This is a genomic window from Nocardia sp. NPDC051981 (genome assembly GCF_040680715.1).
In the GTDB taxonomy this organism is placed as follows: Bacteria; Actinomycetota; Actinomycetes; order Mycobacteriales; family Mycobacteriaceae; genus Nocardia.
In genome coordinates, this window is record NZ_JBFAXK010000013.1 from 1 (window position 1) to 221,805 (window position 221,805).

Annotated in this window: 207 protein-coding genes and 3 tRNA genes; 131 read left to right on the plus strand and 79 right to left on the minus strand. The window is 68.7% G+C overall.

The features are described from left to right. Positions 1–92 precede the first annotated feature (92 nt). The 3 genes from AB0L60_RS22420 to AB0L60_RS22430 form a co-directional block, all read right to left on the minus strand. On the minus strand, positions 93–290 hold the full coding sequence (locus tag AB0L60_RS22420; protein ID WP_364617045.1) for a hypothetical protein: 198 nt from the start codon (positions 288–290) through the stop codon (positions 93–95). 647 nt (positions 291–937) lie between these two features. Beyond that, on the minus strand, positions 938–1,876 hold the full coding sequence (locus tag AB0L60_RS22425) for a tyrosine-type recombinase/integrase (protein WP_364617047.1): 939 nt from the start codon (positions 1,874–1,876) through the stop codon (positions 938–940). A 98-nt stretch (positions 1,877–1,974) separates the two neighbouring features. Then, positions 1,975–2,048 (minus strand) — tRNA-Arg (locus tag AB0L60_RS22430). 203 nt (positions 2,049–2,251) lie between these two features. Between AB0L60_RS22430 and AB0L60_RS22435 the strand changes: the two genes are divergently transcribed. The 8 genes from AB0L60_RS22435 (at position 2,252) to AB0L60_RS22470 (ending at position 15,127) form a co-directional block, all read left to right on the plus strand. After that, complete coding sequence (locus AB0L60_RS22435) at positions 2,252–4,291, plus strand: cytochrome c oxidase assembly protein (RefSeq protein WP_364617049.1); 2,040 nt, start codon at positions 2,252–2,254, stop codon at positions 4,289–4,291. Between the two features lie 11 nt (positions 4,292–4,302). Further along, positions 4,303–5,247 carry a threonine/serine dehydratase gene (locus AB0L60_RS22440; protein ID WP_364617406.1) on the plus strand — a complete coding sequence of 315 codons (945 nt, stop codon included), beginning with the start codon at positions 4,303–4,305 and terminating at the stop codon, positions 5,245–5,247. Positions 5,248–5,377: 130 nt separating this feature from the next. Next, positions 5,378–5,827, plus strand: coding sequence for a single-stranded DNA-binding protein (locus tag AB0L60_RS22445; protein ID WP_364617051.1), 450 nt, complete (start codon positions 5,378–5,380; stop codon positions 5,825–5,827). A gap of 10 nt (positions 5,828–5,837) precedes the next feature. Continuing rightward, positions 5,838–7,514, plus strand: coding sequence for an energy-dependent translational throttle protein EttA (gene ettA / locus AB0L60_RS22450; protein WP_364617053.1), 1,677 nt, complete (start codon positions 5,838–5,840; stop codon positions 7,512–7,514). A gap of 454 nt (positions 7,515–7,968) precedes the next feature. Further along, complete coding sequence (locus AB0L60_RS22455; RefSeq protein WP_364617055.1) at positions 7,969–12,873, plus strand: NAD-glutamate dehydrogenase; 4,905 nt, start codon at positions 7,969–7,971, stop codon at positions 12,871–12,873. A 95-nt stretch (positions 12,874–12,968) separates the two neighbouring features. Next, a complete protein-coding gene (locus AB0L60_RS22460; protein ID WP_364617408.1) occupies positions 12,969–13,364 on the plus strand; it encodes a thioesterase family protein in 396 nt (131 codons plus the stop codon). A 13-nt stretch (positions 13,365–13,377) separates the two neighbouring features. Next, positions 13,378–14,052 (plus strand): hypothetical protein, encoded by a 675-nt coding sequence (locus AB0L60_RS22465; RefSeq protein ID WP_364617057.1) that lies wholly within the window; start codon positions 13,378–13,380, stop codon positions 14,050–14,052. A gap of 346 nt (positions 14,053–14,398) precedes the next feature. Then, positions 14,399–15,127 (plus strand): dienelactone hydrolase family protein, encoded by a 729-nt coding sequence (locus AB0L60_RS22470; protein ID WP_364617059.1) that lies wholly within the window; start codon positions 14,399–14,401, stop codon positions 15,125–15,127. Between the two features lie 53 nt (positions 15,128–15,180). Here the strand turns inward: AB0L60_RS22470 and AB0L60_RS22475 are convergent, their stop codons facing one another. Together AB0L60_RS22475 and AB0L60_RS22480 are read right to left on the minus strand one after the other, a co-directional pair. Then, entirely contained in the window at positions 15,181–15,498 is a 318-nt protein-coding gene (locus tag AB0L60_RS22475) for an AzlD domain-containing protein (protein ID WP_364617061.1), read from the minus strand. 43 nt (positions 15,499–15,541) lie between these two features. Then, positions 15,542–16,288 (minus strand): AzlC family ABC transporter permease, encoded by a 747-nt coding sequence (locus AB0L60_RS22480; protein ID WP_364617063.1) that lies wholly within the window; start codon positions 16,286–16,288, stop codon positions 15,542–15,544. 62 nt (positions 16,289–16,350) lie between these two features. Here AB0L60_RS22480 and AB0L60_RS22485 point away from each other — a divergent pair, with 62 nt between their 5' ends. Then, positions 16,351–17,001: an XRE family transcriptional regulator gene (locus tag AB0L60_RS22485; protein ID WP_364617065.1), complete on the plus strand. Its 651-nt coding sequence runs from the start codon at positions 16,351–16,353 to the stop codon at positions 16,999–17,001. Positions 17,002–17,031: 30 nt separating this feature from the next. Here the strand turns inward: AB0L60_RS22485 and AB0L60_RS22490 are convergent, their stop codons facing one another. Continuing rightward, complete coding sequence (locus AB0L60_RS22490; protein WP_364617067.1) at positions 17,032–17,394, minus strand: hypothetical protein; 363 nt, start codon at positions 17,392–17,394, stop codon at positions 17,032–17,034. A 60-nt stretch (positions 17,395–17,454) separates the two neighbouring features. On the opposite strand from AB0L60_RS22490, the gene AB0L60_RS22495 reads away from it, so the two are divergent. After that, positions 17,455–17,910, plus strand: a complete 456-nt coding sequence (locus AB0L60_RS22495; RefSeq protein WP_364617069.1) for a MarR family winged helix-turn-helix transcriptional regulator — start codon at positions 17,455–17,457, stop codon at positions 17,908–17,910. A 4-nt stretch (positions 17,911–17,914) separates the two neighbouring features. On the opposite strand, the gene AB0L60_RS22500 is transcribed toward AB0L60_RS22495, so the two are convergent. Then, the gene (locus AB0L60_RS22500; RefSeq protein ID WP_354834668.1) at positions 17,915–18,646 is read right to left on the minus strand and encodes an HNH endonuclease; all 732 of its coding nucleotides are present in this window, start codon (positions 18,644–18,646) and stop codon (positions 17,915–17,917) included. Positions 18,647–18,913: 267 nt separating this feature from the next. Here AB0L60_RS22500 and AB0L60_RS22505 point away from each other — a divergent pair, with 267 nt between their 5' ends. From AB0L60_RS22505 to AB0L60_RS22525, 5 genes are all read left to right on the plus strand, one after another. Beyond that, the gene (locus AB0L60_RS22505; RefSeq protein ID WP_354834671.1) at positions 18,914–19,318 is read left to right on the plus strand and encodes a globin; all 405 of its coding nucleotides are present in this window, start codon (positions 18,914–18,916) and stop codon (positions 19,316–19,318) included. Positions 19,319–19,452: 134 nt separating this feature from the next. Next, positions 19,453–21,054: a glycoside hydrolase family 13 protein gene (locus tag AB0L60_RS22510; protein WP_364617072.1), complete on the plus strand. Its 1,602-nt coding sequence runs from the start codon at positions 19,453–19,455 to the stop codon at positions 21,052–21,054. Between the two features lie 77 nt (positions 21,055–21,131). Beyond that, complete coding sequence (locus tag AB0L60_RS22515) at positions 21,132–21,410, plus strand: hypothetical protein (protein WP_328289985.1); 279 nt, start codon at positions 21,132–21,134, stop codon at positions 21,408–21,410. After that, positions 21,397–21,864 carry a DUF5130 domain-containing protein gene (locus AB0L60_RS22520; RefSeq protein WP_364617075.1) on the plus strand — a complete coding sequence of 156 codons (468 nt, stop codon included), beginning with the start codon at positions 21,397–21,399 and terminating at the stop codon, positions 21,862–21,864. Before AB0L60_RS22515 ends, AB0L60_RS22520 begins: the two co-directional genes overlap by 14 nt. A gap of 177 nt (positions 21,865–22,041) precedes the next feature. Then, positions 22,042–22,431, plus strand: coding sequence for a helix-turn-helix transcriptional regulator (locus tag AB0L60_RS22525; RefSeq protein ID WP_364617077.1), 390 nt, complete (start codon positions 22,042–22,044; stop codon positions 22,429–22,431). A gap of 69 nt (positions 22,432–22,500) precedes the next feature. Here AB0L60_RS22525 and AB0L60_RS22530 read toward each other — a convergent pair whose 3' ends face one another. Beyond that, entirely contained in the window at positions 22,501–23,091 is a 591-nt protein-coding gene (locus AB0L60_RS22530; RefSeq protein ID WP_354834683.1) for an ATP-dependent Clp protease proteolytic subunit, read from the minus strand. Next, the gene (locus AB0L60_RS22535; RefSeq protein WP_354834686.1) at positions 23,088–23,690 is read right to left on the minus strand and encodes an ATP-dependent Clp protease proteolytic subunit; all 603 of its coding nucleotides are present in this window, start codon (positions 23,688–23,690) and stop codon (positions 23,088–23,090) included. Before AB0L60_RS22535 ends, AB0L60_RS22530 begins: the two co-directional genes overlap by 4 nt. 97 nt (positions 23,691–23,787) lie before the next feature. Between AB0L60_RS22535 and AB0L60_RS22540 the strand changes: the two genes are divergently transcribed. Together AB0L60_RS22540 and AB0L60_RS22545 are read left to right on the plus strand one after the other, a co-directional pair. Next, on the plus strand, positions 23,788–24,000 hold the full coding sequence (locus AB0L60_RS22540; RefSeq protein ID WP_364617080.1) for a toxin-antitoxin system HicB family antitoxin: 213 nt from the start codon (positions 23,788–23,790) through the stop codon (positions 23,998–24,000). Positions 24,001–24,005: 5 nt separating this feature from the next. Continuing rightward, complete coding sequence (locus AB0L60_RS22545) at positions 24,006–24,374, plus strand: Fic family protein (RefSeq protein WP_364617082.1); 369 nt, start codon at positions 24,006–24,008, stop codon at positions 24,372–24,374. A gap of 89 nt (positions 24,375–24,463) precedes the next feature. Here AB0L60_RS22545 and pepN read toward each other — a convergent pair whose 3' ends face one another. Continuing rightward, the gene (pepN, locus tag AB0L60_RS22550) at positions 24,464–27,055 is read right to left on the minus strand and encodes an aminopeptidase N (RefSeq protein WP_364617084.1); all 2,592 of its coding nucleotides are present in this window, start codon (positions 27,053–27,055) and stop codon (positions 24,464–24,466) included. Positions 27,056–27,391: 336 nt separating this feature from the next. On the opposite strand from pepN, the gene AB0L60_RS22555 reads away from it, so the two are divergent. Further along, a complete protein-coding gene (locus tag AB0L60_RS22555) occupies positions 27,392–28,228 on the plus strand; it encodes a phosphoribosylaminoimidazolesuccinocarboxamide synthase (protein ID WP_364617086.1) in 837 nt (278 codons plus the stop codon). On the opposite strand, the gene AB0L60_RS22560 is transcribed toward AB0L60_RS22555, so the two are convergent. Further along, the gene (locus AB0L60_RS22560; protein WP_364617088.1) at positions 28,225–28,905 is read right to left on the minus strand and encodes an NAD(P)H oxidoreductase; all 681 of its coding nucleotides are present in this window, start codon (positions 28,903–28,905) and stop codon (positions 28,225–28,227) included. The two genes, AB0L60_RS22555 and AB0L60_RS22560, sit on opposite strands and share 4 nt — an antisense overlap. Positions 28,906–29,036: 131 nt before the next feature. On the opposite strand from AB0L60_RS22560, the gene AB0L60_RS22565 reads away from it, so the two are divergent. Continuing rightward, positions 29,037–29,996 (plus strand): AraC family transcriptional regulator, encoded by a 960-nt coding sequence (locus AB0L60_RS22565; protein ID WP_364617090.1) that lies wholly within the window; start codon positions 29,037–29,039, stop codon positions 29,994–29,996. A gap of 15 nt (positions 29,997–30,011) precedes the next feature. Here AB0L60_RS22565 and AB0L60_RS22570 read toward each other — a convergent pair whose 3' ends face one another. The 3 genes from AB0L60_RS22570 to AB0L60_RS22580 form a co-directional block, all read right to left on the minus strand. Beyond that, complete coding sequence (locus tag AB0L60_RS22570; RefSeq protein ID WP_364617092.1) at positions 30,012–31,268, minus strand: sigma-70 family RNA polymerase sigma factor; 1,257 nt, start codon at positions 31,266–31,268, stop codon at positions 30,012–30,014. Beyond that, entirely contained in the window at positions 31,268–31,669 is a 402-nt protein-coding gene (locus AB0L60_RS22575; RefSeq protein ID WP_354834706.1) for a YciI family protein, read from the minus strand. The genes AB0L60_RS22570 and AB0L60_RS22575 overlap by 1 nt, the downstream gene beginning before the upstream one ends. Before the next feature lie 105 nt (positions 31,670–31,774). Next, positions 31,775–32,971: an FAD/NAD(P)-binding oxidoreductase gene (locus tag AB0L60_RS22580; protein WP_364617095.1), complete on the minus strand. Its 1,197-nt coding sequence runs from the start codon at positions 32,969–32,971 to the stop codon at positions 31,775–31,777. Positions 32,972–33,140: 169 nt separating this feature from the next. Between AB0L60_RS22580 and AB0L60_RS22585 the strand changes: the two genes are divergently transcribed. Beyond that, positions 33,141–33,788: a DsbA family protein gene (locus AB0L60_RS22585; protein WP_364617097.1), complete on the plus strand. Its 648-nt coding sequence runs from the start codon at positions 33,141–33,143 to the stop codon at positions 33,786–33,788. 177 nt (positions 33,789–33,965) lie between these two features. Here AB0L60_RS22585 and AB0L60_RS22590 read toward each other — a convergent pair whose 3' ends face one another. Next, positions 33,966–34,868 (minus strand): M48 family metallopeptidase, encoded by a 903-nt coding sequence (locus tag AB0L60_RS22590; protein WP_364617410.1) that lies wholly within the window; start codon positions 34,866–34,868, stop codon positions 33,966–33,968. 340 nt (positions 34,869–35,208) lie between these two features. Here AB0L60_RS22590 and AB0L60_RS22595 point away from each other — a divergent pair, with 340 nt between their 5' ends. Both AB0L60_RS22595 and AB0L60_RS22600 read left to right on the plus strand, forming a co-directional pair. Further along, entirely contained in the window at positions 35,209–35,679 is a 471-nt protein-coding gene (locus tag AB0L60_RS22595) for a ribose-5-phosphate isomerase (RefSeq protein ID WP_040860227.1), read from the plus strand. Positions 35,680–35,682: 3 nt separating this feature from the next. Continuing rightward, a complete protein-coding gene (locus AB0L60_RS22600) occupies positions 35,683–36,495 on the plus strand; it encodes a DNA-formamidopyrimidine glycosylase family protein (protein ID WP_364617100.1) in 813 nt (270 codons plus the stop codon). Between the two features lie 99 nt (positions 36,496–36,594). Here the strand turns inward: AB0L60_RS22600 and AB0L60_RS22605 are convergent, their stop codons facing one another. Then, complete coding sequence (locus AB0L60_RS22605; RefSeq protein WP_364617102.1) at positions 36,595–37,488, minus strand: NAD(P)H-binding protein; 894 nt, start codon at positions 37,486–37,488, stop codon at positions 36,595–36,597. 67 nt (positions 37,489–37,555) lie between these two features. Here AB0L60_RS22605 and AB0L60_RS22610 point away from each other — a divergent pair, with 67 nt between their 5' ends. Then, on the plus strand, positions 37,556–38,362 hold the full coding sequence (locus tag AB0L60_RS22610) for a LysR substrate-binding domain-containing protein (protein WP_364617104.1): 807 nt from the start codon (positions 37,556–37,558) through the stop codon (positions 38,360–38,362). 86 nt (positions 38,363–38,448) lie between these two features. Here AB0L60_RS22610 and AB0L60_RS22615 read toward each other — a convergent pair whose 3' ends face one another. The 4 genes from AB0L60_RS22615 to AB0L60_RS22630 form a co-directional block, all read right to left on the minus strand. Next, positions 38,449–39,735, minus strand: a complete 1,287-nt coding sequence (locus tag AB0L60_RS22615; protein ID WP_364617106.1) for a glycosyltransferase family 87 protein — start codon at positions 39,733–39,735, stop codon at positions 38,449–38,451. A 61-nt stretch (positions 39,736–39,796) separates the two neighbouring features. Then, entirely contained in the window at positions 39,797–41,119 is a 1,323-nt protein-coding gene (locus AB0L60_RS22620) for a phosphatase PAP2 family protein (protein WP_364617412.1), read from the minus strand. A 325-nt stretch (positions 41,120–41,444) separates the two neighbouring features. Beyond that, a tRNA-Pro gene (locus AB0L60_RS22625) sits at positions 41,445–41,521 on the minus strand. A 38-nt stretch (positions 41,522–41,559) separates the two neighbouring features. Next, a tRNA-Gly gene (locus tag AB0L60_RS22630) sits at positions 41,560–41,630 on the minus strand. Positions 41,631–42,024: 394 nt separating this feature from the next. Between AB0L60_RS22630 and AB0L60_RS22635 the strand changes: the two genes are divergently transcribed. Continuing rightward, on the plus strand, positions 42,025–43,038 hold the full coding sequence (locus AB0L60_RS22635) for a GGDEF domain-containing protein (protein WP_364617108.1): 1,014 nt from the start codon (positions 42,025–42,027) through the stop codon (positions 43,036–43,038). A 68-nt stretch (positions 43,039–43,106) separates the two neighbouring features. Then, positions 43,107–43,976 (plus strand): DUF1542 domain-containing protein, encoded by an 870-nt coding sequence (locus AB0L60_RS22640; protein ID WP_364617110.1) that lies wholly within the window; start codon positions 43,107–43,109, stop codon positions 43,974–43,976. A gap of 16 nt (positions 43,977–43,992) precedes the next feature. Here the strand turns inward: AB0L60_RS22640 and AB0L60_RS22645 are convergent, their stop codons facing one another. Next, entirely contained in the window at positions 43,993–44,895 is a 903-nt protein-coding gene (locus tag AB0L60_RS22645) for an alpha/beta hydrolase (RefSeq protein ID WP_364617112.1), read from the minus strand. Positions 44,896–45,009: 114 nt separating this feature from the next. On the opposite strand from AB0L60_RS22645, the gene AB0L60_RS22650 reads away from it, so the two are divergent. From AB0L60_RS22650 to AB0L60_RS22660, 3 genes are all read left to right on the plus strand, one after another. After that, a complete protein-coding gene (locus AB0L60_RS22650) occupies positions 45,010–45,603 on the plus strand; it encodes a TetR/AcrR family transcriptional regulator (RefSeq protein ID WP_364617114.1) in 594 nt (197 codons plus the stop codon). 57 nt (positions 45,604–45,660) lie between these two features. Then, positions 45,661–45,969, plus strand: coding sequence for a hypothetical protein (locus tag AB0L60_RS22655; protein WP_364617116.1), 309 nt, complete (start codon positions 45,661–45,663; stop codon positions 45,967–45,969). Positions 45,970–46,185: 216 nt separating this feature from the next. Further along, positions 46,186–47,205, plus strand: coding sequence for a zinc-dependent alcohol dehydrogenase family protein (locus AB0L60_RS22660; protein WP_364617118.1), 1,020 nt, complete (start codon positions 46,186–46,188; stop codon positions 47,203–47,205). A gap of 1 nt (position 47,206) precedes the next feature. Here AB0L60_RS22660 and AB0L60_RS22665 read toward each other — a convergent pair whose 3' ends face one another. Continuing rightward, positions 47,207–47,686, minus strand: a complete 480-nt coding sequence (locus AB0L60_RS22665) for a hypothetical protein (RefSeq protein ID WP_364617120.1) — start codon at positions 47,684–47,686, stop codon at positions 47,207–47,209. 332 nt (positions 47,687–48,018) lie between these two features. Here AB0L60_RS22665 and AB0L60_RS22670 point away from each other — a divergent pair, with 332 nt between their 5' ends. The 7 genes from AB0L60_RS22670 (at position 48,019) to AB0L60_RS22700 (ending at position 54,427) form a co-directional block, all read left to right on the plus strand. Further along, a complete protein-coding gene (locus tag AB0L60_RS22670; RefSeq protein ID WP_364617122.1) occupies positions 48,019–49,230 on the plus strand; it encodes a GAF domain-containing sensor histidine kinase in 1,212 nt (403 codons plus the stop codon). A gap of 134 nt (positions 49,231–49,364) precedes the next feature. Further along, the gene (locus tag AB0L60_RS22675; protein ID WP_364617124.1) at positions 49,365–49,844 is read left to right on the plus strand and encodes an NUDIX domain-containing protein; all 480 of its coding nucleotides are present in this window, start codon (positions 49,365–49,367) and stop codon (positions 49,842–49,844) included. Between the two features lie 123 nt (positions 49,845–49,967). Next, positions 49,968–51,158, plus strand: a complete 1,191-nt coding sequence (locus AB0L60_RS22680) for a cytochrome P450 (RefSeq protein ID WP_364617126.1) — start codon at positions 49,968–49,970, stop codon at positions 51,156–51,158. A 15-nt stretch (positions 51,159–51,173) separates the two neighbouring features. Beyond that, on the plus strand, positions 51,174–51,368 hold the full coding sequence (locus tag AB0L60_RS22685) for a ferredoxin (RefSeq protein ID WP_364617128.1): 195 nt from the start codon (positions 51,174–51,176) through the stop codon (positions 51,366–51,368). Then, complete coding sequence (locus tag AB0L60_RS22690; protein WP_364617131.1) at positions 51,368–52,564, plus strand: FAD-dependent oxidoreductase; 1,197 nt, start codon at positions 51,368–51,370, stop codon at positions 52,562–52,564. Before AB0L60_RS22685 ends, AB0L60_RS22690 begins: the two co-directional genes overlap by 1 nt. 19 nt (positions 52,565–52,583) lie before the next feature. After that, positions 52,584–53,756 carry a sensor histidine kinase gene (locus tag AB0L60_RS22695; protein ID WP_364617414.1) on the plus strand — a complete coding sequence of 391 codons (1,173 nt, stop codon included), beginning with the start codon at positions 52,584–52,586 and terminating at the stop codon, positions 53,754–53,756. Continuing rightward, positions 53,753–54,427 (plus strand): response regulator transcription factor, encoded by a 675-nt coding sequence (locus AB0L60_RS22700; RefSeq protein WP_364617133.1) that lies wholly within the window; start codon positions 53,753–53,755, stop codon positions 54,425–54,427. The genes AB0L60_RS22695 and AB0L60_RS22700 overlap by 4 nt, the downstream gene beginning before the upstream one ends. A gap of 21 nt (positions 54,428–54,448) precedes the next feature. On the opposite strand, the gene AB0L60_RS22705 is transcribed toward AB0L60_RS22700, so the two are convergent. Further along, positions 54,449–57,028 (minus strand): polynucleotide kinase-phosphatase, encoded by a 2,580-nt coding sequence (locus tag AB0L60_RS22705; protein ID WP_364617135.1) that lies wholly within the window; start codon positions 57,026–57,028, stop codon positions 54,449–54,451. Beyond that, a complete protein-coding gene (locus AB0L60_RS22710) occupies positions 57,028–58,737 on the minus strand; it encodes a 3' terminal RNA ribose 2'-O-methyltransferase Hen1 (protein WP_364617137.1) in 1,710 nt (569 codons plus the stop codon). Before AB0L60_RS22710 ends, AB0L60_RS22705 begins: the two co-directional genes overlap by 1 nt. Positions 58,738–58,991: 254 nt before the next feature. On the opposite strand from AB0L60_RS22710, the gene AB0L60_RS22715 reads away from it, so the two are divergent. The 6 genes from AB0L60_RS22715 (at position 58,992) to clpX (ending at position 65,632) form a co-directional block, all read left to right on the plus strand. After that, on the plus strand, positions 58,992–60,230 hold the full coding sequence (locus tag AB0L60_RS22715) for a hypothetical protein (RefSeq protein ID WP_364617139.1): 1,239 nt from the start codon (positions 58,992–58,994) through the stop codon (positions 60,228–60,230). 126 nt (positions 60,231–60,356) lie between these two features. Further along, the gene (locus AB0L60_RS22720) at positions 60,357–60,926 is read left to right on the plus strand and encodes an FKBP-type peptidyl-prolyl cis-trans isomerase (protein WP_364617141.1); all 570 of its coding nucleotides are present in this window, start codon (positions 60,357–60,359) and stop codon (positions 60,924–60,926) included. Between the two features lie 162 nt (positions 60,927–61,088). Next, a complete protein-coding gene (gene tig / locus AB0L60_RS22725) occupies positions 61,089–62,492 on the plus strand; it encodes a trigger factor (RefSeq protein WP_364617143.1) in 1,404 nt (467 codons plus the stop codon). Positions 62,493–62,724: 232 nt separating this feature from the next. Then, a complete protein-coding gene (locus AB0L60_RS22730) occupies positions 62,725–63,315 on the plus strand; it encodes an ATP-dependent Clp protease proteolytic subunit (RefSeq protein WP_154787680.1) in 591 nt (196 codons plus the stop codon). Positions 63,316–63,352: 37 nt separating this feature from the next. Further along, complete coding sequence (locus AB0L60_RS22735; RefSeq protein WP_354834779.1) at positions 63,353–64,027, plus strand: ATP-dependent Clp protease proteolytic subunit; 675 nt, start codon at positions 63,353–63,355, stop codon at positions 64,025–64,027. A gap of 324 nt (positions 64,028–64,351) precedes the next feature. Then, positions 64,352–65,632: an ATP-dependent Clp protease ATP-binding subunit ClpX gene (gene clpX, locus AB0L60_RS22740; RefSeq protein WP_033086574.1), complete on the plus strand. Its 1,281-nt coding sequence runs from the start codon at positions 64,352–64,354 to the stop codon at positions 65,630–65,632. 409 nt (positions 65,633–66,041) lie between these two features. Here the strand turns inward: clpX and AB0L60_RS22745 are convergent, their stop codons facing one another. The 4 genes from AB0L60_RS22745 to AB0L60_RS22760 form a co-directional block, all read right to left on the minus strand. Further along, positions 66,042–66,566: a hypothetical protein gene (locus tag AB0L60_RS22745; protein WP_364617145.1), complete on the minus strand. Its 525-nt coding sequence runs from the start codon at positions 66,564–66,566 to the stop codon at positions 66,042–66,044. A gap of 73 nt (positions 66,567–66,639) precedes the next feature. Continuing rightward, positions 66,640–67,011 (minus strand): nuclear transport factor 2 family protein, encoded by a 372-nt coding sequence (locus AB0L60_RS22750; RefSeq protein ID WP_364617147.1) that lies wholly within the window; start codon positions 67,009–67,011, stop codon positions 66,640–66,642. A gap of 101 nt (positions 67,012–67,112) precedes the next feature. After that, positions 67,113–67,925: a formate dehydrogenase accessory sulfurtransferase FdhD gene (fdhD, locus tag AB0L60_RS22755; protein WP_364617149.1), complete on the minus strand. Its 813-nt coding sequence runs from the start codon at positions 67,923–67,925 to the stop codon at positions 67,113–67,115. Further along, complete coding sequence (locus AB0L60_RS22760; RefSeq protein ID WP_364617151.1) at positions 67,922–70,225, minus strand: FdhF/YdeP family oxidoreductase; 2,304 nt, start codon at positions 70,223–70,225, stop codon at positions 67,922–67,924. Before AB0L60_RS22760 ends, fdhD begins: the two co-directional genes overlap by 4 nt. Before the next feature lie 107 nt (positions 70,226–70,332). Here AB0L60_RS22760 and AB0L60_RS22765 point away from each other — a divergent pair, with 107 nt between their 5' ends. Beyond that, complete coding sequence (locus AB0L60_RS22765; RefSeq protein ID WP_364617153.1) at positions 70,333–70,656, plus strand: hypothetical protein; 324 nt, start codon at positions 70,333–70,335, stop codon at positions 70,654–70,656. Positions 70,657–70,751: 95 nt separating this feature from the next. Next, positions 70,752–73,844: an FAD-dependent oxidoreductase gene (locus AB0L60_RS22770; protein WP_364617155.1), complete on the plus strand. Its 3,093-nt coding sequence runs from the start codon at positions 70,752–70,754 to the stop codon at positions 73,842–73,844. Positions 73,845–73,889: 45 nt separating this feature from the next. Here the strand turns inward: AB0L60_RS22770 and AB0L60_RS22775 are convergent, their stop codons facing one another. Beyond that, the gene (locus AB0L60_RS22775) at positions 73,890–75,185 is read right to left on the minus strand and encodes an FHA domain-containing protein (RefSeq protein WP_364617157.1); all 1,296 of its coding nucleotides are present in this window, start codon (positions 75,183–75,185) and stop codon (positions 73,890–73,892) included. Positions 75,186–75,392: 207 nt separating this feature from the next. Between AB0L60_RS22775 and AB0L60_RS22780 the strand changes: the two genes are divergently transcribed. Beyond that, the gene (locus AB0L60_RS22780) at positions 75,393–75,803 is read left to right on the plus strand and encodes a hypothetical protein (protein ID WP_364617160.1); all 411 of its coding nucleotides are present in this window, start codon (positions 75,393–75,395) and stop codon (positions 75,801–75,803) included. A 122-nt stretch (positions 75,804–75,925) separates the two neighbouring features. Here the strand turns inward: AB0L60_RS22780 and AB0L60_RS22785 are convergent, their stop codons facing one another. Together AB0L60_RS22785 and AB0L60_RS22790 are read right to left on the minus strand one after the other, a co-directional pair. Further along, the gene (locus AB0L60_RS22785; RefSeq protein WP_364617162.1) at positions 75,926–77,464 is read right to left on the minus strand and encodes a glycerol-3-phosphate dehydrogenase/oxidase; all 1,539 of its coding nucleotides are present in this window, start codon (positions 77,462–77,464) and stop codon (positions 75,926–75,928) included. Positions 77,465–77,527: 63 nt separating this feature from the next. Further along, positions 77,528–78,115, minus strand: a complete 588-nt coding sequence (locus AB0L60_RS22790; protein ID WP_364617164.1) for a TetR/AcrR family transcriptional regulator — start codon at positions 78,113–78,115, stop codon at positions 77,528–77,530. A gap of 131 nt (positions 78,116–78,246) precedes the next feature. On the opposite strand from AB0L60_RS22790, the gene AB0L60_RS22795 reads away from it, so the two are divergent. Next, positions 78,247–79,824: an FAD-binding oxidoreductase gene (locus AB0L60_RS22795; protein ID WP_364617416.1), complete on the plus strand. Its 1,578-nt coding sequence runs from the start codon at positions 78,247–78,249 to the stop codon at positions 79,822–79,824. Next, a complete protein-coding gene (locus AB0L60_RS22800; protein ID WP_364617166.1) occupies positions 79,821–80,747 on the plus strand; it encodes a YegS/Rv2252/BmrU family lipid kinase in 927 nt (308 codons plus the stop codon). Before AB0L60_RS22795 ends, AB0L60_RS22800 begins: the two co-directional genes overlap by 4 nt. Positions 80,748–80,861: 114 nt before the next feature. On the opposite strand, the gene AB0L60_RS22805 is transcribed toward AB0L60_RS22800, so the two are convergent. Both AB0L60_RS22805 and AB0L60_RS22810 read right to left on the minus strand, forming a co-directional pair. Continuing rightward, a complete protein-coding gene (locus tag AB0L60_RS22805) occupies positions 80,862–81,230 on the minus strand; it encodes a hypothetical protein (RefSeq protein ID WP_364617168.1) in 369 nt (122 codons plus the stop codon). 216 nt (positions 81,231–81,446) lie between these two features. After that, positions 81,447–82,082 (minus strand): class I SAM-dependent methyltransferase, encoded by a 636-nt coding sequence (locus AB0L60_RS22810; RefSeq protein WP_364617170.1) that lies wholly within the window; start codon positions 82,080–82,082, stop codon positions 81,447–81,449. Positions 82,083–82,406: 324 nt separating this feature from the next. Here AB0L60_RS22810 and AB0L60_RS22815 point away from each other — a divergent pair, with 324 nt between their 5' ends. The 10 genes from AB0L60_RS22815 to AB0L60_RS22860 all read left to right on the plus strand — a co-directional run bounded on the left by AB0L60_RS22815 (position 82,407) and on the right by AB0L60_RS22860 (position 96,089). After that, entirely contained in the window at positions 82,407–85,106 is a 2,700-nt protein-coding gene (locus AB0L60_RS22815) for a valine--tRNA ligase (protein WP_364617172.1), read from the plus strand. Positions 85,107–85,180: 74 nt separating this feature from the next. After that, positions 85,181–86,551: a folylpolyglutamate synthase/dihydrofolate synthase family protein gene (locus tag AB0L60_RS22820; RefSeq protein WP_364617418.1), complete on the plus strand. Its 1,371-nt coding sequence runs from the start codon at positions 85,181–85,183 to the stop codon at positions 86,549–86,551. Then, a complete protein-coding gene (locus tag AB0L60_RS22825) occupies positions 86,548–86,955 on the plus strand; it encodes a DUF4233 domain-containing protein (protein ID WP_364617174.1) in 408 nt (135 codons plus the stop codon). Before AB0L60_RS22820 ends, AB0L60_RS22825 begins: the two co-directional genes overlap by 4 nt. Positions 86,956–87,114: 159 nt before the next feature. Then, positions 87,115–87,531: a nucleoside-diphosphate kinase gene (gene ndk / locus AB0L60_RS22830; RefSeq protein ID WP_364617176.1), complete on the plus strand. Its 417-nt coding sequence runs from the start codon at positions 87,115–87,117 to the stop codon at positions 87,529–87,531. Between the two features lie 632 nt (positions 87,532–88,163). Continuing rightward, positions 88,164–91,286: a translation initiation factor IF-2 N-terminal domain-containing protein gene (locus tag AB0L60_RS22835; protein ID WP_364617420.1), complete on the plus strand. Its 3,123-nt coding sequence runs from the start codon at positions 88,164–88,166 to the stop codon at positions 91,284–91,286. A 334-nt stretch (positions 91,287–91,620) separates the two neighbouring features. Next, a complete protein-coding gene (gene rplU / locus AB0L60_RS22840; protein ID WP_030512746.1) occupies positions 91,621–91,932 on the plus strand; it encodes a 50S ribosomal protein L21 in 312 nt (103 codons plus the stop codon). A gap of 40 nt (positions 91,933–91,972) precedes the next feature. Beyond that, positions 91,973–92,239, plus strand: a complete 267-nt coding sequence (gene rpmA, locus AB0L60_RS22845; protein WP_364617179.1) for a 50S ribosomal protein L27 — start codon at positions 91,973–91,975, stop codon at positions 92,237–92,239. Positions 92,240–92,505: 266 nt separating this feature from the next. After that, positions 92,506–93,960 (plus strand): GTPase ObgE, encoded by a 1,455-nt coding sequence (gene obgE, locus AB0L60_RS22850; protein WP_364617181.1) that lies wholly within the window; start codon positions 92,506–92,508, stop codon positions 93,958–93,960. Between the two features lie 223 nt (positions 93,961–94,183). Further along, complete coding sequence (gene proB, locus AB0L60_RS22855) at positions 94,184–95,263, plus strand: glutamate 5-kinase (protein WP_364617422.1); 1,080 nt, start codon at positions 94,184–94,186, stop codon at positions 95,261–95,263. 322 nt (positions 95,264–95,585) lie between these two features. After that, positions 95,586–96,089, plus strand: a complete 504-nt coding sequence (locus AB0L60_RS22860; RefSeq protein WP_364617183.1) for a DUF4254 domain-containing protein — start codon at positions 95,586–95,588, stop codon at positions 96,087–96,089. Positions 96,090–96,198: 109 nt separating this feature from the next. On the opposite strand, the gene AB0L60_RS22865 is transcribed toward AB0L60_RS22860, so the two are convergent. Then, positions 96,199–97,299 (minus strand): methyltransferase, encoded by a 1,101-nt coding sequence (locus tag AB0L60_RS22865; protein ID WP_364617185.1) that lies wholly within the window; start codon positions 97,297–97,299, stop codon positions 96,199–96,201. Between the two features lie 115 nt (positions 97,300–97,414). Further along, on the minus strand, positions 97,415–98,257 hold the full coding sequence (locus AB0L60_RS22870) for an NAD(P)H-binding protein (protein ID WP_364617187.1): 843 nt from the start codon (positions 98,255–98,257) through the stop codon (positions 97,415–97,417). A 111-nt stretch (positions 98,258–98,368) separates the two neighbouring features. Between AB0L60_RS22870 and AB0L60_RS22875 the strand changes: the two genes are divergently transcribed. Then, positions 98,369–98,875, plus strand: coding sequence for a MarR family winged helix-turn-helix transcriptional regulator (locus AB0L60_RS22875; protein ID WP_364617189.1), 507 nt, complete (start codon positions 98,369–98,371; stop codon positions 98,873–98,875). Positions 98,876–98,887: 12 nt separating this feature from the next. Here the strand turns inward: AB0L60_RS22875 and AB0L60_RS22880 are convergent, their stop codons facing one another. Continuing rightward, entirely contained in the window at positions 98,888–101,110 is a 2,223-nt protein-coding gene (locus tag AB0L60_RS22880) for a RecQ family ATP-dependent DNA helicase (protein ID WP_364617191.1), read from the minus strand. A 465-nt stretch (positions 101,111–101,575) separates the two neighbouring features. On the opposite strand from AB0L60_RS22880, the gene AB0L60_RS22885 reads away from it, so the two are divergent. After that, complete coding sequence (locus AB0L60_RS22885; protein WP_364617193.1) at positions 101,576–101,974, plus strand: hypothetical protein; 399 nt, start codon at positions 101,576–101,578, stop codon at positions 101,972–101,974. A gap of 6 nt (positions 101,975–101,980) precedes the next feature. Here the strand turns inward: AB0L60_RS22885 and AB0L60_RS22890 are convergent, their stop codons facing one another. From AB0L60_RS22890 to AB0L60_RS22900, 3 genes are all read right to left on the minus strand, one after another. After that, positions 101,981–103,204 (minus strand): RtcB family protein, encoded by a 1,224-nt coding sequence (locus AB0L60_RS22890; RefSeq protein WP_364617195.1) that lies wholly within the window; start codon positions 103,202–103,204, stop codon positions 101,981–101,983. 75 nt (positions 103,205–103,279) lie between these two features. Continuing rightward, positions 103,280–104,503, minus strand: a complete 1,224-nt coding sequence (locus AB0L60_RS22895; RefSeq protein ID WP_364617197.1) for a glutamate ABC transporter substrate-binding protein — start codon at positions 104,501–104,503, stop codon at positions 103,280–103,282. A gap of 241 nt (positions 104,504–104,744) precedes the next feature. Beyond that, on the minus strand, positions 104,745–105,302 hold the full coding sequence (locus tag AB0L60_RS22900) for a TetR/AcrR family transcriptional regulator (protein WP_364617199.1): 558 nt from the start codon (positions 105,300–105,302) through the stop codon (positions 104,745–104,747). 84 nt (positions 105,303–105,386) lie between these two features. On the opposite strand from AB0L60_RS22900, the gene AB0L60_RS22905 reads away from it, so the two are divergent. The 3 genes from AB0L60_RS22905 (at position 105,387) to AB0L60_RS22915 (ending at position 106,762) form a co-directional block, all read left to right on the plus strand. Next, positions 105,387–105,812: a nuclear transport factor 2 family protein gene (locus tag AB0L60_RS22905; protein ID WP_364617201.1), complete on the plus strand. Its 426-nt coding sequence runs from the start codon at positions 105,387–105,389 to the stop codon at positions 105,810–105,812. 99 nt (positions 105,813–105,911) lie between these two features. Continuing rightward, on the plus strand, positions 105,912–106,397 hold the full coding sequence (locus tag AB0L60_RS22910) for a MarR family transcriptional regulator (protein WP_364617424.1): 486 nt from the start codon (positions 105,912–105,914) through the stop codon (positions 106,395–106,397). Then, positions 106,394–106,762 (plus strand): DUF5313 family protein, encoded by a 369-nt coding sequence (locus AB0L60_RS22915; protein WP_354834872.1) that lies wholly within the window; start codon positions 106,394–106,396, stop codon positions 106,760–106,762. Before AB0L60_RS22910 ends, AB0L60_RS22915 begins: the two co-directional genes overlap by 4 nt. A gap of 16 nt (positions 106,763–106,778) precedes the next feature. Here the strand turns inward: AB0L60_RS22915 and AB0L60_RS22920 are convergent, their stop codons facing one another. The 4 genes from AB0L60_RS22920 to AB0L60_RS22935 form a co-directional block, all read right to left on the minus strand. Continuing rightward, positions 106,779–107,231, minus strand: a complete 453-nt coding sequence (locus AB0L60_RS22920) for a DUF4189 domain-containing protein (protein WP_364617203.1) — start codon at positions 107,229–107,231, stop codon at positions 106,779–106,781. 73 nt (positions 107,232–107,304) lie between these two features. Continuing rightward, complete coding sequence (locus AB0L60_RS22925) at positions 107,305–108,258, minus strand: alpha/beta hydrolase (RefSeq protein ID WP_364617205.1); 954 nt, start codon at positions 108,256–108,258, stop codon at positions 107,305–107,307. Between the two features lie 26 nt (positions 108,259–108,284). Continuing rightward, positions 108,285–109,040 carry a glucose 1-dehydrogenase gene (locus tag AB0L60_RS22930; protein WP_354834881.1) on the minus strand — a complete coding sequence of 252 codons (756 nt, stop codon included), beginning with the start codon at positions 109,038–109,040 and terminating at the stop codon, positions 108,285–108,287. A 36-nt stretch (positions 109,041–109,076) separates the two neighbouring features. Then, complete coding sequence (locus AB0L60_RS22935; protein ID WP_364617208.1) at positions 109,077–110,204, minus strand: LLM class flavin-dependent oxidoreductase; 1,128 nt, start codon at positions 110,202–110,204, stop codon at positions 109,077–109,079. A gap of 167 nt (positions 110,205–110,371) precedes the next feature. Here AB0L60_RS22935 and AB0L60_RS22940 point away from each other — a divergent pair, with 167 nt between their 5' ends. From AB0L60_RS22940 to AB0L60_RS22970, 7 genes are all read left to right on the plus strand, one after another. Further along, a complete protein-coding gene (locus AB0L60_RS22940; RefSeq protein WP_364617210.1) occupies positions 110,372–111,136 on the plus strand; it encodes a glucose 1-dehydrogenase in 765 nt (254 codons plus the stop codon). A 12-nt stretch (positions 111,137–111,148) separates the two neighbouring features. Beyond that, positions 111,149–112,828: a 3-oxosteroid 1-dehydrogenase gene (gene kstD / locus AB0L60_RS22945; RefSeq protein WP_364617212.1), complete on the plus strand. Its 1,680-nt coding sequence runs from the start codon at positions 111,149–111,151 to the stop codon at positions 112,826–112,828. Between the two features lies 1 nt (position 112,829). Next, positions 112,830–113,561 carry a glucose 1-dehydrogenase gene (locus tag AB0L60_RS22950; protein ID WP_364617214.1) on the plus strand — a complete coding sequence of 244 codons (732 nt, stop codon included), beginning with the start codon at positions 112,830–112,832 and terminating at the stop codon, positions 113,559–113,561. Positions 113,562–113,590: 29 nt separating this feature from the next. Beyond that, complete coding sequence (locus tag AB0L60_RS22955) at positions 113,591–114,406, plus strand: SDR family NAD(P)-dependent oxidoreductase (RefSeq protein ID WP_364617216.1); 816 nt, start codon at positions 113,591–113,593, stop codon at positions 114,404–114,406. Positions 114,407–114,787: 381 nt separating this feature from the next. Further along, complete coding sequence (locus tag AB0L60_RS22960; protein WP_364617218.1) at positions 114,788–115,690, plus strand: LLM class F420-dependent oxidoreductase; 903 nt, start codon at positions 114,788–114,790, stop codon at positions 115,688–115,690. Further along, entirely contained in the window at positions 115,687–116,013 is a 327-nt protein-coding gene (locus AB0L60_RS22965) for a hypothetical protein (RefSeq protein ID WP_364617220.1), read from the plus strand. Before AB0L60_RS22960 ends, AB0L60_RS22965 begins: the two co-directional genes overlap by 4 nt. Next, positions 116,010–116,612: a Dabb family protein gene (locus tag AB0L60_RS22970; RefSeq protein ID WP_364617222.1), complete on the plus strand. Its 603-nt coding sequence runs from the start codon at positions 116,010–116,012 to the stop codon at positions 116,610–116,612. The genes AB0L60_RS22965 and AB0L60_RS22970 overlap by 4 nt, the downstream gene beginning before the upstream one ends. Before the next feature lie 22 nt (positions 116,613–116,634). Here the strand turns inward: AB0L60_RS22970 and AB0L60_RS22975 are convergent, their stop codons facing one another. Further along, positions 116,635–118,245 carry a FadD3 family acyl-CoA ligase gene (locus AB0L60_RS22975; RefSeq protein WP_364617224.1) on the minus strand — a complete coding sequence of 537 codons (1,611 nt, stop codon included), beginning with the start codon at positions 118,243–118,245 and terminating at the stop codon, positions 116,635–116,637. A gap of 404 nt (positions 118,246–118,649) precedes the next feature. On the opposite strand from AB0L60_RS22975, the gene AB0L60_RS22980 reads away from it, so the two are divergent. Both AB0L60_RS22980 and AB0L60_RS22985 read left to right on the plus strand, forming a co-directional pair. Further along, positions 118,650–120,830: a pyruvate, phosphate dikinase gene (locus AB0L60_RS22980; RefSeq protein WP_364617226.1), complete on the plus strand. Its 2,181-nt coding sequence runs from the start codon at positions 118,650–118,652 to the stop codon at positions 120,828–120,830. Between the two features lie 25 nt (positions 120,831–120,855). Continuing rightward, on the plus strand, positions 120,856–121,620 hold the full coding sequence (locus AB0L60_RS22985) for a tyrosine-protein phosphatase (protein ID WP_364617228.1): 765 nt from the start codon (positions 120,856–120,858) through the stop codon (positions 121,618–121,620). Here AB0L60_RS22985 and AB0L60_RS22990 read toward each other — a convergent pair. Further along, on the minus strand, positions 121,555–122,613 hold the full coding sequence (locus AB0L60_RS22990; RefSeq protein ID WP_364617230.1) for a LysR substrate-binding domain-containing protein: 1,059 nt from the start codon (positions 122,611–122,613) through the stop codon (positions 121,555–121,557). The genes AB0L60_RS22985 and AB0L60_RS22990 overlap by 66 nt on opposite strands. Before the next feature lie 245 nt (positions 122,614–122,858). Between AB0L60_RS22990 and AB0L60_RS22995 the strand changes: the two genes are divergently transcribed. From AB0L60_RS22995 to AB0L60_RS23020, 6 genes are all read left to right on the plus strand, one after another. Continuing rightward, positions 122,859–123,254, plus strand: a complete 396-nt coding sequence (locus AB0L60_RS22995) for a phage tail protein (RefSeq protein ID WP_364617232.1) — start codon at positions 122,859–122,861, stop codon at positions 123,252–123,254. Positions 123,255–123,503: 249 nt separating this feature from the next. Next, entirely contained in the window at positions 123,504–124,535 is a 1,032-nt protein-coding gene (locus tag AB0L60_RS23000) for a MauE/DoxX family redox-associated membrane protein (RefSeq protein WP_364617234.1), read from the plus strand. A 162-nt stretch (positions 124,536–124,697) separates the two neighbouring features. Continuing rightward, positions 124,698–125,033: a calmodulin gene (locus AB0L60_RS23005; protein ID WP_364617236.1), complete on the plus strand. Its 336-nt coding sequence runs from the start codon at positions 124,698–124,700 to the stop codon at positions 125,031–125,033. Between the two features lie 203 nt (positions 125,034–125,236). Next, positions 125,237–125,917, plus strand: a complete 681-nt coding sequence (locus AB0L60_RS23010) for a succinate dehydrogenase cytochrome b subunit (protein WP_364617238.1) — start codon at positions 125,237–125,239, stop codon at positions 125,915–125,917. A gap of 2 nt (positions 125,918–125,919) precedes the next feature. Next, positions 125,920–127,854, plus strand: coding sequence for a fumarate reductase/succinate dehydrogenase flavoprotein subunit (locus AB0L60_RS23015; protein ID WP_364617240.1), 1,935 nt, complete (start codon positions 125,920–125,922; stop codon positions 127,852–127,854). Between the two features lie 14 nt (positions 127,855–127,868). Beyond that, a complete protein-coding gene (locus AB0L60_RS23020; protein ID WP_364617242.1) occupies positions 127,869–128,612 on the plus strand; it encodes a succinate dehydrogenase/fumarate reductase iron-sulfur subunit in 744 nt (247 codons plus the stop codon). Positions 128,613–128,646: 34 nt separating this feature from the next. On the opposite strand, the gene AB0L60_RS23025 is transcribed toward AB0L60_RS23020, so the two are convergent. Further along, on the minus strand, positions 128,647–129,738 hold the full coding sequence (locus AB0L60_RS23025; protein ID WP_364617244.1) for a winged helix DNA-binding domain-containing protein: 1,092 nt from the start codon (positions 129,736–129,738) through the stop codon (positions 128,647–128,649). A gap of 54 nt (positions 129,739–129,792) precedes the next feature. Between AB0L60_RS23025 and AB0L60_RS23030 the strand changes: the two genes are divergently transcribed. The 4 genes from AB0L60_RS23030 (at position 129,793) to AB0L60_RS23045 (ending at position 134,333) form a co-directional block, all read left to right on the plus strand. Beyond that, positions 129,793–130,632, plus strand: coding sequence for a glycosyl hydrolase family 32 (locus AB0L60_RS23030; RefSeq protein WP_364617246.1), 840 nt, complete (start codon positions 129,793–129,795; stop codon positions 130,630–130,632). Positions 130,633–130,743: 111 nt separating this feature from the next. Beyond that, the gene (locus AB0L60_RS23035) at positions 130,744–132,162 is read left to right on the plus strand and encodes an L-fucose/L-arabinose isomerase family protein (RefSeq protein ID WP_364617248.1); all 1,419 of its coding nucleotides are present in this window, start codon (positions 130,744–130,746) and stop codon (positions 132,160–132,162) included. Position 132,163: 1 nt separating this feature from the next. Then, positions 132,164–133,639, plus strand: a complete 1,476-nt coding sequence (locus AB0L60_RS23040) for an FGGY-family carbohydrate kinase (RefSeq protein ID WP_364617250.1) — start codon at positions 132,164–132,166, stop codon at positions 133,637–133,639. A 34-nt stretch (positions 133,640–133,673) separates the two neighbouring features. Beyond that, positions 133,674–134,333 (plus strand): TMEM175 family protein, encoded by a 660-nt coding sequence (locus tag AB0L60_RS23045; protein ID WP_364617252.1) that lies wholly within the window; start codon positions 133,674–133,676, stop codon positions 134,331–134,333. Between the two features lie 3 nt (positions 134,334–134,336). On the opposite strand, the gene AB0L60_RS23050 is transcribed toward AB0L60_RS23045, so the two are convergent. Both AB0L60_RS23050 and AB0L60_RS23055 read right to left on the minus strand, forming a co-directional pair. Further along, positions 134,337–135,644, minus strand: a complete 1,308-nt coding sequence (locus tag AB0L60_RS23050; RefSeq protein ID WP_364617254.1) for a bifunctional o-acetylhomoserine/o-acetylserine sulfhydrylase — start codon at positions 135,642–135,644, stop codon at positions 134,337–134,339. A gap of 30 nt (positions 135,645–135,674) precedes the next feature. Further along, entirely contained in the window at positions 135,675–136,190 is a 516-nt protein-coding gene (locus tag AB0L60_RS23055; RefSeq protein WP_364617256.1) for an OsmC family protein, read from the minus strand. A 168-nt stretch (positions 136,191–136,358) separates the two neighbouring features. Here AB0L60_RS23055 and AB0L60_RS23060 point away from each other — a divergent pair, with 168 nt between their 5' ends. Then, positions 136,359–136,529: a ribbon-helix-helix domain-containing protein gene (locus tag AB0L60_RS23060; RefSeq protein ID WP_364617258.1), complete on the plus strand. Its 171-nt coding sequence runs from the start codon at positions 136,359–136,361 to the stop codon at positions 136,527–136,529. Here AB0L60_RS23060 and xylB read toward each other — a convergent pair. The 5 genes from xylB to AB0L60_RS23085 form a co-directional block, all read right to left on the minus strand. Further along, positions 136,520–137,908: a xylulokinase gene (xylB, locus tag AB0L60_RS23065; RefSeq protein ID WP_364617260.1), complete on the minus strand. Its 1,389-nt coding sequence runs from the start codon at positions 137,906–137,908 to the stop codon at positions 136,520–136,522. The two genes, AB0L60_RS23060 and xylB, sit on opposite strands and share 10 nt — an antisense overlap. A 17-nt stretch (positions 137,909–137,925) precedes the next feature. Beyond that, a complete protein-coding gene (locus tag AB0L60_RS23070) occupies positions 137,926–138,936 on the minus strand; it encodes a zinc-dependent alcohol dehydrogenase family protein (protein WP_364617262.1) in 1,011 nt (336 codons plus the stop codon). 103 nt (positions 138,937–139,039) lie between these two features. Then, entirely contained in the window at positions 139,040–140,044 is a 1,005-nt protein-coding gene (locus tag AB0L60_RS23075; RefSeq protein WP_364617264.1) for a glycoside hydrolase family 172 protein, read from the minus strand. A gap of 122 nt (positions 140,045–140,166) precedes the next feature. After that, entirely contained in the window at positions 140,167–141,081 is a 915-nt protein-coding gene (locus AB0L60_RS23080) for a tyrosine-protein phosphatase (RefSeq protein WP_364617266.1), read from the minus strand. A gap of 173 nt (positions 141,082–141,254) precedes the next feature. After that, positions 141,255–143,642 (minus strand): PEP-utilizing enzyme, encoded by a 2,388-nt coding sequence (locus AB0L60_RS23085; RefSeq protein ID WP_364617268.1) that lies wholly within the window; start codon positions 143,640–143,642, stop codon positions 141,255–141,257. 166 nt (positions 143,643–143,808) lie between these two features. Between AB0L60_RS23085 and AB0L60_RS23090 the strand changes: the two genes are divergently transcribed. The 6 genes from AB0L60_RS23090 to AB0L60_RS23115 all read left to right on the plus strand — a co-directional run bounded on the left by AB0L60_RS23090 (position 143,809) and on the right by AB0L60_RS23115 (position 151,462). Continuing rightward, entirely contained in the window at positions 143,809–145,317 is a 1,509-nt protein-coding gene (locus tag AB0L60_RS23090) for an FAD-dependent oxidoreductase (protein ID WP_364617270.1), read from the plus strand. 133 nt (positions 145,318–145,450) lie between these two features. Further along, entirely contained in the window at positions 145,451–146,401 is a 951-nt protein-coding gene (locus AB0L60_RS23095) for a LysR substrate-binding domain-containing protein (RefSeq protein WP_364617272.1), read from the plus strand. A gap of 274 nt (positions 146,402–146,675) precedes the next feature. After that, on the plus strand, positions 146,676–148,709 hold the full coding sequence (locus tag AB0L60_RS23100) for an alpha/beta-hydrolase family protein (protein ID WP_364617274.1): 2,034 nt from the start codon (positions 146,676–146,678) through the stop codon (positions 148,707–148,709). 129 nt (positions 148,710–148,838) lie between these two features. Next, complete coding sequence (hsaA, locus tag AB0L60_RS23105) at positions 148,839–149,999, plus strand: 3-hydroxy-9,10-secoandrosta-1,3,5(10)-triene-9,17-dione monooxygenase oxygenase subunit (protein WP_364617276.1); 1,161 nt, start codon at positions 148,839–148,841, stop codon at positions 149,997–149,999. Beyond that, the gene (locus tag AB0L60_RS23110; RefSeq protein ID WP_364617278.1) at positions 149,999–150,853 is read left to right on the plus strand and encodes an alpha/beta fold hydrolase; all 855 of its coding nucleotides are present in this window, start codon (positions 149,999–150,001) and stop codon (positions 150,851–150,853) included. The genes hsaA and AB0L60_RS23110 overlap by 1 nt, the downstream gene beginning before the upstream one ends. 84 nt (positions 150,854–150,937) lie before the next feature. Beyond that, the gene (locus tag AB0L60_RS23115; protein WP_364617280.1) at positions 150,938–151,462 is read left to right on the plus strand and encodes a DinB family protein; all 525 of its coding nucleotides are present in this window, start codon (positions 150,938–150,940) and stop codon (positions 151,460–151,462) included. Positions 151,463–151,539: 77 nt separating this feature from the next. Here the strand turns inward: AB0L60_RS23115 and AB0L60_RS23120 are convergent, their stop codons facing one another. After that, complete coding sequence (locus AB0L60_RS23120; RefSeq protein WP_364617282.1) at positions 151,540–153,843, minus strand: LuxR C-terminal-related transcriptional regulator; 2,304 nt, start codon at positions 153,841–153,843, stop codon at positions 151,540–151,542. Positions 153,844–153,942: 99 nt separating this feature from the next. Between AB0L60_RS23120 and AB0L60_RS23125 the strand changes: the two genes are divergently transcribed. Continuing rightward, positions 153,943–154,380 carry a hypothetical protein gene (locus tag AB0L60_RS23125; RefSeq protein WP_364617284.1) on the plus strand — a complete coding sequence of 146 codons (438 nt, stop codon included), beginning with the start codon at positions 153,943–153,945 and terminating at the stop codon, positions 154,378–154,380. Positions 154,381–154,383: 3 nt separating this feature from the next. Here AB0L60_RS23125 and AB0L60_RS23130 read toward each other — a convergent pair whose 3' ends face one another. Then, the gene (locus AB0L60_RS23130; RefSeq protein ID WP_364617286.1) at positions 154,384–155,301 is read right to left on the minus strand and encodes an alpha/beta hydrolase; all 918 of its coding nucleotides are present in this window, start codon (positions 155,299–155,301) and stop codon (positions 154,384–154,386) included. A gap of 60 nt (positions 155,302–155,361) precedes the next feature. Then, positions 155,362–156,210 carry an alpha/beta hydrolase gene (locus tag AB0L60_RS23135; RefSeq protein ID WP_364617288.1) on the minus strand — a complete coding sequence of 283 codons (849 nt, stop codon included), beginning with the start codon at positions 156,208–156,210 and terminating at the stop codon, positions 155,362–155,364. Between the two features lie 53 nt (positions 156,211–156,263). On the opposite strand from AB0L60_RS23135, the gene AB0L60_RS23140 reads away from it, so the two are divergent. Further along, positions 156,264–156,878 (plus strand): TetR/AcrR family transcriptional regulator, encoded by a 615-nt coding sequence (locus AB0L60_RS23140; RefSeq protein WP_364617290.1) that lies wholly within the window; start codon positions 156,264–156,266, stop codon positions 156,876–156,878. Between the two features lie 118 nt (positions 156,879–156,996). Here the strand turns inward: AB0L60_RS23140 and AB0L60_RS23145 are convergent, their stop codons facing one another. Together AB0L60_RS23145 and AB0L60_RS23150 are read right to left on the minus strand one after the other, a co-directional pair. Then, complete coding sequence (locus AB0L60_RS23145; RefSeq protein WP_364617292.1) at positions 156,997–157,797, minus strand: hypothetical protein; 801 nt, start codon at positions 157,795–157,797, stop codon at positions 156,997–156,999. Positions 157,798–157,912: 115 nt separating this feature from the next. After that, positions 157,913–158,395 (minus strand): macro domain-containing protein, encoded by a 483-nt coding sequence (locus tag AB0L60_RS23150; protein ID WP_364617294.1) that lies wholly within the window; start codon positions 158,393–158,395, stop codon positions 157,913–157,915. A 279-nt stretch (positions 158,396–158,674) separates the two neighbouring features. On the opposite strand from AB0L60_RS23150, the gene AB0L60_RS23155 reads away from it, so the two are divergent. Continuing rightward, entirely contained in the window at positions 158,675–159,490 is an 816-nt protein-coding gene (locus AB0L60_RS23155; protein ID WP_364617296.1) for an acyl-CoA thioesterase domain-containing protein, read from the plus strand. Between the two features lie 133 nt (positions 159,491–159,623). Beyond that, positions 159,624–160,223, plus strand: a complete 600-nt coding sequence (locus tag AB0L60_RS23160) for a PaaI family thioesterase (protein ID WP_364617298.1) — start codon at positions 159,624–159,626, stop codon at positions 160,221–160,223. A gap of 356 nt (positions 160,224–160,579) precedes the next feature. Here the strand turns inward: AB0L60_RS23160 and AB0L60_RS23165 are convergent, their stop codons facing one another. After that, positions 160,580–161,221, minus strand: coding sequence for a hypothetical protein (locus AB0L60_RS23165; RefSeq protein ID WP_364617300.1), 642 nt, complete (start codon positions 161,219–161,221; stop codon positions 160,580–160,582). 385 nt (positions 161,222–161,606) lie between these two features. On the opposite strand from AB0L60_RS23165, the gene AB0L60_RS23170 reads away from it, so the two are divergent. Next, the gene (locus tag AB0L60_RS23170) at positions 161,607–161,810 is read left to right on the plus strand and encodes a hypothetical protein (protein WP_364617302.1); all 204 of its coding nucleotides are present in this window, start codon (positions 161,607–161,609) and stop codon (positions 161,808–161,810) included. A 3-nt stretch (positions 161,811–161,813) separates the two neighbouring features. Here the strand turns inward: AB0L60_RS23170 and AB0L60_RS23175 are convergent, their stop codons facing one another. After that, the gene (locus AB0L60_RS23175) at positions 161,814–162,227 is read right to left on the minus strand and encodes a hypothetical protein (RefSeq protein ID WP_364617304.1); all 414 of its coding nucleotides are present in this window, start codon (positions 162,225–162,227) and stop codon (positions 161,814–161,816) included. Between the two features lie 135 nt (positions 162,228–162,362). Between AB0L60_RS23175 and AB0L60_RS23180 the strand changes: the two genes are divergently transcribed. Beyond that, positions 162,363–162,800: a hypothetical protein gene (locus AB0L60_RS23180; RefSeq protein ID WP_364617426.1), complete on the plus strand. Its 438-nt coding sequence runs from the start codon at positions 162,363–162,365 to the stop codon at positions 162,798–162,800. Positions 162,801–163,080: 280 nt separating this feature from the next. On the opposite strand, the gene AB0L60_RS23185 is transcribed toward AB0L60_RS23180, so the two are convergent. Next, positions 163,081–163,875 (minus strand): DUF6585 family protein, encoded by a 795-nt coding sequence (locus tag AB0L60_RS23185; protein ID WP_364617306.1) that lies wholly within the window; start codon positions 163,873–163,875, stop codon positions 163,081–163,083. Between the two features lie 286 nt (positions 163,876–164,161). Between AB0L60_RS23185 and AB0L60_RS23190 the strand changes: the two genes are divergently transcribed. Continuing rightward, entirely contained in the window at positions 164,162–164,635 is a 474-nt protein-coding gene (locus AB0L60_RS23190; protein WP_364617308.1) for a hypothetical protein, read from the plus strand. A gap of 374 nt (positions 164,636–165,009) precedes the next feature. Here AB0L60_RS23190 and AB0L60_RS23195 read toward each other — a convergent pair whose 3' ends face one another. Beyond that, positions 165,010–165,573, minus strand: a complete 564-nt coding sequence (locus AB0L60_RS23195) for a flavoprotein (RefSeq protein ID WP_364617310.1) — start codon at positions 165,571–165,573, stop codon at positions 165,010–165,012. Between the two features lie 13 nt (positions 165,574–165,586). After that, positions 165,587–166,786: a helix-turn-helix domain-containing protein gene (locus AB0L60_RS23200; protein ID WP_364617312.1), complete on the minus strand. Its 1,200-nt coding sequence runs from the start codon at positions 166,784–166,786 to the stop codon at positions 165,587–165,589. Positions 166,787–167,312: 526 nt separating this feature from the next. Between AB0L60_RS23200 and AB0L60_RS23205 the strand changes: the two genes are divergently transcribed. The 5 genes from AB0L60_RS23205 (at position 167,313) to AB0L60_RS23225 (ending at position 170,858) form a co-directional block, all read left to right on the plus strand. Then, complete coding sequence (locus tag AB0L60_RS23205) at positions 167,313–167,513, plus strand: hypothetical protein (protein ID WP_364617314.1); 201 nt, start codon at positions 167,313–167,315, stop codon at positions 167,511–167,513. Between the two features lie 166 nt (positions 167,514–167,679). Beyond that, entirely contained in the window at positions 167,680–167,958 is a 279-nt protein-coding gene (locus tag AB0L60_RS23210; protein ID WP_364617316.1) for a hypothetical protein, read from the plus strand. Positions 167,959–167,968: 10 nt separating this feature from the next. After that, a complete protein-coding gene (locus AB0L60_RS23215) occupies positions 167,969–168,334 on the plus strand; it encodes a hypothetical protein (protein ID WP_364617318.1) in 366 nt (121 codons plus the stop codon). A 452-nt stretch (positions 168,335–168,786) separates the two neighbouring features. Next, positions 168,787–169,767, plus strand: a complete 981-nt coding sequence (locus AB0L60_RS23220; protein WP_364617320.1) for an erythromycin esterase family protein — start codon at positions 168,787–168,789, stop codon at positions 169,765–169,767. Positions 169,768–169,811: 44 nt separating this feature from the next. Next, positions 169,812–170,858 (plus strand): hypothetical protein, encoded by a 1,047-nt coding sequence (locus AB0L60_RS23225; RefSeq protein ID WP_364617322.1) that lies wholly within the window; start codon positions 169,812–169,814, stop codon positions 170,856–170,858. 24 nt (positions 170,859–170,882) lie between these two features. On the opposite strand, the gene AB0L60_RS23230 is transcribed toward AB0L60_RS23225, so the two are convergent. The 4 genes from AB0L60_RS23230 to AB0L60_RS23245 form a co-directional block, all read right to left on the minus strand. Beyond that, positions 170,883–172,103: a bifunctional 3,4-dihydroxy-2-butanone-4-phosphate synthase/GTP cyclohydrolase II gene (locus AB0L60_RS23230; protein ID WP_364617324.1), complete on the minus strand. Its 1,221-nt coding sequence runs from the start codon at positions 172,101–172,103 to the stop codon at positions 170,883–170,885. Between the two features lie 222 nt (positions 172,104–172,325). Then, positions 172,326–174,134, minus strand: coding sequence for an MFS transporter (locus AB0L60_RS23235; RefSeq protein ID WP_364617326.1), 1,809 nt, complete (start codon positions 174,132–174,134; stop codon positions 172,326–172,328). An 82-nt stretch (positions 174,135–174,216) separates the two neighbouring features. Continuing rightward, entirely contained in the window at positions 174,217–174,855 is a 639-nt protein-coding gene (locus AB0L60_RS23240; RefSeq protein WP_354834980.1) for a PadR family transcriptional regulator, read from the minus strand. Positions 174,856–174,892: 37 nt separating this feature from the next. Continuing rightward, entirely contained in the window at positions 174,893–175,726 is an 834-nt protein-coding gene (locus AB0L60_RS23245) for an IclR family transcriptional regulator (RefSeq protein ID WP_354834982.1), read from the minus strand. Positions 175,727–175,960: 234 nt separating this feature from the next. Between AB0L60_RS23245 and AB0L60_RS23250 the strand changes: the two genes are divergently transcribed. The 6 genes from AB0L60_RS23250 (at position 175,961) to AB0L60_RS23275 (ending at position 181,284) form a co-directional block, all read left to right on the plus strand. Continuing rightward, positions 175,961–176,476: a flavin reductase family protein gene (locus AB0L60_RS23250; RefSeq protein WP_364617329.1), complete on the plus strand. Its 516-nt coding sequence runs from the start codon at positions 175,961–175,963 to the stop codon at positions 176,474–176,476. A 159-nt stretch (positions 176,477–176,635) separates the two neighbouring features. After that, a complete protein-coding gene (locus AB0L60_RS23255; RefSeq protein ID WP_364617331.1) occupies positions 176,636–177,832 on the plus strand; it encodes a Rieske 2Fe-2S domain-containing protein in 1,197 nt (398 codons plus the stop codon). A gap of 11 nt (positions 177,833–177,843) precedes the next feature. Beyond that, on the plus strand, positions 177,844–178,089 hold the full coding sequence (locus AB0L60_RS23260) for a hypothetical protein (protein ID WP_354834988.1): 246 nt from the start codon (positions 177,844–177,846) through the stop codon (positions 178,087–178,089). 132 nt (positions 178,090–178,221) lie between these two features. Continuing rightward, the gene (locus AB0L60_RS23265; protein ID WP_364617334.1) at positions 178,222–179,304 is read left to right on the plus strand and encodes a ferredoxin--NADP reductase; all 1,083 of its coding nucleotides are present in this window, start codon (positions 178,222–178,224) and stop codon (positions 179,302–179,304) included. 28 nt (positions 179,305–179,332) lie between these two features. Continuing rightward, positions 179,333–180,211 carry a VOC family protein gene (locus tag AB0L60_RS23270; RefSeq protein WP_364617336.1) on the plus strand — a complete coding sequence of 293 codons (879 nt, stop codon included), beginning with the start codon at positions 179,333–179,335 and terminating at the stop codon, positions 180,209–180,211. Positions 180,212–180,252: 41 nt separating this feature from the next. Further along, complete coding sequence (locus tag AB0L60_RS23275; RefSeq protein WP_364617338.1) at positions 180,253–181,284, plus strand: zinc-binding dehydrogenase; 1,032 nt, start codon at positions 180,253–180,255, stop codon at positions 181,282–181,284. Here the strand turns inward: AB0L60_RS23275 and AB0L60_RS23280 are convergent. Further along, positions 181,257–182,129 carry a class I SAM-dependent methyltransferase gene (locus AB0L60_RS23280; protein WP_364617340.1) on the minus strand — a complete coding sequence of 291 codons (873 nt, stop codon included), beginning with the start codon at positions 182,127–182,129 and terminating at the stop codon, positions 181,257–181,259. The genes AB0L60_RS23275 and AB0L60_RS23280 overlap by 28 nt on opposite strands. Before the next feature lie 145 nt (positions 182,130–182,274). Continuing rightward, positions 182,275–184,014, minus strand: coding sequence for a nitroreductase family deazaflavin-dependent oxidoreductase (locus AB0L60_RS23285; RefSeq protein ID WP_364617342.1), 1,740 nt, complete (start codon positions 184,012–184,014; stop codon positions 182,275–182,277). A 115-nt stretch (positions 184,015–184,129) separates the two neighbouring features. Between AB0L60_RS23285 and AB0L60_RS23290 the strand changes: the two genes are divergently transcribed. Then, positions 184,130–184,708, plus strand: coding sequence for a TetR/AcrR family transcriptional regulator (locus tag AB0L60_RS23290; protein WP_364617344.1), 579 nt, complete (start codon positions 184,130–184,132; stop codon positions 184,706–184,708). Positions 184,709–184,711: 3 nt separating this feature from the next. Here the strand turns inward: AB0L60_RS23290 and AB0L60_RS23295 are convergent, their stop codons facing one another. The 4 genes from AB0L60_RS23295 to AB0L60_RS23310 form a co-directional block, all read right to left on the minus strand. Then, on the minus strand, positions 184,712–185,458 hold the full coding sequence (locus AB0L60_RS23295) for a short-chain dehydrogenase/reductase (RefSeq protein WP_364617346.1): 747 nt from the start codon (positions 185,456–185,458) through the stop codon (positions 184,712–184,714). 477 nt (positions 185,459–185,935) lie between these two features. After that, positions 185,936–186,799 (minus strand): ribokinase, encoded by an 864-nt coding sequence (locus AB0L60_RS23300; RefSeq protein ID WP_364617349.1) that lies wholly within the window; start codon positions 186,797–186,799, stop codon positions 185,936–185,938. 23 nt (positions 186,800–186,822) lie between these two features. Then, the gene (locus tag AB0L60_RS23305; RefSeq protein ID WP_364617351.1) at positions 186,823–187,161 is read right to left on the minus strand and encodes a GNAT family N-acetyltransferase; all 339 of its coding nucleotides are present in this window, start codon (positions 187,159–187,161) and stop codon (positions 186,823–186,825) included. Then, positions 187,158–188,678, minus strand: a complete 1,521-nt coding sequence (locus tag AB0L60_RS23310; RefSeq protein ID WP_364617353.1) for an MFS transporter — start codon at positions 188,676–188,678, stop codon at positions 187,158–187,160. Before AB0L60_RS23310 ends, AB0L60_RS23305 begins: the two co-directional genes overlap by 4 nt. 60 nt (positions 188,679–188,738) lie before the next feature. Between AB0L60_RS23310 and AB0L60_RS23315 the strand changes: the two genes are divergently transcribed. From AB0L60_RS23315 to AB0L60_RS23360, 10 genes are all read left to right on the plus strand, one after another. Next, complete coding sequence (locus AB0L60_RS23315; RefSeq protein WP_364617355.1) at positions 188,739–190,007, plus strand: glutamate-5-semialdehyde dehydrogenase; 1,269 nt, start codon at positions 188,739–188,741, stop codon at positions 190,005–190,007. A 26-nt stretch (positions 190,008–190,033) separates the two neighbouring features. Next, the gene (locus AB0L60_RS23320; RefSeq protein ID WP_364617358.1) at positions 190,034–190,918 is read left to right on the plus strand and encodes a MoxR family ATPase; all 885 of its coding nucleotides are present in this window, start codon (positions 190,034–190,036) and stop codon (positions 190,916–190,918) included. A gap of 68 nt (positions 190,919–190,986) precedes the next feature. Continuing rightward, positions 190,987–192,435: a VWA domain-containing protein gene (locus tag AB0L60_RS23325; protein ID WP_364617428.1), complete on the plus strand. Its 1,449-nt coding sequence runs from the start codon at positions 190,987–190,989 to the stop codon at positions 192,433–192,435. 72 nt (positions 192,436–192,507) lie between these two features. Next, positions 192,508–193,140: a nicotinate-nucleotide adenylyltransferase gene (gene nadD, locus AB0L60_RS23330; RefSeq protein WP_364617360.1), complete on the plus strand. Its 633-nt coding sequence runs from the start codon at positions 192,508–192,510 to the stop codon at positions 193,138–193,140. A 25-nt stretch (positions 193,141–193,165) separates the two neighbouring features. Continuing rightward, a complete protein-coding gene (gene rsfS, locus AB0L60_RS23335) occupies positions 193,166–193,576 on the plus strand; it encodes a ribosome silencing factor (protein WP_364617362.1) in 411 nt (136 codons plus the stop codon). A 5-nt stretch (positions 193,577–193,581) separates the two neighbouring features. Beyond that, on the plus strand, positions 193,582–194,232 hold the full coding sequence (locus AB0L60_RS23340) for a histidine phosphatase family protein (protein WP_364617430.1): 651 nt from the start codon (positions 193,582–193,584) through the stop codon (positions 194,230–194,232). Then, positions 194,222–194,995 (plus strand): diglucosylglycerate octanoyltransferase, encoded by a 774-nt coding sequence (gene octT, locus AB0L60_RS23345; protein WP_364617364.1) that lies wholly within the window; start codon positions 194,222–194,224, stop codon positions 194,993–194,995. Before AB0L60_RS23340 ends, octT begins: the two co-directional genes overlap by 11 nt. Beyond that, positions 194,992–195,834 carry a DegV family protein gene (locus tag AB0L60_RS23350; RefSeq protein ID WP_354835024.1) on the plus strand — a complete coding sequence of 281 codons (843 nt, stop codon included), beginning with the start codon at positions 194,992–194,994 and terminating at the stop codon, positions 195,832–195,834. Before octT ends, AB0L60_RS23350 begins: the two co-directional genes overlap by 4 nt. Positions 195,835–195,936: 102 nt before the next feature. Beyond that, positions 195,937–197,016: a ComEA family DNA-binding protein gene (locus AB0L60_RS23355; RefSeq protein WP_364617367.1), complete on the plus strand. Its 1,080-nt coding sequence runs from the start codon at positions 195,937–195,939 to the stop codon at positions 197,014–197,016. Continuing rightward, a complete protein-coding gene (locus AB0L60_RS23360; RefSeq protein ID WP_364617369.1) occupies positions 197,013–198,614 on the plus strand; it encodes a ComEC/Rec2 family competence protein in 1,602 nt (533 codons plus the stop codon). The genes AB0L60_RS23355 and AB0L60_RS23360 overlap by 4 nt, the downstream gene beginning before the upstream one ends. On the opposite strand, the gene AB0L60_RS23365 is transcribed toward AB0L60_RS23360, so the two are convergent. Further along, the gene (locus tag AB0L60_RS23365) at positions 198,611–199,399 is read right to left on the minus strand and encodes an alpha/beta hydrolase (RefSeq protein ID WP_364617371.1); all 789 of its coding nucleotides are present in this window, start codon (positions 199,397–199,399) and stop codon (positions 198,611–198,613) included. The two genes, AB0L60_RS23360 and AB0L60_RS23365, sit on opposite strands and share 4 nt — an antisense overlap. Positions 199,400–199,562: 163 nt before the next feature. On the opposite strand from AB0L60_RS23365, the gene holA reads away from it, so the two are divergent. After that, complete coding sequence (gene holA / locus AB0L60_RS23370) at positions 199,563–200,537, plus strand: DNA polymerase III subunit delta (RefSeq protein WP_364617373.1); 975 nt, start codon at positions 199,563–199,565, stop codon at positions 200,535–200,537. A 15-nt stretch (positions 200,538–200,552) separates the two neighbouring features. On the opposite strand, the gene AB0L60_RS23375 is transcribed toward holA, so the two are convergent. Then, positions 200,553–201,302 carry a hypothetical protein gene (locus AB0L60_RS23375; RefSeq protein WP_364617375.1) on the minus strand — a complete coding sequence of 250 codons (750 nt, stop codon included), beginning with the start codon at positions 201,300–201,302 and terminating at the stop codon, positions 200,553–200,555. A 171-nt stretch (positions 201,303–201,473) separates the two neighbouring features. Then, positions 201,474–201,737 carry a 30S ribosomal protein S20 gene (gene rpsT, locus AB0L60_RS23380; protein ID WP_033086444.1) on the minus strand — a complete coding sequence of 88 codons (264 nt, stop codon included), beginning with the start codon at positions 201,735–201,737 and terminating at the stop codon, positions 201,474–201,476. 373 nt (positions 201,738–202,110) lie between these two features. Here rpsT and AB0L60_RS23385 point away from each other — a divergent pair, with 373 nt between their 5' ends. The 4 genes from AB0L60_RS23385 to AB0L60_RS23400 all read left to right on the plus strand — a co-directional run bounded on the left by AB0L60_RS23385 (position 202,111) and on the right by AB0L60_RS23400 (position 206,531). Then, positions 202,111–203,613: a circularly permuted type 2 ATP-grasp protein gene (locus AB0L60_RS23385; protein WP_364617377.1), complete on the plus strand. Its 1,503-nt coding sequence runs from the start codon at positions 202,111–202,113 to the stop codon at positions 203,611–203,613. 186 nt (positions 203,614–203,799) lie between these two features. Then, positions 203,800–204,771, plus strand: a complete 972-nt coding sequence (locus tag AB0L60_RS23390) for an alpha-E domain-containing protein (RefSeq protein WP_364617379.1) — start codon at positions 203,800–203,802, stop codon at positions 204,769–204,771. 70 nt (positions 204,772–204,841) lie between these two features. Next, entirely contained in the window at positions 204,842–205,687 is an 846-nt protein-coding gene (locus AB0L60_RS23395; RefSeq protein ID WP_364617381.1) for a transglutaminase family protein, read from the plus strand. A gap of 64 nt (positions 205,688–205,751) precedes the next feature. Beyond that, the gene (locus AB0L60_RS23400; protein ID WP_364617384.1) at positions 205,752–206,531 is read left to right on the plus strand and encodes an aquaporin; all 780 of its coding nucleotides are present in this window, start codon (positions 205,752–205,754) and stop codon (positions 206,529–206,531) included. A 60-nt stretch (positions 206,532–206,591) separates the two neighbouring features. Here the strand turns inward: AB0L60_RS23400 and AB0L60_RS23405 are convergent, their stop codons facing one another. Continuing rightward, positions 206,592–207,173, minus strand: a complete 582-nt coding sequence (locus AB0L60_RS23405; RefSeq protein ID WP_364617386.1) for a type II toxin-antitoxin system PemK/MazF family toxin — start codon at positions 207,171–207,173, stop codon at positions 206,592–206,594. A 249-nt stretch (positions 207,174–207,422) separates the two neighbouring features. Between AB0L60_RS23405 and lepA the strand changes: the two genes are divergently transcribed. The 3 genes from lepA to AB0L60_RS23420 all read left to right on the plus strand — a co-directional run bounded on the left by lepA (position 207,423) and on the right by AB0L60_RS23420 (position 213,544). Next, positions 207,423–209,270, plus strand: coding sequence for a translation elongation factor 4 (gene lepA, locus AB0L60_RS23410; protein WP_364617388.1), 1,848 nt, complete (start codon positions 207,423–207,425; stop codon positions 209,268–209,270). A 213-nt stretch (positions 209,271–209,483) separates the two neighbouring features. Further along, positions 209,484–211,733, plus strand: coding sequence for a hypothetical protein (locus tag AB0L60_RS23415; RefSeq protein ID WP_364617390.1), 2,250 nt, complete (start codon positions 209,484–209,486; stop codon positions 211,731–211,733). After that, the gene (locus tag AB0L60_RS23420) at positions 211,730–213,544 is read left to right on the plus strand and encodes a hypothetical protein (RefSeq protein WP_364617392.1); all 1,815 of its coding nucleotides are present in this window, start codon (positions 211,730–211,732) and stop codon (positions 213,542–213,544) included. Before AB0L60_RS23415 ends, AB0L60_RS23420 begins: the two co-directional genes overlap by 4 nt. 89 nt (positions 213,545–213,633) lie before the next feature. Here the strand turns inward: AB0L60_RS23420 and AB0L60_RS23425 are convergent, their stop codons facing one another. Then, positions 213,634–215,532 (minus strand): glycoside hydrolase family 15 protein, encoded by a 1,899-nt coding sequence (locus AB0L60_RS23425; RefSeq protein WP_364617432.1) that lies wholly within the window; start codon positions 215,530–215,532, stop codon positions 213,634–213,636. 236 nt (positions 215,533–215,768) lie between these two features. Between AB0L60_RS23425 and AB0L60_RS23430 the strand changes: the two genes are divergently transcribed. Both AB0L60_RS23430 and AB0L60_RS23435 read left to right on the plus strand, forming a co-directional pair. Then, positions 215,769–216,005 (plus strand): hypothetical protein, encoded by a 237-nt coding sequence (locus AB0L60_RS23430; protein WP_364617394.1) that lies wholly within the window; start codon positions 215,769–215,771, stop codon positions 216,003–216,005. Positions 216,006–216,133: 128 nt separating this feature from the next. Further along, a complete protein-coding gene (locus tag AB0L60_RS23435; RefSeq protein ID WP_354835054.1) occupies positions 216,134–216,382 on the plus strand; it encodes a hypothetical protein in 249 nt (82 codons plus the stop codon). 69 nt (positions 216,383–216,451) lie between these two features. Here AB0L60_RS23435 and AB0L60_RS23440 read toward each other — a convergent pair whose 3' ends face one another. Then, the gene (locus tag AB0L60_RS23440; RefSeq protein ID WP_364617396.1) at positions 216,452–217,507 is read right to left on the minus strand and encodes a M48 family metallopeptidase; all 1,056 of its coding nucleotides are present in this window, start codon (positions 217,505–217,507) and stop codon (positions 216,452–216,454) included. A gap of 133 nt (positions 217,508–217,640) precedes the next feature. Between AB0L60_RS23440 and AB0L60_RS23445 the strand changes: the two genes are divergently transcribed. From AB0L60_RS23445 to AB0L60_RS23465, 5 genes are all read left to right on the plus strand, one after another. Further along, complete coding sequence (locus AB0L60_RS23445) at positions 217,641–217,730, plus strand: Ms4533A family Cys-rich leader peptide (protein ID WP_364617398.1); 90 nt, start codon at positions 217,641–217,643, stop codon at positions 217,728–217,730. A gap of 190 nt (positions 217,731–217,920) precedes the next feature. Beyond that, positions 217,921–218,958, plus strand: a complete 1,038-nt coding sequence (locus AB0L60_RS23450) for a sulfate ABC transporter substrate-binding protein (protein ID WP_364617400.1) — start codon at positions 217,921–217,923, stop codon at positions 218,956–218,958. A gap of 125 nt (positions 218,959–219,083) precedes the next feature. Next, complete coding sequence (gene cysT / locus AB0L60_RS23455; RefSeq protein ID WP_364617434.1) at positions 219,084–219,893, plus strand: sulfate ABC transporter permease subunit CysT; 810 nt, start codon at positions 219,084–219,086, stop codon at positions 219,891–219,893. Beyond that, positions 219,894–220,703 (plus strand): sulfate ABC transporter permease subunit CysW, encoded by an 810-nt coding sequence (gene cysW, locus AB0L60_RS23460; RefSeq protein WP_364617402.1) that lies wholly within the window; start codon positions 219,894–219,896, stop codon positions 220,701–220,703. It abuts the gene before it with no gap. Next, positions 220,700–221,695, plus strand: coding sequence for a sulfate ABC transporter ATP-binding protein (locus AB0L60_RS23465; RefSeq protein WP_364617404.1), 996 nt, complete (start codon positions 220,700–220,702; stop codon positions 221,693–221,695). Before cysW ends, AB0L60_RS23465 begins: the two co-directional genes overlap by 4 nt. The last annotated feature ends 110 nt before the right edge of the window (positions 221,696–221,805 follow it).

Here is a 221,805-nt window from a genome sequence, read left to right on the forward strand (position 1 = left end):
TCGGTGGAATCAGCCCGATCTGCTACGAGCGGTCACTCATGACAGCCGCAGCGAACGCTGCGTAACTAACTGTCCACCGTTCGGGGGGAACCTCACAGGGCGTAGATGCCACCTAACCGAACATCGATCTTGTCGGAGCCGATCTGCTCGATCGATTTGCCGAATCGGTCAGTGATCTGCCCTTCCTCGGACAGGGCATACTGATTCTTGGTTTGGTTCAAGGATTGGCCGCTAAACCACAGCGCTGCCACAGCTACCGCAGCGGTGGCCAGCGGGGCGATCTTGGACAAGCCGTCCCAGAGAGCCGCTCGGCGTCGCTTCAGCCGCCTCCACAATCGCCGGGGTGCTGGTGTCGCACGAAGTCCAGGCAATGGTCGCCCCGCCAAGCTACGGCGAATACCGAGGGCCTGAGCGGTCCGGGGGCGGCGCGGTTCCGGGGAGCCGGGGGCGGGACTCATAAAGTCATCATGCCGGTGCCAGCCGAGGTCTCCTGGGACCTTTGCGCTGGTCGCGTTGCGTTTCCTCCGACGCGGGCGCGGCGCCTTGGCCGGTTCGGTCAGCGCGGTCAGCAGCATTTGAGGATGGTCGAATAGGTGGGTACCGCGCTTGCGTCAGCACGGGATACCTGTGTGGCTACTACACGATCAAGCGCATTCATCGTCGCCAGTTGCCATTGGGCGCGAATACGTTCATCGCTGGCGACATGGATGCGATGCACGGAGCTATGCGTCAGCTCCACATCACGGTGCCCGAACCCGATGACTATCCCACCAGTCTCCGAGCGTTCCTTCGGCGCAGGTTGAACTCGCACCAAAACTGAAACCTAAACTTGCACCGAAACTGAAACCCAAACTTGCACCCGGCCGTGCGCCTCGCGGGAGCTGCGATCCTCACCTCGTGAGGCAAGGCAACTAGTCCGTATACCGCGCGGTCTCGGTTAGAGCTGGTCGCCGAGTCTCGCCTTCCGGTGTGCATCCTGTGCGCGAGTTTCAGCTGTCGCGCGGGCGTATCGTGCGAGCATCTGCCGGGATCGCCAGCCTGCCAGCATCATGAGGTCTTGCTCCTGGCCGCCGTTTGCGAGCCAGTTGTGTGCGAAGAAATGCCGCAGCTGGTGGGGGTGGATGTGGCCGATCCCGGCTTGTTCGGCGCGCCGGTCGAGCATCTGCTGTATGCCAGAGCCGGTCATTCTGCCGCGCTTGCCCAGCCAGAGGGCTGGGTTGTCGTTTGCCGCCTGCGGATGTTGAGCCCGCGCGCGGAGGTACCGGCGCAAGGCGATGCGGGTCTTGTCGCCGAACGGGAGGTTTCGCGGGCGTCGGCCCTTCCCTATGACCAGAGCGGTGTTCTCGTGGAAGTCGAGGGCGTCGAGGTCAAGCGGGGCGATCTCGTTGATCCGAGGTCCGATGTCGGCCATCAGTCGGATGATGGCGGTGTCGCGGCGGGACTCGAAATCGGTGCCCTCGCATACGGATAGCAGCTTCCGCAGGGACTCGATCGGCGGGACCGGGATCGGCTTCTCTGGCACGGTCGGCGGGTTCATCTTGTCGAAGGGGTTGACGCCGATGATCGCCTTGTACTCGAGGTATCGACAGAACTGCTGGAGGCTGCGGTACTGGCGGTGGGCGTACTCGGGGGTGACCGGCTTACCCGTCCGCTTGTTCGTGCGGTTGAGCGTGTCTTCGATGTAGGTGCCTATGTTGTCGCGGGTCAGCGCTGCGGCCGTCGGCGCGATCGGCGGCTCCTGGGACGCGAGGAAGGCAACGAAGTAGCCGACATCGCGGCTGTAGGTGTCTATCGTGCCCTTGGACTTGTTGGTCCGGCGCAGCTCGGTCTTGAAGTCCTCTAGGAGTTCGGCGATGTCGTCCAGATCCGGCCCCATGTCCGGATTCAACTCGGAAGAGTTCCTAGGTGTTTGAGCCTTGTACGGGCTGGGTACTGGTGAACCTGACAGCGTTTACGCTGGTCAGGCACCCGATGCGCCCCCGGCAGGAATCGAACCTGCGACCTAGGGATTAGAAGGCCCTTGCTCTATCCAACTGAGCTACGGAGGCAGTGCGGGCATCGGCGGTGATGCGGGCTCCAAACACCTTGACCGAAATCGATCTCGGTGTCCAGCGCGTTAAGTATAGCGAGCGTCCAGATCAGCAAAGCTGGGTCGCGTAGCAACTGTTCGGCGCGTCGGGGCGGTTGTGCAGACCGGAGGACCGGAAACCCCAGGGAAGTCTGGACGGGCGCTCCGAACTACGCTGGGCCCATGTCGTCAGTGCAGGACCCGCCCGCAGGATCGGATGTTTCGCCGAATCGGTCGGGTTCGGGGGTGACGTTCGCGGCGATCACGGCACTGGGTGGCGCGGCGACCGCGCTGGTGGCGGCGCTGGTCGTGGCGTTGTCCGCGGCGCAGGCGCTGACCCTGCTGGGTATTCCGGATCCGGGACCGCTGACCACCTACGGGCTGCCGGCGGTGCGGGCGGTCGCGGATTTCTCGGCCGCGCTGACCGTCGGGTCGCTGCTGTTCGCCGCGTTCTTCGTGCCGCCACAGAGCAGCGGGCTGCTCGATGTGGGCGGGTATCGGGCGCTGCGGCGTGCCGGGAACGCGGCGCTGGCATGGGCGGTCGCGGCGGCGTTGCTGGTGCCGTTGACCCTGTCGGACACTACCGGGCAACCGCTGCAGAATTCGCTGCGCCCGGAGGAGGTGTGGCGCGCCGCGGACAAGGTCGATGTGGCCGGGTCGTGGCGATTCACCGTGTTCATGGTGGTGGTGCTGGCCATCGGCTGCCGGGTGGCGCTGCGCTGGGGCTGGACGCCGGTGCTGCTGTGGCTGTCGGTGCTGTCGCTGCTGCCGGTCGCCCTGACCGGGCACTCCTCGTCGGGCGGCGCGCACGATCTGGCCACCAACAGCCTGATCCTGCACCTGGTCTCGGCCTGCTTCTGGGTGGGCGGCCTGTTCGCGGTGCTGGCCTACGCATTGCGGGACGGCAAATACACCGCGCTCGCCGTGCGCCGGTTCTCGAAAGTGGCGACCGTCTCATTCGTGGTCATCGCGATCAGTGGTGTGATCAACGCCTATGTCCGGGTGCCGCTGTCGGAGCTGTTCAGCACCACCTACGGCAAGCTCGTGCTCGCCAAGGCCGCCGCGCTGATCCTGCTCGGCATTGTGGGGTTCCTGCAGCGGCAGCGCGCCATCCCGGATCTGGAGCAGGATCCGCAGGATCGCGGCGCGCTCATTCGCTTCGCGGGCGTCGAGGCGCTGATCTTCGCGGGCACCGTCGGCCTGGCCGTGGGCCTGGGCCGCACCCCGCCGCCGGACCTGCGCACGGTGCCCACACCGACCGAGGTGGAGATCGGCTACAACCTGGCCGGCCCGCCGAATATCGAGCGGCTGCTGTTCGACTGGCGTTTCGATCTCGTCTTCGGGACCCTCGCGCTCGTGCTGGCCGTGGTCTACGTGCTGGGCGTGCTGCGGCTGCGCAAGCGCGGCGACTCCTGGCCGGTCGGCCGGACCATTGCCTGGCTCGCGGGTTGCGCCACCCTGCTGATCGCCACCAGTTCCGGTGTCGGCCGCTACGCCCCGGCCATGTTCAGCGTGCACATGGCCCAGCACATGATGCTGTCCATGCTGGCCCCGATCCTGTTCGCGCTGGGCGGCCCGGTGCTGCTGGCGCTGCGGGCGATTCAACCGGCCGGTCGCGACGCGCCGCCCGGGCCGCGCGAGTGGATCCTGGCGGCCGTGCACAATCCGGTGTCGCGCTTCATGACGCAGCCCGTGGTGGCCTCAGTGTTCTTCGTGGCCGGTTTCTATGCGCTGTACCTGGGCGGCATCTTCGACAAGTTCGTCGGCACGCACGGCGCGCACCTGGTGATGAACCTGCACTTCCTGCTCAGCGGATACCTCTTCTACTGGGTGGTGATCGGCATCGATCCGAAGCCGCGCCCGGTGGAGCCGCTCACCAAGCTGGGCATGGTGTTCGGTTCGCTGCCGTTCCACGCCTTCTTCGGCATCGCGCTGATGAGCATGGATACCGTGATGGGCGGCTGGTTCTATCGTGGTCTGGGCCTGTCCTGGAACCATGATCTGCTCGCCGATCAGCACACCGGCGGTAGCCTCGCCTGGGCCAGCGGCGAAATACCGCTGGTAGTGGTGATGCTGGCGCTGCTCATCCAGTGGTCACGCAGCGACAAACGCCTGGCGAACCGACTCGATCGCAAGGCCGAGCGTGACGACGACGCGGACCTGACGGCGTACAACGCCATGTTCGCCGAGCTCGCCAGGCGTGACGGAGAGGTGCGCAAGTGAACGACGTCGCCATGGCGACCCGGAAAGTCAAGCGGCTCTACCGATCCGATGTGCGGCAGGCCCGCCGCCTGCTGCGCGGTCACACCCGCAAGACCCCCGTCTTCCACACCGACATCCTGGGCCCGCGCGGCCCGGTCCCGGTGACCCTCAAGCTGGAACACCTCCAGCACGGCGGCACCTTCAAGGTGCGCGGCTGTCTCAACGCGCTGCTGCAGGCGCGCGGTGACCAGACCCAGGTGGTGCTGGCCTCGGCGGGCAATGCCGGGATCGCGGCGGCGCTGGCCAGCGCGTTGCGCGGAATGTCGTGCACCGTGGTGGTTCCCGAGTCGGCCTCGCACACCAAGGTGGCGGCCATGTGGTCGCACGGCGCCGAAGTGCTGTGGCACGGAACGACTTACGCCGAGGCGCACCGGTACGCCCGCCAGCTCGCCGCCGAGCGCGGCGCCATGCAGCTGCACGCCTACGATCTGCCCGAGATCGTGGCGGGCGCGGGTGTGGTCGGGCTCGAGATCGAGGAACAGGTGCGGGGCAGGCCGCCCGTGCTGGTCGCGGTGGGTGGCGGCGGTCTGGTCGCCGGGGTCGCGGCGGCGCTGGGGCTGCGTGGCCGGGTGATCGGGGTCGAGCCGCAGGGCGCGCCGACCCTGCACTCGGCGCTGGCGGCCGGGCACCCGGTGGATGTCGATGTCTCCAGCGTGGCCTCGGATTCCCTGGGCGCGAACCGGATCGGCGATATCGCCATGGAGGTGGCGCAGCGCTACGCGGTGCGTTCCATCCTGGTCAGCGATGACGCCATCGTGATGGCGCGCGAGTATCTGTGGCGCGAGTTCCGCATCGTGGTGGAGCCGGCCGGCGCCACGGCGGTGGCAGCGATCCAGAGCGGCGCGTACGTGCCGGCGCCGGGGGAGCGGCCGGTAATCGTGTTGTGCGGGGCCAATACCGATCTGGCGACGCTGTAGCGCGCCGCGGACCTATCCACACCCCGCGAGTTGTCCACACTCGCCGATTCGGTCCTGTCGCCGACCGCGCCCGCGCGGGAACCTTGAGGTCGACGGCAGGCACAGGCTCGAATCGACAAGGGGGAGCGCAATGTACGAGGCGAACACCGCGGTGATCGGCCGGATCGTCACCCATCCGGTGCGGCGCGCGCTGCAGAACGGTGAACAGCTGTTGAGCTTCCGACTGGCCAGTACTGCCCGCCGCTACGATCAGGGCGCGGGGGACTGGGTGGACGGTGGCACCCTGTACCTCACCGTAAACTGTTGGCGACGGGGGATCATCGAAGGAGTCGAGGCGTCACTGCAGCGAGGTGATCCGATCATCGCGTACGGGCAGCTGCGCTCGAACGAGTACACCACCCGAGATGGCGCGGAGCGCACCGACCTCGAGATGCGGGCCCTGGCGTTGGGCCCCGACCTGGGCCGTTGCACCGCCCCGGTGGTGCGCAAAACCTTCGGTCGAACCGGCCGGACCGAACCCGTGGAACGGCTGTCCGTGGATGCGGACACTGCCGGAGAACCCGCTACTACACACAGTTAGGCTTGCCGATATGGCTGAGTTCATTTACCAGATGGTGAAGGTGCGAAAGGCGCATGGCGACAAGGTCGTGCTCGACAATGTGACCTTGAACTTCCTTCCCGGCGCCAAGATCGGTGTCGTCGGCCCGAACGGCGCGGGTAAGTCCAGTGTGCTGAAGATCATGGCGGGACTGGACCAGCCGAACAACGGTGATGCCTGGCTCGCGCCGGGCGCGACGGTCGGCATCCTGCAGCAGGAGCCGCCGCTGAACGAAGAGAAGACCGTGCGCGGCAACGTCGAGGAGGGTCTCGGCGAGATCAAGGTGAAGCTGGACCGCTTCAACGAGATCGCCGAGCTCATGGCGACCGACTACTCCGATGAGCTGATGGAGGAGATGGGCAAGCTCCAGGAGGAGCTCGACCACGCCGACGCGTGGGATGTCGACTCCCAGCTCGAGCAGGCCATGGACGCTCTGCGCTGCCCGCCGCCGGACGAGGCGGTCACCAACCTCTCCGGTGGTGAGCGCCGTCGCGTCGCGCTGTGCAAGCTGCTGCTGAGCAAGCCCGACCTGCTGCTGCTCGACGAGCCCACCAACCACCTCGACGCCGAGTCGGTGCTGTGGCTGGAGCAGTTCCTCGCCACCTACCCGGGCGCGGTGCTGGCCGTCACCCACGACCGGTACTTCCTCGACAATGTGGCGCAGTGGATCCTCGAGCTGGACCGCGGCCGCACCTTCCCGTACGAGGGCAACTACTCCACTTACCTGGAGAAGAAGGCCGAGCGCCTCGAGGTGCAGGGCAAGAAGGACCAGAAGCTGCAGAAGCGCCTGAAGGAGGAGCTGGCCTGGGTCCGCTCCGGCGCCAAGGCGCGGCAGGCCAAGAACAAGGCGCGTCTGGGTCGCTACGAGGAAATGGCCGCCGAGGCCGAGAAGATGCGCAAGTTGGACTTCGAGGAGATCCAGATCCCGGCCGGTCCGCGCCTGGGCAATGTGGTCGTCGAGGTCGAGCACCTGGACAAGGGTTTCGGCGACCGGCAGCTGATCAAGGATCTGTCGTTCACCTTGCCGCGCAACGGCATTGTCGGCGTCATCGGCCCGAACGGTGTCGGTAAGTCGACGCTGTTCAAGACCATTGTCGGTCTGGAGCAGCCGGACAGCGGTGCGGTGCGGGTCGGCGAGACGGTCAAGCTGAGCTACGTCGACCAGGGCCGCTCCGGCATCGACCCGAACAAGACTGTGTGGCAGGTGGTTTCCGATGGGCTGGACTTCATCCAGGTCGGCAATCAGGAAATGCCTTCCCGCGCTTACGTTTCGGCGTTCGGCTTCAAGGGTCCGGATCAGCAGAAGCCGGCCGGTGTGCTCTCCGGTGGTGAGCGCAACCGTCTGAACCTGGCGCTGACCCTCAAGCAGGGCGGCAACCTGATCCTGCTCGACGAGCCCACCAACGACCTCGATGTCGAGACCCTGAGCTCGCTCGAGAACGCGCTGGAGAATTTCGCCGGCTGCTCGGTGGTCATCTCCCACGACCGCTGGTTCCTCGACCGCACCTGTACCCACATCCTGGCGTGGGAGGGCACCGAGGACAACCCGGCCTCCTGGTTCTGGTTCGAGGGCAACTTCGAGGCATACGAGGCCAACAAGATCGAGCGCCTGGGTCCGGAAGCGGCGCGCCCGCACCGCGTCACCCACCGCAAGCTGACCCGCGGATAACGGGTCACCCCAACCGAATTCACCGCCGCCCTCACCCGCCGACGCGGGTGAGGTAGGTGGATTGCGTCCATCAAGGTCCGCTACCGAGCGCTGGATTCCGTACGGTCCATCGAAGAATGGTCGATTGATCACCGTTTCGTCGGGACGAGGACGTTAGCCGGACGGTTCGCGGCCCGCTGGATGGCGGGCCGTGACCGGCCGGATGAACGGTTATCGAATAGCGAACTCAGCGGTTTCGCATTTGCGGTTGTGCGTGAAAACTGTTTTGGTGCAAGGTATGTCGTATGCGACCTGGCGATATCGGACGCAGTCGGCGACGGCCGAACCATCCGGTTCGTCCGTATGATTAGACGCGGCGCGGCATTGAGAGGAATACAGCCCGGCAGTTCTTGCGCCCAGCTACTCTCGCATCGGCGTCACTTTGTTACGGAACCGAATCCGAGGAGTTGGCGAAATGACGGTCTCGTCCGAATTGTCCAGCGCGGCCTGGGCTGCGAGTTTGCCCGCGTCTCTGCGGGGCAATCTCGTATCCCTCGAGGAGGCGTATTTCCGCCACATCGACGCCGGCGATGCTGACTGCGCGATCCCCACGACATCCACCCACATCTTCCGCTGCCATCTGGATCTCGGTATCCAGCGCACCCCCGGCACCGCGAATGTCCGTGTGTACCATGCGGATGACGAGGCCGGGCTCGGCGTCGCCATCCAGCTCGTGACCGATGACATGCCGCTGCTGGTCGAATCCGTGACCTCCTCGTTGAGCCGGATCGGCGTCAGCGTCAGTGAGGTCGTGCACCCCATCTTCGAGGTGACCCGAGACGCCGCGGGCCGCCTGGAGAAGGCGGTGCCGCACGAGGTCGACGCCAATGGCACGACGGGCCTGCCCGAGTCCTGGATGCACGTGCAGCTGCACCCCGCCACCAGCCGCGCCCAGCTCGAGCAGATCGAGACCGCGCTGCCCGACGTGCTCACCGACGTGCGCCGGGTCATCGAGGACACCGAGGCCATGCGCGAGGCGCAGGAGCGGGTCGCCGCCGAGCTCGACACCGCGGCTACCGCGGGCAGATCCGCCTTTCCCGCAACGGATCTCACCGACTGCGCCAACCTGTTGCGCTGGCTGGCCGACGGTCACTTCACCGTGCTCGGCTACGCCCGCTATGAGCGCAGCACCGTGGACGGTCAGGCCAAGTCCATCATCGTGCCGGAGACCAGCCTCGGCGTGCTGCGCCCCAATGTCGGCACCGACTTCCGAGTCCCCGACAACAGCGGCGACCAGCCGCTGCTCATGCTGACCCAGGGCCTCGTCCCGGCCACCGTGCATCGCGCGGTCTACCCGTACTTCGTTGGCGTGGCCGAGATCGACGACTCCGGTGCCGTCACGGGCGAGCACCTGTTCATCGGCGTCTTCACCGTCACCGCCCTGCACGCGAACGTGCTCGACATCCCTGTCATCGACCGCCGGGTGCGCTCCATCATCGAGTCCAGCGGCTTCGACCTGGACTCCTTCTCCGGCCAGGAGATGCTGGAGGTCATCCAGGCCTTCCCGCGCACCGAGCTGTTCTCCTCCGAAGGCGAGGCACTGCGCCGCACCGCCAGCGCGGTGCTGAATGTCGGTATGCGCCGCCAGGTTCGGCTGTTCATGCGCATGGACGGCTACGGCCGCTTCGTGGCCTGCATGGTGTATCTGCCGCGTGACCGCTACACCACCCGCGTGCGCCTGGAGATGCAGGACATCCTGATGCGCGAGCTGGGCGGCGCATCCATCGACTATTCGGCCCGCGTGTCCGAAAGTGACCTCGCCAGTGTGTATTTCACGGTCCGGCTGCCCGATCAGGGCGTCGTGCCCGACACGGGCGAGCCCAACCGGCTGCGCATCCAGCACCTGCTCGCCGAGGCCAGCCGCACCTGGGACGACCACCTGCGCGACGAGGTGGCCAACTCCACCGTGCTCGACCCGGCGGTGGCGCAGCGCTACGCCGAGTCGCTGCCGGAGAGCTACAAGGAGGACTTCGAGCCCACCCGTGCCGTGGCCGACATCCTGCGGCTGCAGCGGCTGCCCGACGGGGGCATCGACCAGCACCTGTACCGCTGGTCCGACTCGGCCCCGGGCTCTTGGCGTTTCACGCTCTACATCGGTGGTGGCGGCGGCATCTCGCTGAGCCAGGTGCTCCCGCTGCTGCAGAGCCTCGGCGTGGAGGTGATCGACGAACGTCCGCACCACGTCGAGCGCGATCAGGGTCCGGAGCAGTGGATCTACGACTTCGGCCTGCTGGCCCGTCCCGAGCTGCTGCGCAGCGCCCTGGACCGGAACATGGACGCCGAACTGGTGGAGTCCGCGAGCCGGCTCGACGTGCTCGACGCCCAGGTGCGCGGGTTACGCGAACGCTTCACCGAGGCGTTCGCAGCGCTCTGGTACGGCCGCGCCGAGGCCGACGGCCTCAATGAGCTGGTGCTGCGCGCCGGCCTGCACTGGCGCGGCGTCGCCATCCTGCGCGCCTACTCGAAGTACCTGCAGCAGGCCGGATTCCAGTACAGCCAGGCCGCCATCACCCGCGTGCTGCTGGCCTATCCGGAGGCGGCGAGCATGTTCGTCGAGCTGTTCACCGCGCTCTTCGATCCGGACTCGGCCAACCCCGATCATGCCACCGAGCTGGAGGCCGCGGTCCGCTACCGCATCGACGAGGTGGTGAGCATGGACGCAGACCGCATCCTGCGCGCCATCCTGGGCCTGATCAAGGCCACCCTCCGCACCAACTACTACGTCACCGACGCCGAGGGCACTGTGCGGGACTACCTGTCGTTCAAGGTGGAACCGCGGGAGATCGCCGAATTGCCCAAGCCCAGGCCGCAATTCGAGATCTTCGTCTACTCCCCGCGGGTGGAGGGCGTGCACCTGCGCTTCGGTCCGGTGGCGCGCGGCGGCCTGCGCTGGTCGGACCGCCTGGAGGACTTCCGCACCGAGGTCCTGGGCCTGGTCAAGGCGCAGGCGGTGAAGAACGCGGTGATCGTCCCGGTCGGTGCCAAGGGCGGTTTCGTGGTCAAGCAGCCGCCGGCCGCGACCGCCGATCCGGTCGCCGATCGGCAGGCGCTGCAGGCCGAGGGCATCGCCTGCTACCGCACCTTCATCTCCGGCCTGCTCGACGTCACCGACAATGTCGATCGCGCCACCGGCGCGGTGCTGCCGCCCGAGCGGGTGCTGCGCCGCGACGGCGACGACACCTACCTGGTGGTCGCCGCCGACAAGGGCACCGCGTCCTTCTCCGATATCGCCAATGATGTTGCCCTGCAGTACGGTTTCTGGCTCGGCGACGCCTTCGCCTCCGGCGGTTCGGTGGGCTACGACCACAAGGCCATGGGCATCACCGCCAAGGGCGCGTGGGAGAGCGTGAAGCGGCACTTCGCCGAGATGGATATCGACACCCAGTCGCAGGACTTCACGGTGGTCGGCATCGGTGACATGTCCGGCGATGTGTTCGGCAACGGCATGCTGCTCTCGCGTCACATCCGGCTGGTCGCGGCGTTCGACCACCGCCACATCTTCCTGGACCCGAACCCTGATGCCGCAACGTCTTTCGCCGAGCGCGAGCGCATGTTCGCGCTGCCGCGCTCGTCGTGGGCCGACTACGACCGGTCCCTGATCAGCGAGGGCGGCGGGGTCTACGACCGCACGGTGAAGGCCATCCCGGTCACCGACCAGGTCCGCGCGGTGCTCGGTCTGGCCGCCGACGTCGTCTCGCTGTCGCCGCCGGAGATGATCCGCGCCATCCTGCAGTCCCCCGTGCAGCTGCTGTGGAACGGCGGCATCGGCACCTACATCAAGGCCAGCACCGAGACCAATGCCGAGGTGGGCGACAAGTCCAATGACGCGGTCCGGGTGAACGCGAACGCCTTGCGGGTCAAGGTGATCGGCGAGGGCGGCAACCTCGGCGTCACCGCTCTGGGCCGCATCGAGTTCTGCCGCCACGACGGCAAGATGAACACCGACGCGCTGGACAACTCCGCCGGTGTGGATTGCTCCGACCACGAGGTCAATATCAAGGTCCTGCTCGACGGCGTGGTCTCCTCCGGCGAGCTGCCCGAGGCCGAGCGCAATCCGCTGCTGGCCTCCATGACCGACGAGGTCTCCGCGCTCGTGCTGCAGGACAACGTCTCCCAGAACATCCTTATGGGTATGTCCCGGGCCGAGGCCCCGCACATGCTCAATGTGCACCAGCGCGTCATCGAGGATCTCGAGGAACGCCGTGGCCTGGACCGCGAGCTCGAGGCGCTGCCGAGCGACGCGCAGATGAAGTATCGCGCCGAGGAGGGCACCGGCCTCACCTCGCCGGAGCTGTCGAATCTCATGGCGCACGTGAAGCTTTCGTTCAAGGCCGACCTGCTGGCCAGCGATCTGCCCGATATGGCGTACTTCTCCGCACGGTTGCCGCTGTACTTCCCGACCCCGCTGCGCACTCGCTTCGGTGTGGCCATCAAGCGGCATCGCCTGCGCCGGGAGATCACCGCCACGATGCTGGTGAACGAGGTGGTCGACCTGGGCGGCATCACCTATGCCTTCCGCCTGGGAGAGGAGATCGGGGCCTCAGCCTCCGACGCGGTCCGCGCCTTCACCGCGGCGACCCAGATCTTCGATCTGCACTCGGTGTGGGGTCGTATTCGCGCCGCGGAGATCTCCACGGGGATGAAAGACGTGCTGGAGCTGGAGACCAAGCGCACCCTGGACCGGGCCTCGCGCTGGTTGCTCAACAACCGCCCACAGCCGGTCGCGGTGGGCGCCGAGATCCATCGCTACGCGCAGGGTGTGCGCACGCTCTCGCCCAAGGTGCCGGGTTGGCTGCGCGGTCACCATATCGACAGTCTCAATGCGCAGTCCCAGGCGATCGTCGAGCAGGGCGCGCCTTCGGAGCTGGCCACCGAGGTGTTCGGCCTGCTGAACCAGTTCCCGCTGCTGGATGTGCTCGATATCGCCGACATCACCGATCGCAGCGGTGAGGAGGTGGGGGCGCTGTACTACGCGCTCAACGATCACCTCAAGATCGACTGGCTGTTGCAGGCGGTCAGCCACCTGGAACGCGGTGATCGCTGGCACGCGCTGGCCCGGCTCGCGCTGCGCGACGACATGTATGGCTCGCTCCGCTCGCTCACCCTCGACGTGCTCTCCGGCGGTGACCCGGAGGAGACGGCCGAGGAGAAGATTGCATACTGGGAGTCCAAGAACCAGTCCCGGCTGGGCCGTGCGCGCTCTGCCCTGTCGGAACTGTTCGAGTCCGGAACCCACGATCTGGCCACGCTGTCGGTTGCGGCGCGGCAGGTGCGCAGCATGGTGAGTGGGGTGGGTGCGCAATCGGAGGTACCGCGTTGACGAGTGTCGGTTCGCTGAACGGCCAGGCGAAGACGGCAGCACCGAGTCCGGGGGTATCCCCGGTCTCGGCCGAGCCGAAGCGTTTCCACACCACGGTGGAGGTGCGCTGGTCGGATATGGACGCCTTCCAGCACATCAACCATGCCCGCATGGTCACCCTGCTGGAGGAGGCCCGCATCCCGTGGCTGTTCCTGGATGAGCGACCGACGGTTGCGCTGCGGTCTGGCTGTGTGCTGGTCGATCTGCGGGTGCAGTACAAGGGCCAGCTCCGCCACGAGGATTCGCCGCTGGACGTGTCCATGTGGATCGACCGGCTGCGCGCGGTGGACTTCACCGTCGGCTACGAGGTGCGCGCAGCCGGCGCCGCCCCGGACTCCCCGCCGGCGGTGGTCGCCTCCACCCAGCTGGCCGCCTTCGATATCGACACCCAGCGCCTACGCCGCCTCACCGCCGAGGAACGCGACTACCTCGCGCAGTGGCTGGCCGACTGATCGAGCACGACCGTTGTCGGGACAACTGACCCTGCACGTTCCGGATCCCGCGGAACGCGAGAATCTGGCCACCTTCATCACGCACGCCGTCCGTCTCGACCCGGCGGCCGTCATCCGGCTGCGTCGGCGCGGGCACCGCTACGTCTCCGCCTGGGCGACCACCGGATTCGAGGCACTGGCGGTGCGCACGGTGGTGGCCGAGCTCGGGACGGACGATGTGTCCGTCGGCGCGGACGCCGTCCTCGCCGGGCTGCAAGGGCCGGACGCGGGCGCCGCGTTCGGGCTCGGCTATGCCATGGACTCCGCCTGGCGCGCCGCGCTGCCGCCGGAGGCGGGCTTCGTCCATGTGGAGGACGTGCCCGCCCGCATGCTCGTCGAATTGGCCGAGCGCGGAGCCGAATTGGCGCAGGAGCACGGCAGCCAGCACGGCCCGCCGGCCGCCCTGCTGGATCAGACGGTACTGACCGTATCCGGCGGCGGCGAGCAGGTCGAGGTGCCCATGCGGGTGGTGTTCGCCCTCGCCGCCATGGATTTCATTCCGCACGGCGGCGAGAAGACCGACTCCCGCCGCATCTCGGTGGACGAGATCGTGCGGGTGCGTGCGGCTCGTACCTGGCTGCGCCTGGACGCCCGCTACGGTTCGGTGGCCCGCCGTCGCGGCCCCGCCCTGCCGCTGCTCCCGCACTGAGACTCTGCCGTTGCTCCCGCATCGAGGCTCCGCCGCCCTTCCGGCACCGAGTCCCGCCCGAACCCGCCCCCAATGCGCGGGGCACCGAATATTTTGGCTCGTAAGATTTTTCGAGCCCGGCTAGGTTCGAGTCGGGCCGAACGCAACCACAGGGAGGGGCCATCATCATGACGATCCTGAGGTGCATTCTCGCGGGTGTGGCGCTGGGTATCGCCCTGCTGGCTCCGGCCTTCGCGCCCGCAGTGGGTGGCTGACGCGACAGCCGGTCCGCCGGCCATCGGAATCGCGATGGCCGGCATAGCCGCAACGATTGGTCGCCCCGCCCCGTGCCGATTACCTTGGCGGCATGAGCGATGCCGCAATCGTGACCGAGTGGATCGGCCTGAAGGTCGGCGATGCCGTGATGAGCGCCTATGTGGCCCGTCCGGCGGAACCGGGTGAGTATCCCGGAGTCGTTGTGGGACATGAGATCTACGGCCAGCACGCCACGGCGCGAGCGGCCGTCGACCACCTGGCGTCCCTGGGCGTCATCGCCGTCCTGCCGGACCTGTTCCACCGCGTCGCGCCGCGCGCCGAGCTGGAATTGCACGTTGACCGGGAACGCGGCCTGGAACTGCTGCGCACCCTGACCCGTCCCGGGGTGGTCGACGATGTCTCGGCCTGTCTCGACGAATTGCGCGGCCGCGGAGCGGTCTCGCTGAACATGGTCGGCTTCAGCGCGGGCGGGCACGTCGCCTACTACGCCGCCACTCAACTCCCGCTGGCCGCCACCGCCGCGTTCTACCCGGGCTGGCTCACCAATACCGCTATCCCGCTGTCCACACCCGAACCCACCGTCGAGGCCACCCCCGGCATCACAGGCCGGGTCGTGTTGTTCTTCGGCGGTGAGGACCCGCTGATCGACGCCGAGGCTCGCGACGAACTCGAAGAGGCGCTGAGCACGGCCAATATCCAGCACGAGATCGTGGTCTACGACGACGCCCCACACGGCTTCCTCTTCCCCGGCCGCGATTGGTACCAGCCCGAGGTCGCCGAGGATTCCTGGGCCCGGCTTGCGGACCTGCTGCGCGGCTAGCGAGTTCGGCACGCCGAGGACTCGCTCTTCAGCAGACGCCGAGGACTTGTTCCTCAGTGCACGCCGAGCATCCGCAGCCCCGCCGTGACCACCGCCGCGGCGAGGATCACCACCAGCAGCGGCGCGCGCTTCCATGCCAGCCCCGCCGCGACCAGCACGCCCGCGGGCAGCGCCCACCCGAATTGGCCGCTGCCCGTGGGCACGAGCGTGGTGACCGCCAGCGCGGTGAGCAGCACGACCGACGCGATCTCCAGCAGCCGGATGGTACGCGGCGAAATCTTGACCCGGCTTCGCAACAGCGGCCCGGCGAATCGGAAGGCGAAGGTGCCCATGGCCAATGCCAGGGCACCCACCAGGAGAGTCTTGGTCATCGGCGCGCGCTCCTGCAGCCCAGCCGTCGAAAGATCGCCCGCATCACACGGTCCCGGCCGCGGCGGTGGTGCTCTCGGTCCTCGCCGCCTGATCCGCGTTCGCGGTGGTGGTGGCTTCGCTCGTGCCCGCGCGGCGCACGACCAGCAGTACCGCGGTCAGCGCGAGCAGTACCGGCAGCCCCGCGCCCAGGAACGGCGTGGTCGCCGCGGCCACCACCGCGCCGGCCAGAGCGGCGGTGCGGGTGAGGGGTTCGCGCAGGGCGGGCAGCACCAGCGAGAACAGTACGGCCGGGAAGACGGCGTCCAGACCGAACTCACTGGGGTCGGGCACCACCGCGCCGAGCATGGCGCCGAGCGCCGCGCCCAGCGGCCACGCGGCCAGCACCGAGAGCCCGCACACCCAGTAGGCGGCGCGCCGCCGATCCCGATCCGGCTGGGCCAGGGCCATGGCCACCGATTCGTCGTTCATGACGTGGGTGCCCAGCAGCCGCCGCCAGCCGGTGCCGACCACATCGGGCACGGACAGTCCGTAGGGCAGGTGCCGGGCGTTGACCAGCAGTCCCGCCAGCACGGCGGCGACCAGCCCGCCGCCGGCGGTGAGAATGCCGATGAAGACGAATTCCGAGCCGCCGGCCACGACGGCGACACTCATGAGCACCGGCAGCCAGCCGGGCAGTCCGGAGGTCACCGCGGTAGCGCCGTAGGATACGCCGATCATGGCGACTGCCAGGCAGATCGCCGCGATACCTGTGAGCACACCCCGATCGAGTGTTCGCCATGCCGAACGCATGTTTTCTATAATGAACACAACCTGCCGGGTTCGTCAAAGGGACGTGCCGACATCCCGGTACTGTGAACGCCACCATGACCCAGCAGTCCGACCGCTCCGAGCCTGTGTCTGCCCCGCAGGTGCCCGAGTCTGTCCCGCAGGTGCCGGCGTCCCCGCAGCAGGCGCCCGCGTCGCCGCAGGAGGCGATCGCCGCCGCTCTGCGCCGGGAGCGGGCTCGCTCCGGACTCTCGCTGACCGAGGTCGCCCGTCGCGCCGGGATCGCCAAATCCACACTGTCCCAACTGGAATCGGGCTCCGGCAACCCCAGCATCGAAACGCTGTGGGCGCTCTGCCTCGCCCTCGATATCCAGTTCTCGCGGCTGCTGGATCCCCCCACTCCGCAGGTTCAGGTGATCCGCGCGGGTGAGGGGCCGGTCCTCGCCTCGGCGCGGTCCGAGTACCGGACCACCCTGCTCGCGGCCTCCCCGCCCGCGGCTCGCCGTGACGTGTATCGCGTCACCGCTGAACCCGGTCACCCGCGCGACTCCGCCCCGCACTCCCGCGGCGTCGTCGAGCACATTGTGCTGTGCGCCGGTCGCGCCAAGGTCGGGCTCGCCGAGGATCCGGTGGAACTCGGGCCCGGCGACTACATCTGCTACCCCGGCGATCTGCCGCACGTCTTCGAGGCCCTCGAGCCGGGCACCTGGGCCCTGCTGGTCAGCGAATACAGCTGATCCGCGAATCCGGCCGCGGCGCAGCCGATCTCACTGAACGCCCACCCACCAGGCGGACAGCAGGTGCACGGCCGCCAATCCGACGCAGGTGGCCGCCATCGGCCAGTTGCGTCGTCCCGCACCGATGACCGCGTCGCCGAGCTGAGCCAGTCCGGCGACCACCAGGATCGGCGCGAGTCCGCTGCGGGCCCCGATCGCGAGCAGGATCAGCATCACGATGCTCAGCGGCACCGCCCGCGCCCCGTACGCATACGCGAAAAACCGTGTGCCCGCATTGATCTGGTCACCGTCCGGCATCGCCATCGCGGGCCGTGCCATGCCCACCACGCTGGAGACTCCCGAGATCAAGGCGACCGCCGCGTTCGCGATGGCGATTCCGGTGTACGCGTCCATTTCCTTCACTCCCTAAATCATTCATGGTCTGAATGTTTCGAGGGAAGTATCATCTGACTCGTGAACGATGTCAAGAAGCCGACCGCACTCCCGAAGACCGTCTCGTTCCGGCTGGGCACGGTGGGTTCGGTGGTCGCCGACCGCTTCGCCGCGCGCATCGAAACCCTCGATCTGAAGCCCAAGCACGCGGGGCTGATGACCGCGCTGAGCCACGGCGAGGCCGCGTCACAGCAGGAATTGGCGGGCCGGCTCGGCGTCGCGCCGAGCCTGGTGGTGGCGCTGGCCGATCATCTGGAACGACTCGGCGCGATCGAGCGCGTGCGTGATCCCGGGGACCGGCGCCGGCAGGTGCTGACGCTCACTGGGCACGGCTACACGCTGCTGGCGGAATGCGAAAAGGCCGCGCGAGACCTCGACGACGAACTCACCGCCGGGCTGACCGCGAAGGAGCGCACGGCCTTCCTGCGCGCGCTCGGCGTACTGGCCGCCGAAGCCGGTCTGCCCACGGGCGAGTGACGCGTCAGGCCGCGCCCTCGCCGAGGTACTGCAGCCACATCGGATCCAGTTCCGAGCTGGCCGACAGCAACCGCCAGTGCGGCCCCTTCGGCGCGACCATCGGATGGTGCAGCGTCCAGCCCAGTTCGCTCAGGAGCTTGTCGGCCTTGCGGTGATTGCAGGGGGCGCAGGACGCGACGCAGTTCTCCCATGAGTGGGCGCCGCCGCGGCTGCGCGGAATGACGTGATCGATGGTTTCGGCCTTGCCGCCGCAGTAGGCGCAGCGGTAGCGGTCGCGATGCATGAGGGCGGCTCGGGTCATGGGTACCCGTGCCCGGTAGGGGACGCGCACGTAGTTGCGTAGTCGGATGACCGAGGGGAGCGCCACCGAGGTACCGGCGGAATGCACGACCGGACCCTCCGGATTGTCGTGCACGGTGTCGGCCTTGTCGCAGATCAGCAGCACGATGGCGCGACGTGCGGACAGGGCGGTGAGCGGCTCGTACGTGGCGTTCAGCAGCAGCACGCGGCGTTTGGCCCAGGCGGGAACGGGTGCTGCGGTGGGCGGATGATGCGCGTGCTCGCGATGGTCGCCCGGATGGGCGGGCTCGGGATGAGCGCCCAGGTGATGCTCGGAATGAGAATGTTCGGACAGCAAGTGCAGCGGAGTAGCCCCCGACCCACGATTGTGGACGTCGGCGGGCTGGAGTTGTCGATGGGTCCGCGCCTCGTGTCGGGCGCCGTGCCGCTGCTTCATGGGCCATACCCCGGTTTCGTATTCGTCCGATTGTGTGGTATCTCGGCAGACTGCCACCCAGTTGACCATGACTTGCCGCATATTGCACGGTGATTTCGCACATTGTCGGGCACATTCGGATGAACGGGACGTGACAATCGTGCACGCGAGCCGGCCGGGTGTCCAGAAACGCTGTTCCGAGCTGCGAACGGTGTGCTGGGCGGCGTCGATCGGCCGCATCGAGGGTGCACCCGGGCCGGACGTCGCGGGAGTGGGCACAATGGGGACGTGACTTCCGGCGAGCAGACTGCAACCTCCTTCTATCAGGCCGTGGGCGGCGAGAAGACGTTCCATCGGATCGTCGCGGCGTTCTACCGCGAGGTGGCGCAGGACGAGGTATTGCGGCCGCTGTATCCGGAGCAGGACCTGGGCCCCGCCGAGCGACGCCTGCGGATGTTCCTGGAGCAGTACTGGGGCGGGCCGCGGACCTACTCCGACGAGCGCGGGCATCCGCGCCTGCGGATGCGGCACATGCCGTTCAAGGTCGGGCCGATCGAGCGGGACGCGTGGCTGCGGGCCATGCGCATCGCGGTGGCGGAAATCGAGCCGGAGGTGCTCAATGATGCGCACCGGCAGCAGCTGCTCGACTACTTCGAGATGGCCGCGAATTCGCTGATCAACTCGCCTTTCTGAGTTCGATCCGCAGAAATACCAGCGCCTCACAGTGTTTCCGGGCGCCCGCAGCTACCCGCTGGTCATTTGCTGAAACTGGACAAGTCCATTCGACGTGACCGCGAAAGTCACTGTGCTTTGGCACCATTACGGCTGTGACTGATTTTTCCGCCGCAGCCGGGGGCGGGGCTGATCCGGCTCCGTGGTGGCGATCGGCTGTGTTCTACCAGGTGTACCCGCGTTCCTTCGCCGATTCCGGCGGTGACGGTGTCGGTGATCTGGGTGGACTGCGTGACCGTTTGGGGTATCTCGAGCTACTCGGGGTGGACGCGCTGTGGATCTGCCCGGTGATGCGCTCGCCCATGGCCGACGGCGGCTACGACGTGTCGGACCCGCGCGACATCGACCCACTGTTCGGCGGCCTCGGGGCGCTGGACGAGATCATCGCCGAGGCGCACGACCGTGCCATGCGGGTGACCATGGACCTGGTGCCCAACCACACCAGCGATCAGCACCCGTGGTTCCGGGCGGCGCTGGCGGCAGGGCCGGGGAGTCCGGAGCGGGCGCGGTACTTCTTCCGCGACGGTCGTGGGCCGGACGGCGCTGTGCCGCCGAACAACTGGCCGAGCATCTTCGGTGGTCCGGCCTGGACCCGGGTGATCGAACCGGACGGTAGACCGGGGCAGTGGTATCTGCACATCTTCGCCGCCGAACAACCCGACCTGAATTGGGAGAACCCTGAGGTCGCAGCCGATTTCGAACAAACCCTGCGGTTCTGGCTGGACCGCGGCGTGGACGGCTTCCGGATCGACGTGGCGCACGGCATGGCGAAACCCCCGGGCCTGCCCGACATGGAGCGCGTCGACACCCGGATGCTCCACCTCGAGGACGACGATCCGCGCTTCAACAACCCCGGCGCGCACGACATCCACCGGCGGATCCGGAAGGTGATGGACGAGTATCCGCACGCGGTCGCCATCGGCGAGGTGTGGATCGACGACAACACCCGCTTCGGCGAATACGTCCGGCCCGATGAACTGCACCTGGCCTTCAATTTCCGGCTCGCCCAGACGCCCTTCCGGCCGGATCGGATCCGCGCGGCCGTGGACAATTCGCTGCGCGCGGTGGCCGGGGTCGGCGCGACGCCCACCTGGACGCTGTCCAACCACGACATCGAGCGCGAGGTCACCCGCTACGGCGGCGGGCACGTCGGACAGGCGCGGGCGCGGGCCATGATCCTGCTGGAGCTGGCGCTGCCGGGCAGCGTATTCGTCTACAACGGAGCCGAATTGGGGCTGGCCAATGTGGACGACCTCCCCGAGTGGGCGCTGCAGGACCCCACCTGGGAACGCTCCGGGCACACCGAGCGCGGCCGGGACGGCTGCCGGGTGCCGCTGCCGTGGGAGGGTGAGTCGCCGCCGTTCGGGTTCACGACGGGGGTGCCGTGGCTGCCCATGCCGCCGGAGTGGGCGGCGCTGACCGTGGAGGCGCAGCTGGAGCGATTGGATTCCATGCTGTCGCTGTACCGGATGGCGATCGAATTGCGGGCCGTCCGGCCGGAATTCGGGGGGGTCGGGCTGGAGTGGTACGCGAGTCCGCCCGGCTGCCTCGCGTTCCGGCGCGAGGGCGGTCTGCTGTGCGTGCTCAATGCCACCGATGCGCCGATCCTGCTCCCCGCGGGTGAGGTGCTGCTGGCGAGCGCGGCGATCAATGCGCGGCGGGAACTTCCCGCGAACTCGACGGCCTGGCTGGTCTGAAAGGGGTTTGTCACGACACGGCCGCACTAACCCTTACCGGTCGTAGTAGTCACACGGGCATCGACTACCGTTGGCCCGTGAGCATTCTCCAGACAGTGCTGATCTACGTCGGCATCCCGGTCGCGATCTATCTGGTGATCGCCGGATTGTCGTTCCTCGGCAAGCCGCTGCCCGGCAAGAAGCCGGAACACTACGAACTCGGTGCGAAGTGGACCCAGCCCCCGGTGCTGTGGAGCGCGACCGACGAGGTGACCGGATCCGGCCACCACGACACTGCTGATTCGCATGGTGACCATGCGGCTATCGAATCCGCCCACGCGGAGCTGATCGGAGGCCGGGCAAGTGGCAAGTTCTAATTGGCCCGCGGTGGACGAGGCCGACCTACCCCACGGTTACGCGATCACCACGAGTGGACGCGTCTCCGGTGTGCACGAGGCCGGCGACGTCTTCAAGGAAGCGCCGTTCAGTGACCGCGAGCGGCTGCTCATGGACAATGCGCTCACCGACGCCACCCGCGCCACCAAGGTGCGCTTCAACATCTACATCGGTGACCTGGGCTCCGACTCGGCCGCCGGCGTGGACGCCCTGTTCCCCTCCACCCCCGAGGCCGCCCGCTCGGTGCTCATCGCGGTGGACCCGAACACCAACTCCGTCGAGGTGCGCTCCGGCCGCGACGTCGCCGAACGCGCCAACGACCGCGTCTGCCAGCTCGGCGCCACCGCCGCCACCAGCTCCTTCCGTCAGGGCGAGCTGATCGACGGCCTGGTCTCGGCCGTGCGCGTGATGGCCGCCGCCATCGGGCGGGTCTAGCCGATTCTCGGCTCTTCTCGGGGGCTTCGCCCCCGAAACCCCAAGGGACGTTTGGGGGCTCAGCCCCCAAACCCCGAGGGGTGAAGGTGGGGCACCGATCCCCGTACGCCCCGAACGACATTTCGCCCTGAGCAGATCGGGGCGCAGGGGCGGGGTGGGGGAATTTACGCTCGGGAGATGGCCGAGCATCCGCGTTTGCAAGCAATTCCCGGTGGTCTCGACGAAGGGGCCGTGGTGCGACGGGTGGTGCGTCCGGCGCCGGTGCGTGAGCCGCTGTGGCGGGAGGCACTCGGCGGTCAGCTGCGCTCGCTTCGGCTGGAGCGGGGGGAGAAGCTGACGGAAACGGCTGGGCGAGCCGGTATTTCGCCGCAGTACCTGTCCGAGGTCGAACGGGGGCGCAAGGAGCCGTCCAGCGAGATGATCGCGGCCTTGGCGGGGGCTCTGGGCACCAGCTTGGGTTCGCTCACACGGCAGGTGGCCGAGGACCTGCTTCGCGCCCGTCCCGCCCCGGCCCGGCATCCGGCCATCTCGCCGCTGGCGATCTCCCCCGTCCTGCTGGCCGCCTGATCCCCGAGCATGCGTTGGCGCACCTGCCTTTTCGGCGTTGTGCGTGCACCAGCGCATGCTCGTCGCCATTCAGGCGCGGGGGCCGAGGAGGTGGTCGGCCAGGCCGTAGTCGAGCGCCGTTCGCGCGGTGAAGACCCGGTCGCGATCGGTGTCGCGGCGCAGGGTTTCCGCGGACTGGCCGGTGTGGGTGGCGAGGATGGCTTCGATCTGGGCGCGCATGCGGACGATTTCGTCGGCCTGCAGGATCAGGTCGGGGATGGTGCCCTGACCTCGAATCGCGGGCTGGTGCAGGACGATTCGAGAGTGCGGGAGGACATTGCGGCGGCCCTTCGCGCCGCCGGCAAGCAGCACGGCGCCCACCGCGATGGCCTGGCCGACGCAGGTGGTCACCACGGGGGACTGAATGTGCTGCATGGTGTCGTAGACCGCGAGCATGGCCGGCAGGTCGCCGCCCTCGCAGTTGATGTAGAGGTTGATGTCCTGGCCCGGACTTTCCGCGTCCAGGTGGAGGAGCTGGGCGATCAGGGCATTGGCGACACCGGAGTCGATGGGCGTGCCGAGATAGACGATGCGTTCGGTGAGCAGATGCGAGTAGACGTCCATGATCCGCTCCCCGCGCGGGTCGCGGGCGATCACATTGGGAATCGTGTAGCTGCTCATGCCGAGATCCCCAGCTTCTGGCGCTGCGGGACGACCTGGTGGAAGGAGTCCACGATGCCGTCGATGAAGCCGTACTCGCGGGCCTGCGTCGCGGTGAACCAGCGGTCGTGCAGGGAGTCCTCGAAGACCTGGTCGTAGGGCTGGCCGGTGTCGGCGGCAATCAGGCCGAGGACGGTCTGCACGGTGTAGCGCAGGTCGTCGGCCTGTACCTCCACCTCGACGGCGCTGCCGCCGATGCCCGCCGAACCCTGGTGCATGAGGATGCGGGCGTGCGGGAGGGCGTAGCGGTGCCCGGGTGTCCCCGCCGACAGCAGGAATTGTCCCGCGCTGCAGGCCAATCCGAGGGCCAGTGTGGACACCGTGCCCGGCACCAGCCGCATGACGTCGCGGATGGCGAGCATGGCGGGCACGGACCCGCCGGGCGAGTGGATCCACAGCGAGATGTCGGCCTCGGGATCCTCGGCCGCCAGCGTGAGCAGCTGGGTCATGAGCAGCGTGCCGTTGTCGTCGTCGAGCGGTCCGTCCAGTACGAGCACCCGGCGGGCGAAGAGCTGTTCCCTGGTGTGCCAGTTGAACATCGGAGTCTTGTTCTCTGCCATGCCTTCACGGTGCCGCAGCGCATCACCGGAAGTCCTGCCGCGCTGCTGTGAGCGGATCCGCCCTCAGCAGCGCAATGTGTGGTGCTAAAGTGGTGCTATGCCTAGTGTGAACGTCCGGTTTCCTGATGACTTGCACGCCGCCGCTGCGGCAGAGGCTGAAGCAGGTCACATGTCGCTGAACTCCGCGGTCTGTGAAGCGGTCAGGTCCTGGGTGACCGCTCGTGCGGCCGAGCGGCGCGAAGACGCGATTCTCGATCGCATCATGGCGGAACAGGCAGATGTGCTCGCGATGATCCGCGACTACGAATAAGTACCATGCGGCCAGAAGCGCTCATCAAATGCAATATTCGCGTCACCGAGGGCCAAGGCCGCATTCGCGATCTAGGGCTGGTGGCCGCCGCAGCGAACCGGGCCGATGCCGTTGTACTCGGCGAGCAGGCGTATCCAACGCCAGCGTTGAAGGCGGCGGCAGTGTTTCAGTCGGTAATCCGCGATCGGCCGTTCACCGAAGGGAACAAGCAGACAGCGTGGGTTGCGGTTCTTTTGACCCTGCGTTGCTACCAGCAGACCGCGACCGTCAGTGGCCGCGCGTTGGTGGACCTCATCGAGACAATCGTGAACGAGCCGACCGACGTCACATGGATCGCAGACCAACTTCAGGTACGTCCGCTCACAGGTGTCTAAGCTGATGCCCTGGCGGTTCCGACGCGACGACGGCCCCGCCCGGATCAGGACGGGGCCGTCGGACGTATTCGGTTGTGGTGCAGTGCTTTCTAGCCGCGGTCGAAGGCGCGGGCGCGCAGCGAGCGCTCGATGCCCGCCTTGCCCTCCACCACCAGGCGGCGCAGCGCCGGCGGGTGGTCATCGGCGAGGAACTTGTCGGCCACCGCGACGGCCTCCTCGGTGACGGCCCAGTGCGGGTACAGCCCCACCACGACCGTCTGGGCGACCTCACTGGAGCGCCGCTCCCACACCGACCCGATCTCGGCGAAGTAGCGCTCCACGTACGGGGCCAGCAGCGCGGCCTGGCCCGCCGGGGCGAAACCGGTGACGATGGCGCGCGCGGTGATGTTCGGCACCGTGTCGTCGCCCATGACGGTGTCCCACGCCGATTCCTTGACCGCCGCCTGCGGGCGGGCGGTGGCCGCGGCCGCGGCCTGGCGGCGGCCCGCGGCGGTGTCGTCGCGCGTGAGTTCCGCGTCGATGACCGGGGTTTCGATGCCGTCGGCGTCGATGGCCCCCGCGGCCGCGAGCGCCTGGGTGATGCGCCAGCGCAGGTCGGTGTCGACGGTCAGGCCCGGCAGGCCGACGCCCTCCGGGTCATCGGCGTGCAGCCGGCGCAGCACCTCGATGTGCTGCGGCGAGAGCAGCGCGCCGGTCAGCGCGTTGACGAACGCCAGCTGGTGGTCCGAGCCCGCACCGGCGGCGCGAGCCAGTTCCAGCAGGCGGTCGGCATAGGCGGGCCAGCCCTCGGCGCGCGCCCACTCGGGGTCGGCATAGGCGCCGAGCGCGGTGGCGGCCTGCATGAGCAGCCGCTGGACGACGCCGATCTCGGTTTCCGCGCCGACGCCGCGCTGTACCAGCGCCACGAAGTCGCGGGCCTTCATCTCGGCCTGCCGGGTCATCTCCCAGGCGGCCGACCAGGCCAGCGTACGGGGCAGTGGCTCGGCGATATCGGCGATGCGCGCCACCACCGTGTCGAGGGAATCGGCGTCCAGGCGGACCGAGCAGTAGGTGAGGTCGTCATCGTTGACCAGCACCAGCTTGCCGCGGCTCACGCCGACCAGCTCGGGCACCTCGGTGCGCTCGGCCGGATCGATGTCGAGCTCGACGCGCTTGGTGCGCACCAGCTTTCCGTCCTGGTCGTCGTAGACGCCGATGGCGAGGCGGTGCACGCGGCGCTCACCGGCGCCGGGCTCCGCGCCCTGCTGGACGACCGCGAAGGAGGCGAAGTTGCCGTCCGTGTCCACCGTGAAGTCCGGGCGCAGGATGTTCAGGCCGGTGGTCTTGAGCCACTGCGCGCCCCAGTCGGACAGATCGCGGCCGGACGCCTTCTCCAGCGCGCCGACCAGGTCGTCGAAGGTGGCGTTGCCGTAGGCGTGTTCGGTGAAGTAGTCGCGCAGACCGGCCAGGAACGGCTCCTCACCGACGTAGGCCACCAGCTGCTTGAGCACGGAAGCGCCCTTGGCGTAGGTGATGCCGTCGAAGTTCACCTCGACCGCGGCCAGGTCCGGGATGTCGGCGGCGATCGGGTGGGTCGAGGGCAGCTGGTCCTGCCGGTACGCCCACGACTTCTCGACATTGGCGAAAGTGGTCCAGGCATTGGTGTATTCGGTCGCGCCGACCTGGCACAGCACCGAGGCGAAGGTGGCGAACGACTCGTTCAGCCACAGGTCGTCCCACCACTTCATGGTGACCAGGTCGCCGAACCACATGTGCGCCATCTCGTGCAGCACGGTCTCGCAGCGGCGCTCGTAGGAGGCGCGAGTCACCTTGGAGCGGAAGACGTAGTCCTCGAGGAAGGTGACCGCGCCCGCGTTCTCCATGGCGCCCGCGTTGAATTCGGGCACGAACAGCTGGTCGTACTTGCCGAAGGCATAGGGCACACCGAAATTGGTGTGGTAGAAGCCGAAGCCCTGCTTGGTTTCGGTGAAAAGCCGTTCGGCGTCCATGAATTCGGCCAGCGAGGCGCGGCAGTAGATGCCGAGCGGGATCTCGCCGTGCGAATCGCTGTAGGAGTCGGTCCACTTCGCGTACGGACCGGCGATGAGTGCGACCAGGTAGGTGCTCATGCGCGGGGTGGTGGCGAAGGTGTGGCGGACCACGGTGCCGATGGTGTGGGTGTCGGCGACCGCGCCGTTGGAGATGACCTCCCAGTCCTCGGGCGCGGTGACGATCACGTCGTAGGTGGCCTTGAGGTCGGGCTGGTCGAAGCAGGCGAACATGCGCTTGCAGTCGGCGGTTTCGAACTGCGAGTACAGGTAGACCTTGTTGTCGGTGGGGTCGACGAAGCGGTGCAGGCCCTCACCGGTGTTCGAGTACTCGCCGTCGGCCTCGACGACGAGCTCGTTGTTCGCGGCCAGGTTCGGCAGGGTGAGGCCCTGCTCCTCGTCGTAGCCGCTCACATCCAGGGCCACGCCGTTGAGCACGGCCGAGCGCACACCCGCGCCCACGAAGTCGATGAAGGTCTGCGCACCCGGGGTCGCGGTGAAGGTCACGGTGGACTTCGAGTGGAAGGTCTCACGGCGCGGCTCTTCGGCACCGGTGGGCTGTCCGGTCAGGTCCAGTTCGACCCGATAGTTCTCCACCTGGACCGTCGCGGCGCGTTCGATCGCCTGCTCGCGGGTGAGATTCGGTGCGGACAAGGGGGCTCCTTAGCTCTCGGAGAACTTCTGCCGTGCAGGTGCACCCGGCTCGCTGAGCGGCGTTGCCCAGGGCTCGGTGCGGGATGCGATGCGCCCGCCGAGGCATCGAGCGGACCGAACAATTCTCCACTCGTGACCCGGCGCGGACACGACGTTCCCCACAATGCCACGTCCCGCCGACCCGTGGCGTGGGTGCGCGCGGGCCGGTCGTTCCCGGCCCGCGCGGGCCGGTTGCTCCAGGTCGACTGCGATCGGGCGCTCGACCGGGCGTCGAGCCGGACGGTGCCCGTCGGTAAGCTCTGCGGCGGCAGCAATCGCCCAGCATGAGGAGGACCGTTGAAGCACATCCACGCCGGTAAGGTGCGCGACCTGTACGAGAACGGCGATTCGCTGATCCTGGTCGCATCCGACCGGGTGTCGGTGTACGACGTGGTGCTGCCAACCCCGATTCCGGACAAGGGCGCGCTGCTCACCCAGCTGTCCAACTGGTGGTTCGGGTTCTTCTCCGACGTGCCCAACCACATTCTGTCCACCACGGACGTGCCCGCCGAGTTCGCGGGCCGCGGGGTGCGGGTCAAGCCGCTGAAGATGCTGAAGGTGGAGTGCATCGCGCGCGGCTACCTGACCGGCGGCGGCCTGGCCGAATACCAGCGCTCCGGCACCGTGTCCGGCATCGCGCTGCCGCCCGGCCTGCGTGACGGCGACAAGCTGCCCGAACCCATCTTCACCCCCACCACCAAGGCCGACGCCGGGCACGACGAGCCCATCAGCTTCGCGGACGTGGTGAACCAGGAGGGCAGGGAGGTCGCCGAGCAGCTGCGCGACCTGACCCTCGAGATCTATGCCCGGGGCGCCGAGCATGCCGCCGCGCGCGGGGTCATCATCGCCGACACGAAGATCGAACTCGGCTGGGACGGCGACGTTCTCACCGTCGGCGACGAGGTGCTGACCTCGGACTCCTCCCGCTTCTGGCCTGCCGACGACTACGAGCCCGGCCGCCCGCAGAAGTCGTTCGACAAGCAGTTCGTGCGCGACTGGTCCACCTCCACCGGGTGGAACAAGGAGTACCCCGGCCCGGAGATTCCGGCCGAGGTGATCGAGGTGACCCGCCAGAAGTACGTCGCGGCCTACGAGCTCATCACCGGCAATACCTGGAGCGGCGTTCAGGGCTAGGTCGGAACCGCTTCGGCGGCAAGGAAGTTCGTGACGAAGGCGTCGGCCCGGCGCTCCAGCTCGGAGTACTGGGCCACGCGTTCCGCGCCTACGGTGGCCGCGTCGATGAGGAGCTGCCCGTCGGCGTCGAGGCGCTGGCGGCGCTCCTCCGCATCGGGGAGCAGGCCGACGGCGGAGTACGAGAATCCGCAGTAGTAGGCGATTCCCATATTGAGCTGGCCCTCCAGCGCCTGCTGCATGAAGTCGACGGTCGGATCGCCGGCGGCGACTCCGCCCAGGCCGAGCCACAGCATGCGCTTGCCCGCCAGGCGAGGCTTGCTGCGGCCGTAGGCGAATCCGTAGTTCCACACCCGATCGATCCAGCCCTTGAGCAGCGCGGGGACACTTGCCCAGTAGACCGGGAACACGGCGATCACGACGTCGGCGGCCAGGATGCGGTCCATGTGCTCGTGGACCTCGGGGGAGTAGGTCTTCTCGCGGTTACCCCAGTCGGGCTGGTCGGCCTCGGTCATGCGCGGGTCGAAGCCCTCGGCCCGCAGATCCACCAGATCGACTCGGTATCCGGCGGACTCCAGCCGGGCGACGGTCCGGCGGGCGATATGCGCGGTGAGGGAATCGGATCGGTGGTGAGCGATCACCACGAGGGCGGTCTGCTGACGGGTATCGTTGTGCGACAAGGGATTTCCTCCTGGATCGGCTTCGATGTTGCGTTTCCGGTGTTCCCAGTACACCCGTCTCGGCGTGGACGATCCATAGACGAAGCGCTCCGCTGGATAGGAATTCGTCTACCCTCGATCGGGTGGATCCCATGAGCAAGCTGCTGAGCGGTATTCGCGCCGAGGGTTCGGTCGTGACGCACGCCGTGATGCCCGCACCGTGGAGCATCCGCTTCGCTGATCACGCTCCGCTGACCATGATCACGGTCCTGCGCGGCGGCGGCACCCTGCGCACGCCCGACGGCGGCAGCAGGCCGCTCACGGTCGGCGATACCGCATTGGTGCGGGGACCGCAGACCTTCCACCTGGTGTCGGAGGGATTCCAGGCTCCGAAGGACGCCGCTGGACTGGAGACTCCGGAGGATTGCCGGGACGGGAAGCCCACCGAATACGAGATCTCCTGCTTCACCGGCGATTCCGCGTGCACCGCCGAGGAGCTGTCCGGAATCCATTGGGGCAGTGAGGCGAATGCCACCGCCCTGATGGTCGGTGCCTACCGCACCTCGGCCCGCCGGCACGAACGCCTGCTGCGTTCGCTCCCGCCTGTCCTGGTCGTCACCGACGACTTCGACACGTGCGGCTGGATCGAATCCGCCGCGGCCTCCGCCGTCGATCAGAGCGCCGGTTCGCAGGCCATGGTGGACCGCCTCCTCGACTGGAGCCTGGTCTGCACCCTCCGCGCCTGGTTCGACCAGGCCGGGCCCGCCGCCCCGGGCTGGTTCCGCGGCCTGTCCGACCCGATCGTGGGACCGGCCCTGACCGCCATCCACACCACCCCCGGCGCACCCTGGACCGTCGCCGGCCTCGCCGCCGAATCCCGGGTCTCCCGTTCACTTTTCGCCAAGCGCTTCACGGCTGTCGTGGGCCGGCCGCCGCTGGCCTACCTGACCGAATCCCGCATGCACGAGGCCGAGGAACTCCTCACCGCCACCGATCTCACCATCGCGCAGATCGCCAAATCCCTCGGCTACGCCGACCCGTTCGGCTTCTCCGCCGCCTTCAAACGCCACCGCGGCCAGAGCCCCACCGCCTTCCGTGCCACCGCCGCCTGATCTGCCGCCCGTCGGTCACTGGCGGCGGAGACGGGCGGCGCGGATGGTGAGGTAGTCGCGTTCGGGGAGGCTGGTGGTGTGGCGGGCGGCGGCGGTGTAGGCGGCGATGGCTTCGTCCGAGTCGCCGGCCATTTCGTGGAGGTGGCCGCGGACGGCCTCGAGGCGGTGGTTGCCCGCGAGCGAGTCGGCGAGGGTGTCGGTGAGGTCCAGGCCCGCCTGGGGGCCGTGGACCATGGCGGTGGCGACCGCGCGGTTGAGGGTCACCATCGGGTTGGGGGACTGGCGTTCGAGGGCGTTGTACAGCAGCAGGATTCGGGGCCAGTCGGTGTCCCCGGGGCGCAGCGCCTGGGCGTGCAGGGCGGCGATGGCGGCCTGGATCTGGTACGGGCCGATGAGGCCGCTGCGCACCGACGCGGTCGCCAGCCGCACGCCCTCGATGATCATTTCGCGATCCCAGAGGCTGCGATCCTGTTCGGCGAGCGGGATCAGCTCGCCGCGGCTTCCGGTGCGCGCCGCCCGCCTGGCATCGGTCAGCAGCAGCAATGCGAGCAACCCGGTGACCTCCGGATCATCCGGCAGGACGCGGGACAGGGCCCGCGCCAACCGAATCGCCTCGCTCGACAGATCGCCCCGACGCAGTCGCTCGCCACCGCTGGTGTGCCCCTCGGTGTAGATCAGATAGAGCACCCGCAGCACACTGCCGAGCCGTTCATTCCATTCTTCCCGTTGCCCGTTCGACCCCGCGGGCATCGCGAAGGGCCGCTCCTCGGCCGCCAGGCGCTTCTTGGCCCGCGTAATCCGCTGCGCCATGGTCCTTTCCGGTAGCAGGAAGGCCCGCGCGATCTCCTCGGTGGTGAGCCCGCCCACGGCCCGCAGCGTCAGTGCGATCGCACTCGCGGGCGACAGGGCCGGATGGCAGCACAGGAAGAACAGCGTCAGCGTGTCGTCGCGATCCTCGGCGATGACGGCGTCGGCCGGATCGGGGGCGGCGGCACCGAGTCGTTCGGGATCGCGGATGGCGTTGGCGGCCTCGCGGTTTCGGCGGGCCGACTCGGCGCGGATGGTGTCGATGAGACGCCGCGCGCCGACCTGGATGAGCCAGCCGCGCGGGTTGTCGGGCAGGCCGTCGGCGGGCCACTGGGTGGCGGCGGCGAGCATGGCCTCCTGGAGGGCGTCCTCGGCGGCGTCGAAGTCGCCGTAGCGGCGGACGAGGGTGCCGAGGACCTGCGGCGCGAGGTCGCGCAGCAGGTCCTCGATCGCGGTGTCCGGCATCAGAGATCGGCGGCGGGGGCGCTCATGATCGGGCGGATCTCGATGTACTCGCCGATCGGCTTGCCGCCGGGGCCGGGCGCGGCCGATGCCTTGGCCGCGATCTCGAGCGCGCGGTCCGGGCTGTCGACATCGACGATCCAGAACCCGGCCAGGAACTCCTTGGTCTCGGGGAAGGGGCCGTCGGTGACCACCGGCGCGGAACGGCCGTCGGACGTGACGGTGCGCGCCTGGCCCGGGTCGGCGAGGCCCTGGGCATCGACGAGTTCGCCGGACTTGGCCAGCTCCTCGCCGAGGGCGCGCTGGAAGTCGATGTGGGCCTGGATCTCCTCGGGCGCCCACTCGTTGATCGGGGTGTCGCAGTAGGCGGCGGCGGAGTAGGTCTTGATCAGGATGTACTTCACGGTCGGCTCCTTTCGTCGGTGCACCCTTGCGGGCGCTCTCGTCCAGAGGTCGGAGCCCAGTACGCCGGGACGACGTACTCCGTACTCCGCATTATGTGAGGGTCGTCACAGCTCCTCGGGGTTCACGGCCTCGCCGCTCGCGATCAGCTTCTTGATCTTGTCCTGCACGTCCCAGACGTTCACGTTCATCCCGGCCAGCACCCGGTTTCCCGAGTCCAGCCAGTACGCCACGAACTCGCGCTTACCGAGGTCGCCGCGCACCACCACGCGCGCCTGCTGCCCCCGCGCCACGTACCCGGTGTACTCCATCCCGAGGTCGTACTGGTCGGTGAAGAAGTAGGGCAGCCGGTCGTACACGGCGGGCTTGCCCAGCATGGTCAGGGCCGCCACCGCGGGCTGGTTGAGCGCATTCGCCCAGTGCTCCACCCGGATTCGCTGCCCCAGCACCGGATGCTGCTGATCGGCGATGTCACCGACCGCGACGATATCCGGGTCGCTGGTGGCCAGGCTCTCGTCGACCAGGACGCCGCCGCCGACCGCCAGCCCGGCATCGGCGGCCAGCTCGATATTGGGCCGCGCACCCACCGCGACCAGCACCGCGTCCGCCTCGATGTGGGTGCCGTCGTCGAGCCGCACGCCAGTGGCCCGGCCGTCGGCGGTGGTGATCTCGCCGACCTTCACCCCGAGCCGCAGATCCACCCCGTGCGCGCGGTGCAGATCGGCGAACACGGCGCCCATCTCGGCCCCGAGCGCGGCCTGCAGCGGCACCGATTCCGCCTCCAGCACAGTCACTTCCACGCCGGCGGCGCGTGCGGCGGCGGTCACCTCGAGCCCGATCCACCCCCCGCCGATGACGGCGAGCCGCCGCGCGGAGCCGAACATCGCGAGCAGGGCGTCGGACTCCTCGATGGTGCGCAGCACGTGCACCCCCTCGGCGTCCGCGCCGGGCAGCCGCAGCAGTCGCGGCCGCGAACCGGTGGCCAGCGCCAGCTTGTCGTAGGGCAGTGTCGAACCGTCCGGCAGCGCAATGGTTTTGGTGCCGCGATCCAGGGCGGTGACGGTGGTGCCGGGCATCATCTCGATATGGTGGTCGCGATACCACTGCGCCGGATCCACGGTGAAGTCGCTGAGCGCCTGCTTGCCCAGCAGATGCTCCTTGGACAGCGGCGGCCGCTCGTACGGCAGATGCTCCTCCGCGCTGATGAGCGTGACCGAACCATCGAAATCATTGGCCCGCAAGGCTTCCGCGAGCTTCGCGGCGGCCAGTCCACCGCCCGCGATGACGAACCTGGATGTGGTCATGCCGAAACCTCCCTGCTAGTACGGTCGGGACCGCCGTCGATGAGGCCGATAGTCCGACCCTAGCCCGGGTGGAGTCGGGCGGAGCGGAAATATCGGCAACAATCGGGGTTGTTGCGCATTGAGTACGGCCTTGCCCTCGGCCGTCGATCGACTGCGAAAGGATTTCCCTGTGAGCGACACCAAGAAGGACCGGGTCGACTTCTGGTTCGATCCGCTGTGCCCGTGGTGCTGGATCACCTCCCGCTGGATCCTCGAGGTCGAGCAGGTACGCGATATCGAGACGCACTTCCACGTGATGAGCCTGTCCGTGCTGAACGAAGGCCGCGAGGGCCTGCCCCCGCAGTACGAGGAGCTGCTCGCGACCGGCTGGGGCCCGGTGCGGGTCGCCATCGCGGCGGCCCAGGCGCACGGCGACAAGGTGCTGGCCCCGCTCTACACCGCCATGGGCACCCGCCTGCACAACCGCCGCGCCGAGTACGAGCGCGAGGACGGCTCCCGCGCGGACCTGCTCGCCCAGATCATCGCCGAGTCGCTGGCCGAGGTGGGCCTGCCCGCCGATCTGGCCGAGGCAGCCCAGGGCAACGACTTCGACGAGGCCCTGCGCGCCTCGCACCACGCCGGCATGGACAAGGTCGGCCCGGATGTCGGCACGCCGACCATCCACATCAATGACGTCGCCTTCTTCGGGCCGGTGCTCTCGCGCATCCCGCGCGGGGAGGAGGCGGGCAAGCTGTGGGACGGCGCGGTCGCGCTGGCCTCATACCCGCACTTCTTCGAGCTCAAGCGGACCCGCACCGAGGATCCCGTCTTCGACTGAGCTTCCCCGCCTCCCCGGGTCTTCAGCGCACGGCCGAAAGCCGTTCACCGGCGGGCACGCGTGCCTGCCGGTGAGCAGCAGCCCGATTCCGGCGGTACCCGGGGAGGTACCCTCGTCTCACGAAATAAGTTGTGCCGTCACATATTTGGAGACGCCCGATCTCGCTGTCGGGAGACGTCATTGCGGCCGGTACTCGTGATATGTGGTGGTCTCGCCGTATCCGGGCGGCGTACCGCCGTATCCGCCCGGGTACGCCGGCTGGTACCCGCCATAGGGCGGGGCCGCAACCGGACGCTGCGGCACGTCGGGCCGCCAGAACAGCTTGCCGTGGCGGCTGCGGTCGCGCAGCGCCCACATGCGCCAGGTCAATACCGGATGACTGGACATGGCGTTCACGATCCAGACGAAGAAGCCCTTCTCCTGGGCCGCCCGATCGGCCATCTCGTCGAAACCGACCAGATTGTTCAGGTACTTGCCGCCCGCCAGGGTTTGCATGGCCGGGGGCGCGCCCTGCGGCCGGTTGCAGAAGCCGTGATTGTCGGCGGTGTACTCCTGGGAGCGGATCAGCGAGTTGCCCAGGATCGGCAGGAACGGCGCCATGAACATGCCCAGCTGCCGCCAGTACGAGACGTGCCCGGCCGCGATGTGGCCGACCTCGTGGCCGATGATGAAGGCCAGCGCCTCGGGATTGCGTGCCGCGCCGCCGATTTCGAACAGATCGCTGTACACCACCACGTAGCGGCGGAAGCCGTGCCCGGAGGCGAACGCATTGATCTGGCCGTTGCCCAGCACCACGTAGGCGTCGGGCACCTTCGGCATGCCGAACCGGGCCGCGGCCTCCTGCACCATGCGATAGCCCTCGGGGAACTGGGTCGGCGACATCTTCACGCCGTTCACCCGCTGGGTCGCGTAGTTCAGACCGCGGCCCAGGTAGACCAGCAGCGGCGCGAACACCAGGGCCAGCACCAGCTGACCGGCATGGCCGGACACCAGCAGCAGTAGCGCGAGCAGATACGCCAGCACGGTGGCCAGGATCACGATCACCAGCAGCGGGATCTCCCAGCTGTGCCGGGCCGGCATCCCGAACGGGGACAGGCCCCGGGTCTGCTGCACCACCGGCGGCTGGGGCGGCGAATACGGTTGCTGCGGAGCCCATCCCGGCGGGCCCAGCCGCGGTTCCCATCCGGTCATGCCGGTTACGGGATTCCAGGCTGGAGCGCTTCCGGATCCCGGTAGGCCGCCAGCGGATTGCCCCCCGTAGGCGTTCGGCGTTTGTGAACTGTCGTCGGACGTCATGCCTGGATAGTACGTTTCACCGGCGTCGACGTGCGGTCGTCGCTGCGGGGCCGCTCACGCGACGGGCTGCCGGGGCGAGAGCCCCGTGCGGACCCGGGGCGGGCGTGCTGACAGAATCGCAGCCATGCGCGTATACCTGGGTGCCGACCATGCCGGCTTCGAACTGAAGAACCACGTCAAGGCTCACCTCGAGGGCCAGGGCCACGATGTCGTCGATTGCGGCGCGCTGGAATACGACGCCCTCGACGACTACCCGGCCTTCTGCATCGAGGCCGCGCGCCGCGTGGTCGCCGAGCCGGGTTCGCTGGGCTTCGTCTTCGGCGGCTCCGGCAATGGCGAGCAGATCGCCGCCAACAAGGTGCCCGGTGCCCGCTGCGCCCTGGGCTGGAGCGTGGAGACCGCGCAGCTCGCCCGCCAGCACAACAACGCCCAGCTGCTCGGCATCGGCGGCCGCATGCACAGCACCGAGGAAGCCCTCGCCATCGTCGACGCCTTCATGACCACCCCGTGGTCCAACGAGGAGCGCCACCAGCGCCGCATCGACATCCTCGCCGAGTACGAGAAGACCGGCGTGCCCCCGGCCCTCCCGAACTGACCTGTGCCCGAAGGCCATACGCTGCACCGCCTGGCGAAGCTGCACCACAAGCGCTTCGCCGGCGGTCAGGTCCGAGTCTCCAGCCCGCAGGGGCGATTCGCCGAGGGCGCGGCGCTGATCGACGGCCGGGTGCTGACCCGCGCCGAGGCATGGGGCAAACACCTTCTCCACCACTATGATTCGGGCGTCACCCTGCACATCCACCTGGGGCTGTACGGCAAGTTCACCGAATCCGCTGTGCCCATGGACGATCCGGTCGGCGAGGTCCGCATGCGCCTGATCGGCGGCGGCCGCACCGGCGACCTGCACGGAACCGACCTGCGCGGCCCCACCGCGTGCGAGATCCTGCTCGACCCCGAGGTCGAAGCGCTCACCTCCCGCCTGGGCCCCGACCCGCTGCGCCGCGACGCCGAACCCGACCGCGCCTGGGACCGCATCCGCCGCTCGCAGCGGCCGATCGGCGCGCTGCTCATGGATCAGAAGATCCTGGCCGGAGTCGGCAATGTCTACCGCGCCGAAGTCCTCTTCCGCCACGGCATCTCGCCCGACCGCCCCGGCACCCAGCTCGCTTATGAAGAGTGGCAGGCGATCTGGTCGGACCTGGTCGACCTGATGAAGGTCGGCGTCCGCCGCGGCAAGATCGTGGTGGTCCGCCCCGAAGACGACCACGGCGCACCGGCATACGCCAAGGACAAGCCGCGAACCTACGTGTACCGGCGGGCGGGAGACCCGTGCCGTCTGTGCCGCACCACCGTCCTGCACTCGGTGCTGGACGCCCGAAACCTGTTCTGGTGCCCCACCTGTCAACCCCGCTGAACCCGTCGCGGATAGGAGCGGCACGACCCCTTGGGCTGGATTCGAATCGGCGTGCCCGCACACGCACGCTCATGCCGAGATCCCTGCGGTGCGGGGTGGTCATGCGCCGATCGCTGGTGCGAGGATCTGTTCGCACCATTCGCGGAAGGATGTTGGACTCGTGGTTGCGGCGGTGCGGGGCACGGCGTCGTCGAGACCATTGTTCTTGGCGTGCATCATGTCGACGTAGGCGGTCGCGATCGGGTCGCCGATGCCGCGCGCGGTCAGCGTGGCGCGGAAGTCGTCGAGAGATCGCTGCTGGTAACGGATTCGGCGACCGAGTACCTCGGACATGGTGTGCGCCATCTCGTTCGGTGTCAGGTCGTGCGGGCCCAGCACCGGGACCTCGCCGGTTCCCGTCCAGGAGCGGTCGAGCAGCAGGTGGGCGGCCGCCGCGGCGATATCGCGGGTGGCGACCATCCGCGTCGGGCGGTCGGCGGCCTCGGCGCCGGTGAACACGCCGTCGTCCCGGATCGAAACCGCCTGCCACAGTAGGTTGTCCATGAACGACGGGTTCGCCAGTGCGCGGTAGGCCACGCCCGTGCTCGCGATGAGATCGTCCAGCGCCAGCGATGCCGTCACGTGCCCGGCCCGACCCGCGAGCGGAGTGCCCCGCCCGAGCGACGAGACGCCGACGACGTGCCCGACCCCGTGGGTGGTGAACGCCTTCGCGGCGGCGTGCGTGAATCCGGTGAACACGTCGTCCAGGCTCGGCGCGTACAGGTCGGGCGGGACCAGCCAGAAGACCGCGTCCGCGCCGGCGAAGGCCCGGTCCACGACATCGGCGTCGCCGTGCGATCCGGCGACGATGTCGACGCGGGCGCGGATCGCCTCCGGGAGCTTCCCGGGATCGCGCGCGATGACGCGCAATTCTTCACTGCGAGTAGGTGTTTCGAGGAGGCGGTCGAGCAGCTGGCGGCCGATCTGGCCGGTGGGGGAGGTGATGACGATCATGCTTCGAGTCTGTCGACGGTTCGTCGCGGCGTCCAAGACCCTTTCCGCGCATTGATACCGTCAGGGTATGGATCTGGATCTGCGCAAGCTCCGCTACTTCGCCGCGGTGGCCGAGCATCGGCATTTCGGCCGGGCGGCGGAGAAGCTCTACATCGCCCAGCCCGTGTTGAGCCGTCAGATCAAGGCTTTCGAGCAGGAATTGGATTGCGCGCTGCTCGTGCGGACCACCCGCACCGTGGAGCTGACCGCTGCCGGACAGCAGCTCTACGAGGAGGCGCAGGGGATTCTCGCCGCCGTCGACGCGGCGGTGCGGCGCGTGCGCGACGCCGACCACGGCGTGCGACGCCTGGTGGTCGCCTTCTCGGCCGGACTGTATGTCTCGGAGGCGATCCGGGAATTCGCGACACGGCACCCGGAGGTCGAAACCGATGTCGTGCCCGCCCGCTGGTGGGAGCCGGACGCGCCGCTACGGGACGGCCGCGCCCAGATCGGTTACCTCCGGAGGCCTTTCAACGAATCCGGACTGCACACCATCCCCATCGGCCATGACCCCAGGGTCGCCTGCATGCCCGCCACCCATCCGCTGGCCGCGCGCCGGGAACTCACCCTGGCCGACCTCGACGGCGAGCGAATGCTCGATACCCCGAAACGCCGCACCGCCTCACTGGAAGAAAAGTTCGAGCTGATCGCCTCCGGCCACGGCATGGCCCTGGTCCCCCGCAGCGTCGCCCGTGCCTACGTCCGCCCCGACCTCGTCCACCGCCCCGTCACCGACGCGCCCAGCGCCGAAACCTGCCTGGCAGCCGCCTCGGACCACCACGACAAGCTTCTCCGCGAATTCCTCGACATCGCCACCGCAACCCTGCGGTCCTGAACCATGCCGGAATCCGCACGCTACGGACCGCTGGAAATCGCGCCCGCACAGGGCATCTGCAGCTCCGGGATGATAGCGCTGAAGATCTACGCGGTCCGATCGAGGATGGTGCGGGCCCGCAGCCTGAGCAGCTGCCCGACACCGGCGGCGAGCAGGGCAGCGGTGGCGATGATGTAGATGTCGCCCGGAATGTGCTGCCACCACGACCATGCGAGTTCCTGATGCCTGCCATTGGGGACGATGCCCGGGCCGATCAGGAAGAACAGTGTGAAGGCGCTGGTCACCGCGAATGGGGTGACACGTCGATTCGTGGTGGTCCAGGCGGCGGCCGTGATCAGGGCGGGCGCCACCCAGACCCAGTGATGGGTCCAGGACACCGGCGAGATCAGCAGCAGGACCGCGGCATTCACGAGCAACGCGATCACCGAGAGAATGGTCACCGGGCCCGCAGGACCGGCCGAGTCCGCGGTGCGGCGTTCGAGGCCGACCAGGTGGTGCATCAGGGCGGCGCCCGCGCAGACCGTCACCACGGCCAGGCCCAGCCAGGCCGCGGTGGCCGCGGGATTCGACAGGCCGAGGCGGAAGACCATGCCCTTGAGGGATTGGTTGCCGACATAGTCGGGGGAGCCGATGCGGTTGGTGTCGGCGATGGCGTGCAGCCAGTAGTCGCGCGATTCCCTTGGGAACACTACGAATCCGGCGCCGACCACGCCCGCCGCGGTGGCGGCCGCCGTGCCGGCGGCCTTCCAGTCGCGCCGGATGAGGAAGTACAGGACGAAGGCGGCGGGTGTCAGCTTGGTGACCGCGGCGACGCCGATCAGGACGCCCCGCGGCCAGCGGGGCTTCTCGGTCAGGCAGTCGAGGGCGACGGCCGCCATGAGAACGAGGTTGATCTGCCCGAACCACAGTGTGGTGCGGACGGGTTCGACAGCCAGCATGAGCACGACCGCGGCCACACTGAGTGTGAGTTTCGCGCGCGGGTCCAGGTCCGGGCGGACGCGGGAGAGCACCAGCCAGATCGTGACGCCCAGACACGCAAGCGAACTGGCGGTCACCATGAGCTCGGCCAGCCACAGCGGCATGATGGCGAGCGGGATCATCAGCACCGCCGCGGACGGCGGGTAGGTGAAGGGCAGGTCGGTGTGGCCCGCCACCGGCAGGGTCGGGCCGTACAGGGTGCCGTGCTCCAGCCAGCCCCGGGTGTCGACCCGGTACACCTGCAGGTCGAGGAAGCCGTGCATGGCGGAGAAGATCGCCGTGATCGCCACCGACACCAGGATTCCGATCACGATCGGAATGCGGGGCAGGCCCGGGCGGCCCTCCGAGTTCAGATTGCGCAGCAAGTTACGTTGCCCCGCCCGCGTAGTGATCATCAGGGAGACAGTAACCCTTTCGGCTGGTGCGCAGGATGTCCGGATTGCATTGGGAGACTGGTTAATCGATGGCAAATCCATCGATCGGGGTTCGGCCGCCCCAGTACGCCAACCGGCTGCCCGGACGCGCGAACCAGGTCGCGTAGAAGAGGAAGGATACGGCGGCCAGCGCACCCAGCACGATGCCCCCCGCGGGTGCCGGATACTCCGCCATGGTCGCCGCCAGGAATCGATAGGACAGCAATAAACCGGCGAGCACTGCCGCGCCGAGCGACACGATGCGGGCCCGGGACAGGTCCCAGCCGCGCTCCGGATCCCGCAGTGCCGACTCCACCGTCAGGCACAGCACCGCGCCCGCCACCAGATCGCTGCCGTAGTGGTAGCCGAAGCCGAGCGTCGCGAGCAGCGTGCACACCAGCCAGAAGGCGCCGGCCCAGCGCAGCCAGCGCGGCGCGGTGCGGGAGTGGATGAACAGGGCCGTGGCCCAGGCGGTGTGCATGGAGGGCATGCAGTTGCGGGCGGTCTCGGAGTCGAACAGCATCGGCTGCGGATCGTGGGTCAGCGCGGGCCAGACCTGCGGCCAGTCACCGATCTCCAGGCCGTGGCCGAGCGGGCCGTAGGCGAAGACCGGGCCGACGACGGGGAAGAGCACATAGCCGAGTGGGCCGATCACGCCCAGCACCAGGAAGGTTCGCACCAGGTGGTGCCGCGGCCACGCGCTCGTCGAGACATGGCGCAGCTGCCAGACCGCCACGACCACCGCCGCCACCGGCAGCTGGATGTAGACCACGTGCAGCACGTGCGAGGGCACCGGGCCCAACGCCTCGAGCGCGCGGCCGACCAGCCACGCCGGTTCGCCCAGCGCCCGGTCGGCCAGCTGGACGTACTGATCGAGCACGCGGGGTCCGGCGACGATGCTGACCATCAGCCAGGTGTCGGCGAGCTTGGAGGCCATGACCAGCAGCACGCCGAAGGCGATGGCCTGCAGGGCGGTTCGGCGACGCTCGCCCTCCCAGCGGAGCACGACCACGGTCAGGGCGGTCAGGGCCAGCGTTGGTCCGGTGCCGATCGATATGTGCCAGCCACAGGCCGCCTGCAGGGCCAAGGTCAGCAGGTCCAGCACCGCGGCGGCAACCAGGCTGACGACCCGGACCCGGGTGGGCACCCCGATGCACGCCAGCCCCAGTCCGGCCCATGACACGGCCGCCGACTGCGGGTTCGCGAAGTAGTCGTCGATCAGACTGCGGAGCGGGCCCATCACCCCGTGTGCCGACGCCCATACCTGCGCGACGGTCAGCAACACCACCGCCACGCCCAGCCCGGCGGCCGGGAGGAGCCGAGAACGAGTCCCGGTGCCGGACAGCACCGAGCTGGAAACGTTCATCTTGTGGTCGACCAGCACTGTAAATCGATAACACAGCGCAAACGGAGGCACAACATCCGGTTACCGGAATCCCATTTTCGGACGGGTCCGGCGTGCGCGATGCCATAGTGTCGCTCCCCGATTCGGGCCGGGTTATCGGCAGGGCTGCCCGTTCACCCGGGACGGGTCCGGAGGCGGCAGAATCGTGGATCGATAACCGGTGAACCGATTCCGGCGGGCATCGAGGTGGCGCTGACCACGCAGGGCGCGCGGGCCGTAACGCGCTGCGCCGCACGGCCATTGCCCCCGGTGAGCGGTGACATCCGTGGTGGTGCGAATCGAAAGATGGTCGGGGTGACAGGATTTGAACCTGCGACCCTCCGCTCCCAAAGCGGATGCGCTACCAAGCTGCGCTACACCCCGTTGCGCGTCGGACTCGACGCTCCCGCTGAACGGGAAAGAGCGGGTGACGGGAATCGAACCCGCACCATCAGCTTGGAAGGCTGAGGTTCTACCATTGAACTACACCCGCAGCGACCGCATCCATGGATGCTGTGTGCGTTGAGCACTGTACCGAACCTCACTCCTGGAATGCCAATCAGGTGCCATTGCCGCATGTCGCGGCCAGTAGGACGAGTCGTTCGGCGAGTCGCCGAGAACCCGCCGAAATTGGGTGTAACACCGGGGCCTCACCAGCGATGAGACATCCGATCGCCATTCGCGAGGCAGCGGGAACCTGTTCTGAATCAGGGGTTTTCGATGTCGGGTGGCTTGCTAGGATCCTTTTTGTCCGGACGGGGGTATCTGGAAAGGGGGCGGTGAGCATGCACCACTGGTGTGGCCGACCGCGAAGCAGTGAGTTCGATCCGAAGGGCGTGACCGGCGTGGCGGCCGGTCCTGGCATCTCGTGCGTCGGGTGAGCGCGCATGTCCATCCGCCTCGACACCCGAACCTCCGCCATTGTGGCGGCGACCATCCGTGAATGGGTGCGGGCAGTGCACCCCGGCGCGAGCAGCGCCGCGCTGGGCCAGGCGCCCGCGGTTCCCTCCGATGAACTCGAGCGCATCTTCGGCCGGATCATCGACGATCTGCTGGAATTGGCCGGGTCCGAACCGTTTCCGGTGCGGGCCGCCCGCCGCATCGGCCGCAGTCTGGCCGAATCGCCGTTCGATCGCACCCGCATGCTCGCCCCCGCCAGCCGCGCGCTGCTGGGGCTCTCGCCGGGCCAGCGCGGTTCGCTGATCGCCACCCGCTGGTCGTTCATCGCCAGCCAGGCCATCGACGCCTATGCCGAGGCGCTGCAGCAGCGCGCCCTGGCCCAGCAGGAACGCAGTCTCTCGGAGGCGGTGTCGGTGCGGGTGCAGGAGATCGCGGCACTGCAGACCCGGCTGCGGCACGAGGCTACGCACGACGCTCTCACCGATCTGGCCAATCGCTCACTGCTGCAGGAGCGGGTGCGGGTGATGTTCACCGATCCGGCGCGCGGGGTGGGGTTGCTGCTCATAGATCTGGACGACTTCAAGGTGATCAACGACACCTACGGCCACACGGTCGGCGACGAGGTGCTGGTCACCATCGCCCAGCGGCTGCGCTCGACCTGCCCGCCCGACACCGTGATCTCGCGCTACGGCGGCGACGAATTCGTGGTCGCGCTGCCGTCCCGCCGCAATTCCCTGGGCGAGCTGGCCATGCGGGTGCTCGCCGCGCTGTGCGAGCCGGTGCCCACGGCGACCGGTCCGGTCCCGGCGTCGGCGAGTGTGGGCACGGCGTTCTGTCCGCCCGGACGGGAGTGCGACTTCTCGGATCTGCTGCGCAGCGCCGACCGGGCCATGTATTCGGCGAAAACAGCGGGCAAACGTCAGTTCGCGGTGTCGGAGCTAGACGAAGAGGAGGTTGATCCAGGTCGCCGCAACTCGCGTTTCGCCGCGGTGGCTGGATAATTCGAGGTTTGGGGAAGCTCACAGCGAGTAGCAACAGTTCGGCGAATTCTGCCGCGTAGGCTGGTCGCGTGGCTACGGTCGTCGTTCTGCTCATTGTCATGGTGGTTGTCCTGCTTGCTGTGGTGGCGGTCAACCGTGCGCAGCAATCGCGTTCCAACACCCAGCTCGAGGATGCCAAGGCCGATGCGCGCCGGGTGATCGAGCGCCTCGGCGGGCAGGTCTACAACCTCGTCGGCACCGACGACGCGTCGAAGCAGGCCCTCGCCGATGCAGGGGAGCGGTTCAATGCCGCGGGCTCACAGATCGAGCAGGCCACCACGCCCGCGCAGGCCCGGCTCGCGAAAGAGACGGCGCTCGAAGGGCTTTACTACGTGCGGGCCGCGCGGACGGCCATGGGCATGGACCCCGGTCCGGCCGTTCCGGAGCTCGACGGCCAGCGCAGTGCCGGCCGGGTCACCGAGGACCGCGCGATCGAATACGACGGGCGGCGTATCGAGGCCTCGCCCACGCCGTCTGCCTCCACTCCGAACTATTACCCGGGCGGTCGCGTCGCCGGCCGTCCCGTTCCGGCCGGTTGGTACTCCGAGCCGTGGTGGAAGACCGCTCTGGTCGCCGGTGCCTGGGGCGTCGGCTCGGCGGTGCTGTTCAATGCCCTCTTCAGCGGCATGTCCGGGGTCGGGTACGACTCGGCCGCCTTCGAAAGCGGTTACGGCGACGGCTATCAGGCCGGGCTGGACGCCGCCGACGGCGGATATGCCGACGGCGGCTATGACCAGAACGCCTCGGACCCCGGCTACGACCAGAACGCCTCGGACCCCGGCTACGACCAGGGCGGCTATGACCAGGGTGGCTACGACCCCGGGGCCGACCTGGGCGGCCAGGACCTCGGCGACTACGGCAATTTCGGCGGCTTCGACGGATTCGACAGCGACTTCTGACGCCTCGGGGCCGGAATCAGTGCTGGGTCTCGGCCCGGGTCGCGTCCAGGAAGACGCGGATCGCGCTGGTCAGCTGTTCTGGCTGATCCTCGGGGGAGAAGGTGCGCGAATCGCGGATCCATTCGATGCGGGCGTCGGGGAATTCGGCGGCCAGGCGTTCGGCGTAGCGGTCCGGGAAGAAGCGGTCGCCCGCCGACCAGGCCAGTAGCACCGGCTTCTTGAAATCGGCGAAAGTCTTTGCGGCCGCGAGGGTGTACTGGCTGTCCAGGCCGCGGATGGCACGGCGGACGTCCTCGCGGATGGCCTTGGTGCCGACCGGCAGGGCGTACGAGTCGCTGACCGCGCGGTCGATCGGGCCGCGGGCCAGCCAGCCGTAGGCGATGGGCAGGCGGCGAATGGCGCGAATGCGCAGACTCAGGGCCAGCGAGGCGAGCGCCCCCGGAGTGCGCGCAGCCAGGCCGACGTAGTCGAAGAACGGCGGCGGGAAGTTCTCGTAGGCGTCGCAGGAGGTCAGCACCAGGCGGGCGACGAGGTCCGGGCGGGCGGCCACGACCAGCTGGCTCACCGCGCCGCCGGAGTCGTTGCCTACCAGGGTGACCGGGCCGAGGTCGAGTTTCTCGATGGCCTGGATGACCAGCTGGGCCAGGCCGGGGGCGCTCAGGTCGGCGCCGGGCATGGCGGTGGTGTGCGAACCGAAGGGCAGATCGATTGCCACGCAGCGGAATTCGCCGGCGAGCGCTGGAACGACCCGGCGCCACAGGTTGGCATTGACCAGCAGTCCGTGCACGAAGACAACGGGATCGCCGCTGCCGCTGTCGAAGACGGTCAGCGTGCCCTGCGGCAGGGTGAGCTCGCGTCGGGCGCCGAGGGCGGGGGCGCGCCAAGCGGCGCGGGATTCGGGGGAGATGGTGTGCGTCATCTGGATGACTCCTCTAGGAGCAGTGACGGTGAAGGCGATTTCAAATTAACAAACAGGCTGCCTGTTTTCAATGATTTCGCGTTACGATCCAGGCACCGAGCCAGAAAGGTGTCGATGATCAGGCAAGCCGAACGGTCCGAGTCGACCCGCGCGAATCTGATGGCCGCCGCGCGTGAACTCTTCGCCGAGCGCGGCTACGCGGCGGTCAGCACCCCCGAGATCGTGGAGCGCGCCGGCAGCTCCCGCGGCGCGCTGTATCACCAGTTCAAGGACAAGAAGGACCTGTTCCGAGCCGTCTACGAGCAGGTGCAGCAGGAGATCCTCCAGCAGGTCGCCGAGACCATGGCCGAGGCCCCGCCGACCGACACCATGGCCGTTCTCGAAGCCGGGCTGCACAACTTCCTGCTCTCCTGCGTCGACCCCGAACGCGTCCGCATCACCCTCATCGACGCGCCGTCGGTGCTCGGCTGGCAGGAGTGGCGCGCGGTCGACGAGAAGTACGGCCTGGGCCTGGTCGTCGCGGGCCTCGAATCCGGTATCCAGGCCGGCATCCTGCGGGCCGACCTCGACGTCCGCCCCCTGGCCCTGATGATCCTCTCCGCCCTCGGTGAGGCCGCCATGTTCATCGCCAATTCCGACGATCCCGAAACCGCCCGCGCGCAAACCGAACCCGCGGTGCTGGCCTTGATCAACGGTCTACGGGTCTAGACACCGAATCGCGCGACACGCCCCGGAATCCGACCTGGCGGGCCCAGAATCGATGGGATGACGGACCTGGCGCTCACCCCGAAACGCCGAGCCGAACTGGTCGCCCTGCTCGGCGACGAGCCGCACCTGCGCACCGAATTCCCCAGGGTCGCAGACTATCTCGACAGCGCCTCCCGCCTGCCCGGCTCTCGCCGACTTCACGACCGCCGGCGGCACCCACCTCATCTGCCTGGGCGAACCCCGAGGCGGCACGACATCGCCTTCTTCGACACCCTCGCCTCCACCTGGCACCTGGATTCCGAAGACCCCCACTACGTCTCATGGTGGAACCTCACCGACACCGCCCAATCCTGGACCCGCCGCTGACCCACCACTCCGGGATCGGAACCTCATGATCTTCCGCAGGTCGATCCGCCGGCTGCAGGGGAGACAGACCCGACAGCCCCTGCATGGCAGCATTGGAGGGTAGTAGGGCTGGAATTGGGCCGCGCTGTTTCGAATCTTCGCCGTTGTAGGGCGGGGCGACGATGTGCACGTCGAACCGCTGTGGGACCTGGATCCGACCGAAGGAGGGGCAGGAAGATGAGGACCATGCAGGCTGTTGTCGCCGATACGGTGGGCGAGCCGTCCGAGGTTCTGCGCTTGCAGACCCGCCCCGTTCCGGAGCCTGGTCGCGGCGAGGTCCGGATCCGGGTGGCGGCTGCACCCGTTCATGCCAGCGACCTGCATACCGTCCGCGGCAGATACGGATTCGCGCCGGAGTTCCCCACCGTGCCCGGAATCGAATCCGTTGGTGTGATCGACGAACTCGGTAGCGGCACAGACGGTCTGACCGTCGGGCAACGTGTCATGACGGTCGGAGTGAGGGGAACGTGGCAGGAGTATGTCGTTGCCGATGCCGAGCGGGTCTTGCCCGTTCCCGTCGGCATGAGTGATTCCACGGCTGCCCAGATTCTCAGCAATCCGCTCACCGCCGTGATCCTGACCGGTGATGAACTCGATGTTCGACCGGGTGAATGGCTCCTGCAGACGGCGGCCGGTTCAACCGTGGGCCAGTCGGTCATCCAGCTCGGCGTGCAAGTCGGCTTCAAGACCCTCAATGTGGTCCGCCGTCGATCCGCGGTCGAGGACATCCTCGCGTTGGGCGGCACCGCGGTGATCTGCACCGAGGACGAGGACCTGCGCGAACGGGTGGCCGACATAGCGGGCTACGACGGCGTGTCCAAGGCGATCGACTGTGTCAGCGGTCAGGTGGGTGCGGACGTGTCGCGTGCGCTGGCACCGCACGGGGAGCTCGTCGTCTTCGGTGCGCTGTCCACGCACCGCCAAACCGATCCCGACAAACTCACCATCCCCGTCTTCGCGCGCTCGCTGATCTACGAAACCAAGACCGTCCGGGGGTTCTGGCTGTTCCGCTGGTTCACCGAGACCCCGAAGGATCGGATGGCCGCAACGATCGACCGGACACTTCAGCTCGCCGGCAGCGGCGCGTTGCGGGTGCCGGAGGGCCGGCCGATTCTCGTCGAAAAGTTCAGCGAAGCTGTCCATCTGGCCGAAGCTCCCGCACACGGGGGCAAACCGCTGCTGGTGTTCGAACCGTAGTTCACCTTCCTGGCGTCTGCGTGTTCTTTCCACCCGCGCCGCCGCCGCGAGCTTCGATGGCCTTGATGGACTTCTCGAACGGCTTTCCCAGGACGCGGGCGCCGAAGAGTCCGAGCACCATCGCGAGCAGCCGTCCCCTGAGGTTCTTGCCGTCGCGGACCACGACGGCGTCCACGTCGGTCATGCCCGAGGGGAGCTGCGTGAGGGTGTAGGTGTGGCCCGAGGCGCCACCCCACAGGTTGGAGTCGGTGGTCGTCATCACCACGTGATGGGGGTCGCTCCAGTCGTAGTGCAGGCGTTCCCAGATGCCGGTCGAGCCCTCCGTGACATCAGCGTCATGGGGGCCTTCGTGATGCACCTCGAGGTAGCTGTCCGCGCTGTTGCCGAAGAGTTCGTGCCGGCCCGGCCCGAAGTCGGTGAGGCCGGCCAGGAACTGCTCAGGCGTCGCGGTGGTCGTCTTGTGGAGATGGATCGTGGTCATGGCGCACGCCTTCCTTGACACTCGAATGATCCGCTCCGGTTCTGAAGACCGGGGTCGGTGACCCACATCCAGAACACCACTCGTTCGAGCGTCACGGAAGAGGTCTGCTCGACCTGATCTTGCGAGTCCACCATCACCCGGTGATGACGCCCGTTCCCCAGCGTGGCTGCAGGGCGATCGCGGGAAGCGTGGATAAGCCTGTGCCCCAGTCGCTCTCATAGCGACTGCGGCTCTGCGTCTTCAGTCCGAAAGGTCTGTTTTCATGGTTCTTCTCGGCGACACCCGGCCCGAGAGACGAATGTCCTCAGGTTGCCGGTGGGTAGCCTGTGCCAATGTCCGATGAGCTGTGGGGTGTCGTACCGGACGAGCTGCGTGAACTGACGGCCTCGCGAGAACGGCTACACGATCTGGTCGAGGCGGTGTACACGGTGGTCTCGGACCTGGATGTGGATCTGGTGCTGCGGCAGCTGGTGACCGCGGCGGTCCGGCTGGTCGGTGCCCAGTACGGCGCACTGGGTTTGCTCGAACCCGAGAACGGGAGCGGTGAACGGCAGCTGGCGCAATTCGTCCCGGTCGGTATGGACGAGGAGACGATTCGCCGGATCGGGTACTGGCCGCACGGCCGGGGCGTGCTCGGCACGGTGCTGTCCGGGGAGCATCCGGTCCGGCTGGCCGACCTCACCAAGAGTCCCGCCTTCGAGGGCTGGCCCGACGGGCATCCGCCCATGCGCAGCTTCCTCGGCGTGCCGCTGCGCTATCGCGGCACGGTCCTGGGCGACCTGTACCTGACGAACAAGCGCGGGGGCGCGTTCAGCGACGAGGACGAACGGATCATCGAGGCGCTGGCCGTCATCGCGGCCGTGAAGATCGTCAATGTGCGCATGTACGACCAGGTCCAGCGCGACACCGTACGCCGCCGGCAGGACTCGGCCGTGATCGCCGTCCTCGAGGAGCGCGATCGCATCGCCCGCGACCTGCACGACTCCGTGATCCAGCGCATCCACGCCTCGGGCCAGGCCCTGCAGGGCGCGCTCCGGATGAACCCGGCGCCCGAGGTCGGGGAGCGGCTCGCCCGCGTGATGGCCGACCTGGACGACACCATCCAGGACATCCGCGCCACCCTCTTCGCGCTGCCTCCGACCGCCGGTGGAAAGGGTGGATTGCGCAGCGAGATCACCGAATTGGTGTCCACCGCCGCCCGCCACCTCGGCTGCACACCGAGCCTGCGGCAGGACGGTCCCCTCGACACCCGCGTGCCGCCGGAGACCGGGCGGCAGGCGCTGGCCGTACTGCGTGAGTCACTGTCGAATGTGGCGCGCCACGCCGAGGCCACCCGCATCGACGTGGACGTCACCGCGGCCCGGGGCGAGCTGCGAATCTCGGTGGCGGACAACGGTATCGGCGTGGGCGACGCGCCCCGCCGGGGCGGGCTGCGCAAGATCGCCGAACGTGCCACCGATCTGGCAGGCGCGCTCGAACTCGGGCCGGGTCTGGACGGATACGGCACCAGGCTGGTCTGGCGGGTGCCGATTCCCCAGGTCTGAGCCGGTGGCCGCCAGGCCGGGGGCGGCGGGCTCGGCGTTCGCCGGGCCGGTTGCCACCGAAAGCGCGGTGGCCTGGGTCACGAGTGCGCCGATCACCGGGGTGGCGGTCGCGGCGATTCGGCAAACTCGTTGCCATGAGCCTCAGATTCAGCGCCGGAGTCCTGTTGTTCCGCCGCACCACCGGCCTCGAAGTGCTGATCGGGCACATGGGCGGACCGTTGTGGGCGAAGAAGGACGCCGCCGCCTGGTCCATCCCCAAGGGCGAGTACGAGCCCACCGAGGAGCAGCCCCGCGACGCCGCCCGGCGCGAATTCGGCGAAGAACTCGGCCTGCCCGTGCCCGATGGCGAATGGATTCCGCTCGGCGACGTCCAGTACGGCAGCGGAAGCAGCAAGAAGCAGGTCACGGTGTGGGCCGTCGAGGGCGACCTGGATCCGGAACAGGTGGTGCCGGGCACGTTCGAAATGGAGTGGCCGCCACGATCCGGGCGAATCGCCGAATTCCCCGAAATCGACCGGGTCGCCTGGTTCGACCTGGACACCGCCCACGAGAAACTCGGCAAGGGTCAGCGCCCCTACCTCGACCGCCTGCGCGAGCACCGCGCCGGCGCGTAGCCCGGTATACCGCGTTCGCGGTATACCGAAAGTCCACGTCCGGACGACGACGGCCACCCGGTCCCGGCGGCAGGGTGGTTGTTACCGCGACCAGCGGATCGCCACCGTTCGGAAAGGACGTCGATGACCCATACACAGCTCGCCGGGAGCCAGCCCGTGGTCCGGACGTGTCCGTTCAGCCCGCCCGGGGAATACCGGGAATTGCGCGAGCAGGGTCCGGTCGCGCACGTCACCCTGCCGGACGGCATCGACGGCTGGCTGATCACGCGATACGCCGACGTGCGGGCCGTGCTGTCCGACCCGCGTTTCAGCTCGAGGCGTCGCGGTGTCACCGGCAATCACCGTGGCTCGCAGGAGATTCCGCCTCCTCCGCCGGGCTGGTTCATCTTCATGGACGCGCCGGAGCACAGCCGCCTGCGCAAGATGCTCACCGGCCAGTTCACCGTGCGGCGCATGCGCGAGCTGGCCCCGGCGGTGGAGCGGATCGTCGCCGATCACCTGGACGCCATGGCCGGGGCCACCGGTCCGGTCGACCTCGTGCAGGACTTCGCGCTGCCGATTCCCTCGCTGGTCATCTGCGAGCTGCTCGGGGTGCCGTACGCCGATCGTGCTGAGTTCCAGCACAATTCGGCCGCGCTGCTGCGGCTCGGCGCACCCGCCGAGGAGGTGGCGCAGGCTCAGCTGGAACTGAACCAGCTGATCCACCGCCTCGCCGTCCAGAAGCGGACCGAGCTCGCCGACGACATCCTCAGCGCCCTGGTCCGGGACGGGGACCTCACCGATGAGGAGCTGGCGGGCATCGGCGTACTGCTGCTGGTCGCCGGGCACGAGACCACGGCCAACATGATCGCCCTGAGTACCCTGTGCCTGCTGCGCGACCCCGCCCAGCTGGCCCTGCTGCGCGCCGAGCCCGAGCATGCCGACGCCGTGGTGGAGGAGCTGCTGCGCTTCCTGAGTGTCATCCAATTCGGTATCCGCCGAACGGCTTTGGCGGATGTCGAGGTGGGCGGCCGGCTGATTCCGGCGGGCGGCACGGTGGTCGCGCACCTGCCCGCGGCCAACCGCGACCCGGAGCTGTTCCCCGACGATCCGGAAAGCCTGGACCTGCTGCGCCCCCACCGGCCGCACGTGGCGTTCGGCTTCGGCATCCATCAGTGCATCGGCCAGCAGCTGGCCCGGCTGGAGCTGCGCATCGCGCTGACCGCCCTGTTCGAACGCTTCCCGGAGCTGCGGCTCGCGGTGCCGCTCGAGGCGGTTCCGATGCGCGACGAGATGGTCGTCTACGGCGTCCACGAGCTGCCGGTGACCTGGTAGGAGAGGGGATATTCCATGAAGATCCACATCGATGAGAACAGATGCTGCGGCGGCGGTCAGTGCGTGGTGGCCGCACCGGAGGTGTTCGACCAGCGCGACGAGGACGGCATCGTCCTCCTGCTCGATCCCCGCCCGGCCGAGGAGCTGCTGCCGCGGGTACTCGATGCCGCCGCGCGCTGCCCGGCCCTGGCCATCCGGGTGGAGCAGTAGTGCCCGGCCCCGATCACCTTGTGGTGGTGGGCGCTTCGGCCGCCGGGCTGAGCGCGGCCGAGACCCTGCGGCGCGAGGGCTTCACCGGCACGCTCACCCTGATCGGCGAGGAGACCCACGCGCCCTATGATCGGCCGCCGCTGTCGAAGCAGCTGCTCACCGGCGACCGGCAGCCGCCGGATATCACGCTGCGCGATCATGCGGCGCTCGCGGGGCTCGATCTCGAACTGCGATCGGGTTGCCGCGCAACGGGTCTGGACACCGATGCGCGCACCGTCACCCTCTCCGACGGCGACCGGGTGCGCTACGACGGCCTCATCATCGCGACCGGCCTGCGCCCCCGCCGCCTGCCCTTCGGGCACGATCTGGCCGGAATGCACGTGCTGCGGACCCTCGACGACGCTCTCGCCCTGCGCGCGGAACTGGCGGCCGGACCGCGGGTGGTGGTGCTCGGCGCGGGCTTCCTCGGCAGCGAGATCGCCGCGTCCGCACGGGAACTCGGGGTGGACGTCACCCTCGTGGACGCCGAGCCCGCGCCGCTGATCCGCCAGTTCGGTGCCGAGGTCGCGGGCCTGGTGGCCGCGACGCATCGCGACCACGGCGTGCGAATGCGGATGGGCCGCAAGGTTTCCGATATCGAGGGCGCGGACGGCCGGGTCGCCGCCGTGGTGCTCGACGACGGGACCCGGCTGGCGGCCGATGTCGTGGTGGTCGCCATCGGCTCGGTGCCCGCCGTCGACTGGCTGGCCGGATCCGGTGTTCCGGTCGGCGACGGGGTGCGCTGCGACGAATACTGCCGGGCCGCGCCGGGCGTGTACGCCGCCGGTGATGTCGCCAACTGGCCGCATCCGGGCCTCGGCGCGCGGGTCCGGTTCGAGCAGCGCACCAACGCGGGCGAGCAGGCCATCGCCGCGGCCCGCAATCTGCTCGCCGAACCGGGACGGGAAACACCCTATGCACCAACACCTTTCGGCTGGACCGACCACTACGACAGCAAGATCCAAATCCACGGCTGGTGTCCCGCCGCCGCCCGGACCGAGATCGTCGCGGGAGATCCCCGCGAACGCAAGTTCGTCGCGCTCTACCGCATCGGCGACCGGGTCGTCGGGGCGGTGGGCTGGAACAGCGCCCGCACCCTGCGGGAATACCGTGGCCGCGTCACCGCGCCGGGTCACGCCGATGCGTGCGGCGGGTAGGTACCTTGACGACGTGCGGATGATCGCCCGGCTGCGGTGCTGGCTGCGAGTCCGGCCGTGGGCGGCCGACCTCGCGGTCGCGATCGGATGCTTCCTGGTCGCCACCCCGGTGGCCGCGAGCATGGCCTATCTGCGGCACAGCCCGATGGACCGGGCGGTCAGCGGGCTCGCGCTCACCTGCGTGCCGCTGCTGGTCCGCAGCCGGTGGCCGATCCCGGTGGTCGCCGCCACCGTGCTCGTGGAAGTCGCTCGCTACCTGGTGATTCCGTACTCCGCTCCGCCGCCCGCGGCCACCGCGGTCGCGCTCTTCACGGTGGCGAACCGGATGGATCGGCGCACCGCCTGGCTGGCCGGCGTGTGTGCCGCGGTGCCACTGGTCGCCGCCATCCTCATTTCGCAGCCGAGTCCGGGGGATCTGCCCCAGGCGCTGTCCCAGATCGCCTGGACCCTGCTCGGCGTCGCCGCGGGTGATGCGGTGGGCAGCCATCGGAAGCTGCTGGCGGCGGCTCTCGAACGGGCCGAAACCGCCGAACGTGACCGGGAGGCGGAGGCCGCCCGCCGGGTTGCCGAGGAACGCCTGCGGATCGCCCAGGAGTTGCACGACGTGGTCGCCCACCACATCACGCTGGTGAACGCGCAGGCCAGTGTCGCGCACCATCTGATGCGCACCGATCCGGACCACGCCTACGAGGCGCTGGAACGTATTCGCGACACCAGCCGGACCGCCCTCGACGATCTCCGCGCGACCGTCGGAGTGCTGCGCGCGGAAGACGATTCGGGGCATCCGCGCGCCCCCTCACCCGGTCTCGGGGAGCTGACCGAGCTGGTGGAGTCCTTCCGGCACGCCGGGCTGGACGTCACCGTCGAGCGTTCCGGAGAGCCGTTCGAGCTGTCCTCGCTGACCGACCTCACCGCCTACCGAATCATTCAGGAGGCGTTGACCAATACCCGCAAGCACGCTGGGGTACCGACCGCGCGGGTGCGGCTGGACTATCGACCCGACCGGGTGCGGATCACCGTCGAGGACGACGGCCGCCTGCGCGCGGAGACCGGCACCGGCTACGGGATGATCGGCATGCGGGAACGCGTGAAGGCCGTGGGGGGCACGCTCGATGCGGGCCCGGGCCCGCACGGTGGTTTCCGGGTGGACGCCGAACTGCCGCATCGCAACGGCCGAAAGGGCGGGTCATGACGATTCGGGTAGTGCTGGCCGACGACCAGGCGCTCCTGCGCGACACCTTTCGCATGCTCATCGACTCCACCGAGGACATGCGGGTGGTCGGCGAGGCCGCCACCGGCCGCGAAGCGGTCGAACTCGCCCGCACCCAGCAGGCCGACGTCGTGCTCATGGACATTCGCATGCCCGAGCTGGACGGTCTGGCCGCGACCCGGCTGATCAGTGCGGACGAGGACCTCGCCGGCGTGAAGGTGCTGGTGCTCACCACCTTCGAGTACGAGGAGCACGTAGTCGAGGCCCTGCACGCCGGGGCGAGCGGATTCCTCGGCAAGGGGATGAACGCCGACGAGCTGCTCGCCGCGATCCGCACGGTCGTCGCCGGCGACGCCCTGCTGTCGCCCACCGCGACCAAGGCGCTGATCGGCCGCTTCCTGGCCCAGCCGGACCCGGCGCGCTGGGAGCCGCCGCCCGCGCTGGCGGCTCTCACCCCGCGCGAACGCGAGGTGGTCACGCTGGTCGCGTTGGGTCTGTCCAATGACGAGATCGCCGAACGCCTCTTCATCACCGCCCTCACCGCCAAGACCCACGTCAATCGCGCCATGGCCAAACTCGATGCGCGCGACCGGGCCCAGCTCGTCGTCATCGCCTACCGCACCGGCCTGGTCCGCCCCGACACTCCGAGCTGAACCGGGCAGCCTTCCAGTCGGCTACAGCCGAGGGTCGACCGGCTCGGTCTCCAGGGCCAGGATCGCGAACACCGCCTCGTGGACGCGCCACAGCGGCTCCCGGGCCACGAAGCGGTCCAGGGCCTCCAGGCCCAGGGCGTACTCCCGCAGCGCCATGGAGCGCTTGCCGCCGAGGCCGCGGGAGCGCAGGCGGTGCAGCTGGTCGGGGCGCCGGTACTCCGGGCCGTAGATGATCCGGAGGTATTCCGGGCCACGGCATTTCACGCCCGGCTGCACCGGCCGGCCACTGCGGGTGCCGGTGCCGGCCACCAGCGAGCCGAGCGGCTTCACCACCATGCCCTCGCCGCCGGCCGCGGTGAGCTCGGTCCACCACGCCGTCGCGGCGGCTTCGGCCTCCGGGGAGGCGAGGTCGACCAGGCGGCGGCCGGTCGGGGTGAAGAACTCCGGGTCGGCGGCGACCAGGCGGTCGATGCGCTCCAGGTGCCAGTTGTGGTCACGCCCCGCGTAATTCGCGCCGGAGGCGGCCAGCAACTGGAACGGGGCCAGACGCACGCCGTCGAGGCCGTCGGTGGGCCAGCAGTAGCGGCCGTAGGCGGCGGTGAAGGCGCCGGCGTCGGCCCGGCGCGCTCCCGTGCGTGCCGCGAGATCGCCTGCGTCCAAACCGCGTTCGATCGCGGCCGCCAGCACCTCGGCGGCCCGGCCGAGCGAGGCCCGGGCCGCCGCGCCGACCGCGGCGTACTGGTTGCGCAGCAGCCCCAGCGCTTTGGCCGACCACGGCAGCAGCTCGGTGTCCAGCAGCAGCCAGTCGGTGCCCAATTCCTCGAACAGCCCGGCGGTTTCGGCCGCCGTCCGCACCCGGGCCAGCAGCGATTCGGCGCGCGCCGGATCGTCGAAGAACGGGCGGCCGGTGCGGGTGTACACCGCGCCGGTGCTGCCGTCCTCGACGCCGAACCGGTCCCGCGCCGCCTGGGCCGACCGCGAAACCACCACGACCGCACGCGAACCCATGTGCTTCTCCTCGCACACCACGGTGTCCACGCCCTCGGAGCGGTAGTACTCGAAGGCCTGGGCCGGGTGCTCGAGATAGCCGTCCAGGGTGGAGGTGGCGCACGGCGACATGGTCGGCGGCAGGTACACCAGCCAGCGCGGGTCCACGGCGAAGCGGCTCATCACCTCGAGCGCGGCGCTCGCGGCGTCCTCCTGCACGGTGACCCGGCCGAGGTGGCGGGTCTCCACCACCCGCCGGCCCAGTACGTCGTCCAGGTCGAGCACGCCCGGATCCCGCTGCACCACCGCCTCGCCGGTGGCGAAGGTGGCGGCCGCGAGCGGGCGCACGGGCTCGAACCAGACCTGTTCGGCCGGCACCGACACCGGCTCCCGCTCCGGGTAGCGCAGCGCGGTCAGACGGCCGCCGAACACCGCGCCGGTATCCAGGCACAGGGTGTTGTTCACCCACACCAGTTCGGTCATCGGCGTGTGGCCGTAGAGCACCAGCGCCTTACCGCGGTAGTTGTTGGCCCACGGGTACCGCACCGGCAGCCCGTATTCGTCTGTCTCGCCCGTGGATTCGCCGTACATGGCGAACTCGCGCACCCGGCCCGAGGTACGGCCCTGGTACTCCTCCTTCAGGCCGGCGTGCGCGACCACCAGCTTGCCGCCGTCGAGCACATAGTGGCTGACCAGGCCACGCATGAATTCCTGTGCGGTCTTGCGGAATTCGGCGTCCTCAGCCTCCAGCTGGGCGAGCGACTCGGCCAGGCCGTGCGCCACCGTGACGCGGCGGCCGTCGAGCGCGCGCACCAGTTTGAACTCGTGGTTTCCGGTGATACACAGGGCGTTTCCGGATGCGGCCATGCCCATCACCAGCCGCAGCACGCCGGGCGTATCCGGCCCGCGATCGACCAGGTCGCCGACGAACACCGCGGTGCGGCCCTCGGGGTGCCGCGCGTCGACCGCCCGTCCCTCCGTGTCCCGCGCGATGACATAGCCGAGTTCGCCCAGCAGCGTCTCCAGCTCGCTCCGGCAGCCGTGCACGTCGCCGATCACATCGAAAGGCCCGGTGAGATCGGTCTTGTCGTTCCACAGGCGCTCGTCCGCGATGGTGGCGGCCTCGATCTCCTCGACGCCCTTCAGCACGTGCACCTTGCGGAAACCCTCGCGCTCCAGGAACTTCAGCGAACGCCGCAGATCGCGCTGGTGGCGCCCCACCACGTGCGGCCCCAGATCCGCGCGATCCACCCGCAGCGCATTGCGCTGCACGCACACCGCTTCCGGCACGTCCAGCACGATCGCCACCGGCAGGACATCGTGCGCCCGCGCCAGCTCCACCAGCGCCTGCCGCGCCTTGGGCTGCACATTGGTGGCGTCGATGACGGTGCGCAGCCCGCGCCGCAGGCGCACGCCCGCCACGTGGTGCAGCAGCTCGAACGCCTCGGCCGTCACCGACTGATCGGCCTCGTTATCGCTCACCAGCCCCCGGTAGGCGTCCGACGACAGCACCGCCGTCGACCGGAAGTGCTTGTGCGCGAACGTGGATTTCCCGGAGCCGCTGCTGCCGATCAACACGACCAGCGACAGCACCGGAACCGACAGCTCTGCCATCACGCGACTCCTTTCTCATCGCCGTTCTTCCCGTCCCGTTTGGTGAACACAGCCATCTGCGTCGACGCCCCCACTTCCGCATCCTCGGGCCCGATCGGCTCGAACCGCACGACATACCCGTACGTCCCACCGACCCGGTTCGCCCAGTCCGCGAATTCTGCCCGGCTCCACTCGAATCGGTGATCCGAATGCCGGAACGCGCCTGCGTCGAGCCCGTCGTAGCGCACGTTGTACTCGCTGTTCGGGGTCGTCACGACCACGGCGCCCGGAGCGGCAGCCCCGAACACCGCGTGCTCCAGCGCCTGCAACCGCGGCGCGTCCACATGTTCGATCACCTCCATGAGCACCGCCGCGTCATAACCCCGCAATGCGGCGTCGGTATAGGTCAGCGCCCCCTGCCGCAGCGTCACCCGCCGCGACTGCCACTCCGGCGCCCGCCGCAGCCGCCGCGCCGCGATCTTCAACTCGCGCATCGACACATCGATCCCGACGATCTCCGTGAACGCCCGGTCCGCCACCAGCTCCAGCAGCAACGCGCCCTGCCCGCACCCGAGATCGAGCACCCGGCTCGCCCCGGCCGACAGCAGCGCGCGATGCACGGCCGCCCGCCGCAAGACCGCCAGCGATGGGCCGCGTTCGCCGGCCTCCGCGGAACAGGAAGCCTCCGCCCGCGGATCGGTCGCCGGGACCGGATCGCCGGTCCCACCGGAGACCGGGCCGAGGTCGGTCGCCTGCCCTGATATCACTGCACCCGCCCCGATGGTGGCGGCTCTGCTCGCCGAACCGGGCAGCCGCGCGGCGCCCGAATCCTCGTCGGCGAGCGAACTCGTGGCCGCGAGCTCCGTTGCGGCAGCGGAGACTTCACGGCCAAGGTCCGGTGCGGACGAGGTGGTCTCGACACCGGCCCCCTCGTCGTCGATATCGTGCTCGATCGCGCCGAGTTCCTCCGGGTCGGCGTCGTCCAGCTCGGCGAGGCGGGCGAGGGCGGCGCGGACCAGGGTGTGGCGGCGGGTGAGGTAGCGCCGGGTGATCCACTCGCGTTCGGGGTGGGTGGTGAGCCAGCCCTCGCCGAAGCGGAGGAGTTTGTCGATTTCAGCGGTGTCGAGCCAGTAGTGCTTGCTGCCGTCGAGGACGGGCAGCAGGACATAGAGGTGCGACAGCGCGTCGGACAGGCGCAGCGTTCCGGTGAGTTCGAGCCGCAGGTAATGGGAATCGCCCCAGTCCGGGAAGGCCGGGTCCAAGGGAAGGGGAGTGGCCACGACGGTCCAGCCCAGGGGCGCGAAGACCCGCTCGGCGTACTCGGCCCCGCCCTTGCAGGGGACGGCCGGGAGCTCGATGCGCAGCGGGAGCGCGGTCTCGGCCAGCTCGGGACGCTGCTTGCAGCGGCCGTGCAGGGCGGTGCCGAACACCGTCGAAATGGCCACGGACACCAGCGAAGACGCCGCGTACGGGCGATCGTTCACATACTGCCCCAGGCTGAATTCGGGCGTGCTCTTCGACTTCCCGCGCACCAACCGGACGGGATCGATCTCCAGCAGCAGCGCAGCCGTGCAGCGGTCGTCGCCCGCCTCCGGGTAGAGCACGTGCGCGACACCGTAGGACTGCTCGAAAGTCTGTATGCGCGACGGATTCTTGTGCAGCAGGTACCCCAGATCGGAGGCCGGCCAGGCGGCGCCCTCGGGTCGCATACAAGAAATCGTCAACAGCATCCTGAGATGCTCCCGTAGGCCGAGAGCGCCCGCAAATACATTTCCGTCTCGACCTGCGCCGATATCAGCGATGGGCGCGGACCCCTCAGTGTAGGGGGCTTGCCGGGCAACACGATCGCGCTCACACTCGAAAACAGGTGTCCGGGGGAGGTTTTCGTCGGCGGTCCGAGGGGCCGGGGCGAAACGCCGTTCGGGCTCACCGTGATCGGAGAGCTGGGACTCGGGCGGGGAGCTGTGCGACAGGCGGTGGCGGCATGCACCGATTCGATTCGACCCGTCGGCGTGTGCACGCCGGATCGCTCGTGGCGGTCGCGGCACTGGTCAGTGCCTGCGCGATCGCCGGGGCACCACGGGCGGCGACGCCGCAGATGGGGGCACTGGATCTCGGCGGTTACAGCGGGCGGCCGCTCGTCGCGCCGGGGGCGGCCGGGGAAGCCTATGGGCGGCTGATGGAATCGGTGCGGATGGCGGACGCCGTCATCGCGCCGCGCGCCGTCGATCCGACCCTGACGCAGACCGCGGCCATTCCGGTGCCCACCCCGGAGGACGCCGTCGGAATCCTCGCCGACGCCACCCGCGCCACCCTGGCCGCACACGGCATGCTGGCCGGATTCAGCATCGGCGGCACCGACGATCCGACCGGCATCCCGGAGATCGGCACGGCCCGTTCGGTGCGCCTCACCGTCCTGCGCATGCGGGACAATATGACGGCCATCGACGCCGCCCGCGAGATAGATGGGCGCGACTTCGATGTCAACCACGACAATGTCGTCGTACCCTTCTCCGAATACTTTGCGACACACGGTCATTGGCGCACCTTCGTGCCGACGATGGCGGTCACCCTCGCCCACGGCCCGTTCGTGGTGACGCTGTTCGTCACCCATCCGGCCACGGATCTGGCGGCCCTGAAGCAGCTGGCCGAGGCCACCCTCGACGCCGAACTGCCGAAGCTGGACGCCTTCACGCCGACACCGGCCGCGGAACTGTCCGCGCTCCCACTGGATCCCGGCGGCATGCTGAGCCGCCTGCTGCCCGCCGACCCCGGGAAATGGCCCTATCCCGAGCTCTTTCACGACGTGCAGCAACCCATCGCCGGTTGGGGCGGACACCGCAGCGCACGCGGCATCGTCTACGGCCCCGTCCTCGCCGAGCTGTGGGTCAACAGGTCCGGCGCGGACCCGCGCATCCCGGTCGAGAGCATCGCCGTCACGGATTCGGCTCGGCTGCTGCGCTTCTCCGACGCCGTGGCCGCCCGGCACGCGCTGAACCGACTCTCCGAGCCCAGTGCCGGCGAGTCCGTCGCGACCCCGCCGGCGGGCGTCCCGGACGCGGTCTGCCTGCGGGGTCCCGGCTCGAATCCCGCAGCGCGCGAGAGCGACTACACCTGTCTCGTTCTGGCAGGCCGCTACCTGGCGCAGGTCTCCGCGCCGACCGGGCAACTCGTCCACCGCATGGCCGCGGCACAGTACGCGCTGCTGGTCATCGATCGCTGAGCCCGCGGATCGCCGATTCGGTATCCGCTCGGCCGCGTCCTCCCCGGCGAAGAACGATCCCGGCGTGTAGGTTCGGCGCGGCGTCGCAATCCGTGCGGCAATCCGGACTGACGGACAGGAGCGGGAATGCGCTTGGTGGGCAAGGTCGGTGTGATCGGTGCGGTCGCGGCCGCCACGGTGCTGGCGGCCGGGTGCGGCAGCAGCAGTGACAACAAGGCGGCGTCGACCACCACTGGCAAGGCCACGACCAGCGCGGCCGTCGCCACCACGACCCAGAGCAAGGGCCGCGAGTGCACGGCCGACGACATCAAGGTCGACGGCGGCTTCGGGCAGGCTCCCAAGATCACCATCCCGGACGACTGCGACCCGCCCAAGCAGCTCATCGTCAAGGACCTGGTCGCGGGCAGCGGCCCGGCCGCCAAGGCCGGGGATCAGCTGACCATGAACTACACGCTGGTCACCTGGTCGGACAAGAAGGTCCTCGACTCGTCCTTCACCCGCGGTGAGCCCTTCGAGCTGCCGCTGGGCGCGGGCGAGGTCATCAAGGGCTGGGACCAGGGCCTGGTCGGCGTTCAGCAGGGCGCCCGCCGGCTGCTCATCGTCCCGCCGGACCTCGGCTACGGCGCGGGCGGCCACGGCATGAAACCGTACGAGACGCTGGTCTTCGTCACCGACGCCGTCAAGGTCGGTAGTTAGACCCGAACCCCGGGTACCAGGGCGACCGGTCGGCCGACCGGCGTCGCGATGCCCCGTGCAGTGACCGGTTACACGGCCGGAAGGGCCGTCAACTAACCTGGTCGGGATGCGTTCGGGGGGAACCTAGACGTCAACCATGAACTACGAACAAGGAGCATGTCCGTGAAGAGCACCGTCGAGCAGCTGAGCCCGACTCGGGTCCGCATCAATGTCGAGGTGCCCTTCGAGGAGCTGAAGCCGGACTTCGACCGCGCCTACAAGGCTCTCGCGCAGCAGGTCCGGATCCCGGGCTTCCGTCCGGGCAAGGCGCCGGCCAAGCTTCTCGAAGCCCGTATCGGCCGCGGCGCCGTGCTGGAGCAGGTCGTCAACGATGTGCTGCCCAAGCGCTACAGCGAGGCTGTCATCGCCACCGAGGCCAAGGTCATCGGCCAGCCGGAAATCGAGATCACCAAGATCGAGGACGGCGACGAGCTGGCCTTCACCGCCGAGGTCGACATCCGCCCGGAGATCACCCTGCCGGAGTTCTCCTCCATCGCCGTCTCGGTCGACCCGATCGAGATCACCGACGAGGACATCGACGAGCAGCTGCAGTCGCTGCGTCAGCGCTTCGGCACCCTGAAGTCGGTCGAGCGCGCCATCGAGAACGGCGACTTCGTCTCCATCGACCTGTCCGCCACCGTCGATGGCGAGACCGTCGAGGAGGCCTCCACCACCGGCCTGTCTCACGAGGTCGGCTCCGGCCAGCTCATCGAGGGCCTGGACGAGGCCCTGATCGGCCTGAAGGAGGGCGAGTCCAAGGACTTCACCTCCACGCTGGTCGCCGGTGAGTACGCCGGCAAGGAATCCGTCATCACCGTGACCGTGCAGTCGGTCAAGGAGCGCGAGCTGCCCGAGGCCGACGACGAGTTCGCCCAGCTGGCAAGCGAATTCGACACCATCGACGAGCTGAAGGAAGACCTGAAGACCCGCGTCGAGCGCGTCAAGAAGGTTCAGCAGGCCGGTGAGATCCGCGACAAGGTGCTCGAGCAGCTGCTCGAGACCGTCGAGATCCCGCTGCCCGAGGGTGTCGTCAAGGCCGAGGTCGACGCCGTCGAGCACGACGCCGTCCATGGCTTCGACCACGACGAGGCCAAGCTGGCCGAGGCCCTCGAGGCCCAGGGCTCCTCCCTCGAGGAGTTCAAGAAGGACACCAAGGAAGCCGCCGAGAAGTCGGTCAAGACCCAGCTGCTGCTGGACGCCGTCGCCGAGGCCGAGAACACCCAGGTCGGCCAGGACGAGCTGTACGAGCGGATCATCTTCCAGGCGCAGCGCTACGGCATGTCGCCCGATCAGTTCATCCAGCAGATCCAGCAGGCCGGTCAGCTGGGCGCGGTCTTCGCCGACGTGCGCCGCGGCAAGGCCCTCGCCGGTGTCGTGGTCCAGGCCGCCGTCACCGACACCGCCGGCAACGTCGTGGACACCGCCGAGATGTTCGGCAACCCGGCCGCGGAGGCCGAGGAGGTTTCCGCCGAGGAGCTCGCCACCGTCGCCGACGCGACCGAGGCCGCCGAGGCTGACGCCAAGTAAATAAATGCCGGCGCTCCCGCTGTCCGGGGTCTCGGGTGACACCCCGAGAACCCCGAACGCGGGAACGTGAGGTGTTGACGTAAGTTTGCGCTGTGAGCGAAGCAGGGCGGTACCGGGAGTTCGGTGCCGCCCTGCTTCGTTAGGGTTTGTGTCAGCGAATCAGTAGGGGCTTGTTAACCGAGCCGTTGAGAGAGGGCAGGTATCCGTGACAATTCATCAGGCAGGGGTGCGCATGACATCCGCGACTGCTGGTCTGAACCTCAGTGATTCGGTGTACGAGCGCCTGCTGCGCGAGCGCATCATCTTCCTGGGCACTCAGGTCGACGACGACATCGCCAACAAGCTGTGCGCGCAGATCCTTCTGCTGTCGGCCGAGGACCCGACCAAGGACATCTCGCTCTACATCAACTCCCCGGGCGGTTCGGTGACCGCGGGCATGGCCATCTACGACACCATGCAGTTCGCCGAATGCGACATCCGCACGGTCGGCATGGGCCTGGCCGCCTCCATGGGGCAGTTCCTGCTCGCCGCCGGCACCAAGGGCAAGCGCTACGCGCTGCCGCACGCGCGGATCATGATGCACCAGCCCTCCGCCGGACTGGGTGGTTCGGCCGCTGACATCGCCATCCAGGCCGAGCAGTTCGCCTACACCAAGCGCGAACTCAACGAGCTGCAGGCTCAGCACACTGGCAAGTCCATCGAGCAGGTGACCGCCGACGCCGACCGCGACCGCTGGTTCACCGCCGCCGAGGCGCTCGACTACGGGTTCATCGACCACGTGGTCACCCACGCGAGCCAGGCGAACGGCAGCAGCAGCAAATAGTTCCGCAGCCCATCACACAGACTTTGGAGTGACGCGTATGTCCAACATGATCGATCCGCGGGCCGCGGGGATCACCTTCGCCGCCGCCGGCAACCTGCCTCAGTCGCGCTACATCCTGCCGCAGTTCACCGAGCAGACCAGCTTCGGCCAGAAGGTCTCGGACCCGTACAACAAGCTCTTCGAGGAGCGGATCATCTTCCTGGGCAACCAGGTTGACGATGTGTCGGCCAACGACATCATGGCCCAGCTGCTGGTGCTCGAGTCGATGGATCCGGACCGCGACATCACCATGTACATCAACTCGCCCGGTGGTTCCTTCACCGCGCTGATGGCCATCTACGACACCATGCAGTACGTGCGCGCCGACGTCGCCACCGTCTGCCTGGGCCAGGCCGCCTCGGCCGCGGCCGTGCTGCTCGCCGCCGGCGCCCCCGGCAAGCGTGCCGCGCTGCCCAACGCCCGCGTCCTGATCCACCAGCCGTCCACCTCGGGCGGCATCCAGGGCCAGGTCTCCGACCTCGAGATCCAGGCCGCCGAGATCGAGCGCATGCGTCGCCTCATGGAGACCACGCTGGCGCGCCACACCGGCAAGGACGCGGACACCATCCGCAAGGACACCGACCGGGACAAGATCCTGACCGCCGACGAGGCGCAGGAGTACGGCATCGTCGACCAGGTTTTCCAGTACCGCAAGCTCAGCGCCCAGAAGTGAGCTGGGCGGGTGGCGGGGTTCTGTGTGTCCCAGGCGTCCCCGCCACCCCGGCAGGGGTGAGTCCACGCACATGTCCGGCGAGAAACGTGCCCAAGTTGTCGACCTCGGTCAGCCGAAGCGGGTACGGTCACTCTAGGGACCTTTGCTCGTGGTTGTCGGCTCTGCCTCTGCATCCAACACAGGTGTTTGTAATGGGCACCGTGGATACACACAGCCGAATTGGATCCGCAAACTCAGGGGTCACGGCTTACGCTCGAAGAAGGCAGCTCGCCGGCAGCCGGGGACAGACGGTTGCACGCGGACAAGGAAGTAGGGACCCAGGAGATGGCGCGCATCGGTGATGGCGGCGATCTGTTGAAGTGCTCGTTCTGCGGAAAGAGCCAGAAGCAGGTCAAGAAGCTCATTGCGGGACCGGGGGTGTACATCTGCGACGAGTGCATCGACCTCTGCAATGAGATCATCGAGGAAGAGCTCGCCGAATCCAGCGAGGTCAAGCTCGACGAATTGCCCAAACCCGCGGAAATCCGGGATTTCCTGGAGCAGTACGTGATCGGGCAGGACGCCGCGAAGCGAACCCTCGCAGTGGCGGTCTACAACCACTACAAGCGGATTCAGGCCGGCGACAAGGGCCGCGACTCCCGGGGCGAACCGGTCGAGCTGGCCAAGTCCAACATCCTCATGCTCGGCCCGACGGGCTGTGGCAAGACCTACCTGGCGCAGACGCTGGCCAAGATGCTGAACGTGCCGTTCGCCATCGCGGACGCCACCGCGCTCACCGAGGCCGGCTATGTCGGCGAGGATGTCGAGAACATCCTGCTGAAGCTGATCCAGGCCGCCGACTACGACGTGAAGCGCGCCGAGACCGGCATCATCTACATCGACGAGGTCGACAAGATCGCCCGCAAGTCGGAGAACCCGTCCATCACCCGTGACGTGTCCGGTGAGGGCGTGCAGCAGGCGCTGCTGAAGATCCTGGAGGGCACGCAGGCGTCGGTGCCGCCGCAGGGCGGCCGCAAGCACCCGCACCAGGAGTTCATCCAGATCGACACCACCAATGTGCTGTTCATCGTGGCGGGTGCGTTCGCCGGTCTGGAGAAGATCGTCCAGGATCGAGTCGGCAAGCGCGGCATCGGTTTCGGCGCGGAGGTCCGGTCCAAGGCCGAGATCGACACCGCCGACCACTTCGCCGACGTGATGCCCGAGGATCTGATCAAGTTCGGTCTGATCCCCGAGTTCATCGGCCGCCTCCCCGTCGTCGCCTCGGTCACCAACCTGGACAAGGAATCCCTGGTCCGCATCCTGGCCGAGCCGAAGAACGCCCTGGTGAAGCAGTACGTGCGCCTGTTCGAAATGGACGGCGTGGACCTGGAGTTCACCCAGGACGCCCTGGAAGCCGTTGCGGATCAGGCGATCCTGCGCGGCACCGGCGCCCGCGGCCTGCGCGCCATCATGGAGGAGGTGCTCCTCCCGGTCATGTACGACATCCCCAGCCGCGACGATGTCGCCAAGGTGGTCGTCAATGCCGACACCGTGAACGACAACGTCCTCCCGACGATCGTCCCGCGCAAGCGCCAGACCCCCGAGCGCCGCGAGAAGTCGGCGTAAGGCCCTTCCACAAGCAAGAGAGACCGGCTCCGCGAGAATCCCTCTCGCGGAGCCGGTCTCGTTCTCTCGCCACGCGGCCGCGGAGGAGTTACCTGCTCGAGCTGATCACCGTGGAAGGTAGACGCGCGAACAACCTTGTGGCACCGAGTGCTTGATAGAAACCGTCGAGGGTGACCGACAGTCCATGCCTGTTCTCTTCTGTGGGCTGTCCGTTTCCGGAGAGCCAGGGAGTCGGTGACGATCGGTGGAGCCGATCGCGCCCGTCGCGAGGATCGCCGTTGATCCCTCGTGGTTCGCCGTTGAACCTTTACTCCGTTACTTCAGAAATCGGTGTGGCCGGGTCACCTGTTACGACTGGGCGACGGTCCCGATTTCATCGGGACCGGGAAAAGAGAATTTCGCGGCGGGGTCAGCGGCGGGGGAATTTGAAGGTGAGGGGGGCGGGCTCGGGGACCGGGAAACGCTCGCGCGGGGCGACGAACAGAATGGCCAGGCCGAGGGCGGGCATGGCTAGGGCCGCCAGCAGTTCGAGGGTGAAGTTGAGTCCGCTCAGTGTCGGCGGGCGGTGGAAGGCGTGGTAGATGAAGTGCGGCACGCCGAAGACCAGCCACGCCAGCCCGGTGACTCGGGCGATGACGCTGTCGCGGTAGTAGAGCGCGGCGGCGGAGATGGCGCCCAGGGCGAGGAAGAAGGCCCCCACGTCACCGGCCAGGTGATGGTTGTACGGGCCGTCGGCGCGCACCCAGTGCAGGCCGAATCCGGGGAAGCTGGTGTAGAACGATTCGGGCGCCACGACGGCCCACAGGCCGGTGATCACCCCCGTGGCGGTGAGCACGCCGAGCATGATGAGCAGGGCGATCCAGCGCCGCCGGTTGATCTCCAGCCGCATGCTGACCCGCACCCCGTCACCGGTGCCGCGCAACGAGATCCGCACAGGCCCTCCCGCCCTCGCCGAATCACTGTGCTGCCACCGTAATTCGGGGAGCGGGAAGGGACAACCCCGTGGGTCAGATCTGCTCCATCTTCATGTCGTCCGGACCCCAGTAGGCCTTCATGCTGATGATCTTGCCCTCGTCGTTCAGCTCCATCACGTCGATGGGCGAGAGGGTCATGCGGTGCCCGTTGGACACGGTGACAAGGGTGAAGGACGCCGCCACCTTGTTGCCCGCCACCTTGACGGTGTGCAGTTCGGTCTCGCGGTCGAGGTTCTCCAGGGCCTTGTAGAGCTCGCCGATGGCCTCGTGGCCGCGGCGCTCCGGCGTCCCGATCGGATCCTCGATCACCGCGTCCTCGGCGTACAGGTCCACGATCGCCGACGTGGGCCCGGTGGCCACCAGCTTCACATACTGCTCGACCACATCGCGGGGCTGCACTGCCATGGATGACTCCCATCAAGAATTGAAACGTGTTCTATTGCGGAGAGTAACAGCCGGAACGCGCAAAAGAACCCCGCTGCCTCACCCTGTGGAACGGGCGACGATCACATCGCCAGACGGTCCTCACCGGTGTACACATTCATGGTTTCGCCGCGCAGGAAGCCGACCAGGGTGAGACCGGCGTCGGCGGCGAGATCCACGGCCAGCGAGCTGGGGGCGGACACCGCGCCCATGACCGGAATGCCCGCCATGATGGCCTTCTGGACCAGCTCGAAGGAGGCGCGGCCGCTGACCATGAGGACGAGATCGTGTGCGGGAAGCAGATTCTCGCGGATCGCCCAGCCGACCAGCTTGTCCACGGCATTGTGCCGGCCGATGTCCTCGCGCACGGCCAGCGCCGCGCCTTCGGGGGTGAACAGGCCGGCGGCGTGCAGCCCGCCGGTGGCGTCGAAAATCTGCTGGCGGGAACGCAGTTCGTCGGGCAGCTTGGCGAGAGTGTGCACGTCGACGCGGGGCGAATCCGCGGGCATGGCGTACCGGATCCGGGTGCGCACCTCGTCGAGGGCGGTCTTGCCGCACAGTCCGCAGGAACTGTTGGTCAGGAACGGCCTGGGCTGCACCGGGACCGGAGTCCGGAGCTGGATGTCCAGCACGTTGTAGGTGTTCTGCCCGTTCTCGTCGGTGCCCGCGCAGTAGCGGGCGCTGACGATGTCCTCGGCCGAGTCGATGATGCCCTCGGCGTAGAGGAAGCCGTGCACGAGGTCGATATCCGCGCCGGGGGTGCGCATGGTGATCGTCAGCGACTGCCCGCCCGTACGGATTTCGAGCGGTTCCTCCACGGCCAGGGTGTCGGGCCGGGTGACGGTGCCGCTGGGGGAGATGCGCAGGGTGCGCCGGCGCGCGGTGACCCTGCTCATGCGACCGTGCGGGTGTGGCGTTCCAGGCGGATGGTGACCGCCTTGGAAACGGGCGTATTGGAGCGCCGGGCGACGTGGTCCAGCGGGATCAGGGGGTTGGTCTCGGGGTAGTAGGCGGCGGCATTGCCGCGCGGGGTCGGATAGGCGACCAGGCGGAAGCCGGTGACGCTGCGCTCGGTGCCGTCGCCGAACTCGGAGATGACGTCCACCAGATCGTCCTCGGCGAAACCGAGGGCGGTGATGTCCTCCGGATGGACCAGCACCACGCGCCGCCCGTTGTGGATGCCGCGGTAGCGGTCGTCCAGGCCGTAGATGGTGGTGTTGTACTGGTCGTGGCTGCGCAGGGTCTGCAGGATGAGCCGGCCCTCGGGGACCGGCAGCCAGTGCAGGTCGTTGACCGCGAAATTGGCCTTGCCGGTGGCGGTCCGGAATTCGCGGGCGTCACGTGGCGGGTGCGGGAGCTGGAAGCCGTTGCGGCCGCGCACTTTCCGGTTGTAGTCGGCGCAGCCGGGTACCACCCGGGCGATGGCGTCGCGGATCTTGTCGTAGTCGCGCCGGAACTCGCCCCACGGTACGGAGTGGCCCGGACCGAACACGGCCTCGGCCAGCTCGCACACGATGGCGACCTCGCTGCGCAGCTGGTCGCTCACCGGGTCCAGCCGACCGGTGGACAGGTGCACCATGGACATCGAGTCCTCGACCGAAACCTGCTGGCGCACACCGCCCTGCAGGTCCGCGTCGGTGCGGCCCAGGGTGGGCAGGATCAGGGCGGTGCGCCCGTGCACCACGTGGCTGCGGTTGAGTTTCGTCGACACCTGCACGGTCAGTGCGCAATTGCGCAGTGCGGCCTCGGTGACCTCGGTGTCGGGGGTGGCGGAGACGAAGTTGCCGCCCATGCCGAAGAACACCGTGCCACGGCCGTCGCGCATGGCCCGGATGGCATTGACGGTGTCCCAGCCGTGTTCACGCGGGCTGGTGATGCCGAATTCACGGTCCAGGGCGTCGAGGAAGGCGTCGGGCATCTTCTCCCAGATGCCCATGGTGCGGTCGCCCTGCACATTGGAGTGGCCGCGCACCGGGCACACGCCCGCGCCGGGCTTGCCGATCATGCCGCGCAGCAACAGCAGGTTGGTGGCCTCCTCGATGGTGGCGACGCCGTGCACCTGCTGGGTGAGGCCCATGGCCCAGCAGATGATGGTTGCCTTCGACTCGGCCAGCAGCTTCGCGGTGCGGTCCAGGTCTGCGCGGCTGAGGCCGGTGGCCTGCTCGACGATGCCGAGATCGACCGCGCGCATCTGTTTTTCGTATTCGGCGAAGCTCGCGGTGTGCGTATCGACGAAGGCGCGGTCCACGATCGTGCCGGGCGCGCGGTCCTCGGCCTCGAACAGCAGCTTGGCCAGGCCCTGGAACAGGGCCATATCGCCGCCGAGGCGGATCTGCAGGAGATCGTCGGCGATGGTGATGCCGCCGGTGAAACCCTTGACGGTCTGCGGGTCCTTGAAGCCGATGAGCCCGGTCTCCGGCAGCGGGTTGACCGCGATGACCGTCGCCCCGTGCGCCTTGGCCTCGCCGAGCGCGGACAGCATGCGCGGATGGTTGGTGCCGGGGTTCTGCCCGGCCACGATGATGAGGTCGGCCTTGGAGAAGTCGTCGATGGTGACCGAGCCCTTGCCGATGCCGATCGAGCCGGTGAGCGCGGTGCCCGAGGATTCGTGGCACATGTTGGAGCAGTCGGGCAGGTTGTTGGTGCCGAAGCTGCGGACCAGCAACTGGTAGAGGAACGCGGTCTCGTTTGCGGTGCGGCCGGAGGTGTAGAAGACGGCCTGGTCGGGGGAGTCCAGGCCGCGCAGGGTGTCGGCGATGAGGCGGTAGGCCTCGTCCCAGCCGATCGGGGAGTAGTGGGTGTCGCCCTCGCGCAGCACCATCGGGTGGGTGAGGCGGCCCTGCTGGCCGAGCCAGTAGCCGGACTTGCCAGCCAGGTCCTCGAGGGAGTGCTGGGCGAAGAACGCCGGGGTGACGGTGCGCAGGGTCGCCTCCTCGGCGACGGCCTTGGCGCCGTTCTCGCAGAACTCCGCAGGGCGACGCCGACCGGTCGGTTCCGGCCAGGCGCAGCCCGGACAGTCGAACCCGTGCCGCTGATTCACCCGGGCCAGCGTGCGCGCGGTGCGCACCACGCCCATCTCCTCGACGGCGCGCTCCAGTGCGACGGTGACCGCCTTGACGCCCGCGGCCTCGGTCTTCGGTGCGGTGACGGTCAGCGCGGACTCGTCGATATCGCTCTTCGGCGCGGCACGATACATGGTCCCGATTGTCCTCTCCGGCGCGATGGGGCGTCCCAGTCGATACCCGCATCGTAGGGCGCGAACGGGCGAGCCAGCGGACTGGTCGGTCTCGGGTGTGAACGCGGGTGATCACTACCACCGCGACGGCCGTCGGAATCCTGCTGCTCCTGCTGTTCGCTGCCGCATACGCCGAATCGAACGCCCGCACGCTGCGGCGCGGCAGTGCCCGCTTCGCCGCGACCGTCGGGCTGGCCATCAGCACGGGACTGCTCGGAATCGCGGCGGCCGGGGCGGCGTGGGTGCTGTTCGGCCGCGAGCTCACCCTGCCCGGCGTGATCGTCTGCGCCGCAGGCGGTGTCGCGGCCGGACTGGCCCTGGCCGTCGGCTGCCGCCGGGTCGGCAAGCGGTACCGCTATCTGCGGGTGCAACTGCTCCGGGAGCGCGCCTGACCTCGAGGCAGCGCGGTGGTAATGGTGAACCGGGCTTCCGGCGATATACGCACGAGCGCAGCGAGATCGACGACTGCGCCGGGGAAGGGGGGAACATGGCGGAGCGGCCGGTCATCGAGATCCGGGAATGGGGACGGCCCGCGCGGCGGCGGCTGCTGGATGGGCCCCTCGTCTTCGGGCGCGACGGTAGTCACGAGGTGCTGGCCGACGGCGGGGTCTCGCGGCAGCACCTGCGGCTGGTGCCCACCCCGACGGCCCTGTCCGTGGTCGACCTGGGCAGCCGCAACGGCACCACCGTCAATGGCGTGGCCCTGACCGGTCGGCGGGAACTCGTCACCGGTGACGTGGTGCGCCTGGGCCGCAGCGAGATCCTGGTGCTGCACGCCCCGACCGGCGAACCGGACGAGCACGTCCCCGCCGAGACCGTGCTCGGGCCGTCGGGCGCGATACCCCGCCCGCCCGGCGGCGAGCCGACGCCCGCGCGCTGGGTGGCCCTCGCCAACCGGATCCTCGGCCTCGACCCGACCGGCGAGCGAAACCTGTTCCCCGCCTTCACCGAACTACCGAGCCGGATACCGCTGCCGGTCTGGCAGGCGGCGCGTTTCCTGAGCATCACCGCCTACCTGGCGCTCATCGTCACGCTGTTCGTGCGGCCCGCGGGCGGGCTGTTCGTCTTCTTCAGGATCGTCGTCCCGCTGCTGCCCGGACTGTTCCTCATCGCACCGGGCCTGTGGCGCAACACCTGTCCGCTGGCCGCCACCAATCAGCTGCCGCGGCTGTTCCGCTTCACCCGCGCGCTCACGCCGCCGGCCTGGCTGCAGCGGCGCGGCTATCTGATCGCGGTCACCCTGTTCTTCGGCATCGCCGGATCGCGCCTCGCGGGCCTGGACCGCAGCGGCTTCGCCACGGGTCTCGTGCTGTCCGCGGTCCTGCTGGCGGCGTTCACCGGAGGTGTCGTGTTCAAGGGCAAGAGCGGCTGGTGCAGCAGCATCTGCCCGCTGTTCCCGCTGCAGCGCGCCTACGGGCAGACGCCGTTCGTCACCATCGCCAACAATCACTGCCGCCCGTGCGTGGGCTGCGCCAAGAACTGCTTCGACTTCAAGCCGCGCGCCGCCTACCAGGCCGATATGGCCGATCCGGACCGCGGTTGGAGCGCGCCGCGCAAGCTGTTCGCTGCCGCGCTGCCCGGATTCGTGCTCGGGTTCATGGTGCTGGCCGGATATCCGGCAGTGCCGGTGGCGCAACGGTATCTGACGCTGGGCCTGGTTCTGCTGGTCGCGGTGGGCGTCTACTTCGCCGTCGAGGCGCTGACCGGAGTGAGCCCGGCCATGCTGTCGGCGGCGTACGCGGTGGTGGCCCTCAACGGCTTCTACTGGTTCGCGGGACCGGTGCTGCTCGGCTCGTTCACCATCATCACCGGTGTCGGCGGCGTGGCCTGGTTACGCTGGCCGATCAGCTTTTCCGTCCTGGCCGCGACCCTGCTGTTCCTGGCCCGCACCCGGGTCAGCGAACTCCAGTACGCGCTCAGCACCGGCGCCCGCACCGAACCCGTCCTGCTGCCCTTCCCGCGGCCGCGCACCGACGACGACAATGCCACCGCTCCAGCGGCTTCGGTGGACTTCGACGGTCGGACCGTGGCCGCCGAACTCGGCGTGAGCCTGCTCGATCTCGCCGAGAAGGCGAACCTGCCCCTGGAGTCGGGCTGCCGCATGGGCGTCTGTGGCGCCGACCCGGTCGCGATCCTCGAGGGCGGCGAGCAGCTGTGCGATCAGACCGCCGACGAGCGAAACACCCTGCGGCGATTGGGATTCGCCGACAACACTCGCATGGCCTGCTGTGCCCGCGTGAACGGTGGCGGTGTCCGGGTCTCGCTCACCCCCGAGCCCGGGCACGGCACCGGCGACCGCCCCGCCCACTTCGATCGCTCCCTGATGAGCCTGGTCGTCATCGGCACCGGCATCGCGGGCGTCACCGCCGCCGACTTCCTGCGCCGCGGCCACCCCGACTGCGAAATCCACCTGGTCGGACGGGAATCCCACGACTTCTACAACCGCATGGGCATCTCGCGCCTCATACCCGGCCGGTCCGCCATGCAGGGCCTGCACCTGCTGCCCGAACAGTGGTACGAGGACCACCGCGTCACCCCGTGGCTCAATACCCTTGCCACACACCTTGATCCGCGGTCGCAGCGGGTCCACCTCGGCACCGGCGACGTCCTGCCCTACGACCGGCTCATCCTCGCGACGGGTGCGTCCGCCGCGCTGCCCGAGATCGCCGGACTGCACCGGCCCGGCAGCTTCGTGCTCCGCGAGGCGGTGGACGCCATGACCATTCGCGCCTACGCCCAGCAGCGTTCCTGCGTCCGCGCGGTGGTCGCCGGCGGCGGTCTGCTCGGTCTCGAGGCCGCATATGCCCTGCACCAGTTGGGATTACGCGTCACCGTGCTGGAACGCGGGCCGCGGCTGCTCGGCAAGCAGCTCGATCCGCGGGCGTCGGCCATCGTGCTGGACCACTTCACCCGGGCCGGGATCGAGGTCCGGCACCGGGCCGAGACCGCCGCGCTGACCGCCGATTCCAGGGCGGTCGCACCCGGCGGGCAGCGCGGGCCCGGCCGGGACTCCGGTCCGGTCCGGTCCGTGATCCTGAAGGACGGGACGGTGCTGCCGTGCGAGGTATTCCTCACCGCCACCGGCATCCGCCCCAATACCGACCTGGCCGCCCGCGCCGGAATCCCGGTCCGGCGAGGCATTCTCGTGGACGACCGCATGCGCACCGCCGTGCCGCACGTGTACGCGGCCGGAGACGTGGCCGAACATCGCGACCGCGTGCTCGGCCTGTGGCCCATCGCCGCCGAACAGGCGCAGGCCGCGGCGGTGAACGCGCTCGGCGGCGATCAGGTGCTGACCGCGGAGACGCCCGCCACCATCCTCAAGGGGGTCGGCCTGGAGCTGTTCAGCATCGGGCAGGTCGAGCCGGGACAGCGCGACGAGGTGATCGTGGTGGACGAATCACCCACGCAGTCCTATCGGCGGCTGGTCATTTCCGGCGACCGCGCGGTCGGGGCGATCGTGCTCGGCCATCACCCCACCGATGTGGCCGCCGCGCAGCAGGCTGTCCGAGCCCGGAAAGCGATACCGGGCGCGGCCCGCAATGCCCTGCAGCGAGGGGACTGGTCCGCATTGCAGTAGAGCGGAATGTCGGCTGCGCGGTCGCCACCTGGTCGGCAGTGCGACCTACGGGGTCGCCTGCGCCGTGCGATAGGTGAGAACCCGCTCGCCGATACGCAGGCTCCACCCCGCCTTCAACTCCGTCGGCCGCTGCCCGACCCGAACCCAGTCCGCCGCACCGGGAGCCGCTACGAAGGTCCCGCCCGGCGTCCCCGCGTCCCGTACGTACACCAGGCCGTTCTCGACGAACACCCGTGCGTGCACCCGCGATACGTGCCGATCCCGCGCGATCACGATGGGCGAGGCCACCGCCCGCCGCACCGCCTCGTCGATCATCGGATCCCGCCCGATCACATACGGCCGATCCAGCGGATACACCGCGCCCTCGGTACTGGTGAGCGCCCCGCCCGCCGCGGCCATGGCAGAGGTCGTGGGTGGCTGCGGCCCGGCGGTGGCGCGGGTTCCGGGCTCGCCGATGTCTTCGGCGCCCGGGCTGTACGCCGCGGTCGGTGGTTGATCCTCCGGGGCGGGGCGATCCTTTCGCCCGGCCGGACGGCCGGAATCGGGTCCGGAGTCGGCCTGCGCCTCGATCCGCGCCCGCTTGTCGAGCGCCGGCGCAGGCTGATCCGAACCGGAGTCACCCGCGAGCCGTGAGCCCGGAGCCGGAGTCGTGGCGGCATTGCGGGGATGCACGGGTTCGGCGGCGGGCTCCGGCGGATTCGGGGAAACCTGCTGTCCGACAGCGGATTTCGCGCTCGGGGCCGGGATGGGTCCTGAGAAACGCGTATGGGACGGCGTCGGGGCCGGGGCCCGGCGGGTGAGGTCGGCGACCGAAGGAGACTCCGGCTCGGCTTTCGGCGGGGTCTCACTGGCGCGCGGGGCTCTCAGTCCCGAGGCCGGGGCGTGCAGGACGAAACCGCCGCCCGCCACGACTCCAGCCCGCAGATCGGTGTGCGGTAGTTCGCTGCCCGTGCCGTCGGCGACCACGGTGAGCCGCCGGATCGGATCGCGCACGATTTCGTCGGCCCAGGTCAGGGCGCGTTCACCGGAGAGCAGGCGGGCGCCCTCGGGCCCGTCGATCGCGGCCGTCACCGGGCCGCGCAGCAGGATCAGGATCCCGCCCGCCGTCGGCGCGACCACCCCGAAGGCCGGCGGCTGTGCGGAACTGCTGGTGAACACGGTCGCCGCCAGCCGCTGGGCGATCGCCACACCGGGATCCGCGGCGCTCGCCGCGGTCTCCGCCGCGCCGATAATTCGTTCCGTGGACGGACTTTCACCGTGCAGGAAGATGACCACATTCCCGAACCGGGCGACCAGTCCTGTCCCAGGTATCAACCCGACCGTCATCGGAATCCGACCCATCCGCGCCTCCCTCTCCCGGCGCCCACAACATCGCAGCCAAGCATAGGGCCGTTCCGTGGCCCGGGCATTCGGCCGATCCGACGGGGCGCCCGGCGACACGCGTCCACCCGGTTTGCGGGAATGCCGCCCCTGGCCGGGATCCGGGCGCGAGGATCGAGGCATCGTGCCGGTGCAACCGGCTCCGGCGTCACCGATGAGGACCGAACCATGAGGGGCACGATCATCAGGACCACCACCGCCGCCGCGATCGGCTGCGCCACGCTCGCGGCCGTCGCCGGACTGGCCGCGCCCGCCGGCGCGACCGCGACCCGGGTCGGCATCGACCCGGGCATCAGCTTTGGCTCGGCCACCAACTACGGCACCGGCTGCAGCTACGACATCGACGGCATCGTCGACGACCCGGTCACCCCGGTCGTCTTCTACGACAACGGGATTCCCTTCGCCTACGCCACTCCCTCCGGCGCGCTGGCCCAGACCCGGTGGACGCCCGTCACCGCCGGACCGCACCGCCTGCAGGTCTGGCAGCGCCGCCCCGACGGGCAGGACGTCTTCCCGTACGTCGACATCCAGGTCGGCAACGGCCTGCTGACCGGCTCCGGCTGCGGCGTCGTCAACTAGGCACCGCCCGATGCCGTCGACCAATCGCGATGCGGTGTGGTGAACCGACCGCCTCGGGTGCAGCGGACCGACCGCGGACCGGTGTGGTCGACCCGTCGATGCCCGGTGTTGCTGATCAGCCGCTACTCGAAGGCCGCCCTTGCGGCGGCCTCGGCGGCCTGCCGGTCCGAGGCGACGAGGCCGATGCGGGTCCGGCGGTCGAGCAGGTCGGCCGTATCGAGAGCGCCCTCGTGGGCGACGGCGAAAGCGAATTCGGCGGCGGTGACATCCATGCCGGACGCCACCTCCGCCGCCAGGCTCGGATGCTGGTCGGCCAGCGCGAGCACGGTGGTCGCCTCGCTGCCGTAGCGCTCGACCAGGCGCGGCGGGGCCTGGATGGCATCGCGGGCCGCGCCGGACACCGCGCCCACCAGGGGCAGGCTGCGGGTGCGGCACGGTGCGGCGGCCAGGTGCGCGTGCGCCACCGCGGCATCCGCCGCGTCCTCGGCCATCTTCCGGTAGGTGGTGAGCTTGCCGCCCACCACGGTGATGACGCCGGTGGGGGAGGTGAGCACGGCGTGCTCGCGCGAGATGTCGGCGGTGCTGTCGTCGCCGGTGCGCAGCAGCGGCCGCAGGCCAGCGAAGCTGCCGCGAATATCACTGCGGCGCAACGGCTCCCGCAGCACGGTGTTCACGGTGTCGAGCAGGAAGTCGATCTCGCCGTCGGTGGCGTGCGGGACGTCCGGCACCGGGCCGGGCGCCTCCTCGTCGGTGAGACCCAGATAGACCCGGTTGTGCGCGGCCGGGAACGCGAAGATGAAACGACTGGTGCTGCCCGGAATCGGTACGGTCAGCGACGCGGTGAGACCGCCGAACGCGGCGGCGTCGAACACCAGGTGCGTGCCGCGCGAGGGCCGCAGTTCGATGCTCGGATCCACCTGATCGGCCCACACCCCGGTGGCGTTCACAACGGAACGCGCTGTCACGTCCAGGGTTTCGCCGGTGAGCGTGTCGGTCAGCGTGGCCTTCCCGCCGGTGACATTCATGGCCTCGACCCGGGTCAGTACCGTCGCGCCCTCCCGGGCGGCCGTGCGGGCGATGGCCACCACCAGCCGCGCATCGTCCACCAGCTGCCCGTCCCAGGCGAGCAGCCCGCCTCGCAGTCCGGCCCGGCGCACCGTCGGGGCCAGCCGCAGCGCCTCGGCCGCCGCCACCCGCCGCGACCGCGGCAGCACCGACGCCGACGTCCCCGCCGCCCGGCGCAGCACGTCCCCGGCCAGGAAGCCGGTCCGCACCAGCAGCTTCTGCGCCGCACCGATATTCGGCAGCAGCGGCACCACCTGCGGCAGCGCCCGGGTCAGATGCGGCGCGGTGCGGGTGAGCAGGATGTCGCGCTCGACCGCGCTCTCGTGCGCGATCCCGACCCCGCCGCTGGCCAGATACCGCAGCCCGCCGTGCACCAGCTTGGAACTCCAGCGGCTGGTGCCGAACGCGAAGTCGTGCTTCTCCACCAGTACCGTCCGCAACCCGCGTGCGGCGGCGTCCAGCGCCACACCCACGCCGGTGATACCGCCACCGATCACCAGCACGTCGATCGTCGCGTCGTCACCGAGTGCCGACAGCTCTCGCCGCCGCCGCGCCGCGTTGAGCGACGAGTCGGGCCGAGCCGTATTCGAAGTCATGGGAAGGCCTTTCGATGAGTGCCGCTGTCGGTTGTCGAGAATGTGGAGCTACTGGGTCCCCGGTCAGGTGCCGGTGGGGGTCAGGTAGCCGTGCAGGGCGTAGGCGAGTTCGGTGTCGAGGTGGTCGCCATCCAGAACCGGGGCGAAGGCGGTTGCCGACTGGACCGCGGACTGGGCCATCAGCAGCAGCATGGCGGCCAGCTGCCCGGGATCCCCGGCGCGAATCGAGTTGTCGGCCTGGCCTTCTCGGATGGCTTCGGCGAACAGGTCGATGAGGGCGCGCTGATTGCGGCCCAGCCGCTCGAACACGTAGGTCAGCATGATGTCGGTGTCGGCGCGGAAGATCTTGGCGAACAGGGGATTCCGGCGCATCACCGCGCCGCCGCCGACAATGGCCCCGACCAGCCGCTCGCGCGCGCTGCCCGTGCTGGGCGCGGTGTCGGTGATGATCTCGCGCAGTTCCCGCACCAGCAGGTCCGCCACCAGGGACCCGGTATCGGGCCAGCGGCGGTACACCGTCGGCCGGCTGACGCCCGCGCGGCGGGCCACCTCGGTCAGGGTGGTGCGCCGGACGCCGAATTCGGCCACGCAGGCGCGTGCCGCGTCGAGGATGGCCCGATCGACGGCGGAGGATGGTTCGGTCGAACTCATGGTTGCCACCACCGGAGAATAGTCGTTGTCGTTACTGCTTGACATTCTATGTCAGACTGTAACGCATGGTCGACACACAAGCAGCTGCCGCGTCCACGGAAAACCCGGGCGAGCCGCAGGTTCGCGCGAGTATGGTGTGGGACGCCTGGGGCTCCCCGTCCGGACACAAACCGCTGTCCGAGCAGATTCGGGGACTGCTCGCACAGGTTTTCGGGGTGTCCGGTGAACCGGTGACCCGTCGCGATGAGGGCGACGTGCCGCTGCGCGCCTCGGCGCTCACGCCGGAACAGCACGCCGGGCTCGTCGCGGTGGTCGGAGCCGAGCACCTGTCGATCGACCATCGCGACCGCCTGCTGCACGCCGGCGGCAAATCCACGCCCGACCTGCTGCGCCGCCGCGCCGACGGCGAGCAGGACGCCCCCGACGCCGTCGTCTTCCCCGCCGATCACGACCAGGTCCTCGCGCTGCTGAAGTACTGCTCCGCCAACGGCATCGCGGTCGTGCCCTTCGGTGGCGGCACCAGCGTGGTCGGCGGTCTGGATCCCGCGCGCGGCCGCTTCCCGGCCGTCGTCGCCCTCGACCTGCGCCGCCTCGACACCCTCACCGACGTCGATCCGGTCAGCGGCACCGCCACCCTGAGCGCGGGTCTGTCCGGCCCGCAGGCCGAGGAACTGCTTGCCCGCCACGGCCTTTCGCTCGGCCACTTCCCGCAGAGCTTCGAATACGCCACCATCGGCGGCTTCGCGGCCACCCGCTCCTCGGGCCAGGCCTCGGCCGGCTACGGCCGCTTCGACGACATGATCCAGCGGCTCCGGATCGCCACGCCCGCAGGCGATCTCGACCTCGGCCGGGCGCCCGCCTCGGCCGCCGGACCCGACCTGCGCGAACTGTTCTCCGGTTCGGAGGGCACCCTCGGCATCATCACCGGCGTCACCCTGCGCGTGCACCCGGTCCCGGAAACCACCGGCTACCAGGCCTGGTCGTTCCCCGACTTCGCCACCGGCGCCAATGCGCTGCGCACCGTCATCCAGGCCGGCGCCGCCCCCACCGTCATGCGCCTGTCCGACGAAGCCGAGACCGGCCTGAACCTGGCCCGCGCCGGGGACATCGGCGGCGCGCCCGTCGGCGGCTGCCTCGCGGTCACCACCTTCGAGGGCACCACCGCACACGTGGCCGCCCGCAGTGCCGAGGCCGCCGCCCTGCTGGCCGCCGCCGGCGGCACCGCGCTCGGCGAAACCCCCGCCCGGGAATGGGAACACGGCCGCTTCGCCGCGCCCTACCTGCGCGATGCGCTGCTGGACGTGGGCGTGCTCTGCGAGACCCTCGAAACCGCAACCAGCTGGGCCGATCTCGCCAACCTCAAGGCGAAGGTGACCGCGGCGCTGACTGATTCGCTCACCGCCCAGGGCACCCCCGCGCTGGTCATGTGCCACATCTCGCACACCTACCCGACCGGCGCGTCGCTGTACTTCACCGTCGTCGGCAAGCAGGCCGCGGACCCGATCGCGCAGTGGGCCGTCGCCAAGCGGGCCGCGGGCGACGCCATCGTGGCCGCGGGCGGCACCATCACCCACCACCACGCGGTGGGCGCCGACCATCGGCCGTGGATGGCCGACGAGATCGGCGATCTGGGTGTGCAGGTGCTGCGCGCGGTGAAGAATGCCGTCGACCCCGCCGGAATCCTCAACCCTGGGAAGCTGATTCCGTGAGAACGATCCGCTCCATCGCCCTGGTGACCAATCCGCTGTCCGGTCACGGCAAGGGCGCTCTGGTCGCCGTGGAGGCGGCCAACCGCTTCGCCGCCCGCGGTGTCCAGGTCACCGAGATCCGCGGCGAGTCGGCCGCCGAGAGCGAACGGCTGGTGCGCAAGGCGCTGGCCGACCCGGACGCCCGCCCCGACGCCGTGGTGGCGGCGGGCGGCGACGGACTGGTCGGCGTGGTGTTGCAGGCCCTCGTCGGGACCGGAGTCCCCCTCGGCCTGATCCCCGGCGGCACCGGCAACGACCTCGCCCGCGAATTAGGCGTCCCCGACGACACCGAGGCCGCGGTGGCCACGGTCGTGGGCGGCCGGACCCGCGCCATCGATCTCGGCACCGTGGAAACCGAGGAGGCGGGCCGCGCCCTCTGGTTCGCCACCGTCACCGGCACCGGCCTCGACGCGCGAGTCACCCTGCGCGCCAACGCTCTCCGCTGGCCCAACGGCCCGCTGCGTTATACCGTCGCCGCCCTGCTCGAACTCGCGGGCAAGCTGGCCGTGCCCTATCGCATCGAACTGGCCGGCTCACCCGAGCATCCGGACGGCACCGTGCTGGAACTGGACGCGGTCATGGTCGCCGTAGGCAATACCCGCACCTACGGCGGCGGCATGCTCATCTGCCCCGACGCGCTCATCGACGACGGCCTGCTGGACCTGACCGTGGTCGGGGCCATGTCCCGGCTGGAGATGCTGCGCCTGCTCCCGACCCTGTCCTCCGGCAAGCGCATCGACCATCCCGCCGCGGTCCAGTACCAGGCCCGGGAGATCCGCCTGACCGCTCCCGGCGCGCCCGCCACCGCCGACGGCGACCCGGCGGGACTGCTTCCCGCGCACTTCCGCGCCGCCCCGGGCGCCCTGGACGTGCTGGTCCCCTGACCCTCGTACCGCCCGAACGGGTCCGATCTGGTCCGGTAAAAGCAGTGCGCCCCATGCTTTTACGGCATGGGGCGCACTTGTCTTACGGGGTCGGAGGAAGGTGGGCCGGAATTCTCACCAGACCTGAAAGACACCCAAACCCTTCGGGCTCAGCAGCACGTCCACCGAGCCGTTGGGGTGCGACGCGGCCTCACCGACGATCGCGGGCATATCCGCGAACACGGCATGGCCGTCCTGGAGGAGAGCCGAATCGGGTTGCAGCCCCACGATCACGGCATTATGCGGCGCATACCGGTCGACCAGCGCCGGAATCGGGCTCTCGGCCAGGGCCTGCGTCTCACCGTGATCGAGCTCCACCCCCGCCGCGCCGATCTGCGGTATCACGAACGGGGTTGCGGCGGAAGCGGTTCCGGTCCAGGCCGATCCGGCCAGACCGAGCCCCGCGCAGGCGGCCGCGGCAACAGCAAAGGTTCGAACACGCATGATGACTCGCTTTCCAGCGGCGGCGGGAGAGATGTCCTGCGGAGCTGTATCGATTACTGCGGTGAACTGTGGCGGCTGGATCCAGCCGGGTAGCCAGAACACATCACCGCAGGTAACCATGGCAAGGCTCAAGTGATTTATGTCACTTCGGTTTGCAAAAGTGATTCATCTCACATCCCCTGACCGGGCAAATGCGACAGGCGGTCGGAGCGCCGACTAGGACGGGCGTGCGATGAGCAAGTGTCCAGAAATCGGCCTCCGCGGCAGGAACCGGTGATCGACCGTCAGCCCGGCCCGCTCCAGTGCGTCCTTCACCTCGGCGACCGGGCGGAGGGTGAATCCGTATGGGGTGAAAGGCATTTTCGCCATGGCGTCCGGGTCGCCGACGCCGATCACCAAGCGCCCCTTGGGGGCGAGGACACGCGCCAGCTCGGTGCAGGCGCGATCCAGATCCGGCACGAAATAGATGGTGTTGCAGGTGATCACGGCATCCAGGGCGGCGTCCGGGAACGGGAGCTCGGTGAGGGAGCCCTCGGCCAGGCGCAGGCGGTCGGACGAGACGTCGGCCGCGAACTCCGATCGGGCCCGCGCCAGCATGTCGGGGGAGAGCTCGACACCGGTCACCGTGCCGGACCCGATCCGGTCCAGTAGCAGGGTCAGCCCGATGCCCCCACCGAATCCGATATCGGCAGCCGCGTCACCGGCGGCCACCTCGGTCGCCGCCACCGCGGCCTCGATCATCGGCCGGTTACCGCGATTCAGCAGGCGCGCCACGCCCTTGCCCAGCACTCCGTGCGGATTTCCCAGCTGCCCGGCGACCGTCGACATCACCCGCGAGACAATCGGATTCATGCTCGACAGGTTACTCGCCGGTCGCTCCGCCAGGACCTCGCAATGTGCTTGTCACGACGCGAAAACAATGCGGCGGACGCAACGTCGATGCAACGAAACCTGGTCTACCCTGGCCCATTTGGGTCAGAACCTGAGAATTGCCTTTGGATCCGGGAGTGAGTCCCGAAACGGCGGTAGGCTGACCATCGAGGGCGAGGCTTCCGGTGTCCCTCATCCGTCGGAAGCCTCGCCCTTCGGCTATCCATCCGGGCCCCCTCCGGCGGTAAATCGGGCCTAGGAAAAACCCGGTCGTTCGGCGATAATCCCAGCCCTTAGAATCGACCGGTGACCAGCGCAGCCTCTGAGAACCCGCGTAATCGTGCCGATGCCCTCCCCAAGAGCTGGAACCCCAGCGATGTCGAGGCCGACCTGTACGAGCGCTGGGTAGCCGCCGGTTACTTCACCGCCGACCCGGGCAGCGCCAAGCCCTCCTACTCGATCGTGCTGCCCCCGCCGAACGTCACCGGCACCCTGCACATGGGCCACGCCCTCGACCACACCCTCATGGACCTGCTCACCCGCCGCAAGCGCATGCAGGGCTTCGAGGTGCTGTGGCTGCCCGGCATGGATCACGCCGGCATCGCCACCCAGACCGTGGTGGAGAAGCAGCTCGCCGTCGACGGCAAGACCAAGGAGGACTTCGGCCGCGAGCTGTTCGTCGACAAGGTCTGGGATTGGAAGCGCGAGTCCGGGGGCCAGATCCAGGGCCAGATGCGCCGCCTCGGCGACGGTGTGGACTGGAGCCGCGACCGCTTCACCATGGACGACGGGCTCTCCCGGGCCGTGCAGACCATCTTCAAGCGCCTCTACGACGCGGGCCTCATCTACCGCGCCGAGCGCCTGGTGAACTGGTCGCCGGTGCTGCAGACCGGCATCTCCGACCTCGAGGTGGACCACAAGGAGGTCGAGGGCGAACTCGTCTCCCTGCGCTACGGCTCGCTGAACGACGATGAGCCGCACGTGATCGTGGCCACCACCCGGGTGGAGACGATGCTGGGTGACACGGCCGTCGCGGTGCATCCGGACGACGAGCGGTACCAGGCCCTCATCGGCACCACGGTCTACCACCCGATCACCGGCCGCCAGATCCCCATCGTCGCCGACGACTACGTGGACCCCGAATTCGGTTCCGGCGCGGTCAAGATCACCCCGGCGCACGACCCCAACGACTTCGAGCTCGGCCTGCGCCACAACCTGCCCATGCCCACCATCATGGACAAGACCGGCAAGATCGCCGACAGCGGAACCGAATTCGACGGCATGGACCGCTTCGAGGCCCGGCTCAAGATCCGCGAGCGGCTCGAGGCCGAGGGCCGAGTGGTCGGGCGCAAGTACCCCTACATCCACCAGGTCGGCCACTCCGAGCGCTCCGGCGAACCCATCGAACCCCGCCTGTCCATGCAGTGGTGGGTGAAGGTCGAGGGCATCGCCAAGGCCGCCGGTGACGCGGTCCGCAACGGCGACGTCAAGATCCACCCCGCCAGCCAGGAACCGCGCTGGTTCGAGTGGGTCGACAACATGCACGACTGGAACATCTCGCGCCAGCTGTGGTGGGGCCACCGCATCCCGATCTGGTACGGCCCCGAGGGCGAGATCGTCTGCGTCGGACCCGACGAGCAGGCCCCCGAGGGCTACGTCCAGGACCCGGACGTGCTCGACACCTGGTTCTCCTCGGGCCTGTGGCCCTTCTCCACCATGGGCTGGCCGGACGCGACGCCCGAGCTGAGCACGTTCTATCCGACCAGCGTGCTGGTCACCGGCTACGACATCCTCTTCTTCTGGGTCGCCCGGATGATGATGTTCGGCATGTTCGTCTCCGACGACCCGGTGCTCACCGTCGGCAAGGACCCGAACCAGAAGCAGGTCCCGTTCCAGGACGTGTTCCTGCACGGCCTGATTCGCGACGAGTTCGGCAAGAAGATGTCCAAGTCGCGCGGCAACGGCATCGACCCGCTGGACTGGATCAACGAATACGGCGCCGACGCCACCCGATTCACCCTCGCCCGCGGCGCCCAGCCCGGCGGCGACCTCTCGGTCGGCACCCCGCACGTGACGGCCTCGCGCAGCTTCATCACCAAGCTGTTCAACGCCACCAAGTTCGCGCTCATGAACGGCGCGCAGCCGGGCGAACTGCCCGCGCGCGAGAGCCTCACCGACACCGACCGCTGGATCCTGGACCGCCTCGACGAGGTCGTCACCGAAGTCGATGCGGCCCTGGACCGTTACGAGTTCAGCAAGGCCCTCGAGGGTCTGTACCACTTCGCGTGGGACGAATTCTGCAGCTGGTACCTGGAATTGGCGAAGGTGCAGTTCGCCGAGTCCGAGGAGCGCGCGGCGAGCACCCGCCTGGTGCTCGGCACCGTCCTGGACGCGGTGCTGCGCCTGCTGCATCCGGCCGTCCCGTTCGTCACCGAGACGCTGTGGCAGGCCCTCACCGACGGCGCCGAGGGCGAGTCCATCGTCATTTCCGCCTGGCCGGCCGTCTCCGGCGCCACCGCCGACGCGGCTGCGGCCCGCCGGGTTTCGGACACCCAGAAGCTGATCACCGAGATCCGCCGCTTCCGCTCCGACCAGGGCCTGGCCGACAGCCAGAAGGTGGCCGCCAAGCTCAACGGCATCGACACCGCCGACCTGCGCGCCCAGGAGGCCGGTATCGCCAACCTGGCCAAGCTCACCCCGGCCGGTGACGGCTTCGCCGCCACCGCCTCGCTCGAGGTGCGCCTGAGCACCGCCACGGTGACCGTCGAGATCGACACCTCCGGCACGGTCGATCTCGACGCCGAGCGCCGCCGCCTGGAGAAGGACCTCGCCGCCGCCCAGAAGGAACTGACCGGCACCACCGGCAAGCTCGGCAACGAGGCGTTCCTGGCCAAGGCCCCCGAGGATGTGGTCGCGAAGATCAAGGCGCGCAAGGAGATCGCCGAGGGCGACGTCGAGCGGATCAGCGCCCGCCTCGCCGAGATCGCCAAGCTGGCGGCCCAGTGAACGACGAACCGGAACGTCAGTACGCCGAGGGCGCCCCGCTGAGCAGCGGCACCTCGCCGGTGGATCTGGCCGAAATGGCGCTGGTCGAGGCCGAACTCGACCAGCGCTGGCCGGAAACCAAGATCGAGCCGTCGCTCACCCGCATCGCGACGCTGATGGACCTGCTGGGCTCGCCCCAGCAGTCCTATCCGGCGATCCACGTCGCCGGCACCAACGGCAAGACCTCGGTCACCCGCATGATCGACTCGCTGCTCACCGCGCTGCACCGGCGCACCGGGCGCATCACCAGCCCGCACCTGCAGCTGGCCACCGAGCGCATCGCCATCGACAACGCGCCCATCACGCCCGGGCGCTATGTCGAGATCTACCGTGAACTGCTGCCGTACGTGGAGATGATCGACGCGCAGTCGAAAGCCGCAGGCGGCCCGGCCATGTCGAAGTTCGAGGTGCTCACCGGGATGGCCTACGCGGCCTTCGCCGAAGCGCCGGTGGACGTGGCCGTGGTGGAAACCGGGATGGGCGGTCGCTGGGACGCCACCAATGTGATCGACGGCGAGGTCGCGGTCATCACCCCGATCGGGTTGGACCATATCGACTATCTGGGCCCCGACCTCACCTCTATCGCAGGGGAGAAGGCGGGGATCATCAAGAAGGCCCCCGCCGACGACCTCGTCCCGCGCGACACCGTCGCCGTCATCGCCCAGCAGGAACCCGAGGCCATGGAGGTGCTGCTGCGCCGCGCGGTCGAGGTCGACGCGGCCGTCGCCCGCGAGGGCTCGGAGTTCCAGGTGCTGTCCCGTCGCGTCGCCATCGGCGGCCAGATGCTGGAGCTGCAAGGGCTCGGCGGCGTCTACGACGAGATCTTCCTTCCCATGCACGGCGAGCACCAGGCCCGCAACGCGGTGCTGGCGCTGGCCGCGGTCGAGGCGTTCTTCGGCGCGGGCGCGTCCCGGCAGCTCGACATCGACGCCGTACGAGCCGGATTCGCGGCCGCCGTCAGCCCCGGCCGGATGGAGCGCATGCGCAGTGCGCCCACCATCTTCATCGACGCCGCCCACAACCCGCACGGTGCCGCGGCCCTGGCGGCCACGCTGACCAGCGAATTCGACTTCCGCAAACTGGTCGGCGTGATCGCGGTGCTGGGCGACAAGGACGCCGGCGGCATCCTCGACGCCCTGGAACCGGTCTTCGACGAGATCGTCGTCACCGAGAACGGCTCCCCGCGCGCCCTGCCCGTCGACGACCTGGCCAACCTCGCGGTCCAGCGCTTCGGCGACGAACGCGTGGCCGTCGCCCATGACCTGGCCGACGCCATCGAGACCGCCATCGCCCTCGCCGAGGGTGGGGAGGACGGCGAACTGGTCTCCGGTGCGGGCATAGTCATCACCGGCTCGGTCGTCACCGCCGGGGCCGCTCGCAGCCTGTTCGGAAAGGATCCCGCATGACCTCCGACGCCACGCCCGACGTCCCGCCGCCCGCCACCGACCCGTGGAAGGGCCTGCGCGGGGTCATGGCCGGCACTCTGGTCCTCGAGGCCATCACCGTGCTGCTGGCGCTGCCCGTGATCGGCGCGGTCGGCGGCGGCCTGCGCTGGTGGTCCATTCTCTACGTGGTCGGCCTGGCCGTGGTCATGTTCCTGGGCGCCGGCCTGCAGCGCCGGCCCTGGGCCATCCCGTTCAACCTGGCCCTGCAGGCGGCCCTGCTGCTCGGCGGCTTCATCCACCTGTCGATCCTGGTGATCGGCGTGGTCTTCGTCGCCGTCTGGGTCTTCATCCTGTTCCTGCGCTCCGATGTGCAGAAGCGGATGAACGCGGGCCAGCTGCCCAGCCAGCGCATGTCCGGCGCATGAGTTCTCATTACCCCAGGCGACAACTGATTTCGTTGCGCCCGGGGTAACTCGTCGGGTACGTCCAAGATTGCTTCGCATCCTGACCGCCGGCACGCGAATGGGGCCGGCGACGGCTCCCGGCCGTGCGCTGGAGTTTCGGGGAGGCGGTACTGTGACGGCGTGACTGAGCAGACGTTGGTACTCATCAAGCCCGACGGCGTGGCCCGCGGCCTCGTCGGGGAGATCATCACCCGGATCGAGCGCAAGAGTCTGAAGATCGCGGCACTGAAGCTCGTGAACGTCTCGCCCGAGCTGGCCGCCGTGCACTACGCCGAGCATGCCGAGCGCCCGTTCTTCGGATCGCTCATCGAATTCATCACCTCCGGCCCGGTGGTCGCGGCCGTGCTCGAGGGCCCGCGCGCCATCACCGCGTTCCGTCAGATCGCGGGCGGCACCGACCCGGTCGAGAAGGCCGTCCCCGGCAGCATCCGCGGCGACTACGCCCTCGAGACCCAGTACAACCTCGTGCACGGCTCCGACTCGCCCGAGTCCGCCAAGCGCGAGATCTCGCTCTGGTTCCCGGAATTCGCGCTCTGAACCCGTGCGGGGCACCGCTCCCCGCACCCACTCGATAGGTCCGGGGGAGACCCCGAAGGCAGAGGCCGCCGCCCGCCCCTGCGCCCCGGAAGGCAGGCGCGGGCGGGCGGCCCTCCGCCGCACACCGGTCGGCTGCGGCGCGGTCCGCGTGAGACTCGCGAGGCCCGCTCCGGGCCGCGCGGGCACGACGCCCCGGCGTGGTGTGGGATACTGGCTCTGGAAGTGACCGACGCGGGCCGTTTGCGGCAGGTGTCGATCACCTTCGAATTGACACCGCGGAGCGACGGACGATCATCGCTGCCGCCGACGGCTTCCAAGACTCGGCCGCCGGGCAGGCACGCTGGATGAACGCTCGTGACACGGAGTTGAGCCAACCAAACCAGGCGCCACGTGAACTGTTAGCCCGAACGACGAGATACCGGTGATAACGGGACACGCGGCGCGAAGACTTACGATCTCGCGCCCCCGGGCGTGAGGTCGACAAGACAAGCGCCCCCGCGTCGGCCGCGTCGCTCCTTGGAGGAACGCGCCCGGGGGCCCGAGGAGATTTCGTGGCCGATCAAGAGCCGCTGGAAGCATCGCAGAGCAACGGTGAAGGGGAGGGCGCTCAGATCACCCCGGCTGCCGAACAATTGCCGGAACGGATCCGAGTGCACGCACTGGCGAAGCTGCTGGGCACTACCAGCAAACGTATTCTGGCCCACCTGACCGAGATGGGCGCGCAGGCGCGAAGCCCGCAATCGAGTTTGGACCGCACCGTCGCCGAAACCGTCCGCGACGCCTTCGGCCCGCGTGAGGTCGAGCTCGTCGAACCCGCCCCGGCCGGACCCGAGCCGATCGCCGAGGCCACCGTCGACGCGGCCATCGCCGTCGGCGACGACCGGGCGGCCGACGAGATCGCCGCCGAGGAGGTGGAGGCCGTCGAGGACACCGCGGCCGCCGCGCCCGCGGTCAAGCAGACCACCCTGTTCGCGAGCCCGTTCCAGACCGAGCCACAGCTCGAGGAGCCGGTCCAGTACCAGCCGTCCGCCATGGTGGCCGCGCCGCTGTTCCAGGCGCCGGATGCCGCGGCCGCCGAGGACGCCCGGCGGCAGCGCCGCGCCGAGCGTGCCGGTCGCAAGGCCCGGGCCGAGGAGCAGGCCGCCGAGGAGCAGGAGCTCGAGGCCAAGGCCATCACCGAGGAAGCCGCGTCCGAGGACACCGAGGACGAGGGCGAGTGGGACGGCGACCAGGACCGCGACCAGCGGGGTGAAGGCACCTCGCGGCGTCGCCGCCGGGGTCGCCGGGGTCGCGGCCGCGGTCGTGGCGAACAGCACGGCGACAACGACACCGATGAGGTCGAGGGCGACGAGCAGCCCGAGGGTGAGGCCGACGAGTCGGCCGAATCCGCCGACACCGACGTCGTCGAGGACGAGGACGAGGGCGCGGCCGTGCCCGAGGGCTCGAGCAGCCGTCGCCGCCGTCGCCGTCGCCGCCGCAAGGGCGGGGACGACAACGAGCCCGAGGCCGCCGACGACGATCCGCCGAACACCGTCGTGCACGAGCGCGAGCCGCGCAGCAAGCGCCGCGCCGCGCAGGTGGACGAGGTGCAGGGCATCAGCGGCTCGACCCGCCTGGAGGCCAAGCGCCAGCGCCGCCGCGATGGCCGCGAGGCCGGCCGCCGGCGTCCGCCCATCCTGACCGAGTCGGAATTCCTGGCCCGCCGCGAAGCGGTGGACCGGGTGATGGTGGTGCGCGAGAAGCACTTCTCCGAGCACCCCACCTCCACCACCCAGGTCGCCGTGCTCGAGGACAACATCCTGGTCGAGCACTTCGTGACCTCCACGGGTTCGGCGTCCATGGTCGGCAATGTGTACCTGGGCAAGGTGCAGAACGTGCTGCCGTCGATGGAGGCGGCGTTCGTCGACATCGGCCGCGGCCGCAACGGCGTGCTGTACGCGGGTGAGGTGAACTGGGAGGCCGCCGGTCTGGGCGGCAAGGAGCGCAAGATCGAGCAGGCGCTGCGGCCCGGTGACACCGTGCTGGTGCAGGTCTCGAAGGATCCGGTGGGCCACAAGGGCGCCCGCCTGACCACGCAGATCAGCCTGGCCGGTCGCTTCCTGGTGTACGTGCCGGGCGGTACCTCGACCGGTATCTCCCGCAAGCTGCCCGACACCGAGCGCAAGCGGCTCAAGGAGATCCTGCGCGACATCGTGCCGCAGGACGCGGGCGTCATCATCCGCACCGCGTCGGAGGGTGTCTCCGAGGCCGAGCTGGCCCGCGATGTGGAACGGCTGCAGGCGACCTGGCGCACCATCGAGGAGCAGTCCAAGAACGGCTCGGGCGCGCCCAAGACCCTGTATGAAGAGCCGGACCTGCTGGTCAAGGTGGTCCGCGACCTGTTCAACGAGGACTTCTCCAAGCTGGTCATCGAGGGCGAGCGCGCCTGGACCACGGTGGAGAACTATGTCCGCACGGTCGCCCCGGACATGCTGGCCCGGGTCGAGCGCCACGAGAACAACGGCGTCGACGTGTTCGGCTCCCTGCGCATCGACGAGCAGCTGGCCAAGGCGCTCGACCGCAAGGTGTGGCTGCCCTCCGGCGGCACCCTGGTGATCGACCGCACCGAGGCCATGACCGTCATCGACGTCAACACCGGCAAGTTCACCGGGTCGGGCGGGTCGAATCTCGAAGAGACCGTGACCCGCAACAACCTGGAGGCGGCCGAGGAGATCGTGCGCCAGATGCGGCTGCGCGATATCGGCGGCATGATCGTCGTCGACTTCATCGACATGGTCCTGGAGTCGAACCGGGATCTGGTGCTGCGCCGCCTCACCGAGGCGCTGGGCCGGGACCGCACCCGCCACCAGGTCTCCGAGGTCACCTCGCTGGGCCTGGTCCAGATGACCCGCAAGAAGCTGGGCACCGGCCTGGTCGAGGCGTTCTCCACCACCTGCGAGACCTGCCACGGTCGCGGCATCCAGGTGCACAACTACCCCGTCGAGTCGTCGGCTCCGGCCGGGGACGGCGGCGAGGGTGTGAGCCGTCGCGAGGGTTCGCGCCGCCGCCGCAAGGACCGCAGCGCGGCCGCCGCCGAGGCCCCGGCCGTCGAGCCGGTGGTCGAGGAGAAGGCCGAGAAGCAGGAGGTCAAGGCCGAGCAGGCCGCGGCCAAGCGCGCCCACCCGGTCGCCATGGCCATGGCCGCGCACGCCGCCGAGGAGGCCGTGCACGCGGCGGACGAGGACGCCGTCGCGGCCGCCGATGCCGCGAATGCGGTACTGGCCGAGGGTGAATCGGCGAGCGTGGCCGATGTCGCGGCCGCCGAGTCCGTCATCGTCCGCGAGGCCGAGAACGCCGCCGCCGAGGCCGCCCTGGCCGAGCGCGCGGTGTCCGAGGTCGAGACCGCCACCGAGGAGGCGGCGGTCGAGACCGCGGCGGCCACCAACGGCACCGCGCCTGCCGTGGACACCCTCGTGGTCGAGTCCGAGCCTGTGGCAACGGAATCGCCGATCGCCGAGGCGCACGCGGCCGTCGCCGCCGTGGCCGCCGCGGAAGCGCAGCCCGGTCGTCGTCCCACCCGTCGCCGGGTGGCGCGCACGGCTTCGGCCCCGGCCGCCGACAGCCAGGGTGCGGTGTTCGTGCTCTCCAGCGCGGATCAGTCCGACAAGCCGGGCTTCAACCTGGACGACCTGGCTCCGGCCGCGGTGCCGCCGCGGGCTCGCCCGCGGCGCCGGTCCGCGGGCCGTCCCGCCGGTGCGCCGGAGGGGGAGAACTAGCCGGCTCCCGTCAGCAGGCCGTGGCCCCGCCGAATTCCGGCGGGGCCACGGCCTTTTCGGGCGGTGACGAACACCATCGGTAGTGGGCGGCGGCCCGGTTTGGAGGGGGTCGGCCGTGTCCTGTAGTCTTGGTCAGTCGCTGCCCCCTGCGACGGCACTCTGTTGTGACTAGTGCTGTGAGTGGGCCCGGTTCGGTAGAACCAAAAGGCCCGAGGCGGCGGTGAAAACCACCAGACCAGTCTGCGGCGGTTTCCGGTGCGAACCGGGCGACCGGCCGTGTGAGCAGAGTGCCGAGCACTTCGCGCACTTGAAGAGAAAGAAGGGCAGCCGACCGATGGCAACGTACGCGATCGTCAAGACCGGCGGAAAGCAGTACAAGGTCGCGGTCGGTGACCTGGTGAAGGTCGAGAAGATCGAGGGTGAGCCGGGCACTGCGGTGTCGCTGTCGCCGGTGCTGGTCGTTGACGGCGCCGAGCTGACCACCGATGCTGACAAGCTGGCGAAGGTTTCCGTGTCCGCCGAGGTCGTCGAACAGACCAAGGGCCCGAAGATCCGCATCCACAAGTTCAAGAACAAGACCGGCTACCACAAGCGTCAGGGCCACCGTCAGAAGCTGACGGTCCTGAAGGTCACCGGCATCAAGTAATCCGACTTGGGGTTCGCACCCCGGCACGAGGAGTTCTGAAATGGCACATAAGAAGGGTGCATCCAGCTCGCGCAACGGTCGCGATTCGAATGCCCAGCGGCTCGGTGTGAAGCGCTTCGGCGGTCAGACCGTCAAGGCCGGCGAGATCCTGGTTCGCCAGCGCGGCACGCACTTCCACCCCGGCGTCAACGTCGGCCGTGGCGGCGACGACACGCTGTTCGCTCTCGAGTCGGGCGCGGTCCAGTTCGGCACCAAGCGTGGTCGCAAGACCGTCAACATCGTGGTTCCGGAGCCGGTGAACGCCTGACCGGCGCACCGAAGTTCGCTCCACAAGCTTCCGAAGCGGGTCAGGGTTTGGATCAACCCTGGCCCGCTTTGCTGTTTACAGCAGCGCCACACCACCGATGCTCACAGGTTCGCGGCGCGTCTCGTTCTGGACTGACGGAGCGGGGGAGCGAAGCGGAGGAGCGGAGGACGGAAGAACGAGACCTTCAGCGCCGCGAACCAGCCCGGAGCGCAGCGGAGGGCAAATTAGACAGAGTCGACTAGTCCTGAAGGAGGATGATCACCGATATGTCCAAATTCATCGACCGTGTCGTTTTGCACGTGCGCGCGGGCAAGGGTGGGCACGGGTGTGCCTCGGTGCGGCGTGAGAAGTTCATGCCCCTGGGCGGCCCGGATGGCGGCAATGGCGGCAATGGCGGGGATGTGATCCTCGAGGTCGACCCCAATGTGCACACGCTGCTGGACTTCCACTTCCACCCGCATGCCAAGGGCGGTAACGGCAAGCCCGGTGAGGGCGGCAACCGCAATGGCAAGCAGGGCGAGGGGCTGCTGCTGAAGGTGCCGGACGGCACCGTCGTCATGAGCACCGACGGTGAGGTGCTGGCCGACCTGATCGGGGTGGGTTCGACGTACGTGGCGGCGCAGGGCGGCCGCGGCGGGCTGGGCAATGCCGCGCTGGTGTCCAAGTCGCGCAAGGCGCCCGGTTTCGCGCTGCTCGGCGAGGACGGCCAGGAGCGCGATCTGGTGCTCGAACTGAAGTCGGTGGCGGATGTGGGCCTGGTGGGCTTCCCGTCGGCCGGCAAGTCGTCGCTGGTGTCGGTGCTGTCGGCGGCCAAGCCGAAGATCGCGGACTACCCGTTCACCACGCTGGTGCCGAATCTCGGTGTGGTGCTGTCGGGTGACACGACTTTCACCGTGGCCGATGTGCCCGGCCTGATCCCGGGTGCGAGCGAGGGCCGCGGCCTGGGCCTGGATTTCCTGCGGCATCTGGAGCGCTGCGCGGTACTGGCCCACGTGGTTGACTGCGCGACGCTGGAGCCGGGCCGTGACCCGGTGTCGGATGTGGACGCGCTGGAGGCCGAGCTGGCCGCGTACCAGCCCGCGCTGGTGGGCGACGCCGGTCTGGGTGATCTGGCGGATCGCCCGCGCGTGGTCATCCTGAACAAGGCCGATATCCCGGATGCCGACGAGCTGGCCGAGTTCGTGCTGCCGGAGTTCGAGAAGCGCGGCTGGCCGGTCTACAAGATCTCGGCGGTGAGCCGGGAAGGCTTGCGGCCGTTGACCTTCGCGCTCGCGGAGATGGTCGCCGAGTATCGGGCGGCGCATCCGAAGGCGGAGCCGAAGCGGCAGATCATCCGCCCGGTTGCCAAGGGCGACAGCGGTTTCCGGGTCATTCAGGATCCCGAGGTCGAGGGCGGCTTCATCGTCATCGGCGAGCGGCCCGAGCGGTGGGTGCACCAGACCCAGTTCGACAATGACGAGGCCGTGGGCTACCTGGCCGACCGGCTGGCCCGCCTCGGTGTCGAGGACGAGTTGGTCAAGCTCGGAGCGGAGCCGGGTGCGTCGGTCACCATCGCGGATTACTGCTTCGATTGGGAGCCTTCGATTTCCGCCGGTGTGGAGACCCTGATGACCCGCCGCGGCGTGGACCCACGCCTGGATCAGACCGAACGCATCGGCGCCGCCGAGCGCAAGCACGCCTCGCGCGTGCGCCGCGGCCTGGTGACCGAGGACGACGAGTAATACAGTGCCGCAGGGCCGTTCGCGACGGAGCGGGCGGCCGATGCGGGTGGGCAACGGATTCGGGTGCGACGGCGCTGCGGCGCCGCGGGCGAATTGAGGTGTGGTGCAAGTGGGTTCGAGCGGCACTCAGGTGACGGAACAGGGCGCTGGACTCGGGGAGCTCAGTGCTGGTTCCGGAGAGCTCAGTGCTGGATCCGGAGGGCTCAGTGCGGCGCGGCAGGCGATCGCGTCGGCGCGCAGCGTGGTGGTGAAGATCGGTTCGTCGGCGCTGACCTCCCTGGAGGGCGGCCTCGACACCGGCCGGCTGGACCGGCTGGCCGATGCGGTCGAGGCCCGCATGCGCGCGGGATCGGATCTGGTGGTGGTGTCCTCGGGCGCCATCGGCGCGGGCATGGCTCCGCTCGGATTGTCCAAGCGCCCAAGGGATCTCGCCACCAAGCAGGCCGCCGCGAGTGTGGGGCAGCTGGCGCTGGCGCACGCCTGGGGCACCTCCTTCGCCCGCTACGATCGCGTCGTCGGTCAGGTGCTGTTGAGCGCGGGCGACTTCGGCCGCCGCGAGCCGCACCGCAATGCCCAGCGCACCCTCGACCGCTTGCGCTCACTGCACGCCATCGCGGTGGTGAACGAGAACGACACTGTCGCAACGGAAGAGATCCGGTTCGGCGACAATGACCGGTTGGCGGCGCTGGTGGCCCACCTGGTCGGCGCGGATGCCCTGATCCTGTTGTCGGATGTCGACGGCCTCTACGACGGCGATCCGCGTAAGGGTGCGGCGAACTTCATTCCCGAGGTGCGCAGCAGCGCCGATCTGGACGGCGTCATTGCTGGATCCGGTGGCGCGCTGGGCACCGGCGGCATGGCCTCGAAGCTGTCGGCGGCCCGCCTGGCCGCGGATGCCGGCGTACCGGTGCTGCTGGCCGCGGCTTCGGATGCGGCGGCGGCGCTTTCGGGCGCGACCGTGGGCACCGCATTCGCGGCGCGTCCGGTGCGGCTCTCGGCTCGCAAGTTCTGGGTCCGGCATGCCGCCGACGCCCGGGGCGCGGTGCATCTGGACGCGGGCGCGGTCGTCGCCGTGTCGGAGCGCCGCCACTCGCTGCTGGCGGCGGGCGTCACCGAGGTGGCAGGTCACTTCTATGCCGGTGACGTCGTCGATCTGATCGCGCCCGACGGCCGGCTCGTCGCCCGCGGCGTGGCGGCCTATGACAGCGACGAATTGGAGACCATGAAGGGCCGTTCCACCACCGCCCTCCCCGACAGCATGCAGCGCCCGGTCGTGCATGCCGACGATCTGGTGAAGGTCTAGCCCTGGTGAAGGTTTGGTTTCGCCCGCGGCTCACGAAGGCGAAGTGCCGGTTACGGGCGAATTGCATTGGGGGAGAGGCGAAGTAACGCCGCGAACCGGTCGGTTGGTCGCTCGGGCGAGGGGCAGGGGGAGGGCGGGGGAAGGGCAGTGGGCGGGACGGCCCGGAGGTTCATGCTTGAGGAGCACCCGGTGCCGCATCGAGATGTGCCCTTCGCCGATAGCGGTCGCCTGGATCCGGCGCGGTCCGCCCTTGCCGCGCCGGGCTCGCGGTCCGGTGATCGCCCGCGGCTCCGGGTGCGCCGCACCGCCCGTGGAGGTAGGTATGTACGTACCGCAACCTGATAGCACACAGCTGTGGCGGGCGAGCCGACGCGACACGAGTTTCGAGGAGAGGTTCGCCGAACGCCCACTACTGCCCGATTGGCATGAACTGCTGGCCGCCTTCTGCGGCCACATCGGTGATCAGCCCGAGGACCACGCGGTCACCCGCTGGGCCCGGGCGCTGGCCGAACTGCACCTGCAGCGGCGGGAACAGTCCGGCGATGCGGGCGGGATCGACGAGCTACGCGCTCAACTGATCTCGTTCATCGACGAGTGGGTGACGAGCCGGGCGCTGCCGAGGGGTGCAGCGCGGGCCGAATCCCTCGGGGCCGTGGTGGATGCCATGGCGGCCGCCCATGTGCGCGCCGTGCATCTGCTCCGGACGGCCGAGAACGTATCGGACGAACAAGTACACGCCGCCTGGTTCCTGCTGGCGCAGATGGCGGACGGCTGGACCGATCGGGCCGCAGGGGTTGTCGGCCCGAGAATCCGCCGCTCCGCCTGAAGTGCCGGTGCGGCAACCGCATCCGGGTGGCGGGAGGCCCGCGCCGGGCGTGTGACCTTACGCCGCACACGCCCCGCGGGCGCCTCGCTCATCGGGCGGGCAGGCCCGATCACCACGCCGGATGGGCCTCGATCACACAGTCGGGGGCGGCGGTCGCGGTCACCCCGGTGAGCACGAATCCGCTGCGGGAGAGCAGGTTTCCGAATTCGGTCTGGGTGCGTTCCCGGCCGCCCGGGGTCTGGATCAGCATCTCCAGGTCGATGATCTTGCCCGGGTGGGGGCGATGGTGTTGCGGCATGACCATTTCGATGATGAGCAGGCGCGCCTCGGATTCCATGGCGGCGCGGATGGTGCGCAGGATGCGTTCGGCATCCTCGTCCGACCAGTCGTGCAGGATGTGTTTGAGCAGGTAGGCGTCGGCGCCCTTGGGGACCGAGTCGAAGAAGCTGCCCGGCTCGAAGGTCAGACGGCCGGTCAGGCCCGGCATCCGGAGCTCTTCCTCGAGGCCTTCCCGCACGCGGGGCAGGTCGAAGACGGTGCCGCGCATGGAGGGGTGGCGTTGCAGGATGTCGACGAGCAGGCTGCCGCGCCCGCCGCCGACATCCACGATCGAGCCGAACCGGCCGAAGTCGAAGGCGGCCTGCAACGGCTCGTTGGACAGACTGCTGACACTGGTCATGGCACGGTCGAAGATCTCCCCGGCCTCGGGGTGTTTGTCGGCGAACTCGAAGAACTCCATGCCTTCCAGCTCGGGCCAGAGTGATCCGCCGGACCGGACCGAGCCGCTGAGGTGTGTCCAGTGCTTGCGATGCAGATCTGCCCCGAAGAACAGGAGCAGATCCCGCAGCGTGACCGGCGCATCCGAGCACAGCGCCTGCGACATGCCGGTCAGCTCGTAGGCGCCGTCCCGGCGCTGGGCGAACACGCCCGCACTGATCAGCAGGCGCATGAGCCGCCGCAGCGCGTCCTCGTTCGCGCCGACCGCCGCTGCGAGGTCGGCCGGCTGCCTGGGGCCCTCGGCGAGCGCGTCGGCGATGCCCAGCTCGGCCGCCGCGCAGGTGGCCTGACTGAGATATCCGGCCGTGGCCAGTTCCAGGAGCGCGATGTGCCCGGGAACCATTCGCCGATGCAGCGCGTACATGCCGTCGCGGAGCCAGGCGATGGCGCGCAGGAACGGCAACGGTGGAGCTTTGAGTGATGCGGACGCCATGGATGAACTCCCCGGGATCGTTCGGCGACTGCGGGATTGCCTGAGCCTACGCGCTGCGTCCCTGGTGGGCAGTGGTTTCCGTGACGGCCGGGCAATCAGCCCGGCGTGGCGCGGGTCAGGCGGCGGTGAAGGCGGCGGCGTTCTCCCGGGCCCACTGCGCGAAGGTGCGGCCCGGGACGCCCAGCAGGGTGTCGGTGGTGTCGGCCGGGGTCTCGGGCTGCTCGGTGGTGAGCGCCCAGATGGTCAGCAGGGCGTCCACGATGTACGGCGGCATGGTGTGCGACAGCTGTGCCTGCGCCTGCTCCGGGGTGATGGTGACGATCGGGATCTCCCGGCCGATGGCCTCCGACAGCGCGGCGATCTGCGCGCGGAAGCTGATCGCCTCGGGGCCGGTGAGACTGACTGTGCGGCCGCGCAATTCGGGGCCGGTGAGGGCGGCGACGGCGATATCGGCGATATCCAGCGGGTGGATCATGGCCAGGGCGGCGTCCGGGTAGGCGTGCTCGATGGGCTGTCCGGCCGAGACGGCCGGGATCCAGCCGAAGGCATTGCTGTCGAATCCGCCCGGTCGCAGTGTGGTGGTGGCGAGAGTCGAAGCGGCGAGCGCCTTTTCGACCGCCAGGTGGCTGGCGCCGATGGGATTGGAAGCGGCGTCGGGGGAGTCGACCGCGGAGGACGACAGCAGTACGACGTGCTCGACTCCGGCCTGCTCGGCGGCCGGCACGAAGGTGGTCGCGGTGCCGGGGTCGGCGTAGAGGAAGACCTGGCGCACGTTTTCCAGTGCGGCGGTGAGGCTTTCGGGATCGTCGCCGCGCAGTGCGACGACCTCGATTCCGGCGGGGAGGTCGAGGGCGGACGGGTCCTTGCTGGCCGCGCGGACGGGCAGCCCCCGGGCGTGCAGGGTGGTGAGGACGGCGCGGCCGATCTGGCCGCGGGCGCCGGTGACGAGGATGGTCATGGCGTACTCCGATCGAGTGAGAATCCATGCAGATGGACAAATGCATGCTGTCATGCACACATTTGTGAGTCAACACATATGTTCCGGTATGCATGCAGATACGATGTGCCCATGACCCAGGACGACCGCACCCCCGACGAGCTGCTCGATGCCATCGGACCGGCATTCGGCAAGCTCCGCCGCGGTGTCCTCCAGGAGGTCGAAGACCCCATCAGCACCAAGGATTCGACCCGGGCCCTGCTGCTGGACATGGTGCTCGGCTGTCCTCAGAGCCCCGGCCGAGAATCCCATGATCGCGGGCAGGAGATGACGGTCGGCGGTATCGCCGCGGGCATGTGCGTTGATCCCTCGGTGGCCAGCCGCATGGTCACCGACAGCATCAAGGCGGGCTACCTGCGGCGGGTCCCGTCCCAGCTGGACGGCCGGCGCGCGGTCCTCGAGCTGAGCGAGCAGGGCCTCGAGTTCATGCGCACCTTCCGTCGCCGGCAGCGTGCCGCGTACGAATACATCACCGCCGAATGGCCCGAACGCGACCGCCTCGAATTCGCGCGTTTGATGCTCCGCTACGTCGACGCCATCGACGACCTCAGGAACCGCCGCCCGCCCGCCGACGCCTGAGCTCGCGGGTGATCAGGACGGGGTGGCCAGGGCGAAGGGGAGGACGGCGGCGGCGCCCGCGGCGCGGAGCGTGCGGGCGGCCATGGTGAAGGTCCAGCCGGTGTCGGTCAGGGCGTCGACCAGCAGGATGCGCTCCGCCTCCCCGCGTTTGCCGTCGACCGCGGTGAGATCCGGTGTCTCCCAGGCATTGTGGAGGGCGGCCACCCGGTGGGCCGAGTTGGCGGCGGAGACCGGTGGCAGGTCGGGGCGCAGGTGGAGGACGCCGAGGTCCGCCAGGCGGCCGACCTCGGCGAGGCGGGCGGCCAGCGAGCGGGTCAGGATCGGGTGCGCGCCGGAGTCCAGAGCCATGACGGCCGTGGGGCGCTGGGCCCAATTCCATTCGCGCAGCACGGTGGTGCAGGCGCGGAAGACCTCGTCGGGGATCGGGGCGTCGGGGCCGTCGAGCAGTGGGCGCAGGCGCTGACCCCAGCCGAGGTTGCTGAGGCGGCCCAGGACGCGCCCGGTCTGGGGACCGTCGGTGATCTTGCCGGACAACGGGATTCCGAGTTTGGCCAGGCCGGTGGGCCACTGCTTGCGGGGCGCGAGATCGATGCCGGGGCGGTCCAGGCGGGTGCGGATATCGGCCAGGTCGGCGGCGTCGACGGCGATGTCCAGGCGGTTACCGGTGCAGTTGTCGCAGCGGCCGCAGCGGGCGTCCGCGGCGAGGCCGGGATCGTCGAGTTGCCTGCGCAGGAACGTCATCCGGCACTCGGCGGTGGACTCGTAGTCGATCATGGCCTGCTGCTCGGCCTCGCGCGCGACACTGAGCCGCTCGTAGCGTTCGGTGTCGTAGGCCCAGGGCTGACCGGTGCCCAGCCAGCCGCCGCGCACCCGGCGCACCGCGCCGTCCACGTCCAGCACCTTGAGCACCATCTCCAGGCGGGAGCGGTTGAGCTCGACCAGCGGTTCCAGGGCGGCGGTGGACAGCGGCCGGTCGGTGTCGAGGGCGGCGAGCACCGAGCGCACGATGTGCTCGCGCGGGAAGGCCACCGACGCGAAGTAACTCCAGATCTGCCGGTCCTCGTGGCCGGGCAGCAGCACCACCTCGGCCCGTTCGGTGCCGCGGCCCGCACGGCCCACCTGCTGATAGTAGGAGATGGGGGAGGAGGGCGCGCCGAGGTGCACGACGAAGCCGAGATCCGGCTTGTCGAAACCCATTCCGAGCGCGGAGGTGGCGATGAGCGCCTTCACCTCGTTGTTCAGCAGCGCGGCCTCGAGGGCTTCGCGTTCGGTGGGGTCGGTCTGCCCGGTATAGGCGGCGACGTGGTGTCCGTGCGAGTTGAGAACGTCGGCGAGATCGTGGGCCGCGGCCACCGTGAGCGTGTAGACGATGCCGGAGCCCGGCAGTTCGTGCAGCCGCCGGCTGAGCCAGGCCGTGCGCTGCACCGCATCGGGGATGCGCACCACCGACAGATGCAGCGACTCCCGGTCCAGGCTGCCGCGCAAAACCAATGTGTCCGTGCCGATCTGGGTCGCCACATCGGTCACCACGCGATCGTTGGCAGTGGCCGTGGTCGCCAGGACCGGCACCTCGGACCCGAGATCGGCGATGAGTGTGCGGATCCGCCGATAGTCCGGCCGGAAGTCGTGACCCCAGTCGGACACGCAGTGCGCCTCGTCGATCACCACCAACCCCGCGTCCGCGGCCAGCTTCGGCAGCACCGAATCGCGGAAGTCCGGGTTGTTCAAGCGCTCCGGACTCACCAGCAGCACGTCGACATCCCCGGCCGCCACCCGCGCGTGGATCTCGTCCCACTCGGTGACATTCCCCGAATTGATGGTCGCCGCAACGACTCCCGCGCGTTCGGCCGCCGTGACCTGGTTGCGCATCAGGGCCAGCAGCGGCGACACGATCACCGTCGGCCCCCGCCCCTGCGCGCGCAGCAGCTTCGCGGAGATGAAGTACACCGCCGACTTGCCCCACCCGGTGCGCTGCACCACCAGTGCCCGCCGCCGCTGCACTACGAGCGCCTCGATCGCGATCCACTGATCCTCGCGCAGCCGCGCCTGCGGCCCGGCCAGCTCCCGCAGCAGCGACTCGGCGTCCTCCCGCAGGCCGCCCGCGCGAACCGGCTCCGAGGCCGACGAGCGGGGGTCGGCGGTATCGGGCGACGGCCGGGACGTGCCGGTCGCCGCCGAGGCCGAAGGATCGGTGCCGGGCGAGGTAGCGGGGTCGGTCGAGGTCACGCGCTCCATCGTGCCCCACCGCACCGACACCACCTGCCCGCCGCCCGAATTTTCGGCCGACTTCGCACCCCTCGCGCGCCGCCCGCACGGGCGACCTGCGCCGTCGCCGGGCCGGGCCGCCGATCAGCGCCGGGCGGCCAGGAGCGCGTCGACGAGCATGCCGATCAGGCGATCGAGGGGAAGCCAGGGGAAACTGGGTCGGTCCTGACCCAGCGGATCTCGCTCCGGAGACAAACGTGCAAATACTCCGAACCGGACAAACGTCTGCCCTGTAGAACACCGGTGGAGAGCGCCTTGGTTGCGGTGGGGTCAAGATCGCGCGGAATCCCGTGCGCGGACGGACAATAGGGTTCCGGGCACGAAGGGCGTCCGGGGGTGCGCAGGGAGACGCAGATGCCGGAGAAGTTTCCGTCGCCCGCGGGGTGGACTCCGCCGGGTACAGAGTTTCGCAGTAGTGGAGGTGCTTCGCGGACGGTGACCGGCGCGCTGGTGGGGTTGATCCTGACCCCCGTCGGCATCGTCCTCGCCGCCCGCGGCGCGGCCGGGACCAGGCAGTGGACGATCCTCGGGGACTTCGCCGACCGCATCGGCTCCACCCTCGAGATCCTCTTTGCCGCAGTGGTGTTCCTGCTGGTGGCGGCCCTGGCCGCCTATTCGCCGGCGGGCACCATCATCGCCGGGCTGGTGTGGGGGGTGCTGCCCGGGATCATCCATTTCATCTTCCCGGACGACACCTTCCGCCTGATCGGCGATCTGCCGGTGTCCGACGACATGCACATAGCGCTGTTCCAGTGGCTGCAAACGGGATTCCCGCTCATCGTGGGCATCCTGCTGGTGGGCGCGGGTGCAGCGGCGACATTCCGCCGCCGCTGACTCCGATCAACCCTTCACGCACAGCACCTGCCGCAGCGTGGCGACAATGTCGACCAGGTCGGACTGGGCCGCGATGACCTGGTCGATGTCCTTGTAGGCCGCGGGGATCTCGTCGATCACTCCGGCGTCCTTGCGGGACTCCACGCCCTCGGTCTGCGCGACCAGGTCGGCCACGGTGAACTGGCGCTTGGCCGCATTGCGGCTCATCCGCCGGCCCGCGCCGTGCGCCGCCGACTGGAACGAGGCCGGATTCCCCTTGCCTCGCACCACATATGAGCGCGTGCCCATCGATCCCGGAATCAGCGCCAGGTCGCCCGCGCCCGCGCGCACCGCGCCCTTGCGGGTGACGAGCATGGGCATCCCGTCGATGACCTCCTCCGCCACATAGTTGTGGTGGCAGGAGATGGGATCGTCGAATCGCACGTCCAGACCCTGGAATTCGTCGCGCACCGCCTTGCAGACCAGGGCGAGCATGACGGCGCGGTTGCGCGCCGCGTACTCCTGCGCCCAGGTCAGGTCATGGCGGTAGGCATCCATTTCCGGTGTCCCGGAAAGGAATACCGCCAGGTCGCGATCCGGCAGATCCGCATTGTGCGGCAGTCTGCGGGCCACGGTCATGTGCCGCTCGGCGAGTTCCTTGCCGATATTGCGGCTTCCGGAATGCAGCAGGATCCACACGCGCTGCTCGGTGTCGATGCACAGCTCCTGGAAGTGGTTGCCGCCGCCCAGCGTTCCCATCTGCTTGTGTGCCTTGGACTCGCGTGCCTGCACGGCCGGATCCAGTGAATCGAACGCCTTCCAGAAGCGCTCCCACCCCGCGCGCAGGGTGGTGCCCGCCGCGCGCTGACCGAAAACCTCTGCGTTCAACCGGTTCACGTTCACCGGGTCGTGGTGGGCCGCGAATCCCACCGGCAGCACCGCCTCGATTCGTGATCGCAGCGAGTGCAGGTTGTCGGGCAGATCGGCCGCGGTCAGCGAGGTGAGCACGGCCTCCATTCCACAACCGATGTCCACCCCGACCGCCGCGGGCGCGACCGCGTCCTTCATGGCGATGACCGAGCCGACCGTCGCACCCTTGCCCAGGTGCACGTCCGGCATCACCCGTACCCCGTATACCCACTTCAGTTGCGCGATGTTCCGCAGCTGCTGCAGCGCGGCCGGCTCGACCTCGTGCTCGTGGGCCCACATGAGCGTCTGCGCCCGAGTACCGCGCAGCTCGACGGGAAACATGGGACTTTCCTTCCTCTCGACTGCCGTCCACGGTAGGTTCACCGCCCGTCCCGGTGCACCGTATTTATCCGGCGGTCAGGGTTCGACGAAATCCGCGGCGAGGCCGCACAGCTTCCAGGCGCCGTTGCGCCGGACCATGGTGCCGGTGTAATCGATGTCCTTGAAGTAGCTGCGGTATTTCTCGGGGACGTTTGTGAAGGTTTCGTGGAATGCGAAGGTGGCGGAGTTCGGGTCGTTTTGGGTGACTCCGGTGACAGTGTTCGTGTAGCCGGCGTTCTTCACTTCCGCACCGAGTGATTTGTCGAATTGCGGGGTGTATTGGAAGACGATCTGGTCGATGGTGTCGGCGGTTTCGGGGCAGACCAGGGAACGAAAGCCCTCCCAGTCGCGAGCATTGGAGGTGGCCGCGACGGCCGTGGCGGCATTCACCAATTCCGGATCGAGGGTGGTCGGATCGCCGGGAGTGACCGTTTTATCCGGCGCGTTGAACACCACCGGCGCGGGCTGCGGCTGGTATCCACTCGCGGTGAGATCGGCGTCCATGGCGCGCCGCCAGCTGCCGTCGTCGATCATCATGCGGATGATCGTGGTGATGCGGCTCTGCAATTCGAGATCGCCCTTGCGCACGCCGACCCCGTAGCGCTCGCGGGTGAAGCGGTGCCCGACCACGCGCAGCACGCCCGGGTGTTCGTGGGCGTATCCGGCCAGAATGACGTCGTCGGTGGTGACGGCGTCGATGGTGCCCGCGATCAGGTCGGCGACGCACTCCGCGTAGGTGTCGCGGGTGGCGAGCTTCACGTTCTGGGCGAAGCTGCGCCGGATCTTGTCCGCGGAGGTCGAGCCCTCGGCGGTGCAGACCGTGCGTCCGTTCAGGTCCTCGGGCTGGTCGATGGCGCGTTCGCTCTGCCGCACCAGCAGGTCCTGCCCGGCCAGCAGGTAGGGCCCGGCGAAGGAGACCAGTTGCTGGCGGGCGGCGGTGATGGAGTAGGAGGCGACGATGAAATCGACTGCGCCCGAGTTCAACAGGTCCTCGCGCTGATCGGTGCGGGCCTCGCGCCAGGTGATGTGGTCGGGGGTGACGCCGAGCTTGTCGGCGATGTAGACGGCGGTGTCGGCGTCGAAGCCGTAGGGTTTGCCGTCGGGTCCTTCGACCGACAGCCCGGGTTGATCGAATTTGATGCCGATGGTCAGCGTCCGCGGTGGCGCCGACAGTGGCGCGTCGTCGGGTTTCGGGGTGTTACCGCAGGCTGCGAGTGCCAGTCCGGTCATAACCGCGACGGCGCGGATCGCACGCTTCATCGAATCCGATCTCCTGTCGTCAACTCGTGCGGATGAACGTCGAAGAACAGCCCCGGGCCGAGGTGCCGGAGAGGCAACCGGTCAGCACATGGTGCATCAAAGCATCCGACTCGAGAAAACGTGCGGACATCGCCGAACTGGACGCGCGATTCGCCCGCGCCTCAGTCAATTCCGCAATATTTCAGCGTCTATTGCCCCGGGTTTGCGGACGGCCGGACGGGCAGATCTCCGTTTGTTCCGGTCAGCGCGAAGTGCGTAATCCGTCGGCGATCACGGCGAAGGTGCGCTCGCGCAGTCCCGGGGTCGCGCCCGTGTCGTGTGCGGCGAGGAAGATGCCCTTGATGATGGTGAGCAGGTCGCCGACGCTGATGTCGGGCCGCACCGCGCCCGCCTGCTGGGCGCGCGAGAGCAGGGTCCCCAGTGCTGCTTCGAGGTCGCGCGAGACCATGCGCGGGTATTCACCGCCGTTGGCGCGCAACGCGTCCGCGAGGTCACGTTTGACGCCCCCCTGCAGGACCAGCTTCTCCAGGAATTCGAAGAACGCCGTCCCCGGATCGTCGGCGTTGGTCAGGTCGCGGGCATGTGCGGTGATCTTCTCGACCTGATCCAGGATGGCGGCCTCGAAAAGCGCTTCCTTGGTGGGGAAGTGGCGGTACACCGTGCCCGCCCCGACGCCGGCCCGCCGGGCGATCTCGTCCAGCGGCACCGAAAGGCCTTCGGCGGCAAAGGCTTCCTGGGCGGCGGCCAGTACCCGCTCGCGATTGCGGCGCGCATCGGCGCGCAGGGGTCGATCCGTCACTCCGACAGCCTACCCACCCGTTGACAAACGGGGCGCACGCCCCGAATACTAACCGGGTCCAACGTTCCGTTTTTGGAGGCAGTCGTGTCCACTTCCGTCGAAACCCCTCGTGACCTTGTCGAAAAGCTGTTTCAGAGCCTGCCCTCGCGCGATGCCGACCGGTTCGTCGCGCTCTTCGATCCGGATGCCGTATTCGAGATCCCGTTCCTGATTCCCGGTGAGCCCACCCGCATCGAGGGGCGGGAGGCGATCCGCGAGTACCTGGCCTCCCGCTGGTCGGGAATGCCGAGTCTGGAGCTGCACGGCATCCGTCCGGTCGTGCACGAGACCGGCGATCCGGAACTGCTCATCACCGAGGTCGATATCGACATCACCCGCCCGGGGCAGCCGCGCGCCTGGATTCGCAGCTCCGTCAATGTGATTCGCGTGCAGAACGGCCTGGTCACGCTCTTCCGTGACTACATGGATACCGGTCGGATCCTGACCATGCGGCAGGCGCTGCAGGGTTGAGCATGTGATGCCTATTACCCACCCGATCGTCGACGAACAGTTAGTGCATTAACTATTATTGCCCTAACCAAGATGATCGAGGAGGGTTGAGCGGTGGAGTTGGAGGTCGAGGACCCGCTGCGGCTGGACCGCCAGGTGTGCTTCGCGCTGGCGGTGGCCAATCGGGCGGTGCTGGCGGTGTACCGGCCGCTGCTCGAGCCCATGGGCCTGACGCACCCGCAGTATCTGGTGATGCTGGCGCTGTGGGGTGAGGCGCCGATGTCGGTCAAGGACATCGGCGAGGTCATCCAACTCGATTCGCCGACGCTCTCGCCGCTGCTGAAGCGGCTGGAGACGGCCGGGCTCATCACTCGCCGGCGCGACAGTCACGACGAGCGCAATCTGGTCGTGGATCTGACCGAGGCCGGGCGCGAATTGCGCAGGGAGGCGGAGCGGATTCCGCCGGCGGTGGTGGCGCGGCTGGGGGTGAGCCTGGCGGATCTCGAGGAGCTGCGCGAGGTGCTGAACCGGGTCAACGCCGCGGCGCGGCAGTCGGTCTTGGCGGATGGCGAGCAGGCCGGATCGACGAAGGGAAACCGGAAATGAAGCGCCCCAACCCTGTTCAGTGGCTCGGCTACTCGTGCGGGCGCGTGCTGCCCGAGGATCTGCACGAGTGGGTGCGCAACGACCTCACCGGCCCCTGGGCGGTGCCGCGTCACCTCGTGCGGCAGCTGGTGCCGCTGGTCCCGGTGTTCGCGCTGGCATTCCTGCTGCCGGGTGAGCTGTGGCTGAAGCTGGCGGTGATCCTGCTGGGCCTGCTGCTGGCGCTGTTCTACATCGTGGCCTACATGCCGATGAACCGGGCGCACCGCCTGGTGAAGCACGGATTCCCCGAAGACCTGGAGAATCCGGCGCGGGCGGCCCGCCGGGCCGCCGAACGCGCGGCCTACGAGGCCCAGTACCCGCACTGAGCCTCGAAAACCGGTGCTACTGCCCGCTTTCGGTGCAGGTGCTCGCAACGACGTGGGCGGCGCGGGGCTGCGCGCTGCCCAGGTCGGGGAACGGGGGAGCGCTCTGGCCGAGTCCGTTCACGGCGTTCTGTTCGGCCTCGTCGAGGCTCGCGCCCTGGGCCCAGCCCCAGGTGCCGTCCGCGCCCTGGGCGACCGCGCCGCAGCCGCCGGTGAAGCGGAGCACGATCTCGCAGTCGTAGTTGGCGCAGTCGCGGATCGCCGCGGCGTCGGCGGTCACCTTGGTGGCGCCGGTGTCGGCGACCGCGACGTTCTTCAGCCGGGACAGGGCCAGCGTGCCGTAGGACTGGGGTGCGGCCCCGGCGGATCCCGCCAGGGCCGCGGTGAGGGTGATGGCCGCGGTGAGAGCGGCTGCCCCCGTGGCGAATCGGGCATGATTCGTCGCCGAGGGGATGGGGCGTGCGACCGGCAAGAGAATTCCTGACGTTTCAGATGTGTGAACGCAGGTGATGCTAACCGGTCCGCCCGTCAACCCACGGGGAATTTCAGACGACGGGTGTGCGGGCCAGCGCCCGGCGCAGCGCGCTGAAGGCGGTCGCATTGGCGCGCTGGGTTTCTCGTAGATGGAAGGCCATCGACATGAACCCGTGCACGGTGCCGTCCCAGCGGTGGATCTCGGTCTCGACGCCCGCCTCGCGCAGCCGCTGCCCGTAGGCCTCGCCCTCGTCGCGCAGCGGATCGAATTCTGCGGTGGCGATGTGGGCGGGCGGGAGTCCGGTCAGGTCCGCGATGGTGGGATTGGCGCAGGGGTCGGACTTATCGGTATCCGAGAACAGGTACTGCTCCCAGTACCACCGAATGTGGGCCGCGGTGGTGAAGTAGCCCTCGGCGTTCTCGGTGTGGGAGGGGCGGTCGCAGTTCGGGTCCAGCAGCGGGTACATGAGCAGCTGGAAGGCGATGTCGGGACCGCCGTTGTCGCGCGCGGTGAGGGCGGCGACGGTGGCGAGATTGCCGCCCGCGCTGTCCCCGGCCACCGCGATGCGATCGGGATCCCCGCCCAGGGATTCGGCATGGTCGGCAACCCAGCACAGGACGGCGTAGGCGTCGTCGGCCGCGGCCGGGAAGCGGGCCTCCGGGGCGCGGCGGTAGTCGACCGAGACCACGATGACCCCGGCCTCGTTGGCCATGGTGCGGCAGAACCGATCGTGGGAGTCGAGGCTGCACAGCACGAATCCGCCGCCGTGGTAGAAGACCACCACGGCCGGAACGGGTTCGGCGTCCAGCGGCCGGTACAGGCGCACCGGCACCTCCGGCGCGTTCTCGGGCCCCGGCACCAGCCATTCCTCTACTCCCGCAACGGGAATCGGTTCGACGGCGGCGGCGGGGCGGGCGGCCAGGAAGGCCCGCGCTTCGGCGGCGTCGAGCACCTCGGTGCCCAGCGCCGGGAACGCCGCGGTGGCGGCGTCGACGAAGGTCTGCCATTCGGGGGACAGGGTCATTGCGGGCCTTCCTGAATCGCGCTGTCTTACTGCATGTTCCGCGGGATGAACTTGCCCGCGGCGAGACCGCCGTCGACGGTCACCTCGGCGCCGGTGACGTAGGCGGAGGCGTCGGAGGCGAGGAAGGCGACCAGTTCGGCGACCTCCTCGGGCAGCCCGGTGCGCTCCAGCGGCAGGGTCGGGAAGCTGCCGGGGCCGGTGGTCAGGTAGGGCACCATCGGGGTGGCGATCGGGCCGGGATGCACGGAGTTGACCCGGATCTGGGCCGGGCCCAGCTCCAGGGCGGCGATCTTGGACAGGCCGCGCAGGCCCCACTTGGAGGAGCCGTAGGCGCTGTGGTTCATCAGGCCCTCGAGCCCGGCCTGTGAGGAGATGTTCACGATGGAGCCGCCGCCGGCCGCGGTCATGGCGGGCAGCACGGCCTTGATGCCGTGGAAGGCGCCGATCAGGTTGACCTTCAGGATGCGTTCCAGCTCTTCGGCGGTGGTCTCGGTGAGCGGCTTCATGATGTAGATGGCCGCATTGTTCACCAGCACGTCCAGCTTGCCGAAGGTGTCGACGGCGACCTTGACGGCGGCGTCCCAGCTCTCGGCGTCGGTGACGTCGTGGCGCACGAAACGTGCGGCGTCACCGAGGGATTCGGCGAGTTCCTTGCCCTCGGTCTCGAGCACGTCGGTGATGACCACCTTGGCGCCGCGTTCCACGAACAGTCGCGCCTCGGCCGCACCCTGGCCGCGGGCGGCGCCGGTGATCAGGGCGACTTTGCCTGTCAGATCAGCCATTTCGACTTCTTTCTGTGTCATCTACTTGTCGGTCGTCTACTGGTTACGGAAGTGGGGGATGACCTTTTCGCCCCACTGGCGGATGGTTTCCAGGCATACGTCCTGGGGCACGGTGCCCATCTGGATCAGGCACAGGATCTCGTCGGCCCCGGCCGCCTGCAGCCGCTCGACGTAGGCGATGGCGTCGTCGGCGGTGCCGTAGGCGTGCTCGGTATTGAAGATGGCGGTGGATCCGGTCTTCACCGGGATCTTGGCCTCGTGCAGGTAGGCGACGTGTTCGTCGGCGACCTGCTTCATCTTGGCGATCTCGTCGACAGTCGGGTCCACTGCCTCGTCGGGGACCGGGCCCGCGCCGTAGTAGTACTTGATGGACTGGGCGAAGAAGCGCTGGCCGCGCGCCCCGATCTGCTGCGCCTTTTCCCGATCGTCGAGGACGATGGTCGGGCACAGCGCCGCGAAATGATCGTTGACCACGGTGGAGACGAAGCGTTCGCCGGTGCGGGCCGCGATGGCCTCGTCGTAGATGCCGCGCAGTTCGGCGATCTCCTCGATGCCCGCGAAACCCAGGACCAGCGCGCCGATTCCGTACTCGGCGGCCAGCTTCAGGGTGTCCTTCTTGGTGCAGGCCATGAACAACGGCGGATGCGGGCGCTGCACCGGGCGTGGCAGCAGGTGATGGGGGTCGATGTCCAAAAGCTCGCCGTGGTACTCGAATTCGCTCTCTGGGTCCTGCCAGGCGGCCGCGATCATGCGCAGCGATTCCTCGACCTCCCGATAGGTGCGGTCGGGATCGACTCCGCACATGGAGGTTTCGACGGCGGTCGCCCCGCGGCCGGCGCCCAGGTTCAGACGTCCGCCGGAGAGCACGTCGAGCATGGCCGCGCGTTCAGCGGCGCGTACCGGGTGATTGAAGCCGAACGGCATGCACACCACGCCGTGCCCGATGCGCACCCGCGTGGTCTTGGCGGCCACCCAGGTCAGGAAGATCTCCGGCGCGCTCATGTGCGCGTACCACTTGAGCCCGTGATGCTCGACGGCCCACACCGCGTCGAAGCCGACCTGATCCGCGAGCACGGCCTGCTCGACGCAGTCGCGCAGCACCTGGGCCTCGTGCGCGGCGGTGGGGTCGGTCATCTGCGCTTCGAAGATCATCGAGAACTTCATCCGGGGCTCCTTGCCGCGACGCTGCCTCACCCGTCCGGGCGCTTATGCCTAACCGGAATACAACTGCACCCATAGCCTCAGGTCATGGGTCTGTCTCAGTGGCCGGGACCACATCGTGCCGGGGTTCCGCATCGGGACTTAGCGTCGGTTGACGAGCAGAGGAAGGGATGGAATCGGTGGGACAGCTGGACGGCAAGGTGGCGCTGGTGACCGGTGGCGCCCGGGGCATGGGAGCGGAGCACGTGCGCCGCTTCGTGGCCGAGGGTGCCAAGGTCGTGTTCGGTGATGTGCTGGACGACGAGGGCAAGGCGCTGGCCGCCGAGCTGGGCGCCGCCGTCCACTACGTGCACCACGACATCACCAGCGAAAGCGACTGGCAGGCAGCGGTTTCCGCGGCCACCACCACGTTCGGCAAGCTGGATGTGCTGATCAACAATGCCGGCATCCTGCGGTTCAAGCGCATCGTCGAGATGAGCCTGGACGAGTTCAACACCATCATGAACATCAACGTCACCGGCGCTTTCCTCGGCATCAAGACGGCCGCGCCCGCGCTCACCGCCGCCGGCGGCGGATCCATCGTGAACGTCTCCTCGGTCGAGGGCTTCGTCGGTGCGGCCGGTCTCTCCGCCTACAGCGCGAGCAAATTCGCGCTGCGCGGGCTCACCAAGTCCGCCGCCCGGGAACTGGGGCACTCGGGTATCCGGGTGAACTCGATTCATCCCGGCGGCATCGCCACCCCCATGACCGCGTCCGTCGCGGGCGCGTCCGGGGTGGACGGCAACACCTTCTTCTCCGAATTGCCCATTCCGCGCTGGGGTCAGCCGGTCGAGGTCTCCGAGGTGGCGTTGTTCCTGGCCTCGGATGCCTCGAGCTATTGCACCGGAGGCGAATTCGTCGTCGACGGCGGCATGCTGACCAGCTGCGGCTACTAAGGAACGAGATTCATGGAATTCGAATTCGACGTCGTTGTGGTGGGTTCCGGCGCGGCGGGTATGACCGCCGCGCTGACCGCCGCCTACCGGGGCCTGTCGGTGACCCTCATCGAGAAGAGCCGCCTGTTCGGCGGGTCCACCGCGCGCTCCGGCGGCGGCATCTGGGTGCCCAACAACCCGGTGCTGCAGGCCGCGGGCGTGCCGGACAGCCCCGAGCTGGCCCGCACCTACCTGAAAGCCGTTGTCGGCGATCGGGTTCCGGAGGCCAAGCAGCGCGCGTTCCTGGAGCAGGGCCCGGAGATGTTCCGCTACATCGGCGCTCGCTCCAAGCACTGGGACTTCGCCTACGACCGCGGCTACTCCGACTACCATCCGGAGTTCCCGGGCGGTCTGGCACAGGGTCGCAGCATCGAGCCCAAGCCGATCGACGGCCGCCTGCTCGGCGGGGATCTGCACAAGATCAACCAGCCGACCATGTCCGCGCCCAAGGGCATCGCCATCACGGTCAAGGACTTCCACGACCTGAACATGATCGCGCGCACCTGGACCGGCAAGAAGACCGCCATGAAGGTCGGCGCGCAGACCGCGCTCAACCTGATCAAGGGCGCCAAGCCGCTCAGTCTGGGCAAGGCCCTCGCCGCCCGGCTGTGGCTGTCGCTGCGCGACGCGGGCGTGCCGGTGTGGCTGAACACGCCGCTCACCGACCTGATCGTCGAGGGCGACGCCGTGGTCGGCATTCGCGCCGAGCACGAGGGCCGTCCGGTCACCATCAAGGCGCGCCGCGGCGTGGTGCTGGCCGCGGGCGGCTTCGAGCACAACCTGGAGATGCGCAAGCAGTACATCGACGGGCCGCAGAACACCGGCTGGACCGTCGGCGCGACCGAGAATGTCGGCGAGGGCATCGTGGCGGGCCAGAAGGCCGGCGCCGCAGTAGATCTCATGGACGACGCCTGGTGGGGTCCGTCCGTGCGGAACCCCGATGGCCCGCCGTTCTTCATGCTGGCCGAGCGCTCGCAGCCGGGCGCGATCGTGGTCAATGCCAAGGGTGAGCGCTTCGTCAACGAGTCCGCGCCGTACGTGAACGTCGTGCACACCATGTACGAGGAGGAGAAGAGGGTGCCGGGCAGCATTCCGGCGCACTTCATCTTCGACCAGAACTTCCGCGACCGGTACCTGTTCCTGGGCAACTTCCCCAAGCGGCCGCTGCCCCAGAAGTACTTCGACGCGGGAATCATCAAGCAGGCCGCCACCCTGGCCGAGCTGGCGGACAAGCTGGGCATTCCGGCGAACAAGCTGGCGGCCACCGTCGAGCGCTTCAACGTTTTCGCCCGCAAGGGCCGCGACGAGGACTTCCTGCGCGGCGACTCGGCCTACGACCGCTACTATGGCGACCCGACCGTCAAGCCCAACCCGACCCTGGCCCCGCTCGAGCGCGGCCCGTTCTACGCGGTCGAGATGGTGCCGGGCGACCTGGGCACCAAGGGCGGCCTGGTCACCGACGAGCACGCCCGCGTGCTGAACGACCAGGGCGAGGTCATCCACGGCCTGTACGCGGCGGGCAACAACTCCGCCGCCGTCATGGGTAACGACTACGCCGGCGCGGGCGCCACCATCGGACCCGCCATGGTGTTCGGCTACATCGCGGCCAACCACCTGGCCGACGCGGAATCCGAAGCGGCACAGGAGAACTGACATGGGACGGGTTGATTCGAAGGTCGTCGTCGTCACCGGCGGTGCGCGCGGCATGGGCGCGGCCTTCGCCCGCAAGCTCGCGGCCGAGGGCGCGCGGGTGGTGATCACCGACGTGCTCACCGAGGCAGGCGAGGCCGTCGCGGCCGAAATCGGTGACGCCGCACGCTTCCTCCCGCTCGACGTGACCGACGAGGCGGCCTGGAACGACGTGGTCGCGCAGACCGAGGCCGCGTTCGGCCCGGTCTCGGGCCTGGTCAACAATGCGGGCATCGTGCACGTCGACCCGATCGAGAAGCTCTCGGAGGCCGACTACCGCAAGGTGATCGACGTCAACCAGGTCGGCGTGTTCCTGGGTATGAAGGCCGTGATCGGGTCCATGCGCCGGGCCGGGGTGGGTTCCATCGTGAACATCTCCTCGACCGGCGGGCTCATTGGTTACTCCAACATCCTGGGTTACGTGGCCTCCAAGTGGGCCGTGCGCGGCATGACCAAAACGGCCGCACAGGAATTCGCGGCCGACAATGTCCGCGTCAACTCCGTGCACCCGGGCATCGTGGCGACGGAGATGGTCGCGGCCTCCGAGCGGTCGGCGAACATCGCGGCCAATCAGCCCATCGCCCGCCCGGCCACCCCCGAGGAGCTCGCCAACATGGTGCTGTTCCTCATCTCCGACGACTCCTCCTACAGCACCGGCGCGGAATTCATCGCCGACGGCGGCTTCACCACCCAGTAACAACTCCGCTGCGAGACAAGGAAACACCCATGAAGGACTTCCACGGCAAAGTCGCCGTAATCACCGGTGCGGGAGCGGGCATCGGCCGGGCGCTGGCCCTGGAGCTGGCCCGGAACGGCGCGCAGCTGGCGCTGTCCGGGCGCAATCTCGACAATGTCGCGGAGACCGTGGCGCTGTGCGAGAAGGAGGGCGCCAAGGCCCGCGCCTACCAGCTGGACGTGACCGACCGGGCGGCCGTCTACGCGCACGCCGACGAGGTGGTCGCGGATTTCGGCAAGGTCAATGTCGTCGTCAACAATGCGGGCGTCTCGCTGACCGCCAATATCGAGGAAGTCTCCTGGGAAGACCTGGAGTGGATCTTCGGCATCAACTACTGGGGCACCCTGCACGGCGTGAAGGCGTTCCTGCCGCACGTGATCGCCTCCGGTGACGGGCACATCGCCAATGTCTCCAGCATGTTCGGCCTGGTGGCCTGCCCCAGCCAGGGCGGCTACAGCTCCTCCAAGTACGCCATGCACGCCATCAGCGACGCACTGCGCCAGGAGATGATCATCGCCGGCTACAACGTGGGCGTCTCCAGCATCCACCCCGGCATGATCAAGACCGAGATCGCCTGGAAGGCCCGCGCCGCCGCCACCCGCGACCGCGACGACCTGGCCGCCAACTTCGACCGCCTTGCCCAGACCAGCCCCGAGGACTGTGCCAGGACCATCGTCAACGGCATCCGGAAGAACAAGCCGCTCATCCTGATCGGCAAGGACGCCAAGGCCATGAACATCATGCGCCGCCTGCTCGGCTCGGGCTACATGAAGCCCCTCACCGCCCAGATGCGCAAGGAAATCTGAGGTAGCTCTCGCGGCTCCCGTGCCCCGGTGCGTTCCGCACCGGGGCACGGACCGAGGGGTGCCTCCAGCTGCATTGGCGCCGACAGCTGCAGATCGGCCCGGCTCGGCGGCGGTCTACGGCCGACCTTCAGCGATAACGGTGAACAGGTCGCCATCGCCGCGACGGCCCGCCGCTGTATCGGCTCGCCTTGTTCAGCCGCGCCCGCGTCAGCCCTGCACCGTACGGTGTGGGGCCAGGTGTCGTTGCGTGAAATTACCACTGTGACATGGGATTTCGCTGGTCTCGGTGACCGGGACCGGGGCGATTTGTGACCCCGCTAACACGCCACGATCGGGGGGTGGCCCAGTGGCGGGTCGTACCCGGAAGGACGGAGGCGGCCGATGCGCATCGGCATGCTCATGCCATATCTCGAGGGTCTGGTGACCTCGGGCGGATTTCTGCGGGAGTTCGCGGCGGCGGCGGAGGAATGCGGGCTGGATTCGATCTGGACCGTGGAACACGTTGTGGTGGCACAGGATTACGAGCCGCTGTACCCGTATTCGCCCGACGGACGGATGCCGGGCGGGAATCTCGGGGTGCCGATGACGGATCCGCTGGAGACGCTGGCGTTCGTGGCGGCGGCGTCGAGCACCCTGAAGCTGGGCACCGCCATGGTGGTGGCGCCGCTGCACAGCCCGGTGGTGCTGGCCAAGCGGGCCGCCACCATCGATCGGCAGTCGGGCGGGCGGTTGCTGCTCGGGCTCGGAATCGGCTGGCAGAAAGAGGAATACGCGGCGATCGGGGTGCCGTTCGAGGATCGCGGCGGGCGCCTGGACGACTGCATCGGGGCCATGCGGGCGCTGTGGACGGAGTCCCCGGCCACCTATCAGGGCAAGCACGTGTCGTTCGAGAAGCAGTTCTGCCTGCCGCAGCCCGAACGGTCGATCCCGATCGTGCTGGGCGGCAACAGCGCTCCGGCGGTGCGGCGCGCGGCCCGGGTCGGGGACGGCTGGTTCCCGTACACCATCTCGTCGGAGGATTTCGCGCGCGGCGCGGACCGGATTCGTGAGTTGTCGCGGGAGGCGGGACGTGCCGAGGACGCGGTCGAGATGACCATCTGGCCGGGCTCCTTCGATTTCACGCGTGAGTTCGACCCCGGCTACGTGCGCCCCTATGTCACGGCGGGCGCGAGCCGCGTCGTGCTCACCCCGCCCATGTTCGGCCCGGAGTCCCTGCTCAACGGCGTGGAAAACCTTGCGGCCTATGTGGATCGGTATCGCAACGAGGTGGAGGCGAAGCTGTGAACCCCGCGACGGCTGTCCGCGTTGTCGACCGCATCGTCCTGCCCGCCGACCGTGCGGAGGACTGGCTGACCCGCTGGCGCAGCGACTATCTGCCGGGAGCCACCGCCCGCGGACTGCGTTCGCCCCAGGTGCTGCACCAGCACACCGGCACGGATTCGGTTGCCGTGCATATCATCTGGGACCTGCCCGGCATCTACGACTTCTACGGCATGCGAGGCGCGGCCGCCGCCGATCCTGCCGTCTCGGCCTTCTGGTCGGACACCGACGCCGTCGCGCTGACGCGGGAGCGGCACGTCCTGGCGGTACGGGAGGAAATGTCATGAGCCGCTGGGTGATTCTCACCGCCCCGCCCGCCGGAGACGACGCGGACGGGCAGCTCGCCGCGCACGCCGCGGCGGCGACCGCGACACCCGGGGTCACGCACTGTTCGGCCGGTATCGATCTGCCCGGCAGCACGGGCGGACTCGGCGCGGTCTGGGATCTGGCCGCCGACTCGGCGCCCGCGACCGTCCTGCCGGTCCTGCCCGCCACCGCCGATGTGGTGCCACTGGCCCCGGTGAACGCCCGCGTGGTGCGGCTGGATTCCGCCCGCCGCGTCAAGCGCACCCTGCTGCTCACGGTGCGGTCCGGCACGGCTCCGGATACAGTGGCGCGCTTCGAATCCGACCTGATGGCCATGCCCGCGCACATCTCGGCCATCCGGTCCTGGTCGCTGAGCCGGGTGCCGGGCCACGGCCGCTGGACCCATGTGTGGGAGCAGGAGTTCGCCGACCCGGACGGGCTCAATGGCGACTACCTGCTGCATCCCTACCACTGGACGCACGTGGATCGCTGGTTCGACGGCGAGATCCCTGATTCCATCGTGGAACCGGCGATCGCGCACCTGTACCGCTGGGCCGACGGCCCGGTGCTGGGGAACTGAGCGAGCGGTGCTGCCGAACTGATCAGCTGGGGTCGCGCAGCCGCTGTTTGAGCACCTTGCCGCCGGCATTGCGCGGGAGGTCGTCGACGAAGACGATCTCCCGCGGCACCTTGTAGCCGGCCAGGCGCGAGCGCGACCACTCGATGAGGGCGGCCGGATCGGTCGCGGCCCCGTCGGCGGGCACCACGACTGCGCGGCCGACCTCGCCGAGCCGCTCGTCGGGGATGCCGATCACCGCGACATCGCGAATATCCGGGTGCTGCAGCAGGACTCGCTCGATCTCGGCCGGGTAGGCATTGAAGCCGCCGACGATGAACATGTCCTTGAGCCGGTCGGTGATGCGCAGGTAGCCGTCGTGGTCGAGGGTGCCGATATCGCCGGTGCGCAGGTAGCCGTCCGCGTCGATGGCGGCGGCGGTGGCCTCGGGGTCGTCGAGGTAGCCGAGCATGACATTCGGGCCCTTGACGGTGATCTCGCCGGGTTCGCCCGGCGCCAAGGGTGTGCCGTCGCGGTCGAGGATGCGGATCTCACTGCCGGGCAAAGTCTTTCCGACCGTGCCCGCGACCAGTTCGGTCGGAGCGTCGGGCGGGCAGATGGAGACGACGCCGATGGATTCGGTGAGGCCGTAGGCGGTGAAGACGTAGGGGACGCGCAGATCCTCGCGAATGCGCCGCACCAGTTCGGTGGGGATGGTCGCGCCGCCGGTCCCGGCCAGGCGCAACGAGCCCAGCAGGTAGTGATCGTGATCGGCGGCCAGCAGGTCGGCGAAAAGCGTTGGCGGCCCGGCGAGCACGGTGATCCGCTCGGTCTCGATGAGCTGCAGCGCCCGGGCGGCGTCGAAGCGCTCCGTCGGAACCATGGTCGCGGTGCGCAGCAGGCAGGCCAGGATGCCCGCCTTGTACCCGAAGGTGTGCGAGAACGGGTTCACCAGCAGATACCGGTCGCGCGGGCGCAGCGTCACCGCATCGGCCCACTGCGCGAGCACCTCCAGTGTCTGCCGGTGCGTGGCGAGCACGCCCTTGGGTGCGCCGGTGGTGCCGGAGGTGAACAGGATGTCGGACACCGACTCCGGATCCACCTGGGCGCTGCGCTCGACCGCGGACTGCGGCTCGATCACGGTGCCGGGAGCCAGAAATCCCGCCCAGGAGCTGATGTCCCAGCCGCCCGCGTTCTCGCCGCGGGCGTCATCGAGCAGAATGACATGTTCCAGATCCGGTAGGGGACGGCCGGATTCGGCCAGCATGGCCGGATAGTCCGCGCCCAGGAACTCCTGGACCGTGCACACCGCCTTGACGTGGCTGCGGGCCAGCACCTCCGCGGTTTCCGCGCCACGCAGCCGGGTGCTGATCGGCACCAGAGTCGCTCCCGCACCGAGCATTCCGAGCGCGGTCACGATCCAGCGCACGCTGTTGGGGGCCCACATGCCCACCCGGTCACCGGGTTCGAGCCCCGACGCCATGGCCGCCCGGGTCACCGCGGCGACATCCTCGGCGAGTTCGGCGAACGTCAGCCGCCCCGCCGGCCCGGCAATGGCCACCGCCTCCGGATAGCGCCGCGCCCGGTCCGCCACCAGCGCCGGAATGGTCGTCACCGGCCCGGCCGCGGAGCTGCCGCCCGAGTGCCGCCGATCCATCCGCCCATCCTGCCCCAACCCGCAGTCCGCGTAGCCCATTTTCGAAGTGCCATCCCGCTGACCGGGCGTGCTGTTCCGCCTCTCCGAGACTTCAGCGCACGGTTTGGGAGCCGTTGCCGGTTTCGCACGCGTGCCGGCGGTCAGGAGCGCCACCGATTTTGGGGGTCCCCGGGGAGTTACCACGGTCCGCGCGAGATCAGTTGTCGCGTTGGGCAACGGAGACGGGTGTGAGTGTCGGTCTTTTCATTCCGCTGATCGGGATGGGAGTTGGGTGTGGGCGCGCTCACCCGGCACGCTCGTTGAAGTGGTCCCGTAGGGGGACGGGATGGATATTGCCCGGCAGGCCGCTCGAGCAGCGGCGGAGCGCTGGAGTGCGAATGAATCCAGGACCTCGAAGGAGTGACATGACGGCCGGAACGGAGCTTGCGCGGCGTCTGGACCTTGCGGCGGGCGCGACCGTTGTCGAACTCGACGGCGCGTGCGGACTGTCGCGAGAGAAGATCGGCGGCAAGGCGTGGAGCATCGACCACATGCGGGCCCTCGGGCTGCCGGTGCCGCCCGCGTTCGTCATCACCACCGACGGCTGGGCCGACTACACGCGCCGCGGCGCCATCGCCGATGAGATCTGGGCACAGGTGCTCGACGGCATCGCCATGATCGAGCGCGGCACCGGCCGTCGCTTCGGGTCGGCGGAGCGCCCGCTGCTGGTGTCGGTGCGCTCGGGTGCGGCCATCTCCATGCCCGGCATGATGGACACCGTCCTGAACCTCGGCATGACCGACGTGGTGCAGCAGGCGCTGGCCGTGGAGACCAGCAATCCGGCCTACGCGCAGGACACCCGGCAGCGCTTCGTGCACCAGTACCGCGAGACCGTGCTCGGCGACGCGAACGGCGCGGTCCCGGCCGATCCGTGGGACCAGCTGCGCGGTGCGATCGAGGCCGTGTTCCGGTCCTGGGATTCCGCGCGCGCCAAAACCTATCGCGCCAACCGCGGCGTGCCCGACACCCTGGGCACCGCGGTCACCGTGCAGGCCATGGTGTTCGGCAACCTCGACGAATTGTCCGGCACCGGTGTGCTTTTCAGCCGCAACCCCAATACCGGCGACGGCCCCGTCTACGGTGAGTGGCTGGTCGGCGGGCAGGGCGAGGACGTGGTGTCCGGCCGCCTGACCCCGCGCCCGCTCGACGAGCTGGCCGCCACCCAGCCCGCGGTGCACGAGCGGCTGATCGCCGCCGCCCAGCTGCTCGAGCACGACGGCCGCGATCTGCAGGACGTGGAGTTCACCGTCGAATCCGGCACCCTGTGGCTGCTGCAGTCGCGTCCGGCCAAGCGCTCGGCGCGGGCCGCGGTGCGTACCGCGGTCGCCATGGTCGAGGAGGGGCTGATCAGCGCCGACGAGGCCCTGGACCGGGTCACCGCCGACCAGGTGCGCGAGGTGCTGCGCCCCGCCTCCGGCGACACCGGCGGTCAGGAGCCCCTCGCCCGCGGCGAATCGGCCTGTCCCGGACTGGCTTCCGGCGTCGTCGTGACCGATCCCGACGAGGCCGAGGCACGCGCCGAGGCGGGCGAGGACGTCATCCTGGTGCGTCCCACCACCAGCCCCGACGATCTGCACGGCATGATCGCCGCGCGGGCCATCGTCACCGAATTGGGCGGCACCACCTCGCATGCCGCGCTGGTCAGCCGGGAACTCGGCCGCCCGTGCGTGGTCGGCTGCGGGCCCGGCGTGGTCGCCGCGCTGACCGGCAGGTCCGTCACCGTCGACGGCGGGGCCGGGCTGGTGCTGCCCGGCGAGGTCGTCGCCAAGCCGGTCGAGCAGGCCGTTCTCGACGATGTGCGCCAGCTCGCCCAGTGGGCGGGCGTGACCGGCGAGCAGCTCGCCGACCGCCTCGAAAACCGCACTGTCGCAGCGGAAGCCGCCGAGGCCGCCACCGAGAACGCCGAGCAGGAAGAGGTTTCCGTGAACGCTCCCGTCACCGAGCTGGCCGTGCTGCGGCTGGTCGGCATCAAGGGCCGGGTGAACGCCGACAATCTGGCCGCCAGCCTGTTCGCCGACACCGCCGAGATCGACTCCTGCTGTGCGGGTTTGGTGACCGCGGGCTACTGCGCCGCCACCCCGGCCGGCTTCCGCATCACCCCAGAGGGCCGCCCGCGCCTGGAGCAACTGCTGGCCGAGGAGCGCGCGACCGTCGACGCGGCCGCCATGACCGCCGCCTACGACGAGTTCTGCGTCTTCAACGGCGACCTCAAGGTGATCATCACCGACTGGCAGATGAAGGACCCGGCCACGGTCAACGATCACGCCGACGCCGAGTACGACGCCTCGGTGCTGGGCCGGCTCAACGAGACTCACCAGCGCCTGCGCCCGCTCATCGGCCGGCTGGGCGGGCTCGCCCCGCGCCTGTCCCGCTACCTGGACCGCCTCGACCGCGCCGTCGAGCGCATCGCCGAGGGCGACCACACCTACGTGGCCCGGCCCATCATGGACAGCTACCACACCGTCTGGTTCGAGCTGCACGAAGACCTGATCGGCCTGTGCGGCCTGACCCGCGCGGAAGAGGCGGCGGCCGGCCGTGCCCACTGAGCCCGTTGTGACCACCGAGCCTGTCGTGACCACTGATTCCATGCCCTCCCGCTGGATCGACTTCGCCCAGATCGACAATGTGCGCGACCTGGGCGGGCTCCCCGTAACCGGCGGCGGCACCACACGTTTCGGCATCGTCCTGCGCTCCTCCACGCTGCAGCAGGCCACCCGTGACGACCTGTCGCACCTGGTCGAGAAGCTGGGCCTGCGCACGGTCATCGACCTGCGCCTGCCCGACGAGGTGGAGCGCGAGGGCTACGGGCTGATCGCCGACTCCGGCCTGCGCATCGCCAACCTGCCGATCCGCAAGTCGCCGCAATCCTCGCTGGCCGCACGGGATCTGGTCCCCGACAAGACCCGCATCGACCTGACCGAGCTGTACGGTCAGCTGCTCGGCGGCAGTGGCGAGCACATCGTCGAGGCGGTTCGCCTCATCGTCGATCCGGATCGCCACTCGGTGCTGTTCCATTGCGCCGCAGGCAAAGACCGCACCGGCGTGCTCGCCGCGGTCCTGCTGGACTCGGTCGGGGTCCCCGCCGAGGCGATCGCCCACGACTACGCCCTCACCAACGAGCGCATCCAGAAGGTCCGCGACCGACTCGACGCGCTCCCGTCCTACGAGGGCCTGCCACAGACCAATACGGGCATCCTGGCCGTCTCCCCGGAGGTCATGCTCGGCTTCCTGAGGAACCTGCGTGCCGAGCACGGCGGGGCTGCCAACTGGCTACTCGCCAATGGACTTTCGGAGTCCGAACTCCAGCGGCTCCGCGAGGTTCTGGTCGTCGCCTAGGCCTCGGGTCCCGGTCGCTACCTCAGGTCCGGTCGCTCCAGCGTGCGGCAGCAGCGACCGGACCCCCGCCGGGAGGCCGCCGCTCGCGGCAGCCTCCCGGACGAAACTCTCCAGCGTCGCCCGGAACGCCCCGGCGGCGTGCGTGGGTGTGACGTCCTTGCGATGGGCGAGCGCGACCGTCCGGTGCAGTCCGTGGGACTCGCGCCCGCCGTCGCCCGACAGCGGAATCCCGCGCAGCCCGGGCCGTCCGGCCAGCACCGTGGACGGGACGACCGCGATCCCGAGCCCCACCTCCACGAACCGCAGCACGGCATCCATCTCGCCGCCCTCGACCGCGAAGCGGGGTTCGAACCCCGCCTCCCGGCAGGCCCCGATGGTCGCCTCCCGCAGGTCGTAGCCCGGCCGGAACATCACCAGCGGCCGATCCCGCAGATCCGTGATCCGCAGGTGCGGACGCTGGGGCAGCGAACTGTCGTCGACCCTGGCGGTGACCACCAGGTCCTCACGCAGGATCGGCGTGGTGGCCAGCGGGGTGTCCTCGCCCAGGGGCAGGATCACCAGCGCCGAATCGAGTGCGCCCCTGGTCAATTGCCGCACCAGATCCCGCGACCCGCCCTCCTCCACCAGCAGCCTGATCCCCGGATACGCGTCGTGATACCGCCGCAGCGCATCGGCCAGCAGCCCCGAACACAGCGACGGCGTCGCCCCGAGCCGAACCCGCCCCCGTCGCAGCCCCGCGAGCTCCTGCACCTCCAGCCGCGCGGTATCCACATCCGCCAGAATCCGGGTAGCCAACGGCAACAACGCCTCACCTGCCGGAGTCAGCGTGATATTCCCCCGCGCCCGGCTGAACAGCGAAGCCCCGAGCTCGGTCTCGAGTGTCCGAATCTGCTTCGACAACGATGGCTGCGCGACCCCCAGCGCATCGGCCGCCCTGGTGAAATGCCTGGCCTGCGCCACAGCCAGGAAGTACGACAACTGCTGCAACTGCACAGTCGATAGCCTAGAACTATGAACTCCGCCATTCCGATTCCGAGTCGATGATCACGAAGACTCGTGCTCTCGAGCGGGGGCTGGTGGCGTATCGGGCGTGTGGTCGCTGCGTGGTGCGGACCGCCGACGGCCGTTGATCGAGAAGACCGCAATTTCCCGTTCCGGCGGCCCCGTCCACGCCGTACTCTCGAATGGCATTGCCTCATGAGCGAGAAACCAACCGGTTACGAATTCAGGAGGTCGACATGCAAACCCAGGACAAGATCAGCACGGGAATGTTCCGTATCGATCTGGACAGGTTCTTCATGGAGCAGGCGCGCCGCGTGGTGTCAGGTCTCGGCGATGGACGCGATGACCACCAGCCGCAGACCGAGCAGCGTGAGGTGACCATCACCCGGAGCCCGGACAAGAGCGAGGTATTCGACCGCTGGATCCGGCAGTCGCTGAAGGACCCCCACGGCGCGAGAGCGACCATCACGATCACCGAACTGGACAGCCATGGGGAGCCCGTGCTGGCGATCAGTCTGATAAATGCCTGGACTCGCTCGTGGAACGTTCCCTCGCTCGAGGCCGGCAACGCCGGGCCGGCGAACGAGACCGTCACTCTCTCCTGCGACAGGATGAAAATCGAGCAGTTCTAGCCGGCGGCGCACCAACCGTCACATGAGCTGTGCACGGTCACGAACTCGACGATCAGATCCCAGCCGGCGGTCTCGACATCCACGAGGCCGCCGGGCTGGGGTCTCGGGCCACCCCGGGCATCGGTGTGCAGGCGCCGCTCTCGTCTCCGCGGCCGGGCGATGACGTGTCCGGCAGGCCTTCACAACACCTCGAATACTCTTCCGGCGATTCTTGATTCGAATAATCGCTGATGTGGGAGGGTGCGGCCCATGCTGATCGAATACGGGGTGTGGGTCACGCGATTGGCGCTCGCCGTGGTGTTCGGGTTGTCGGCCTGGGGGAAACTGGCCGATCGCGCCGGTACGCGGCAGGCGGTGGGGGAGTTCGAGGTGCCGGTACGGTGGGTGCCCGCCGTGGCGTGGGGGCTGCCGGTCGCCGAGGCGGTGTTGGCGGTCGGCGTCGTCCTGCCGTGGACGGCCGTCGCGGGGGCAGTCGGCGCGCTGCTCCTGCTGACGGTGTTCACGGTGGTCATGGTCGGCTTGTTGCGGCGCGGCAAGCGCCCCTCGTGCTCATGCTTCGGTGCGGCGAGCACGACGCCGATCGGCGCGCGCAGCATCGTGCGCAACGGCGTGCTGATGGCGCTCGCGGCGTCGGTCGTGTGGGGCGGGTTGGCCCGTCCCTCGGTGCCCGCCGGCCTGGCTGCCGATGGCGCGACCGAGCTCGCCCTCGGTGCGCTGCTGTGCGGGGTCCTGGCGTGGCTGGTCGGCCAGGTCGGCGCGCTGCGGCGCCGGCTGGACGAGCAGGCGCTCTCGACGCTGGGCGCCGAGGGCCTGCCGGTCGGCTCGGTCGCGCCGGAGTTCGAGTTGCTCGATATCGCGGGCGCCCGCACGAACCTCGCGGACCTGCTCTCGGACGGCCGGGGAGTGCTGCTGGTGTTCGTGCACCCGGGCTGTGAGATGTGCGCCGCGCTGGCCCGTGAGCTGCCGCGGTGGCGGGCGCGCACGGCCATGACCATGGTCGTCGTCGGGAACGGCGATGCCGATGAGCAGGCCGTTTGGGGCGCCGAACAGGGTCTGGGCGAGATCCCGTCGCTGGTGCAGCAGGGCAACGAGGCGGCGCTGCGATATCGCGTCCGCGGTACACCGTCGGCTGTGCTGATCGACGCCGAGGGCCGGGTCGCCGCGCCCGTTGCGCGGGGCGCTATCGCGATTCGTGAGTTGATATTCGCCGGGAGATCGATCCGAGCCCAGCTTTCCTCTCGAAGCAACGGCCACCACGCCGCCAACCAGGGCCAGAACTGACCCGTCGGTCCGGTTACCGCCGCCGGAAACCGGCTGGAAGTCCAAATCGATTGCCGCACAGAGAATTTCGTGTACACAGCGCTCTCGCGCCGATACGATGCTGAGTGCATCGATGCAGAACCGCGTACGAATCCCATCCACTACTTCTGGCAGGGAGATGTCATGGCGGACTTCGCATTCACCGATTACTCCGGCAAGGAATTCATCATCCGGCTCAATAACGAGCAGCGCATCGCGGAAGCGCGTCGGATCCTGTCTGGAGAAGAGCAGATGTCGATCCATGTCATGGGACGCATCAGGAAACAGGTGGCCGACTACAACCCGGGTTGGAGCTTCCACCTCGACCCCGACACGATCACCTTCTTCACTATGGCGATCGAGGTCTGCGACTCGGCTATCTCCTACCTCGAGGACCATCTGGACGAGGCTTGCGGCGCTTTCCTGCCGGGTTGCTTCTGGTGTCCGTGGTCGTCCCGACTCACCCGAGAGATCCGCTGATCGCGACGCCGTCGGCGGCGGACCCCGGCCGAGTGCACTCGGCCGGGGTCCGCTGGTTCAGCCTCCGTGTGACATCGTTCACGGGCCGCATTCACTACTTGCGGTAGTAATCCCGGTCGCAGCTCGGTGCATAGGCCAGGGTCATGGAGACCAGAGCGTTGGGGACTTGGACCGGGGGCGCGGAGCGGACGTAGCTTCCGCTGGTGGCTGTCGCAATACCTGAGCTCTACCGGACGACGGTGGGCAAGAAGGCCGTGATGGCGGTGACCGGGGGCATCCTGGTGCTTTTCCTCATCGCCCACATGGCCGGGAATCTCAAAGTGTTTCTGGGGGCGTCGGAATTCGATCACTACGCCGAGTGGTTGCGGACGGTTGGTGAGCCCGCGGTGCCTCGGCGGGGGTTGCTGTCGGCTGTGGAGGTCGTGCTCGCGGTGAGCGTGATCCTGCACATGTGGTCGGCGGTCTCGCTTGCGCGTACGGCGCGGCGCGCCAGGCCGGTCGGGTACGCGGCGAAGAAGAAGTCTCATGCGCAGGGTTATGCCGTTCACACCATGCGGTGGGGCGGGGTGATCATCGCGCTGTATCTCGTCTGGCATCTGCTGGATCTGACCTTCGGCGCGGTGAATCCCGTGGGCCGCAACGCGACTCCGTACGAGAAGGTGGTCGCCGACTTCGCGCCGTCCCACTGGTACGTCACGCTCTTCTACGTTGTCGCCGTGGTCATGGTGGGTCTGCACCTGCGCCACGGCATTCGCAGTGCCGCCCGGACCCTGGGTCTGGCCGGGGCTCGCGGTTACGACCTGCTCGCGGCCGCCGTCTCGATCCTGTTGGTCGCCGGTTTCCTGGCCGTCCCGATCGCTGTCTCCTTCGGATGGGTGAAATAGCCATGAATGACAGTCTTTTCCGCATCGGCGAGCCGATCGCCGACACCAGAGCGCCGGGCGGGCCGATCGCCGAGCGCTGGACCACCCGGAAGTTCGAGGCCAAGCTGGTCAATCCCGCGAACAAGCGCAAGAAGACGGTCATCGTCATCGGCACCGGGCTGGCCGGCGGCTCGGCGGGGGCCACGCTGGGGGAGCAGGGCTATCGCGTGATCCAGTTCTGTTTCCAGGATTCGCCGCGGCGGGCGCACTCGATCGCCGCGCAGGGCGGGATCAATGCCGCCAAGAATTACCGCAATGACGGTGACAGCGTGCACCGGCTGTTCTACGACACGGTCAAGGGCGGCGACTACCGGTCGCGCGAGTCGAATGTGCACCGGCTGGCGGAGATCTCGACGCAGATCATCGATCAGTGTGTGGCGCAGGGTGTTCCGTTCGCGCGGGAGTACGGCGGCCTGCTCGACAATCGGTCGTTCGGCGGCGCGCAGGTCTCGCGCACCTTCTACGCCCGCGGCCAGACCGGGCAGCAGCTGCTGCTGGGCGCATATCAGGCGCTGCTGCGGCAGGTCGACGCGGGCACCGTGGAACTGCATGCGCGGCACGAGATGCTCGACCTGATCATGGTGGACGGGGTGGCGCGGGGCGTGGTCGTGCGCGACCTGGTCACCGGCGCGATCCGGTCCTACACGGCCGACGCCGTGGTGCTGGCCTCCGGCGGGTACGGCAACGTCTACTTCCTGTCGACCAATGCCATGGGCTCGAATGTCACGGCCTCGTGGCGGGCGCACAAGCACGGCGCGTACTTCGCCAATCCCTGCTTCACACAGATTCATCCGACCTGCATCCCGGTCTCGGGCGAGCACCAGTCGAAACTGACGCTCATGTCGGAGTCACTGCGCAACGACGGCCGGGTGTGGGTGCCCAAAAACGTTGGGGACCAACGCAAGCCCGGCGATGTACCCGAGCCCGAGCGCGACTACTACCTGGAACGCATCTATCCGGCCTTCGGCAATCTGGTGCCGCGCGACATCGCCTCCCGCGCGGCCAAGAACGTCTGCGACGAGGGGCGCGGAGTCGGGCCGGGCGGGCTCGGCGTCTATCTCGATTTCGCCGACGCCATCGGGCGGCTCGGCGTCGATGCGGTGAAAGCCAAGTACGGCAACCTTTTCACGATGTACGAGCGGATCACGGGCGAGAACCCGTACGAGATGCCCATGCGCATCTACCCCGCCGTGCACTACACCATGGGCGGGCTGTGGGTGGACTACGACCTGCAATCCACCATTCCGGGACTGTTCGTGATCGGGGAGGCCAATTTCTCCGACCACGGCGCCAACCGGCTCGGGGCCTCCGCGCTCATGCAGGGCCTGGCCGACGGATATTTCGTCCTGCCGGCCACCCTCGGCGACTATCTCGCCCGCGGTCCGGTCGGGGAGGTGCCGGCCGCCGCGATCGCGGCCGCCGAGGCCCGGGTCACCGCGATGATCGACGGACTCCTGTCCATCCGGGGCGACCGCACCGTCGACTCCTTCCACCGCGAGCTCGGCCACCTCATGTGGGAGTACTGCGGCATGGAACGGACCGAGGCGGGACTGCGCAAGGCGCTGGCCCTGATTCCCGCACTGCGCGCGGAGTTCTGGGAGCGCGTCAACGTGCCGGGCTCCGGCGATGACCTCAACCAGTCGCTGGAGCGCGCGGGCCGGGTGGCCGACTTCCTGGAGCTGGCCGAGCTCATGGTCATCGACGCCCTGCACCGCACCGAATCGGCGGGCGGCCACTTCCGGGCCGAGTCGCGGACCGAGGACGGTGAGGCGCGCCGCGACGACGAGAACTTCTCCTATGTCGCCGCATGGGAATGGAACCAGGATGAGCCACCGACGCTGCACCGGGAAGCGCTGAGCTACGAGTACGTCCAGCCCAGCACGCGGTCCTACAAGTAAGAACGGAATCGAGAATGAAACTCACCCTGCGTATCTGGCGGCAGCGGAACTCCCGCGACAAGGGCGGGATGGTCGACTACGGCGTGGAGGTCTCGCCCGACGCGTCGTTCCTGGAAATGCTCGACGTCCTCAACGAACGGCTCACCGGCGCCGGCGAGGAGCCCATCGCCTTCGACCACGACTGCCGCGAGGGCATCTGCGGCGCGTGCTCACTCGTCATCGACGGCACTCCGCACGGCCCCGAGCAGGCCACCACCACCTGCCAGCTCCACATGCGGAAGTTCGCCGACGGCGACACGATCACCGTGGAACCGTGGCGGGCCAAGGCTTTTCCGGTCATCAAGGACCTGATGGTCGACCGCTCGGCCTTCGACCGGATCATCCGGGCGGGCGGCTACATCACCGCGCCGACCGGCGCCGCACCCGAGGCGCACTCGATCCCGGTCCCGAAACCCGACGCCGACCTAGCCTTCCAGGCCGCCGAATGCATCGGCTGCGGCGCGTGCGTGGCCGCCTGCCCCAATGGTTCGGCCATGCTCTTCACCGCCGCCAAGGTCACCCACCTCGGTCTCCTGCCGCAGGGACAGCCGGAGCGCCATTCCCGCGTCGTCGGCATGCTCGATGCCCACGACGATGCGGGCTTCGGCGGCTGCACCAACACCGGCGAATGCACCCTCGCCTGCCCGAAGGAGATTCCGCAGGACGTCATCGGCCGCCTGAACAAGGACTTCCTCCGCGCTGCGAGAAGGGCCCGCTGACCCCGTGATGTGGCCGCGCAGGAGAGAGATCCGATCAGCGCGTCTCGATCATGATCTTGCCTGCTTCACCGGGTACGACGAGCGGGAGCAGGCGTTCGGCCTCGTCGCGGACAGCGGCCTCGGTGGCATGGGTAAGGGGATGCCAGGGCATGATCCGAATCGTGGAGCCGTCCAGATCCCAACGGCCGTGGACGAATCCGTCGACGAGATACATGGGCACTCCGCCTGAGGCGATCTTGGCGATGCGGGCGCGGTCGGCGTCGCTGATGATGCGGCTGCGGTCGCGGTGGCCGAGGCAGGCATTGTCGAAGGCGGGGAGGAAGCGGACGGGGGCGGGGAGTTCGGCGTCGGCGATCGGGGCGTCCGGGAGGTCGAAGAGTTCGCGGCCCGAGTCATCGTGCAGGACACGGAGTTCCGGGCGCAGGCGGGCGATCACCGCTGCCAGCCGGGTGACGCCCGCGAATTCCTGGATGTCGGCGGCGGTGGCCGGGCCGTAGGCGGCCAGATAGCGGCGGACGAGGGTATTCGGGCGCGGGCCCTCGGCCAGGGGCGCGCCTATCGCCTCCTCGGCCGGCGACACTGAGACCGAGCGACCGCGCCACGCGCCCCACCCACCCGCGGCGGGATCGTGTACCAGCGGGTGGATGACGCCGAGCGCGTGGACCAGGGCGCGCGGTTCACGGCCCGGGAAGCGTGCGGACAGCCGCTTGCCGAGGTCGCGGCGGGAAATGGTGGCGCCGGTCAGCAGTTCTGTTCCGGCCGAGGCCAATTCGGCGATATCGAGGCCCTCCACCGCATCCCGGAGGTGGACCGAGCGGAGCGTGGGCTCGATCGCCGGTCGGACCGTCGGGTACAGCCAGCGGTAGTCCTGGGCGTCCGTCAGATGGACGGTACGGCGAATCGTGGTGGCGCGCACCACGGTTCGCTCACGCAGCAGCGTGGTCAGATTCTCGTGGCGGAAATCGGTGAGGCGCGACCACAACCCCACATAGGGCCAGTTCGGTTCCTGCGCCTGCACCGCGACCAGATGCCGGACCAGCTCGGCGGCGGGCATGGCGACCCGTTCGTTCAACTTCTGACGCAGCAGCAGCGTGCGGTTCAGGGTTCGCAGCGAGAGTCCCGGCATGGGTCCATTGTCGAATGGAAGTAGGACAGTTAAGGTCCTATATGGAGGACGGGTATGGGCACGGTGACAGCGGGGGAGTTCCGGCACATCTACGACCCCAGCGAGCCGGATCAGTGCTGGTACATCAATGATCACACCCTGGTCCAGGACGTCGGCGGGCGCTGGCACCTGTTCGGCATCACCCATCCCGAGCCCGCCGACCCCTTCGACGAGACCGAGTTCGCGCACGCCACCGCCGACGACCCGCACGGCCCGTGGACCAAGCATTCCGCCGCGCTGACGGTGGACCGCGAGCGCGGCGAGACCCACCTGTGGGCCCCCTTCGTGGTGCGCGACGGCGACACCTACTTCATGTTCTACGACGGCGGCGGAACCGACCGCACCGCAACGGGTATGGGCCTGGCCACCTCCACCGACCTGTTCCACTGGACCCGGCATCCGGGCGGCCCGGTCTTCCGCGACGGCTACGACGCCCGCGACCCCATGGTGCTGCGGGTGGCCGGACAGTGGGTCATGTACTACTGCGCGACCAGCGCCCCCACCGGAGGCAACCACGTCGTCGCCTACCGCACCAGCCCGGACCTGGTGCACTGGAGCGAGCGCCGCATCGCCTTCACCGACCCGGCGACCGGAACCGGCGCGGGTAACACCGAATCGCCGTTCGTGCTCCGCCACGCCGGCGCCTGGTATCTGCTGATCGGTCCGCGCCCCGGCTACGTCGGCACCGAGATCTTCCGCGGCGACAACCCTTTTCACTTCGACGCGTCCGGCCGCGTGGGGCAGGTGCCCGCCCACGCGGCCGAGGTGATCACCCACGAGGACACCCTCTGGATCACCCACGCGGGCTGGGCGCAGGGCGGAGTCGCGCTGGCCCGCTTGCACTTCCCACGCTGAGACGGCCCGGCCCGCGTTCACCCCGAAAATCCGATTTCGGGCGCGGCGTGCGGCCTGAACTGGAATTCTGAACGGAGTCGAGAGTCCACCCAGTGCGGGGAGGCAGGCAGTATGGCCCGAATCGGCGTGATCAGCTTTTCCGACGGCCGCGACTACGTGCACGGCGGCATCGTCGGATTCATCCGGACCGCGGAGGACCGGCTCGTCACCGAGCTGACCGCGGCCGGGCACATCGTGATTCGCGGTGTGCAACCCATCGGCGGCAACGACCAGGCGGTGCGGGTGGCCCGGCAGGTGGAGGCGGCCGGGGTGGACCTGACCGTGCTGCACTACGCGGTGTGGGCGTTCCCGCACTTCACCATGCTGGCCGCGGGCGCGCTGCGCGGGCCGCTGCTGCTGCTGTCCAATGTCGACCCGGTACAGCCGGGCATGGTGGGCATGCTGGCCGCGGGCGGCGCGCTGGATCAGATCGGCCGCGCGCACGCCCGGCTGTGGGGCGATCCCGCCGATCCGGACCTGATCGCGGCCATCGGGGAACGCGCTCGCGGTGCGGCGGCGGTGGCCGGCCTGCGGGGCAGCACCTTCGGGCGCATCGGCGGGCGACCCATGGGCATGAACACCGCGGTCGCCAATACCGATCAGTGGCAGCGGGTGTTCGGCATCGATGTCGAGGAGATCGACCAGTGGGAGATCGTGCGCCGCGCCGAACTCGCCGACGCCGGTGAGGCCCGGGCGGCGCGAGAATGGCTGGAGCGCAATACCGCCGGGGTCCACTACGACGGCGGCAAGCTGACCCCGGAGCTGCTGGAACGGCAGCTGCGCTCGTACCTGGCCATGCGGGATCTGATCGCGGAGTGGCGGCTGGACTTCTCCGGCATCAAGGGACAGCCGGAGCTCACCCAGTACTTCGCCACCATGGACATCACCGAGGCGTTCCTCAACGACCCCTACGACTGGAACGGGCCCAAACAGCCCCACGTGTGCGCCACCGAGGCGGATATGGACGGGGCGCTCACCATGCAGCTGCTCAAGCAGATAGCGGGCACGCCGGTGCTCTTCGCCGATGTCCGGCACTATCACGCCGACCGCGACATCTGGGATCTGTGCAATTCCGGCCAGCACGCCACCTGGTACGCGGCGCGCAGCGACGATCCGGCCGAGAACCTGGCCCGGGTGCACCTGTATCCGGAGGTGTTCTTCTTCCCGGCCGGCGGCGCGTCGGTGCATCACCTGGCCGCGCCCGGGCAGATGACGCTGGCCCGGCTCACCCGCCGCGACGGCGCCTACCGTATGCAGCTGATGCTCGGCGAGTTCGAGACCTACGACCCGGCCACCAACGAATCGCTGATGAAACAGTCCACCTGGGAGTGGCCGCACGCCTTCGCCCGCCTGGACGCCGACGCCGGGGACTTCCTGTCCCGCTTCGGCGCCAATCACATTCACGCCGTGCCGGGCGACCAGCGCGCCACCGTCCGCGCGGCCTGCGAAATGCTCGATGTCACGCTCGACGAATTCAGCCGGGCGAGCTGACATGTTCCTCGGCATCGATATCGGCACCTCCGGATCCAAGGGCGTCCTGGTCGACCACGCGGGCACGGTCGCGATGAGAGCCGAACGACCGCACCGGGTTTCGACGCCCCGCCCGGGCTGGGTGGAGCACGACGCGGAGACGGTGTGGTGGGCCGACTTCGCGGCCATCACCCGCGAACTGGTGGCGGCCGCCGACGGCGAACCCCTCGAGGGGCTCGCGGTGAGCGGCATCGGGCCGTGCCTGCTGCCCGCCGACGCTGTCGGCCGCCCCTTGCGGCCCGCCATCCTCTACGGGGTCGACACGCGCGCCGGCAACGAAATCGAGGAACTGAACGCGGAATTGGGCGCGCAGACCGTGCTGGAGCGCTGCGGCTCGCCGCTCACCAGTCAGGCGGTCGGGCCGAAGCTGCGCTGGCTCATCCGCCACGAGCCGCAGGTGTGGCGGGCCACCCGGATGCTGTTGATGGCGAGCTCGTTTCTGGTCCATCGCCTCACCGGCCGCCACGTCCTGGACCATCAATCCGCCAGCCAGTGCGTGCCCATGTACGACCTGATGGCCCGCGAATGGGCCGTGGACTGGGCCGAATCCGTCGCACCCGGCCTGCGACTACCCGAATTGGCCTGGCCCACCGAGATAGTCGGCCGGGTCACCGCCGAGGCCGCCGCGGCCACCGGCCTGCCCGCCGGGCTGCCGGTCACCACCGGCACCATCGACGCCTGGGCCGAGGCCGCCGGTGTCGGCGTCCGCGCCCCCGGCGACTGCATGATCATGTACGGCACCACCATGTTCCTCACCCAGGTGCTGACCGACCCCCGCCCCCAGCCCGGCCTCTGGACCACCTGCGGAACCTGGCCCGGCACATACACGTCCGCCGCCGGCATGGCCACCTCCGGCGCGATCACCGACTGGCTGCGCACCCTCACCGGCGGCGACTTCTCCGAACTCGTCGACGAGGCCGCCCACGTTCCGCCGGGCAGCCGCGGGCTGCTGGTGCTGCCCTACTTCGCTGGCGAACGCACGCCCCTGTTCGATCCTGACGCCCGTGGCGTGATCGCCGGTCTCACCCTCACCCACCAGCGCGCCGACCTCTACCGCGCGGTCCTCGAGGGCATCGGCTACGGCGTGCGGCACAACCTCGAGGCCATGGCCGCCGCGGGGACTCCCGCCACCCGGCTGGTGGCCGTGGGCGGCGGCACCAAGGGCGGCCTGTGGACCCGCATCGTCTCCGACATCACCGGCCTGCCCCAGCAGCTCCCGGCCGACACGGTCGGTGCGGCCCTGGGCGACGCCCTGCTCGCCGCCGAATCCCTGGGCCTGGACACCGCCGACTGGAATCCGATCATCACCACGGTCGAACCCGACCCGTCGGTCACCGCCCACTACGCCCCGTACTACCGCCACTACCGATCCCTTTACGACGCAACGAAAGCCACCGCCCACTTCCTCGCCCGGGAGCAGCACCGCGCCGCCCCGTGACATCCGCTAGGGTCCGGCGGGGAAGGGCAGGTGGATGACTCGATATCACCGCATCGCGGCGCAGGACCTCGGCCGCCTCGGGGCGCTCAGCGACGGGATCTTCGCTGTGGCAATGACATTGCTGGTGCTGGATCTGCACGTGCCCGCGGGCGAGGCGTGGCACGAGCGCTCGCTGTGGAGCGCGGGCGCGGTCTCCGACGAGCAACCGGTCTGGCATGCGCTCACCCACGTGGGCCCGCAGTTCCTCATCTGCCTGCTGGGTTTCCTCACCCTCGGCATGTTCTGGATCGGCCAGCAGACCCAGCTCAACCTCATGGACCGGGCGGACCGCTCGCTCACCTGGATCCACCTCATGTTCCTGTTCGGAATCTGCCTGGTGCCCTTCGCCACCGCGCTGCTGGCCGCCTTCCCCCAGTCCCGCCTGGCCCTGCTGGTGTACTGGGCCGACCTGCTGTACCTGGGCCTGGTCCAGCTCGCCGCGCTCCGCTACGCGCGTCGCGCCGGTCTGCTCGCCGAGCACACCGGACCCGAGGACCTGACGGCCATCCGCCGCCGCATCGGTATCGTGCAACTGCTGTATGCGGCGGCGGTGGTCCTCTGCCCGATCAGCACCTACCTGAGCATCGGGCTGATCATCGCCCTCCAGGTGAATTCGGCTGTCTCCCCGCCGATTCGCCCGCTCGATCGTTTCTGAGGGCTACTGCGCGGCGGCGAATCCGGCGCGCAGATCGGCGAGGATGTCGTCGATGCCCTCGATACCCACGGCCAGGCGGACCAGGCCGGGGGTGACGCCCGCCGCGAGCTGCTCCTCGGGGGTCAGCTGGGAGTGGGTGGTGGAGGCGGGGTGGATGACGAGGGAGCGGACGTCGCCGATGTTGGCGACGTGGCTGTGCAGGGTGAGGGCTTCGACGAAGCGCTTGCCCGCGTCGACCCCGCCGGCCAGCTCGAAGCCGATGATGGCGCCGACGCCCCTGGGGGCCAGCTGCTTTCCGCGTTCGTACCACGGTGACGACGGCAGGCCCGCATAGGAGACGGCCGTGACCTCGGGGCGCTCGGTGAGGAATTCGGCCACCGCCCGGGCGTTGGCGACGTGCCGTTCGAGGCGCAGGCTGAGGGTCTCCAGGCCCTGGCTGATGAGGAAAGCGTTGAACGGCGAGATGGCCGAGCCCAGATCACGCAGCAGCTGCACCCGCGCCTTGAGCGCGTAGGCGGGTGCGCCGAGATCGGCGTAGACCACACCGTGGTAGCTCGGGTCGGGCTCGGTGAATCCGGGGAAACGTCCACTGCGCCAATCGAAGGCGCCGCCGTCGACGATCACGCCCGCGATGGCCGCGCCGTGCCCGCCCAGATACTTCGTCGCCGAGTGCACGACGATGTCCGCCCCGTGGGCGAGCGGCTGGATGAGATACGGGGTGGCGACGGTGTTGTCGACGATGAGCGGGATCCCGGAACCGTGCGCGACCTCCGCGATGCCGGGAATGTCGAGAATGTGGTTCTGCGGGTTGGACACCGTCTCCCCGTAGAAAGCCTTGGTGTTCGGGCGGATTGCCGCCCGCCACTGGTCGAGGTCGTCCGGATCCTCGACGAAGCTCACCTCGATGCCCAGCCGCGGCAGGGTGTACCGGAACAGGTTGTAGGTGCCGCCGTACAGCCGCGGGCTGGACACGATGTGGTCCCCGGCCCCCGCGAGGTTCAGGATCGCGAAGGTCTCCGCCGCCTGACCCGAGGCCAGCAGCAGCGCGGCCACACCGCCCTCCAGCGCGGCGATCCGCTGCTCCACCGCGTCCTGGGTGGGATTCATGATGCGGGTGTAGATGTTTCCAGGCTCGGCCAGGCCGAACAGCGCGGCGGCGTGGTCGGTGTCGCGGAAGACGTAGGAGGTGGTCTGGTAGATGGGCAGCGCGCGGGCGCCGGTCGCGCCGTCGGGCGTCTGCCCCACGTGGACCTGCTTGGTCTCGAAACTCCAGGCGGCGGTGGGGTCTTCGGGCAGAGCGGATGCGGTCATCGGGGCCTCCGGTGGGTTGGGGACGTGTTCCTACTGGGTGACGAGGGTGGTCTCGACCGGGGTCCGGGCGGTGGTGAGATCCAGGACGGGGCAGTGCTCGTCGACCGCCCGCTGCAATTCGGCGTAGCGCTCGGCGGACTCGGGTCCGGTGATTCGCACGGTCACGCGCACCGCCTGGAATCCGGGGCGGACCGTGTCGTCGAGTCCGAAGAAGCCGCGCACATCGAGATCGCCCTCGGCGTCGACGGCCAGCTCCTCGATGGCCACGCCGAGCCGCTGCGCCCAGAACCGATACGTCACCACCTGGCAGGCGATCAGCGAGGCCAGATACACCTCGACGGGATTCGGCGCGGACCCCGCACCGCCTAGTGACGGCGGCTCGTCCACCCGAACCGTGTACCGCCCCAGGGCAATCGCGCTCCCGACGGTGCCCTCCGGTGTCCCCGCAGCCCGGAATACCACTGTGGCCTGGGCGGGATCCGCGGCCACGGCCCGGCCGGTCGCCTCGACGATATCGTTCAACGGAGTGCTCAGCTCGGTTGTCATACCGCGTGAAGCTACGACCCGGCCACCGGTACCGGCGATGGTTACGCTCGTCGTGAGCGCAATCGCGGCCGTTCGCACGGCCCCGGAGCTACCCGCCGGTCATGTGATGGTTGCCAACTGGTCAACCGTTCGGCAGACAGGGTTGCGCCGGGGTGGTATGAATTCGCGGTGGCATGGACTTTGCGGCTCAGCGAGGACGAAGAAGCTGCGCTGAGTGCGCAGGCGGCGATGGAGGGGCGGTCGAAACACGACATTGCCCGGGACGCCATCCGGACCTATATCACCCGGCACCGGACCTGGGACGACTATCTGTCCGACGGTCCGGTCGTCTACGGGTAGTAGGTGTCGCGTATCTCGGTGTAGCGCTGGCGAATAGCGGCGCCGATCCCCGCTGCCAGAGCATGGAATTCGGTGCCCGCGGGGGTCGGCCACCGGGGTGGGCGGGGACCGCCGCGCAGGGCCCAGGCGGCCTGGCGGGCCGCGCCGAGGGCGACGTATTCGCTCGGATCGGGCACTGTGACGGTGCGGCCGAAGATGGTGGCGGCGGCGTGCGCGATGAGGCGGGAGCGGGATGCCCCGCCGATCAACAGGATTCGATGCGGCACCGTCGGCAGGCGGTCCAGGGCCTCGGCGATATTGCAGAGCATGCCCTCGATGGCGGCGCGGGCCAGATGGTGTGGACGCATGGTGTGCGGGCGCAGGCCGTGCAGGCTGCCGGTGGCGTACGGCAGATTCGGGGTCCGCTCACCCGCGAGATAGGGGAGCAGGGTGAGACCGTCCGCGCCCGCGGGCGACTGCGCGGCCAGCACCTCCAGGCCGGACACATCGATGCCCAGCAGCATCGCGGTCGCGTCCAGCACCCGGGCGGCATTGAGCGTGCACACCAGCGGCAGGAACGCCCCGGTGGCGTCGGCGAACCCGTTCACCGCGCCGGAAGGATCGGCGCTGGGGTGCGCGGCGCGGGTGAAGACGGTGCCGCTGGTCCCGAGCGAGACCACCACATCCCCCTCCCCGATGCCCAAACCCAGTGCGGCGGCGGCATTGTCGCCGGTGCCGGCCGCCACCAGCCGCCCGCCCGGCGTGTGCCCGGCGATCTCGGCGGGCGCCAGCACCCGCGGCAGTGCGGGACTGCGGCCGCGGAAGGCCAGCGCCAGCAGATCCGGCCGGTAGGCGCCCGCGGCCGGTGACCAGTACCCGGTGCCGGAGGCGTCGCCCCGATCGGTGGTCGGCTCGGTGGCCGGATCACCGCCGCGCAGCTGCCAGGTCAGGTAGTCGTGCGGCAGCAGGACCCGGACCGTCCGGTCGGCCAGCTCGGGTTCGTGATCGGCGAACCAGCGCAGTTTGGCCACCGTGTGCGCGGCCAGCGGCACACTCCCCACCGCGTCCGCCCACGCCTGCGGGCCGCCCAGCTCGTCCACCAGCTGTCTCGCCGCCTCCGCGGACCGGGTGTCGTTCCACAGCAACGCATCCCGCACCGGATGCCCGGCCGCGTCCAGCGCCACCAGCCCATGCTGCTGCCCGGCCACCGCGATGGCCTCCACATCGCGCATCATGTGATCACATGCCGCCCGCAGCGCCTCCCACCACATGAGCGGCGGCACCTCGATCCCGTCGTAGTGCGGAATCTGGCGGTGCCGCAAAATCGTTCCGGTATCGGCATCGCACACCACGATCTTGCAGGACTGAGTGGACGAGTCCACTCCGGCAACGACCGTCATTGGCCAGCCACCACCCTCTATCGTGCCGCCGCCCGTCCGGGATGCAGCTGGATCTTGCGTCCGGTGCCCGCGCGGAAGGTCCGCAGGGCGTCGCCGAATTCGTCGAGTGCGAAGTCGTGGGTGATCACGGTGTCGGCGTCGATGACGCCCTCACCGAGCAGGTCCACGGCCCGTCCGAAGCTGTGCAGCACGGCCATGGAGCCGACGATGGTGATCTCGTCGTTGTAGACGCGGAACGGCGAGATGCTCGCCCGCGCCGCCGCCGGCGCCACCCCGAACTGCTGATAGGTGCCGCCGCGCCGCACCCGGGACAGCCCGTCCTCGATCGCGGCCACCGTTCCGCTGCAATCGATCACGATCTCCCAGCCCTCGGGCCGGTCCATGTCCTCGGCGGACACGGTGGCCGCGTCAGCGCCCAGCGTGCGCGCGGTGGCCAGCCGGTCGGCATTGGTGTCCACCATCGACACCGACGCCGCGCCCGCCGCGATGGCCAGCTGCAGCATGAGCAGCCCCATGGTGCCCGCGCCGTAGATCAGGTAGTGCGACCCGAGTCGCCGTGGCAGCACATCGAATCCGTGCACCGCGCACGAGAGTGGTTCCACCAGTGCGCCGTGCGCGGGCGGCACATGCCCGGGCAGCCGATAACAGTTGGCGGCGGGCACTTTCACGTACTCGGCCATGGCGCCGTCCACGGTGTCGCCGATGGCGCCCCAGTTCTCGCAGAGATTGCCGCGCCCGATCGCGCAGTAGTGACAGCGCCCGCAGAACAGCGAGGGATCCACCGCCACCCGGTCACCGGCCCGCACCCCGGCCGCGTCCGCGCCGAGCGCCACCACCTCCCCCGCGAATTCGTGGCCCGGCACGATCGGATAGGGCGTGGGCGGGAATTCGCCCTCCACGATATGGATATCGGTACCGCATATCCCGACCGCATCCACCCGGACCACTACCTCACCGCTGCCCGGAGTAGGGTCCGGCACGGATTCGACCGAGAACTGTCCGGGCTTCTCGACCACCAAGGCGCGCATAGCAATAACCATGCACCCGCGTGCCACCCGCTCGACGCGTTTTACGCAATAGCAATCGCAATCTTTCTGTTTTCCCGCAATCGTTACGGGGACATGCGGGGGATCAGGGGAGAGCGTGATACCAGAAGGCGGTGGAGGCCACATGCGCCTGGTCCAGCGGTAGGTAGTGGCCGTCGGCGCGCCAGCCCAGCGCCTGCACGGTGGCGCGCAGGCCGTGGTCGAAACAGATGGGATCGGGAATGTGCCAGCGGTACATGCCGAATCGCTGGTGCGGTTCGTAGATTCGATGCGGCGGCAACACCTGCGGCATGCCCAGATAGGGGGTGGAGTAGGGTCGATAAGCGCCGTCGAGGTCGAAATTCCAGGCCCCGCCGAAATAGTCCTCGGTGCCGGTCCCGCACAGGGTGGGGAATTCGGTGTCGTCGTCGAGATAGAACTTCAGCTCGCCCTCGCCCCACCAGCCCGCCGCCCGCGGCTGCACGGCCAGATACGTCCCGGCATACCGTCCGGGACCGCCGTCGATCTCGACGATCGGATGCTCCGCCGGAATGCCCAGCGGATCGGAGCAGCGCCACCGGGCGTGCAGATACCCGGCGGCGCCGGGTAACTCCTCCTCCAGATAGGTGATCTGGTAATACACCGGCGCGGCGCGCTCGGACCCGTTGTGCAGGGTGATGAGCGCGCGAGTGTGGAAGGGCATGGGCCAGTAGCTGTTCAGCCCGCCGGCGGGCGCGACCACCACCATGGCGGAATTGATCAGCGCCAGCTGATCCCAGCCGTTGCAGAAGAAGTCGCCCAGCGGCACCGCGACGCCCGGTTCGGGCGAACCGTCCCAATACATCTGGAGGGTGAAGTCGCGCAGCAGCGCGCGATCGGTGGTGAGCCACAGGTGCCGGATCACGCCGGGCCCGGAAAGGTCGGCGAGCGTGGCGGTTTCGCCGGGCGGCAGATCGATGGACGGCGACACCTTCCATCCGCGTCCCAGCCCCGCGGCCGCGAAGGCCCCGGTTCCGGAGATGGCGCGCCCGCCCCCGCCGGCCTCGCCGGTGGGGTTCTCCGCGCTCACCGAGCGGGTGCGCCGCCCGTCCAGCTGCCAGATATCGTGCACCATGCGAATTTTCGCATGTCGATCACGAATGTGAAGCGGACATGAGGCGGACATGCGAATGCCGACGCTGTCCCATGGCCGCCGCCTCCCCGGGCACACGGCGCCGGCATTCCGGGAACTGCTTACTTACCGACCAGCTTGGACTTCAGCGCGGCGACGGTCGCGTCGTCGACGCCCAGGCCCTGCGACAGGAAGTTGTCGAAGGAGCCGAAGCTCTGCTGGACCGCGTCGAAGGAGGCGTCCAGGTAGTCGCGGTCCACGCCGAGCACCGGCTCGAACAGCGACGGATCGGTGACCAGGCCCTTGGCGACCAGGCCGTCCAGCGTGGCCTTGTTCGACGCGGCCAGGTTGTCGTTGGACGCCAGGTAGTTGTTGTAGATCTGGCCCTTCGGCGCGCCCAGGGCGCTCAGCAGGATGGCCGACATCCAGCCGGTGCGGTCCTTACCGGCAGTGCAGTGGAACAGCACCGGGCCGTTGGCGTTGGCGATCTCCTTGACCGCGGCGCTGAACTGCGAGCGCGCGGTCGGGTCGGTGACCATCCACTTGTAGTAGTCGACCATGTACTGATGGCCCTTGCCGTCACCGAGCAGCTGCTGCTGCACGGCGGGGCCGCCCTGCACGGCCTTGGCGAAGAAGAGGTAGAAGTCGTTGTTCGGGTCGTAGACCGGCATCGACTTCTCCGGGATGGAGGCCGGCAGTTTGTCCGGGTTCTGGCCGCGCTCGGTCGGGCTGCGGAAGTCGATGATCTCGACGATGCCCGCCGACACCAGCTGCTGCTGCTCGGCGTCGCTCAGCTTGTTCAGCGCGTCGGAGCGGAAGACCGAACCGTCCTTGACCTTGCCCCCGCCGCCCTGGGTCGGGATGCCGCTCAGGTCGCGGGCGTTCGGCGCGGACGGCAGGTCCAGTGACGCGCCCTTGGGCGTCTGTAGCACCGGGACGGGCGCCGCCAGCGCCGGGGTGACGGCGATCGGGGTGAGGGCGATGAGCGCGGCGGCTACACCGGTGAGTGTGCCGCGTCCGGCGCGCGAGATCGTCACTAGGGGGTTCCTTTCGGTCACGGACCGGGTGGTGGGGTGTCCCCGGCCCGGGCTTCTGACGCGGGCACGGCTGCGGGATACGGCAGCCGTGCCCACGGGGTCCGGGCATGACCGACCGGCCTCGGGCGCGAGCGCGGGAGCGCGCCCGAGGCACGGTGCGGTTGCCGGCCGAGCTATTCCGCGTCGGCCAGCAGCGTGATGGTTCCGGCGGCGCCGTCGACCCGGACGCGCTGGCCGTCCTGGAGCGCCGTGCTGGCGGTCTTGGTGTCGACGACGCAGGGGACGCCGAACTCGCGGGCCACGATGGCGGCGTGCGAGGCCGAGCCGCCGATATCGGTGACCACCGCACCCGCGTAGCCGAACATGGCAGTGTGGCCGGTGTCGGTCACCGCGGCCACCAGGATGTCGCCCGGCTCGATGTCGTCGTCGAGGGTCAGCACACGCTTGACGGTGCCCTCCACCACGCCCGGGCTCACGCCCAGGCCGGAGATGGTGTCGCCGACCGCGATCGCGCCGGAGATCTCCTCCGGCTCCCACGGGCCGTTGACCACATCGGGCATCCGGATGGCCTGGAAGCGGGTGCGCTCGGCGCGGCGGCGCGCCACCCGCTCCTGCAGATCGGCCGGGGCCCAGAGGATTTCGTCGAGGTTCAGGAACGCCGAATCTTCGATCGCGGTGAGCTTGCCCGCGTGCACCAGGCGCGCGGCCCGCTCCTGGGTGGCCAGGCGCAGGCAGTTGGTGACCCGCACGACGGCGTCGCGGGCGCGCTCGCGGTAGACGGTCGCGCCGACGGCCATCTTGGCGGTGCGGCTGGTTGGCTCCGGCACCGGTTCGCGGTGCGGCGCGGGCATTTCCGCGGCCCGCCCGGCGGCGGTGACCAGCAGTTCGGGGCGGTCGCCGAAGGTGGCGTTGATGAGTTCGCACTCGCCCGGGCCGCGGTGGCCGATCCGGGCCAGCTCCTGGTCGAGGGCCTGCGAGAACTCCGGCGACTTCTCGCGGGCGGCCGCCACGTCACCGGTCTTGGCCAGCGCCTGCAGTCCGGCGTCCTTGCGGCACAGGGCCGCCAGCCGCTCCACGGCCAGCATGGTCTTGGCCGACTCCAGGCGGTTCAGGTCGATCTTGACCTCGCCCTTGTGGGCGGCGGTGGCCGCGCCGGTCATCATGACGCCGATGGAGGCCGCCTGCCACGCCTGGTTGAGGCGGTCGCGCCAGAGCAGGGCGCGGGCGTGCAGCTGCTCGTCGGTGAGCTCCGAGATCTGGTCGCGGGTCAGCGCTTCCGCATGCGAGGCGGCATTGATGTGCTCGGCGGTCTTGCTGTAGCCGAGCGCGGTGGCGGCGACCCGGCCCATGGCCTTGAAGGTGCCGGCGCGGGCGGCCAGGCCGGTCGGCATGGCCGGGCGGCCCTTGGGGTGCAGTTCGACATCGCCGATGGTGCCGTAGACGTCGCGGCGCACGCTCTCCTCGTCCCAGCCGGGCATGTTCTGCGCGGAGAAGACGCCGATGGAGGCGTTGATGTACACGCTGTGGCCGAGCACGCTGGTCACGCGGGACACCCAGTGCTCCAGCGCGATTCCCTCGATGGCGATCATGTGGCCCATGGCCTCGTTGCCGAGCCGGATGGCGCCCGCCTGCAGATCGATGGTCAGCGGGGTGAGCGGGCCGGGCAGCGCCTCGGAGGTGTTGGTGGCGGTGTAGACCGGGATGCGGTCGTCGACCATGTCGTCGAACTCGCCCTGCAGGCCTTCGGGCGCAGCCGATTTCAGCGCGTAGCCGTCGGAGGTCGGGGCGTTCTGGGGCACCACGTGGGTGGGCAGCGGAATCGCGCCGCGGCGAGCGCGGATGCCGGAGCCGCCGCTCTTGCGGCCGTGCAGCGCGCGCGCCACGTCGGCGATCACCTCGGTGGCGGTCCAGCCGTAGCGGAAGCCCCAGTCCTCGCGGGCGGCGCTCGCGTCCACCGGAGTCTGCGACGCCGACGACTTGGGCAGCCACGCACTGTATTTCACGCCCGCGTCGGCGAGGATGCGCTTCACCTCGGCGCTCGACACGTTGCCGGGCGCGGCCAGCTCGACCACGCCGCCGCGCTGCGACAGCGCCGCCAGCACCAGGAAGCGCTCCAGGTCGTCGTAGTGCAGCACCTGGATGCTGCCCTTGCCGCCGGTCAGACTCTCCAGCGTGCGCCAGCTGCCGCGGTCGATGCGCCGGCCGGCCACCAGCGCAGTGCGCACGATGAGCGCGTCCGCGCCGGAGCCGGTCACGATCTTCTCGACACTCGAATCGCCGCCCGCCGCAACGGGAACCACGAGGCGCGCACCGGAATCCTTGGCCGCCTGGGCGATTGCCGCCACGGCCGGACCCGCCAGGTGCACGATCGCGTCCACCCCGGCCACGGCCCGCGCGCAGACCTGGGCATCGGACAGATCGCCGACGATCACCTCGACCCGCGGGTCCACGTAGCGGTGCCGCTGCCGGTCCAGGCCGACCACCTCGTGGCCGGCCGCCAGCAGCATGCGCGCCACGGCACGGCCGCTCGGCTCGGTGACACCGGTGACCAGAATCCGCATTGACTCTCCTCCTCGTGCAGGCATCCCCAACCACAGTGACGCCGTTCACACACCATCCCCAGTGCAACGGGTGGTGACGGGTCACAGTCCCGGTCAACGGGATCGGTGAATCGCTGAGCAAGATGGGGCGCTAAGTGACGGCGGTCGGAGCGGGCACCGTCGAGGCATGACAGTGCGGAATCCGGTGACGCCACGGGCGGCCGGCGAGGTGAGCCACTACGACATCGAGACCGATGTGCTGGTCGTCGGGTACGGCGCGGCGGGCGCCTCGGCGGCCTACGAGGCGGCCTACGCGGGCGCCCGGGTGCTGGTGGTGGACCGGTCCGGCGGTCCGGGCGGCGCGTCGGCCATGTCGGGCGGCGAGATCTATCTGGGCGGCGGCACCCCGATCCAGGTGGCCTGCGGCTACGACGACACCCCCGAGGCGATGGCGGCCTTCCTGAAGGCGGCGCTCGGCGCGGGCGCGGACGCGGACAAGATCGACGAGTACTGCGCGGGCAGCGTCGAGCACTTCCACTGGCTGGTCGACCGCGGCGTGCCGTTCAAGCCGACCATGTGGGACGCCCCCACCTGGGTGCCGCCCACCGACGACGGGCTCATGTGGCTGGGCGAGAACAGCTGGCCGTTCACCGAACTGGCGTGCCCGGCCCCGCGCGGGCACCGGCCCACCGCCAATGACTTCGGCGGCAAGCTGCTGATGGAGTGCCTGGCCGGCGCGGCCGAATCCGCCGGCGCCACCGCACTGTTCGACACCCACGTCGGCACCCTGATCGTGGACCGCGACGGTGTCGTGGCCGGAGTGGTCGCGCGGCGGTACGGCAAGGAGATCACCATCCGCGCCCGGCGCGGCATCGTGCTCACCACCGGCGGTTTCGTCGACAACGACGACATGCTCGCCGCCCACGCTCCGCAACTGCTGGGCCACACCAAGGTCAGCGCGGGCACCGACGACGGTTCCGGCATCCGCATGGCCCAGGCCCTCGGCGCGGCCGTGCGCCACATGTCCGCCGGTCAGGTCGGCATGTCCCTCATTCCCGGACTGGCCGCGCGCGGCCTGGTGGTCAATGCCCTCGGCCGCCGCTTCATCAACGAGGACACCTACCCCGGCCGCATCGGCCAGCACGCGCTCTACCGCCAGAACATGGGCGGCAGCTGGGCGGGCGATGACACCGCGGTCTGGGTCGTCGTCGACGAGGACGGCTTCGAGGACGTCCCCGAGCCGCAGCGCTGGGGTGTGCGGCCCACCCACGTCGCCGAGACGCCCGCCGAACTGGAAGAGCTGACCGGACTGCCGGCGGGCTCGCTGACCGCGGCGATCACCCGCTACAACGAATTCGCCCGGCAGGGAACCGATCTCGACCACCACAAGTCGCCCCGATGGCTGCGCGAACTGACCCCGCCGTTCGCCGCCATCGACGTCAAGGCCGGCGTGCGCCCGCCGTCGGAGGCCGGTGACCGGCGTGGCACCGGCGCGTCCGTCTTCACCCTCGGCGGTCTCCACACCGACCTGGACGGCCACGTCCTCGACCTCGACGGCCGCCCCATCCCGGGCCTCTACGCCGCGGGCCGCGCCGCCAACGGCCTGCACGGCTTCGGCTATATCTCTGGGACATCCCTGGGCGACGGCACCTTCTTCGGCCGCCGCGCGGGCACCGCGGCCGCCCGCCGCGCATAGCCGCCGCTCGGCGTCTGCGGTCGCTGCCCTTGTCCGCAGTGGCGATCCGGCGGCCGGGTTGCTGTCGCGTCGGGTGAGTTGTGGTGGTCGATGGCCCTTTTGCCACTGAGAACAGGTTCTAGACTCGCCCGCTATGGAAATTCACATGCGGCAGCTGCGGTATTTCGTTGCGGTGGCGGAGGAGCTGAGCTTCACGCGCGCCGCGCAGCGGTTGCATGTGGCGCAACAGGGGCTGAGCGCGCAGATCCGGCAGCTGGAGAAGGCGCTGGATCTGGTGCTGTTCACGCGGACCACCCGCAGCGTCGAGCTCACGGCGGCGGGGGCGGCCCTCCTCGAAGGTGTCCGAAGTGCTTTGACCACACTGGAAATGGCGGTCGAGGGGGCGCGGGTGGCGCAGCGGCGGGAGTCGGATCGGCTGGTGCTCGGCTATCTGGAGGGCGCGGCGCTCACCCTCACCGAGCCGATCCTCGCGGCCTTCCGTGAACAGCATCCCGGGGTGACGGTCGACATGCACCAGTTCACCTACGAGGAGCCCGCGGCCGGACTGGAGAGCGGGACCGTCGACGTGGCCTTCGTGCGACTCCCGTTCCGCGCGGCCGGAATCCGCTTCGAGCCCCTGTTCGCCGAGCCGCTGGTGGCGCTGGTGCCCGCCGCGCACCGGCTGGCGGAACTGCCCGAGGTGCGGGTGCGGGACCTGCTCGACGAGCCGCTGCTCGGGGCGGCCACCAGCGATCCGGAGTGGAATGCCTTCTGGGAGTTGCACGATCACCGCGACGGGCGTCCCGCGCCGGTGGTGTCCCGGTCGAGTTCGCTGCTCGAGGAGTTGCACAAGGTCGCGGTGGGGGTCGGCGTCGTGCTGACGGTGGCGTCGGCGCGGTGGATGCCCTTTCCCCGGGTCCGGGTGCTGCCGGTCGCGGACGCTCCGCACAACCAGGTGGCGGTCGGCTGGCGCGTCGACCACGAGACGCCGCTGGTGCGGTCGTTCGTGGACATCGCCCGCCGCGTTCGCGACGCCAACCCCGACCTGGTCGCGCGCCTGGAACAACCCGATCTCGACGACTGCACCCTGCCCCAGCATCTGTGATTGACAACCGGAGCTTGTCAATGGCTGGGAGATAGCTGTTTCACACCGGTTTCCCTGCGCCCTAATGTATTTCCGAGTGGGCGATCGACGCGCGGTTGCGTCCACTGGCGAGCCCACCCAAGGCTCGCGACTGCCTCACTACCCGGTGAGGCGATCTCGGAGAGCCAACGCCGCCGGGCGACGGACTGAGCCCCCGTCGTCCGGGCGGCGTCGGCGCCCGTGCCCGCGCGTGTCGCTCTCGTGCGGCCGCCGTCGGGCGACCAGACTCGGGGGCATGACGGCGGACGAACAGCAGGGCGACGAGCACGGGGACGACGCCCGCGACGCGGTAACCGGGCGCGGCGAAGCGACCGAACCCCAGCCGCCCGCATCTCAGCCTGCGGCCGAGTCGGAGCGGCCGACCGAGCCGGAGCAGCCGACCGAGCCCGAGCAGCCGACCGAACGTGATGAGACGACCGACCGTGACGAGACAGCTGGTCGTGATGAGACGACAGCGCGCGAAGAGGTAACCGCGACTGGTGAGTCGACCGACACGGGTGAGACGAATGGGCGGGCCGCAGGTACGGCACGGCCGGCATCGCTGCGTTCACGGGTGTGGGCGGTCGTGGATCGTGCGGAGCGGGCCGTCAATCCGAGCTATCCGGGGTTGGTGGTGGCCTGGATCTTCTTCCTCTGGGCGGTGTCGCCCTCACTGCTGCCGCGGACCTGGCTGTTCGAGGGTCTGGTGTGCGGGATCAGCGCGGCCATCGGATACGGCGTGGGCGGCGTGCTGGAGTGGGCCTTCGAGAAGTGGGTGCGGCCACGGCTGCCGGAGTCGGCGGAGGGCCTGGCCAAGCTGTGGCATCCGACCGAGACGGCCCGGGCGGTCAGCAAGGCCGTGATCGTGGTCGGGACCATTGTCGGCGCGGCCCTGGTGCTGGCCCGGTCGGCGCGCTGGCAGCGCGATCTCGAAGTGCTGATGGGGATGACGCCGACCACCACCTCGAGCTACCTGCGCGCCGAACTGGTGGCGGCGGCGACCCTCGGGCTGGTGATCCTGGCGTATCGCCTGGTGCGGTGGCTGATCCGGCTGATCGTGCGGCTGCTCAACATCGAATGGCGGGTGCCGAGGAACATCGCCTACCCGGGCGCCGTGATCGTGGTTGCGGTGGTCGCGGTGCTGCTGTTCCAGGGCGTGCTGGCGAAAGCCTTCTTCTCCGTGGCGAATTCGGCGTTCAGCCTGCGCAACGGCAAGACCTCGCCGAGCGCCGTCCAACCGCAGCTGCCCGAAAGGTCCGGCAGCCCACAGTCACTGGCGCCCTGGGACACCCTCGGGTCGGAGGGCCGCTGGTTCGTCGCCACCGCACCGACCGCCGACCGGATCGCCCAGGTCACGGGAAGGCCCGCGCGCGAACCGATTCGGGTGTACGCGGGCCTGGACTCGGCGAACACACAGCAGGACATCGCCGATCTGGTGGTGCGGGAACTGGACCGTACCCACGCCTTCGAGCGCAAGGTGCTGGTCGTGGTCACCACCACCGGAACCGGCTGGGTGGACTCCACCACCGCCTCGTCCATCGAGTACATGTACGGCGGTGACACCGCCATCGCCGCCACCCAGTACTCCTATCTGCCGAGCGTGCTGTCGTTCCTGTCCGACCGCCAGAAGGCCACCGAGTCCGGGAATGCGGTGATCCACGCCATCCATGAGCGCTGGGCGCAGCTGCCGCCGGGACAGCGCCCGAAACTACTGGTGTACGGGGAGAGTCTGGGCTCGCAGGGCTCCGAGGGCGCCTTCACCGGGCTCGACGACATCCGCACCATGGTCGACGGCGTGCTGTGGGTCGGCCCGCCCAACTCCAACCGGATCTGGCGTCAGCTCGAGCAGCGCCGCGATCCGGGAACGCCGGAGATCCTGCCCGTCTACGCCGACGGCCTGATCGTCCGTTTCGCCGCCACCGCACCGGAACTGGGCCGCCCGGACCGGACGTGGTTCGACCCGCGCGTGGTCTATCTGCAGCACGCCTCCGACCCGATCGTCTGGTGGTCGCCGGATCTGCTGTTCACGCAACCGGATTGGCTGAAGGAACCGCGCGGTGCGGACGTCTCCAAGTCCATCCGCTGGTGGCCGATCGTCACCTTCTGGCAGATCAGCGCGGACCTGGCCAACGCCCAGGGCGTCCCGTCGGGCCATGGCCACCGCTACGGCGACCTGCCCCTGGACGGCTGGATCGCGGTGGCCCAGCCGCAGGGCTGGAACCCGGACCTGGAACGCGGCATCCGCAAGGCCCTCGACGAGGACATCACCTGGGAATACGCCCATAAATAGCCGCTGCACAGCGATCGGTCCGTAGCCAGCGGAACCTGGGTTCCGATCATCGGGACTATTTCGGATCGAAACACCGCGTTGGCCATAGCTTCGAGGGCAGGAAACTCTGGCACGAGGAGGAACGCCCGCATGACTAACAAGGTGCTCGATCGGGTCCGCGATCTGCTGCCCGCGATCCGGGAACGCGCGGTTCAGGCCGAGGAGCAGCGGCGGGTGCCCGACGCCAGCATTGCCGAACTCACCGAGGCGGGCGTGTTCCGCATGCTCCAGCCGGCCCGCTTCGGCGGTCTGGAGGAGTCGCCGGTGGCCTTCTACGAGGTGATCCGCACCATCGCCACCGTCTGCCCGTCCACCGCCTGGGTGTCCTCGGTGCTGGGCGCGCACCCGTGGCAGCTGGCCCTGTTCGAAGACCAGGCCCAGCAGGACGTGTGGGCCGAGAACTCCGACACGCTGGTGTCCTCCTCCTATGCGCCGACCGGCAAGCTGACCGTGGTCGACGGCGGCTACGAGCTGTCGGGTCGCTGGCAGTTCTCCTCCGGCTGTGACCACGCCCAGTGGGTGTTCCTGGGCGCGCTGGTGCCCACCGCGACCGGCATGGACTACTACACGGTCCTGGTGCCGCGCACCGACTACCGCATCGAGGACACCTGGGACGTGTCGGGCCTGGCGGGCACCGGTTCCAACGACATCGTCATCGAGCAGGCCTTCGTACCGGCCCACCGCGCCTACTCGGCCGCGGACCAGGCCAACCTGGTCGGCCCCGGCCAGCAGGTGAATACCTCTCCGCTGTACAAGATTTCGTTCGGCGCGCTGTTCTCCAATACCATTACCGCCCCGATCATCGGCGCGGCGCAGGGCGCCTACGAGGCGCACATCGAGCGCCAGCGCGAGCGGGTGCGGCTGTCCTACGGCGGGCAGAAGGTGTCGGAGGATCCCTTCGCCCACGTCCGGATCGCCCGTGCCGCTTCGGAAATCGACGCCGCCGTGCTCCAGATGGAGCGCAATATGGGCGAGCAACTGCGTTACGCGCAAGCCGGTGAGGAGATCCCGTTCGAGCTGCGCCTGGCCACCCGCCGCGATCAGGTGCGCGGCACCGAGCGCGCGCTCGAGGCGATCGACCTGCTGTTCAAGAACTCCGGTGGCCACGCCATCCGCCGCCCGAACATCATCGAGCGCAACTGGCGTGACGCGCACGCCGGCAGCGTGCACGTGATCAACGATGTGGAGCGGGCCCTGGCCATGTACGGCAAGGGCGCCATGGGCCTCGAGGTCGCGGATCGGATGCTCTGATGACCCTGACCGCGGAGAACACCACCCGCTGGGTGACGGTCGACGGCCACAAACTCCGCTATCACGAGGCCGGCGAGGGCCCGGCGCTGGTGCTGCTGCACGGCTCCGGCGCGGGCGTGTCCGGTTGGGCCAACTTCGGCGACAACCTGCCGGTGCTGGCGCAGCACTTCCGCTGCCTGGTCCTGGATCAGCCCGGCTTCGGCGAGAGCGGCCGCCCGGAGGTGTACGAGCGCAACTACCTGCGCATCGCCGCCGACGCGGTGATCGGGCTGCTCGACGAGCTGGGCATCGAGAAGGCGCACGTGCTCGGCAACTCCATGGGCGGCACCGTCGCGACCCTGCTCGCGCTCGAGCACCCGGGTCGCGTCGATCGCGTGGTGCTGATGGCGCCCGGCGGCGTCGGCGTGAACGTGCTCGGACCCGAACCGTCCGAGGGCATTACGCGGCTCATGGAGTTCAACGCCAACCCCACCGACGAGAAGGCCATGGGCTTCCTGCGGGCCATGGTCTACAACCAGGCCACGCTCACCGAGGAACTGGTGGCCAAGCGCCTGAAGGCCGCGGCCGATCCCAAGGCCCAGGCCGCCCTGCGCGACGCCTACGCCACCTTCTACAACCCCAGGCTGGCCGAACCGGTCCCCCTGTGGGCGCGGTTGAAGGGCATCACGCAGGAGGTGCTCATCCTGTGGGGCCGCGATGACCGGGTCACCCCGGTGGAGGGCTCGCTCTTCGCCGCCCGGCAGCTGCCGAACGCGGACCTGCGCACCTTCGCCCGCTGCGGCCACTGGGTCATGGTGGAGCGCAAGGACGCCTTCGAGCGGTCCGTGGTCGACTTCCTGAACAACGGCCTGTAGCAAGCGGTTTCCGATGATTCGGGGGTGGGATTTCCCACCCCCGAACTCGTTTTCCCGGTTCCGGCCCGGCGCTACAGTCCGAGCATGACGTGGACAGCCCCGGAAATCACCCGGTCCGCCCAGGTGCTCGTCGGCGACGAGCGGGTCATGCTGCACTCCCTGCTCACCCGCGGCCGCGAGATCCTGCTCTGGAAATGCCAGGGGCTCACCGGCGCCCAGCTCGCGACCCGCAGCGTCGAACCGTCCACCATGTCCCTGCTCGGCCTGATCCGGCACATGACCGAGGTCGAACGCGGCTGGTTCCGCAAGCGGGCCGCGGGGGAGCCGGTCGGCTACCTCTACTCCTGCGATTCGAGCCAGGACGCCGACTTCGGCGACACCGATCCAGAGCAGGCCGAGGCCGACTACGCCCGATTCCTCGAGGAAATCGCCGTGTGCGACAAGGCCATAGCCGATCTTCCCCTCGACCACACAGTCATCCATCCGCGCACCGGCACCGACCTCTCCCTGCGCTGGATCTACCTGCACATGATCGAGGAGTACGGCCGCCACGACGGCCACGCCGACCTGCTGCGCGAACGCATCGATGGGGCCACCGGCTACCAGTAGCCCGGGTTTCCCGATGCGGGTCCGATCCGAATGTTCCTTCGGCTGCGGCAGATTCGGGTCGCGTGCGAGTAGCGGATCTACAGATTGTGTTCGTGCGCCCAGGCGGCCAGCTGCGTGCGGGAGGTGAGCCCCAGCTTGGTGAGGATGTGCTCGACGTGGGTTTCGGCCGTGCGGACCGAGATGACCAGGTCGGCGGCGATGCGCTTGTTGCTGTGACCGGCCGCGACCAGGCGGGCGACGTCCTTCTGACGGCGGGTCAGCACACTGGTTTCCGACAGGGTCGCGGTGGCCGCGCGCGGAGCCCGCTTCAGGGCGGGCGGCGGCGCAACGGGTTCCGGCTCGGCGGCGGTGCGGCCGAGCGCGTAGTCGATGGCCTCCTCCAGCGGCAGGCTCGCGCCCGCGCCGAACGCGGTGCGGAACGCCTCCTCGCCCAGCGCGTCCCGGACCTTGAGCCGCTCCTTCTCACCGACCGCGACGGTGATGGTGTGGGCCAGCCGAATCGTGCTGCGCTGCAGGGATTCCGCCGCGCCCAGCAGGCGGGCGGCCCGCTCGTGGTCGCCGTCCGCGGAGACCGTCCAGGCCAGCCCCTCGAACGCCGACGACAGCCAGATACAGCGCTCGAACAGGGCCAGCTCCTCGATGGCGCGGCCGTGGAATTCGGCGGCGGCCTCGAGTTCGCCGCGCCGCCAGTGGTCGATCCCGACCGTCCACAGCGCCAGCCCGCCCAGCAGGTGCGAACCGCTGTCGGTGGTGAGTTCCAGGAAGCGCTGGGCCAATTCGGTGCGCCCCGGCGCCTCCAGCACCATGGCCGCCATGAAGGAGAAGGCGTGCGAGTCCATTTCGATGGCGTGCTGGCCGTGCGTGGCCGCCAGCTCGATGGCGCTCCGCCCCAGCTCCAGTGAACGTTCGCGGTCGCTGGCGGCGAAGGCCAGCAGCGACCGGTCCAGCGCCACCTCGGCCATGATGTCGGTATCACCCAGGGCGGCAGCCAATTCCATGCACTCGCTCACCAGCCGTGCCGCAGAATCCTGATCACCCAGCAGGGCGGCCAGCGAGGCGGCCGAGGACAGCGCCTTGGCTCGCTCGGCGGTCCGCTCCGGATTGCGGGCCAGCGAATCGGTGAGCCAGCGGTAGCCCTCGGACAGGAAGCGGTTGTGCTCCCAGAACGGGCGCAGCACGGTCACCGTGGCCATGGTGCGCAGCGGCTCGTCCTCCAGCCCTGTGCGCAGGGCGGCACGCAGATTCGCGTGCTCGCGGCTCAGCTCCCGGAACCACTCCACGTCCTCGGCGGTCCAGTACGCGGTCTGACCGCGCATGGCCAGCTGCCGATAGTGCTCGCGGTGCCGCGCCCGGACCTCCTGGTCCGTGCCGCGCTCGGCGAGCCGGTCGGCGGCGAACTGACGGATCGGCTCCAGCATCGAGTACCGGGCGACATCCCCGTCGAAGCGCAGCATCACCACCGACTTGTCCACCAGCCCGGTCAGCGCCTCCATCAGTGACGCGGGCCCCAGCTCGCACACCGCCTCCGCGGCATCGATGTCGAAACCGCCCGCGAACACCGAAAGCTGTTCCCACAGTGCCTGTTCCGCCGCGGTGCACAGGTCGTAGCTCCAGCGGATCGCGCCCTCGATGGTCTGCTGGCGCTGCGGCGCGGTGCGCGGTCCGGCGCTGAGCAGCCCGATGGTGTCGTCGAGACGGTCCAGAATCTGCTCCGGCGTGAACATGCGCAGCCGCAGCGCTGCCAGCTCCAGCGCGAGCGGCATGCCCTCGAGGCGGCGGCAGATCTCCGCCAGCACCGGCCGGTTGCCGGCGGTGGCCTGGAAGCCCGGGTTGGCGGCGCTGGCGCGCTCGATGAACAGCTGCAGCGCGTCGCTGTCCTCACCGGCGGTCTGGGGCACGGTCAGCGGCGGCACCGGCATGACCTGTTCGCCCGGTATCCCGAGCACCTCGCGGCTGGTGGCCAGCACCCGCACATCCGGTGTGGTGGCGATGATCCGGCCGACCAGCGCGGCGCACGCCTCGATCAGATGCTCACAGTTGTCCAGAATGAGCAGCAGCCGCTTGTCGGCCAGGAATTCGGTGAGCCGGGGCAGCGGCGCGGTGGATTCGTCGCGCAGGTTCAACGCCTCTGTGACACTCAGCGTGACCAGCGCCGGATCCTGCACATCGGCCAGCTCGACCAGCCATACGCCGTCGGGGAACGCGCGGGCGACGAGGTGCCCGATCTGTCGCGACAGGCGGGTCTTTCCCATGCCGCCCGGACCCAGCAGGGTCAGCACCCGGGTGGTGGGCAGCAGGCGCTTCGCAGTAGCCAGCTCGTCGCGGCGGCCGACGAAGCTAGTTACCTCTTCGGGGAGGTTTCCATTGACACGCCGCGCCATGGCGTCAAACCTATGTGATTTGCCGCATTCTGTGCCAGCAGGTTCGCATAAACGCAGCTCGCGGCGGCTGCTGATGTGTGCGGCGATACACTCGACCGGGTGCCGAGCCGAACGCGCCGAGCCCGCCTTGCAGACGTCCACGAATTGGCGGCCGGTATGCCGCACGTCACCATCGAGTACGGGCCCGCGGGTAACCCGGTCTACCAGGTCGGCCGCAAGTCCTTCGTCTACTTCCGGACCCCGCGCCCCGACGCCGCCGACCCGGAGACCGGGGAGCGGTACGACGACGTCATCATCTTCTGGGTGCCGTCGGAGGACGACAAGCTGGCCCTCACCCAGGACCCGGATTCACCGTTCTTCACGACCCCGCACTTCCAGGGGCATCTCTCGGTCCTGGTGCGCGGCAGTCGAATTCCCGAGCTCGGCCTGCAGGAGCTCACCGAGGTCGTGCAGGACGCCTGGCTTTCGCGCGCCTCGGCGACCAGGGCGCGACGGTGGCTGGCCGAAAACGCGCCGGGGACAGGCAGATCCGGCTGAGGCTCAGGCCGGGGAGATCGCCGGGGCCAGTGCGCCGCGCAGGGCGTCGATGATCAGCTTGCGTGCCTCGGTACCTTCGGGAGTCGGCGTCAGGGGATAGACGTGGACCAGTTCGGGCGCCTCGTGATAGTCGACCTCGATACCGGCGGTCCGGGCCTTGCTCACCATGATCCGGGTGTCGGGCACGAGGATGTCGCGGGTGCCGCAGAAGACGGTGAGCGGGCCGAGGCCGGTGAAGTCGGCGAACAGCGGGCTGACCCGCGGGTCGGTGATCGAGAGCGGGCCGCGCCAGTGGTCGCCGAGGACCAGGCCGCCATCGCGTCCGAGCCAGGGATCCTCGGCCTGGACGGTCAGGATCTCCGGATTGCTCAGGCTCAGGTCCAGGGCGGGTGAAATCAGCACTGTCCGAGGCACAGCCGGTTGCTGCTCGTCGCGGAGCAGGACCGCCGTGGACAACGCGATCTGGCCGCCCGCCGAATCCCCGGCCAGGCAGACCTCCCCGTACTCGGACCGATTGGCGCGAACAAGATTCGCGAAGGCCGGGATCACCTGGTCGGCGGTGCCATAGGGAATGAGCGGATAGATCGGCACCGTGACCGTCGTACCCGCCTCGGCCGCGATATCGGCGGCCAGCTGCCAATGCTGCCGGGCGATCTCATTGACCCAGCCGCCGCCGTGGCAGTACACGACATTGCCTCGGGCGCGGCCGGATCGGGGCGTGAGGGTGTAGATCGGCCAGCCGTTCTCCCGGCGCACCTCGATGGTCACATCCGCACGCAACACGCGCGGCGGCCCGTACGCCTGGGGCCGGAGGCTGCGCTCCCTAATGTGCTCGCGTGCACCCTCCGCGCTGATGAACGGCCGGTTGGCCCGGACGACCCGCAGATACGCGGGTACCGCTCGACTGAGCAAGCTGGGCATCAGCGCCTCCCATGTGATAGTCCGTCTGCGGCCTCGACCATACCGAATCGGACCAATGCCCTAGCTGTGTTCGACGACCGCGCCGGTGAGGAAGGCGGACATGGCGGCGGCGACGGCATCCGGCTGATCGAGCATCGACAGGACGTAGGCGTCGTCGATCTCCACCAGGCGCGCCTTGGGAATCAGCTCGGCCAGGCGGCGGCCGTGCTCGCGCGGCATCACCTTGCCGGCCGACGACCACAGGATCAGGGCCTCGCCCCGGAAGTCGCGCAGCGCTTCGGTATTCGCGATGAGCTCGGCCTTGTTGCGGCGGGATCGGGCATAGGCGAGCAGATCACGCCGAATCCGCTTGTCCCGCAGGCCGGGATCGGTCCAGCCGCGGATGATCTCGTCGCCGAGCGGATAGCGCGCCATCCAGCCGAACAGCAGCGGTGAGGAGCGCAGCCACGGGACGCGTAATTGCTGGAGCGCCATCGTGATTCCACCGGGCAACGCCGCGCCCACGATGGCGGTCTTGCCCGGCAGGCCGGGTGGGAAATTTGCGAAGGCCTCGCAGGGCAGCACGATCAACCGGCCGACGCGCTCGTCGAGGCCGTAAGCGGTGAGGAAGAGCCCGCCGCCCCAGTCGCTGTGCACCAGGGTGACGTCGCGCAGGTCCAGGGCGGCAAGGAAATCCGCGATCAGCTGATTGAGCCCGCGCAAGGTCAGATCCGTGCCCTCGCGCAAGGGCTCCGGATGCGACCCGAGCGGCAGATCCGGCAACACGTATCGGAAGCCCTCGGGCAGCTTGCCGATCACCTCGTCCCACACCGTGTGGTTCATCAGCAGCCCGTGTAACAGCACCACCGGTGGTCCCTCGCCCCGCTCGGCGTAGTGCACCCGTCCCGCACTCAGTTCGACAGTCGGCATGATATCTCCCCTCTAGAGCACACGCTCTAGTGCGTTTGCTCTAGTCTGGACGGGTGAGCGAGAAGCTGTCAACCACCACCCGGGATCGCCTGGTCACCGCCGTCGCCGAACTCATGCGCGTCCAGGGCTACAGTGCGATCACCGTCAAACAGATCACCTCGGCGTCGGGCGCCCCGATGGGCTCGCTCTACCACCACTTCCCCGCCGGAAAGTCGGCCATCGCCGCCGAGGCCCTCCGCGTCTCGGGCGCCGCCTACATCCAGCTGCTGCCACTCCTCATGGACGCCCACGACGACCTCCGTGAAGCCGTCCCGGCCGCCTTCACCGCCGCCGCGGAAACCATCGAGCAGGCCGGCTGGATGAACATGTGCCCCGTCGGCACCGTGGCCGGGGAAGTCGCCGACAGTGAACCCGGAATCCGTGACGTGGCAGCAGAAGTCATGAACTCCTGGATCGACGAGGGCACGGGCTATTTCATCCGCCGTGGCCTGGAACCGGCCGATGCCCGGGAACTGATGATCGCGATTCTCGGTGCGCTGGAGGGAGCTTTCATTCTCAGCCGCACCCTGCGATCGACAGAACCGCTTCTGGCCGCCGGTAAAACAATGGGTGCCCGTGTCTCGGAAATTGTGAAAAGACAAGGGATGCTGGACATTTCGGGTTCCTAGCGTGCCCATTCGGCGGTAAAATCAATGCAACGCTGTTCGCGTTGCTGCAGCTCGGCGTCGACCCTGCCGAGCCCGGTGACCAACGGCCATAAGTTCGGAGCGGTGCCGACTAGCCGGATCAGTCCTTGAGGTCGTGTGCGACCTGAACCAGGAACGTGGTCACCGCCTGGACGTCAGCGGGCTTGAGTAGCTCCTGTTCGGGGCTCTCCTTCACGAATCGCATTTCCGCACTCCAAAGTCCGTCCTGGACATGGACTTCCGTCCAATACGGCATCGGGGCTCCTACCCACGCCTTACCTTCGAAGCCGGGAACTGCCGGGTAGTCGGTGGGTATGCCGTCGAGTTCGCCGTCGTCTATCCGCGGGTTGTTCACCTGGAGCGCGCCGATCAAGCCGAGGCCGGCATGGCGGCCACTGCAGATGGTCGACCAGCCGACGATGCCGCCCTCTTCGAAGGTGAGGGTCTCCACCTCAGCGTCGGTGATCGACAGCGAGTTCTGGAGAAAGGTCCGGTAGCGATCACACAACTTCGCGCCGTCGTATTTCGAAGGCGGAGTGAAATGGACCGACGGACCCGAAAATGAGGAGCAGCCGACCACCGCGACCAGCGCCAAAACGACCAGGATGACACCGCGTTTGGTTCGTATTGTATGGATGGACCGGCCAGCCCGCTCCGCCACCAGCGACCGCCAGGTCAAATCGAATGCCGCGCGCGGATCAACTCTGTGCCTGTGCTGCATACCGACGAGCACATCGGAGCGGCTTCGCAGTCCCAGCCACGCCCGCAACATCGCAATCCGCCCCCCATATCTACAAACACCGCTACCCGCGGCACACCGAATCGGATCGTAGCCGCCGCACCACGATCCAGTCATCCGGCAATTCAGGTCACCTTCGACCACGCCGGATACCACGATCATCGGCAATAGCGGACGTTCTGCGGCGCACTGGGTTCCGGCCGCCGGCGCCCCGCGCTGGCCGGTTCTGTCAGCGCGACATGCGGCAAATCAGGGCGGTCTCTGACGGGTGCTGGAGTCATTCCAGGTCGTATACGACGACGGTGATACCGCGGCTGGATAGGCGGCTATGGATGAGTGGTTCGATCCGGTCCCATGTTCCGCCGGCCAGTCCGCACCCGATTCGAGGCATGTGCACCGAGGCCTTTGACGCCGAGGCAAGGTCGGCGAGTGTGTCCAGGTTCTGATCGACAGCGTCGTAACGGATCGGCGGGCTGCCTGCGCTGGAGCGGATGCCATGTTGGCCGATCATGTTGGCCACGTGCAGATTCAGTGCGACCTGCACGAGCTGCACCGCGCCCAATGCGAAGTCGTTGGAGCCGCGGTGCCTGTGCCAAACGCGATAGGAGCGTTCGGGTTCCGGCCATCGTGCTGACACGGCGACTACGAAGCCTTTGCCCCAGCGGCCGAGGTCATTGCAGATGTGCGCGATGATCGCGGGGCCATCAGCGCTGGGTGCGGTCGCGTCTCCGGTCTGGTACACGATCTCGGTCATGCTCATGTTGTCCTCCCGCGCCGAACCTAGACGCGGGCACCGACATCAAGCATTTGGCCGATTCAACCAGCGCGCCATGCGGCAAAATAGTGCGTTTCCCGCAAAGTGCCGAGGCGCTGTATGCGGATTCTGGGTCGATCGCCGTGACTGTTTCGGCGCGGCGGTGCGTGCGGCATTCGCATTTTGTTGTGACACAGGGCGTTCAAGGTGTGACACGACATCGTATTGAAACGTGTTCTAGTATCTCTGTCGTAGCGATGCAGAACATGACAGGGGGCATGCGGGATGGCGAGTGCCGTTGAGCTGGCAACCGGATTCTTCGAATCTATCGATGGCGGGTTCGCTGCACTCGAAGCTGCACGAGGGCCGTGGAGACCCGACTCGATCGGCGGCCAAGCCCTGACCGCGCTCGCGGCTCGGGAACTGGAACAACACTGTCCGATCGAGTCGGCCGGATGCCGTCTCACCCTCGACTTCATCAGACCCACCACCTTCGACGCGATCCAGGCCCGAACTGAACTCCTCCGATCGAGCACGAGACTGGCGCTCCTGCAGCTGGACCTGATCCAGTCCGATCACGTCGTCGTCAGAGCATCGGCGCTATTCGTGCGCCCGTTGGAGGCGGACCAGGCCGAGGGCAATGCCTGGACACCTACCCCGGACTTCTCCCGCCCCGGCATCGTGGACCCGGCGGCGGCAACCACTCCGGGCTCGATGATCAGCAGCGCGGGATACCCCAACGACTGGTCGGCTGTTTTCGCCGACCACCGAAACAACGCCCGCAAACGGATGTGGACCACGACGATGATCCCCGCCATCGCAGGCGAGAAATCGACCCCCTTCACCCGCGTCGCCACTCTGGCCGAGGCCACGAGTTTCGTCACAAACTGGAGCGAGGCCGGCGTGCCCTTCATCAACGCCGACGTGACCCTGAACCTGTACCGGATGCCTGAATCCGATGGTCTAGGTCTGGAATCAAACGGTCAGCACGCGGCCGCCGGTGTCGCAGTCGGTTCCGCCACGCTCTATGACGAATTCGGCGTCCTCGGAGTCTCCTCCGTGACCGCAGTGGCCAACACGCACCGGCAGGTTCATTTCTAGACCCAACACGAGATGTGCCGGAGGCACGCTCATCGGCAGTAGCGAACGTTCCGCCAGCCTCGGATCGGCACGGCCAGTTGATCTTCCGATGGCCCGCGCTGGCCGGTTCGGTCAGCGCGCTATGCGCAATGTAGTGCGTACGGTTGACTCCCATGAGTGGGAAGCGATCGACAGTGATATGCCCAACGAATCGATGACTTCCGTTGGGAAGCGGGGGATTCCGGCTAGGGTGAAGGCTCGAGGCGAGCGTCTCGAACATCAAATCGGGGGATCCATGATCAAGGATAAGAGCATTCAGGAACGCCATTTCCCGACCACCACGTGTTTCGGATGCGGACCGGTCAACCCCTCCGGCATGCATGTTCGCAGCTATCGGGCAGACGACGACACGGTGGTGGGATCGTTCACCCCGCGCCCGGACCACGGCAACGGACTCGGCTTGGTCCACGGCGGGGTCATCTCCACTGTGCTGGACTGCCATTCGGGTGCGGTCGTGTTCCAAGCCGCCATCGATCGCGGGTGGTTCAGCGAGCACAGCATGGTGGCCCCGTTCGTTACCGCCGGGTTCGATGTCAGCTTCCTGCGCCCCACTCCGCTGGGCCCCAGCCTCGATCTTTGGGCGCAAATCGAACAGCTGACCGAGCAGCAAGCCATCACCAATGCTGAACTGCGCTTCGACGGTAAGACGAGAGTCTCGATGCGCTCCACCTGGAAACGGCTCAACCCTCGCTAAGAATCATCCGCACGTTCTTTACTGCATCGATCACCCGCCATCACCGCACCGGACAGTCCGAGTGCAATGCTCCCGCCCCACCGGCAGGACGGCAGATTCTCAAAGGTGATCGTCAACGTTTCGGGATCCAGCCAGGGTGGAGGGTCGGCCTCTACAGGCATGGGCACGTGCGAGGGCACGCACACTGCATTCGGCAGTAGCAGACGTTCTGCGCCACAGCGGGTTCCGACCGCCGGTGCCCCACGCTGGCCGGTTCGGTCAGGCGCGGTATGCGGCGTAGCGCGTTCGATAGGTGGGCCAATAGGAGATCGGACCGCTGTGTCGTCATCTCTGTCAGCTTTGGGCATGAGGCCAGGTCAGCCGCATGCCCAATCGAAAGTGTCCGAGTCCAGATCGATCTGGGCATTGCCGCCCCCGAGATTCAAACCACCGAACTCTTCCAACTCGAGGTAGAACGGCGTCAGCCCTTGGGGCATGGCCTGAACGTAGAACGTGGTTCCACCCAGATGGCAACGGCCGTACAGGTTCTCGGCCCATCCATGCCACCCTCTGGTTTCCGGGTTGTAGCGCTGGCGGTAACCGCTGTTCTCGGATGTACTCGGTGCCAGACCCGCGTTGGGGTCGTTGCGGATTCCGAGCCAGACCGCTGTCATCGGCATCGGGTCATCCCACGCGTTGGGTCCCTCGTCGTCGTTGCCGTGCTCACCGGCGCGGCGAACATCGACCGGTGGCACGGTCGGTCCTGCGGCGTATTCGGCTTCCGTCAACCAGATCAGCGCGAATGCCCCGCCGATGTCGTCTTCCAGCATGCGAAGCTGTGCATGGGGTCGTGACGCTGCGAGGCTTCGTTCGAAGGGGTCACCAGAATCTGGATCGGCCTGCACCGGTCTACACTGATTCGCGAACTGTCCCTCACCCTGAAAGAACGCGATCGCGGGAAAATCCGGTCCACGACGGCGGTACTGCTCCGGCAATCGAATCGTGAGCGCATGCATCATCGGCAATCCGGTCAATGGCCCCCGCGGCCAGGTCGCGGGATCGATTCCGGGACCATTGCTTCCAGTCCATCCCGCCCGTACCGCATCGGCCAGTTGGAGTGGCTCCCCCTCGGGTGTGACCCGTAACGAGTCCACACCCTCCCCGAACCCTAGGTCATATGCCCACATGCTGTTCCTGCCGTCCTCACGGATACCTGTGCGTCCGAGATTGTTCGGCGGAACCTAACACGGCCGACCGACACCGACCGCGAATGATTCCCCTTGATCGTTCGACACCTCAGTACACGTGATCTGCCCCAGTGCGCGCTCATCGGCAGTAGCGGACGTTCCTGCGCCGCAGTCTGTTCCGACGGCCGCCGCCCGCGTTGGCCGGTTCGGTCAGCGCGTGACCATCGTCGAATGGGCCGCGCGCCGGTCGTTCATCTGGGTCGACGACGAGATCAGCGACAACGACCGGGAATGGGTATCCGACCGCCATTTCGGCCAGGCGCTGCTGCACCGAGGCGACCCACGAATCGGATTGCGGCACAGCGACTTCGCCGTCTTCGCCAAGTGGCTCGCGGCAGCTGACCCCGCCGACCCGGGCTGATGCTCAGCTGGGACCTTCCCGTTCGGCGAGGAATTGATCGAGCAGGGTGAACAACACTTCCAGGATGCGAACCTCTTGCTCTGGGCTGAGATCTGTGACGAAGTCCCATTCGGGCACTGCGATCTGCTTGATCACACCGGACCAGACGAAGTTGCTCTCGCGGCGGAGATGATTGGTGAGAAGCCAGTCACGAAACCCGTCCAGTCCTCGACCGCCGGCCCGGCGCGCGGCGTAGTCGTAGCCGTCGAGGAAGCAGGTCACGCCACGAACGGTCGTGAAGCCGATGAACATGCCTGGGCGCGTCGCGAATTGCAGTAGGCATTCACGCTCGGTAAGCCGGTTCGGGTCCATCGGCTTCCACCCCTTGGCACGTCCCCACCTGGCAAAGTGCGCATCGAGGTCGATAGGTTTCTCCACCTCGCTACTTCATCACACTTCCGGGTTGCCGCGGATATACGCGCACACCGGCGCCACGATCCAGTGGTTTGCCACGCAGTCGGGTGACTACGGCATGCGGGCTGTTCCGTGAGGTGAAAAACTCTCGCGGTGGATATGGAGGGAGTGCCGTCTCGTGCTGAGCGGTTGGCCGGATACCGCCGTGTTCTGGAGACCCGGGACCCTGCAACCGCGCCAGGTAGGTTGCGTCAGCTTGCTGTCGATTCAGTCCGGCCGGTGCGGTTGTGGGCTGCGCGAAATCCGAACACCCCAACCGATGCTCTCGCTCTGCTTGTGGTTGATCAGGACGGAAACGTGCGGTGGAATGCGATCGTCAACCCCGGTGTGCCGACCGAAGCACTGCGCCGTGCTGCGGAGCTCGAGGCCAGAACGTGTGGGGATGCGTACTTTTCGATCCGCGAGCGGGTGGTCCATCACCCGAATGCCAGCGATGAATTACGTGCTGAGATGGTCGAGGCCGGAACCTGCCGTCGCCCTGAGCGATGCCCGAAGCCGTGGTTCTACCGTAACCGTTTCGAAAGCGCTCCCGCCTGAGCCGGGTATGAGCGACGCCGTCTCCGGCGTGCGTCAAAGGCACGCCATTCGGCAGTAGCGGACGCTCCGCTTGCGTCGGATCGGCACGGCCGGTTGATTTTCCGACGCCCGACGCTGGCCGGTTCGGTCAGCGCGCGGCAGAAGCGGATACTTGCTGCGATCGATTGCGCTCACCGCGGCGATCCGGTGACCGGCTTTCGCGCTCTCTGCGCTGGCAAACCCGATGGTCCACTCGTGCTGCGACTTCGAGCTGTAGGTTTCGGCGCCAACCGGTATCGAGTTAGCTCGAGCGCTGGTGGTTGATCGCATCGATGAGGAGATGCAGATTCGGGAGTTGCTCGACGAGAACCTGGATCCGCTCGCCGCGTGCAGCGGTCCCGATGGTGAGGCGTCCGTCATAGGCAGTGACCTCCGTGATCACCGACCAAGGCAGGACCCGGCCCTGCCCGCCGACACCGGCGTAGTCGATCGTGATGTCACCGAAGGCGATTGCACCACCTTGACGCAGCGTCGACAGTGCATCGGGCAACCTGTCTGCCGCGATCCGTCGATCCAGGTCGGCGATGAACGCGGCGAACCGCAGCTCCGGTTTGTCCTTCCCGTCCGCGTGTCGGCGAACCCGATCCGGGTCCCTGAATTCGCCTTTGGCCGTGAGGGAAAGCCCATCGGTGAACGTGATGGTGTGCAGGAACTTGGTCTCCGCGGGATGCCCATTGACCGATACCTGAGTGGTCTTCTGATGGACCGACAACACCTCCCGCAACGGGTAGACCTGCGCTGTCGCACCGCCGATGCACACGCACAATCCATCCGCCCGGACCGTCAGGCGCACTTCGACGGCGGTCTTCGCGCGAAGGCCGTGATGGAGCGTGAATGATTCACCGGACTCACCGGCCGCATAGCCAGTGACCCAGAATGTTTTGCCGCCGACAGTATTCGCGCCACCGGTAGCTGCCCCGGAGACGCCGTCGGGTCGGTAGGTGCCGCGCAGTGCCGAGCGGTTGTTCAGCGCCTGAATCCCCAAGCCGATCGCCAGCGCCACGACGAGGAACACACCGAGCACGAAGAAGTTCATCCAATCCCCCCGGAAATGCTTTCTGGTTCTGCTCGTGCGACTCTAACCGACCGGCGCGGCACCTGCCCGCAACAGCGGCCGAGCTCCACGTGCGTGGCCGACCGAACTGGCCAGAACACTCACTATGCCAAGCGAATTGGGTGGATATTGCCGCCCAGGAGTGGATTGCCTGAGCTGGAGTCAGTATCCTGGGTGCTGTTGCTCGGGACAGCGATGATCGCTGCCGCCGCCTACGGCGCGGTCGAGCACCTGCTCCCGGTCGCCCTTGACATCGCATACGGCGCGGGTGGGGCTGCTGATCACAGTCGGCACCCGAACAGTACGGTGGCCAGCGGTCTCCACCGGCGCCGACGACCGACTTGCATTGCGCTACAACCCATTGCTGAACCCCCACTTCCATACAGCGTGGTTGTTGGGCACCATCGGCGGAACCATGGTCTGGGGCGCCGTCACCGCCGCCATGCCCGGCAAGTTCATCGTGGGTGGTGGTGTGCTGACTGTTCTGGCGCTGGCTACGATCTCACGGGTGCGCGTGACGTCGCGCACGACCTACCTGATTTTCGACAAGAGTACTTTTCGCCTGGTGAACCGGGGGCCGCGAATCGGATTCGACCACGAATTCCGTTGGGATGCAATACAGAACCTCACGCTCGAGCGCGACCACCACCAGCCAGACCCAAACACCGTTGCCGATCGTCACGTTCAGCTGTCCACCGGATGCCCTCATCGCGCACACATCTCCGATCAAGGGCACCGATAACTCGACCAACCCCGACGGCAAATGGCACTACCCTGTCAAGTGGTTCAGCGTCGAACCCAATGCGCTGCTAGCCACAATGCAGTACCTGAGCTCCGACTCCACGCACCGCGCGAACATCACCCGCACGGACCTTCAGGCAATGCTCACGCCACCACCACGATGGGCGGAACGCCCACACCGTTCGTAGCAGGGCACATTGCCGCCGTCAGCTGATGTAGATCGATAGCAGCAACCCGGCGCCGACCGCCTGGCCCGTGCCGTTCTCGTGCATCTGCACGTCGATCACATCGTCCGCCAGCAGAATCGGCTGCAAACGTGACCTGACCGTCGCGCCGTATGGGCCACCACACGCTCATCGGCATAGTGCGTTCCAGCTAGCTCGCATCCGCGTGCCACGGGTGTGCGAGCAGGGCGGCCCAGGCTTTATCCCACGGGAACAAGTGGATGTAGTCCGCGCCGGTGCCGGGGTCGTGTTGCTTGTAGACGTCATCTCCGACCAAAACGGTTACGCCCCAGTCGGAGAGGTCACGTATCGCCCTCTGGAGGGCGGGAAAGCTGATCTGTGCCCAGTTCGAGAACGGCATGGCCACCACGGGCAGGCGCTTGCCGACTGCTTCGACGAGCAGTCCGAGCGGCAGCGTGTCCGAGATTCCGGCGGCCCATTTGGCGAGCGAGTTGCAGGTGAGCGGGGCAACGATCATGGCGTCCGCCGGGGGCAGGATATCGGGGGCGTCGGGTTCCTTGTACTGGCTGCGGACCGGGTGCCCGGTCTTCGCGGCGAGGGCCTCGGTGTCGATGAACCGGCGGCCGTCCGGCGAGGCGATCACGCAGACCTCCCACCCGTCGGCTTGAGCGAGGTCCACCAGCTTGCCGATGTCGGCGGCGGCAGGTGAACCGGTGACGATGGCGTAGAGAACGGGTGCCCCGTGATCGTTCATGCTGCCCAGTGTTTCACCTGCGCACCCCGCACCAGGCCGCAAAGTTCGACAGACTCGTGGTGGAACGCGAATCACTCACTACCAGAGCACGAACGGTCTCGTGTACCTGCGGATGATAACGAGTCAGCTGGGGTGCGATGCTGCGGGCGCTGTTCAGCGATTCCAGGGCGCGGGCGCGGTCGCCGTGCAGCAACCATGCCCGTGACAGGTCGATGAAGTAGTGCCCGGTGCGGCTCGGTGCGGCCCCGCTCGGCAGTTGGATCGTGGCGGCGCGGCTGACGGCGGTTGTGCCATCGGACAATTCGACCGGCACCGCGACCCGATGAATATCGACGTTGGCGGCGGAGAACTTCGTCCCGTAGTGGTTGGCCTGCTCTTGCCGAGGTGCGGTGTGCACGCTGGCGGCGTTCAGATAGTCGTTCGCCAGGTCGGTGTTCCCGGTACGCGCGGCGAGGACTGCGGCCCGCAGATCCAATGCACCGCGGACCGCTCTGGACGCGTCGCTGGCAGGCGCGAGATCCACGAATCCGCTTGCACGGTCGATGGTTCGCAACCCGCCCTTGTACGCCCCGTCGAACAGCAAGATCAGGGCGTGGTTCCATTCGGCGGTCGCGGCCCGCAACGGGTCACCACCGAGGGCGGCGCAGGCGCGGGCACGTTCGTCGGCGAGGTGAGCCAAGTCGAGGTGTCCGAGCCGGTACAAGGAAACAACGGCGTAAGAGTATGCAGCGGAAAGCATTTCGCGGGCTGGCTGTTGGCCGTCGGCGGGGCGTTCATTGCACACTCGGTGCAGGTGGCGCAGCACATCGGGCAATGCGCGCACCACCTCAGCGTGCTTGGTCCTGCGGTCCCACACCTTGATCTCTGCCAGCGCCCCACCGAGGTCGGCCAGACTGCGAGTCTCGGTATCCAACTCGGGGTCGTCGCCCTCCACCAATGCTTGCCGCAGCGCGGGAACACCGGCTTGTTCGGAAGTGGGCAGCGCGTTGCGTGACCCGTAGGGCTGCTCGGTCAAATCGGTCACGCTCACCGAAAGCGCTCGCGCTACGGCGGCCGTGAGGCTGTGCGTCGCGGGGCGCTCCCCGGTCTCCACCTTGCTCAGCAGCGAACTCGAGACGTTCGCCCGGCGGGCGAGGGCGATTTGGGTCAGTCCGCGCAGTTTGCGGACTTCAGCGATACGGGCACCGATGCTGAAATGTCGCTCCACGGTCACTATCCCAGCGTGACCCGTCGGCCCTGATCATTCAATACCGGCTGGTGTGGCAATCCTGTGGAAGTTCACGCCCGCATTCGCGCGCACGCTCACCTGCACGCATCCGCTTCCGGCCGAGGCCATCTCCCGGCGGCGGGTGCTTCCCAACCGAGACAAGGGCAGCGGAAAGCATCGGAGGGGTACCGGTGAGGCGGGAACCGACAGCACTTGGACATATCGACGACGAGGTGACCATAGCGCCGGAATGGGACAGGACGCTATGTACGCGGCTGGCGCGCCAGCTCGGGTACCTGCTGCTATGGCCGCCGGAAAACACGCGGCTGGGACTGGTCGATCTAGTCCGCGAAACCGACGTGGACGCCGTGATCACACCATCCCCGGCGCACGTGGACGCGCTCACGTTGGACCGACTCATGCATGTGTGTGACCTCGAAACAGTCAGCCCGCGTGAAACATTCGCGCGCTACTTCGGAGGGCGGCACGGATGTCCAGCGTGAGACCATGCGGCCCAGCAGAATTCGCGGTCTTGCGAGCACTGAGCGATGAGGAGCCGCTCAGCGTCGCTGCGCTGGCGATCCGGAGCCGGCGTTCTGAGGACTCCACGCAGCTGGCCGTCGAGTTCCTGCTGAACCAGGGCCTACTGGTGCGCGACAACCGGGGCGAATGTCATATGACCCGCGCCGGTCGGGTGTTGTGGGACACCAAGGGGAAGCGGTTCACGGCATGACCATGGGCGAGCGAGTGCGCGCCCCTCCGCAGCACTCTGCGCCTGCACCCCCGACCGGCGAGCGCTGGCCGATCTCCGGGCTCGGTCGCGCTCGCTGGGCAACCTTTCGCCTGATCGAAATGGGCGAAAGGGACAAATAGGGAACAACTCAATGAGGTGAAACACAATGCGGACCAATATTTTCCGCACAGTCCTATTCGTCGCGCTCGCTACGGCTGGCGTGATGCTGACCTCGGGGACCGCCAGCGCCGTTACTCCCGCCCAATGTGAAAAGGAATCCAACGGGAAGGTCGTCGGCCACCTCGACCCCAACGACTCCAGCAAGGCAATCTGCACGTGCAAGGGCGGGTTCTACGACGGCCAGGAGGTGTACGGGGCGACGATCATCTATGTAGGCCAGTACCCGTATCCGGTTACGTGCGTGGGCCTCGAGGTCGGGGCCTAGGCTCGCGACCATGACCACCAACCCGCCTGCCCCGCCCGTGTTGGGCGAGCCGATCGCGACGCGCATCTACAGCGACCCGCACGGGACGGTGACCGTCCGGATAGGTCGCCCGCAACCATGGTCCGAGCACGGCCGCGCGCTGTACGTGTGCCCGTACTCGATCACCGGCGACATTCCGGACGCCCCCGGCGGCGGTGACGCCTACGCCACGGGCATCGACGACCTGGACGCGCTCATGCTGGCGGCCCATGCGATCGAATCCGTTGTGTACCTGTGGAATGTGAAACTGGGGCGCGCGCTGCGATCGACGGCGGGGCTCGGGGGTTGGCGGCTCACGTATCCGCCGCCGACCGCCACCGTGACCGACACCGAATAAACGTGTGGCCGCCAACCGGTTTCGAAATACATTGTGCTACAACGGTATCCCGCGCGTGCACGACAGACATCGCGTGGGACAGGGCGCTGTGCACGCGGCTGGCGCGCCAGCTCGGGTACCTGCTGCTGCGGCCGCCGGAAATGGGGCTGGTAGGTGTGGGCGCGTCCGTGAGTCCGGCCCTCTCCCTCGCTCTGCGTCTTTGTCGCTGATCCTTTGTCCTTTGTCTTTTGGTTTTCAGGGTTTGTCTCCGGGCTTGACCTGAACCTTGGTCGAGGTTGGAGAGTAGGGTCATGCCGACCGAAACCACACTCAGCGCAGCCCCTTTCGATGCCACTACGATCGACACCCTTGCGCAGTCGCTGTCAGCTGCGACTGTGGTCGGAATCGGGGAATCGACGCGATTCGCTCAGGAGACGTTTGCGCTTCGGGAAGAGTTGTTCCGGAATCTGGTTGTGCATTACGGATTTCGGACGCTCGCTGTCCAGGACAGTGCCGATGTCGGTGAGACCCTGGATGTCTACGTGCGGGAGGGCAGGGGGACGGCGGTGTCGGCTCTCGAGCTGGCCTGGCGTCCCTGGCGTACCGCGGAGATGGCTGCGGCACTGACCTGGATTCGTGAGTTCAACGAGGCCCATCCCGGCGATGAAGTGCGCGTTATCGGCGTCAAGCCGGCCCAGGCCAAGCCGGAGGATTACGACGCCGTGCTCGATGCGGTCCGAATCCAGGCTCCGGATCGTGCGGCCGATCTCGCTGCGCATCTGGAGCCCATCCGCACCGCCCACACGCTGGACGAGCACGTCCAACGTGCCCGAGGCGTCCACCCTGGCCGCCCGTTCCTCGACCACGCCCGCGACGCCTCGACGCTCCTCGCCTCGATCCCGGATATCAGCGAAACCGTCCAGGCCCGAATGGCTCTGATCGAGGATTTCCACCGCCACAGCGTCGCGGGCCGCGGCAGCTACGCGGGTGAGGCCGAACTGTGGGCCTCCTCGATCATCGGCCACCACCAGCGCACGGGACTGCGGACCGTGTACTGGGACGGCATATCGCATGTCTCCGCCGATGCTGCGGCCCTGGGTCTGGCCGGGGACCAGGTCTCCAAATCCAGTGTGGGCAGCGTTCTCCGTGAGCATTTCGGCCGCGACTATGCCCCGGTGGCCATCGGCTTCCACCACGGCAATGTCGGCGTGGCCGAGATCCCCTCCCCCGCACCGGATTTCCTGGACGCGACGCTGGGTGAGATGGGCCTTCCGCAACTCTGGCTCGACATGCGCACCGCCCCGATCGCAGCCCCCGCCAAGATGCGCGTGATCAGCGGCGTCTACGACCCGGTCCGGGATGCGGACGAACACTTGGCGATTCGCGACCTGTCAACGGCCTTCGACATTCTCGTCCACATCCGGGAGGTGACCCCGGTCCACTGGTTGCCGTGAATCCCACGGCCATCCGATGTGTTCCCGTCACATACGCTGCCGCAGTGAGCGAAGACCTGAGTGAAGACGTCCGGCACCCGACGGAAGAGCAACGGCGGCAACGCAATGCGGAGGCCAACCAGTGGTGGGCGCGGAACTACGGACGCCGCGTGGAACTCGGTAGCTTCGGTCAGGCCATGTCGGTATTGCTGAGCGCCGAACTCGATACGTGGTCCCGGACCGAGATCGATGGCGTCTACGCGAATTTGGGGTGGGAATCGACCGGCGCCGCAGCTGCGCTGACTGCGGAAGGCGCGGCGCTCGTCGCGGTCGAGACCCCGCACTCGATCACGGCGCCGGGCTTCGGGTACGGAGAGATCAAACAGCTTCTGCTGTCGTACCCCTGTCCGCCCGCGCTCGTCGATCACGTGTTCACGACCGCGCTGGCCGAGTGCATCGGCGTCCTCGGCGAACCGGATCTGGTGGGCGGCCCGGGCGCTCTGGCGATCTGGCTGCGGCCCGACGACATCGTGACGCTGGGCCGATCGATCCGCCCGATCGAGGTGAGCCTGCGGATCGAGCCGCGCGGGCCACATACGGCCGAGCGCGAATTCGACTGGGAATACGACGAAGACCACCGGCCCGCCGAGTGCTGGCTGGCATGGCCGGACGAGGCGCGCCGCACCGAGGTCGGCGCCCTCGGCTACAAGGAGCCCGACGCACTGACCCTCGACGAACTCGACGACCACATCGACCGGTTGTTCCTCTCCCTGGCGGTGGATCTCCCGGTTCTGCATCCCCTGGTGCCGCACGCGATCTGGGTTCTCACCCTGGCCGACGAGCCGGAGTGGGTGGCCCAGGGCTTCTTCGCCTCCAACGCCCAGTCCCGCCTGGAGGTGCGCGAGGAGGGCGGGGTGCGCGGCCAGATGTTCAACCACGGTGTCGCCTCGGCGCGGCAGATCGCGGCGGAGACGAAGGCGGCGATCCGCCGGTCGGGCGCGAAATATCCGTCGGATTTGCGGTTTCAAGCATGGCTGTCGCCATCGAAGCCTGGGTTGCAGGCCTTCCGGCTCGGATTGCAGTGGGACGAGCGGGAACCGGAGGAGACCTGACGCCCGCGCTACCCCGGGATACGGCTACCCGACCGCGGGAATATGGGGGAGCTGGTGGCTCATCCGATCGCGCTTGGTCGCGAGGTAGTGCACATTGTGCTCGGTCGGCGGGGTCTGCAGGGGGATCCGCGCGTGCACCGCGATGCCATTGGCCTGCAAGCCCGACTGCTTCGCGGGGTTGTTGCTCAGCAGGCGCACCGACCGCACCCCCAGATCGGCGAGGATGCGGGCGGCGGCGCCGTAGTCGCGGGCGTCGATGGGCAGGCCCAGGCGGACGTTCGCGTCCACCGTGTCCGCGCCCGCGTCCTGGAGTTCGTAGGCGCGGAGCTTGTTGAGCAGGCCGATGCCCCGGCCCTCCTGGCCGCGCAGGTAGACGATGACGCCGCGCCCGGCCTCGGCGACGGCCTCCAGGGCGGCGTCGAGTTGCTCGCCGCAGTCGCAGCGCAGCGAGCCGAAGGCGTCGCCGGTGAGGCATTCGGAATGCACTCGGGCGAGCGTGTTCTCGCCCGACGGGTCGCCGTGGACGAGGGCGAGGTGTTCCGCGCCGGTGTGGGCGTCGGAGTAGCCGTAGACGCGGAAGTCGCCGAAGCGGGTGGGCAGCCGCGTCTCGACCTCGCGGATGATGCCGTGCTCCAGCTGTTTCCGATGTGCGATCAGGTCGGCGATGGAGATCAGCGGGATACCCCATTCCCGCGCCATGACCAGCAGCTCGGGCAGCCGCGCCATGCTGCCGTCGTCATTGACGACCTCGGCGATGACACCGGCCGGACGCAGCCCGGCCAGCCGCATCAGATCGACGGCGGCCTCGGTGTGGCCCGGACGGCCCAGCACGCCACGGGGATTCGCGCGCAGCGGGAACACGTGCCCGGGCCGGGAGAGCTGGGCCGCGGTGGTGCGCGGGTCCGCCAGCAGGCGCATGGTGCAGGCGCGGTCGGCGGCCGAAATGCCGGTGCTGACACCGGAAACGGCGTCCACCGAGACGGTGTAGGCGGTGCCCTTGGGATCCTCGTTGACCGAGGTCATCGGCGGCAGTTGGAGGCGGTCGCAGTCCTCGCCGGCCATCGGCACGCAGAGCACCCCGCTGGTGTGCCGCACCAGGAACGCGATGTTCTCCGCGGTCGCGTGCTCGGCGGCCAGGATCAGATCGCCTTCGTTCTCGCGGTTCTCGTCGTCCACGACCAGCACCATGCCGCCGCGGGCCACCGCCGCCACCGCGGCTGCGATCGAGTCGAGTTCACCGGTCATCGTCGACCACCTCCTCCGGCCGCACGGGCTGGCGACCTATTTCCAATCGAAATATGACGAGTGCGGAACAACGAGGTGAGGTCCCGCTCAGCGGTCAGGAAAGTGCGGTCAGTGCACGCCTCGGGCCATAGTGGTGACGGAGTTTTCAGCACGCCACAACGGCCCGGAGGCGAATCGCCTCCGGGCCGTTGTTCATTCAGTTGTCAGTGCCTCACACGAGAGTCAGTGCGCGGCACCACCGGTGGCCGGAGTCCGGCCGTGCTTCATGAAGAACGCTCCGATCAGCGCTACCGCGGCGGAGATCGCCACGAAGTAGAAGCCCATCTCGTATCCCTTGTCGGCGTACAGCAGCGGGATGTCCTTGGTGACCGGCGGCTGACCTGCCACCGTCACCACGGCCGTGACCGGGTTGGCGACCAGGAACGCGGTCGCGACCGCGAGGCCGATGCCCGCGCCCATGGCCTGCATGACACCCAGCATGCCAGCGCTGATGCCCTGCTGTTGTGCCGGAACGCCTTCCACGATGAGGTTCGGCGTGGACGCGTAGTACAGCGCGAAGGCCGCACCGTACACCGCGCTGATCAGCGCCTGTGTCTGCCAGCCGTGCGAGAGGGCCGCATAGGCCAGGCCGCTGCCGGCGAAGATGACCAGTGCCGTCACCAGTGGCCAGCGGGCGCCGGAGCGCCGGATCCACAGGCCGCCGAGGAAGCCGAAAACCATGGCGATCAAGGACTGTGCGAGGGTCACATGGGTGGCGAACTTCAGCAGCGAGAAGTTGTCACCGTAGCTGTAGCCGGGGTTCAGATCGACCTTGACCATGTCCGGCGGCAAGTGCTGGTACACCTGCTCCGGCGGCACCTGCGCGTTCACGACCTCTGGGGTCACCTGCGCATTCACCTTGTCCGTCAGCATCTTGACCACATCCGGCGGCAGGTCCATGCCCGGCGGCAGAGCAGCCTTGGCCTGTGCCTCGGCCGCGGCGAGACCCTGGGCCCGCGCCTGCGTGAGGGCCATGGCCTGCGCCTGGCTCAGCGCCCCGGCCTTCACTTGATCCCAGGTGGCGTCCTTGACCTGCTGGACCACCTCGGCGGACGGCGGCGACTGGGTCATGTAGCCGGTCGCGTAGGACTGGAAGCCGATCATGAACGAGGCCAGCAGACCGATGAACAGCACCACGCTGACTCGCGGGTTGAACAGCAGCTTCATGTCCATGATCGGGTGCTTTGCCCGCATCTCCACGATCGGGAACAGCGCGAGCAGCACCAGGCCGACGATCAGCCAGACCAGCGTGGAGGGCTTGGACCAGCCCCAATCCTGACCCTTGTCCAGGTACAGCAGGGTGAGGGTGGCGCCCGCGCCGAGCAGCACCGCGCCGATGATGTCCAGACGCTGCGGGGTGCGCAGCTTCGATTCCGGCACAAAAATGATCAGCAGCGGAAGCATGATCACGGTGAAGACGAACAGGAACCAGAACAGTCCACGCCAGGAGTAGTGATCGGTGATGTAGCCGCCGATCAGCGGACCGGCGAGGGCGGACACACCCAGACCCGTGGAGGCGATGCCGAGACCGATGGGAACCATCCGGCGCGGCATCAGGTCCCGGATCAGGCCGTAGGACACCACGGTGGTCGCAATGGCCGTCGCCTCCAGCGCGCGGCCCGCGAGGAAGACGGCCCAGTTGCTGGTCACGGCGCACATCGCCGTGCCGATCAGGAACAGCACACTGCAGACCAGGAACATCCGCTTCTTGCCGTAGATGTCGCTGAGCTTGCCGATCAGCGGGGACACGGCGGCGCCGAAGATGCCGAAGACGATGATGGCCCAGTTGATGTTCGCGCCCTGTTCGGGGAAGGTGGGCGCGATCTGTCGCAGTGCCGAGGCGACCATGACGTACTGCATCGGGGAGACCTCGGTGAACAGCACGATGATCGCGAGGACCGACCAGATCCTCAGATTCGAGGCGCCGTCGAGGCGCCCGGATTCCTCAGGCGCGGGACTCGGTGGCACCGCGGTGTCGACGGAGGTGGACATGTGGCGTCCTCCAGGGGTGGGTAGTAACACGATCGTGTGAACCGTGTCACGGCCACTGGGCGCCGACTATCGCCAAGTCCGTTCAGTGGGAATCGCTGGAATTCTGCTTCTTCGCGGGCTTCCGGCGGCTACGCTGTCTCGCCAATTTGTCCAAATCCGCCAGCAAGTCCTCGGCGAATTCCTTTTCGGCCTCGTAATGCTTGACGCACCAGCGCAATACCGCGCTGGGATATGCCCAGTCCGGATTCACATCCGCGCCCTCGGCGTCCGCCTGTGCGCGCCGCCGCATGGTCTCGGTGTATTCGATGTGCTGGGTGAGGATCTCGCGCATGCGCTCGGGCTCGGCCAGGTGCCCCAGCCAGGCCCGCAGCATCACGCTGTGCTTGAGGACGGGAGCCTCGACGGGGGAGTGGTTGACCCAGTTCGACGCCGCCTCACGCCCGCTCTCGGTAATCGCGTACATGCGTTTGCCGCGCATGCCGTCCTCGGACACCACGGTCCGGGAGATCGCGTAGCCGTGCTTTTCCAAACGCTTGAGCTCGGCGTAGATCTGGCTGAACGACGGACTCCAGTAGAAGAACTGCAGACTCCAGTCGGCCCATTTCTTCAGGTCGTATCCGGACAGTTCTTCGGCGTGCGAGAGCATTCCGAGAACCGCCCACGCCGTTGTGGGAAGTTCCGGAATCGCCTGCGTCTCTTCGGCAGGCACGCCATCGGTCATGATCGAACTGTATCGCCCCCGCATGCCCTGGCTCCGCTCAACGCCAGTGGGCGCGACGCGGGAACAGGGTGCGGCCGGCCTCGTGCGCGACCTCCAGCACGACGCGGGCCAGCCGGTCGTAGCTCATGCCGTCGGCACGCCCGGACAGCGACAGCGCGGCGGGCGCGGTGCCGCGGCCCCGCAGCGGCGCTGCGACACAGGCGATTCCGGCGACGGCCTCCTCGCGGTCGATGGCCACGCCCTGCCGCATGCGGATCTGCTGCAGCTCGCGCGAGAGTGCCTCGGGCTCGCAGATGGTGCGCGGGGTCAGGCGCGGCAGCCGGGTGCGCAGCGCGGCCTCGGCGATGTTCGGCTCCAGGCAGGCGAGCATCGCCTTGCCGAGCGCGGTGGCGTGCGCGGGCATCCGGCCGCCCAGGCGGGTGGGCAGGCTGGCGGCGAAGCGGCCGCCGGCCTTGTCCAGGTAGACCACGTCGCGGCCGTCGAGGACGGCCAGGTGTCCGACCATGCCGGTGCGCTGGCTCAGCTCGTGCAGCAGCGGGGACACGGCATCACGAATCTCGTTGTGGTCGGCGGTGAGTCCGCCGAGCTCGAGTGCGCGCATGCCCAGCCGGTAGCCGCCCGAGGTGTGGGCCAGCCAGCGCAGCTTGATCATCTGGTCGAGGATCCGGTGCACGGTGGACCGCGGCAGCCCGGTGCGCTCGACCAGGCCGAGCAGCGTGAGGGTGGGGGTGGATGCGTCGAATGCGTCCAGGATCAAGGTCATCCGCTCGATCATCGAGACGGGAACTTCGGCGCTGGCGCGAGATTCCTTGGCGCGCATGGGGTTGTGTGGGTGTCGAGTCTCCGCCGGGGGCAGCATGGTGACGGACATATGTACCTCCGTTGGTTCATATCCAGTCTAGGACTATTCCGATTAGGCATGTACCTAGTTTGGAGCTTGTGCTACCCATCACAGTGCCTCGTGCCACAACCTGCGGAATCGGGAGAACTACGTAAAACCTACGCATCCGTGTCCCGATCAGCGAACCAGGGAGTTGACGCCTCCTGCGCGCGACCTGCTGTCATGACTGCTAGCTATATTTCGGATCGAAATAAGGAGGCGCCGGTGCTTACTGGTGTCAATGTGCCCGGCGGCCGGACACCGGCCATCGACGCGACGGCATTCAAGACCGTTCTCGGCAGGTTCTGCTCGGGAGTCACCGTGATCACCGCCCTTACCGAGGACGAACCCCTCGGCTTCGCGTGCCAGTCGTTCGCATCGCTGTCCATCGACCCGCCGCTGGTGAGCTTCTTCCCGGCGCGGACCTCGAGCACCTGGCCGAGGATCCGTGAGGTGGGCCGGTTCTGCGTGAACATCCTGGCCGACGATCAGGCCGAGATCTGCCGTCAGCTCGGGCGGCCGGGCGCGGACAAGTTCGCGGGCGTGGAGTGGGCCGCCTCGGAGAACGGCTCGCCCTTGCTCGCCGGTGCCATGGCCTCCATCGACTGCGAGCTGTACGACGAAGCCGATGGTGGCGACCACACCATCGTCATCGGCCGCGTGACCTGCTTGAATGAGCATTCCGAGGCGAAGCCGCTGCTGTTCTACCGCGCGGCGTTCGGTCGTCTCGACACGCAGTAGGCACGGTTGTCCCGAGCATCAGTGGGCGTAGTCGTCCCGGCCATCGGCCGGCGCGGTCGTCTCGTCCATCAGTAGTCACAGCCCGGCCAGTGAGACTGCGCTGTCGTCGCCGTCACATCGGCCGCAACCATCGAAGCAAGGCAAGGGAGAGGAATTCACATGACCACCATGGACGGTGAGGTGCGGGTCATCGACGCGGGCAAGCCCCCGGCGCGATTCGCGCGCGGCTGGCACTGCCTGGGCCTGGCCGACTCCTTCCGCGATGGAAAGCCGCACACCGTCAAGGCTTTCGGCACCGAGATCGTCGTGTTCGCGGCCGAGGACGGCACCCTCAACGTGCTCAACGCGTACTGCCCCCACATGGGCGGCAACCTCGCCGACGGCACCGTCAAGGGCGACTCCATCGCCTGCCCGTTCCACGACTGGCGCTGGAACGGCAAGGGCAAGTGCACCGGCATCCCGTACGCGCGCCGCGTGCCCCCGCTGGCCCGCACCAAGGCGTGGCCGACCATGGTCGAGAACAAGATGCTGTTCGTCTGGAACGACCCGGAGGGCAAGCAGCCGCCGGCCGAGCTGGCGATCCCGCGCATCGACGCCGCCTTCGACGACGAGTGGACCGACTGGACCTGGAACTCGATGATCGTCGACGCCAACTGCCGCGAGGTCGTCGACAATGTCGTGGACATGGCGCACTTCTTCTACGTGCACTATGGCTTCCCGACCTTCTTCAAGAACGTCTTCGAGGGCCACACCGCCAGCCAGTACATGACCTCCGTGTCGCGTGAGGACATGATGGGCGAGACCGCCAAGGCGCTGGGCGGCAAGAACGTCCTCCAGTCGGAGGCCTCCTACTACGGGCCCTCCTACATGATCGACTACCTCAAGAGCGAGAGCCCGAACGGGCTGGTCGTCGAGGGCTACCTGATCAACTGCCACTACCCGATCAATGAGAATCAGTTCGTGCTCATGTACGGCGCGATCGCCAAGAAGCCGGAGGGCGTGCCCGCCGCGCAGGCGCAGGAGATCGCCGAGAAGTTCGTGGGCGGTCTGGGCAAGGGCTTCGAGCAGGACGCGGCCATCTGGAAGCGCAAGTCGCGCATCAACAATCCGCTGCTGTGCGAGGAGGACGGGCCGGTCTACCAGCTGCGTCGCTGGTACGAGCAGTTCTACGTGGACACGGCCGAGGTCAAGGACGAGATGACCGACCGCTTCGAGTACGAGGTGGACACCACCCGCGCGGTCACCGCGTGGGAGGCCGAGGTCGCCGACAATATCGCCAAGCGCGAAGCCGCCGTGGCGAGCAACGTCTCCGACGCTGTTGCGAGCAACGTCTCCGACGCGGTGGCGCAGGGCTGAGAGACGCTGCCATGGACAAGGTTTCGTGCCGGTCCTGCGGGACCTGCGTGCTGGTGGAGAAATACAGCGACCAGCACACCAGCGTGCAGTGGAACAGGGACGCACAGGCCGCCTGCACGGAACTCGCGGACACCGGACTGCGAGCTCACACGTGCCCGGCGCTGCGGGCCAGCATCGACGAGGCCGTCGCCTCGGGTGCGTTGACCGTCAGCACGCGTGACGTGGACGTGCGCACTCGCGGGCGAACTCTGGCCTGAGTGGAGTCGCCGGCTGCGGTCGGCGGCCTCCGGGTGGGCCTCCCGACATCGTCGGCGGTCGGCCCCGAGTAGCGGATACCCCTCCAGGACGGGGTCGAAACTGACAGCACAGGAATGGAACTGGTGGAACGGATGACGGTCACGGACTTCGAGGTGGACGCGGCTGTGGAAGCCGCGCAGGTGAGCGGGATCACATCGGTGCGGATCGTGCGCGTGGTGCGTGAGACGGCCGACGCGGTGTCGCTCGAGCTGGCTCCGGACGCCGCATACGCCGACCGGTTCTCGTATCGTCCGGGACAGTTCCTGACCCTGCGCATCCCGAGCGATCTCACCGGGTCGGTGAGCCGCTGCTACTCGCTGTCGAGCGCGCCGCACGAGGGCGGTCCGCTGAAGGTCACCGTGAAGCGGACCGTCGACGGCTACGGCTCGAACTGGCTGTGCGACAACGCCACCGAGGGCCTGACCCTGGACGTGCTGCCGCCCGCCGGCATCTTCACCCCGGACTCGCTGGATACCGACCTGCTGCTGTTCGCCGGCGGCAGCGGCGTCACCCCGGTGCTGTCCATCCTGAAATCCGTACTGGCACAGGGCTCCGGCCACTGCACGCTGATTTACGCCAACCAGCACGAGAATTCGGTTATCTTCGCCGAGGAGCTCGCGGAACTGGCTGCCGCGCACCCGGATCGACTCCTGGTGCTGCACTGGCTGCAGTCGGTGCAGGGCTTGCCGAGCGTGGCCGGTCTGGCCGCGATGGCGCGTCCATGGGCGGGCCGGGAGGTTTTCGTCTGCGGTCCCGGTCCGTTCATGGACGCGGTCGCGGCGGCCATGGCCGAGCTCGGCGCGGACCGCAAGCGCGTCCACTCGGAGAAGTTCGTCTCGCTGTCCGGCAACCCGTTCGAGATCGACACGGCCGCAACCGAGGTGGTGGCCGATGACGGTGACGCCGCCCTCGCGCGGGTCGAGCTCGACGGCGAGAACCACGAGCTGACCTGGCCGCGGCAGCAGACCCTGCTCGACACCATGCTCGCCAAGGGCCTGGATGCCCCGTACTCGTGCAAGGAGGGCGCGTGCAGCGCCTGCGTGTGCCGGGTGGTCTCCGGCGAGGTGAGCATGCGCCGCAATGAAATCCTGGAGGAGGAGGACATCGCCGACGGCTATGTGCTCGCCTGTCAGGCCGTTCCGGTCACCGACGACGTCACCGTCACCTATTCCTGATATCCCGAATCTCCCGAGGAGTATCACCATGGCTGCCTTCGCCTCGCTCGGCTACGTGCGCGCCCAGATCGCCGATGTGGACGCCTGGCGCGCATTCGCCTTCGACACCATCGGTTTCGCCGAGGGCTCCGGCCCGAACGCGGATTCGGTGTACCTGCGCGTCGACGAGCACACCTACCGGCTCGAGCTGGTGCCGGGCGACCGTGACGCGGTCATCGCCGTCGGCTGGCAGGTCGCCGACCGGCGCTCGCTGGAGCTGGTGCGCGAGATCCTGGAGAAGGCCGGCGTCGCGGTCACCACGCTGACGCTGGCCGAGGCCGCCAACCGGCACGTCGAGGAGGCCATCGCCTTCGTCGATCCGTCCGGGTTCACCATCGAGGTCTTCCACGGCCCGCTGCTGGACCACAGCCCGGTGGTCGGCAAGTTCGGCAACCGGTTCGTCACCGGGGACCTGGGGCTGGGCCACGTGGTGCTGCCGGTGCGCGATATCGAAGAGGCGCGCAGGTTCTACACCGAGGTGCTGGGCTTCGCCTCCCGCGGCTCGTTCCGGGTGGGCCCGCCCGAGCACCCGATCTGGATCCGCTTCATGGGCGTCAATGCCCGCCATCACAGCCTGGCGCTCATCCCGGGCTCGCGCCCGGACGGCCCGGGCATCGTGCACGTCATGATCGAGGTGGACTCGCTCGACGATGTGGGCCGCGCCCTGGACCGCGTGAACAAGGCGGGCTACCACCTGTCCTCCACGCTGGGCCGCCACACCAACGACAAGATGATCTCCTTCTACGTCCGCACGCCGGGCAACTGGGATCTCGAATTCGGTTGCGAGGGCATGCTCGTCGGCGACGACTACGTCGCCGAGGAGATGACCGCCGACAGCTACTGGGGCCACGAGTGGGCTAGGGGCTGACCCCACCCGCACCCGCGCTCCCGGCACGGAAGGACAGTGACATGCGTGCGGTAGTCATGCGGAATCGGAAACTCGTGGTCGACGAGGTGCCCGAACCGGTCCCCGGACCCGGGCAGGTGCTGGTCGAGACCATCGCCTGCGGGATCTGCGGATCCGACAAGCAGGCGCTCGACCACACCGACGAGTTCCTGCAGGCCTCGCGCGACAGTGGCGTGCCGACCTTCCTGTTCGATCCGCACCGGGACCTGGTGCTGGGCCACGAGCTGGCCGCCCGGGTCATCGGCGCCGGACCGGACACGCCGTTCGTGGCAGGGCAGCACGTGGTCGCGCTGCCCTGGGCGCTGGACGCCGCGGGCGGGATCCACGGAGTCGGATACTCCAACGACTTCCCGGGCGGCTTCGGCGAGCGCATGGTGTTGCAGGCCATGGCACTCGAGCCCATTCCCGAGCATGTGCCGCCGCATGTCGCCGCCCTGACCGAGCCGCTGGCGGTCGGGTTCGGCAATGTGGCGCGCACCGGCATCGGGCCGGACGGGACCGGGATCGTGATCGGTTGCGGGCCGGTCGGTCTGGGTGCCGTGGCCGCGCTGGCCGAGCGCGGCGTCGCACCCATCGTGGCCTCGGATCCGTCGAAGCTGCGCCGGGAGGCCGCGCTGCGGCTCGGCGCGCATCGGGTGGTGGATCCGGCCGTCGCGGATCCGGTCGAGGTGTGGCGGGAGCTGTCCGCGCCGGGGCAGCAGCTGCACGTGTGGGTGTGCGCCTCGGTACCGGGACTGCTCAACGACCTCATGTACAAGGTCCCGCGCGAGACGGTCATCCTGCAGATCGGCGCGGTCATGACCGATGATGTCATCCGGCCCATCGTCGGCATCTACAAGGACATCTCGCTCCAGATGTGCATGGTGTACCCGCACGAGGAGTACGCGAAGACCCTGCGCCGCATCGCCGATGGCGCCGTGGACGCCGCCTCGCTCATCACCGATCAGGTGGGGCTGGACGGGGTCGCGGGCGCCATCGAGTCACTGCGCAATCCCGACGATCACATTCAGATCCTGGTCCGCCCCGGAATGTGAGCGCGCACCAGCCGGCAGAAGTCGACCGGGTGCAGGCCGTCCGCGCGCTGCCACAGGGCGGCGTCGACGGCGGTGTGCTGCGAAATGTGTTCGGCCACAGTGAATCCGCGGCGATCGAGCAGCGCTGTCACGGACTCGGGTGAGAAGAAGCTGAGCAGCGGCTCACCCTGTTCGGCGGTGGCGGCGAGCGCGAATTCGGCGAAGACACGGCCGGATTCGTCGCGCAGCTCCGGTAACAGCGCGTACTCCATCACCAGTTCGGTGCCGGGCGCCCAGTCCGACAGCGTGTCCAGGGTGGCGCCGATCGCCGATTCGGTCAGATACATGGTGACGCCCAGCCAGCTCACCAGGGCGGGCCGATTCGGGTCGAAGCCGTGGGCGGTCAATTCCGCGGCCAGGTCGTCGCGTTCGAAATCGACGCCGACGAATTCGACCGTGGCGATGCCGATTCCGGCGGCGGCGAGCAATTCCCGCTTCCACGCCTGGGTGGCGGGATGGTCCACCTCGTAGACCGCGACCCGCCCCGCCAGGGGCGAGCGGTAGGCGAAGGTGTCCAGGCCCGCGCCGAGGATCACGTACTGCTCGAACCCGCCGGCCGCCAGCCGGGCCTCGGTGTAGTGGCTCCGCGCGCTGACCTGGGATCTGGTGCCGCTGAGCACCGGGTGGCCGCCGAACTCCCGGTGATAGGAGATGAGTTCGGCGGCCCGCTCGCCCAGCAGCGTCTCGGCCACGGTGTCCTGGAACAGATGCGGTGGGCGATCCACGATCAGATGCGCGGCGCGCCCGGCCGCCGCCATCATCGCGGTCCGGCTCGGGCCCCTGTTGTCCGTCGAGCCGTTGTCCATCGAATTCTCCCTCCACGTAAGGATGCGCGGCAGCCCATTATCGGAAATCGCGACCGCGAGATCCGATGGTAGACAGGAGAATTCGATTTCGCTTCCACCATATCACACGGAAATAAATTCCCGATTACGGTGAAATGCCGTCGGACTATCGATCGGTGAAGGTGATCCGGACCGTCACCGGATCGCTCTCCAGCGCCGCGAAGAAGCCGCGGGTGAACGGGGCCAGCGCCGGATGCGGGGCGAAGGTGCGGGCACGGGCCACCACATCGTCGTCGGGAAGCAGCGCGGCGGTGCCGGTGCGCCAGCTATCACCCTGGCGGACACGGACATTCGGGTTGGCCGTGAGGTTCAGGCCCCAGCCCGATCGCAGGCCGTGCTGGCAGATGGCCCACGCGCCCTCGTCGTCGAACAGCAGAGACACCGGCACGCGGCGTGGCTGCCCGGACTTGCGGCCGACGGTTTCGATCTCGCTGGCGAAGGCGGTGCGGATGCCGATCCGGTCCAGGGCACGGACGGTCGGGTTCATCACGTAGCGGCCCAGGGCGCGCTCGGTGCGGAACTTGCGGGCCGCGCGGTCGGCGGTGGTGCGCGCGTCGGCGGTGCGCGGGGCGGTGGATCGCTTGCTGCGGAAGGCGTCGAAGCCGTTGCGGCGCAGCATGGTCACCGCCGTCAGCCAGGGCGAGCGGTCCGGATCGGGATCCTTGCCCGCGCCGAGCCGGTGCAGCTGGTCGGTGTGCCACTGCAGGTCGAGCGCGCCGTCGAAGGACTTCAGACCGCCATTGGCGGCCAGGCGCGGGGGCAGGCCCAGCGAGATGTGCGGCGGGCGCAGCGCGTCGGTGCGCTCGGTGAGCAGATCGGCTGCGGCGCTGGGGATCACTGCCGTGGGGCGGCCCAGGCCGATCAGGTCGCAGGTGCCGCCGGCCAGTGCGTCGGACATGGCGGCGCGGGAGCGGAAACCGCCGGTAACCGCGATCGGGACCGAGCCCGCGGCCCGCCGGGCGGTCTCGGCGTAGTCCAGGAAGTACGCCTCGCGGGCGCGGGTGCTGGCCGAGGCCGTGCGCGGCCGGCCCATCATGGCGGGGGATTCGTAACTGCCGCCGCTGATTTCGAACAGGTCCATCTGCTCGCCGGACAGCTCCTCGATGACCGTGCGCGACTCGTCCTCGGTGAAGCCGCCGCGCTGGAAGTCGGCCGAATTGAGTTTGATGCCCAGCCCGAAGCCCGGGCTCACCGCCGCGCGGATGCTGCGCACCACCTCGACCACGAATTGCCGCCGCCGCGCGGCGTCGCCGCCCCAGGCGTCGGTGCGCTGATTCGACAGCGGGGACAGGAACTGCGAGACCAGATAGCCGTGCGCGCCGTGGATCTGGACGCCGTCGAATCCGGCGGCCTCGGCGACCCGGGCGGCGCGGCCGAAGCGGGCGATGATGTCGAGGATCTCGTCCTCGGTCAGCTCGCGCGGGGCGGGCACGCCGGGGATGCCCATGGCAATGGCCGAGGGTGCGACCGCGCGGGTGCGGGTGACGATCGGGTTGGCCTGCCGTCCGGGATGATTCAGTTGCACCCAGACCTTGCCGCCGCCCTCCTTGGCGACCTTGGCCCAGCGAGTGAGGGCCTCCAGATCCCGTTCGTCCTCGATGGCCACATTGCCGGGTTCGCCGCAGTGGCGGCGGTCGACCATGACATTGCCGGTGACGATGAGGCCGTAGCCACCGCGGCTCCAGTGGCCGTACAGTCGTTCCAGCCGCGCGTCGGGGGCATTGTCACCGTTGGCCAGCCCTTCGCTCAGGGCGGATTTCATGATCCGATTGGGTAGCACCTGACCGCTGGCCAGCGGCAGGGGGTCGTGCAGGGTCGACTGTCGCGCGGTGGATGCTGACGTCATGGTGTGGCCCCGATTCCTCGTCGAAGAGTTGAGCGGCGGACTACACTGAGTATACCAATCGGTATATCCAAAAACGGTAGTACACCGATCGGTATAGATCAAGGAGGAATCGTCCATGGGTGCCCGCGACCGCCTCATCGACAGCGCCATCGCCCTGATGCGGTGCAATGGCATCGCCGGGACCGGCATCGCGCAGCTGCTCGAGCACAGCGGCATCTCCCGCCGGTCGATCTACCTGAACTTCCCGGGTGGCAAATCCGAACTGGTCGCCGAGGCCACCCGGACCGCCGGACAGGCCACCAGCGCACTCATGCGCACCGTCACCGCCGGCACCGATCTGGCCGGCGCCATCGCCGCCTTCCCGGCCCTGTGGCGGGACGTGCTGGTTTCGAGCGACTTCACCGCGGGCTGCCCGATCGTGGCCGCGGCGCTCGGTCGATCGGAATCGCCCGAGGCGGCCGACGTGGCGGGGGAGACCTTCGGTGAGTGGGAGGGCATCCTCGCCGACCGGCTCGAGGCCGAGGCCGTGGAACCCGCCACCGCCCGCTCCCTGGCGACCACCATCATCGCGGCGGTCGAGGGCGCGGTCATCATGTCGCTGGCGACCCGCTCGACCGCACCCCTGGAACGGGTCGGCCAGCAGATGGCCGACCTGGTCGCCCTGCACACGGGTAGGACGACCCCGGTCGCCTGAGCCTCAGATCAGGCTCAGGCCGCCGTCGATGGTGACGATGGTGCCGGTGGTGTAGCCGGACCGATCCGAGGCGAGAAACGCTGCCATATCGGCGATTTCGCGCGGATGGGCCGGGCGGCCGAAGGGGAAGTCCGCCGCCATCTCGGCGAAACGGGCATTGGTCTCGATGAGTGTGGTGATGCGCGCGGTGGCCACCGGGCCCGGGTTGATGCCGACCACCCGGATGCCGTCGCGCCAGCTGCGGCTGCCCAGCGCGCGGGTGAACGCCATGAGCGCCGCATTGCCGGTGCTGCCCGCGATGTACTCGGCATCGGGCCGCTCGCCCGCCGAGCCGATGACGTTCACGATGACGCCGCCAGCGCGCTGCTTCATGTCCGCGTAGACGCGGCGGCTCAGGTCGATGTAGCCGAAGACCTTGAGCTCCCATGCGTGCCGCCAGGTTTCGGCGTCGACCGCCGCCAGGGGTCCGGCCGGAATGTCGCCGGCATTGTTGACCAGGATGTCCGGCGCGCCGACCGCGTCCGCCAGCCCGGTGAGGTCCTCGGCCGACCGCAGGTCCACCGGGTGGGAGCGCACTTGCACCCCGTACTCGGCCCGCAGCTGCTCGGCGATCTCGTCCAGCCGCTCCTTGCTGCGGGCGGCCAGATGCAGGTGGCAGCCCTCCGCGGCGAGCACCCGCGCGATCTCCGCGCCGATGCCCGCCGACGCGCCGGTCACGAGCGCGGTTCTGCCGCCCAGTCTCAAATCCATTGGCCCATCTCCTGAATCTCGTGTCCGATGCCGATGTCAAACGGTGCGGACATTCGTCGGGTTCAACTTTTGGTCGAATGTCCACGTTGATGGAAAAGGCGGACCGCCGCCATCTGTTCCCGGTGCCGACTACGCCGTCGCGGCGGCGGTGGGCGTGATGCCCGACGAGCCGAGCACGCGCTGGAATACCCTGTCGCGCAGCCTTGCCGGGATATGTGACAACAAGACCGCGAGTCGTGCGTCAGATCCCGACATATAGAACGCCTTCGGCTTGCGTGCCTCGACCGCGCGGGTGATGGCCGAAGCCGCCCCATCGACCGGCGCGTAGCGCTGCCCGGCCGCGGCCCGCTCGAAGGCGGTGAGCTGGCGCTCGTACAGTCCGGCGGTCTGCGGATCCGCCTGTGCCAGTGCGGCTTCGGCCGCAGCGGCGGACTTGGCGAAGATTTTCGTAGACCCTCACCACATCATCACACCCGGCTATCGCGGTCCCGCGAGCACGCGCTCGACCTCCGCCGACTCCGGAATCGAGGCACTGGCACCCAGTTTCGTCGTGGCCAGCGCCCCCGCGGTGCAGGCCCACGCCAGGGCGGTTGCGGGGCCTTCGTGCCAGTGGGCGGCCAGCGCCCCGGTGAAGGTGTCGCCCGCACCGGTGGTGTCCACGACCTGCACGCGAATCCCCGGATGGGAGAGCTCGATACCGTCGGGACCGCGATAGCTCGCCCCCGCTCCACCCAGCGTTGTGATGACATGCGGCACGCCGGTGAGCGCGGAGGCCAGTCGAGCCGCCTCGCCTGCATTGACGACCGCCACGTCGACCTCGGCCCACAACTCCTCCGGAAGCTCTTGCGCCGGTGAGGGATTCAGCACCACCGTGGTGCCATGGGCCCGCGCGCGCCGGGCGGCCGCGAGCACGGTCGGAATCGGAATCTCCAACTGGCACATGAGCACATCCGCGGCGGCGATCGTATCCAGGTCCGCCGTAGTCAGTTCCGTCATCCGCCCATTGGCCCCCGCCACCACGATGATGGTGTTCTCGCCGTTGCGGTCCACCACGATCGTCGCGATCCCACTGGGCCCCTCGACCCCGCGCAGCCGTGAGACCCCAACCCCGGCCTCATGCAACACCTTCCGCAGCGCGCCGGCGAACACATCCCCGCCGACCGCCCCCACGAACTCGACCTCGGCCCCCGCCCGCCGCGCCGCGATCGCCTGATTCGACCCCTTACCACCCGGAACCAGCGCGAACCCGTCCCCGGCCACCGTCTCCCCGGCCTCCGGCCGCCGCCCCACGGTCGTCACCAGATCCATATTGATGCTGCCCACCACCGCAATTCGCGCCATGGTCCGGACCGAGTTCAGGCGGCTCAGCCGAGGGCGGATTCGACGATGGACGTGGCCTCCGGGGTGACGGGGTCGAGGATGTCATCGAAGTCGTGGTGTTTTTCGACGTAGGCCTTGACGAAGGGGCAGATGGGGACGATGCGTTTGCCCGCGGACCGGGTGGCGGTGAGGGCGGCGCTGATGAGTTTGGAGGCCAGGCCCTGACCGGCGAAGGCCTCGTCGATCTCGGTGTGGAAGAAGATGCGCTGGCGGCCGTGATCGACGTAGGCGGTCAGGCCGGCGCGGGTATCGCCGACCTTGATGGCGAAGTACTGGGGGGCGGTGTCGGTGACCTGGGTGATGGTCGGCTCGGGCGCGGTCATGAGGGCTCGCTTCCAGTCGGGGCGGTGTGGTGGTCGGGTTCGAGGGGCGGGCTGGCGACAGCGGAGAAGGTGCGGCACTCCGGTTCACACGAGGGCGGGGCGGTGCGCAGGGCGTCGTCGCGGACGGTGAAGAAGGCCAGGGCGGCGGCCGCGATCATGAGCATGGCGCAGGTGAGGATGGCCAGGTGGAAGCCGTGGGCGAAGTCGGGCGGATTGGTGTACGCCGCACCGGTGAGTCCAGCCAGCGGCGGAATGGCCGCCACGCCAAGCAGACCCGCGGCGCGGGCGACCGCATTGTTGACGCCGCTGGCCACGCCCGCATGGCGTTCGTCGGCGGTGGCGAGGACGGTCGCGGTCAGCGGCGCCACCGCCAGGGTCAGGCCGAAGCCGAAAACCATTGCGGCAGGCAGCACATCGACCAGGTAGGAGGTGTGGATGCCGATGCGGGTCATCAGCAGCATGCCCGTCGCGGCGAGCAGCACACCGACGGTGATCGGCCAGCGGGGTCCGATGCGCTGGGCCAGCGCGCCGGAGCGGGCCGAGAACAGCAGCATCAGAACGGTGACCGGCAGCATGGCCGTGCCCGCGGCGATCGGAGTGAATCCGGCCACCACCTGCAGGGTCAGCACCAGCAGGAAGAAGACCACGCTCATGGCGCCGTACATGACGAAGGTGACCACATTGATCGCGGTGAACTGCTTGGCGGCGAACACGGCGACGGGCAGCATGGCCGCGGGATCCTGGCCGTCGCGCGACCGCCGCCGCTCCACCACCACGAATCCCGTACCCGCGGCGACGCCCGCGATCGCGCTGACCCACACCAGGATTCGACTCGTACCGTGCTCGGGCGCCATGGTCAGGGCGTAGGTGATCCCGGCCAGGCACAAGGCCGCCAGCACCGCGCCGAGCACGTCGAACCTCCCGTGCGTCTCGGCATCACGGGTCTCGGGCACATGCCGGGCCGTCACCGCCACCACCATCGCGGCCAGCGGGATATTGAGCAGGAACACCCACCGCCAGCCGGCCGCCTCCACCAGCCAGCCGCCCAGGAACGGCCCGATGGCGCCGGCCACGCCACCCAGCCCGGACCAGGCCCCGACCGCGCGCGCCCGCTCCTCGGGCCGGAACGAGGCCTGAATGATGGCCAGTGAGCCGGGCGTCAGCAGCGCACCGCCCACACCCTGCAGGGCCCGGGCCGCGATGAGCATCGAAACATCTTGCGCCGCACCGCACAACGCGGAGGCGATCGCGAACCACACCACCCCGATCAGGAACACCCGCCGCCGCCCGTACCGGTCACCCAGCGACCCGCCCAGCAGGATCAATCCGGCCAGCGTCAGCGTGTACGCGTTGACCGTCCACTGCAGTCCCGCCATCGATGCGCCGAACTCGTCACCGATCCGCGGCAGTGCCACATTCACGACGGTCGCGTCCAGCATGGCCATCCCCGAACCGAGGACGGTCGCCAGTAGAACCCATCGGCCGGTGCCCGAGGACAACCGGATGCTCGCGGTCATGCGCTCACGGTAACAACCTGCCCCCGACCGGCGGCAGATCGTCATCAGTAATCTGTCCTTATGACTGCTCCCACGACCACAGATCGGGACGCCGTCCGCGAGGTGGTGCACGACTCGGCGCGCCGGGCTCGGGTGGCGTCGCGGACGCTCGCTCAGCTCACCACCGCGCAGAAGGACGCCGCCCTGCACGCCGCGGCCGACGCGCTGCTCGCGGCCAAGGACGCGGTACTCGCCGCCAACGCCGAGGACATCGAGATCGCCCGGGCGGGCGGCACCGCCGAGTCGCTGCTGGATCGGCTGCGGCTGACCGAGGCCCGCGTCGACGGCATCGCCTCGGGGCTGCGGCAGGTGGCCGGGCTGCCGGATCCGGTCGGCGACGTGGTGCGCGGGTCGACGCTGCCCAACGGTCTCGAGATCCGCCAGGTGCGGGTGCCGCTGGGCGTGGTGGGCATGGTGTACGAGGCGCGGCCGAATGTCACCGTCGACGCTTTCGGGCTGGCGCTGAAGTCGGGCAATGCGGCGCTGCTGCGCGGCTCGTCCTCGGCGGCGAAGTCCAATGCGGCATTGGTCCGGGTGCTGCGGGAAGCGCTTGCAGCGCAGGGGCTTCCGGCCGACGCGGTGCAGCTGCTCCCGGCGGAGGACCGATCCAGCGTCACCCACCTGATCCAGGCTCGCGGCCTGGTGGACGTGGTGATCCCGCGCGGCGGCGCGGGCCTGATCAATGCGGTGGTGCGCGACGCGCTGGTGCCGACCATCGAGACCGGCACCGGCAACTGCCACGTATTCGTCCACCGGGACGCCGATCTGGATATGGCCGAGTCCATCCTGATCAACGCCAAGACCCGCCGACCCTCGGTGTGCAACACCGCCGAGACGGTGCTGATCGACCGGGCCATCGCCGAGACCGCGGTGCCGCGCATGATCGAGGCGCTCGAGGACAAGGGCGTCACCATCCACGGCGACCTGCCGGGCCTGGTGCCCGCCACCGACACCGACTGGGCCGACGAATACCTGTCCCTGGACATCGCTTTGAAGGTCGTCGACGATCTCGACGCGGCCGTCGAGCACATCAACGAGTGGGGCACCGGTCACACCGAGGCCATCGTGACCGCCGACCTGAAGGCCGCCCGCGAGTTCACCGCTCGCGTCGACGCCGCCGCCGTCATGGTCAACGCCTCGACCGCATTCACCGACGGCGAGCAGTTCGGATTCGGTGCGGAGATCGGCATTTCGACCCAGAAGCTGCACGCCCGCGGACCCATGGGCCTGCCCGAACTAACCTCCACCAAGTGGATCGTGTGGGGCGACGGGCAGATTCGCCCCGTCTAGCACCCGCTGGATACGAAAGGACCGCCGTGGCTCCCACCACCGCACCCAACCAGGAGCCGATCTTCTCGTCGGTCGACGATGTGATCGAGCGGCTGGCCCGCACCGGCTACCTGGCCGACAAGGCCACCGCCACTTCGGTTTTCCTCGCCGACCGGCTCGGCAAGCCGCTGCTCATCGAGGGGCCGGCCGGTGTCGGAAAGACCGAGCTGTCCAAGGCCGTCGCGCAGGTCGCGGGTGCGGAACTGGTGCGGCTGCAGTGCTACGAGGGCGTGGACGAGGCGCGGGCGCTCTACGAGTGGAACCACGCCAAGCAGATCCTGCGCATCCAGGCGTCCTCGGAGAACGACTGGGCCGAAACCAAGGCCGATGTCTTCACCGAGGAGTTCCTGCTGGAACGCCCGCTGCTCACCGCCATCCGGCGCGACGAGCCGACCGTGCTGCTCATCGACGAGACCGACAAGGCCGACGTCGAGATCGAGGGCCTGCTGCTGGAGGTGCTGAGCGACTTCTCGGTCACCGTGCCGGAACTGGGCACCATCAGTGCGAGCCGCAAGCCGTTCGTGGTGCTCACCTCCAATGCCACCCGCGAGCTGTCCGAGGCGCTCAAGCGGCGCTGCCTCTACCTGCACATCGACTTCCCGGACGAGGAGCTCGAGCGTCGCATCCTGGCCAGCCGGGTGCCGGAGCTGAAGCCCGCGGTGGCGGCGCAGCTGGTGCGGATCGTGCACGTGCTGCGCGGCATGCAGCTCAAGAAGCTGCCGTCGGTCGCGGAGTCCATCGACTGGGCGCGCACGCTCCTGGCCTTGGGCGCAAAGGATCTCGATGACAAGACCGTGCGGGCCACGCTCGGAGTGGTGCTGAAACACCAGGCCGATCACGTGCGTGCGCAGTCCGAGCTGAAGCTGGCCTGATCGTGGCCGGGGCGTCGGAGCCCTCGAAGGGCAAAGAGAACTCGCCGCGCGGGCTGGTTTCCGCCGCCATGCGGGCGATCTCGGGCGGTACGCCGGCCAAGCCGGTGCAGGTGCCGGGACCGACGGCCGAACACGGCCTGCCCGGGCATCTGGTCGGCTTCGTGGAGGCGTTGCGCGGCCGGGGGATACCGGTCGGGCCGTCCGAAACCGTGGACGCCGGACAGGTTCTCACCGTCCTGGACCTCATGGACCGGGAGGCGCTGCGCGAGGGCCTGGCCTGCGCGCTGCTGCGCCGCACCACCCAGCGCGCCACCTTCGACGGCATGTTCGACCTGTGGTTCCCGGCCGCGCTGGGGGAGCGGGCCGGGGCCGAAGAGGTGGAGCTGCCGATCAAACCGGACGGCTCGGTCGACATCCTCGAACTGCGGAAGATGCTGGCGGAGTTGCTGATCCAGGCCCCGTCGGGCGAGCAGGCGCAGCAGTTGCAGGCGCTGGCCGCGCAGATGGTCGACCAGATGGGCCAGTACCAGGCGGCGGGCGGGCCGTCCTTCTCCGCCTACCAGACGCTGAAGGATCTCCAGCCGGAACTGCTGGTGAGCAGGATTCTCGCCGGTCTCGCCCAGGGCATGGACAATTCCGACTTCGACACCGAGGTCGCCCGCCGCACGGCCCGCGGCCGCATCAAGGACTTCCGCAGCACCGTCGAAGCCGAGACCCGCCGCCGGGTGGCCGAGCGCATCGGTCGTGAGCGCGTCGCCACCTACGGCGCCGCCCGGCAGGCCGAGGACGCCGACTTCCTGCGCATCTCCCAGGCCGAACTCGACGAACTGCGCCGCAGCAGCCAGCGCCTGGCCCGGGTCCTGGCCTCCCGCCTGGCCGCGCGCCGCCGCCGTGCCCGCCGCGGCGAGATCGATCTGCGCAAGACCATGCGCAAATCCATGTCCACCGGCGGCGTCCCAGTGAATCTCGTCACCCGCAAGCCGCGTCCCGGCCGCCCCGATCTCGTCCTGCTGTGCGATATCTCGGGCTCGGTCGCGGGCTTCTCCAGCTTCACCATGCTGCTGGTGAACGCCCTGCGCGAGCAATTCTCCCGGGTCCGCATCTTCGCCTTCGTGGACCGTGTCGACGAGGTCACCCAGCTGTTCGACGCGGCCACCCCGCTGGATCAGCTGACCCGCCGCATCTTCACCGAAGCCGAGGTCGTCGGCATCGAGGGCCACTCCGACTACGGCTCGGCCCTGGAGGGTTTCGCCGAGCGGTTCCCCGACGCGGTCACCAGCCGCACCTCCCTGCTCATTCTCGGCGACGCCCGTACCAACTACCGCGACCCGGCGCTGGACACCCTCCGGCAGCTGGTCGACACCGCCAAGCACGCCTACTGGCTCAACCCCGAGGCCGAGAAGATGTGGGGCACCGGCGATTCCGCCGCCGACCGCTACGCCGACATCATCGAGATGCACGAATGCCGTTCGGCCCGCCAGCTGACCGCCCTCGTGGGCCGCCTGCTGCCGGTCTGAATCCGGATGGCCGGCCGGCTGAGCCCCGCCGGTGCGGGGGCGGCGCAATCGCCCCCGGTAAGCTCGCTTTTCGTGCATACGAACGGCCGCCGCAAGCTGGGCGTGATGGGCGGCACCTTCGACCCCATCCACCATGGGCACCTGGTCGCGGCCAGTGAGGTCGCGAATCGGTTCGACCTGGACGAGGTGATTTTCGTACCGACCGGTCAGCCGTGGCAGAAGGGCGATCGCGCGGTCAGCCCGGCCGAGGACCGCTACCTGATGACGGTCATCGCGACCGCGTCCAATCCCCGGTTCCAGGTGAGCCGTGTCGACGTGGACCGCGGCAAGGAGACCTACACCGTCGACACCCTGCGCGACCTGGCCGAACTCCACCCCGACGCGGATCTGTACTTCATCACCGGAGCGGACGCGCTGGCCAGCATCCTGACGTGGCAGGATTGGTCGGAACTGTTCGAGCTGGCGAAATTCGTCGGCGTGACCCGTCCGGGGTACGAATTGAATATCGACCATCTCGCCGACCACCTCCGCGACTACCCGGAGGGCACGGTCACGATGGTCGAGATCCCGGCCCTGGCCATCTCGTCGAGCGAATGCCGGCGGCGGGCGGAGGAGGGCCGGCCGGTCTGGTACCTCGTCCCGGACGGGGTCGTCCAATACATATCGAAACGGCACCTGTACGTGCCGCAAGACAGTGCATGGTGAAAGTGCGCAGGGAAGAGGTAGCAGGGTGACAGCATCGGCAGAAGCCGTCTCGATGGCGACGGTGGCCGCACGGGCCGCCGACGAGAAACTGGCCGCCGACGTGGTTGTGCTGGATGTCTCCGAGCAGCTGGTCATCACCGACTGCTTCGTCATCGCGTCCGCGCCCAACGAGCGCCAGGTCAACGCGATCGTCGACAATATCGAGGACAAGCTGCGCGAGGCCGGATACAAGCCGGTGCGCCGCGAGGGCACCCGCGAGGGCCGCTGGGCGCTGCTGGACTACGTCGAGATCGTGGTCCACGTCCAGCACGAGGACGAACGCGACTTCTACGGCCTCGAGCGCCTGTGGAAGGACTGCCCGGCGGTGCCGGTCGACGGCATCGGCGATCCGCGCGCGACGACGACCGAGCAGGACAAGGGCGGGGACGACGAGTGAGCAAGATGGCCGGCGTCCGCCGGTTGATTCTGCTGCGGCACGGACAGACCGAATGGAACGCCGGCGACCGGATGCAGGGCCAGATCGACACCGAACTCGATGACATCGGCAGGCGCCAGGCCAAGGACTGCGCGCCCGACATGGCGACCAGCGACCTGATCGCCATCGTCTCCTCCGATCTCAAGCGCGCCCACCACACCGCGCTCGCCGTCGCCGAATGCGCGGCCATGCCGGTCGTCACCGACGAGCGCCTGCGCGAGACCAACCTCGGGGACTGGGAGGGCCTGGACCACCACCAGGTCGACGCCGAGTACCCGGGCGCCCGCAAGGCGTGGCGGCTCGATGCCCGCTTCACCCCGCCCGGCGGCGAATCCAAGCTCGAGGTGGGCGCGCGAGCGCTGCCCGTGGTGACGGAACTCTTCGCCGCGCGGGAGGACTGGCCCGGCCGTACCATCATGCTGGTTGCGCACGGCGGGCTGATCGCGGCGCTGACCGCGGCCCTGCTCGACCTGCCCGAGGCGAACTGGCCGGCCCTGGGCGGCCTGGCCAATACCAGCTGGGTGCAGCTGACCAGCCACGGTCCCGGCATCGACAAGCCCGGCTGGCGCCTGGATGTGTGGAACGCGGTCGCGAAGGTAGCCCCTAATGTCCTCTGAGAGTCCGAACGCCCAACCGGCGCGGGACGGTTCGCCGCAGCGCAAGGTGCTGGTGGTGGTGGCGGACTCGCTGTCCTACTTCGGTCCCAAGGGCGGGCTGCCCGCCGACCATCCCGGCATCTGGCCCAATCTCGTTGCCGCCGAGCTGGACTGGGACGTCGAACTGGTGGCCCGCATCGGCTGGACCTGCCGTGACGCCTACTGGGCGCTGATCGGCGACCCGCGTATCTGGGCCGCGGTGCCGCGGGCCGGGGCCGTGGTGTTCGCGACCGGCGGCATGGACTCGCTGCCCTCGCCGCTGCCGACCGCGCTGCGCGAGCTGATCCGCTATGTGCGGCCCGCCTCGGTGCGCCGGCGGGTGCGCGAGGCCTACAACTGGGTGCAGCCCAGGCTGTCCCCGCTGGGCCGGCCGGTGGCGCTGCCGCCCGCGGTGAGCGTCGACTACCTGGAGCAGTCGCGGCACTCGCTGGCCCAGCTACGGCCCGAGCTGCCGTTCGTGGCGGTGCTGCCCTCGGTGCACAAGTGCGAGGCCTACGCCGGGGTGCACACCGGGCGCGAGCCCATGGTGCGGGCCGTGTCGGCCTGGGCCGCCGAGCACGCGGTGCCGCTGGTGGATCTCGGGGACGCCGTGCGCGACAACGTCTTCAACGGCCCCGCCAACCCGGACGGCATCCACTGGGGCTGGGAGGGCCACAGTGCGGTCGCGCGGGCCATGGTGAAGGTGCTGACCGAGGCCACGGCCGACGAGGTACACACTGCATGACCGTGGTGGTGGTGACCGACTCGTCGGCCAGCCTGCCGGCCGGCCTCACGGCTGATCTTGGTGTGCTGGCCGTGCCGCTGCACGTGCTGGTCGACGATCGCGAGATTCGGGAGGGGATCGACGACTGCGACATCGACTACGGCTCCTCCCAGGTCACCACCTCGGCCGCCTCGCCGGGTGATCTGCGCAGCGTCTACGAGCGGGCGCTGGAGCTGTCCGACGGCGACGGCGTAGTGGCCGTGCACATCTCGCGGCAGCTGTCGGGCACCTGGGAGGCCGGGCGGCAGGCCGTACGGGACATGGACGCCGCCGATCGGATCCGGCTGGTGGACTCGCTGAGCGCCGGGCTGGGGACCGGGCTGCCGGTGCTGGCGGCGGCGCGCCGGGCACGGGCGGGCGAGCCGCTCGATGTCGTGTACGACTCGGCGGTGGCGGCGGCCAGCCGTGGGCGCGCGTTCATCGTCGTCAACCGGACCGAGCAGCTGCGGCGCGGCGGGCGGCTGAGCACGGCCGCGGCGTTCTTCGGCACCGAGCTGGTCACCAAGCCGATCATCCAGATCGTGAACGGGCGGCTGGAACTGCGCGAGAAAGCCCGCACGCGCTCCAAGGCGTTCACCAAACTCGTTGCGGCCGTTGTGGATGCGGCCGGCGAGGACGGGGCGGCGGTCGCGGTCCAGCATCTGGGGGCCGAGGAGGCCGCCAACACCATCGCGGGTCAGCTGCGGGATCTGATTCCAGGTATCCGGGAGGTCATCATCGCCGAATTCGGCCCCACGCTGGGGGTGCACCTGGGTGTGGGCGCGGTCGGCGCGCTGGTGGTGCCGGGCGGCTGCGGTTAGCGGAAACGGCGTTGTCCACAACGTAATTCGCTATCCACAGGTCGGCTGAAAGCCCAGGTCGTGTGGGCGGCCGGGGTCGTCGTCGCTCGTACCGTGAGCTGCATGCCACGACTCGACGAACGCACCCCGCTGCAGCGCCTCAACGCCCGCACCGCCGCCGACCCATGCCCCGGCCCGGCCGAGGCCACCGCCGACGCGGCGGAATTCGCCTCCGGCCGTCCACATCCCGGCCGCTGGGACGAGGACTCGCTCGACCAGCTCATCGACCCCGATCGCCGGGGCGCTGATCGGCATCCCGGCGGATCCGCGCCCGACTGGCTGTCCGAGCCCTGCGGCAGCGTGTCGCTGTGGCACGAACGCCTGGTCCCTGAACGCTTCCGCGGCACCCGCTGGGATCCGGGCCCGCGCGGGGTCCTCGTCATCGCCGCCCTCGGCATCCTCGCCATCCTCTTCGCCGGCTACGTCACCCTGAGCGAAAAGCCTGTCCCCCAACCGGTCCCACCCATCGCCCCGCTCAGCGAAACCGTACCCGCCGACCAGGACGGTGCCGCACCCGAAGCCGCCGCTTCCGCCGCGACGGTCACAGCCACGCCCGCGCCGGGCACGGCCCAGCCGCCCGCGTCGCGGCCCGCCGCCTCGCAGTCGGATCGAATCCCGCTCGCTACCACGGCAACCGGCGCTCCGGGGGCTGCTGCCACCCCCGGCGAGCTTGTCGTCAGCGTCGTCGGTCTCGTCGAGCACGGCGGGCTCCGCCGCTTCCCCGCCGGAGCCCGGATAGCCGACGCCCTCCGCGTCGCCGCTCCCCGTCCCGAAGCCGACCTCTCCACCCTCAACCTCGCCCAGCCCCTCACCGACGGCGACCAGATCATCGTCGGCCGCACCACACCCCGCCCCACCACCCAGCAGGTCGGCACCACCATCGTGAATTCCGCCCACCCCCCGGCGAACTCACCCCCACCCTCCGGCCCGCCCCGCTCCACCGCCCTCCCCCCGAAGGTGAACCTCAACACCGCCACCGAATCCGACCTTGACACCCTCCCCGGCGTAGGCCCCGTCACCGCCCGCGCCATCCTCACCTGGCGCACCCGCCACGGCCGCTTCACCTCCATCGACCAACTCTCCGAAATCGAGGGCATAGGCCACTCCCGCCTCAACCGTCTCCGCGACCGGGTGACGATATGACCACCCCGGGTGTAGAGGCGGAGGATCGCGGGCTCGTCGAAATACCCGAGGTGCTCGATGCGCGGCTGGTTCCGGCGGCGGTATGTGGTTGGGGTGCGACGGTGGCGCCGTTGGTGGCGGGGTGGCGGGTCGGGGTCGGGGTGGCGGCCGGGTGTGGGCTGGTGGGGATGTGTGTGACGGCGTGGGTGATTCGGCGGATGCGGGCGGGGCGGGGGAGTGGGGTGGCGTGGGTGGTGCTGGGGGCCTTGGTGATCGGGGCGGGGTTCGGGGTGGCGGGGGCGTGGCATGCGCATCGGGTGCAGACGCATCCATTGCGGGCGGTGCGGGCCGGGCAGCGGCTGGTGGCGGTGGTGGAACTGGCCGATGATCCGAAGCGGGTGTCCGCCAGGCCGTTCGGCGGGCCGAAGGTGATGGTGCGGGCCGGGCTGGTGGATTACCGGTTGGGTGGGCGGATTGTGCATTCCGGCGGATCGGTGCTGGTGATGGCGCCGGCGGCGGGGTGGCGGACCCTGCTGCCCGGCCAGCGGGTGGAATTCCCTGCCCGCGTGGCCCGTCCGTGGCGTCCGGATATGACGGTCGCCATCCTGCGGGCGGAGGCCGCTCCCACCTCGGTGAGCCCCCCGCCCTGGTGGCAGCGCCTCGCCGGGCAGGTGCGCGGCGACTTCGCGACCTCCGCCCACCGCGCGCTCTCCGACGATGCCGCCGGCCTGCTCCCGGGTCTGGTCATCGGTGACACCTCGACCCTCACCGATCACGTCCAGGAGAACTTCCGTGAGTCCGATTTGACGCATTTGACGGCCGTCAGCGGGGCGAATGTCACGATTTTGCTTGGGGCCGTGCTGGTTTCGATGCGCACCCTCACAGTGGATCCACGGCTCGGCGCGGCGGCCGCGGGTGCGGCTCTGGTCATGTTCGTGATCCTGGCCCGCCCATCGCCCAGTGTCCTGCGTGCCGCTGTCATGGGAGCCATTGCGCTACTGGCTCTCTGCACCGGACGCCGTAAGCAGGCCCTACCCGCCCTGTGCGCCGCCATCATCGGATTGCTGGCCTGGTCACCGGGTCTCGCGGTGGATGCCGGATTCGCTCTGTCGGTGCTGGCCACGGCGGGACTGATCGTGATCGCCCCCGGTTGGTCGGATTGGCTTCGCGCCCACGGCTGGTGGCGGATCCCCGCCGACTCCTTCGCGGTGGCGGCCGCGGCCTTCGTGGTCACCACGCCGCTGGTCATCGCCATGACCGGCCACCTCAGCCTGGTCGCGATCGTGGTGAACATGCTGGTCGAACCGGTGATCGCGCCCATCACCATCCTCGGCGCGCTGGGTGCGCTGCTCGCCTGCGTGTGGTCGCCCCTCGCCGCGGCGGTCATGCACTGCACCGCACCACCGCTGTGGTGGCTGCTCACGGTCTCCGACCGAGCCGCCGCCCTGGGAGCCTCGGTCTCACTACCGACCGGTCTGCGTTCAGGTCTGGTCGCAACGGTGGTGTGCGCCTTGGTGATCGCGGCTCTGCACCCTGGTCGCTCGCGGGCGGATCCGGACGCCGTGCCGGGATCGGTGCCGCCTCGGCCCGGTCGAGACGAGGACTCGTCGTCCGGCTAGAGGGAGCTCAGGAACTCGTTGACGGCGTCGGCGAAACCGGCGGGGTCGTTGGCGTAGACGAAGTGGTCGGTATCGAGTTCGACCATGCGGGTGCCCGGGCGCCGTTCGCGCATGGCCGCGGCCATGTCGGCGGGGATGACGCCGTGCGCGGCACGGATGAGCAGGGCCGGGCAGGTGCCGGCGATCCAGTCCGACCAGTGGTCGCCGTGCACCAGGTCCTCGGAGGCGACGATGTCGAGGGGGTGGAAGGGCAGGCTCCAGGAACCGTCGGCACGCTCGCGAACCAGCGCCCCGAAGTGCGCGGCCATCGGGCCCATGGCCTCGATCAGCTGCTCACGGGTCGCCGCCTCGTAGGGGAGGCCGGCCACGAAGCCCAGCGGATTGTGGCCGTCGAGGCCGAGCGCGGCGGGTGCGTCGATATCGATGATCGCCGCCACCCGCTCTGGGTGGCGGGCCGCGAACTGGTAGGCGTTGATGCCGCCGAGCGAATGCCCCAGCAGCACAGCGCGTTCCAGGCCGAGGTGGTCGAGCAGGGCCGCGATGTCGGCGAGGTAGCCGTCACGGGTGTAGTCGGCGGCGCGATCGGAGTGGCCGTGGCCGCGCTGGTCGAGCGCGACGAGCCGCCACCCCGGGGACAGCCGCGTGGCCAGATCGGCGAAGCTCTCGCCGTCGGACATGTGCCCGTGCAGCGCGATGACGGTCCGGCCGGTACCCCCGAAATCCACGTAGGACAGTCCGCGGCCGTCGATATCGAAGCGGGTGCGGGTGGTGGTGTGTGCGGTCATTGTCTGCTCCGATCCTTGTTCCGGTGTGCTGCGCTCGACCCTAACCGTTTGTTAGACATTTGTGCAAGACGTTTGAGTAAGACTTACGTGTCACACGTTCGTATGCAGCTCTGACCGGGTGCGGGATGCGTGGGTTGTCGGAGCGAACTCGTAGGATCGGGGCGTGAACCAGCGACCCGCGCCCCTGCATCTCGTGCTCGGTGAAGAGGAATTGCTGATCGAGCGGGCGGTGGCGGGAATTACCGCGCAGGCCCGGGCCGGCTCGGCGGACGCCGATGCGCTGCCGGTGGATCGGCTCCGGGCGGGGGATGCCAGCACGGCGGAATTGGCCGAGCTGCTGAGTCCTTCACTGTTCGCCGAGGACCGGGTGATCGTGCTGGAGTCGGCGGCCGAGGCCGGCAAGGACGCGGTCGCGGTCATCCAGGATGCGGCGTCCGCACCACCCGAGGGCGTGGTGCTGGTGGTGCTGCACAGCGGGGGCGGGCGCGCCAAGGCGCTGGCGCCGGCCCTGCAGAAGCTGGGCGCGGTGGTGCACGACTGCGCGAAGCTGACCAAGGCGGGGGAGCGGGTCGAGTTCGTGCGCAACGAGTTCCGGGCCGCGAATGTGCGGGTGCCGGCGGACGTGGTGCAGGCCATCATCGAGGCCGTAGGCTCGGACCTGCGCGAACTCGCCGCCGCCAGTTCGCAATTGGCGGCCGACACCGGCGGCAAGGTGGATCTCGCGGCGGTGCGCCAGTACTACTCGGGCAAGGCCGAGGTGACCGGGTTCGATGTCGCCGATCTGGCCGTGTCGGGAGATCGGCCCGCCGCCATGGAGGCGCTGCGCTGGGCCATCGATCGCGGCGTCCCGGCGGTCCTGCTCGCGGATGCCCTCGCGGATTCGGTGCACACCATCGCCCGCGTCGGCTCGGCCGGGCGCGGCGACCCGTTCAAGATGGCCGGTGATCTGGGGATGCCGCCGTGGAAGGTGAAGAAGGCGCAGGGCCAGGCGCGCGGCTGGACCGGCGCGTCCATCGGGGCGGCACTGCAGGTGGTGGCCGCGCTCAATGCCGACGTCAAGGGTCAGGCGGCCGACGCGGATTACGCACTCGAGCACGCACTCTCGCGCATTCTGGATCTGCGCGAGAGCGCCTCGTAGCGGGAAGGCTCGAAACTACTCCGGCTTCCAGGTGATCTTGCCGCCCTGGAACTCCTGGGCCTTGCCGCCCTGGTAGTCGTACTCGTCGCTGGTCGGGTAGCCATAGCGGCCGTTCTCGGCGCCATTGCGCACCCACTCGTCGCGGATCGAGCCCCACACGACATGGGTTCCGGTCTTCTGGGTCGAGTAGACCGCCCCGCCCTCGAACAGCTGCTCATGGGTGGTGGCGCTGTTGGTCTTGTTCTCATCGGCGATGGGGAAGCCCAGCGGGCTGCTCTCCCAGCCGACCGCGGAGTACTTGTCGCGGATCACGCCGCTCACCACATGGGTGCCCGCACCCACCGACCAGTAGATCGAGCCGCCCTGGAAGTGCTGGAAGCGGCCGGGTTTCGAGGTCTGCCCCTCGTCCGCCACCGGGTACTTCAGCGCGCCCGACTCCGCGCCCGCGCCCTTCCACTTGTCGCGGATGGCACCGCCGATGGCGTGCGCGTCGGTAGCCGGGGTCCAGTAGATGGAGACGTTGTTGACGAAGTCCTGCTTCTTGCCGCCGCCCGCGGCGTCGGTCTCCGGAGTGGTGGGATCACCGAAGAAGTCCGGTCCACCCGCCCCGTCGTATTCGACCTCGATGGCCCCGCCCACCTCGAACGGGCCGATGGGACGCGCGGCTGCCACACCCATTCCGGTGGTCAGCGCGACCGCGGCCACACTGACGGCCAGCGTGCCGCGGGTCCAGGACGAACGGTTGTCACGACGCAGCGTTGCCAAGTGATCTCTCCCAGTGCAGGTTTACAGGTAGCCCCCGACGGTTCGCGGCCATCCTGCTGCCAACTGCGCGCTCGCGCAAGTCGCCAGCTTCGGACACGACAAAAGCCGCCGTGGTCTTCGTGGCCACGGCGGCTGTGAGAAGCATGATGCCGGTAAGCGTACCGGGCAGGATCAGCCGAGCTTGTTGAAAGCCAGCGACAGGGCCGACTTCTTGTTGGCGGCCTGGTTGGCGTGGATGACGCCCTTGGAGGCGGCCTTGTCCAGGCTCTTGCTCGCGGACTGCATCAGCTCGAGCGCCTTGTCCTTCTCGCCCGCCGCAGCGGCCTCGCGGAACTTGCGGATCGAGGTGCGCAGCGCGGACTTCACCGACTGGTTGCGCTGGCGCGCAAGCTCGTTGGTGCGAATCCGCTTCATCTGGGACTTGATGTTGGCCACGCCGGTTTCCTCGTGTTCCTTCACTTGGTGGTGTATGCGGGATGCAAAGTCTTCGGGCGCGCACTACGAGAGGGGCAGTTGCAGCACCGACAGTCGAGGCTACCAGGCGACGCGGCGAGGTATGAAATCGAGCCTGTCCGCCATCTGGCCGAAACCAGAAATTTATCGCCGTCCAACTGCGTGTTGCCCCTGCGTGATGGACTATTTTTGCATGACCCCCGCAGCACCCGCACCGGGTCTCTCGAGAGTAGACAGATCCACCGCGTCAGCCTCCGCCGCGCTCGCTCCTTCCGGACTGGAACGCGAAAAATCGGATAAATCAGGCGTCTTCGCGGGGTATCAACCGGGCCGCTACGACCGGGCCTATGACGAGATGTTCGATTCCGCGGGACGCCCGCGGGCGCCCTACCGGGGGATATTCAACGCCCTGGCCACCATCGACGCCGAGGATCTGGCGGCCCGCGCCGAGGCGCTGGACCGCGCGTTCGTCGATCAGGGCATCACCTTCTCGCTCTCCGGCCAGGAGCGGCCGTTCCCGCTCGACCTGGTGCCGCGGGTGATCGCCGCCAGTGAATGGACCAAACTCGAACGCGGCATCAGGCAGCGGGTGCGCGCGCTGGAGGCCTTCCTCGCCGACGTCTACGGCGAGCAGACCATCCTGCGCGACCGCGTGATTCCGAAACGACTGGTGACCTCCTGCGCGCACTTCCACCGCGAGGCCGCCGGCCTGGTGCCGCCCAATGGTGTGCGCATTCACGTGGCCGGGATCGATCTGGTGCGCGACGAGCACGGTGATTTCCGCGTGCTGGAAGACAATCTGCGCTCGCCCTCGGGCGTGTCCTACGTCATGGAGAACCGGCGCACCATGGCGCGCGTGTTCCCCGACCTGTTCGCCTCGCACCGGGTGCGCGCTGTCGGCGACTATCCGACCCACCTGCTGCGCGCCCTGCGCGCCGCCGCCGCGCCCAACGAGGCCGACCCGACCGTGGTGGTGCTCACCCCCGGCGTCCACAACTCCGCCTACTTCGAGCATTCGCTGCTGGCCCGGCAGATGGGGGTGGAACTGGTCGAGGGCCGGGACCTGTTCTGCCGCGACAATGTCGTCTATATGCGCACCACCGCGGGGGAGCGGCAGGTGGATGTCATCTACCGGCGCATCGACGACGACTTCCTCGATCCCATGCAGTTCCGCCCGGACTCCATGCTCGGGGTGGCCGGGATCCTGAACGCGGCCCGCGCGGGCACGGTGGTGCTGGCCAATGCCGTCGGCAACGGGGTCGGCGACGACAAGCTCGTCTATACCTATGTGCCCGCGTTCATCGAGTACTACCTGGGTGAGAAACCGATCCTGCCCAATGTGGACTCCTACCGCTGCTGGGAACCGGCCGAACGCGACGAGGTGCTGGACCGGGTGGCGGAACTGGTGGTCAAGCCGGTGGAGGGGTCCGGCGGCTACGGCATCGTGATCGGCCCGGCGGCCGGCACCCGGGAGCTGGAGGCGACCCGGCGCAAGGTGCGGGCCAATCCGCGCGGCTGGATCGCGCAGCCGGTGGTGCAGCTGTCCACGGTGCCGAGCAAGATCGACGGGCGGCTCGCGCCCCGGCACGTGGACCTGCGGCCGTTCGCGGTCAACGACGGCGACGACATCTGGGTGCTGCCCGGCGGGCTGACCCGGGTGGCGCTGCCCGCGAACTCGCTGGTGGTGAATTCCAGTCAAGGGGGCGGGAGCAAGGACACCTGGGTGCTCGCACCGAGAACCTCTGTGGCGCAACGGGAATTGGCGGGTTCGCAGTTGGTCGGCGAACTGCAGATCGCCCCGGAGAGAGACCAATCCAGAGAGCCCTCGGCGATGCGGGCCAACCAACAACAGCAGTAACAACAACAAACAGCATTCGCTGAGGCTCAACTCTTTTGGTTCGCGGCCCGTCTCGTTCTGGACTGCGCTCCGCCTCCCCGCGCTTGGAGCGGGGGGAGCGAAGCGGAGGAGCGGAGGAGGGAAGAACGAGACCTTCAGGGCCGCGAACCCGCCGGAGCGAAGCGGAGGCAGATAGGGCAGAGCATCATGTTGGCGCGCAATGCCGAATCCCTCTTCTGGATCGGACGCTACGTCGAGCGAGCCGAATATACGGCGCGCATTCTCGATGTCGCGGTCCATCAGCTGCTGGAGGACGCCACGGTCGATCCGGACCGAACCTCGCGGGTGCTGCTGCGGGTACTGGGCATCGAGCCGCCCGACGAGGATCGGGAACTGGATGTGTGGTCGGTGACCGAGCTGGTGGCCTTCGGCCGCGACGGCGGCTCCATCGTCGATTCCATCAGCCGAGCGCGTGAGAATGCCCGGGGCGCACGGGAAGTCACCTCCACCGAGATGTGGGAGTGCCTCAATGCCACCTTCAACGGGCTGGCGGCGGCCGAGCGGGCGGCGCGGGCGCTGGGGCCGCACGAGTTCTGCCACTACATCACCGATCGCGCCGCCATGTTCGCCGGACTCTCCGATTCCACCCTGAGTCGCGACGACGGTTATCGATTCCTGCTGCTGGGCAGATCCATCGAACGCGTGGATATGACTGTGCGCCTGTTGCATTCGCGCGCCGGTGACCGCACCTCCTCGCCGGCCTGGGTGACGGTGCTGCGTTCGGCGGGGGCCCACGACCCGTATCTGCGTACCCATCGCGGCGTGCTCGACGCCAATCAGATCGCGGAATTCATCCTGCTCGACCGCCTGTTCCCACGGTCGGTATTCCATTCCCTGCGGGTGGCCGAAACCTGTCTGCAGGAATTGGACCAGCGCCCCAACAGCCGGTTCGCGGCGCGCCACGAAGCGCATCGCCTGCTCGGCCGGGCGCGCAGCGAACTGGAATTCCTGCCCTCGTCGGTGCTGCTGGAGGATCTGCCCAGCCGGCTGCTGTGGCTGCAGCAGACCTGCCGCGAGGTGGGAGAGGCCGTGGCGCTGCAGTACTTCCACGCCGAATCGTGGGTGGAGTGGACGGGGCTGCACGGTCGCGGCGCGGACCGGGTCGAGGAGATGGCGTGAACAGTCAGGCCTGGAGGCGGCAGCGCAGTGTAACCACGGAAGGCCCTGTTCACGCCAAGGAGGGCACAGCATGAGCTGGCGGATGCGGGTGGTGCACACCACCGGATATGTGTACGACGCACCGGTCATGCGGTCTTTCAACGAGGCCCGGCTGACCCCGCGCGCCGACAGCCGGCAGACCGTGATCCTCAATCGGGTCGACACCGTGCCGTCCACCCGGTCCTACCGCTACATCGACTACTGGGGAACGGCGGTGACGGCCTTCGACCTGCACGCCCCGCACACCGAGCTGGAGGTCACCAGCGCCTCGGTCGTCGAGACCGAGCCGTTCGCCGGGCCGTCCGAGGAGCTGGCCTGGGAGGAGTTGCGCGCCGACGCCATTGCCGACCGTTTCGACGAATTGCTCGAACCCACCGTCTACGTGCCGCGCGAGAAGCGGCGGCTGGCCCCGGCGGCCCGGCAGCTGGCGCGCGGCGTGTCGCCGGCGAAAGCGGTTGTCCGGGCCGCGGAATGGGTGCACCGGGAGATGAACTACCTGGCCGGGACCACCTCGGTGCACACCTCGGCGGTGCAGGCCTTCGCCGAACGGCAAGGCGTGTGCCAGGATTACGCGCACCTCACGCTGCTGTTATTGCGCGGCATGGGGATACCCAGCCGCTACGTCTCGGGCTACCTGCATCCGGACCCGTCCGCCGAGGTCGGCCACACCGTCGCGGGTCAGATGCACGCCTGGGTGGAGGCTTGGACCGGTCAGTGGTGGGGCTACGACCCGACCAACAACATCCCGGTCACCGAGCAACACGTATCAGTCGGGGTGGGGCGTGATTACGCGGATGTGCCCCCTCTCAAAGGTATCTTCAGCGGGAGCGGCTCGACCGATCTCGAGGTCGTAGTGGAGATAACTCGCCTGGCCTGAGGCGTTTTCGGCTCGCGCCGCCGGTTCTTGTCGGTGCGTTGTCCATGCCAGCGGAAGGTAGCCGATGTCCCCCACAGCTCAGGAAGTCGCCGAGGATCTCACCGATGTGACACCGCCCACCCTGGGGCGCAAGGTATTCGCCGAGGCATTGGGCACATTCGTGCTGGTCCTCGGCGGTGTCGGCACCGCGGTGCTGGCGGGGAGCCGGGTCGGCGCGCTCGGCATCGCACTGGCTTTCGGCCTGACCCTGCTGTTCCTGGTCTACTCCATCGGCCCCATCTCGGGTTGCCACGTGAACCCGGCGGTCACGGTCGGCCAGCTGCTGCTGGGCCGGGTGACCATCGCGGTGGCGGCCGCCTACTGGGTCGCGCAGATCATCGGCGGCCTGCTCGCGGGCACGGTCGTCTACGCCATCGCCAAGAACCTGCCCTCCTACGATCGCGCCAAGGACGGCCTGGCAGCGAACGGCTGGGGCGAGCACAGCCCGTCGAAGCTGGTGCTCGGCGACGTCACCACCAATGGCTACGGTCTTGCGGCGGCCATCACGGTCGAGGTGATCCTGACCGCGCTGCTGGTGTTCGTGGTGCTGGCCTCCACCGATCAGCTCTCCGACATTCCGCTGGCCGGGCTCTCGATCGGCTTCACGCTCGCCGTGATCCACCTGATCTCGATCCCGGTCGACAACACCTCGGTGAACCCGGCCCGCAGCCTGGCCGTCGCGTTCTATCAGGACGGCGCACCCGCGCAGCTGTGGGTGTTCATCGTCTTCCCGCTGATCGGCGGTGTTCTCGGGTCGCTGGTCTACGGCATGATCTACGGTCGCTCCCGCAATATGGTGAGCTGACCGCTCTCGGTCCCGAACCCCGCTCCGCCGGAGCGGGGTTCGCTCGTCTCCGGGAAGGCGCTAGTGCCAGTGGTATTCGGCGCAGAGCCGGTGCGCCACCCGGTCGAATGTCTTGCGGGGGAGTATCGCACCCTCGCGGCGAATGCCCATCTCGGGGACATCCAGGACACGATCCAGCCGCACCCAGCTGTCGCGCTCGGCGCTGTCCCACGGGCCGGAGCCGATGCCCACCCAGTTGGGGTGGTGCGCGTGTTCGGAATTCGAGGACAGCATGAGCCCGAGCAGCGTGTCGCCCTCGCGGCCGACCACCAGCACCGGGCGGTCCTTGCCGTTGTCGGGGTCCTCCTCGTAGGGGACCCAGGTCCACACGATCTCGCCGGGATCGGCCCGGCCGTCGAGCTGCGGGCTGTAGACGATGCGGCGCGCGCGTTCGTGCGACGGCACTCCCGCCGACGAGGTCGGCCGGACATTGACGCCCGGACCCTTGCGCGGCGTCCCCACCGCCTTCAGAGCACGGTCCCACATCGTCGACTGCCGCACCCGCCCGATCAACTTCGGGGCCTGCTGCGTGACGAGCTGAGTGCCCTGCTCCTTAGCCACGATCCCCAACTGCTTCCCCAGAGCGTTCCACCTGCCGGCCATGTCCGGCAGCCTAACGGCGGACAACGGGATTCTCACCTGTACCGGATTCGCCTGCGCCTGAAGGTAGCTCACCTGCAGGTTCGCGGCCGCCTCGATTCTGGACCGACGGAGCTGGGGAGCGAAGCGGAGGAGCGGAGGAGGGAAGCATCGAGACCTCGGGGCCGCGAACTCGCCGGAGCGGAGCGGAGGCCAGGAACAGCGCACCGTAGACTTCGGGGTTGACATGCCGCTGTTTCGCCATGCCGAGGAGTGACTCCGATTAGCAGCTTCGCCGACAAGACGTTCACCGATCCCAGCCGGATCAGGAACTTCTGCATCATCGCGCACATCGACCACGGGAAATCGACGCTGGCCGACCGCATGCTGCAACTCACCGGAGTGGTCGAGGAGCGGGCCATGCGCGCCCAGTACCTGGACCGCATGGACATCGAGCGTGAGCGCGGCATCACCATCAAGGCCCAGAACGTGCGGCTGCCCTGGCAGGTCGACGGCGAGGACTATGTCCTGCACCTGATCGACACCCCGGGGCACGTCGACTTCACCTACGAGGTGTCGCGCGCGCTGGAGGCGTGTGAGGGCGCGATCCTGCTCGTCGACGCGGCGCAGGGCATCGAGGCGCAGACCCTGGCCAACCTGTACCTGGCCATGGAACGCGATCTCACCATCATCCCGGTGCTCAACAAGATCGATCTCCCGGCCGCCGACCCGGACCGCTACGCCGCCGAACTCGCCCACATCGTGGGCTGTGAGCCGGAGGACGTGCTCCGGGTGTCGGGCAAGACCGGTGTGGGCGTGCCGGAGCTGCTGAACAAGGTGATCGCGGAGATCCCGTCGCCGGTCGGCGCTGCCGACGCGCCCGCCCGCGCCCTCATCTTCGACTCGGTCTACGACACCTACCGCGGCGTCGTCACCTATGTGCGTGTGGTGGACGGCAAGCTCACCCCGCGCCAGAAGATCAAGATGATGTCCACCGGCGCGACGCACGAACTGCTCGAGATCGGCATCGTCTCGCCCGAGCCCAAGCCCACCGCGGGCCTCGGCGTCGGTGAGGTGGGCTACCTCATCACCGGTGTGAAGGATGTCCGGCAGTCGAAGGTCGGTGACACCGTCACCTCCGCACGTGACGGCGCGACCGAGGCCCTGGCCGGGTACCAGGAACCGCGGCCGATGGTGTACTCGGGTCTCTACCCGGTCGACGGCTCCGACTACCCGGACCTGCGCGACGCCCTGGACAAGTTGCAGCTCAACGACGCCGCGCTGACGTATGTGCCGGAAACCTCTGTGGCCCTGGGCTTCGGCTTCCGATGCGGCTTCCTCGGACTGCTGCACATGGAGATCACCCGCGAGCGCCTGCAGCGCGAATTCGGGCTCGACCTGATCTCCACCGCGCCCAACGTGATCTACCGCGTGGTCATGGAGGACGGCAGCGAGCACGTGGTCACCAACCCGTCGTTCTGGCCCGAGGGCAAGGTGCGGGAGATCTACGAGCCGATCACCAAGTGCACGGTGATCGCGCCGAGCGAATTCATCGGCACCATCATGGAACTGTGCCAGTCCCGGCGCGGTGAGCTGCTCGGCATGGACTACCTGTCCGAGACCCGCGTGGAGATGCGGTACACGCTGCCCATGGCGGAGATCATCTTCGACTTCTTCGACTCGCTGAAGTCGCGCACCCGCGGCTACGCCTCGCTGGATTACGAGGAGGCCGGCGAGCAGCAGGCCGATCTGGTCAAGGTGGACATCCTGCTGCAGGGCGAGGCCGTCGACGCGTTCTCGGCCATCGTGCACCGGGATGCCGCCCAGGCCTACGGGCACAAGATGACCACCAAGCTGCGCGAGCTCATTCCCCGGCAGCAGTTCGAGGTGCCGATCCAGGCGGCCATCGGCTCGAAGATCATTGCGCGCGAGAACATCCGGGCGATCCGCAAGGACGTGCTCGCCAAGTGCTACGGCGGTGACATCAGCCGTAAGCGCAAGCTGCTCGAGAAGCAGAAGGAAGGCAAGAAGCGCATGAAGACGATCGGTCGCGTCGACGTGCCGCAGGAAGCCTTCGTGGCCGCACTGTCCACCGATTCCGCCACGGACAAGAAGAAGTAGCGGATTCCCGGTCAGGCGCAAGGTTCGGTGTGCAGCCGGAAAAGGGGTCTTCCGTACTCATTTGCCGGGTGACAAGCTATGTGACGCACCGCTGAGCGCACCGCCTCCGATCTGGTGGATGTGACAGACCGGTTATCCGGAAATAGGGTGTGAAACGAGTTCGGTTCGGCGGCCCGCGCGGCGGGTCGCCGAAGCCCTGAGAGCGGAGCCCACATGACGCGTGATCTGCCCTTCGACGATGCTGCCGGTGCCGGTGACGACGACGGAGACGCCGCCTACCGCATTGCCAACGGAGTCGCGCGCGTGGCGAGGGCAGGCGCGTACGTCACCGGCGGCGCACTCATCGCCGCCGGCGGCAATCACGGCGGCACCCCGGCCATCAACCACGACAGCAAGAACGTGGGCTGGTCGCAGGTCGAGGACCCGCAGCCGAATGTGCCGAGCCCGACCATCACCTTCCCCGACCTGACCGCGGATTCGGTACTCCCGCACCACGGTCCGGCGGCCGCCGCGCCGGTGAACGGGCATTTCGGCCCGCTCGGCGACTACCAGCACGGCACCGACGCGGGCCTGTTCCCGTCGCTCGACGCGATCCCGGCTAACGACCCGGCGATCTCCGGCTTCCACGGCCTCGGACTGCCCGACACCGACACCGGTGCGTCCGGCCTGCCGACCTATGGCCAGCATCCCGGCTGGGGTCTGCCGCTCGACACCGACCAGCCGTCGGAATCGGTTCCGGGACAGGCACAACCGCAACTGCCGACGCTCGACCAGCAACAGCCGGGGATGCTGCCCGGCCTGCCGACCCTGCCGGGCACCGCACTGCCGGGGATGGGTCTGCCCGGGTTCGGCCTGCCCGGCACCGATGCCATGCACCTGCCCGGTGCGGGCGGAGCGATGCACCTGCCCGGAATGAACAGCGCGTCGTTCGCGCCCAACGGGCAGACCGGCCTGCCCGACCACTCGGGGGCCTTCGACGGCGTCGGCGCCACCGGCGGCGACGGCGCCGGGATGTTCGTCGGCACCAACTGGGCCTTCGACGCGCACGTCGGACTGGACGGCGTGTGGTTCCACTCGAACCTGTCGGCCGATGTCGGCGTCGGTGCGGTCGGGCATCAGCTCGATGCCTTCGGTCAGCAACTGGGACAGGGGATTTCGCATATCCCGGCGAACACCACACTGCCCAACAACGGCGGCGCGCCCAGCCTGCCGGGTGCGGACAAGCCCAACAATATGGGCCAGCCATTCGGCTCCTCGAACTCGTCGGCCACCACCGGCACCCCAGCCCTTCCGGGGCCGGGACACGGTCCGGCCGATTCCCCGGCGGGCGGTGCCGGAGCCCCCACTTCCGCTGTGCCCGGTACGAATTCGCAGCTTCCGGGTGCCGGTTCGCAGGGCGGCGCGTTCACGCTGCCCGGTGCCGCCGCGGCGCCGTCGAACCCGATCTCGCTGACCACCATTCCGGCCGCGCAGACTGCTCCGGTCGCGCCCGCCGCCGTCACCCCGGTCTCGACGCCGATCGCCGCACCCGTGGTGCCGGTGGCCGCCGCGCCCGTCGCGATCGCACCGGTGTCCATGGCACAGCCGGTCGCGGTGACGCCGTTGCAGACCACCATTCAGCCCGATGCCGCCAACCAGCCGATCGCGAATCTGCTGTCGACACACGGCGGTCCGTCGCCGCTGACCGCGCCCGCGGCCGTGGCCCCGGCACTGTTCGATCATGGTCGCCAGCCGGTGCTGGCCAGTGCTGAGCCCACCGCGCCGGTCCACTCGTCGCCGCTGATGGACAAGCCGGTCCAGCCGGCGGTCACGCCGGCGCCTGCTCCGCACGTCAGCGTGCCGGCCAAGACCGATCCGGTGCCGGTGCTGACCACCGTGCCGCCTATTCCGACCACCAAGATCCCGGGCCTGGACCCCGATCTCACCAAGGGCGGCAGCACCCCGGTGGTGACTCCGCCGGTGACCTCCGGTGGCGACACCGACGTCACCGTCAAGCCGCAGAAGCCGGTCGACGATTCCGGTACCCACGGCAGCACGCCGACCGTCACGGTGCCGACCGACGAGCCCGTGCCGACCCATCAGCCGACCGTCACCAACCCGGCGCACCCGACCGCCCCGACGGCGCAGCCGACCGTGCCGACCGTGCCCGATCACAGTGGGCAGCCCAGTGTTTCGGTCGCGCCCGTGCCGACCGTCGCCCCGGCGCCGACGGTGCAGCAGCCGATCACCACGCCGCCGCATATCGACCCGCCGCAGCCGGTGAAACCCATAGCGGACCAGTTCGATTCGGGTAATCACGTGCTGCCGATCGCCGACGACTCCGCGCTGCACCCGCTCTCGGTGCACGACGGCGGTCTGCTGGTGCACGATGCCGGGCTGTTCTCCGGCCTCGGTCCCGATGCCTCGTTCGTCGACGCCCACTCCCCGGTGCAGGGTCCGGGCGATCACATGCTGCTGCTGTGAGCGCCGCCGGTCATCAGGTAGCGGTGAAGAATCCCGATGCGCTGGGTCCGCTGGTCGACCTGCTCGACCGGCTGCTCGAACTGACCCACGCCTCCGGCCGGCTGGATCTGTCCGGGCGGCTGGGCATCGCGCGTGCGCGCCTGGCCGACCCGCGGGTGCGGCTGGTCGTGGTGGGCGAATCCAAGAGCGGGATGAGCACGCTGGTCAACAGCCTGGTCGGGGCCGCGGTGAGCGCCACCGAGGGCCAGGCCAGCGTCCCGGTAATCGCCGAGTACGGTCCGCAGCCCAGCGCCACCCTGGTGAAGGCGAGCCCGGGCGGCACCGCCCAGCGCACCGCCGTGGATCCGCAGGCGGCGCTGGCCGAGCTGGATTCCGGGGACGTCATCCGGGCCGAGTTCACTCAGCCCAGCCCGCTGCTGGCGGAGGGCTTCGTGGTGCTGGACGCGCCCGGCGCGCCCGCCGAGGCGCCGGCCACCTGGTCGCTGATCGCCGCGGCGGACGCGGTGCTGTACGTGGCCGATTCCCGGGCGCCGTTCACACCGGCACAGATCGAGCAGCTGCAGCGGATTCAGCAGGTCTGCCCGACGGTCGTCTGCGTGCTCAACAAGATCGACCAGTATCCGCAGTGGCCGCAGGTGCAGCAGCATGACCGGCAGCTGCTCGACGACGCCGGGCTGGCCTTCGCGGTGGCCCCGGCCTCGGCGCGGCTGCACGAGCACGCCGCCGCCTCGGGGGACACGCAGCTGGATCTGGAATCCGGTGTGCCGCAACTGCTCGACCACCTGCGCTCCTATGTGCTGGGCCGCGCGGACGCCGTCGCGGTGGAGGCCGCGGTACGCGATATCCGCCTCATCACCGACCACCTGTCGCTGGCCCTGCGCAGTGAGGCCGAGACGCTGCGGGATCCGCGCCGGCTGACCGTCATCACCGAGCAGCTGCGCCGCACCCGCGAGGAGGCCGAGCAGCTCCGCCAGCGCTCGGCCAACTGGCAGGTCACCCTGGCCGACGGCGCGGGCGAGCTGATGGCCGACACCGAACACGATCTGCGGCACCGGCTGCGCAGCCTGATCCGCGACGCCGAGGCCGACATCATGAAGGGCGATCCGGTCCGGCGCTGGGCGGATTTCGGCGCGGATCTGGATGCCAAGATCTGTGAGGCGGTGGAGGAGAACTTCGTCATCGCCCACTACCGGTCGGTGGAGCTGGCCGAGCAGGTGGCGGCGAAGTTCCCCGACAGCGGCATCCCCACCCCCGATCTCAAGCTCGACAATCCGGGCGATGTCGGCGCGGTGCTGGAACCCGTTGCCGCGCTGGACAATCTGGACAGCGCCAAGCACGGCGTCACCCAGCAGGTGCTGACCGCCCTGCGCGGCTCCTACGGCGGCCTGCTCATGGTCGGCCTGATCACCAGCCTGCTGCACATGTCGCTGGTGAACTGGTACTCCGGCGGCGCGGCCGTGCTACTGGGCGTGAACGCGCTGTGGGACGACCGCAAGGCCCGCCGCCAGCGCCGCCAGGCCGAGGCCAAGATGGCGGTGGCCCGGCTCATGGACGATGTGATCTTCCAGGTGAGCAAGGAGTCCCGCTACCGGCTGCGCGCGGTGCAGCGCAGCCTGCGCGATCACTTCACCGAGATCGCCACGGCCACACTGCGTTCGGTGGACGCCTCGCTGCGCGCCGCCGAGGAGGCGGCCACCGTGCACTCGGGTGCGGGGCGGGAGGCGCGGCTGACCGAGATCGAGCGCTCGCTGGTCCGGTTGCGCGATATCCGCGAGCACGCGGACGCGATCGGCGAGAACCCCTTGTACTGACGAGAACCCCTGGTACCGAAAGGAATCGGCCGCGAGAGCGGCCGATTCCTTTTTCCCGGTTGTCTTTTCAGTGAGTCCCGTTTGTCCTTTCAGCGCCCCAGGTGCGCCGGATGGAACTGGCCCACGTGATGGGATTCCTCGGCCCGGATCACGTGCATGACCGCGTTGATCAAGGCCAGGTGGGTGAAGGCCTGCGGGAAGTTGCCCAGGTGCCGTCCGGTCCGCGAGTCGATCTCCTCGGCGTACAGCTTGAGCGGGCTGGCATAGCCGAGCAGCCGCTCGCACAGCTGCCGGGCGCGGTGCAGCTCACCGATTTCCACCAGCGCCGACACCAGCCAGAACGAGCAGATGGTGAACGAACCCTCCTCGCCGGACAGGCCGTCGTCGGTGGTCTCGGTGCGATAGCGCAGCACCAGGCCGTTCTCGGTCAGGTCGTCGGCGATGGCCAGCACGGTGGCCCGTACCCGGTGATCGGTGGGCGGCAGGAAGCGGAGCAGCACCACCAGCAACAGTGAGGCATCCAGGGTGTCGCTGCCGTAGCTCTGGGTGAACACGCCCTCGGAGTTGACGCCGTTGTCGAGGATGTCGGCGCGGATCTCCTCGCCGATCTCGTGCCACTTCCGGGCATAGTCGAATTCCCCGTGCAGCTCCGCCAGTTTCGCGCCGCGGTCCAGCGCCACCCAGCACATGACCTTCGAGGAGGTGAAGTGCTGCGGCTCGCCGCGGACCTCCCAGATACCGCGATCGGGGCTGCGCCAGTTCTCGATTGCCGCCTGCACCTGTCGTTCGAGCATGGGCCACAACGTTTCCGGCACCTGCTGACGCGACTTCACGTGCAGGTAAACGGAATCCAGGATGGTGCCCCAGATGTCGTGCTGTTCCTGGTTGTAGGCGCCGTTGCCGATGCGCACCGGCCGCGCCCCGTCGTAACCGGACAGGTGGGGGAGTTCGGACTCGGTGATCCGGCGTTCCCCGCCGATACCGTAGAGCACCTGCAGCGATACCGGTTTGCCGTTGTCGTCGGTGGCGACGTCGTGCAGGAAGGCGAAGAAGTCGTCGGCCTCCCGGTCCAGGCCGAGGGTGTACAGACCCCACAGGGCGAAGGTGGAGTCGCGCACCCAGGTGTAGCGGTAGTCCCAGTTGCGTTCGCCGCCGGGGGTTTCCGGCAGCGAGGTGGTGGCAGCCGCCAGCAGCGCGCCGGTGGGCGCGTAGGTGAGGCCCTTCAAGGTCAGCGCGCTGCGCTGCAGGTAGCCGCGCCACGGGTGATCGGGGAAGCGCCCCAGCGTGATCCACTGCCGCCAGCACTCGGTGGTCTGCCACATCTTGTCCGCCGCCTCGGCGAAGGTGCGCGGCGGCGGCAGCTCCGACCAGGACAGGGCCACGAACACCTCGTCGCCCTCCTTCATGCGGGTGCGGGCGCGGGCCTCGCGGCCCTCGATCCCCAGCCGCAGATCCGTGGTCAGCGTGAGGCTCGGGGCGCCCTCGATATCGCAGGTGGCACTGGCCCTTTCGTACACGTCGCCGCTGTAGTGCCAGGTGGCCGGGCCACGGTGGTAGTCGAAGGCGGGTTCGCAGCTCATCTCCAGCTCGACCACGCCGTTCACGCACTTCACCGTGCGCAGCAGCATGTGCTCGGCGTCCCAGTCCATGGGCGTGCGCTTGTGGCTGCGGCTGCGGGACCGGTTGTTGTGCCACGGACCCAGCACCAGCGCGTCACGCACGATGAGCCAGCCGGTCTCGGTCTGCCAGGTGGTCTCCACGATCAGCCCGCCGGGCAGATACCGGCGGGCGGCGGGCACCTTGCGGCCGTAGGGGCCGATGCGGAAGTGGCCCGCGCTGCGGTCCAGCATGGCCCCGAAGAGGCTCGGGGAGTCCGGCCGCGGGATGCACATCCACTCCACCGAGCCATTGCGGGCGATGAGGCAGTTGGTCTCGCAGTCGGACAGGAAGGCGTAGTCGTCGATGGGGGGAAACACGGAATGATGCATCCCGCCGGTCGCGGTGGGCAGGAAGGCGTCCGCCAGGGTGGGGTCCTCGGGCGAGAGCGGGTCCCGCGGGGCGTCTACATCGGACGGATCGTCAAAGTCCTCGTCGGGATCGATGCCTGTCTCGCTGCCGAGCGGACGGTCGGCGGATTCCGGTTCGTCGTACGCATCCATACCACCATGATCGGTCTGAACGGCCCGAATCGTCCACCACTGACCAGTCGGCCTAGGCTGGGGTCGTGCATGCGATTGCAGGATGGTGGGACGGCATCGAACTCTGGGTGGCCGGCCTGCCCTTCGTTCCCCAGTTCGCGGTGGTGCTGGCCGCCATGGTGCCGGTCTGCCTGGCCATCGCCTACCTGCTCGACCGGACGCTGCGGATGGTGCTGCACGTGCTCGGCCGTGATCGGATCGCCGCCCGGGAGGCCGCGATCCCCGCCACGCCGTCGCGCCGCATCCGGAAGGAAGCCGCCTGAGATGCCTCGCTCTCGTGTCCAGCTCGCCCTGATCGCACTTCTTGTTCTCGTAGTCGTCGCCTGGTTGTTCACTCGCTGAGCGAGTTTCGGTACCACTCGGGCGAATTCTCGGCGTACTGTGCAGACCCATGTCAACCGATGAAGGCCTGGAACTGGTGCTGTCCGAAGAAGACTTCGAGGACGAGCCCCGTCTGATCGCCACCCACTTCTGCGGCCCCGACGAGGCCATCGACATGGTGAAGGCCGCCCAGCTGCTGGGCCTGGGCGTGCGCCTCACCAACCGCATCCGTCCCGACGAGGAGGATGCCGAGACCGCCACCGAGGAGTGGATCCTCGACATCCTCGAGACCCCGCCCGTGGTCGAGGGCGACGAGTAACCCTGCGGGTTGCCGAGCTTCGACTCGAATGGGGGTGCGGGCGCTCGGCCCCCGCACCCCCATTCCTTGTCAGTCGTCGGATCCGCGGATTCGCTTGCCCAGCTTCGACAGTGTGTCGCTGACTTCCTGACCCACCGTGCCGACCGCGGCCCCGACATCGCGGCCGAGGTTGCGCACGGTGCGGATCAGGGGGTCCTCGGACTGATCGAAGTTCTCCCGGTAGGACCGGGCGGCGTGTTTGATCTCCTCGCCGATGCGGGCGTTCTTGTCCTGATCCCGGCGCGGGTACTGGCCGTCGAGAATCCGGTCGTAGTCGCCGCTCGCGATCCAGCGGCGCAGTTCGGCGGCCCGCAGCACCGAGAACGGATGGGTCTGCAGCTCCAGATTGAGGAGTTTGAGCACGCCGTCGCGCAGGTCGCCGGCCCGGTCGTAGTCATCGGCCTGGGCCAGGAAGGCGGCATGGCTCATCTGGTCCACCCGCGATCCGCCCGCCAGCTTCATGTGCACCCGGACCGACGCCTCCACGTCCTGTCCGACCAGCAGCCCGGCCCGGTCGCCGGACAGTTCGGACTTGCGGCTCCACTCCAGCAGCGCCGCCACGATGGCGCGTAAAGCCCAGCCGCCCACCGGCATCCAGCCGATATTGGCCGCCAGCCGCATCAGGTGCATGAGCATGGTCCGGTAGACCGCGTGCCCCGACAGGGCGTGCCCGAGTTCGTGGCCGACCACGAACCGCAGTTCCTCGTGATCGAGCAGATCCAGCAGCCCGGTGGTCAGCACGATGAACGGCCGGTCCATGCCGATGGTGAAGGCACTGGCTTCCGGCTGCTGCAATACGAACATCTCCGGCGTGCGCTGCGCGTCGAGGATCTTCACCGCGTCCTGGCGCAGCTGATGGATGTTCTTGAACTGCCGCTCGTCGACCCGCACCGCGGTCGCCAGGTACATGAGCCGGTGCTGTCGTTCCTGCAGCAACCCGGACAGCGTCCGCAGCAGGGTGTCGAATCCACTCAGCTGCCGCAGCCCGACCAGTGCGGTGCGGTCGGCGGGATGCTCCCAGGCGCGAGTGGAGATGCCGGGGAACTCCCGGCGGAGACGAGCGGGTGTGGTCACTAGATCCCCCATGTGTTCTCAGCAGGCGACGCGGTATCGGGCCGCTCGATACAGTCTGCCGCGTCCGTCCAGGGTTGTGCTCGAGTCGATTCCAACCGCCGTCCGAAATTCGCCACCTGACGTGCTGCTCTGCTAAAGTCGCCGGGTGTCTTCGAGTGTTGTGCCCCACGTCCGCCATGAATTGGCGTTGATCGCTGTGGGTTGCCTCGCGGTCGCGGACATTCACTGTCGCTGACGGCCGATCGGGCACTGCTGCACGTCTGAGTAGACTTGGCGCGCGCATTTTTCGCAGTTCGTGTTCGTCCCCCGGCGGCCCTCGGGCCGGAGCGCCACCGTCGCGGCATCCCACGCGACGGGTCTACGGCAGTACGTTCATTCCCGCCGGTCGACGTCCCACCGGCGGGTGCCCCGAAAGGTCCACGCCGATGTCGCGCAATATTCGTCTCTCCCGCCGATCTACCTTCGCCGTCGCCCTCACCGCGGTCGCGGCCACCGTGCTCACCGCCTGCAGCGGCGGCGCGAGCGACACCAAGGACAGTGGTCCGGCCAGCGGGGGCGGCGGCAATATCAACCTCTACGCCTACTCGGTGGCGAAGGCCGCCTACGACAAGGTGATTCCGGTCTTCAACAAGACCGACGCCGGCAAGGGCACCCAGTTCCAGGCCTCCTACGGTCCCTCCGGCGATCAGTCCCGCAAGGTGAAGGACGGCGCCGAGGCGGATGTGGTGAGCTTCTCCGTCGAGCCCGACATCACCCGCCTGGTGGACTCCGGTCAGATCGACGCGGGCTGGAACTCCGACGCCAACAAGGGTGTTCCGTTCGGTTCGGTGGTGGCCATCGCGGTCCGCAAGGGCAATCCGAAGGGCATCAAGAACTGGGACGACCTGCTCAAGCCGGGCATCGAGGTGGTCACCCCCAACCCGTTCAGCTCGGGCTCGGCCAAGTGGAACCTGCTGGCCCCGTACGCCGCCAAGAGCGAGGGCGGCAAGAACCCGCAGGCCGGTCTGGACTACCTGAGCCAGCTGCTCACCCACGTGCACGTGCAGCCGAAGTCGGGCCGCGAGGCCACCGACGCCTTCCTGCAGGGCACCGGTGACGTGCTGATCAGCTACGAGAACGAGGCCATCTTCTCCGAGACCAAGGGCGATCCGATCGAGCACATCGTGCCCGACACCACCTTCCGGATCGACAACCCGGTCGCGGTGCTGAAGAACGCCAAGAACCTCAAGCAGGCCATCGCCTTCCGCGACTTCCTCTACACCAAGGACGCGCAGCAGGCGTTCGCCGAGGCGGGCTTCCGCCCGGTCGATCCGAAGGTGCGCGCGGACCACGCCAAGGACTTCCCGACCCCGCAGAAGCTGTACACCATCGACGATCTGGGTGGCTGGAAGGTCGTGGACAAGGATCTGTTCACACCGAACACCGGTTCGGTGGCCCAGATCTACGACAAGGCCACCAAGTAGCCGGGTGACCTGCGACACAAGCGATACTCGAAACCGTGAGTGACAGCAGTTCGAGCGCCGGGATCGATCGCGATCCCGGCGTTTCGGTAGACGACACCCCGCGAAGGGCGGCGGGTCCGGGCCGGATCCGTTCCTGGTTCCGGGTCAGCGGGTCGGTGGGCCCGCTCGGCATCGGCACCTCCGTGCTGTGGCTCAGCATCATCGTGCTGCTGCCGCTGGCGGCGCTGACCGTCAAGTCCTTCGAGAACGGCTGGTCCGGGTTCTGGGACGCGGTCACCGCGCCCGGCGCGCTGGACGCGCTGAAGGTGACCGTCTTCGTGTCGATCGTCGTGACGCTGATCAATGTGGTGATGGGCACGCTCATCGCCTGGGTGCTGGTGCGGGACGAGTTCCCGGGCAAGGGGTTCGTGAACGGGCTCATCGACCTGCCGTTCGCCCTTCCCACCATCGTGGCCAGCATCGTGCTGCTGGCGCTGTACGGGCCGCAGTCGCCGTTCGATATCCACCTCAACGCGACCCAGCCGGGTCTGGTGGTGGCGCTAGCGTTCGTGACGCTGCCGTTCGTGGTGCGGTCGGTGCAGCCGGTCCTCATCGAGGCCGACAGGGATGTGGAGCAGGCGGCCGCGTCGCTGGGCGCGGACAACTGGACCACCTTCCGGACCATCATCCTGCCGACGCTGGCCCCGGCCATCGTGAGCGGCTCGGGCCTGGCGTTCGCGCGCGCCATCGGCGAGTACGGGTCGGTGGTGCTGATCGGCGGCGGCATCCCGAAGAAGACGCAGATGGCCTCCCAGTACATCCAGCAGCAGATCGAGGTGGACCGCCCGGTGAACGCCGCCGCGGTCTCCGTGGCGCTGCTGGCCATCTCGCTGGTCACCCTGTTCGTCCTGCGGGTCACCTCGGACCGCTTGGCGCGCAAGGAACGGGAGGCGTAGATGAAACTCGGCTTCTGGACCAAGATCTCGCTGCGCACGGTGGCGCTGGCGTATCTGTTCGTGCTGTTGCTGGTGCCCCTGGGCATCATCCTGTGGCGCACCTTCGAACGCGGTTTCGGCGCGTTCTACGAGTCGATCTCCACACCCGCGGCGATCTCGGCGTTCAATCTGACCTTGACGATCGTGGCGATCGTGGTGCCGGTGAATGTGATCTTCGGTGTGATCATCGCGCTCGCCCTGGTGCGCGGAAAGTTCCCGGGCCGCAATCTGCTGCAGGCCGTGGTGGATCTGCCGATGGCGACTTCGCCTGTGGTGGTAGGTGTTTCGCTGATCCTGCTGTGGGGCGCCAACGGCTGGTTCGGCGGGCTGGACCACCACGGGTTGAAGATCATCTTCAATCTGCCGGGCATGGTGATCGCCACCATCTTCGTGACGCTGCCGTTCGTGGTGCGCGAGGTGGAGCCGGTGCTGCACGAGATCGGCGACGATCAGGAACAGGCCGCGGCCACCCTGGGCGCGTCGGGCTGGCAGACGTTCTGGCGCATCACGCTGCCGGCCATCCGCTGGGGTCTGACCTACGGCATCGTGCTGACCGTGGCGCGGGCGCTGGGTGAATTCGGCGCGGTGATCATGGTGTCCACGGGCCTGCCCGGAAAGTCACAGACGCTCACCCTGCTGGTGAACGGGCGATACGTGAACGATCACAACACTTTCGGCGCGTACTGTGCGGCGACGCTGCTCATGGGCATCGCCCTCGTCGTCCTTCTGTTCATGACCCTCCTCGAACGCAAGCGGGGCACTGCCAAATGATCACCGTGACCAATGCGAACAAGCGGTACGGCACCTTCGCCGCTCTCGACGATGTCAGCATCGACATCCCGTCGGGGGAGCTGACCGCGCTGCTGGGCCCGTCCGGTTCGGGCAAGTCGACGCTGCTGCGCTCGATCGCGGGACTGGAGACGCTCGACAACGGCCTGGTGACCATCGCGGGCCGTGATGTCACCAATGTGTCGCCGCAGAAGCGCGATATCGGTTTCGTCTTCCAGCATTACGCCGCGTTCAAGCACATGACCGTGCGTGACAATGTGGCCTTCGGGCTCAAGATCCGCAAGCGGCCCAAGGCGGAGATCAAGAAGAAGGTCGACGACCTGCTCGAGATCGTCGGCCTGGACGGCTTCCAGCACCGGTATCCGGCGCAGCTGTCGGGTGGTCAGCGTCAGCGCATGGCCCTGGCCCGGGCGCTCGCGGTGGACCCGCAGGTGCTGCTGCTGGACGAGCCGTTCGGCGCGCTGGACGCGAAAGTCCGTGCGGACCTGCGCACCTGGCTGCGGCGGCTGCACGAGGAGGTGCACGTCACCACCGTGCTGGTCACCCACGACCAGGAGGAGGCGCTGGATGTGGCCGACCGTATCGCGGTCATGAACAAGGGCCGCATCGAGCAGGTCGGCACTCCGGAGGACGTATACGACCGGCCCGCCAATGAATTCGTCATGTCGTTCCTGGGCGCGGTGGCCAAGCTGAACGGGCATCTGGTGCGGCCGCACGATATTCGCGTCGGCCGGGATCCGAGCATGGCGCTGGCCGCGCACGAGGGCACCGCGCAATCCGCCGGTGTCACCCGCGCGACGGTGGAGCGGATCGTGCAGCTCGGGTTCGAGGTGCGGGTGGAGCTGCGCAACGCGGCCACCGGTGATCTGTTCACCGCGCAGGTGACGCGTGGTGACGCCGCCGCATTGCACCTGGCAGAGGGCGAGACCGTGTACGCCCGTGCCACCCAGATCCCGGAGCTTCCGGTCTCGTAAGTTAGTTCCGTTTAATACTGCAACGACACTCGCGTTCAGGTGAGTGGGTGGCCGCGGCGGCGGTAGTGGGAGAGGCGGGCTTGGTGTTGTCGGCGGCGTCGCCAGCGTGA

Excerpts from the sequence above, each read along its gene's own strand:
- AB0L60_RS23315 (WP_364617355.1), top strand. The coding sequence starts at position 188,739 with ATGACTGCTCCCACGACCACAGATCGGGACGCCGTCCGCGAGGTGGTG.
- fdhD (WP_364617149.1), bottom strand. The coding sequence starts at position 67,925 with ATGAGCAGGGTCACCGCGCGCCGGCGCACCCTGCGCATCTCCCCCAGC.
- AB0L60_RS23465 (WP_364617404.1), top strand. The coding sequence starts at position 220,700 with ATGATCACCGTGACCAATGCGAACAAGCGGTACGGCACCTTCGCCGCT.
- AB0L60_RS22980 (WP_364617226.1), top strand. The coding sequence starts at position 118,650 with ATGACGGCCGGAACGGAGCTTGCGCGGCGTCTGGACCTTGCGGCGGGC.
- AB0L60_RS22785 (WP_364617162.1), bottom strand. The coding sequence starts at position 77,464 with ATGACTTCGAATACGGCTCGGCCCGACTCGTCGCTCAACGCGGCGCGG.
- AB0L60_RS22475 (WP_364617061.1), bottom strand. The coding sequence starts at position 15,498 with ATGACCAAGACTCTCCTGGTGGGTGCCCTGGCATTGGCCATGGGCACC.
- AB0L60_RS22610 (WP_364617104.1), top strand. The coding sequence starts at position 37,556 with ATGGATCTGGATCTGCGCAAGCTCCGCTACTTCGCCGCGGTGGCCGAG.
- AB0L60_RS23450 (WP_364617400.1), top strand. The coding sequence starts at position 217,921 with ATGTCGCGCAATATTCGTCTCTCCCGCCGATCTACCTTCGCCGTCGCC.
- AB0L60_RS23365 (WP_364617371.1), bottom strand. The coding sequence starts at position 199,399 with ATGACCGCACACACCACCACCCGCACCCGCTTCGATATCGACGGCCGC.
- AB0L60_RS22890 (WP_364617195.1), bottom strand. The coding sequence starts at position 103,204 with ATGTTTCCCGTCGAGCTGCGCGGTACTCGGGCGCAGACGCTCATGTGG.
- AB0L60_RS23035 (WP_364617248.1), top strand. The coding sequence starts at position 130,744 with ATGGCCCGAATCGGCGTGATCAGCTTTTCCGACGGCCGCGACTACGTG.
- AB0L60_RS22580 (WP_364617095.1), bottom strand. The coding sequence starts at position 32,971 with ATGACCACATCCAGGTTCGTCATCGCGGGCGGTGGACTGGCCGCCGCG.
- AB0L60_RS23295 (WP_364617346.1), bottom strand. The coding sequence starts at position 185,458 with ATGGATTTGAGACTGGGCGGCAGAACCGCGCTCGTGACCGGCGCGTCG.
- AB0L60_RS23355 (WP_364617367.1), top strand. The coding sequence starts at position 195,937 with ATGCCACGACTCGACGAACGCACCCCGCTGCAGCGCCTCAACGCCCGC.
- AB0L60_RS23385 (WP_364617377.1), top strand. The coding sequence starts at position 202,111 with ATGTTCGATTCCGCGGGACGCCCGCGGGCGCCCTACCGGGGGATATTC.
- AB0L60_RS22860 (WP_364617183.1), top strand. The coding sequence starts at position 95,586 with ATGTACGTACCGCAACCTGATAGCACACAGCTGTGGCGGGCGAGCCGA.
- AB0L60_RS23215 (WP_364617318.1), top strand. The coding sequence starts at position 167,969 with ATGACCACCAACCCGCCTGCCCCGCCCGTGTTGGGCGAGCCGATCGCG.
- AB0L60_RS22635 (WP_364617108.1), top strand. The coding sequence starts at position 42,025 with ATGTCCATCCGCCTCGACACCCGAACCTCCGCCATTGTGGCGGCGACC.
- AB0L60_RS23300 (WP_364617349.1), bottom strand. The coding sequence starts at position 186,799 with ATGGCGCGAATTGCGGTGGTGGGCAGCATCAATATGGATCTGGTGACG.
- AB0L60_RS22615 (WP_364617106.1), bottom strand. The coding sequence starts at position 39,735 with ATGATCACTACGCGGGCGGGGCAACGTAACTTGCTGCGCAATCTGAAC.
- AB0L60_RS22490 (WP_364617067.1), bottom strand. The coding sequence starts at position 17,394 with ATGGACGCGTACACCGGAATCGCCATCGCGAACGCGGCGGTCGCCTTG.
- AB0L60_RS23415 (WP_364617390.1), top strand. The coding sequence starts at position 209,484 with ATGACGCGTGATCTGCCCTTCGACGATGCTGCCGGTGCCGGTGACGAC.
- AB0L60_RS23000 (WP_364617234.1), top strand. The coding sequence starts at position 123,504 with ATGCTGATCGAATACGGGGTGTGGGTCACGCGATTGGCGCTCGCCGTG.
- AB0L60_RS22930 (WP_354834881.1), bottom strand. The coding sequence starts at position 109,040 with ATGGCTGATCTGACAGGCAAAGTCGCCCTGATCACCGGCGCCGCCCGC.
- AB0L60_RS22595 (WP_040860227.1), top strand. The coding sequence starts at position 35,209 with ATGCGCGTATACCTGGGTGCCGACCATGCCGGCTTCGAACTGAAGAAC.
- ettA (WP_364617053.1), top strand. The coding sequence starts at position 5,838 with ATGGCTGAGTTCATTTACCAGATGGTGAAGGTGCGAAAGGCGCATGGC.
- AB0L60_RS23115 (WP_364617280.1), top strand. The coding sequence starts at position 150,938 with ATGACGTGGACAGCCCCGGAAATCACCCGGTCCGCCCAGGTGCTCGTC.
- AB0L60_RS22480 (WP_364617063.1), bottom strand. The coding sequence starts at position 16,288 with ATGCGTTCGGCATGGCGAACACTCGATCGGGGTGTGCTCACAGGTATC.
- AB0L60_RS23040 (WP_364617250.1), top strand. The coding sequence starts at position 132,164 with ATGTTCCTCGGCATCGATATCGGCACCTCCGGATCCAAGGGCGTCCTG.
- AB0L60_RS23210 (WP_364617316.1), top strand. The coding sequence starts at position 167,680 with ATGCGGACCAATATTTTCCGCACAGTCCTATTCGTCGCGCTCGCTACG.
- obgE (WP_364617181.1), top strand. The coding sequence starts at position 92,506 with ATGTCCAAATTCATCGACCGTGTCGTTTTGCACGTGCGCGCGGGCAAG.
- AB0L60_RS22535 (WP_354834686.1), bottom strand. The coding sequence starts at position 23,690 with ATGGCAGAGAACAAGACTCCGATGTTCAACTGGCACACCAGGGAACAG.
- AB0L60_RS23145 (WP_364617292.1), bottom strand. The coding sequence starts at position 157,797 with ATGATCGTGGTATCCGGCGTGGTCGAAGGTGACCTGAATTGCCGGATG.
- AB0L60_RS22705 (WP_364617135.1), bottom strand. The coding sequence starts at position 57,028 with ATGGCAGAGCTGTCGGTTCCGGTGCTGTCGCTGGTCGTGTTGATCGGC.
- AB0L60_RS23240 (WP_354834980.1), bottom strand. The coding sequence starts at position 174,855 with ATGACCGATGGCGTGCCTGCCGAAGAGACGCAGGCGATTCCGGAACTT.
- AB0L60_RS23085 (WP_364617268.1), bottom strand. The coding sequence starts at position 143,642 with ATGCGGATTCTGGTCACCGGTGTCACCGAGCCGAGCGGCCGTGCCGTG.
- AB0L60_RS22915 (WP_354834872.1), top strand. The coding sequence starts at position 106,394 with ATGAAGCGCCCCAACCCTGTTCAGTGGCTCGGCTACTCGTGCGGGCGC.
- AB0L60_RS22500 (WP_354834668.1), bottom strand. The coding sequence starts at position 18,646 with ATGAAGCAGCGGCACGGCGCCCGACACGAGGCGCGGACCCATCGACAA.
- AB0L60_RS22825 (WP_364617174.1), top strand. The coding sequence starts at position 86,548 with ATGACCTCCGACGCCACGCCCGACGTCCCGCCGCCCGCCACCGACCCG.
- AB0L60_RS23310 (WP_364617353.1), bottom strand. The coding sequence starts at position 188,678 with ATGACCGCGAGCATCCGGTTGTCCTCGGGCACCGGCCGATGGGTTCTA.
- AB0L60_RS23120 (WP_364617282.1), bottom strand. The coding sequence starts at position 153,843 with ATGGCGCGGCGTGTCAATGGAAACCTCCCCGAAGAGGTAACTAGCTTC.
- AB0L60_RS23235 (WP_364617326.1), bottom strand. The coding sequence starts at position 174,134 with ATGTCCACCTCCGTCGACACCGCGGTGCCACCGAGTCCCGCGCCTGAG.
- AB0L60_RS23150 (WP_364617294.1), bottom strand. The coding sequence starts at position 158,395 with ATGAGCATGACCGAGATCGTGTACCAGACCGGAGACGCGACCGCACCC.
- AB0L60_RS22805 (WP_364617168.1), bottom strand. The coding sequence starts at position 81,230 with ATGCGTGTTCGAACCTTTGCTGTTGCCGCGGCCGCCTGCGCGGGGCTC.
- AB0L60_RS23185 (WP_364617306.1), bottom strand. The coding sequence starts at position 163,875 with ATGAACTTCTTCGTGCTCGGTGTGTTCCTCGTCGTGGCGCTGGCGATC.
- AB0L60_RS23350 (WP_354835024.1), top strand. The coding sequence starts at position 194,992 with ATGACCGTGGTGGTGGTGACCGACTCGTCGGCCAGCCTGCCGGCCGGC.
- AB0L60_RS23265 (WP_364617334.1), top strand. The coding sequence starts at position 178,222 with ATGACGGTCACGGACTTCGAGGTGGACGCGGCTGTGGAAGCCGCGCAG.
- AB0L60_RS22865 (WP_364617185.1), bottom strand. The coding sequence starts at position 97,299 with ATGGCGTCCGCATCACTCAAAGCTCCACCGTTGCCGTTCCTGCGCGCC.
- AB0L60_RS23245 (WP_354834982.1), bottom strand. The coding sequence starts at position 175,726 with ATGTCCGTCACCATGCTGCCCCCGGCGGAGACTCGACACCCACACAAC.
- AB0L60_RS23255 (WP_364617331.1), top strand. The coding sequence starts at position 176,636 with ATGACCACCATGGACGGTGAGGTGCGGGTCATCGACGCGGGCAAGCCC.
- kstD (WP_364617212.1), top strand. The coding sequence starts at position 111,149 with ATGGAATTCGAATTCGACGTCGTTGTGGTGGGTTCCGGCGCGGCGGGT.
- AB0L60_RS23305 (WP_364617351.1), bottom strand. The coding sequence starts at position 187,161 with ATGACCGCGCCCGAGCCGACCATCACCCAGGTCACCGACACCGCCCCC.
- AB0L60_RS23070 (WP_364617262.1), bottom strand. The coding sequence starts at position 138,936 with ATGCGCGCCTTGGTGGTCGAGAAGCCCGGACAGTTCTCGGTCGAATCC.
- AB0L60_RS23325 (WP_364617428.1), top strand. The coding sequence starts at position 190,987 with ATGCGGGCGATCTCGGGCGGTACGCCGGCCAAGCCGGTGCAGGTGCCG.
- AB0L60_RS22665 (WP_364617120.1), bottom strand. The coding sequence starts at position 47,686 with ATGACCACGATCCATCTCCACAAGACGACCACCGCGACGCCTGAGCAG.
- AB0L60_RS23395 (WP_364617381.1), top strand. The coding sequence starts at position 204,842 with ATGAGCTGGCGGATGCGGGTGGTGCACACCACCGGATATGTGTACGAC.
- AB0L60_RS23165 (WP_364617300.1), bottom strand. The coding sequence starts at position 161,221 with ATGATGCATGCGCTCACGATTCGATTGCCGGAGCAGTACCGCCGTCGT.
- AB0L60_RS23270 (WP_364617336.1), top strand. The coding sequence starts at position 179,333 with ATGGCTGCCTTCGCCTCGCTCGGCTACGTGCGCGCCCAGATCGCCGAT.
- AB0L60_RS23360 (WP_364617369.1), top strand. The coding sequence starts at position 197,013 with ATGACCACCCCGGGTGTAGAGGCGGAGGATCGCGGGCTCGTCGAAATA.
- hsaA (WP_364617276.1), top strand. The coding sequence starts at position 148,839 with ATGACTAACAAGGTGCTCGATCGGGTCCGCGATCTGCTGCCCGCGATC.
- AB0L60_RS22565 (WP_364617090.1), top strand. The coding sequence starts at position 29,037 with ATGAGCAAGCTGCTGAGCGGTATTCGCGCCGAGGGTTCGGTCGTGACG.
- AB0L60_RS23260 (WP_354834988.1), top strand. The coding sequence starts at position 177,844 with ATGGACAAGGTTTCGTGCCGGTCCTGCGGGACCTGCGTGCTGGTGGAG.
- AB0L60_RS22895 (WP_364617197.1), bottom strand. The coding sequence starts at position 104,503 with ATGAAGCGTGCGATCCGCGCCGTCGCGGTTATGACCGGACTGGCACTC.
- AB0L60_RS22650 (WP_364617114.1), top strand. The coding sequence starts at position 45,010 with ATGATCAGGCAAGCCGAACGGTCCGAGTCGACCCGCGCGAATCTGATG.
- AB0L60_RS22685 (WP_364617128.1), top strand. The coding sequence starts at position 51,174 with ATGAAGATCCACATCGATGAGAACAGATGCTGCGGCGGCGGTCAGTGC.
- AB0L60_RS23285 (WP_364617342.1), bottom strand. The coding sequence starts at position 184,014 with ATGACGTCAGCATCCACCGCGCGACAGTCGACCCTGCACGACCCCCTG.
- AB0L60_RS22660 (WP_364617118.1), top strand. The coding sequence starts at position 46,186 with ATGAGGACCATGCAGGCTGTTGTCGCCGATACGGTGGGCGAGCCGTCC.
- AB0L60_RS22440 (WP_364617406.1), top strand. The coding sequence starts at position 4,303 with ATGGCGACCCGGAAAGTCAAGCGGCTCTACCGATCCGATGTGCGGCAG.
- AB0L60_RS23135 (WP_364617288.1), bottom strand. The coding sequence starts at position 156,210 with ATGCCGACTGTCGAACTGAGTGCGGGACGGGTGCACTACGCCGAGCGG.
- rpmA (WP_364617179.1), top strand. The coding sequence starts at position 91,973 with ATGGCACATAAGAAGGGTGCATCCAGCTCGCGCAACGGTCGCGATTCG.
- AB0L60_RS23055 (WP_364617256.1), bottom strand. The coding sequence starts at position 136,190 with ATGACAACCGAGCTGAGCACTCCGTTGAACGATATCGTCGAGGCGACC.
- AB0L60_RS23020 (WP_364617242.1), top strand. The coding sequence starts at position 127,869 with ATGAAACTCACCCTGCGTATCTGGCGGCAGCGGAACTCCCGCGACAAG.
- AB0L60_RS22970 (WP_364617222.1), top strand. The coding sequence starts at position 116,010 with ATGAGCCGCTGGGTGATTCTCACCGCCCCGCCCGCCGGAGACGACGCG.
- AB0L60_RS23030 (WP_364617246.1), top strand. The coding sequence starts at position 129,793 with ATGGGCACGGTGACAGCGGGGGAGTTCCGGCACATCTACGACCCCAGC.
- AB0L60_RS22925 (WP_364617205.1), bottom strand. The coding sequence starts at position 108,258 with ATGACCCTGTCCCCCGAATGGCAGACCTTCGTCGACGCCGCCACCGCG.
- AB0L60_RS22940 (WP_364617210.1), top strand. The coding sequence starts at position 110,372 with ATGGAATCGGTGGGACAGCTGGACGGCAAGGTGGCGCTGGTGACCGGT.
- AB0L60_RS22975 (WP_364617224.1), bottom strand. The coding sequence starts at position 118,245 with ATGGATCGGCGGCACTCGGGCGGCAGCTCCGCGGCCGGGCCGGTGACG.
- AB0L60_RS22995 (WP_364617232.1), top strand. The coding sequence starts at position 122,859 with ATGCAAACCCAGGACAAGATCAGCACGGGAATGTTCCGTATCGATCTG.
- AB0L60_RS23100 (WP_364617274.1), top strand. The coding sequence starts at position 146,676 with ATGACGGCGGACGAACAGCAGGGCGACGAGCACGGGGACGACGCCCGC.
- AB0L60_RS23090 (WP_364617270.1), top strand. The coding sequence starts at position 143,809 with ATGACAGTGCGGAATCCGGTGACGCCACGGGCGGCCGGCGAGGTGAGC.
- AB0L60_RS23425 (WP_364617432.1), bottom strand. The coding sequence starts at position 215,532 with ATGCATCATTCCGTGTTTCCCCCCATCGACGACTACGCCTTCCTGTCC.
- AB0L60_RS22735 (WP_354834779.1), top strand. The coding sequence starts at position 63,353 with ATGTCCAACATGATCGATCCGCGGGCCGCGGGGATCACCTTCGCCGCC.
- AB0L60_RS22470 (WP_364617059.1), top strand. The coding sequence starts at position 14,399 with ATGAGCGATGCCGCAATCGTGACCGAGTGGATCGGCCTGAAGGTCGGC.
- AB0L60_RS22525 (WP_364617077.1), top strand. The coding sequence starts at position 22,042 with ATGGCCGAGCATCCGCGTTTGCAAGCAATTCCCGGTGGTCTCGACGAA.
- AB0L60_RS22950 (WP_364617214.1), top strand. The coding sequence starts at position 112,830 with ATGGGACGGGTTGATTCGAAGGTCGTCGTCGTCACCGGCGGTGCGCGC.
- AB0L60_RS23400 (WP_364617384.1), top strand. The coding sequence starts at position 205,752 with ATGTCCCCCACAGCTCAGGAAGTCGCCGAGGATCTCACCGATGTGACA.
- AB0L60_RS22530 (WP_354834683.1), bottom strand. The coding sequence starts at position 23,091 with ATGAGCAGCTACACGATTCCCAATGTGATCGCCCGCGACCCGCGCGGG.
- AB0L60_RS22955 (WP_364617216.1), top strand. The coding sequence starts at position 113,591 with ATGAAGGACTTCCACGGCAAAGTCGCCGTAATCACCGGTGCGGGAGCG.
- AB0L60_RS23155 (WP_364617296.1), top strand. The coding sequence starts at position 158,675 with ATGGCGAGTGCCGTTGAGCTGGCAACCGGATTCTTCGAATCTATCGAT.
- AB0L60_RS22775 (WP_364617157.1), bottom strand. The coding sequence starts at position 75,185 with ATGGGTCGGATTCCGATGACGGTCGGGTTGATACCTGGGACAGGACTG.
- AB0L60_RS22655 (WP_364617116.1), top strand. The coding sequence starts at position 45,661 with ATGACGGACCTGGCGCTCACCCCGAAACGCCGAGCCGAACTGGTCGCC.
- AB0L60_RS23390 (WP_364617379.1), top strand. The coding sequence starts at position 203,800 with ATGTTGGCGCGCAATGCCGAATCCCTCTTCTGGATCGGACGCTACGTC.
- AB0L60_RS22715 (WP_364617139.1), top strand. The coding sequence starts at position 58,992 with ATGCACCGATTCGATTCGACCCGTCGGCGTGTGCACGCCGGATCGCTC.
- AB0L60_RS22770 (WP_364617155.1), top strand. The coding sequence starts at position 70,752 with ATGGCGGAGCGGCCGGTCATCGAGATCCGGGAATGGGGACGGCCCGCG.
- AB0L60_RS22935 (WP_364617208.1), bottom strand. The coding sequence starts at position 110,204 with ATGAAGTTCTCGATGATCTTCGAAGCGCAGATGACCGACCCCACCGCC.
- AB0L60_RS23435 (WP_354835054.1), top strand. The coding sequence starts at position 216,134 with ATGTCAACCGATGAAGGCCTGGAACTGGTGCTGTCCGAAGAAGACTTC.
- AB0L60_RS22960 (WP_364617218.1), top strand. The coding sequence starts at position 114,788 with ATGCGCATCGGCATGCTCATGCCATATCTCGAGGGTCTGGTGACCTCG.
- rplU (WP_030512746.1), top strand. The coding sequence starts at position 91,621 with ATGGCAACGTACGCGATCGTCAAGACCGGCGGAAAGCAGTACAAGGTC.
- AB0L60_RS22605 (WP_364617102.1), bottom strand. The coding sequence starts at position 37,488 with ATGATCGTCATCACCTCCCCCACCGGCCAGATCGGCCGCCAGCTGCTC.
- AB0L60_RS23025 (WP_364617244.1), bottom strand. The coding sequence starts at position 129,738 with ATGCCGGGACTCTCGCTGCGAACCCTGAACCGCACGCTGCTGCTGCGT.
- AB0L60_RS22620 (WP_364617412.1), bottom strand. The coding sequence starts at position 41,119 with ATGAACGTTTCCAGCTCGGTGCTGTCCGGCACCGGGACTCGTTCTCGG.
- AB0L60_RS23230 (WP_364617324.1), bottom strand. The coding sequence starts at position 172,103 with ATGACCGGTGAACTCGACTCGATCGCAGCCGCGGTGGCGGCGGTGGCC.
- clpX (WP_033086574.1), top strand. The coding sequence starts at position 64,352 with ATGGCGCGCATCGGTGATGGCGGCGATCTGTTGAAGTGCTCGTTCTGC.
- AB0L60_RS23110 (WP_364617278.1), top strand. The coding sequence starts at position 149,999 with ATGACCCTGACCGCGGAGAACACCACCCGCTGGGTGACGGTCGACGGC.
- AB0L60_RS22445 (WP_364617051.1), top strand. The coding sequence starts at position 5,378 with ATGTACGAGGCGAACACCGCGGTGATCGGCCGGATCGTCACCCATCCG.
- AB0L60_RS22750 (WP_364617147.1), bottom strand. The coding sequence starts at position 67,011 with ATGGCAGTGCAGCCCCGCGATGTGGTCGAGCAGTATGTGAAGCTGGTG.
- cysW (WP_364617402.1), top strand. The coding sequence starts at position 219,894 with ATGAAACTCGGCTTCTGGACCAAGATCTCGCTGCGCACGGTGGCGCTG.
- xylB (WP_364617260.1), bottom strand. The coding sequence starts at position 137,908 with ATGACGGTCGTTGCCGGAGTGGACTCGTCCACTCAGTCCTGCAAGATC.
- AB0L60_RS22695 (WP_364617414.1), top strand. The coding sequence starts at position 52,584 with ATGATCGCCCGGCTGCGGTGCTGGCTGCGAGTCCGGCCGTGGGCGGCC.
- AB0L60_RS22760 (WP_364617151.1), bottom strand. The coding sequence starts at position 70,225 with ATGTATCGTGCCGCGCCGAAGAGCGATATCGACGAGTCCGCGCTGACC.
- AB0L60_RS22590 (WP_364617410.1), bottom strand. The coding sequence starts at position 34,868 with ATGCCGGCCCGGCACAGCTGGGAGATCCCGCTGCTGGTGATCGTGATC.
- AB0L60_RS23050 (WP_364617254.1), bottom strand. The coding sequence starts at position 135,644 with ATGACCGCATCCGCTCTGCCCGAAGACCCCACCGCCGCCTGGAGTTTC.
- AB0L60_RS23180 (WP_364617426.1), top strand. The coding sequence starts at position 162,363 with ATGGAGGGAGTGCCGTCTCGTGCTGAGCGGTTGGCCGGATACCGCCGT.
- AB0L60_RS23195 (WP_364617310.1), bottom strand. The coding sequence starts at position 165,573 with ATGAACGATCACGGGGCACCCGTTCTCTACGCCATCGTCACCGGTTCA.
- AB0L60_RS22425 (WP_364617047.1), bottom strand. The coding sequence starts at position 1,876 with ATGGGGCCGGATCTGGACGACATCGCCGAACTCCTAGAGGACTTCAAG.
- AB0L60_RS23440 (WP_364617396.1), bottom strand. The coding sequence starts at position 217,507 with ATGGGGGATCTAGTGACCACACCCGCTCGTCTCCGCCGGGAGTTCCCC.
- AB0L60_RS23280 (WP_364617340.1), bottom strand. The coding sequence starts at position 182,129 with ATGGACAACGGCTCGACGGACAACAGGGGCCCGAGCCGGACCGCGATG.
- AB0L60_RS23130 (WP_364617286.1), bottom strand. The coding sequence starts at position 155,301 with ATGCCCAGCTTGCTCAGTCGAGCGGTACCCGCGTATCTGCGGGTCGTC.
- octT (WP_364617364.1), top strand. The coding sequence starts at position 194,222 with ATGTCCTCTGAGAGTCCGAACGCCCAACCGGCGCGGGACGGTTCGCCG.
- AB0L60_RS22435 (WP_364617049.1), top strand. The coding sequence starts at position 2,252 with ATGTCGTCAGTGCAGGACCCGCCCGCAGGATCGGATGTTTCGCCGAAT.
- AB0L60_RS22875 (WP_364617189.1), top strand. The coding sequence starts at position 98,369 with ATGACCCAGGACGACCGCACCCCCGACGAGCTGCTCGATGCCATCGGA.
- AB0L60_RS22570 (WP_364617092.1), bottom strand. The coding sequence starts at position 31,268 with ATGCCGGACACCGCGATCGAGGACCTGCTGCGCGACCTCGCGCCGCAG.
- AB0L60_RS22780 (WP_364617160.1), top strand. The coding sequence starts at position 75,393 with ATGAGGGGCACGATCATCAGGACCACCACCGCCGCCGCGATCGGCTGC.
- AB0L60_RS22700 (WP_364617133.1), top strand. The coding sequence starts at position 53,753 with ATGACGATTCGGGTAGTGCTGGCCGACGACCAGGCGCTCCTGCGCGAC.
- AB0L60_RS23015 (WP_364617240.1), top strand. The coding sequence starts at position 125,920 with ATGAATGACAGTCTTTTCCGCATCGGCGAGCCGATCGCCGACACCAGA.
- AB0L60_RS22870 (WP_364617187.1), bottom strand. The coding sequence starts at position 98,257 with ATGACCATCCTCGTCACCGGCGCCCGCGGCCAGATCGGCCGCGCCGTC.
- AB0L60_RS22880 (WP_364617191.1), bottom strand. The coding sequence starts at position 101,110 with ATGGAGCGCGTGACCTCGACCGACCCCGCTACCTCGCCCGGCACCGAT.
- AB0L60_RS22545 (WP_364617082.1), top strand. The coding sequence starts at position 24,006 with ATGCGGCCAGAAGCGCTCATCAAATGCAATATTCGCGTCACCGAGGGC.
- AB0L60_RS23095 (WP_364617272.1), top strand. The coding sequence starts at position 145,451 with ATGGAAATTCACATGCGGCAGCTGCGGTATTTCGTTGCGGTGGCGGAG.
- AB0L60_RS22670 (WP_364617122.1), top strand. The coding sequence starts at position 48,019 with ATGTCCGATGAGCTGTGGGGTGTCGTACCGGACGAGCTGCGTGAACTG.
- AB0L60_RS23275 (WP_364617338.1), top strand. The coding sequence starts at position 180,253 with ATGCGTGCGGTAGTCATGCGGAATCGGAAACTCGTGGTCGACGAGGTG.
- AB0L60_RS22540 (WP_364617080.1), top strand. The coding sequence starts at position 23,788 with ATGCCTAGTGTGAACGTCCGGTTTCCTGATGACTTGCACGCCGCCGCT.
- AB0L60_RS23290 (WP_364617344.1), top strand. The coding sequence starts at position 184,130 with ATGGGTGCCCGCGACCGCCTCATCGACAGCGCCATCGCCCTGATGCGG.
- AB0L60_RS22730 (WP_154787680.1), top strand. The coding sequence starts at position 62,725 with ATGACATCCGCGACTGCTGGTCTGAACCTCAGTGATTCGGTGTACGAG.
- AB0L60_RS22680 (WP_364617126.1), top strand. The coding sequence starts at position 49,968 with ATGACCCATACACAGCTCGCCGGGAGCCAGCCCGTGGTCCGGACGTGT.
- AB0L60_RS23340 (WP_364617430.1), top strand. The coding sequence starts at position 193,582 with ATGGCCGGCGTCCGCCGGTTGATTCTGCTGCGGCACGGACAGACCGAA.
- AB0L60_RS22810 (WP_364617170.1), bottom strand. The coding sequence starts at position 82,082 with ATGAATCCGATTGTCTCGCGGGTGATGTCGACGGTCGCCGGGCAGCTG.
- AB0L60_RS22720 (WP_364617141.1), top strand. The coding sequence starts at position 60,357 with ATGCGCTTGGTGGGCAAGGTCGGTGTGATCGGTGCGGTCGCGGCCGCC.
- AB0L60_RS22795 (WP_364617416.1), top strand. The coding sequence starts at position 78,247 with ATGGTGTGGGACGCCTGGGGCTCCCCGTCCGGACACAAACCGCTGTCC.
- AB0L60_RS22710 (WP_364617137.1), bottom strand. The coding sequence starts at position 58,737 with ATGCTGTTGACGATTTCTTGTATGCGACCCGAGGGCGCCGCCTGGCCG.
- AB0L60_RS22820 (WP_364617418.1), top strand. The coding sequence starts at position 85,181 with ATGGCGCTGGTCGAGGCCGAACTCGACCAGCGCTGGCCGGAAACCAAG.
- AB0L60_RS22645 (WP_364617112.1), bottom strand. The coding sequence starts at position 44,895 with ATGACGCACACCATCTCCCCCGAATCCCGCGCCGCTTGGCGCGCCCCC.
- AB0L60_RS23405 (WP_364617386.1), bottom strand. The coding sequence starts at position 207,173 with ATGGCCGGCAGGTGGAACGCTCTGGGGAAGCAGTTGGGGATCGTGGCT.
- AB0L60_RS23005 (WP_364617236.1), top strand. The coding sequence starts at position 124,698 with ATGGCGGACTTCGCATTCACCGATTACTCCGGCAAGGAATTCATCATC.
- AB0L60_RS22455 (WP_364617055.1), top strand. The coding sequence starts at position 7,969 with ATGACGGTCTCGTCCGAATTGTCCAGCGCGGCCTGGGCTGCGAGTTTG.
- AB0L60_RS22790 (WP_364617164.1), bottom strand. The coding sequence starts at position 78,115 with ATGAGTTCGACCGAACCATCCTCCGCCGTCGATCGGGCCATCCTCGAC.
- AB0L60_RS23045 (WP_364617252.1), top strand. The coding sequence starts at position 133,674 with ATGACTCGATATCACCGCATCGCGGCGCAGGACCTCGGCCGCCTCGGG.
- AB0L60_RS22675 (WP_364617124.1), top strand. The coding sequence starts at position 49,365 with ATGAGCCTCAGATTCAGCGCCGGAGTCCTGTTGTTCCGCCGCACCACC.